This window comes from Nitrospirota bacterium (genome assembly GCA_023229435.1).
Taxonomy (GTDB): domain Bacteria; phylum Nitrospirota; class UBA9217; order UBA9217; family UBA9217; genus JALNZF01.
This window is the reverse complement of record JALNZF010000005.1, coordinates 1-190,805: the sequence shown is the minus strand read 5'-3', so window position 1 is coordinate 190,805 and position 190,805 is coordinate 1. Positions and strand designations below refer to the sequence as shown.

At 53.7% G+C, this 190,805-nt stretch carries 180 protein-coding genes, 7 tRNA genes, 2 other RNA genes and 1 pseudogene; 94 read left to right on the top strand and 96 right to left on the bottom strand.

What is annotated here, in order from left to right:
- The 12 genes from M0R70_06020 to M0R70_05965 all read left to right on the top strand — a co-directional run.
- On the top strand, positions 1-1,770 hold a 1,770-nt coding region (locus tag M0R70_06020; GenBank protein MCK9418916.1), incomplete at its 5' end, for a cation-translocating P-type ATPase.
- Positions 1,771-1,922: 152 nt separating this feature from the next.
- The gene (gene htpX / locus M0R70_06015) at positions 1,923-2,816 is read left to right on the top strand and encodes a protease HtpX (GenBank protein MCK9418915.1); all 894 of its coding nucleotides are present in this window, start codon (positions 1,923-1,925) and stop codon (positions 2,814-2,816) included.
- Between the two features lie 18 nt (positions 2,817-2,834).
- Positions 2,835-3,245 (top strand): phosphate-starvation-inducible PsiE family protein, encoded by a 411-nt coding sequence (locus M0R70_06010; protein MCK9418914.1) that lies wholly within the window; start codon positions 2,835-2,837, stop codon positions 3,243-3,245.
- A gap of 206 nt (positions 3,246-3,451) precedes the next feature.
- Complete coding sequence (locus M0R70_06005) at positions 3,452-4,084, top strand: carbonic anhydrase (protein ID MCK9418913.1); 633 nt, start codon at positions 3,452-3,454, stop codon at positions 4,082-4,084.
- Positions 4,085-4,779: 695 nt separating this feature from the next.
- Positions 4,780-6,006, top strand: coding sequence for a TolC family protein (locus M0R70_06000; protein ID MCK9418912.1), 1,227 nt, complete (start codon positions 4,780-4,782; stop codon positions 6,004-6,006).
- Entirely contained in the window at positions 6,003-7,262 is a 1,260-nt protein-coding gene (locus M0R70_05995) for an efflux RND transporter periplasmic adaptor subunit (protein ID MCK9418911.1), read from the top strand. Before M0R70_06000 ends, M0R70_05995 begins: the two co-directional genes overlap by 4 nt.
- 155 nt (positions 7,263-7,417) lie before the next feature.
- Complete coding sequence (locus M0R70_05990; protein MCK9418910.1) at positions 7,418-10,522, top strand: CusA/CzcA family heavy metal efflux RND transporter; 3,105 nt, start codon at positions 7,418-7,420, stop codon at positions 10,520-10,522.
- Positions 10,523-10,569: 47 nt separating this feature from the next.
- The gene (locus tag M0R70_05985; GenBank protein MCK9418909.1) at positions 10,570-10,911 is read left to right on the top strand and encodes a P-II family nitrogen regulator; all 342 of its coding nucleotides are present in this window, start codon (positions 10,570-10,572) and stop codon (positions 10,909-10,911) included.
- 264 nt (positions 10,912-11,175) lie between these two features.
- Positions 11,176-12,888, top strand: coding sequence for a ribonuclease J (locus tag M0R70_05980; protein ID MCK9418908.1), 1,713 nt, complete (start codon positions 11,176-11,178; stop codon positions 12,886-12,888).
- Positions 12,889-13,030: 142 nt separating this feature from the next.
- The gene (locus M0R70_05975; protein ID MCK9418907.1) at positions 13,031-15,454 is read left to right on the top strand and encodes a glycogen/starch/alpha-glucan phosphorylase; all 2,424 of its coding nucleotides are present in this window, start codon (positions 13,031-13,033) and stop codon (positions 15,452-15,454) included.
- Entirely contained in the window at positions 15,451-16,947 is a 1,497-nt protein-coding gene (locus M0R70_05970; GenBank protein ID MCK9418906.1) for a DnaJ domain-containing protein, read from the top strand. Before M0R70_05975 ends, M0R70_05970 begins: the two co-directional genes overlap by 4 nt.
- A 62-nt stretch (positions 16,948-17,009) precedes the next feature.
- A complete protein-coding gene (locus M0R70_05965; GenBank protein MCK9418905.1) occupies positions 17,010-17,273 on the top strand; it encodes a hypothetical protein in 264 nt (87 codons plus the stop codon).
- A gap of 78 nt (positions 17,274-17,351) precedes the next feature.
- On the opposite strand, the gene M0R70_05960 is transcribed toward M0R70_05965, so the two are convergent.
- From M0R70_05960 to M0R70_05940, 5 genes are all read right to left on the bottom strand, one after another.
- Complete coding sequence (locus tag M0R70_05960; protein MCK9418904.1) at positions 17,352-19,013, bottom strand: putative manganese-dependent inorganic diphosphatase; 1,662 nt, start codon at positions 19,011-19,013, stop codon at positions 17,352-17,354.
- A 153-nt stretch (positions 19,014-19,166) separates the two neighbouring features.
- The gene (ftsH, locus tag M0R70_05955; GenBank protein ID MCK9418903.1) at positions 19,167-20,996 is read right to left on the bottom strand and encodes an ATP-dependent zinc metalloprotease FtsH; all 1,830 of its coding nucleotides are present in this window, start codon (positions 20,994-20,996) and stop codon (positions 19,167-19,169) included.
- Between the two features lie 164 nt (positions 20,997-21,160).
- Positions 21,161-21,559: a Slp family lipoprotein gene (locus tag M0R70_05950; protein MCK9418902.1), complete on the bottom strand. Its 399-nt coding sequence runs from the start codon at positions 21,557-21,559 to the stop codon at positions 21,161-21,163.
- Positions 21,560-21,698: 139 nt separating this feature from the next.
- Positions 21,699-22,205: a Slp family lipoprotein gene (locus M0R70_05945; GenBank protein ID MCK9418901.1), complete on the bottom strand. Its 507-nt coding sequence runs from the start codon at positions 22,203-22,205 to the stop codon at positions 21,699-21,701.
- Between the two features lie 77 nt (positions 22,206-22,282).
- Positions 22,283-22,534: a hypothetical protein gene (locus M0R70_05940; protein ID MCK9418900.1), complete on the bottom strand. Its 252-nt coding sequence runs from the start codon at positions 22,532-22,534 to the stop codon at positions 22,283-22,285.
- 614 nt (positions 22,535-23,148) lie between these two features.
- On the opposite strand from M0R70_05940, the gene M0R70_05935 reads away from it, so the two are divergent.
- The 3 genes from M0R70_05935 (at position 23,149) to M0R70_05925 (ending at position 25,518) form a co-directional block, all read left to right on the top strand.
- Positions 23,149-23,436: an HU family DNA-binding protein gene (locus M0R70_05935; protein ID MCK9418899.1), complete on the top strand. Its 288-nt coding sequence runs from the start codon at positions 23,149-23,151 to the stop codon at positions 23,434-23,436.
- Positions 23,437-23,614: 178 nt separating this feature from the next.
- On the top strand, positions 23,615-24,667 hold the full coding sequence (mnmA, locus tag M0R70_05930) for a tRNA 2-thiouridine(34) synthase MnmA (GenBank protein MCK9418898.1): 1,053 nt from the start codon (positions 23,615-23,617) through the stop codon (positions 24,665-24,667).
- 167 nt (positions 24,668-24,834) lie between these two features.
- A complete protein-coding gene (locus M0R70_05925; GenBank protein MCK9418897.1) occupies positions 24,835-25,518 on the top strand; it encodes a nucleoside monophosphate kinase in 684 nt (227 codons plus the stop codon).
- Here M0R70_05925 and M0R70_05920 read toward each other — a convergent pair.
- The 6 genes and pseudogenes from M0R70_05920 to M0R70_05895 all read right to left on the bottom strand — a co-directional run bounded on the left by M0R70_05920 (position 25,459) and on the right by M0R70_05895 (position 28,009).
- The gene (locus M0R70_05920; GenBank protein ID MCK9418896.1) at positions 25,459-26,034 is read right to left on the bottom strand and encodes an HD domain-containing protein; all 576 of its coding nucleotides are present in this window, start codon (positions 26,032-26,034) and stop codon (positions 25,459-25,461) included. The genes M0R70_05925 and M0R70_05920 overlap by 60 nt on opposite strands.
- Positions 26,035-26,047: 13 nt before the next feature.
- On the bottom strand, positions 26,048-26,416 hold the full coding sequence (locus M0R70_05915) for a DsrE family protein (protein MCK9418895.1): 369 nt from the start codon (positions 26,414-26,416) through the stop codon (positions 26,048-26,050).
- Between the two features lie 406 nt (positions 26,417-26,822).
- Positions 26,823-27,176 carry a histidine triad nucleotide-binding protein gene (locus M0R70_05910; protein MCK9418894.1) on the bottom strand — a complete coding sequence of 118 codons (354 nt, stop codon included), beginning with the start codon at positions 27,174-27,176 and terminating at the stop codon, positions 26,823-26,825.
- A 29-nt stretch (positions 27,177-27,205) separates the two neighbouring features.
- Positions 27,206-27,517: pseudogene (hisI, locus tag M0R70_05905) on the bottom strand (phosphoribosyl-AMP cyclohydrolase).
- A 120-nt stretch (positions 27,518-27,637) separates the two neighbouring features.
- Complete coding sequence (locus tag M0R70_05900; protein ID MCK9418893.1) at positions 27,638-27,739, bottom strand: DsrE/DsrF/DrsH-like family protein; 102 nt, start codon at positions 27,737-27,739, stop codon at positions 27,638-27,640.
- A gap of 27 nt (positions 27,740-27,766) precedes the next feature.
- Positions 27,767-28,009: a sulfurtransferase TusA family protein gene (locus M0R70_05895; GenBank protein ID MCK9418892.1), complete on the bottom strand. Its 243-nt coding sequence runs from the start codon at positions 28,007-28,009 to the stop codon at positions 27,767-27,769.
- A 505-nt stretch (positions 28,010-28,514) separates the two neighbouring features.
- Between M0R70_05895 and dnaA the strand changes: the two genes are divergently transcribed.
- The 25 genes from dnaA to M0R70_05770 all read left to right on the top strand — a co-directional run bounded on the left by dnaA (position 28,515) and on the right by M0R70_05770 (position 49,462).
- A complete protein-coding gene (gene dnaA / locus M0R70_05890; protein MCK9418891.1) occupies positions 28,515-29,846 on the top strand; it encodes a chromosomal replication initiator protein DnaA in 1,332 nt (443 codons plus the stop codon).
- Between the two features lie 87 nt (positions 29,847-29,933).
- Positions 29,934-31,049, top strand: coding sequence for a DNA polymerase III subunit beta (gene dnaN, locus M0R70_05885; GenBank protein ID MCK9418890.1), 1,116 nt, complete (start codon positions 29,934-29,936; stop codon positions 31,047-31,049).
- A 156-nt stretch (positions 31,050-31,205) separates the two neighbouring features.
- A complete protein-coding gene (gene gyrB / locus M0R70_05880) occupies positions 31,206-33,608 on the top strand; it encodes a DNA topoisomerase (ATP-hydrolyzing) subunit B (protein ID MCK9418889.1) in 2,403 nt (800 codons plus the stop codon).
- Between the two features lie 236 nt (positions 33,609-33,844).
- Positions 33,845-34,294 carry a nucleotidyltransferase family protein gene (locus M0R70_05875; protein ID MCK9418888.1) on the top strand — a complete coding sequence of 150 codons (450 nt, stop codon included), beginning with the start codon at positions 33,845-33,847 and terminating at the stop codon, positions 34,292-34,294.
- Positions 34,295-34,296: 2 nt separating this feature from the next.
- On the top strand, positions 34,297-36,789 hold the full coding sequence (gyrA, locus tag M0R70_05870) for a DNA gyrase subunit A (protein MCK9418887.1): 2,493 nt from the start codon (positions 34,297-34,299) through the stop codon (positions 36,787-36,789).
- The gene (locus tag M0R70_05865) at positions 36,786-37,577 is read left to right on the top strand and encodes a tetratricopeptide repeat protein (protein MCK9418886.1); all 792 of its coding nucleotides are present in this window, start codon (positions 36,786-36,788) and stop codon (positions 37,575-37,577) included. The genes gyrA and M0R70_05865 overlap by 4 nt, the downstream gene beginning before the upstream one ends.
- A 27-nt stretch (positions 37,578-37,604) precedes the next feature.
- Positions 37,605-38,945: a serine--tRNA ligase gene (gene serS / locus M0R70_05860; protein ID MCK9418885.1), complete on the top strand. Its 1,341-nt coding sequence runs from the start codon at positions 37,605-37,607 to the stop codon at positions 38,943-38,945.
- A gap of 43 nt (positions 38,946-38,988) precedes the next feature.
- Positions 38,989-39,074, top strand: a tRNA-Ser gene (locus M0R70_05855).
- Positions 39,075-39,192: 118 nt separating this feature from the next.
- Positions 39,193-39,282 (top strand) — tRNA-Ser (locus tag M0R70_05850).
- A 94-nt stretch (positions 39,283-39,376) separates the two neighbouring features.
- The gene (locus tag M0R70_05845; GenBank protein MCK9418884.1) at positions 39,377-39,907 is read left to right on the top strand and encodes a DUF2155 domain-containing protein; all 531 of its coding nucleotides are present in this window, start codon (positions 39,377-39,379) and stop codon (positions 39,905-39,907) included.
- A 65-nt stretch (positions 39,908-39,972) separates the two neighbouring features.
- Positions 39,973-40,049: transfer RNA gene (locus M0R70_05840), tRNA-Arg, on the top strand.
- Positions 40,050-40,250: 201 nt separating this feature from the next.
- Positions 40,251-40,721 (top strand): tRNA adenosine(34) deaminase TadA, encoded by a 471-nt coding sequence (gene tadA, locus M0R70_05835; GenBank protein MCK9418883.1) that lies wholly within the window; start codon positions 40,251-40,253, stop codon positions 40,719-40,721.
- Positions 40,722-40,850: 129 nt separating this feature from the next.
- Positions 40,851-40,941 (top strand) — tRNA-Ser (locus tag M0R70_05830).
- Positions 40,942-41,053: 112 nt separating this feature from the next.
- Positions 41,054-41,141, top strand: a tRNA-Ser gene (locus M0R70_05825).
- 88 nt (positions 41,142-41,229) lie between these two features.
- An RNA gene (ffs, locus tag M0R70_05820) (signal recognition particle sRNA small type) lies at positions 41,230-41,329 on the top strand.
- Between the two features lie 194 nt (positions 41,330-41,523).
- Positions 41,524-43,164 carry a DNA polymerase III subunit gamma/tau gene (gene dnaX / locus M0R70_05815; protein MCK9418882.1) on the top strand — a complete coding sequence of 547 codons (1,641 nt, stop codon included), beginning with the start codon at positions 41,524-41,526 and terminating at the stop codon, positions 43,162-43,164.
- A gap of 255 nt (positions 43,165-43,419) precedes the next feature.
- Positions 43,420-43,740: a YbaB/EbfC family nucleoid-associated protein gene (locus tag M0R70_05810; GenBank protein ID MCK9418881.1), complete on the top strand. Its 321-nt coding sequence runs from the start codon at positions 43,420-43,422 to the stop codon at positions 43,738-43,740.
- A gap of 207 nt (positions 43,741-43,947) precedes the next feature.
- Positions 43,948-44,517 (top strand): recombination mediator RecR, encoded by a 570-nt coding sequence (recR, locus tag M0R70_05805; protein ID MCK9418880.1) that lies wholly within the window; start codon positions 43,948-43,950, stop codon positions 44,515-44,517.
- Between the two features lie 141 nt (positions 44,518-44,658).
- Positions 44,659-45,234, top strand: a complete 576-nt coding sequence (locus M0R70_05800) for a 2-oxoacid:acceptor oxidoreductase family protein (GenBank protein ID MCK9418879.1) — start codon at positions 44,659-44,661, stop codon at positions 45,232-45,234.
- Positions 45,231-45,524, top strand: coding sequence for a 4Fe-4S binding protein (locus M0R70_05795; GenBank protein MCK9418878.1), 294 nt, complete (start codon positions 45,231-45,233; stop codon positions 45,522-45,524). The genes M0R70_05800 and M0R70_05795 overlap by 4 nt, the downstream gene beginning before the upstream one ends.
- 1 nt (position 45,525) lies before the next feature.
- On the top strand, positions 45,526-46,716 hold the full coding sequence (gene porA / locus M0R70_05790) for a pyruvate ferredoxin oxidoreductase (GenBank protein MCK9418877.1): 1,191 nt from the start codon (positions 45,526-45,528) through the stop codon (positions 46,714-46,716).
- Positions 46,717-46,857: 141 nt separating this feature from the next.
- Positions 46,858-47,787 carry a thiamine pyrophosphate-dependent enzyme gene (locus M0R70_05785; GenBank protein MCK9418876.1) on the top strand — a complete coding sequence of 310 codons (930 nt, stop codon included), beginning with the start codon at positions 46,858-46,860 and terminating at the stop codon, positions 47,785-47,787.
- 167 nt (positions 47,788-47,954) lie between these two features.
- Positions 47,955-48,449 (top strand): roadblock/LC7 domain-containing protein, encoded by a 495-nt coding sequence (locus M0R70_05780; protein ID MCK9418875.1) that lies wholly within the window; start codon positions 47,955-47,957, stop codon positions 48,447-48,449.
- 50 nt (positions 48,450-48,499) lie between these two features.
- Complete coding sequence (locus M0R70_05775) at positions 48,500-49,099, top strand: GTPase domain-containing protein (GenBank protein ID MCK9418874.1); 600 nt, start codon at positions 48,500-48,502, stop codon at positions 49,097-49,099.
- Between the two features lie 287 nt (positions 49,100-49,386).
- Positions 49,387-49,462 (top strand) — tRNA-Asn (locus tag M0R70_05770).
- 168 nt (positions 49,463-49,630) lie between these two features.
- Here the strand turns inward: M0R70_05770 and M0R70_05765 are convergent.
- From M0R70_05765 to M0R70_05710, 12 genes are all read right to left on the bottom strand, one after another.
- Positions 49,631-49,867 carry a hypothetical protein gene (locus M0R70_05765; protein MCK9418873.1) on the bottom strand — a complete coding sequence of 79 codons (237 nt, stop codon included), beginning with the start codon at positions 49,865-49,867 and terminating at the stop codon, positions 49,631-49,633.
- Complete coding sequence (locus M0R70_05760; protein ID MCK9418872.1) at positions 49,857-50,075, bottom strand: hypothetical protein; 219 nt, start codon at positions 50,073-50,075, stop codon at positions 49,857-49,859. The genes M0R70_05765 and M0R70_05760 overlap by 11 nt, the downstream gene beginning before the upstream one ends.
- Entirely contained in the window at positions 50,053-50,289 is a 237-nt protein-coding gene (locus tag M0R70_05755; GenBank protein ID MCK9418871.1) for a hypothetical protein, read from the bottom strand. Before M0R70_05755 ends, M0R70_05760 begins: the two co-directional genes overlap by 23 nt.
- Positions 50,290-50,557: 268 nt before the next feature.
- Complete coding sequence (locus M0R70_05750; GenBank protein MCK9418870.1) at positions 50,558-50,941, bottom strand: hypothetical protein; 384 nt, start codon at positions 50,939-50,941, stop codon at positions 50,558-50,560.
- Entirely contained in the window at positions 50,920-51,303 is a 384-nt protein-coding gene (locus tag M0R70_05745) for a hypothetical protein (GenBank protein ID MCK9418869.1), read from the bottom strand. Before M0R70_05745 ends, M0R70_05750 begins: the two co-directional genes overlap by 22 nt.
- 82 nt (positions 51,304-51,385) lie before the next feature.
- Positions 51,386-53,164 (bottom strand): AAA family ATPase, encoded by a 1,779-nt coding sequence (locus tag M0R70_05740; protein ID MCK9418868.1) that lies wholly within the window; start codon positions 53,162-53,164, stop codon positions 51,386-51,388.
- Positions 53,165-53,485: 321 nt separating this feature from the next.
- Positions 53,486-53,707: an AlpA family phage regulatory protein gene (locus M0R70_05735; GenBank protein ID MCK9418867.1), complete on the bottom strand. Its 222-nt coding sequence runs from the start codon at positions 53,705-53,707 to the stop codon at positions 53,486-53,488.
- A 137-nt stretch (positions 53,708-53,844) separates the two neighbouring features.
- Positions 53,845-54,501, bottom strand: coding sequence for a hypothetical protein (locus tag M0R70_05730; protein ID MCK9418866.1), 657 nt, complete (start codon positions 54,499-54,501; stop codon positions 53,845-53,847).
- 448 nt (positions 54,502-54,949) lie between these two features.
- On the bottom strand, positions 54,950-55,990 hold the full coding sequence (locus M0R70_05725; protein ID MCK9418865.1) for a hypothetical protein: 1,041 nt from the start codon (positions 55,988-55,990) through the stop codon (positions 54,950-54,952).
- A gap of 200 nt (positions 55,991-56,190) precedes the next feature.
- On the bottom strand, positions 56,191-56,571 hold the full coding sequence (locus M0R70_05720) for a hypothetical protein (GenBank protein MCK9418864.1): 381 nt from the start codon (positions 56,569-56,571) through the stop codon (positions 56,191-56,193).
- A 253-nt stretch (positions 56,572-56,824) separates the two neighbouring features.
- On the bottom strand, positions 56,825-57,379 hold the full coding sequence (locus M0R70_05715; protein ID MCK9418863.1) for a hypothetical protein: 555 nt from the start codon (positions 57,377-57,379) through the stop codon (positions 56,825-56,827).
- A 32-nt stretch (positions 57,380-57,411) separates the two neighbouring features.
- On the bottom strand, positions 57,412-57,630 hold the full coding sequence (locus M0R70_05710) for a hypothetical protein (GenBank protein ID MCK9418862.1): 219 nt from the start codon (positions 57,628-57,630) through the stop codon (positions 57,412-57,414).
- A 264-nt stretch (positions 57,631-57,894) separates the two neighbouring features.
- Here M0R70_05710 and M0R70_05705 point away from each other — a divergent pair, with 264 nt between their 5' ends.
- Positions 57,895-58,248 carry a helix-turn-helix domain-containing protein gene (locus M0R70_05705; protein MCK9418861.1) on the top strand — a complete coding sequence of 118 codons (354 nt, stop codon included), beginning with the start codon at positions 57,895-57,897 and terminating at the stop codon, positions 58,246-58,248.
- A gap of 95 nt (positions 58,249-58,343) precedes the next feature.
- On the opposite strand, the gene M0R70_05700 is transcribed toward M0R70_05705, so the two are convergent.
- Positions 58,344-59,630: a tyrosine-type recombinase/integrase gene (locus M0R70_05700; protein ID MCK9418860.1), complete on the bottom strand. Its 1,287-nt coding sequence runs from the start codon at positions 59,628-59,630 to the stop codon at positions 58,344-58,346.
- 645 nt (positions 59,631-60,275) lie between these two features.
- Here M0R70_05700 and M0R70_05695 point away from each other — a divergent pair.
- The 11 genes from M0R70_05695 to M0R70_05645 all read left to right on the top strand — a co-directional run bounded on the left by M0R70_05695 (position 60,276) and on the right by M0R70_05645 (position 69,301).
- Complete coding sequence (locus M0R70_05695; protein ID MCK9418859.1) at positions 60,276-60,503, top strand: GIY-YIG nuclease family protein; 228 nt, start codon at positions 60,276-60,278, stop codon at positions 60,501-60,503.
- A gap of 618 nt (positions 60,504-61,121) precedes the next feature.
- Positions 61,122-61,436, top strand: coding sequence for a DUF1889 family protein (locus tag M0R70_05690; GenBank protein MCK9418858.1), 315 nt, complete (start codon positions 61,122-61,124; stop codon positions 61,434-61,436).
- Positions 61,437-61,496: 60 nt separating this feature from the next.
- Positions 61,497-62,351: a hypothetical protein gene (locus tag M0R70_05685; protein MCK9418857.1), complete on the top strand. Its 855-nt coding sequence runs from the start codon at positions 61,497-61,499 to the stop codon at positions 62,349-62,351.
- A 91-nt stretch (positions 62,352-62,442) separates the two neighbouring features.
- Positions 62,443-62,874 (top strand): hypothetical protein, encoded by a 432-nt coding sequence (locus tag M0R70_05680; protein ID MCK9418856.1) that lies wholly within the window; start codon positions 62,443-62,445, stop codon positions 62,872-62,874.
- 87 nt (positions 62,875-62,961) lie between these two features.
- On the top strand, positions 62,962-63,312 hold the full coding sequence (locus tag M0R70_05675) for a hypothetical protein (protein ID MCK9418855.1): 351 nt from the start codon (positions 62,962-62,964) through the stop codon (positions 63,310-63,312).
- A 65-nt stretch (positions 63,313-63,377) separates the two neighbouring features.
- Positions 63,378-64,553 (top strand): hypothetical protein, encoded by a 1,176-nt coding sequence (locus M0R70_05670; GenBank protein ID MCK9418854.1) that lies wholly within the window; start codon positions 63,378-63,380, stop codon positions 64,551-64,553.
- Between the two features lie 1,519 nt (positions 64,554-66,072).
- Positions 66,073-66,744, top strand: coding sequence for a hypothetical protein (locus M0R70_05665; GenBank protein ID MCK9418853.1), 672 nt, complete (start codon positions 66,073-66,075; stop codon positions 66,742-66,744).
- A gap of 25 nt (positions 66,745-66,769) precedes the next feature.
- Positions 66,770-67,582, top strand: a complete 813-nt coding sequence (locus M0R70_05660; protein MCK9418852.1) for a hypothetical protein — start codon at positions 66,770-66,772, stop codon at positions 67,580-67,582.
- Positions 67,583-67,743: 161 nt separating this feature from the next.
- Complete coding sequence (locus tag M0R70_05655; protein MCK9418851.1) at positions 67,744-67,887, top strand: hypothetical protein; 144 nt, start codon at positions 67,744-67,746, stop codon at positions 67,885-67,887.
- A gap of 271 nt (positions 67,888-68,158) precedes the next feature.
- The gene (locus M0R70_05650) at positions 68,159-68,653 is read left to right on the top strand and encodes a hypothetical protein (protein MCK9418850.1); all 495 of its coding nucleotides are present in this window, start codon (positions 68,159-68,161) and stop codon (positions 68,651-68,653) included.
- Positions 68,654-68,701: 48 nt separating this feature from the next.
- Positions 68,702-69,301, top strand: a complete 600-nt coding sequence (locus M0R70_05645; GenBank protein ID MCK9418849.1) for a hypothetical protein — start codon at positions 68,702-68,704, stop codon at positions 69,299-69,301.
- Between the two features lie 345 nt (positions 69,302-69,646).
- Here the strand turns inward: M0R70_05645 and M0R70_05640 are convergent, their stop codons facing one another.
- The 18 genes from M0R70_05640 to M0R70_05555 all read right to left on the bottom strand — a co-directional run bounded on the left by M0R70_05640 (position 69,647) and on the right by M0R70_05555 (position 87,841).
- Positions 69,647-70,318 (bottom strand): epimerase, encoded by a 672-nt coding sequence (locus M0R70_05640; GenBank protein MCK9418848.1) that lies wholly within the window; start codon positions 70,316-70,318, stop codon positions 69,647-69,649.
- Between the two features lie 55 nt (positions 70,319-70,373).
- Positions 70,374-70,910: an NADH-quinone oxidoreductase subunit B family protein gene (locus M0R70_05635; protein MCK9418847.1), complete on the bottom strand. Its 537-nt coding sequence runs from the start codon at positions 70,908-70,910 to the stop codon at positions 70,374-70,376.
- A 195-nt stretch (positions 70,911-71,105) separates the two neighbouring features.
- The gene (locus M0R70_05630; GenBank protein ID MCK9418846.1) at positions 71,106-71,630 is read right to left on the bottom strand and encodes a 4Fe-4S binding protein; all 525 of its coding nucleotides are present in this window, start codon (positions 71,628-71,630) and stop codon (positions 71,106-71,108) included.
- Between the two features lie 13 nt (positions 71,631-71,643).
- The gene (locus tag M0R70_05625) at positions 71,644-72,570 is read right to left on the bottom strand and encodes an NADH-quinone oxidoreductase subunit H (GenBank protein ID MCK9418845.1); all 927 of its coding nucleotides are present in this window, start codon (positions 72,568-72,570) and stop codon (positions 71,644-71,646) included.
- A 334-nt stretch (positions 72,571-72,904) separates the two neighbouring features.
- The gene (locus M0R70_05620) at positions 72,905-74,584 is read right to left on the bottom strand and encodes an NADH-quinone oxidoreductase subunit C (protein MCK9418844.1); all 1,680 of its coding nucleotides are present in this window, start codon (positions 74,582-74,584) and stop codon (positions 72,905-72,907) included.
- 2 nt (positions 74,585-74,586) lie between these two features.
- Positions 74,587-76,509 (bottom strand): peroxiredoxin family protein, encoded by a 1,923-nt coding sequence (locus M0R70_05615; protein MCK9418843.1) that lies wholly within the window; start codon positions 76,507-76,509, stop codon positions 74,587-74,589.
- A 122-nt stretch (positions 76,510-76,631) separates the two neighbouring features.
- Positions 76,632-77,210, bottom strand: coding sequence for a hydrogenase maturation protease (locus M0R70_05610; GenBank protein ID MCK9418842.1), 579 nt, complete (start codon positions 77,208-77,210; stop codon positions 76,632-76,634).
- Positions 77,210-78,055, bottom strand: a complete 846-nt coding sequence (locus M0R70_05605; protein ID MCK9418841.1) for an FAD/NAD(P)-binding protein — start codon at positions 78,053-78,055, stop codon at positions 77,210-77,212. Before M0R70_05605 ends, M0R70_05610 begins: the two co-directional genes overlap by 1 nt.
- Positions 78,045-79,124: a 4Fe-4S dicluster domain-containing protein gene (locus M0R70_05600; protein ID MCK9418840.1), complete on the bottom strand. Its 1,080-nt coding sequence runs from the start codon at positions 79,122-79,124 to the stop codon at positions 78,045-78,047. The genes M0R70_05605 and M0R70_05600 overlap by 11 nt, the downstream gene beginning before the upstream one ends.
- Positions 79,121-81,148, bottom strand: coding sequence for a molybdopterin-dependent oxidoreductase (locus M0R70_05595; protein ID MCK9418839.1), 2,028 nt, complete (start codon positions 81,146-81,148; stop codon positions 79,121-79,123). The genes M0R70_05600 and M0R70_05595 overlap by 4 nt, the downstream gene beginning before the upstream one ends.
- A 626-nt stretch (positions 81,149-81,774) precedes the next feature.
- Positions 81,775-82,440: a zinc ribbon domain-containing protein gene (locus M0R70_05590; GenBank protein ID MCK9418838.1), complete on the bottom strand. Its 666-nt coding sequence runs from the start codon at positions 82,438-82,440 to the stop codon at positions 81,775-81,777.
- Positions 82,441-82,458: 18 nt separating this feature from the next.
- Positions 82,459-82,788 (bottom strand): zinc ribbon domain-containing protein, encoded by a 330-nt coding sequence (locus M0R70_05585; protein MCK9418837.1) that lies wholly within the window; start codon positions 82,786-82,788, stop codon positions 82,459-82,461.
- The gene (locus M0R70_05580; GenBank protein ID MCK9418836.1) at positions 82,788-84,173 is read right to left on the bottom strand and encodes a hypothetical protein; all 1,386 of its coding nucleotides are present in this window, start codon (positions 84,171-84,173) and stop codon (positions 82,788-82,790) included. The genes M0R70_05585 and M0R70_05580 overlap by 1 nt, the downstream gene beginning before the upstream one ends.
- Positions 84,174-84,195: 22 nt before the next feature.
- Positions 84,196-84,609: a hypothetical protein gene (locus M0R70_05575; protein ID MCK9418835.1), complete on the bottom strand. Its 414-nt coding sequence runs from the start codon at positions 84,607-84,609 to the stop codon at positions 84,196-84,198.
- A gap of 126 nt (positions 84,610-84,735) precedes the next feature.
- Complete coding sequence (locus tag M0R70_05570; GenBank protein MCK9418834.1) at positions 84,736-85,269, bottom strand: lipocalin family protein; 534 nt, start codon at positions 85,267-85,269, stop codon at positions 84,736-84,738.
- Between the two features lie 123 nt (positions 85,270-85,392).
- Entirely contained in the window at positions 85,393-86,637 is a 1,245-nt protein-coding gene (locus tag M0R70_05565; protein MCK9418833.1) for an MFS transporter, read from the bottom strand.
- A gap of 221 nt (positions 86,638-86,858) precedes the next feature.
- A complete protein-coding gene (locus M0R70_05560) occupies positions 86,859-87,278 on the bottom strand; it encodes a hypothetical protein (GenBank protein MCK9418832.1) in 420 nt (139 codons plus the stop codon).
- Between the two features lie 155 nt (positions 87,279-87,433).
- Complete coding sequence (locus tag M0R70_05555) at positions 87,434-87,841, bottom strand: hotdog fold thioesterase (GenBank protein ID MCK9418831.1); 408 nt, start codon at positions 87,839-87,841, stop codon at positions 87,434-87,436.
- Positions 87,842-88,029: 188 nt separating this feature from the next.
- Between M0R70_05555 and M0R70_05550 the strand changes: the two genes are divergently transcribed.
- From M0R70_05550 to M0R70_05540, 3 genes are all read left to right on the top strand, one after another.
- The gene (locus M0R70_05550; GenBank protein MCK9418830.1) at positions 88,030-89,373 is read left to right on the top strand and encodes a phenylacetate--CoA ligase; all 1,344 of its coding nucleotides are present in this window, start codon (positions 88,030-88,032) and stop codon (positions 89,371-89,373) included.
- Between the two features lie 57 nt (positions 89,374-89,430).
- The gene (gene iorA / locus M0R70_05545) at positions 89,431-91,176 is read left to right on the top strand and encodes an indolepyruvate ferredoxin oxidoreductase subunit alpha (protein ID MCK9418829.1); all 1,746 of its coding nucleotides are present in this window, start codon (positions 89,431-89,433) and stop codon (positions 91,174-91,176) included.
- 207 nt (positions 91,177-91,383) lie between these two features.
- Positions 91,384-91,962, top strand: coding sequence for an indolepyruvate oxidoreductase subunit beta (locus M0R70_05540; GenBank protein MCK9418828.1), 579 nt, complete (start codon positions 91,384-91,386; stop codon positions 91,960-91,962).
- Positions 91,963-92,118: 156 nt separating this feature from the next.
- Here M0R70_05540 and M0R70_05535 read toward each other — a convergent pair whose 3' ends face one another.
- The 14 genes from M0R70_05535 to rpsB all read right to left on the bottom strand — a co-directional run bounded on the left by M0R70_05535 (position 92,119) and on the right by rpsB (position 105,616).
- Positions 92,119-92,832 (bottom strand): response regulator, encoded by a 714-nt coding sequence (locus M0R70_05535; GenBank protein ID MCK9418827.1) that lies wholly within the window; start codon positions 92,830-92,832, stop codon positions 92,119-92,121.
- A 216-nt stretch (positions 92,833-93,048) separates the two neighbouring features.
- A complete protein-coding gene (locus tag M0R70_05530) occupies positions 93,049-93,861 on the bottom strand; it encodes an amidohydrolase family protein (GenBank protein MCK9418826.1) in 813 nt (270 codons plus the stop codon).
- Between the two features lie 162 nt (positions 93,862-94,023).
- Positions 94,024-95,328 (bottom strand): phenylacetate--CoA ligase, encoded by a 1,305-nt coding sequence (locus M0R70_05525; GenBank protein MCK9418825.1) that lies wholly within the window; start codon positions 95,326-95,328, stop codon positions 94,024-94,026.
- Positions 95,329-95,440: 112 nt separating this feature from the next.
- Positions 95,441-96,166: an ABC transporter ATP-binding protein gene (locus M0R70_05520; protein MCK9418824.1), complete on the bottom strand. Its 726-nt coding sequence runs from the start codon at positions 96,164-96,166 to the stop codon at positions 95,441-95,443.
- Positions 96,159-96,923 carry an ABC transporter ATP-binding protein gene (locus M0R70_05515; GenBank protein MCK9418823.1) on the bottom strand — a complete coding sequence of 255 codons (765 nt, stop codon included), beginning with the start codon at positions 96,921-96,923 and terminating at the stop codon, positions 96,159-96,161. Before M0R70_05515 ends, M0R70_05520 begins: the two co-directional genes overlap by 8 nt.
- A gap of 98 nt (positions 96,924-97,021) precedes the next feature.
- Positions 97,022-98,104, bottom strand: a complete 1,083-nt coding sequence (locus M0R70_05510; protein MCK9418822.1) for a branched-chain amino acid ABC transporter permease — start codon at positions 98,102-98,104, stop codon at positions 97,022-97,024.
- Positions 98,104-98,991: a branched-chain amino acid ABC transporter permease gene (locus M0R70_05505; protein ID MCK9418821.1), complete on the bottom strand. Its 888-nt coding sequence runs from the start codon at positions 98,989-98,991 to the stop codon at positions 98,104-98,106. The genes M0R70_05510 and M0R70_05505 overlap by 1 nt, the downstream gene beginning before the upstream one ends.
- A gap of 218 nt (positions 98,992-99,209) precedes the next feature.
- Complete coding sequence (locus tag M0R70_05500) at positions 99,210-100,352, bottom strand: ABC transporter substrate-binding protein (GenBank protein MCK9418820.1); 1,143 nt, start codon at positions 100,350-100,352, stop codon at positions 99,210-99,212.
- A gap of 144 nt (positions 100,353-100,496) precedes the next feature.
- Entirely contained in the window at positions 100,497-101,639 is a 1,143-nt protein-coding gene (locus M0R70_05495; GenBank protein MCK9418819.1) for an ABC transporter substrate-binding protein, read from the bottom strand.
- 52 nt (positions 101,640-101,691) lie between these two features.
- The gene (locus M0R70_05490) at positions 101,692-102,123 is read right to left on the bottom strand and encodes an ACT domain-containing protein (GenBank protein MCK9418818.1); all 432 of its coding nucleotides are present in this window, start codon (positions 102,121-102,123) and stop codon (positions 101,692-101,694) included.
- Between the two features lie 363 nt (positions 102,124-102,486).
- Positions 102,487-103,050 (bottom strand): ribosome recycling factor, encoded by a 564-nt coding sequence (gene frr / locus M0R70_05485; GenBank protein ID MCK9418817.1) that lies wholly within the window; start codon positions 103,048-103,050, stop codon positions 102,487-102,489.
- Positions 103,043-103,771, bottom strand: a complete 729-nt coding sequence (pyrH, locus tag M0R70_05480) for a UMP kinase (protein ID MCK9418816.1) — start codon at positions 103,769-103,771, stop codon at positions 103,043-103,045. The genes frr and pyrH overlap by 8 nt, the downstream gene beginning before the upstream one ends.
- A 1-nt stretch (position 103,772) precedes the next feature.
- Positions 103,773-104,657: a translation elongation factor Ts gene (tsf, locus tag M0R70_05475; protein MCK9418815.1), complete on the bottom strand. Its 885-nt coding sequence runs from the start codon at positions 104,655-104,657 to the stop codon at positions 103,773-103,775.
- A 161-nt stretch (positions 104,658-104,818) separates the two neighbouring features.
- Positions 104,819-105,616, bottom strand: a complete 798-nt coding sequence (rpsB, locus tag M0R70_05470) for a 30S ribosomal protein S2 (protein MCK9418814.1) — start codon at positions 105,614-105,616, stop codon at positions 104,819-104,821.
- A 328-nt stretch (positions 105,617-105,944) separates the two neighbouring features.
- Here rpsB and M0R70_05465 point away from each other — a divergent pair, with 328 nt between their 5' ends.
- From M0R70_05465 to M0R70_05360, 22 genes are all read left to right on the top strand, one after another.
- Positions 105,945-106,268, top strand: a complete 324-nt coding sequence (locus tag M0R70_05465) for a hypothetical protein (GenBank protein MCK9418813.1) — start codon at positions 105,945-105,947, stop codon at positions 106,266-106,268.
- A 51-nt stretch (positions 106,269-106,319) separates the two neighbouring features.
- Positions 106,320-106,631, top strand: a complete 312-nt coding sequence (locus M0R70_05460) for a hypothetical protein (GenBank protein MCK9418812.1) — start codon at positions 106,320-106,322, stop codon at positions 106,629-106,631.
- Between the two features lie 336 nt (positions 106,632-106,967).
- Positions 106,968-107,399, top strand: a complete 432-nt coding sequence (gene rplM, locus M0R70_05455; protein ID MCK9418811.1) for a 50S ribosomal protein L13 — start codon at positions 106,968-106,970, stop codon at positions 107,397-107,399.
- A gap of 37 nt (positions 107,400-107,436) precedes the next feature.
- Positions 107,437-107,844 (top strand): 30S ribosomal protein S9, encoded by a 408-nt coding sequence (gene rpsI / locus M0R70_05450; GenBank protein MCK9418810.1) that lies wholly within the window; start codon positions 107,437-107,439, stop codon positions 107,842-107,844.
- 122 nt (positions 107,845-107,966) lie between these two features.
- Positions 107,967-109,019 (top strand): N-acetyl-gamma-glutamyl-phosphate reductase, encoded by a 1,053-nt coding sequence (gene argC / locus M0R70_05445; GenBank protein ID MCK9418809.1) that lies wholly within the window; start codon positions 107,967-107,969, stop codon positions 109,017-109,019.
- A 92-nt stretch (positions 109,020-109,111) separates the two neighbouring features.
- Positions 109,112-110,317 carry a bifunctional glutamate N-acetyltransferase/amino-acid acetyltransferase ArgJ gene (gene argJ / locus M0R70_05440; GenBank protein ID MCK9418808.1) on the top strand — a complete coding sequence of 402 codons (1,206 nt, stop codon included), beginning with the start codon at positions 109,112-109,114 and terminating at the stop codon, positions 110,315-110,317.
- Positions 110,318-110,558: 241 nt separating this feature from the next.
- Positions 110,559-110,759: a 30S ribosomal protein S21 gene (rpsU, locus tag M0R70_05435; GenBank protein ID MCK9418807.1), complete on the top strand. Its 201-nt coding sequence runs from the start codon at positions 110,559-110,561 to the stop codon at positions 110,757-110,759.
- Between the two features lie 90 nt (positions 110,760-110,849).
- Positions 110,850-111,293 (top strand): GatB/YqeY domain-containing protein, encoded by a 444-nt coding sequence (locus tag M0R70_05430; protein ID MCK9418806.1) that lies wholly within the window; start codon positions 110,850-110,852, stop codon positions 111,291-111,293.
- A gap of 198 nt (positions 111,294-111,491) precedes the next feature.
- Positions 111,492-111,644 carry a hypothetical protein gene (locus tag M0R70_05425; GenBank protein ID MCK9418805.1) on the top strand — a complete coding sequence of 51 codons (153 nt, stop codon included), beginning with the start codon at positions 111,492-111,494 and terminating at the stop codon, positions 111,642-111,644.
- A gap of 108 nt (positions 111,645-111,752) precedes the next feature.
- Positions 111,753-112,712, top strand: a complete 960-nt coding sequence (locus M0R70_05420) for an NGG1p interacting factor NIF3 (protein MCK9418804.1) — start codon at positions 111,753-111,755, stop codon at positions 112,710-112,712.
- 10 nt (positions 112,713-112,722) lie between these two features.
- The gene (locus M0R70_05415) at positions 112,723-115,116 is read left to right on the top strand and encodes an endonuclease MutS2 (GenBank protein MCK9418803.1); all 2,394 of its coding nucleotides are present in this window, start codon (positions 112,723-112,725) and stop codon (positions 115,114-115,116) included.
- A gap of 1 nt (position 115,117) precedes the next feature.
- Positions 115,118-116,896, top strand: a complete 1,779-nt coding sequence (dnaG, locus tag M0R70_05410) for a DNA primase (GenBank protein ID MCK9418802.1) — start codon at positions 115,118-115,120, stop codon at positions 116,894-116,896.
- A gap of 81 nt (positions 116,897-116,977) precedes the next feature.
- Positions 116,978-118,780, top strand: a complete 1,803-nt coding sequence (rpoD, locus tag M0R70_05405; protein MCK9418801.1) for an RNA polymerase sigma factor RpoD — start codon at positions 116,978-116,980, stop codon at positions 118,778-118,780.
- A 182-nt stretch (positions 118,781-118,962) separates the two neighbouring features.
- Positions 118,963-119,038, top strand: a tRNA-Ile gene (locus tag M0R70_05400).
- A 139-nt stretch (positions 119,039-119,177) separates the two neighbouring features.
- Positions 119,178-119,903, top strand: a complete 726-nt coding sequence (locus M0R70_05395; GenBank protein ID MCK9418800.1) for a C4-type zinc ribbon domain-containing protein — start codon at positions 119,178-119,180, stop codon at positions 119,901-119,903.
- Between the two features lie 131 nt (positions 119,904-120,034).
- Complete coding sequence (locus tag M0R70_05390; protein MCK9418799.1) at positions 120,035-120,436, top strand: ribonuclease HI family protein; 402 nt, start codon at positions 120,035-120,037, stop codon at positions 120,434-120,436.
- A 97-nt stretch (positions 120,437-120,533) separates the two neighbouring features.
- Positions 120,534-120,906, top strand: an RNA gene (rnpB, locus tag M0R70_05385) — RNase P RNA component class A.
- Between the two features lie 95 nt (positions 120,907-121,001).
- Positions 121,002-121,646: a Smr/MutS family endonuclease gene (locus M0R70_05380; GenBank protein ID MCK9418798.1), complete on the top strand. Its 645-nt coding sequence runs from the start codon at positions 121,002-121,004 to the stop codon at positions 121,644-121,646.
- 53 nt (positions 121,647-121,699) lie between these two features.
- A complete protein-coding gene (locus tag M0R70_05375) occupies positions 121,700-122,536 on the top strand; it encodes a winged helix-turn-helix transcriptional regulator (protein ID MCK9418797.1) in 837 nt (278 codons plus the stop codon).
- A 70-nt stretch (positions 122,537-122,606) separates the two neighbouring features.
- Complete coding sequence (locus M0R70_05370) at positions 122,607-123,521, top strand: radical SAM protein (protein MCK9418796.1); 915 nt, start codon at positions 122,607-122,609, stop codon at positions 123,519-123,521.
- A gap of 63 nt (positions 123,522-123,584) precedes the next feature.
- Positions 123,585-123,860 carry an Lrp/AsnC ligand binding domain-containing protein gene (locus M0R70_05365; GenBank protein MCK9418795.1) on the top strand — a complete coding sequence of 92 codons (276 nt, stop codon included), beginning with the start codon at positions 123,585-123,587 and terminating at the stop codon, positions 123,858-123,860.
- 129 nt (positions 123,861-123,989) lie between these two features.
- Positions 123,990-125,342 carry a TrpB-like pyridoxal phosphate-dependent enzyme gene (locus tag M0R70_05360; GenBank protein ID MCK9418794.1) on the top strand — a complete coding sequence of 451 codons (1,353 nt, stop codon included), beginning with the start codon at positions 123,990-123,992 and terminating at the stop codon, positions 125,340-125,342.
- Positions 125,343-125,478: 136 nt separating this feature from the next.
- Here M0R70_05360 and M0R70_05355 read toward each other — a convergent pair whose 3' ends face one another.
- The 3 genes from M0R70_05355 to M0R70_05345 form a co-directional block, all read right to left on the bottom strand.
- A complete protein-coding gene (locus tag M0R70_05355; GenBank protein ID MCK9418793.1) occupies positions 125,479-126,162 on the bottom strand; it encodes a Crp/Fnr family transcriptional regulator in 684 nt (227 codons plus the stop codon).
- Positions 126,163-126,346: 184 nt separating this feature from the next.
- Positions 126,347-127,078, bottom strand: a complete 732-nt coding sequence (locus M0R70_05350; GenBank protein ID MCK9418792.1) for a response regulator — start codon at positions 127,076-127,078, stop codon at positions 126,347-126,349.
- A gap of 257 nt (positions 127,079-127,335) precedes the next feature.
- Positions 127,336-128,940, bottom strand: a complete 1,605-nt coding sequence (locus M0R70_05345; protein MCK9418791.1) for a peptide chain release factor 3 — start codon at positions 128,938-128,940, stop codon at positions 127,336-127,338.
- Positions 128,941-129,262: 322 nt separating this feature from the next.
- Here M0R70_05345 and M0R70_05340 point away from each other — a divergent pair, with 322 nt between their 5' ends.
- Positions 129,263-130,225, top strand: coding sequence for a hypothetical protein (locus tag M0R70_05340; protein MCK9418790.1), 963 nt, complete (start codon positions 129,263-129,265; stop codon positions 130,223-130,225).
- 76 nt (positions 130,226-130,301) lie between these two features.
- Here M0R70_05340 and M0R70_05335 read toward each other — a convergent pair whose 3' ends face one another.
- The gene (locus M0R70_05335) at positions 130,302-131,069 is read right to left on the bottom strand and encodes a 1-acyl-sn-glycerol-3-phosphate acyltransferase (protein MCK9418789.1); all 768 of its coding nucleotides are present in this window, start codon (positions 131,067-131,069) and stop codon (positions 130,302-130,304) included.
- 237 nt (positions 131,070-131,306) lie between these two features.
- Here M0R70_05335 and M0R70_05330 point away from each other — a divergent pair, with 237 nt between their 5' ends.
- Positions 131,307-131,618: an MTH1187 family thiamine-binding protein gene (locus M0R70_05330; protein ID MCK9418788.1), complete on the top strand. Its 312-nt coding sequence runs from the start codon at positions 131,307-131,309 to the stop codon at positions 131,616-131,618.
- Between the two features lie 10 nt (positions 131,619-131,628).
- Here M0R70_05330 and M0R70_05325 read toward each other — a convergent pair whose 3' ends face one another.
- Entirely contained in the window at positions 131,629-132,771 is a 1,143-nt protein-coding gene (locus M0R70_05325; protein ID MCK9418787.1) for a DUF3365 domain-containing protein, read from the bottom strand.
- Between the two features lie 137 nt (positions 132,772-132,908).
- Positions 132,909-134,150, bottom strand: coding sequence for a nucleoside:proton symporter (locus M0R70_05320; protein ID MCK9418786.1), 1,242 nt, complete (start codon positions 134,148-134,150; stop codon positions 132,909-132,911).
- 477 nt (positions 134,151-134,627) lie between these two features.
- On the opposite strand from M0R70_05320, the gene M0R70_05315 reads away from it, so the two are divergent.
- Positions 134,628-136,580 (top strand): radical SAM protein, encoded by a 1,953-nt coding sequence (locus M0R70_05315; protein ID MCK9418785.1) that lies wholly within the window; start codon positions 134,628-134,630, stop codon positions 136,578-136,580.
- 79 nt (positions 136,581-136,659) lie between these two features.
- Here the strand turns inward: M0R70_05315 and M0R70_05310 are convergent, their stop codons facing one another.
- Positions 136,660-139,995 carry a hypothetical protein gene (locus M0R70_05310; GenBank protein MCK9418784.1) on the bottom strand — a complete coding sequence of 1,112 codons (3,336 nt, stop codon included), beginning with the start codon at positions 139,993-139,995 and terminating at the stop codon, positions 136,660-136,662.
- Between the two features lie 743 nt (positions 139,996-140,738).
- Here M0R70_05310 and M0R70_05305 point away from each other — a divergent pair.
- The 6 genes from M0R70_05305 to M0R70_05280 all read left to right on the top strand — a co-directional run bounded on the left by M0R70_05305 (position 140,739) and on the right by M0R70_05280 (position 152,639).
- The gene (locus M0R70_05305; protein MCK9418783.1) at positions 140,739-141,341 is read left to right on the top strand and encodes a hypothetical protein; all 603 of its coding nucleotides are present in this window, start codon (positions 140,739-140,741) and stop codon (positions 141,339-141,341) included.
- Positions 141,342-141,343: 2 nt separating this feature from the next.
- Complete coding sequence (locus M0R70_05300; GenBank protein MCK9418782.1) at positions 141,344-147,280, top strand: OmpA family protein; 5,937 nt, start codon at positions 141,344-141,346, stop codon at positions 147,278-147,280.
- Positions 147,281-147,287: 7 nt separating this feature from the next.
- On the top strand, positions 147,288-148,550 hold the full coding sequence (locus M0R70_05295) for a FecR family protein (GenBank protein ID MCK9418781.1): 1,263 nt from the start codon (positions 147,288-147,290) through the stop codon (positions 148,548-148,550).
- A gap of 11 nt (positions 148,551-148,561) precedes the next feature.
- Positions 148,562-150,400 (top strand): ATP-binding protein, encoded by a 1,839-nt coding sequence (locus M0R70_05290; GenBank protein MCK9418780.1) that lies wholly within the window; start codon positions 148,562-148,564, stop codon positions 150,398-150,400.
- Positions 150,401-150,514: 114 nt separating this feature from the next.
- Entirely contained in the window at positions 150,515-151,414 is a 900-nt protein-coding gene (locus tag M0R70_05285; protein MCK9418779.1) for a diguanylate cyclase, read from the top strand.
- Between the two features lie 262 nt (positions 151,415-151,676).
- The gene (locus M0R70_05280) at positions 151,677-152,639 is read left to right on the top strand and encodes a diguanylate cyclase (protein MCK9418778.1); all 963 of its coding nucleotides are present in this window, start codon (positions 151,677-151,679) and stop codon (positions 152,637-152,639) included.
- A 327-nt stretch (positions 152,640-152,966) separates the two neighbouring features.
- On the opposite strand, the gene M0R70_05275 is transcribed toward M0R70_05280, so the two are convergent.
- Positions 152,967-155,411, bottom strand: coding sequence for an EAL domain-containing protein (locus M0R70_05275; GenBank protein ID MCK9418777.1), 2,445 nt, complete (start codon positions 155,409-155,411; stop codon positions 152,967-152,969).
- Complete coding sequence (locus M0R70_05270) at positions 155,411-155,797, bottom strand: DUF2892 domain-containing protein (GenBank protein MCK9418776.1); 387 nt, start codon at positions 155,795-155,797, stop codon at positions 155,411-155,413. Before M0R70_05270 ends, M0R70_05275 begins: the two co-directional genes overlap by 1 nt.
- 578 nt (positions 155,798-156,375) lie before the next feature.
- Here M0R70_05270 and mscL point away from each other — a divergent pair.
- Positions 156,376-156,813 (top strand): large-conductance mechanosensitive channel protein MscL, encoded by a 438-nt coding sequence (mscL, locus tag M0R70_05265; GenBank protein ID MCK9418775.1) that lies wholly within the window; start codon positions 156,376-156,378, stop codon positions 156,811-156,813.
- 66 nt (positions 156,814-156,879) lie between these two features.
- The gene (locus tag M0R70_05260) at positions 156,880-157,161 is read left to right on the top strand and encodes a hypothetical protein (protein ID MCK9418774.1); all 282 of its coding nucleotides are present in this window, start codon (positions 156,880-156,882) and stop codon (positions 157,159-157,161) included.
- A 340-nt stretch (positions 157,162-157,501) separates the two neighbouring features.
- Here M0R70_05260 and M0R70_05255 read toward each other — a convergent pair whose 3' ends face one another.
- From M0R70_05255 to M0R70_05235, 5 genes are all read right to left on the bottom strand, one after another.
- Entirely contained in the window at positions 157,502-159,184 is a 1,683-nt protein-coding gene (locus M0R70_05255) for an AarF/UbiB family protein (GenBank protein ID MCK9418773.1), read from the bottom strand.
- Between the two features lie 245 nt (positions 159,185-159,429).
- Positions 159,430-160,914, bottom strand: coding sequence for an aminotransferase class I/II-fold pyridoxal phosphate-dependent enzyme (locus M0R70_05250; protein ID MCK9418772.1), 1,485 nt, complete (start codon positions 160,912-160,914; stop codon positions 159,430-159,432).
- Positions 160,915-160,919: 5 nt separating this feature from the next.
- Complete coding sequence (speE, locus tag M0R70_05245; protein ID MCK9418771.1) at positions 160,920-161,840, bottom strand: polyamine aminopropyltransferase; 921 nt, start codon at positions 161,838-161,840, stop codon at positions 160,920-160,922.
- Positions 161,837-162,238 (bottom strand): adenosylmethionine decarboxylase, encoded by a 402-nt coding sequence (gene speD / locus M0R70_05240; GenBank protein MCK9418770.1) that lies wholly within the window; start codon positions 162,236-162,238, stop codon positions 161,837-161,839. The genes speE and speD overlap by 4 nt, the downstream gene beginning before the upstream one ends.
- Before the next feature lie 149 nt (positions 162,239-162,387).
- Positions 162,388-162,735 carry a hypothetical protein gene (locus tag M0R70_05235; protein ID MCK9418769.1) on the bottom strand — a complete coding sequence of 116 codons (348 nt, stop codon included), beginning with the start codon at positions 162,733-162,735 and terminating at the stop codon, positions 162,388-162,390.
- Here M0R70_05235 and M0R70_05230 point away from each other — a divergent pair.
- Positions 162,710-163,384, top strand: coding sequence for a hypothetical protein (locus M0R70_05230; GenBank protein MCK9418768.1), 675 nt, complete (start codon positions 162,710-162,712; stop codon positions 163,382-163,384). The genes M0R70_05235 and M0R70_05230 overlap by 26 nt on opposite strands.
- Before the next feature lie 118 nt (positions 163,385-163,502).
- Here M0R70_05230 and M0R70_05225 read toward each other — a convergent pair whose 3' ends face one another.
- Both M0R70_05225 and M0R70_05220 read right to left on the bottom strand, forming a co-directional pair.
- Positions 163,503-163,988: a C40 family peptidase gene (locus M0R70_05225; GenBank protein MCK9418767.1), complete on the bottom strand. Its 486-nt coding sequence runs from the start codon at positions 163,986-163,988 to the stop codon at positions 163,503-163,505.
- 103 nt (positions 163,989-164,091) lie between these two features.
- Entirely contained in the window at positions 164,092-164,628 is a 537-nt protein-coding gene (locus M0R70_05220) for a type II restriction endonuclease (protein MCK9418766.1), read from the bottom strand.
- A 138-nt stretch (positions 164,629-164,766) separates the two neighbouring features.
- On the opposite strand from M0R70_05220, the gene M0R70_05215 reads away from it, so the two are divergent.
- Both M0R70_05215 and M0R70_05210 read left to right on the top strand, forming a co-directional pair.
- Positions 164,767-165,054 (top strand): helix-turn-helix transcriptional regulator, encoded by a 288-nt coding sequence (locus M0R70_05215; GenBank protein MCK9418765.1) that lies wholly within the window; start codon positions 164,767-164,769, stop codon positions 165,052-165,054.
- Positions 165,054-165,581, top strand: a complete 528-nt coding sequence (locus M0R70_05210; protein ID MCK9418764.1) for a hypothetical protein — start codon at positions 165,054-165,056, stop codon at positions 165,579-165,581. The genes M0R70_05215 and M0R70_05210 overlap by 1 nt, the downstream gene beginning before the upstream one ends.
- Before the next feature lie 212 nt (positions 165,582-165,793).
- Here the strand turns inward: M0R70_05210 and M0R70_05205 are convergent, their stop codons facing one another.
- The 4 genes from M0R70_05205 to M0R70_05190 all read right to left on the bottom strand — a co-directional run bounded on the left by M0R70_05205 (position 165,794) and on the right by M0R70_05190 (position 167,365).
- Positions 165,794-166,222, bottom strand: a complete 429-nt coding sequence (locus M0R70_05205; protein MCK9418763.1) for a DUF86 domain-containing protein — start codon at positions 166,220-166,222, stop codon at positions 165,794-165,796.
- Positions 166,219-166,626, bottom strand: coding sequence for a nucleotidyltransferase domain-containing protein (locus tag M0R70_05200; GenBank protein ID MCK9418762.1), 408 nt, complete (start codon positions 166,624-166,626; stop codon positions 166,219-166,221). Before M0R70_05200 ends, M0R70_05205 begins: the two co-directional genes overlap by 4 nt.
- Positions 166,623-166,775 carry a hypothetical protein gene (locus M0R70_05195; GenBank protein ID MCK9418761.1) on the bottom strand — a complete coding sequence of 51 codons (153 nt, stop codon included), beginning with the start codon at positions 166,773-166,775 and terminating at the stop codon, positions 166,623-166,625. The genes M0R70_05200 and M0R70_05195 overlap by 4 nt, the downstream gene beginning before the upstream one ends.
- 215 nt (positions 166,776-166,990) lie before the next feature.
- Positions 166,991-167,365: a helix-turn-helix domain-containing protein gene (locus tag M0R70_05190; GenBank protein ID MCK9418760.1), complete on the bottom strand. Its 375-nt coding sequence runs from the start codon at positions 167,363-167,365 to the stop codon at positions 166,991-166,993.
- 160 nt (positions 167,366-167,525) lie between these two features.
- Between M0R70_05190 and M0R70_05185 the strand changes: the two genes are divergently transcribed.
- On the top strand, positions 167,526-169,457 hold the full coding sequence (locus tag M0R70_05185; GenBank protein MCK9418759.1) for an ASKHA domain-containing protein: 1,932 nt from the start codon (positions 167,526-167,528) through the stop codon (positions 169,455-169,457).
- Between the two features lie 92 nt (positions 169,458-169,549).
- Here the strand turns inward: M0R70_05185 and M0R70_05180 are convergent, their stop codons facing one another.
- The 17 genes from M0R70_05180 to htpG all read right to left on the bottom strand — a co-directional run bounded on the left by M0R70_05180 (position 169,550) and on the right by htpG (position 186,987).
- Positions 169,550-170,410, bottom strand: coding sequence for a hypothetical protein (locus M0R70_05180; GenBank protein MCK9418758.1), 861 nt, complete (start codon positions 170,408-170,410; stop codon positions 169,550-169,552).
- Positions 170,411-170,523: 113 nt separating this feature from the next.
- Positions 170,524-171,732: a glycosyl transferase gene (locus tag M0R70_05175; GenBank protein ID MCK9418757.1), complete on the bottom strand. Its 1,209-nt coding sequence runs from the start codon at positions 171,730-171,732 to the stop codon at positions 170,524-170,526.
- Positions 171,733-171,746: 14 nt separating this feature from the next.
- A complete protein-coding gene (locus M0R70_05170) occupies positions 171,747-172,451 on the bottom strand; it encodes a hypothetical protein (GenBank protein MCK9418756.1) in 705 nt (234 codons plus the stop codon).
- A 17-nt stretch (positions 172,452-172,468) separates the two neighbouring features.
- Positions 172,469-173,728, bottom strand: a complete 1,260-nt coding sequence (locus M0R70_05165) for a glycosyl transferase family 2 (protein MCK9418755.1) — start codon at positions 173,726-173,728, stop codon at positions 172,469-172,471.
- Positions 173,729-173,736: 8 nt separating this feature from the next.
- On the bottom strand, positions 173,737-175,110 hold the full coding sequence (locus M0R70_05160) for a glycerate kinase (GenBank protein ID MCK9418754.1): 1,374 nt from the start codon (positions 175,108-175,110) through the stop codon (positions 173,737-173,739).
- On the bottom strand, positions 175,107-175,925 hold the full coding sequence (locus tag M0R70_05155; protein MCK9418753.1) for an HAD-IIB family hydrolase: 819 nt from the start codon (positions 175,923-175,925) through the stop codon (positions 175,107-175,109). The genes M0R70_05160 and M0R70_05155 overlap by 4 nt, the downstream gene beginning before the upstream one ends.
- The gene (locus tag M0R70_05150; GenBank protein MCK9418752.1) at positions 175,922-176,935 is read right to left on the bottom strand and encodes a sodium:calcium antiporter; all 1,014 of its coding nucleotides are present in this window, start codon (positions 176,933-176,935) and stop codon (positions 175,922-175,924) included. Before M0R70_05150 ends, M0R70_05155 begins: the two co-directional genes overlap by 4 nt.
- A gap of 341 nt (positions 176,936-177,276) precedes the next feature.
- Positions 177,277-179,220, bottom strand: a complete 1,944-nt coding sequence (gene glgB / locus M0R70_05145) for a 1,4-alpha-glucan branching protein GlgB (GenBank protein MCK9418751.1) — start codon at positions 179,218-179,220, stop codon at positions 177,277-177,279.
- A gap of 72 nt (positions 179,221-179,292) precedes the next feature.
- Positions 179,293-179,685, bottom strand: coding sequence for a LapA family protein (locus tag M0R70_05140; protein MCK9418750.1), 393 nt, complete (start codon positions 179,683-179,685; stop codon positions 179,293-179,295).
- Positions 179,686-179,820: 135 nt separating this feature from the next.
- Positions 179,821-180,177, bottom strand: coding sequence for a hypothetical protein (locus M0R70_05135; protein ID MCK9418749.1), 357 nt, complete (start codon positions 180,175-180,177; stop codon positions 179,821-179,823).
- Between the two features lie 131 nt (positions 180,178-180,308).
- The gene (locus M0R70_05130; protein ID MCK9418748.1) at positions 180,309-180,617 is read right to left on the bottom strand and encodes a hypothetical protein; all 309 of its coding nucleotides are present in this window, start codon (positions 180,615-180,617) and stop codon (positions 180,309-180,311) included.
- Positions 180,618-180,719: 102 nt separating this feature from the next.
- Entirely contained in the window at positions 180,720-181,397 is a 678-nt protein-coding gene (locus M0R70_05125) for a hypothetical protein (GenBank protein MCK9418747.1), read from the bottom strand.
- Positions 181,398-181,579: 182 nt separating this feature from the next.
- Positions 181,580-181,897: a DUF4388 domain-containing protein gene (locus M0R70_05120; GenBank protein ID MCK9418746.1), complete on the bottom strand. Its 318-nt coding sequence runs from the start codon at positions 181,895-181,897 to the stop codon at positions 181,580-181,582.
- A 134-nt stretch (positions 181,898-182,031) separates the two neighbouring features.
- Entirely contained in the window at positions 182,032-182,655 is a 624-nt protein-coding gene (locus M0R70_05115; protein MCK9418745.1) for a nitroreductase family protein, read from the bottom strand.
- A gap of 197 nt (positions 182,656-182,852) precedes the next feature.
- Positions 182,853-183,764, bottom strand: a complete 912-nt coding sequence (locus tag M0R70_05110) for a hypothetical protein (GenBank protein ID MCK9418744.1) — start codon at positions 183,762-183,764, stop codon at positions 182,853-182,855.
- Between the two features lie 55 nt (positions 183,765-183,819).
- On the bottom strand, positions 183,820-184,998 hold the full coding sequence (locus M0R70_05105; protein ID MCK9418743.1) for an aldo/keto reductase: 1,179 nt from the start codon (positions 184,996-184,998) through the stop codon (positions 183,820-183,822).
- Positions 184,999-185,070: 72 nt separating this feature from the next.
- The gene (htpG, locus tag M0R70_05100; GenBank protein ID MCK9418742.1) at positions 185,071-186,987 is read right to left on the bottom strand and encodes a molecular chaperone HtpG; all 1,917 of its coding nucleotides are present in this window, start codon (positions 186,985-186,987) and stop codon (positions 185,071-185,073) included.
- 362 nt (positions 186,988-187,349) lie between these two features.
- On the opposite strand from htpG, the gene M0R70_05095 reads away from it, so the two are divergent.
- Positions 187,350-187,496 (top strand): hypothetical protein, encoded by a 147-nt coding sequence (locus tag M0R70_05095; protein MCK9418741.1) that lies wholly within the window; start codon positions 187,350-187,352, stop codon positions 187,494-187,496.
- Between the two features lie 132 nt (positions 187,497-187,628).
- Positions 187,629-188,192, top strand: a complete 564-nt coding sequence (gene msrB / locus M0R70_05090) for a peptide-methionine (R)-S-oxide reductase MsrB (GenBank protein ID MCK9418740.1) — start codon at positions 187,629-187,631, stop codon at positions 188,190-188,192.
- A 15-nt stretch (positions 188,193-188,207) separates the two neighbouring features.
- Here msrB and M0R70_05085 read toward each other — a convergent pair whose 3' ends face one another.
- The 3 genes from M0R70_05085 to M0R70_05075 all read right to left on the bottom strand — a co-directional run.
- On the bottom strand, positions 188,208-189,509 hold the full coding sequence (locus M0R70_05085) for a pyridoxal phosphate-dependent aminotransferase (protein MCK9418739.1): 1,302 nt from the start codon (positions 189,507-189,509) through the stop codon (positions 188,208-188,210).
- Positions 189,510-189,659: 150 nt separating this feature from the next.
- Positions 189,660-190,451 (bottom strand): HD domain-containing protein, encoded by a 792-nt coding sequence (locus M0R70_05080; GenBank protein ID MCK9418738.1) that lies wholly within the window; start codon positions 190,449-190,451, stop codon positions 189,660-189,662.
- Positions 190,452-190,599: 148 nt separating this feature from the next.
- Positions 190,600-190,805 (bottom strand): hypothetical protein (locus M0R70_05075; GenBank protein ID MCK9418737.1); only part of this gene is annotated, 206 nt, incomplete at its 5' end.

The following is a 190,805-nucleotide window of genomic DNA, read 5'->3' as shown; positions in this document are numbered from 1 at the left end:
CATGCCCTGATACGGAAACTGCCTGCCGTAGAGACCCTTGGCTCGGTAACCTACATCTGTTCCGACAAAACGGGCACGCTCACCTTGAACAAGATGACGGTGGAGGAAGTGTATGTTGACGGCAACGTAGTTCGGAGTGCGGAGCTCGGAGTGCGGAGTGAAAAGAACGATGATCCAAAAGTGCTTACTCCACACACCGCATTCCGCACTCCGCATTCGCTTCTCATGACCGCTCTTGCGCTCAGTAACGACGCGCAGACTGGCGCTGACGGCGCTGTTATCGGCGATCCCACGGAAATCGCGCTCTACGACATTGCAAAGAAACAGGGTTTCGAGAAAAAAGAACTGGAAAAAGAGTTCCCCAGAGTGGCGGAAATTCCGTTCGATGCCGACAGAAAGTGCATGACGACTTTTCATGCGCGCCCTGAAGGAGGATTTGCTTCTTTTACCAAAGGGGCAATAGATGTTCTGATCGACAAGTCGGAAAACATTTTAACCGCGAAGGAATTGAGGGCTGTTGATAAGCAGGAGATCAACGGGGTGAATGACCGGATGGCGGCGGACGGCCTGAGAGTCCTCTGTATTGCAATGAGAGCGTGGGACGCCCTGCCTGCCGATATGTCCCCGGGGAATGTTGAGACCGGTCTGACGATCATCGGTCTTACCGGCATGCTGGACCCGCCCCGGGAAGAAGCCGGGGAAGCGGTCGCCCTGTGCAAGGCAGCGGGGATAAAGCCGGTCATGATAACCGGCGACCATCCCATCACCGCGCGGGTAATAGCCCAGCGTCTGGGCATTGTAGACGACGATCCAAAAGCGCTCATGACCGGACAAGAGCTGGAGAAGTTATCACTAGAGGAATTTGAGGCAAGGGTCGAGCATATCCGGGTATACGCGCGGGTCGCGCCCGAGCAAAAACTGAAAATCGTAAAAGCACTCCAGGACAAAGGCCAGTTCGTCGCCATGACCGGGGACGGGGTTAACGACGCGCCAGCATTAAAGCGGGCGGACATCGGTGTTGCCATGGGCATCACCGGAACGGATGTATCAAAAGAAGCCGCCCACATGATCCTTCTGGATGACAATTTCTCCACTATCGTAAAGGCAGTGAGGGAGGGGAGAAAGATCTACGACAATATCAGAAAATTCATCAAGTATCTTCTCACAACGAATTCAGGAGAGATATGGACCCTCTTCCTTGCGCCTCTGGCAGGCCTGCCGATACCCCTGCTTCCGATCCATCTGCTCTGGATCAATCTGGTGACGGACGGGCTACCCGCCCTCGCCCTGTCCGCGGAACCTGCCGAGGGCGATGTTATGAAAAGACCGCCGCGGCATCCCAAAGAAAGCATCTTCAGCCACGGTCTCGGCGCCCATGCGATATGGGTGGGTCTCTTAATGGCCGGCATCGTCCTTTTTGTTCAGGCCTGGTCCATCAAGACAGAGCATGCTCACTGGCAAACCATGGTATTTACCGTGCTCTGTCTGACCCAGCTCGGGCATGTTCTCGCCATACGATCGGAAACAGAGTCCTTGTTCACGATCGGGATATTCTCCAACATATACCTCCTCGGCGCGGTCGTGTTGACTTTTGTTCTTCAGATGGCCACGATCTATGTGCCTGTGTTAAACCCCATATTTAAGACAGAGCCGCTGACGCTGAATGAGCTGTTGTTCACCCTTGCATTGTCTTCAGTGGTCTTCTTTGCCGTGGAACTCGAAAAACTCATAAAGCGGCGGCAGAGCAGACAGAATGCCGTTGAGGCTTAAGAGGAAAGACGGCGTGGGGAATAAGATTCCGGTTGATATTTAATCAATAAAAATCCTCGCTGCTCTGTATCGGGGTATAACGATGTGAGAACGGACCTAAGCATGCAAAGACGGGACATGCTAAAATAATCATAATGAAAAGGAGGCAAGAAATGCGCAGAGTCATTTACTTTTTACTTACAAACGTCGCTATTCTGCTGGTCTTAAGTACGGCAATGAGGATTTTTGGTGTAGAGCCGTATCTTACAGCATACGGACTGAACTACCAGTCACTGCTCATATTTGCGCTCGTGTTCGGCATGGGCGGCTCATTTATAAGCCTTGCCTTGTCCAAATGGACGGCAAGGAGGATTTCCGGCGCGCAGGTTATAAAAGAGCCCGCAAACGAGACGGAAAGGTGGTTTGTAAGGACCGTGTCCGAACTGGCGGCAAAGGCGAATATCGGAATGCCCGAAGTCGCCGTTTTTCCCTCGGATGACATGAATGCCTTTGCAACCGGTATGCGCAGGGACAAGTCCCTGATCGCCGTATCCTCAGGACTTCTCGGGAGGATGGACAGGGAAAAGGTGAAGGCCGTTCTTGCCCATGAGGTGGCCCACGTCGCCAACGGTGATATGATTACCCTGGCGCTGATTCAAGGCGTGGTGAACACCTTTGTGCTTTTTCTGTCCCGCGTAATAGGACATACCATTGACAAGGTTGTATTTAAGAATGAACGGGGACACGGCCCCGCCTTCTGGGTTACAACGATTATTGCCGAGATAGTCCTTGCTGTTTTAGCCTCGATAATCGTCTTTTACTTCTCAAGAAAACGTGAATACAGGGCTGACTCCGGCGCCGCGGCGTTCGTCGGCAAAAAACCGATGATAGGAGCGCTCGAAGCCTTGAAGGCATCCGTACGTCAGCCCCATCTGCCTGACAAGCTTGCCGCCTTTGGGATCTCCGGCGCAAAACGAAGCGGGCTGAAAGCGCTCTTTGCAACACATCCCGACCTTGATGACAGGATTGCGTCCCTTGAAATGTCAGTTTATCCTGATTATAAATAAAGCCCGACTGGAGCAAACATGAAATATCTTGAGAAAGTTGAAAGAGTGATAGTCTTATTGCTTTTGATTATGATGGTATTGGTTGTTTTTCTTTCCACAGTAGACTTGGGCTGGATTATCATAAAAGATATCATCACTCCCCCGGTATTTCTGCTCGATATTAATGAACTGCTGGACGTATTCGGCATGTTCTTGTTGGTGTTAATAGGGGTTGAGTTATTGGAGACCGTGAAAATGTATTTCACCCAAAAGACGGTGCATGTTGAAGTGGTATTCATGGTTGCCATGATCGCCATCGCCCGAAAGGTCATCATTCTGGATATTAAGGAAGTTTCGAGCCTCACCTTAATAGGCATAGGCGTCATCATCATTGCCCTCTCAGCCGGATACTATCTGTTAACGAGAACACAGAATAAGGACCGTGCTTAAAAAACGAGCCGTCATGTTGACGGATAAAATGGAATATTTCAGCAAGCAACCCAGATCATTCCTGACGGCGCTGGAATTTATGCTTGTTAGCCCGAGCTCCGCGGTTCAAAAAGCAAAGTTTTAACAACTCAACAAGCTGCTCTTCTTCAACCACTGAATTCCGCACTTTTATTTTTTTCGGGCAATGAAGGGAACAAGGAACAGGGGTGAGAAAACTTTACAAGGGCATTCATAAATTCCAGGAGTCCTATTTCAAAAAGGAAGAGGAGTTCTTCAAGCGAATCTCCGGGCAACAGGAACCCGATGTTCTCTTTATCTCCTGTGCCGACTCGCGGGTGGATCCGAACCTGGTAACCCAGAGCAAGCCGGGAGATCTTTTCATCGTGCGCAATGTAGGCAACATCGTTCCACCCTATGACGCGATCAAGGACAAGAACAGTGTTGCGGCTGCAATAGAGTTTGCCGTGTTGCGGTTAAGGGTGGCTGATATAATCGTGTGCGGGCACTCCAATTGCGGCGCTATGCAAGCCCTCTGTGCGGATGAGGCGGACTTAGAGGACATGCCTCACCTGAGGGACTGGCTGAAGATCGCCGCGCCGGTGAAAGAGGCGGCCACCACACTATATTCCGAGTGTTCACCAACCTCCCTCTTGAGAATTATTGAGGAAGAAAACATTCTTTTACAATTGAACAATATTCAAACCTATCCGTTTGTAGCTCAGGCCCTGGAAAAAGGTTCTCTCTTCCTGCATGGCTGGTATTATGATATCTATACAGGCAAGGTATGCGCCTATAACCCACATACTGAGGTTTTTGAAGATGTCCATCGTAACTACTAAGCTGACGCCGGCGGCATCAGGCGCAATCAGCAGGTTGGTCAACCAGCATCCCTCGCTCAAGATGCCGGCGCTGAGCTTCCTCAATGAATGATGGCCGGCGTTACGTTGATTGCCGAAGGAGTAAGGTTCCGGACCTTTTAACGGGCAGCACCATGGTGTCAAAATATCCATTGACTCGCATGTACGAAAGTCGTACAATTGGCTCGTCATGACATGGACAAGACCATATAATATTTTTCTACTCCTTCTCCTGGGGATTTATATTATCGCTCCGGTGTTGGACGTAGTTGCCTGCGACGATTGTAATAACGTCTTATCGTTACAGGTGGAGCAACAGTACCCGTCAAACGGATCCTGCCCTTCGGACTCGACAAACCAAACCGCAGACCATGATAACAACATTCCTGCTGATCCGGGAATGGATAAGGATCTTTGCCCGCTGTGTTCCAATGCAGCTGCTGGAATGCAGAGCCAAGCGTTTCTCGTCCCCGTCCTGACGGTCCATGCCGTAGGCATGCCAACGTTGCTAGCCCTTCTGGACCCTTCGTATCCCATCAACAAACCGCCGCAGAACTAATCTCTTTATTCTAATCCGAGTAGCCGTTCCGCACAGCGCGAGAGTACTGTCTCTTGTTGTGCCGTTGCGCGCTTACATTCCTATTCCACAGGATTTTATGACAGAACGAGGTGTGATTATGACGCGAATGCTTATCTTTATCTGTAATGTTTTGTTGCTTGTGTCTCCTGCGTATGCCCTGACGCTCGGAGAAGCGGTGGAAACAGCGATGAAAAATAATCCCGATCTTCAAGCGGTCAGGCTGGAACAGGGCGCTGCCCAGGGCAGGCTTGATCAGGCCGGTCTTTGGTTAAGAAGCAATCCCGTTATGGAAGGAAGTCTGTCCAGAAAAGACACGGTCCCCGGAGGCGGCGAAAAAGCGACGAACCGCGGGATCGCGCTTTCCCAGGAATTCGAGCTTGCCGGGCAGCGTGGCTTGCGCGTCGATGCCGCAAGGAGCGGCCGGGAGAAGGCGCTTCAGGACATTCTGGACAAGGAGCGCGTCCTCATCGCCGAGGTTAAGGACGCCTTTGTCCGGGCCCTAGCCGCGAAGCGAAAAATTGAGCTGTCCGAGGAAGCGGTCAAGCTCCAGGATGAACTGGTCGCCTCAGCCGCGATCAAATTTCAAACAGGAGATATTTCGGCGCTTGAACAGAATCTGGCCGATGTTGAGCTCGGTAAAGCCCGGCGGGAGCGCATGCTTGCGGAACGGGAACGGAGGGAAGCGCTGCTCGGTTTGCAGGAGATCCTTGGCATAAAGCCGTCGCCGAACTTCCGCGTGGAAGGAGAACTGCCGATGGAAGCGCCGGACATCCCGGACAAGAATAAGCTGCTGGAGACCGCGTCGTTGCAGCGGCCTGATGTGCAGTCGGCGGGCGCCGAGACGATACAGGCGAAAGCGGCCATGAAGCTCGCGGGCCGCGAGGCAATTCCGAGTGTAACCGTGTCCGGATTTTACAACCAGGATGATAAGCTGAACGAAGCCGGGATCATGCTTTCTTTTCCTCTTCCACTGTTCGACCGGAAGCAGGGGGATCGGAAGGAGGCCGCGGCAAAAGCAGGCCAGGCCCTGATCAAACAGGCGTCCCTCGAACGAGCTGTTGAACGGGAGATCGAGGAGGCCCACGCGAACCTTGCAGCGGCGGCGGAAGAGCTGTCCCTTTTCAAAAAAGATGTTCTCGGCAAAGCCATGGAAAATCTGGGCCTCATGCACCTTGCCTTCAAGGAAGGAAAATTCGGGTTCTTTGAAGTGCGGCTCGCTCAGAAGGATACCATCGATGCCCAATTCGCCTATCTTGAATCACAGCTTCGGCTGCAGCTTGCGCTGAACGCATGGGAGAAAGTAACGGGAGGAAGCCTGAAATGAACAGAACGAAGAAAGTGATCCGAAAGATATGGGCCGCCAGGAAAGATACGGCGCGGCGCATCAAGAAACCAGCGCTCATAGCCGTGGGTTCGATCGCGCTTCTCGTCGTGGTCATGTCGTTTTACGGATCGACGGCAAAAAAGGAGCAAGCGGACGAGCACGAAAACGAAAAAACCCACGAGGAAACAGCCGTTGTGCACCTGTCTGAAGAAGCGCAGAAGGCATCAGGCATCGAAGTTATGGCTGCGGCGCTGGAACCTTTCTCGGCCCCCATCGAGGCGACGGCCGCGATCGAGCTGAACGGAGACCGGGTGGCAAAGATCAGCGCGCGCACCTCGGGACGGCTGGTGAAGATCGCGGCTTCCCAGGGCGATGCGGTAACAAGCGGTCAGGCGCTTGCCTGGTTCGACAGCCCGGAGCTGGGGCTGGCCTGGGCGGAGTATGCCAAAGCGAAAGGACGGACCGATCTTGCACGGAACAACCTGCAGCGAGAGGAGACCCTGTTCGCGAAGAAAATATCCCCGGAAAAGGACGTGATCAGGGCGAGGCAGGAGCTTGCAGATGCTGAAGCGGATTTCGCCTTCGCGTCCGAGAAGTTCCATTTGCTCGGGATCGATATCGAGCAGGTCGGGAAAAAGCATGAAGGCGATCAGCATCCGCTTATCGCCGTGACCTCGCCGATCAGCGGATCGGTCATCGAGCGCGCGGCAACACAGGGTGAAGTGGTGAGCCCCGATAAGACACTCTTCACCGTGGCAGATCTGTCCCGGCTCTGGGTGATCATCGATATCTACGAGAAAGATCTCGGCCGGGTAAAGTCGGGAACAGCGGTGAAAGTCAGGACAACTGCTTATCCCGACCGAAACTTCAAGGGGATTATTTCATACATCGGCGACGTGCTGGATGAGAAGACCAGAACAGTCAAGGCGCGCGTTGTTGTTGAAAATGCAAACCGGCTCCTGAAACCGGGCATGTTTGCATCCGTGCTGATCGAGGCCGGCGGCGGGACAGAACGGATTGTCACTGTTCCTGAAGAGGCGGTCTTTCTTGACGGTTCCAAGAACTATGTCTTCATTCAAACCGATCCGGAGAAGTTCGAATTGCGTGAGATAACGGTGGGCCGAACGCTGGGGAATCGTCTGGAAGTAACCGGTGGACTCAAAAAGGGAGAGCCGGTTGCCGTCAAGGGCGCGTTCATTCTGAAATCAGAGCTGAAAAAAGGCGAGCTCGTCGACGAACATGGCCATGGCGAGTAAAGAGCCTTGCAGTTGCATATGACCCAGCCCCACCCTAACCCTCCCCTTGAAGGGGAGGGAACCGATTCCTTCTCCCCCTTCAAGGGGGAGATTGAGAGGGGGATGGGTTCAACTGAGTCTGAGGCATTACCTTCATAGACAGGAGATCATCAATCATGCTGGAAAGAATTATCGAATATACGCTGAAGCAGAAAGGGATGGTCATATTTCTTTCGCTTCTGATAGTAATCGTCGGATTGTACTCTTATTGGAAATTGCCGATTGACGCTTTCCCGGACGTTACGAACATTCAGGTGGAAATTGTCAGCCACGCGGACGGGCTCTCGGCAATAGAGATCGAACGGAATGTGACCTACCCGATCGAGATGTCAATGCGCGGCCTGCCCGATATCGAGCAGATGCGTTCGGTCACCAAGTTCGGGCTCTCGATCGTAACCGTCGTCTTCAAGGACGACGTTGATATCTATTTTGCCAGGCAGCTGGTATTCGAACGGCTGGCGGAGGCGCGGGAAAAGGTCCCGAAAGGGGTCGAGGTCGCCATGGGGCCTATCGGCACGGCCATGGGGGAGATCTATCAATATACCCTTGAAGGCGCCATGCCCGCTGACCCGCAACAGAAGATTTCCTACCTGACCAACCTGAGGACCATCCAGGAGTGGATCATCACGCCGCAGCTGAAGAGTGTCGCCGGGGTAAACGAGATCAACTCCTTCGGCGGGTACTTCAAGCAGTACCAGGTGATCGTGTCGCCGGAAAAGCTGCTGCAGCACGGCATAACCGTGGATGATGTGTTTTCGGCGATCGGAAATAATAATGAAAACGTCGGCGGGAACCTGCTCGAACGGGGAGCGGACCAGTTCATTGTCCGCGGAGTAGGGCTGATCAAAGATATTAACGACATCGAGAACATCGTCCTGAAAGCGGCGGGGGGTACGCCGACCTCTATCCGCGACGTGGCCCAGGTGAAAATCGGCGAGGCTGTCCGCATGGGCGCCGCCATAAAGAACGGCAAGGATGAATGTGTCGGCGGCATCGTCATGATGCTGCGCGGCGAAAACAGCCGCGACGTGGTGCGCCGGGTTGAGGAGAAGGTCAGGGAGCTCAACGGAAACAACGTGCTCCCGGACGGGACCAGGATCGTCCCCTATTACGACAGAAGCGATATTGTGAGAGCGAGCGTCAGCACGGTAAACAAAGCGCTGATCGAGGGTTCCCTGCTGGTCCTGATCGTGCTCTATCTGCTGCTGAACAGTATCCGGGGCAGTATCGTGGTCCTCATCGCATTGCCGCTGTCGCTCCTGGCTACATTCATCGTCATGAAGCTTACGGGGATCAGCGCAAACCTGATGTCACTCGGCGGACTGGCCATTTCCATAGGAATGATTATCGACACCGCCATTATCCAGGTCGAGAACGTCCAGCGGCACCTGAGTGACGAGGGGGCACGACACCCCAAATTGATTACGGTGCTCAAGGCGGTCATGGAGGTCAGAAAACCGAGCATCTTCGGCGAACTGATCATTGCGCTCACCTTCATCCCGGTCCTTTCGCTGGAAGGGATCGAAGGAAAGATGTTCGGGCCATTGGCGATCACGGTCGTCATCGCCCTGCTCGCCTCGCTGCTCCTTTCGGTATTCGTCATACCGGCGCTCTGCATCCTGTTCCTGAAACCGCACCCGGAAAAGGAGAGCTTCATCATGAAGCATGCGCACAGGCTCTATCGACCGATGCTCGACTATGCTATGAACAGGAAGCGGGTGGTGTTGGGAATAGCGGGAGCTCTTCTGGTCGTTTCGCTCTTTCTGGCAACCCGGCTGGGAACGGAATTCATCCCGGTCATGGATGAAGGCTCATTCGATATGGATGTGTCTATGCTCCCCGGTGTTTCCCTGGCAAAAGCGATGGAGGTGAATCAGCAGGCGGCTGCCAGACTGATGCAGTTTCCGGAACTGGATACCATCGTGGGACGAATCGGCCAGACCGGGGTCGCCCTGGACACGCGGGGCACGGACAAGACCGGCTACGTGGGGATCTTCAAGCCGAAGAGCGAGTGGAAGCGGGACATATCAAAGGAAGAGCTGACCAATGAGATGCGGGAGTCGCTGGAGTCGATCGCGGGGATCACCTTCGGATTCAGCCAGCCGATCCAGTGCCGCATCGACGAACTGGTGGCCGGCACCCGGGCGCAGCTTATTGTCAAGCTCTTTGGAGACGATATCAATGTGCTGAGCGAAAAATCGGCTACAATCGCCAAGGTGCTGTCCACGATCAGAGGGGGCATTGATCTGAATGCGGAAAAGGTTTCCGGGCAGCCCTACCTGACCGTCAACATCGACCGCTCGAAGATCGCCCGCTATGGCCTGAACATCAGCGATGTCCAGAAGGTGATCGAGATTGCCGTGGCCGGCAAGGCGGCATCGCAGCTGTACGAGGAAAACCGCAATTTCCCCATCACGGTGCGACTGCCGGAGGAGAAGCGCAATTCCCTGGAAGCGATCAAGAACCTGATGATCACCACGAAAACGGGCATCAATGTTCCGCTCGAACACCTGGCTGAAGTGAAGATGATCGAAGGGCCGGTCCAGATCAGCCGCCAGGACGGGGTGCGCCGGATCGGCATCGAGATGAACATCACGGGCCGGGACATCGGCGGTTTTGTGGCCGAAGCAAAACAGAAGATCAGGGAACAGGTCAAACTGCCGTCCGGCTATTATCTTACGTGGGGCGGACAATTTGAGAACCAGCAGCGGGCGATGAACAAACTGATGATCATCGGACCCGCTGCCGTAGGCCTGATCATGCTTCTCCTGTATCTATCGTTCAGATCGGTCCGCATGTCGCTGCTGGTCATTTCCAACCTGCCGTTTGCCCTCATCGGCGGGGTCTTCGCTCTCTATCTGTCCGGGCAATATTTGTCCGTACCGGCGTCAGTCGGCTTTATTGTTCTTTTTGGCGTTGCGGTTTTGAACGGGCTGGTGCTGGTATCGCGCATTTCGCAATTGCGGGAAGAAGGACTTGGTCTGCAGGAGGCAATCAGAAAAGGAAGCCTTGACCGATTGCGACCGGTATTGATGACGGCATCGATATCAATTTTCAGTCTCCTCCCGATGCTGCTGGCCGGCGGAACCGGTTCAGAAATACAAAAACCATTAGCAACCGTTGTTGTGGGCGGGTTGCTTACTTCAACGCTGCTTACGTTGTTGATCATTCCTTCGGTTTACAGCTGGTTTGAAAAGAGAGAGGTCGAAGCGGAAATGTAACGACTGACTTCTCCTCCATAAATTCAATGAAAGGACAGGGAAAAAACATGAAAGAGATAAAAGCAATAATAAGGCCGTTCAAATTGCTGGAAGTAACGGAAGAACTTCATAAAATTAAAGGGTTGCCGGGTGTAACGGTATCGGAAATAAAAGGGTTCGGCAAAAGCAGGGCCAGGAATGCGAAAGACAAGATTGAATATGAGCTGGTGGAATTTATTCCGCGAGTAAAATTAGAAGTTGTTGTACATGATGAGATGGTTGATGATGTCGTCAATGTGATTCAGAAGGTTGCCCATACGGGCAATACGGGCGATGGGAAAATATTTGTGATCAATGTGGAAGAATCAGTAAAGATAAGAACAAATGAACGGGGAAGAGATGCGATATGACGCGCGGTAGTCGGTTAATGCGCCGTCGCGGTCAGGATCAAGACCAGGGCGCGAGGCGAAAGCGCTGGAAGGAAGCTGCGTGAGGAATAATGAGAATTAAGGCGAAAAAATGCTGTAGATTCAATTACTGAAGGTGAGGTAACGGCTGTCCCTGATCCTTAATGAGTCGCGTCCGGGGGTTGACGATTCCCTTTAAAAATACTATAGTAGAATAGAGCTCATCCCTGATGGGCCGAAACATCATACCCCAGGAGCGTGATCCCCGTGACAGAGACACCCGATCTTCCTGTACAGCCTGCTTCAAGCACGCAGGCGCTCGCAATTATCCCGCTGGGCGGCATCGGCGAGATCGGGCTGAACATGACCGTGCTCGAATACGGCGACGATATCATCGTGATCGACGCGGGGCTCATGTTCCCGGATGCCGAGATGCTCGGCGTGGACATCGTTATCCCGGACTTTACCTACCTGCGTGAGAACCGCCACAAGGTCCGCGCCGTGCTGCTTACGCACGCCCACGAGGACCATATCGGCGCGCTCCCGTTCCTTCTCAAAGAACTCCAAGTCCCCCTCTACGGCACAAAACTCACCCTTGGCTTTGTGAAGGAAAAACTTCGGGAGCACGGCCTCGATGCCGAGGCAGAGCTCATCATCGTGAAGCCCCGAGACACGGTCACCCTTGGCTGTTTCCAGGTCGAGTTCATCCGGGTCACGCACAGCATCGTGGACGGCTGCGGCCTCGGCATCACCACGCCGGTGGGACGCGTGGTCCACACGGGTGATTTTAAAATCGATCCCACACCGGTGGACAATGAGATCATGGACCTCCGCACCTTTGCGGAATACGGCGACAAGGGGACCCTCGTGCTCATGTCGGACAGCACGAACGCCGGCCAGGGCGGCTACACCTTCTCGGAAAAGGAGGTGCGCCGCGGACTCGAGGACATCTTCCACCGCGCCGTCGGCAGGATCGTGGTCGCTACCTTTGCCTCGAACATCCACCGGGTGCAGCAGATCATCGATGTTGCGGTGATGCACAACCGGAAGGTGATCCTGAACGGCAAGAGCATGATCGCGAACGCGCAGATCGCGCTGGACCTCGGCTACCTCAAGATGCCGTCGGACACCTGGCTCAAGATCGACGCGCTCAAGACCCTGCCCGACGACCAGATCGTCATGATCACGACCGGCAGCCAGGGCGAGCCCATGAGCGCGCTCTCGCGCATGGCCGCGAACGAGCATAAGCACTTCCAGATAAAAAAAGGCGACACCATCGTGCTTTCGTCCAAGATGATCCCGGGGAACGAACGCGGCATCACGCGGATCATCAATCATCTGTTCAAGCACGGCGCGGAAGTGTTCTACGAAAAGGTGTCCGAGATCCACGTCTCGGGCCACGCGTCCAAGGAAGAGCTCAAGCTCATGTTGAACCTCGTCAGGCCGAAATACTTCATCCCTGTCCACGGCGAGTATCGCCACCTCGTCTACCACGCCCAGCTTGCCCGGAAGGTGAATATCCCCGACGAGAACGTGTTCATCCTCGAAGACGGTGAGATCATGGAGTTCACGTCGGATTCCGCTCGCCGCGCGGGTCGCGTCAGCGTGGGCAGGGTGTACATCGACGGCAAAACCGCGGGTTCCACCGCGGACGGCGGCGTGGACACGGTGGTGCTTCGCGACCGGATGAAGCTCGCCCATGACGGCGTGGTGATCGTGATCCTCGGGATCGAGACGGCAACAGGCAGGGTGGTATCGGGCCCGGACATCGTGTCACGCGGCTTCGTGTTCGAGGACGCCTCGCAGGAGCTCCTTGCCGAGGTGAAAACCGTGGTCATGGACACGCTCACCCTCATGGTCCCCGAGGCCAAGGGAGACTGGTCGCTGGTCTCCGCCCGGGTCCGGAGCGCGCTCAAAAAGTTCATCAACAAACGTATGGAACGCAGGCCGATGATCCTGCCGATCATCATGGAACTGTAGCAGGGCATTGAACCTTTTTGAACCGCTCACCCGGTTTGACCGGTTAAAACCAAATCTTTTTATCGCTCCTGAGGGAGGCTTCATGACCATTAAGAACGACAACTTTCAATACTCCAAGCGCGGTCAGGACCGGGCGTCCCTCATGCACTCGTTTGCCAACCGCCTTATCTACTCGCTCGGCAAGGACCCGATCACCGCCACCCACCGCGATTGGTTCCACACCACCGCCTACGCCGTGCGCGAGCGTTTGATCGAGCGCTGGATGGAGACCATGCGCAGCTACTATGAGTCCGACGCCAAGCGTGTCTATTATCTTTCCCTGGAGTTCCTGACCGGCCGTCTGCTGGCGAACAGTCTGCTGAACATGGGCTTCTATGAGGAATGCAGGGAAGCTCTTTCCGATCTCGATCTCGACATCGACCGCATCGAGGACCTCGAGATGGACGCTGCCCTGGGCAATGGCGGGCTCGGCAGGCTTGCAGCCTGCTTTCTCGATTCCATGGCGACCATGGGTCTGCCGGGTTACGGGTACGGGATCCGCTACGAGTACGGCATGTTCATTCAGCGCATCGAGAACGGCTACCAGGTGGAGCATCCCGACAACTGGCTGCGTTATGGCAATCCCTGGGATTTCCCGCGCCCCGAGGTGCTCTTTTCAGTGAAGTTCGGCGGCCGCGTGGTCCAGTTCAAGGATGAACAGGGCAAAACGCACTTTCACTGGATCGACACCGAGGATGTAATGGCAATGGCCTACGATACGCCTGTGCCCGGCTACCATACCAGCACGGTGAACAACATGCGTCTCTGGACGGCCAAAGCCTCGCGCGACTTCAACCTGACGTACTTCAACGAGGGCAACTACATCAAGGCAGTAGAGGACAAGAACGCCTCCGAGAACCTTTCCAAGGTGCTCTACCCCAGCGACACCACGCTGATGGGCCGTGAGCTTCGGCTCAAACAGCAGTACTTTTTTGTCTGCGCATCTCTCCAGGACATCCTGCGGCGCTTCACCAAGTTTCATGCGGACCTGGATATGCTGCCGGACAAGGTCGCGATCCAGCTGAACGACACCCATCCGGCCATCGCCATTCCCGAGCTCATGCGCGTGCTGGTCGATCTCCATCACCTGGATTGGGACCATGCCTGGAACATCACACGCCGCACCTTCTCCTACACCAACCACACGCTGATGCCCGAGGCCCTCGAGACCTGGCCGGTCAGCCTTTTCGAAGAGCTCCTGCCGCGCCACCTCCAGATCATCTACGAGATCAACTATCGGTTCCTGGAAGAGGTGCGTCATTGCTACCCCGGCGACGGGGAACGGGTCATGCGCATGTCGATCGTGGACGAAGCCGGAGGCCGCAGACTGCGTATGGCCTACCTGGCCATCGTCGGGAGCCACTGCGTGAACGGCGTGTCGCAGATCCACACCGATCTCATGAAGAAGACCATCTTCTCCGATTTCGATCAGTTCTTTCCCGGCAAGGTCGTCAACATCACGAACGGCATCACGCCGCGGCGATGGCTGCACCAGGCCAACCCCGGCCTGTCCTCCCTCATCACGTCGCGCATCGGCGAGACGTGGGTCAGGGATCTTACGGAGCTCAGGAAGCTTGCCCCTCTTGCCGAAGAACCGGAATTTCGGAAGCAGTTTCGCGAAGTGAAGCATGCGAACAAAGAGCGGCTCGCCGCGCTCATCAGGATCCGTCTGAAGCTCACGGTCGATCCCGCCTCGCTGTTCGACGTTCAGATCAAACGCATCCATGAATACAAACGGCAGCTTCTGAACGTGCTGCACATCGTGACCCGCTACAACCGCATTAGGGAGGGCCAGGCAAAAGACGTGGCGCCTCGCACCGTGATCTTCGGGGGCAAGGCCGCGCCCGGATATGCCATGGCCAAGCTCATCATCAAGCTCATCCACAGCGTCGCGGACATCGTGAACAACGACCCGGCGGTCGGTAATGCGCTCAAAGTGGCGTTTATTCCCGACTACAGCGTCTCGAATGCCGAGAAGATCATCCCGGCCTGCGATCTGTCCGAGCAGATCTCCACAGCGGGCACCGAGGCCTCGGGCACGGGCAACATGAAGCTCGCGCTGAACGGCGCGCTCACGATCGGGACCCTGGACGGCGCGAACATTGAGATGATGGAGGAGGTGGGGCGCGAGAACATTTTCATCTTCGGCCTGACCGCAGACGAGGCTGCCGCGGTCAAGACAACCGGCTACAATCCCTGGGACATCTACAATGCGAACACCGAGCTCAGAAGGGCGCTCGACATGATCAACGGAGGCTATTTCTCGCCCGATGCGCCGAATCGCTTTCGCCCGATCTTTGATACGCTGACCGGATACGGGGACCGCTTCCTGCTGCTCGCGGACTACGAAGAGTACGTCGCATGCCAGGAGCGCGTGGACACGCTCTACCGCGACCCCGAGGAGTGGTCCCGGCGCGCCATCCTGAACGTAGCCGGCATGGGAATGTTTTCAAGCGACCGGACGATTGGTGAATATGCCGACAGGATCTGGGGCGTCAAACCGGTGAGACGCGGGGAAGCCCGGTGAGCAACCTCGTATCGTCGCGCGGAGAGATAACGAACATGACCGTGCCCCTGCTGTTCCAGGGTCTGCTTGCGGAAAAAAAGACCGGCATTATTGTCTTTACGCGCGATCCGGTGGTGAAAAGGGTCTACGTGGCCAACGGGGATGTTTTCTTCGCCTCTTCCAACCTGAGCGAAGACCGGTTGGGCGAGTGGCTGAACCGCGCGGGAACGATCACCAGTCAGCAGTGCGACGCAGCGGCGGAGGTGGTCAAGAGGACCGGCAAAAAACAGGGGGAGGTCCTCGTGGAGCTTGGATACATCACGCCCGAAGGCCTGGAGAACGGCATGCGGTATCAGGTCAGGCAGATCGTCGTCAGCCTTTTCAATTGGCGTAATGGCAGCTACGTGTTCGATGACAGCCCGGCGCCCCATTTTGATATCAACCCGCTCATCTTGCTCACCGGAGACCTGATCATCGCAGGTCTCCGCGAAATGGAATGGTCGGTCGTACGAAGATCGCTCCCGCCGCTCACGACAATTCTCCGGTCCGCTTCGGACCGGTCGCTTCCTGTGCAGGGCGAGGAGCTGGGGCAGGACCACCGGACCGTTCTGACGTTCATCGACGGCAGTACCAGCATAGAGGAGATCTGCATACGGTCCGGTTTGGGCGATTTTAATACGCTCAAGGCGATCTACGAGCTGCTGGCGCTCCGTCTTGCGAACACGGGGGCACTCAAACAGGCCGGCGAGCCGAAAAAGGTGCGTGACGGGGTCAGCCGCGATCCGGTCACGGTGAAAGAAATAATAACTCCGGGACCGGAGGCCGCGTTGCTGGTCACCGTGGCCGCGCTTCTTGAAGCCCATAAGAACCTTGCGCAGCAGAACTATTTTGAGGTGCTCGGTGTCGGCCGTGAGGCAACGGCTCAGGAGATAAAAAAAGCGTACTTCACCCTGGCGAAACGGTACCACCCGGACAGGCATTTCGGTCCACCGTTGAATGAGATGAAATCGGAGCTCGAGGAGCTTTTCAACGCCATCCATGAGGCGCATGAGACGCTTGCCAGTCAGGATCGGCGCGAAAAGTATGATCGGGAGCTTGCCGCCGGCTTGCAACAGCCGCGAGTGCAGAAGGAGACCAGGACGGATAAAGAGGTCAACGCGGCCGCCGCCGCTGCCCACTTCAGCGAGGGTATGAAGCATTTTACTGAACGCAATTTCTGGGATGCGGAAGAGTCCTTTCAGTGGGCCATCCGCTTTGATTCTTCCACTGCTGAATACGTATTCCGCCGGGCGATGGCCCTCTCGCATATGCCGCGGCGAGGCCGTGATGCGGAAGAATATTTTTCAAAGGCGGTCAACATGGACCCGTCAAAAATGGATTATTACCTCGAGTTCGCGAATTTCTACGGAAAGCTTGGCCTGAAGGCAAAGGCGATGTCCCTCTACCAGAATGCCTTGAAGCAGAATCCGAATGAAACGAAGATCAAGGAAGCAATAAAGAAAGCCCGCGAGTAGCTGCGTGAAAACACGCATGCTCCGGTCGGTTTCCGGAATATCTTTTATAGAGGAGAAACACAATGGCGGAGATCAAAATAGATGTAGCTTCCTACGCGGGGTCACGGGGCGAAGAAAGCCCTCGGGTTTTCTTCGCCCACGGCGAGAAGATCACCGTACTGGAGATCCTTGAGATGTGGGTCGAGGAAGAGGGGCCCGAACGAAAACAAAAGCGGTGCTTTCTTCTGAAGGGAAGTGACGGTCTCCTGCACACGCTGTATTGCGACAGGGAATCCCGCGAGTGGTTTTATAAGAGCTTCGCGAAAGACCATCGCAATCTGAAATGACCTGAAAAACCGCCGTTGACCCTGGAGAGGCGGGGATGCGTCAACGGCTCGGGATCAGCGCCCTTTCTTCCGATCCTCCTATCGTTTCTGCCCTGTGCTCAGCACCTGCCCGATCGCGGGGATAAAGTCCTTTTTCCGTGACATGACCCGGGGAACAATGCACGTGTCATTCACGACCTTCACGCCGAACGCCTTCTCTACGATCCATGTTTCGCCCCGGAGCAGGATCCGCTCCTGTCCCTTGCCGAGCGGGTTCAGCACCAGCAGCGCGGTAAGATCATAGTTGTTCGCCGAGCGCAGGCGTTCGAGCTCATCCACCAGCTCACGCTCGCGCGCATCGATCTCCGCGCAGTCCAGCGACATCATCTGGCTCACTCCCAGCTTTTTTCCGTTGATCAGAAATTCCTTGAAGTCCGCTGCGATCAGCTCCCCCGCGCTCCGGTCCTCGAGATGAATGCTTTCATGGAGCAGCTCCCTGGCAAAGGACGGGACGTCGATGCCGGCGATCTCGGCCAAACGCTGCGCTTCCGTGCGATCTCGCTCTGTCGTCGTGGACAGGGTCAAGAGCAGCGTATCGGACAGGATGCCGGAAAGGAGAATGCCGGCGATCTCTTTCGGGATGTATGTCTGGTGCAGGAACATGATCCCCGCCACGACGGTGCAGGTGCTGCCGACCGGGTCATTATAGACATAGATCGGCGCGGTGGTGGATATATCGCCCACGCGGTGGTGGTCGATGATCTCAAGGATCTCCGCCTCTTCGATACCGTCAACGGCCTGCGATAGCTCATTGTGGTCGACGAGGATCGCCATCTTGCGCACGGGCCTCAGCAGGTCTGTTCGAGTAATGAACCCGATGAGCCGGTTGTCGCTGTCCACCACGATCACGGAACGATAGTCCGACTCAACGATCTTCGAGCGGACTTCGGCCATGGGGGTATAGAGGCCGACGGTGGGGCAAGTCGCGGTCATGATGGAAGACACGGGCTCGGACATGGTCATGAGTTGGACCGTGGCAAAGGCCGGCTGGGGCGACGAGATGAGCAGTGCGCCCTTCTCTCCGGCCGCGGCAATGACCTCGTTCGCGATGGGCGCGTTGTCGGTCACCAGAATTGCCGAACACCCCATCCTGATGAGTTCCAATTGGATGTCGTTCTGATCCCCGGCGATCACCACGTCGCCTGACCGCACACGGTTCAGCAGGGTGCCGCGCTGCATGGCGGCGATGAACACCCTGCCGGTGAGCACGGTAAGTTGCCGGCTGTTGCTGATGACGCGGCCTTCCAGCGTTTTCAGTAAAAGATCGAGCTCAATGGGCGCTTTGGAAAGGTCCGCGAACCCGACACTGTCCATATAATGGCGTGCGATGTCCTTGAGGCCGACAACGCCGGCAAGCCTGCCTGCTTCGTCCACGACCGGGACGGAACGGACTCCCTGCTCGCGCATGAGGAGGGCCAGCGCCTGGACCGAATCGCGCACGCTGACAGAGACAGGGCGTTTAAGGTCAAGATCGCTCACCGTGGCAACAAGACTGTCGATCTCTGCAGAGGCAGGCACACCGAACCTGTTCAGGACAAAGGTACTCTCGCGGTTCAGCTTCCCTGCCCGCGCGGGCATGAATAAATAGCGTTTATCGGTGATGTTCTTAAAATAGGCGTAGGCAATGGCCGAGCAGACGGAATCCGTGTCCGGCGTTGTATGACCGACAACATAAACAGTTTTGATCCGAGCGGTACTCATGGCGTTCATTTCTCCAGGTTCGTATGGATGGCCCTCGCATTATAATGACCAAGCGTCCCTTGTCAAGCAGATTAAAGCCGTTGAAAAACGATTGTACCGTCATCCCGAACCCTTTGGTATTGCCTGCCCTGCGTGTCGCGGGTCTCGTCCGGATCAGGTTTGCCCCTGCTTCTTCTTCTCCGGCAAGCCCAGGATCTTTCTGATCTCATCCCCCTCGATGGTCTCCTTCTCCAGAAGGGCGGCCGCCAGGATCTTCAGTCTTTCCTGATTTCCGGAAAGGATCCCGCGGACCTTATTATTTGCGTCGTCCACGAGGCGCTTCACTTCCTGGTCGATCTCGCGCGCAGTATCTTCGCTGTACTCCTTTGCCCCTGAGGGCAGGCCCATATCAAGAAACATTGGACGGCGTTCTTTTTCAAAGGTGAGGGGTCCGAACTTCTCGGTCATGCCGTACTCGGTGACCATGCTGCGCGCGATGTTGGCCGCGCGCTGAAGGTCGTTCTGCGCGCCCGTCGAGACCTCGTGAAAAATAATTTCCTCGGCCGCCCTTCCGCCGAGCATTACGCACAGTTTGTCCAGCAGTTCCGTCTTCGTCATCAGGTACCGGTCCTCCGTCGGAAGCTGAAGGGTGTACCCCAGCGCCGCGATGCCGCGCTGGACGATGGAAACGCGGTGCACCGGATCGGTGGTGGGCAACAGCTCGGCGACGATCGTGTGGCCGCACTCGTGGTAGGCCACGATCTCCTTCTCCTTCTTGTTCATGACGCGCCGTTTTTTCTCGAGTCCCGCCACGACGCGGTCGATGGCCGCCTCGAAGTCCGTCATGTCGACTTCGGTCTTGTTCTTGCGCGCGGCGAGCAGCGCCGCTTCGTTCACGATGTTCGCGAGGTCCGCGCCCACAAATCCGGGTGTGCGCGCCGCGATGACGGCAATGTCCACGTTCGTCGAGAGCTTGACGCCCCTGATGTGAATTTTTAAAATGTCCTCGCGGTCCTTGATGTTCGGCCGGTCCACGAGCACGTGCCGGTCGAAGCGTCCGGGCCGAAGCAGGGCCTGGTCGAGGATCTCGGGGCGGTTGGTCGCTGATATGATGATCACTCCCTTGCGCGCGTCGAACCCGTCCATTTCGGCCAAAAGCTGGTTCAGGGTCTGCTCCCGCTCTTCATGGGCGCCCGCCATGCCCATCCCGCGCGCGCGGCCGAGCGCGTCAAGCTCGTCGATGAAGATGATGCAGGGGGCCTTCAGAACAGCCTGCTGGAAAAGATCGCGCACGCGCGACGCACCCACGCCCACGAACATTTCCACGAACTCGGAGCCGCTCATGGAAAAGAACGGCACCTTGGATTCACCGGCAACCGCTTTTGCCAAAAGCGTCTTGCCGGTACCGGGAGGCCCGACCAGCAGCACCCCCTTGGGGATGCGGCCGCCGAGCTTGGTGAACTTGTCGGGGTGTTTGAGGAACTCAACCACCTCCATGAGCTCTTCTTTTGCCTCTTCAACGCCGGCAACATCGTTGAACGTCACCTTTACGTCGCTTTCACCGTAGATCTTTGCGCGCGACTTCCCGAAGCTCATGAATGACTCACCGGGCCCCCCCGCACCCATCTTCTTGAAAACGACGCTCCAAATGACCATAAGCACCGCAAGGGGGAGTATCCAGGTAAGCAGAAAATCCCTGAGCCAGTTGTCCGAAACCACGCCGCGGTAGGAAATGCCGCCGGCGTCGAGATTTTTCACGAGGTCCGGGTCTTCAATGCGAACGACCGTGAAGGTCTTCTCCTTTTCTCCCTCCTTTGCATTGACACGCGCGCCCTTGATGTTGTCCCGGGAGATAACGAGGTCCTTTACCCGCTTCTCCGCCATAAGGGTCTTGAACGTGCTGTAGGAGACCTCTTCCGCCGGCTGTTCGGAAAAGAGCCTGAAGAGACTGATGAACAAGAGAATCATCAGAATATAGAAAAGGTACTGGGGGCTTTTTTTCATGACCATCCTGTGTTATCAGATTTGCACCATGAGAATGTTGATCGATCTGAAATCCGACGCTCTCAATACCAAACAGGCCTGCCGGGATGACAGGATACCTTTAAACATTTGGATTTCGTTGAGAATTGAGAACTTCGTTCTGAGCATTTCATCGTACGCGGCAACTACAGCCGGTGCGACACTCCGATCCCAAAAAAGAAGCGCGGTCCCTGCGATGGACCCCAAAGATGCAGGTCCTTCACGATGAGAAGAGGATACTGATACCTGATGTCGTCGAGGGGCAGTTCTTTGAGACCGAAGGCCTCGGCAACGACCGTGATCGGTCTTCCTTCATGATATACGGCTGAATCCAGAAACGTATCGGACTGAACAAGAAATCGCCCTTCCGTCGAGTCTGTCTCGAGCGGCCTTCCGTCCGTGTCCAGCGGCTTTTGGAGTATTTCAAGGAGAGTGCCTTCTTTGGTATTCTTTGACGTAATGATCATGCCCCCGAGCATGACCCAAGTTCCCTTGAACTTTTCCGGTTCCTTTTTCAATTCCTGGAAGGATACGTTTCTGTTCACCCTGTCCAACATCTCTTGGGGAAACGGTGAAGCGCAGCCTGCGGTCAAGAAGAGGGCGAAAAGACACGGAGCGAAGAAGAGGGAACGGGAATAACGTGATCGGATCACAGCGACCTCCGGTGATAACAGGCTGACGTTATTATTCCGGCCGGCCCGAGTTTGCCGGATCATGGAGCGGGTCCATCCACCGGGGCTTGTCATGCGAACGAGGTTCTTGCTCCCAAAGCTTAAGTTCTTTCGCGAAGAGGACAGGATAGTCATACTGCTTACCACCGAGCATCGGGCTGCCGGTCTCAAGCACTTCGCCGGCAATGGTGATATCGACGCCGGGTGCATATGCCATCAGGTTGAGCGGTCCCCGATGGAACACGAGAAACCGTCCGCCTGTTCGTTTGGTGCGTTCCGGTTTGCCCCAATAGTCGAGCGGTTTCTGGGTAACTTCGATCAGCGTTCCCTGGTTCACGTCACTGGTCTGTGCGATCGTTCCGCCCATGATGATGAGCTTGCCCTTGAAAGAATCGGGGTCGGCCTGCAGTTTTTCGAAAAGAACGGTCTTGTCGGCCTTGTCGGCCATACCCGGCGAAATGGCGTACGCGCAACCCTGGACAAAGAGCATGATGCTGAACAGAACCGCGATCATTTTCATGGACTGTCACCTCTTTTTTCTTTCGACGGGCCCGGTCTGCGGGCCATGCACCAGGAGGACGCGTTTCGTTACTGCGGTCACTCCTCTGTTTCGCGAGCGATCTTTTTTCTGACGTTGTCGGGAATGTCCAGTCCCTGAAGATCGAATTTCCCAAGCTCCTTCGCGAGCAGGTTGATCTTGTCGCTGTTCTGGAGGTGCTTGTTGATAATGATCCTGCGGGCCTCCATGACCCTGCATGAGCCGCCCTTCGATGTCTTGAGGTCCTCGTAGGAAACCTTGATCGAAAGGGCCTTTGCGATATGTTCCAGGTCAGCGAGTGTGATTTTCATAGAAACGGTGATAGTCCAAGTATAGCAGATTTTGGGGCCGGGGAGCGGAAGCGCTCCTGTTCTCAACAGACGGGAGCAGCCGATAGCGCACGTTCTGCGCGCACCTGGCGGGCCGGGAATCCCTTGACGGCAAAGAACCGCGTCGCACCGGGCTACGCTTCTTCCTTGTGTACTTCCATGATGCTCACCACGGTTATGTTCGCGTCCTTGAGGGCCTTCTGGACGTCCGCAAGCTTTGCATCGGATACCTTCAAGATGAAATTGGTTTTTGTGGCCATGGGTGTGCCTCCTCTTTGCACATGGTAATCTGGTCAATGCATGCCGGTAAATTATCATAAACCCGACACGCAAGTCAACTCCGAAAACGAGACCGGTCCGGCGATCATCGTGTGTCATGCCGTTCTTCGCAAGCGCGACGCTGCATAATGGTTTTTCCGTTTCGCAGTAATGGGATATTCGGACAATACACGCCAATACCGGCGAACATTGATAAATTTTTCTTGCTATTTTGTTTTAGAGTGAGTATACTTTTTACCGTACAGTGCACATCGCGCAACTAACCTGCCGAGCGTAGTTAGAAATTATATATTACTCAATCTCAAGGAGGTATGTTCATGGCAAAGGCAATGACAAAGTCACAGATTGCGGACCACATCGCGAAGAAAGCAGACATCAAAAAGAAACTGGCAGTGCAGATACTGGAAGATATGGCCGCGCTTGCGTACAAGGAGGCGAAGAACGCCTTTACGCTCCCGGGGCTCGGCAAACTCGTGCTCGTGCAGCGCAAGGCGCGTATGGGCCGGAACCCCCAGACCGGCGAGGCCATCAAGATCCCGGCAAAGAAGGTCGTAAAATTCCGTGTGGCAAAGGCCGCAAAGGAAGCGATCCTCGGCAAGAAATAGTTTTTACGTGCCCAGGCACAAGACCATCCAAAAAGGCATTCCGGACATCCGGAATGCCTTTTGCGGTATTCATTTCCCGCAGGGAAGGAACCGGAAGGGAAGAAATTCGGTGGCAGTACTTGAATAAACCCGTCTTCGTGCTCCTGTCCTATGCTTTTTCTTTCAGGTTGATTTTAATATGACAAAGCGTGTTCTCGTGGCTATGAGCGGCGGCGTTGACAGCTCGGTGACTGCTGCGCTCCTGCAGAAGCAGGGGTACGCAGTTGAAGGCGTTACCCTGAAGCTGACAACCGGGTTGTGCTGCGATATCGGCTCGGCGCAGGCAGTCTGCGGCCATCTTAACATCCCGCACCGCATGATCGATGCGCAAGCCGAATTCTCCCGGGACATTATCAGCGACTTCATTTCCGAATATCGACACGGCCGCACGCCAAACCCCTGCATCAAATGCAATGACCTGGTCAAGTTCCACCTGCTCCTGCACCATGCCCGCGCGAATGGTTTTGATTATCTCGCTACCGGACATTATGCCCGTATCGAATACGATCCGGCAACAGCCCGCTCCCTGCTCAAAAAGGGCGTCGATGAACAAAAAGACCAAAGCTACTTTCTTTACCGCCTCACGCAGGACCAGATGACAGGTGTGCTCTTTCCACTCGGCGGCATGCTCAAGACCGAGGTGAAAACGCGCGCGCGCGATCTTAAGCTTCCTGCCGCCGGGCGACCCGAGAGCCAGGAAATCTGTTTTGTGCCGAATAATGATTATCGCTCCTTCCTGAAAGAACATTCACCGGAGACGCTTCTGCCCGGTGACATCGTAATGACAGATGGAAAGACCGTGGGAAAACATGACGGCATCGCTTTCTTCACCGTAGGACAGCGACGAAAGCTCGGCATTGCTGCGGGCGAGCGTCTTTATGTGGTCAGAATCGACATTGACACGAACAGGGTCGTCCTCGGAACAGTGTCAGAGCTCCAAACCAATGGCATGGTGGTATCGAACCTGAATTTCATCGGCATTGATAAGATCCTTTCTCGCATGAATGTCACGGTCAAGGTCCGATACCGGTCGTCTTGTATCCCGGCAGTGATTGAACCGCTGGCCGTTGGCACGGTTCGCGTAGTGTTCGAAAAACAGGTCCAGGGCGTCTGCCCCGGCCAAGCCGCGGTATTTTATGACGGCGATACTGTTGTCGGCGGCGGTGTTATCGAGACGTCTCTTGTTCTGTAATCTGTATTTAATAAATCGGCAGACCGTGCTTGCCTAGATAACGGGCTTACGGAGCAAAAGGAAACATCTCATCCGGAGAAAGGAATGCGCGATACTCACGGGGTGGCAACAAAAGCAGTGATTGTCTGCCTGTCGATTTTTACGCCCCTTGATTCCGGGTCTCTCTAATGTTGCCGAATATATCTTACCTGTTTCCCGTTGACTCAATTCTCCTCCTCGGCCCCACTGGCGTCGGCAAGAGCCCGCTCGGCGACGCTATTGCGCAGCATGGACTGTTTGGACGCCGGTGTCATCACTTTGATTTCGGTTCTGAACTGCGAGGCGCTGTTTCCCGTGTGGACCGGTCATGTGTCTATGCGAAAAAGGAGCTCGACTTCATTCACGGCGTTCTTGAACTCGGCCTTCTGCTCGAGAATGAGCACTTCCCTCTTGCGGAAAAGATCATATCCCTGTATATGAACCGCGTCGGGTTCTCGGAACACGATGTTCTCGTCCTGAACGGTATCCCTCGTCACGCAGGGCAGGCACGAGACATCGCTACAATCGCCGAGATTCACGCCGTTATTGTTCTGGACTGTTCACCAGACGATGTTGTTTGTCGCATTCGGGATAACGCCGGCGGGGATCGAACCGGGCGCATCGATGATAACAAGGAATTGATCGAGAAAAAACTATTGCTTTTCCGGAAAAGAACAACACCGTTGATCGATCACTATTCCCGGTCAGGATGCGCTCTTTACCGGATACGCGTTTCAGGGAACATGACCGCACCGGAGGTCTTTAGCACCATATCAGCGCTTGCCGCCGTTGATCCACCAATCACTCTTGTCGCTAAACCACCAGAGAGATGAATCTGTTTCGAGGATGACCTCCGCAAGCTTTTGCGCTGATTGAGTTTGAAGCCGTTTTTGCGAAAAGGCCAACCACTCGTCTGCATGCTTGTTCCCAACATCCTTATACTCTTTCAGTGCCAATATCATTTCGAGCTGATCCGCATCGCGCGCCAAACACGCCTCTTCTGTCTTGCCTTCATTGAACTCCTGTATCAGATCCCTGATCTCGCCGCCGAAGGGCAGTGTCTCTGCCAGGTCGTCAATCGCTTTTTTCTCATTTGCATCTACATACTTTTTATTCACGTAATTGAGGTCGCCCGTCCGGGCCTCCGGCAGATCATGAAACAGACACATCTTGATCACCCGGTCCACGTTAACCCCCAGGGCAAGTTTTCCGAGCGCGTAGCCGATATAGGTTGTTCGGAAGATGTGCTCCGCCACCGACTCCGCGCCGGTACCAAGGAATTGAAATCCGCTCCGGGGAGTGCGCTTTAGCATGCCTGCTTCGAAAAGAAAGTTTGCGATATTTTTCATGTTGTTTGGTTAATCAGAATGTCACGTTCTGACGTTTCATCAAGAGTTCTCCGAGATAGGATCCCGGCTTGACCTCTGCATTCTTGATCCATTCCGCACCCTCAAGACCATATGACTTCACACAGGAAGCACAAATATAAAACTTGCAATCAAAATCTTCCACCAGACTTTTCATAAGTTCCGCAACCGGTGAAAAAGCATGCTGCCATGTTGCGGATTCAGCGAATCCCCTGCGCGCAAGATGGACTCCTTCGTTCATCAAAAAGAAATCTATCTTGGCATCAAAGGCCGCCATATTGGTTGCCAGCTGAAGCGCTGCCGCCGCACGTTCGATCGCATCATACGAATGGCTGATGATAAATACAAATTCCTTGTTTTCCATAGCACTCTCCAAATTCCACTTTCTTTTTTTTATTTTCTACTCGCTTTACTTCTCAGACTAATGCAACAGCCATTCTCCTTAACAAGATACCACCAGCTCAATAATTTATCCAATAATTATTTTTAATGCCTGCTTTGTTAGAAAAAAAACTGTTTGGTAAGGTTATCCAGATAATATGTTCCTTTTAATTACTATTATTATCTATTAAATAAATTAGTAGTAGTAGTAGTAGTGTCTGTTGATATGTGAGAAGAAGAAAAAAGGTGTTGATAAAAATGATAAATCGAGAAAGGATAATTACGGGACTTTCGTGTGTTTAATGAAGGACAACGTTGTTGATAACCAGGCGAGAAAACTTATACACAGAATATCAATAAACCGTTCACAGAAAAATGTTGATAGTTTATTAGCCTGGAGGCCAGGCAAACATGCGGCCGGATAACAGATGAAGATGGATGTGGAAAACGGACTGACCGGCATCCTGGCCGTTGTTGATTACCATCCGGTACCCGCCCTGATCAAGCCCTTGTTTGGAAGCAATGGTCTTGGCAACAAAGAACAGGTGCCCGATGACCTCGCGGTCCGTGACAACGATGCTGTGAATGTCCGCAATATGTTTTTTGGGTACAATAAGCACATGGACCGGCGCCTGGGGATTGAGGTCCTCAAAAGCGACCGAGAGCTCATCATCGTGGACGATCTTTGCAGGAATCTTTTTCTCGACAATCTTGCAAAACAGACAGTGTGGGCCGGAGCTCATTCTTTTTCTCCTTGCGCGTTACCGGCAAAGCTCCTGAAAAAGCAGGACCTCTCTCCCGTATGACAGGCGGGTCCGATCTGTTCTACCATGATGAGAAGCGTGTCCTGATCGCAATCGTAGAGGATGTTCTTTACGCGCTGAATGTGGCCGGAAGTCTCGCCCTTTTGCCAGAACTTTTGGCGTGAGCGGCTCCAATACCAGGTGAAGCCGCTCTCAACGGTTTTTTTCAGTGACGCGGCGTTCATGTAAGCCATCATCAAAATCTCAAGGGTCTTCCAGTCCTGGATGATAGCGGGAATCAGTCCCTTGTCGTCATATTTCAGGTTTTCGGGGATCAGCATTAAAGGCTTTTTATCATAAACCGGAAGAAAAGTCCAGCGGAGAGAAAAGAGAAACAGATTGATTCGTTTGCAAAACCGGTTTGGTTAAGACTATCGTGGATTGGGGAAAAAGTATTTTTTTCAGATGAAAAGATTGATCTGGGAGTCTGCTGCCGAATCCAGCCATGACGCCGCACCGCCGAACTCAACGCCATCGATGATATCTGACGGCTTTACTCCCATAACATCCATGGTAATTTTGTGTTCTTTTTATGCGGTTTTTTTAATGTAGAAGGTAAACGTGCCCGATCCTTCTTCTGTCTTCAGGAGCTCATTGCCCGTTCTCTTTGCCCATGATGCCATATCACTCTTTGAACCGGCGTCCGTGGATTCTACCTTGAGAACCTGGTCCTTGGACAGTGCTTCCACTGCTTTTTTTGTTTTTAAAATCGGCAGCGGGCAGCTCATTCCCTTAGCATCTAAAAACTGATCAAATTTTATATCGTCTGACATACAATGTACCTCCAAAAAAAAGATTACAAACACCTTCCGTTGAAACAGCTGTTCTATTATACTACTGACAGTTGCAATGTCAAGCAATTATTACTTGGAACAGACAAGAATCAAGCTTAGAGATTGATGTTTCTTAATCTGCATAAGCCCGATCCACGGTTTTCGAGATCTTGGTCCATGAGATATGATTTTGACACGGAACAATCCAATAGAAGCAGAAGAGCAGAGATGCAATGTGGATAAAAATACCTTGCCAGAATGTCCGTGTTCTGGTATAGTTTGCCACGCTGGTATCCAATGTCAGAACTGACTAGCAAAATGCATGCTAATCTTGGTCAGGCAGCAATACAGAAAAACTCGTAATAATAGGGCAACAAAAAGCGGACTATAAGCCTCCGCATGAAACAATAACCCCACGAAAAGTAAGAAAAAAACACATTGTCCACACCTGTGGATAAGCATGTTTGTAACCAGAGCGGTTTTTTGGGGTATTTTTGGGGTATGTATGGATCAGGAACGTGTTTGGGAAGAGATACTATTACTCATAGAAAACCGAATGTCCAAGCAGGGTTATGACACCTGGTTCAGCCAGTCAAAGCTTCTGTCGATAGACGGCAATAAGATACAGATCGAGGTTCCGAGTAAGTTCCATCGGGACTGGATAAAAGAGCATCACTGGAGCACTCTTTCCGATGTCATCAAGGAAGTAACGAAGCGAGAGGACATGGAGATCGACTTTTTTGTCCAACCCCAGTTGGCGGTGAAAAAAGCCGTTCGTCAGACCAAAGAAGAAAAAAAAGAGGGCCGCGAGGACAAGATCGGCCTCTTCGAAAAAAAGTACACCTTTGCAAATTTCGTCGTTGGTCCCAGCAACCAATTTGCTCACGCCGCGGCAAGGGCTGTGGCGGATGCGCCGGGTCGATCGTACAATCCGCTCTTTATTTACAGCGGCGTCGGACTGGGCAAGACACATCTCGTGAACGCTGTCGGCCACCACATCCAAAGCAAGTCACCACGGACAAAAGTTGCGTACCTCTCGTCCGAGCAATTCACAAACGAACTCATCAACAAAATGAGCCATCAGCGCATGGAGGAGTTCCGTCAGAAGTACCGGAACATGGACGTCCTGCTTATTGATGATATTCAGTTCATTGCCGGCAAAGAGCGGACCCAGGAAGAATTTTTTCATACATTCAACACGCTTTATGAAGCCCAGAAGCAGATCGTGCTCACCAGCGATCGGCAGCCCAAGGAAATTCCTGATATCGAAGAACGGCTCCGTTCTCGTTTTGAGTCAGGCCTGATCACAGATATTCAGCTGCCGGACCTTGAAACCCGGATCGCGATCCTGAAGAAAAAAGCTGAGTTCTGGAGCATCCGCCTGCCCGATGATGTTGCGGAATTTCTGGCCTCGATGATGAAGAGCAACATCCGGGAGCTCGAAGGCGGCCTGGTGAAACTAGGCGCGGTCTCATCGCTCACGAACACCGAGATAACGCAGGAACTTGCCAAGAACGAACTCAAGTACCTTCTTGACAGCCGGGAACGGGTCATCACCAACGAGCTTGTGCAGAAGGTCGTATCTGAAGCGTTCGGTGTGAAGATTTCCGACCTCAAGTCGAAACGTCGCACGAGAGCAGTGGTATTGCCGCGCCAGGTGGCAATGTATCTTTGCCGAAGTCTCGCGGGATCATCGCTTCCGGAGATCGGTAATTTTTTTGGCGGCAAGGACCACAGCACCGTCATTCACGCAATCAAAGTGATCGAAGAAAAAAAAGAAAAAGACCCGGAATTAAAAGCCAGAGTGGAGATGTTAATTAAGCAGTTAAGACATTGAAATACAAAGGCAATAAACTAAACAATTTAATTGCTTTTTAATAGGGATTCTGATAGAATTTCGTGGTTGTGACAGGAGGCGTCCCTGATGAAACTGACAATAAAAAAAGAGGAAATTCTGAAGGGGTTACAGAGGATCCAGGGTGTTGTGGAAAAGAAGAACACCATGCCCATTCTCTCGAACATGCTCCTCATTGCCGATAAAAGTGGTGTGGAGATCATCGCTACGGACCTTGAGATCGGATTGCGCGGACGTTATGCGGCGACGGTCGAGAAGCCCGGCGCTGTCACCGTGTCGGCGAAGAAAATGTATGAGATCGTGCGGGAGCTTCCGTCAGAAGACATCCAGATCAAAGTCGAAGACAACAACTGGGTCAAGATACAAACAGGCCATTCACAGTTCAAGCTCGTCGGCTTGCCCCGGGACGAGTACCCCGCGCTCCCTGACGTTTCGGAAGAAGGCATGATCGTCATCGAAGGCGATATGCTTCGCGACATGATCAAGAAGACGCTTTACGCCGTGGGTGAGAACGACGCCCGGTATGTACTGAACGGTCTCTTTGTCCATATGACACAGACCAAAGGCGGCCTCAACATACGGATGGTCGGTACCGACGGACACCGGCTTTCGATGGTCGACCGGGTTATGGACGCAAAACATAAGGAAGAGAGCGTCATCATCCCCAAAAAAGCGATGATGGAGCTTCGACGACTCCTTGAGGAGGACACGCCCAAAGCTGAGCTCCGTCTGGGCTTCGGCAAGAACCACGCGCTGTTCAAGCGCGATGGTCTGGTCATGGTGACGAAGCTCATTGACGGCAACTATCCCAACTATCTCCAGGTTGTGCCCGCGAAGAGCACGAAGAAGGTCACTGTGTCCAAGGACATCTTTACCCATGCGGTGAAGCGCGTTTCAATCCTGTCCAAGGAAAAGACCAACGCCGTAAAACTACAGCTCGAACAGGGCCGGCTCATTCTTTCCACGAACAATCCGGAAGTGGGTGAGGCAAATGAAGAGCTTGCTGTGGATTACAAGGGAGAGGCGATCGCGATCGGATTCAACTCGCGCTATCTCATGGATGTGCTTTTGGCCATGGACCGGGAGACCATCTCTCTTGAGCTAAGCGATGCGCTGAGCCCCTGCCTGATTACTGAAGAGGGCGACGAAAACTACAAATGCGTTGTGATGCCGATGAGAGTCTAGCGACATTCTGCGAATGTCGTATTGTAAATTGAAGATTTAAGATTGGAAATTGAAAAATTGCGCCGGACGGTGTTGATTTTACAATTTCCAATGCAATAATACCGTGAGGGATTGCTCCGCATTGAGCGGTAAAATCCCTTTTTTTGCGAGGAGTGGATGGACTATACTGCAGACAGCATAAAGGTGCTCGAAGGTCTTGAGGCCGTGCGTAAACGGCCGGCCATGTACATCGGCAGCACCGGGAGCGTTGGTCTTCACCACCTGGCCTACGAGATCGTGGACAACAGCGTGGATGAGGCCATGGCAGGCTTCTGCTCGTGTATTGATGTCATCATCCATATCGACAACAGCGTCACGGTGATCGATGACGGCCGCGGCATCCCCACACAGATGCACACCACGCAGAAGCGTTCAGCCGCCGAGGTCGCCCTCACGGTGCTCCACGCAGGCGGCAAGTTCGACAGCGACGTATACAAGGTCTCCGGCGGCCTCCACGGCGTGGGTGTATCCGTGGTGAATGCGCTTTCGGAATGGCTCGAGCTCGAGATCAAGCAGAACGGCAAGGTCTATCAGCAACGATACGAGCGTGGCAACCCGCAGGCCCCGCTTGCGGAGACCGGCACGACAACGACGATGGGCACCAAGGTCACCTTCAAGCCTGACTTTCAGATCTTTGAGGACCGTGAGTACAGCTACGATATTCTGTCGCAGCGCTTGCGCGAACTCGCGTTCCTGAACCGGGGCCTGAAAATCTCGATTCAGGATGAACGCTCGGGCAAAAAACAGACCTTCTTCTATGAAGGCGGCATCGTCTCGTTTATCGAGTATCTGAACAAGAACAAGACAACGCTTCACCCGACCCCTATTTATCTTACCAAAGAACGGGAAGGCATCTTTGTAGAGATTGCGCTCCAATACAACGACAGCTATGTGGAGCAGGTCTTCGCCTTTGCAAACAACATCAACACCCAGGAGGGCGGCACGCACCTCGTGGGATTCAAGGCCGCTCTCACACGCACGGTGAACAGCTATGCGGTCGCAAGCGGGCTGCTCAAGAATGGCGACGAGGCCTTCTCGGGAGAAGACGTGCGCGAGGGATTGACGGCGGTCGTGAGCGTGCGTCTTCAAAACCCTCAGTTCGAGGGACAGACCAAGACCAAGCTCGGCAATAGCGAGGTCAAGGGCATCGTCGAGGGCATGGTGAACGAGTCCCTCGGGACCTATCTTGAAGAGAACCCTGCGGTCGCGCGCAAGGTGGCGGAGAAGGGTTTGAACGCCGCCCGGGCGCGCGAGGCGGCCCGTAAGGCCCGGGAGCTCACCCGGCGCAAGGGAGTTCTTGACTCAACGTCCCTCCCGGGCAAGCTGGCGGACTGCCAGGAAAAGGACCCGGCACTCTCGGAAATCTTTATCGTTGAGGGAGATTCAGCAGGCGGTTCAGCAAAACAGGGCAGGGACCGGAAGAATCAGGCCATCCTTCCGCTCAAAGGCAAGATCCTGAACGTGGAGAAAGCGCGTTTCGACAAAATGCTCTCCAGCGACGAGATCAAAGTGCTTATCACCGCCCTTGGCGCAGGCATCGGACGCGAGGAGTTCAATATCGCCAAGATTCGCTATCATAAGATCGTGATCATGACCGACGCCGATGTGGACGGCGCCCACATTCGCACCCTGCTGCTCACGTTCTTTTATCGCCAGATGCCCCAGATCATCGAGCGCGGTTATCTGTACATCGCCCAGCCGCCGCTCTTCAAGATCAAGCGGGGCAAGACCGAGCGCTACATCAAGGATGATTCACGCATGGAAGACTTTTTGCTCGACGTTGCAGCGGAGGATGTCGAGCTCTATTCGCCTGAACTGGGCGACTGGCTGCACGGCGAGCGGTTGATCACCACGCTCAAGAAACTTGTGCAGTTCGAACGAACGCTCGACAAATTCCGAAGAAAACGCCTCGACGTCTTGGTGCTGCGTTCGCTTCTGCTCGACAAGACATTCAACAAAGCATACCTCAAAGAAGAGGAGAAGCTCAAGGCATTGGCCATCAGAGTGGAGGAGTATCTCAAGCAATTTCATCCCAAGACCAGGACCGAATGGGCGATCGAACCGGACGAGGAGCACCAGGCCCTGCGGCTTCGATTTGATTCTCAATACGATGCCGCGCACTCGAGCATCATCCTTGACGAGAATTTCGTGACCACGCCCGAGTTCCGTGAACTCCAGAGCCTGTCGCCGGCCCTCCTCGGTCTCGGCGGGCCGGAGTATAAGATCCGGGAGAAGGCCGAAGAAAAAAGCTTCAGCAATCCAGGCAAGCTTGTACACTATATCCTCGACCTCGGTAAAAAGGGTCTCGCGATCCAGCGGTATAAAGGCTTGGGCGAGATGAATCCCGAGCAACTCTGGAAAACGACCATGGACCCTGAAAAAAGGACGTTCCTCCAGGTCACGGTTGAAGATTCGGTCAAGGCCGACGAGATCTTTACGATCCTCATGGGCGATGCCGTGGAGCCGCGCCGCGCCTTTATCCAGCGGCATGCACTGGAAGTGAGAAATCTGGATGTATAAACACCCTCGCCCCTCGGTGAGAGAAAAATAGTCAGAAAGTAAGACGGTAGATTGGGTTGAGCAGCGCGAAACCCAACAAATTCGTCATAATCGTCGGCGGGAATAAATGATCGAACGGATCGTACGAAAAGGATGCTTGCGGGACATTTTGGAAACCAGGGAAAACCTACTCTTCTGGTTGTCAAAAACAGCGGAAGAGCGCATCGCAGTTGTCGAGCGCCTGAGGAGAGAACGCGATGGAAGAGCAAGCCGATTACAAAGAATTGCTCGCGTTGTTCAACGCCCATGACGTGCGTTACATCATTGTCGGCGCCTATGCGCTCGCTTTTCACGGAGCGCCGAGATACACGGGTGATCTGGATCTTCTCGTGCGCCCTGATGAGGTGAACGGACGACGCATTCTAAGCGCCCTTGAGGCGTTTGGTTTTGGATCCCTGGGACTTACCGTCGATGATTTCTCGGTTCCCGACAGGATCATTCAACTTGGCGTGCCTCCAGTACGCGTTGATATCATAACATCGATCACCGGCGTAACATGGGATGAAACGGAAGCGGATCGCGTTCAAGGAACGTTCGGCACTATCCCGGTCTCGTACATTGGGAAGAACTCGTTTATTCGTAACAAGCGCGCATTGGGAAGAAATAAAGACTTTGCGGACGCTGAGGCCCTTGGCGAGGATACATAATTATGGAACCTCAGGAAATAAAATCACAGATCAATATCGAGCAGGAGATGAAGACCTCCTACCTCGACTACTCCATGAGCGTGATCGTGGGGCGGGCGCTTCCGGATGTGCGCGACGGACTGAAGCCCGTGCACCGGCGGATCCTTTACGCCATGTTCCGCGAAGGGCTTCTGCACAGCAAGAAATATTCAAAGAGCGCCGGCGTGGTCGGCGAGGTCCTGAAAAAGTACCATCCCCACGGAGACAGCGCGGTGTATGACACCATGGTCAGGATGGCCCAGGATTTCAACATGCGCTATCCGCTTGTGGACGGTCAGGGCAACTTCGGCTCGGTTGACGGCGATCCGGCCGCGGCGTACCGGTATACCGAAGCGCGGCTCACCAAATTAGCGGAAGAACTTCTTGCCGATATCGACAAGGAGACGGTTGACTTCACCCCGAACTTCGACGACACAACGGTCGAGCCGTCGGTGCTTCCCACGCGCGTGCCGAACCTGCTGATCAACGGTTCCGCCGGCATTGCGGTGGGCATGGCCACGAACATCCCGCCGCATAATCTTTCCGAGGTCGTTGACGGGCTGGTGATGATGATCGACAACCCCGAAGTCACGATCCCCGAGCTCATGACCGCGATCAAGGGACCGGACTTTCCCACTGCCGGATTTATCCACGGCTATGAAGGTATCCGCCAGGCCTATATGACGGGCCGGGGCATCATTCAGATGCGCGCCCGGGCCTTGATCGAAGAGGGCAAGGGAGACCGCGAGAGCATCATCGTGACCGAACTCCCCTATCAGGTGAACAAGGCACGATTGCTCGAGCGGATCGCCGAACTTGTGCAGGAAAAGAAGATCACGGGCATCGCCGAGATCCGGGACGAATCGGACCGCGAAGGCATGCGCATCGCGATCGATCTCAAAAAAGGCGAGCTCTCGACGGTAATCCTGAATCAGCTCTTCAAACATACGGCCATGCAGTCGACCTTCGGCGTGATCATGCTCGCCCTGGTGAACAACCAGCCGCGCGTGCTGAATCTACGCAAGCTCCTGTCGAACTTCATCCAGCATCGCCGGGAAGTGGTGGTGCGCAGGACCAAGTTCGACCTGAGAAAAGCCGAAGAACGCGCACACATTCTGTTGGGTCTTAAGATCGCCCTCGATAATCTCGACGCGGTCATCGCTTTGATCAAGGCGTCGGCAAACCCTGAGGAGGCCGGAAGAGGACTGGTTCGCGAGTTCAAGCTCTCTGAGATCCAGGCCAAGGCCATCCTTGAGATGCGGCTCCAGCGGCTCACCGGACTTGAGCGCGAAAAGATCATCGCGGAATACGAAGAGGTGCTCAAGGAAATCGCGAAGTTGAGCGAGATCCTCGGTTCCGACGCCCTGGTGATGAAGATCATCAGGGACGAGCTGCTTGCCATAAAGGAAGAGTATGGCGATGTACGCCGGACCGAGATTGTGGCACAATCCTCTGAGATCGATATCGAGGACCTGATCAAGGACGAGGAGATGGTGATCACGATCTCGCATGCGGGCTATATCAAGCGTAATCCGCTCACGACGTACCGGGCGCAACGGCGCGGCGGCAAGGGCAAGATAGGCATGGAGACCAAGGAAACCGATTTTGTCGAACAGCTTTTCACGGCCTCCACGCACAGCTATATACTTTTCTTCACGAACAGGGGCCGGGTGTACTGGCTTAAGGTGCACCAGATTCCTGAGGCCGGCCGGCAGGCGAAAGGCAAGGCGATCGTGAACCTGCTCCAGATCGGACAGAATGAGCGGGTCACCGCCGCGCTCCCGATCCGCCATTTTACGCCGGACAAGTTCATCCTCATGGCGACGAAGAGCGGCATCGTCAAAAAAACAGAGCTCGATTCGTACAGCCATCCGCGGCCGTCGGGCATCATCGCGATCACGCTTGAGGAAGGCGACGAGCTCATCGCGGCCGAAGTGACGGACGGCAAGTGCGATGTATTCCTCGGCACAAAGGACGGCCTCTCGATTCGGTTCTCGGAGACCGATGTGCGCGAGATCGGCCGCACGGGCAAGGGCGTGATCGGAATACGGCTTGATGAGGGCAACGCGGTCGTGGGCATGGAGATCGTCCGGGATGATTCCACGATCCTTACCGCGACCGAGTACGGCTATGGAAAACGAAGCACGCTCGAGGACTACCGGAGCCAGGGCAGGGGCGGGAAGGGCATCATCACGATCAAGATTACGGAGAAGAACGGCCGGGTCATCGGCATGGCCCAGGTCTCCGCGGAAGACGAGATTATTCTCATCACGTCGAACGGCAAGGTGTTGCGCATCCGGGCAAAGGATATCTCGGTCCAGGGCCGGAACACGCAGGGCGTGCGCCTGTTTGATATCGAAGAAGGCGATACCGTGGTCAGCTTTGCCAAACTGGTGGAGCGCGAAGAAGATAAAGAAGCAATCCCGGAAAAGATCATACCGGAACCCTCCGACAGCCAGGATACCAGTGCGTCATGAAAAAAGGCGTGATTGTTCTTCTGCTCGGGATGGTTTTGCTGGCAGGATGCGATGTTTTTGACAAGACCGCGCAGAACGAGTTTGAGACCGCGACCAAGCTTTGGAACGCAGGTGATTACCAGAATGCGGTCATGCAGTATTTTGCGCTTGTGAAGGAGCATCCCTCCAGTTCGCGGGCGGACGACGCGCTTTACTGGGCAGGGGTAACGCAGTTTCTTTATCTCGGAGAGACGGAGAAGTCGCTCCAGACATTCAGACTGCTCTTGAAGAGGTATCCTCATCGGGACATGGCGCCCGCTGCCCAGTGGTACATCGCCCAGATCTACGAGCTTGGGTACAGCGATTACGAACGCGCCGCGGTAGAATACCGCAGGGCCGCGGAGTATACGAACCGCGAGGTGATGGAAAAAAGCCTGTACAGCCTTGCTGACAACCTGTTCCGTCTCGGCAAGCGGGATGAGGCACGGGATGTCTGGATGAGACAGGTGACGGAATTCCCGAACGGGCCGCAATCGCGGCTTGCCAATTACCGGCTCGGGACCGCCGCCTTTGCAAAGGGCGATTTGAAAAACGCGGAGTCGTTTTACCGGAAAACACTCGAGAACGGCACCGATCAGGAGCTTGCGATCAAGGCGAAATTCGCCCTTGCCGGCTGTTTCGAGGCAGGGGATAATCTGGCCGAGGCGCTCAAGCTCTACAAGGAGATCGAACCCGTGTATGCGAACACGGAGGCCATCAAGATCAAGATCCGGGCGCTCGAAACCAGGATCATTAAGAAAAGTTATTGACAACGTACAAGGAGAATGTTAGCTTAAATGCTCGATTTACGGTTCGTTCGGGAGAAAACTGACACCGTCAGGGCCGCGTTGTCCCGTCGCGGCATCACGGTTGATCTGACAGAGTTCCTGGCGCTGGATGACAAACGGCGCGCGGCGCAGCAGACGATCGAGACCCTTCGCCGCAGGCGCAATGAGGTCTCTGAGGAGATCGGCAGGCTCAAGAAGACCGGCCAACCCGCAGAGGACAAGGTTTTGGAGATGCGAGCGGAGGGCGACAAGATCGCCGAGCTCGAAAACAGCGCCCGCGAGGTTGAGGAAGCACAGCGGAACATCCTGCTCAATATTCCAAACCTGCCGAATGCCTCGGTGCCCGACGGCAAGGACGAGAATGACAATCAGGAGATCAGGCGATGGTCTCCGCAGGGCGGTGAGCCGCCGAAGTTCCCGTTCGAGCCCAAGCCCCACTGGGACTTGGCCGAATACCTGGACATTATTGATTTTGACCGGGCAGCCAAGATCACCGGCGCCCGCTTCGCTCTTTACAAAGGCATGGGCGCACGGCTCGAACGCGCCCTGATTAATTTCATGCTCGACCTCCATACCACGGAGCATGGCTATCTTGAGGTGCTCCCCCCGTTCATGGTGAACAGGACGAGCATGACCGCCACGGGCCAGCTCCCCAAGTTCGAGGAAGAGCTTTTTCGGGTCGAGAACGGGACGTACTATTTAATTCCTACGGCGGAAGTTCCGGTAACCAATATTCATCGGGACGAAATACTGCCGGAAGAAAAACTTCCGATACTCTACACAGCCTACACGCCTTGTTTTCGCCGCGAGGCGGGTTCCTATGGCAAGGACACTCGCGGGCTCATCCGGCAACATCAGTTCAACAAGGTGGAGCTGGTCAAGTTCTCGAAACCTGCAGATTCGTACGATGAACTGGAAAAGCTCACCCGCAATGCCGAGGAAGTGCTCAAGCGGATCGGTCTCGCGTACCGGGTGATCGCGTTGTGCGCCGGGGACTTGGGGTTTTCCGCGGCAAAGACATACGACATCGAGGCCTGGCTCCCGTCGCAGAACAAATACCGGGAGATCTCCTCATGTTCCAACTTTGAGGATTTTCAGGCGCGGCGAGGGAACATCCGGTTCAAACCCGCCGGTGGAAAGAAGACCGAACTCGTACACACGCTGAACGGTTCCGGTCTTGCCGTGGGCCGCACGGTGGTGGCGATCCTGGAGAATTTTCAGCAGTCCGACGGGAGTGTTGTGGTCCCCGAAGCGCTCCGGAAATACATGGGTGGAGCGGAGAAGATAACGAGGGACGAGGGACGAGGGACGAATGGACGAGAAACAAATTCATCGCGTCCATCATCTTAGCGAACGCAGAGAGCGGTCGTCCATCGTCTGTCGAAGATTTTTCGGAGAGATGGCCGAGCGGTTTAAGGCGGCGGTCTTGAAAACCGTTGAGCGAAAGCTCCGGGGGTTCGAATCCCTCTCTCTCCGCCATAAATATCCACGAAGGATGAGGGACGACGGACGACGGATGCAACGGCATTAAAGCATACGTCCATCGTCCTAGTGAGCGAAGCGAACGGACGTCCATCGTCAATCGTATTTATAAACCGGAGAGGTGGCCGAGCGGCTGAAGGCAGCTGCCTGCTAAGCAGTTGTGGGGGTGACTCCACCCCGGGTTCGAATCCCGGCCTCTCCGCCATTTTTATCATGTCCGCGACTGAGCATGGCGTTCTATCGGGCATAGCGCATGTAATAAGTTGATATCATAAAAAGTTGTGAAGGAGGATGTATCGATGAAGAAGCTTCTATCCGTTATCCTGGTCAGTGGTCTTGTGTTTTCATTCATAGGCTGTAAGAAAAAAGAGGAGAAGCCCCTGCTGCCGCCAGGGCATCCGAGCATGGAGGGAGGGATGCCGCCGTCAGGGGGGGTGCCGCCTGCGGGGATGCCGGCTGATATGCCGAAAATAGACCGTACTATCACCATTCCGAAAGAAGTAGCAGCAAAATGGTCCTCCGTAAAGCTTGCTGTCGAGGACAAAGTCGCGAAGAACATGAAAGAATATACTGTAGCCATAGGGTCTGAGCTGGCAGTGCCGAACACGAAGGTTAAGATCAAGGTCCTCGCGTTCCTGCCGGATTTCAAGATGGGCGATAAGGACATTACCTCGGCTTCTGACAAGCCGAACAATCCTGCGGTGCAGGTGGCGGTGACTGAGCCGGGCAAAGAGGAGTGGAAAGGCTGGCTCTATTCCATGCATCCCGGTATTCACCCGTTCCCGCATGAGAGGCTCGCGATCACGCTTGTGAATGGCGTTTCAAAGTAACCGTAACAGGATCAAATCGGTAGATCGGTGCACAGATGCATCCTCGCATCTGGGCGCTTTATTTTGCGCCCATAGCTCAGCTGGATAGAGCAACGGACTACGAATCCGTAGGCCAGAGGTTCGAATCCTCTTGGGCGCACCATATACTCACTGGCGATAAAAACCAGGTAACAGATAAACAAGCTGATGGAGTAGAGAGCCCTCCGGCCTCAGGGGTTTCAGGGGAAGGCTTCCCCTGAGCTTCGGGGAGATGCCAGAGGGGGCAGGCCTCCTCTGGGGGAGCCCTTTAAGGGGCGACGGCCAGACGGTTCGAATCCTCCTGGGCGCACCATACTAAAAAAAAATGAACCAACCGGAGCAAAAGACGGACGAAGATTTTATGCGCTTGGCGCTGGCCGAGGCCGAGAAGGCCGCTGCATGCGGAGAAACCCCGGTCGGGGCAGTGCTCGTTCTCGCCGGCGCGGTCATCGCAAGGGCGCATAACATGCGCGAAACCTGGCAGGATCCCACGGCACACGCAGAAGCCATTGTTCTCCGCGAAGCGTCCGCGAGGCTCGGCAGGTGGCGGTTACAGGATGCAACCCTCTACGTAACCCTCGAGCCCTGCCTGATGTGTGCCGGCGCATTGGTGCTCGCACGGGTCAACAGGCTGGTCTATGGCTGCCGGGACCCAAAGGCCGGAGCGCTCGGATCTGTATATGATGTGGTGCGTGACGGCAGGCTGAATCATGTTTACCGCATCACACCGGGAATGCTCGAGGCTGAATGTCGTCAGGTGCTCTCGGGATTTTTTGAGAAACTGAGAGAGAAATAAGCTCGGAGTTCCCCCGATAAAATCATTCGAGGGCAGGCTGCGTTCAAAGTTCGGAGTGTTACGTCGTAACGGGCCATCGGTTATTTTTCTCCGATCTCCGAACTAAGAACTCCATGCTGTTGTAAAATCGGAGAGGTGGCCGAGCTGGCTGAAGGCGGCAGTCTCGAAAACTGTTGTGGGGGTAACTCCACCCCGGGTTCGAATCCCGGCCTCTCCGCCATGATTTCTTAAAATAAGTTCGTAGTTCAGAGTTAGGAGTGTTAGCTCACAACGGCATATTCAGCTAATTATCTCCGAACTCCGAACCAAGAACTCTATACTGTCGTAAAACCGGAGAGGTGGCCGAGAGGCCGAAGGCGCACGCTTGGAAAGCGTGTTTAGGGTAACCTAACGTGGGTTCGAATCCCACCCTCTCCGCCATATTTTATTGTGGATTGCGGAGTGCGGATTGCGGAATGGAAAATCCGAAATCCGCAATCGACAATCCGAAATTGTAACGCGCTCATGAGCCCGGGTCCTGCGCAATCACGGTCCCGTGAACCCCGTCAGGTCCGGAAGGAAGCAGCGGTAAACGGGTTCCGGGTGTGCCGCAGGGAAGCCCGGGTTTGTGAGCTTTTTATTTTTTTGAATGGGGGAGGCACGTTGCGACACCGACCCCTTCCGTATGAAACCATATCCCCGATAGAAGCACTCGGGGATGACAGAAACATGCCGGAAAATATTGTCATTCCCAAAGGTTCAAAAGCCTGCCCCAGCATGTTTTTAAGCCGGGGGGGAATCTGGTTTTCAAAGGACGCACATTATGAGCTATCAGGTCCTTGCAAGAAAATGGAGGCCGCAGGTATTTGATGACGTGGTGGGTCAGACCCACATCACGCGGACGCTCCAGAATGCCATTGTCGCCAACCGGCTGGCCCATGCATTCCTGTTCTCGGGACCGCGTGGCGTGGGTAAGACGACCACAGCGCGCATCCTTGCCAAGGCACTGAACTGCATTGAAGGGCCGACCCCGAATCCCTGCGGCAAGTGTGATTCGTGTTTGGAGACCACAGCTGGCACTTCCGTGGACGTCATCGAGATCGACGGAGCATCGAACCGCGGCATTGAACATATTCGCGAGCTGCGTGAGGCCGTAAAGTACGCGCCCTCGGCCGGCAAGTACAAGGTCTACGTGATCGACGAGGTCCACATGCTCACGAACGAGGCCTTTAATGCCCTGCTCAAGACCCTTGAAGAGCCGCCGCCCCATGTCCTCTTTATCTTCGCGACCACCGAACCCCAGAAGATCCCCGCTACGATCCACTCCCGATGCCAACGCTACGGTTTCAAGCGGGTCGCGCTCCACGACATCATCGCGCATCTTCACAAGATCGCCGCTGCCGAGGGGATCACCATAACCGACCAGGGGCTTGCCTTGATCGCCCGGGCCGCTGAAGGAAGCATGCGGGACTCGCAAAGCCTTCTGGACCAGGCGGTTTCGTACAGCGGCATGGAGGTCCGGGACGAAGACCTCCAGACCATTCTTGGTTCCGTTGCGCAGGCATCTCTTTTACAATTCGCCTCACAACTTTTGTCACGGGACGCCGCGGGCCTGCTCAAACAGGTGGATGCTTTGCTGGAGCAGGGGCAGGACATGCGCCAATTCCTGGCGGGCGTTGTTGAGCACCTGCGGAACCTCATGATCGTGAAGATCGCGACCGATCCCGGGAGGATCGTTGAGCTTCCTGCCACGGACCTGGAGGCGATCAAACAGCAGGCCGGGGGCGCCGAATCAGAATATCTCCTGATGCTTTTCGACAGCCTGTCCAGGACCCTTGAGGACATGCGTTGGTCGCCCCACCAGCGCTTTACGATCGAGGTCGGTCTTATAAAGGCATGCAGTCTCGCACCGCTCGAGCCCCTGGGTGAGGTGCTCGGGAGGATGAAAGATCTTGAAGCACGGCTTGCTTTAGGCCGGACACCGACACCGCCGGCAGTGTCCGCCGCACACCGTGTCAGTGAAAAGCCTGCCGAATACCGGGGGGCGAAGCCGTTGGCGGCCTCTGCGCAGCCCGCACCGCGGGCGGAGGGCGAACAGGGTGACGTCTGGGGCAGTATTATGACAGCCCTGAGATTGAAAAAGCCGGGCCTGGCATCGGCTCTGAGTCAAAGCAGGCTTATCGAAATAACGGAAAATCAGATCGTGATCGGCGTATTGGGCAATGGTTTTCAGACGGAGCTCGTTGAGAGACAGGAAAACCGGGCACTGATAGAAGAGATCGCCGCCGGAATCATGAATAAGAAGTTGAGCATGAAGATACAGCTTCTCGCCGCAACCCCGCGATCCGGCGCGCAAACAGCGCAGAAAAAAGGCAGGATTGAAGATCAGGATCCGGCAGTGCAGGAAGTGCTCAAGGTTTTCACACAAGGAGAGGTGATTGAACCTGACCATGCCCGTGAATGACGAAGACGGGACGCAGCGCATCCCGGAGCACCGCCCGGTTGTTTTTTATATTTTCACGTACCCCGCAATTTTAGTTGCAAAACCGTAAAAATTCTTTTATTATATTCTTCCCTTTACCCCGTTTGAGAAAATCGTCACGCTGCGGCGTGATTGATATCATAGAATAAACAGATTGTGTCATAACGTAACGTTGAAGAAATTGTTCTTTGACGAGATTTGTCTGATGTATCATTCCACGAACCCAAAAGGCGCTCAATGTCAAAAAATATAATTGGAAATCTCATGAAGCAGGCCCAGCAGATGCAGGAGCGTGTAAAGAAGCTCCAGGATGAGGCGGCGGGCAAGACCGTCGAGGCATCCTCGGGCGGCGGCATGGTAACCGTGGTCGCGAACGGACGCCAGGAAGTTCTTTCGATAAAGATAGACCCTTCGGTGGTCGACCCGAAAGACATTGATATGCTCCAGGACCTGGTTACGGCAGCGGTGAACGAGGCGCTTCGAAAATCGCAGGACCTGATGAAAGACGAGATGGCGAAGCTCACCGCCGGCATGGGACTCCCGCCGGGGCTGATTTAGCTCGTATTCATAGCTGATGGCTCATAGTTGATAGCTTTGCGCTGTGGCTATGAGCTAAGAGCCATGAGCTGCGAAGCTATGATACAAAGCGAACAAGACAGGACAGCGGCCGATAAGGAACACGTATCCCGGGACGTCTCTCCTGCGAAGCGACAGGGGAAGGCCGGCGCGCAGGTGGCCGAAGTTTCCGGCAAGACACTCGGCAGGATGGTCGAGGCGTTCATGATGCTTCCCGGCATCGGCAGAAAGAGCGCCGAACGCCTTGCCTTCGCCGTGCTCGGAATGCCGCGGGAAGAGGCCACGAGGATCGCGCAAACCATCCTGGACCTCAAGAACAACAGTCGTTATTGCACGGTCTGTAATAATATCACCGAGGACGAGACGTGCGCTGTTTGCCGGGACGAGAGACGCGACAGCTCGCGCATCTGCGTGGTGGAGGAGCCGAGCAACATCCTGGTCCTCGAAAAGAGCGGCATCTTCAGGGGCCGTTATCATGCACTGATGGGCGCTCTCTCGCCGCTCGACGGGATCGGTCCGGATGACCTCAGGATCGACGGCCTGATGGAGCGGCTTAAGAACGGCGGGGTCAAAGAAGTCATCATTGCGACGAACCCCACGGTAAAGGGCGAGACCACGGCCCTCTACCTTTCAAAGTTGATCAAGCCCCTCGGTATCAGCGTCAGTCGCATCGCCTACGGCCTTCCGGTGGGCGGGGACATCGAGTACGCGGACGAAAATACTGTCCTGCGGGCGCTTGAAGGACGAAGAGAGATGTGAGTCCCGCACAGCGGGACTAATTGCAGATTGGAAATTGGAGATTGTAAATTTGTGGTGCGCCTTAGGCGCGGTATTTACAGCCTATGCAATTTTCAATTTAAAATTTCCAATAAGCTAATTAGAAGCTGGGAGGTTAAGACTATGGCAGAAATGATAGAAATTCGATGGCACGGCCGGGGCGGTCAGGGCACCGTGACCGCAGCCAAGGTGCTTGCCGATGCGTGTTTGAGCGGCGGCCGCAACGTCCAGGCGTTCCCGGAATACGGGCCGGAGCGGGCCGGAGCACCGCTTAAAGCGTACAACAGGATCAGCGAGAAGATACTCCGGATGCACTGCCCGGTGCTGAACCCCGGCGTGGTGGCCGTGGTGGACGCAACGCTCCTTGACGCGATCAATGTTGCCGAAGGCGCTTTGGACAACGCCGTATTCATCATCAACACAAGCAAGGACCCGAAAGAGGTGCGGGCGAAACTGAAAGCCAAGCCGACCCAGAAGGTCTTCACCGTTGATGCGTCCAAGATCGCGGTTGAGACCATCGGCAGGCCCATGCCGAACTCATGCATGCTCGGCGCGGTGAACAGGGCCACGAGCATCGTACCCATGGAGGTGCTGCTCGATGATGTGAAGGGCAGCTTTGGAAAGAAGTTTGCGCAGAAGATCATTGATGGAAATCTCGCCGCGGTGAAGCGCGGATACGAGGAGGTAAAAGAGGGATGAAACAGATGAACTGGAAAGAGCTGCCGCATGCCGGCACGGTGCTGAAGGCCGGCAATGCGAATGAATACAAGACCGGATCGTGGCGGTCGCTCAAGCCGCGCTGGATCGAGGAGAACTGCATCCAGTGCCTGTTTTGCTGGATCTATTGTCCCGATTCATCCGTCATGACGAAGGACGAAAAGATGACGGGGTTCGATTATGACCACTGCAAAGGCTGCGGTGTCTGCGCCATGGAGTGCCCCGGCAAAAAGGGCAACAAGGCCATTGTCATGGAAGAGGAGGGCAAATAACATGGGCGTGACAACGACAAAGACCGTGGCGGTCACCGGCAACCAGGCTGTTGCCGAGGCGCTTCGCCAGTTGAATCCCGATGTGATGCCGGCGTATCCCATCACTCCGTCGACGGGCATCATGGAATCGTTCACGTCGTTCGTCTCGAACGGCAAGGTGGACACCGAGACGATCCTCGTTGAGAGCGAGCACAGCGCCATGAGCGCCTGCATCGGCGCCGCGGCCGCGGGTGGTCGCGTGGCAACTGCCACCAGCTCCCAGGGCATGGCACTGATGTGGGAGATGCTCCATATCGCATCGGGCTACCGGTTGCCGATACTGATGGCGCTCGTGAACCGGGCGCTGTCCGCGCCGCTCAATATTCACTGCGACCACTCCGACGGTATGGGCGCCCGCGATACAGGCTGGATCCAGCTCTACTCCGAGAACGCCCAGGAGGCTTACGATAACACGATCATGGCCTACCGCATTGCCGAACACAAGGACGTACGGCTGCCGATCATGGTCTGCATGGACGGCTTCATCACCAGCCATTCGATCGAGAGCATGCAGTTCATTCCTGATCCGGAGGTAAAAAAGTTTGTAGGCGACTATATCGCGATCGATCCGCTGCTGGACCTTGATAACCCCAAGAGCATCGGCGCCCTGGTGTTGACGGATTACTACATGGAGCACAAGCGCGCCCAGCACGAGGCCATGCTGAATACCAAGAAGGTCATCCAGGACGTCTCGGCAGAATTTGCCAAGCTCTTCGGCCGCACGTATGAGCTGTTCGAATCGTACCGGCTCGAGGATGCAGAGGTCGTCCTCGTGGCGCTCAACTCGGCCGCGGGCACGATCAAGGACGAGATAGATCGTTATCGAGAGAAGGGCGTGAAGGCGGGATTGCTTAAGCCCCGCATGTTCAGGCCCTTTCCGTACGAGGAAGTGAGCGCCGCGCTCAAGAACGCAAAGGCCGTCTGCGTCATGGACCGTGCGGATTCCTTCGGCGGTTACGGACCGCTTTTCATGGAGATCGCCTCGGCCGTGTACCCCTCTCGCCAGGGACCGTTTCTATTCAACAAGATCTATGGTCTCGGCGGCAGGGACCTGATGCCGCTCGACGTGGACCAGGTGATCGACGAGACCATCGAAGTTGCGAAGACCGGCAAGGTCAAGATGGTGAAAGAATACATAACGGTCAGGAACTAACTGACCGTATTGAAAACTGGAAATTGCAAATTTGAAATTTTAAATTTCCAATCTTCAATTTACAATAAGGAGATTTCAATGACCACACCCACACCCACACCCACACCCACACCCACACCCACACCCACACAGGAAAAACCCATGACCTTGAAAGCGCTGACGCACAAGCCTGTCCTGCTTACCGGCGGGCATCGCATGTGCTCCGGCTGCGGCGCGCCGACCATCGTGCGCCAGGTCCTCATGGCCATCGACGGGCCGGTGGTGATCGCGAACGCGACCGGCTGTCTCGAGGTCTCTACGTGTCTCTTCCCGTACACGGCCTGGCAGGTGCCGTGGATGCACAGCGCCTTTGAGAACGCGGCAGCCACGGCTTCCGGCATCGAGACCATGTATCGGTCGCTCCGGAAGCAGGGGAAGCTGAAGAAGGAGATGAAGTTCATCGCCTTTGGCGGCGACGGCGGCACCTATGATATCGGGTTCCAGGCGCTTTCAGGCGCCATGGAGCGCGGTCACCAGTTGCTTTACATCTGCTACGATAACGGCGCGTATATGAACACCGGCATCCAGCGATCGAGCGCCACGCCTTTTTGTGCGGACACAACCACCCAACCGGTGGGCTCCAAGGTCCAGGGTAAAACGCAGCGTCGCAAAGACCTCACCCGCATCATGGCGGCGCACAACGTTGCCTATGCGGCCCAGGCCTCTCCCCACAACTGGAAAGACCTCATGACCAAGGTCCAAAAGGCGCTTGCCACGAACGGACCGGCCTACCTGGGCGTCGTCTCCCCCTGCAACCGCGGCTGGCGTTCCCAGACGAACGACTCGATCCTGCTCTCGCGGCTTGCGGTCGAGACCTGCTACTGGCCGTTGTACGAGGTCCAGGACGGAAAATGGACCATCAATTATGATCCCAAGGACAAGAAAAAGCCGGTTTCCGAGTGGCTCAAGCCCCAGGGTCGTTTCAAGCATCTCTTCGCCCCGGGCAACGAGGCATTGCTCGCAAAGTTTCAAAAGCTCGTTGACGATGACTGGGAGAGCCTCAAGAAACTCCAGGAAATGTCCAAAAGCTGACAATTTCATCATGCAGCAGAAAGATCATAGCCGGGGAGATGCACACCCGGCTATTTTACTTTCCGATTTGCCAAAAAAACGCTTGAAATCTGGACCTTAGTGTGGTTTAATGGTTTTACGTGCGTTGTTTGCAGTCGGGGCCGCACACTTGTTGAGGAGATGCGAACATGCTTGGTCAAGACTTGGTGATGTACGACGAAGAGTTTAAGCTGATCGACGCAGAACTCCGTCGCCTCCTTGCTCAGGCGAATGCAAAGGTAGTGTTCCTCGTTGATAAGAACGGCCAGCTGATCGCGGCCACCGGCGAGACCGAGAACCTGGATACCACGTCGCTCGCATCCCTTACCGCCGGAAACATCGCGGCCACGGGCGGCATGGCGAAGCTTCTCGGCGAGAAGGAGTTCTCCATCCTTTTCCATGAAGGTGCGCGGGACAATATCCATATCTCCATCATCGGCCAACGGGTCATCCTGGTGGTGATCTTCGATCAGCGTTCATCGCTCGGCCTTGTAAGGCTCCGGGTCAAGAAGAGCGCCGAGATACTGGGTAATATATTCGGCCAACTCCTTGTGAAAGTGGAAACGGAAAAGGGTTCAGGCAAAGCAGCTGATTCTCCCTTTGCGGAGATCACCGACGAAGATATTGATAAACTCTTCGGATAAACCAACCTCGCATATTCCCCGAGCGCATGTAGGAGAGGAATTACCGTCCCATGTCTTTTATTAATTATTCGTCGAGAGAGATCAACTGCAAAATCGTTTTCTACGGACCCGGCCTGTGCGGGAAGACGACCAATCTGCAGTGGATCTACAAGAAGACGAACCCCGACAGCAAGGGGAAAATGATATCGCTTGCCACCGAGACCGAGCGGACGCTGTTCTTCGATTTTCTCCCGCTCGCCCTGGGTGAGATCCGCGGTTTCAAGACCCGGTTCCATCTCTACACTGTGCCCGGCCAGGTATTCTACGACGCGAGCCGGAAACTGATCCTCAAGGGCGTGGATGGTGTGGTGTTCGTGGCTGACTCGCAGATCGAGCGCATGGAGGCGAATATCGAGAGCGTCGAGAACCTGCGTCTGAACATGACGGAGCAGGGCTATGATCTTGACAAAGTTCCCTATATCATTCAGTATAACAAGCGGGACCTGCCGAATGTCGTACCGCTCGAAGAAATGAAAAAAGCGCTGAACCCGCGCGGTCTGCCGGACTTCGAGGCCTGTGCCGTGGACGGGACCGGCGTTTTCGACACGCTGAAGGCAATTGCAAAGCTCGTGATCATGGAGCTCAAGAAGAACCAGGACGGCGGCGGGTAGAAACAAGGGCCTGGAACCTGGAATGAAAGAATCCATTGACAGGATAGGCCTAATGTGGTATTTTTCCAGCCTGATTTCTTTCCCAATACTGACAATTCCCGGATAGTCCCGCTGTAGCAGGCAGCAACAGACTTTTGAAAAAGTTTCTTTGGAAATAGAATTTGTCATCCCCGTGAAAACGGGGATCCAGTAACATCTTGAAACCCCTGCGATTCCCGCCTGCGCGGGAATGACGGAAACAGGCTGAAAAAATAGTTTTTCAACAGCCTGGCACGATACAAAAAAATTCCCGGATAGCTCAGTTGGTAGAGCGGGTGGCTGTTAACCACCATGCCGCAGGTTCAAGTCCTGCTCCGGGAGCCAAATTAATCAAGGAGTTAAGCTTATTGCCTAACTCCATTTTTATTTCATGCAACCTCTCGTGCAACCTCTGTATTTTCTTGCTTATGTCATCGGCAGGAAAAAAAAGAATATTTTCATATCGCTGTCGCGTTCAGTATATCTGCGATGTTTTCGGGTTTCTGTTTGCGTCTAAAGTTTAAGAAACTGCCGCATTTCCTCTTTGCGCTGTCTGGTCGCTTCTTCCATTCTTGCATCTAACTGTGCAATCTTTTCAGCATCGGATCCCTGACGTACATAGAATTCATGTCTGGCTTGTTTGCTGCGAGCTTTTGCCCTCTCAAACCGTTCGATAAGAGCACTGCTCATCGGCAGTTCAAAAACAAGAGACTTTCTTTCAAGCGCTTCGACTCTGTTTTTAATATTCATGGTCGTGCCCCTCTTTCTCCTTCAACTCGTAGCTTTCGGGAACAGCAACGACGATCAACTTCTTCCCCTCGGCCCGCTGCCGTGTTATCTCTTTTTCAGGTTTCGGGAGTTCCTTGCTGTCAGCGTACTTCGTAACGTACACAATGACCTCTTCTCCTGACTGCCCGTATTCCTCTTCAAGTTTCTCAATTCTGTTTTTCAGGTTCATTGCCGTTCCTCCTTCGCGTACAATGTTCATTGCAGTTGCCGCAATATTTGCGGATAACTATTCTTTTGATCCCCGCTGCCCGTTGCTGCTCAAGCTGTTCTTCCGGGCTATCGCACGTCCTATCGTTGACGTTGCTACAGATGTTTATTATTGCTTCCTCTGTGTGCATACCGCTTGATTCTTCAAGGGCTTCAATTCTTCTTTCATGATTCATTTCCCCGGCCCTCCGGCAACTGACCCCTTCTCGAAATCTGCGCATCCGTCGCAAGGGTTCGTCTCTTTCGGGCCATGAGGCGTTGGTACAAACTCGATTTTTGCGCCCGAGGGCACAGCCAACGGCCCACTCTTTCCGATTAGCTGACAGCGTCCGTCCTGGTGTCGTTTGCAATCGCCGTAATAAACGCCGCCGAAAATAAATACGCATGGTACAAGCACTGTTCCCCCAATATAATCTTCAAGCTTTCTTACCCTCTGTTGCAAGTTCATTTCTTCGCCCTCCTTTCGAGTTCTGTGATTCGCTGTTCCAATTCCTCAAGCTGAATGGATTTTAGTATATGCTCAAGCATTCCCTGTGCAGTCCGTAATCGTATGCCCTCGTTCCGGGAAGTCAGCAATTTACGCATGACCGCCACGGCCTCACCCGCTGCGGTTTTGAGTTCACACAATGCTACCTCTACGATCTCCTGTCTCTGCCGCACAAACTCCGATTTAAACTCAGGGGCCTTCATCCACTCATAAAAGGTCGTTCTTGATATTTTGGCCTTTCCAATACCCTCAGATATGCTTTTAGCTCCCAAGATCAAGGGAATGGCCTTTAACTGTTTCTCTGTCAGGTTTTGTGCGGTTATGTCAGCCGTATCGCCCATTTATATCCTTTCTCAATGTTGGACTTCAGGAAGGCTTTTTTAATCATGTGGTGCGCCTTGATGCTCTCCTGGGGCAGCCCGGCAAGCTCCCTTACTTCCCTGAGCGAGTACACCACGTCAAGTATCCCTGAATCCCTTAGCGCTTGCGCATCTCCGTCTGCTTTCGTAAACAGGAAGCAGTCCTTCAGAAAACCAGAATAAAATATTGTGTACGGTATCCCGGACCGCTCGGCCCGTTCCGGCAAGTTTCCATCCTCGCAATTTTGACCTGTTAATTTCCGCCCTTGGAAACTTGAAGTTTCCATCTTGTTTCCTTGCTGGTTTCCATGCAAAGCGTTTAATGCCAAGGCTTTTATGCTCATAGTTTCCACAAAGTTTCCTTTCTGTTTCCATGGTTCTTAAAAAGTTTCCATGTTTCCACCCTATACACGGAAACTTGGAAACTCATACCGCCGAACCGGTTAAAAGCCCTTGCGCTTGTGCTTTTCTCTTGCACTTGGAAACGGCCCCCGGTGTCACCCCGAGCAACTCAGCAATTTCCTTTTGCGGTATCCCATCCTTGAGTAAATCGGCCACACGTTCGGTAAGGCTTTCCTCTAAGCCCTTCATGGTCCAAGCGTGCTGACCGTTTTGATCTTTAATCAGCTGGGCTTCAAAAGCCTTTGCGTCCTCGCCATAAAAGCCCCGGTGTTTCTCATAGTGGACCTCAAAACGCGCTCCTTCCTCATCCCGATAGTCACCCGGCTTTTTTAGATAAATAACCGTATCCAAAACGTCTTCCTTTCGGCTTGTGCCGCGCTGTTGTCCACCTTTTCCGTCATGGTGTACGAAGAGCACGGACTTTCCCAGCGCCCGCAAGCGAAGAGCCCATCCTTGAACCGGCAACCAGCTTTCGGCCTCATTTTCCCGGCCCTCTCTGCAAAGTGTGCTGATATTGTCAACTATGACGAGAGACACGTCTTTCAGGAAGGGTTCAAGCATAAGTTGCCCCTCGATCGTGGACAGGTTCGGCATGGTTCCATGCTCTTGCAGGTCAGGGGTTATAATGTGAAGCGGTGCGGTCAGTTCCTTTTCCGCATTGATAATCGCATGACTTAGCCGCTCCTTGATCGTAATAGCGGGCATTTCTCCGTCAATGAATAATACGCCGCGTGGTTTCTCAGCTTCCCAGCGAAGGAACTTCCCGCCGCTTGCAACAGCAACGGCGACACCAAGCGAAACGTGCGTTTTCCCGATACCTCGAAAGGCGTGGATCATAACAAGGCCCTGTGTCGGTAAAATAGGGTTTAGTAGGTTTTCCCGTGGGGGAAAGTCCATGCTCAGAAATTCGGCGACACTGACAACCCTGAGCCTGGGGGACCGATCTTCTTCCTGTTCCGGCCCGTTCTCCACCTCTGCCGTGTGCGTCCATTCAGGGGCCTGCCGGATAATATCCAAGAACTCTTCCTTTGTGCTTCCCTGCTTGATCCAGTCAGTCACGTCCCCCTTTTGGGGGAGTCCCGGCAATTCCACCACCTTCAGGCTTTCCACGATACCGTGAAGGTGTCGCGCAACGTCCTGGGCGTGATTCCTTCCGGGATCATCGTTGTCCGGCAGTATCACAACCCGCTTGCCCTTTAGGTGGGCGTTGTACTCCTGCCGCCACTTCCCGGCCCCCTGTGCGTTCGTGGTAGCGGTTAGGCCCCAAGCCTTGAGCGTTTCACAGTCTTTCTCACCTTCCACGACAAGGACACTCTTTGCTTTGAGCACTTCAGGCAGATTGTACGGTATCAGTCGCACACCGTCCAGGTTCCATATCCACCCGCCTTTACCGTCCGGCCTACGCTGCCTAAAGTCCTTTGGCTCATACCGTAACGCCTGGAAAAGAAGGTTTCCTTCTTCGTCCGTGTAATTGTATTCCGCAGTAATCTTACCGATCTTCTTCTTTGCCGGTTCTTGTCCGTGAATATCTACCCCGGCTTGAGCTGCCAGCGCGTCCAATGCCCCGCGAAAGTCCCCGCCATATCGCTTTGAATAGAAGTCAAAGACGCTGCCGCCTTCCTGGCATTTGCCGAAACAATTCCATATTCCTGTTTCTCGGTTTGCGGAAAATGACGGGCTGTGATCATCATGGAAGCAGCATAGGCCCAGCCCTTCGGCCTTCCCGTTCCACTTGATAGAAGGTATCTCACGGCTGTAAAATGCTTGCTTGTCGAGTCGGTCAAGAATGCGCTGTTTATCCACGCGGCACCCCCTGACCAGCCGCCTTCACACGAAACATTTCCGTTCTTAATTTCTTTATGGCATCAATCAGGGACCGCGCACCTATCGGATGGTCATCGCTGAGAGCTTGGAAGGCCGCCCTGATCCTGTCAGCGTCCCCAATTATGCGAAAGGTGACGCGCCCAGAGTAGGAAGGTTCTGCGATTGCCGATAGTGTAGGATCGTAGACGGTGACAAAAGCCGTAGGAAGGGGATCTTCAACAAATACCGAATATGGGTGGGTTGGCTGCTCAATCCTTTTCATTTTCATCGACGTAACTCCTTTTTATCGTTTCATCATCGTTAATCAGGCACAGGTATTTTATGCCAGCGACTCTGTTTTCGTAGCGACACAGGTCTGCTTTCGAGCCACGCTTGCACCTCGCTGGCAAGCCAACCGATCCGCGCCGCACTGATCTGCCTCGGCGGTGGAAAGGCCCCGGCGTTGACATCCCGCCATAAGCTCGTGGCGCTACGGCCCGTGAGTTCGATTACTTTTTTCCGTGTCAAAATAGCTTCGTCCATATTTCCCCTTTCGGTGACAGGCAATAAAAAACCCCTTCAAACCATTTCAGTGTATTTACTGAAATAATTATAGAAGGGGTAACGTGCTTTTTACATTCCCAATATTAGGGGTTATGTAATAATGGGCATATGGACTATTATCGGAAAAGGGGTTTTCGGTAAGTGGGTTTTACAGCCTCAATCATTTCTAAAGCACGTTTATGAGCATTAATGACCTTTTTACGGCACTCCTTTAGCTTGACGTTATAAGTTGCATTGCCAGACAAACCGGATATTCGGCGCGCCACTTCAGAGTAATTTGCAGATGAGCGGTAAAGGTCGTAAACTTCCCACGGGTCATATTCAGTCTTCTTTTTTTGTCTATCTTGCGCTGCATCCTTTAAATATTGCTTAGACCAGTTGTCAATTTTCCTGGCGAAATCTTTCAGTAAATCTTTCCTGCTGCTGGTCATATCTATCTGTATGTGCTTAATCAAGTGTTTTGATTGCACGTTGAAGTCAATATCATAACAATTGAAGGCGTTGAGAGCGTTATTTACCCCCGCATATTTATTCACCTCAACAATAGGTTCTTGATAATTTTCTGTGAAATATTGTTTATCTCCTTTGAGTAAAAGCGGAACAATATAATCTTTTAGATTCCATTTTTCACAAAGTTGAGCAACGTACTTATCTCGTAAATTAAAATCATCTGGTTTTATCTTATCAAGTAAATCTAATAGGGTCTTTAAATCGCGCACATAATCATCGCATCTTGATATTGCACAAAGCCTGTTATAGTTGCTCAGTTTCATTCTCTTACCACTCTCCTGTGGTTTCTCTGAACTATTTAGGCCGGTGGAGTGCCAGCTCTTTGGCATTTACTTCCTTTTACTTTGAGAGCGAAGCAAATTGATCGCTTTTTAATGAGTAGCCGTAACTCGGGATAAACAGTGAAATGTAAGAGAAGCATTAGCAAGACCAACAAATGGCCTATGGTTCTCTGATGATGAACTCACTGGTTCAAATATCTTGTGCTGTAAGTCGCAATAATCGGAGGCGCGCTTAAACAATGTTGTTTTAAGATTTTCTCCGTTAGCTCCAGGGGCGCTATCCCCACCTGAAATCCTGTAAGTGTCAGGGCCAGCCGGAACAATATCGGTTATAGACACACACGAGAATATTAATACAAATAAAAGAGACAGGAGACTAATGTGTTTCATCAACGATACCCCCTTGTTTTATTCAATTGCTGCAGGCGTGTCACTTGCTTTTCAAGGCCAGATATAACAGACTACCTACAAGAAGAACACCACATATTGGAACGAGCAATGCTGTTGTGTTAATAGTTGTTGAATAACCGCTGTCATGAGGCAAGTCAAAAATAAATGAATATCCAAAACCAAATGATGAATCATATCTAACTTTATAAGGACTACTCACGTAAGGTGGGTAAAGTATTTGGATGCCGATGAGTAAAGCCATAATAAAAAGTATCGATTGCTGTTTTCGATTCATGGTTAATCCTCCGTAAACTACATGAGCGCTTTCAAGGCGCTGTCCAGACTCGCCTTCTTTGCCTGGTGGAATTCCTGCACTTGCCCGAAGTAATCCTGATTCGGGTTTTTGCTGCTCAATATCCTGCTTCTCGCTTCGTCCACGCTCTGATCGTATGCTTCCAGGATGTTCTTCACTGTTTCTTTCAGGACCGGCTTGAGTTGACCCCGCATTTGCAGGTCGCTGAACATCTTTCGGCGTCTTGTCGATGAAGTCCTTGAGTGTGGCGGTAGCTTCGTCGTCGGCCTTTTGCAATTTCTCTTCCCCGCCCGGCACAGCCCTTTTCGCTTTCATCTCTTCCGCCCTGAACCCCTCATACTGCTTCAGAATATCCGGCCTGATGGTCTTCCCGGCTGCAATGGCATCGGCAACTGACTTCATCCAGATGGCGTTGAGGTCGGCATCTGATTTCCCCTGTCGTGCCTCTGTAACGCCTCTTTCAACCATCTTCGCATTCAAGTCCTTGAGTGTGGCGGCGGCTTCATCGGCAGTCTTTTGCAATTTCCCTTCCCCGGACGGCACAGCCTTCTTCGCTATCTCCTCTTCCGTCTTAAATCTCTCATACTGCTCAAAGACACCATCGGGAAGTTTCTTCCTCGCCAAAATAGCATCCTCTACTGACTTCATCCAGACGGCTTTGAGGTCGTCGCGGGACTTGCCGCCCTCGCCGATTGTCGGACTTGGCTTCCGATCTTTCGTTTCAGATGATTCCGTCGGGTTATGTTCTTCATTTTTTTGAGCTGTCATTTACAACAGGCCTCCGTTTCATAGTGCACCGCCTGATCTGTCCAGAATTATCCGCATTTGCAACGCAATAAAACACTTGATAATCCTTATCTGTCCACCCATAGAAAGTGAAAAGTCGGACAGATTAAAATGCCCATGGCTACCCGGGAAAGGCCGGTGGACTGTTTCTCTTCGGGATTTACCTTATCCCCTGAATCATATTACTGTGGCTGTGGTTTTGCCATACTTCTCAACTCTGTTGTAGTTTTATCAGTGATCCAGCTCGCAAGCTCCTCCTCATCAAAAAGCAAGCTGATACCTATCTTATCGTAATCCCATTGCTGAAAAGACTTGTCCTTCTTACCGGAAAGAAAAGACCCGCCGAATCTGGACCATCTTGCAGAAATCGTATCCTCTTTCTCTGTGAAGGTAACAACTTTAGTCTTATCTGGATCGCCCCATACATCAAGAAAAGCCTGCATCTCTATCCCTTGCTTTAATACGCCACTTCTAACAATAGGCGCATCATCGTGCTCGCTATGTCTACCAGCGCAACCGATAAATACAAACAAGACCATAACAACGGGAATAATCTTTTTCAATTTGCTTTCCTCCTTTGCAAAGTTACATCAATGCGTCATTTTATCATATTTCATCTTTCCGATGGAAAGAAAAAAGCCCCGGAATTCTCCGGGGCCTTATGCCCGTCTTATGCCTATGAGCTGACCCCAAGTACCTTACCAGCCTCCACTGCGGTCTCTCCTAAAAGATCAAGGCGCGGTAGTGGTGTGCCACTCTTCGGGTGCTACCCTATCCCCTGAATGCTGTTCGTTGAGCCTATCAATAGAAACTTCCTCACCTCAACAATTCATTCTTCTGTTCCCTTAGCCGCGACTTCAATTTATCAAGCTCCATTGCGTCATCGGTCTCAACCAGCGGGCTTTTGAACATTACCGCTGCGCCAGCACTTGTTGACGGCACGGCTTTCATGCAAATTGCAGTCACTTGTACAGGAGAATCTCCGTAAATGCTATTATATAGGTAGGCATAACAAGCACCGAGGTAAGACTTTCCAATAGGGTTACAACTAAAGAGAGTTCCAAAATTAGTGCCTGCCGATTGGCTTCCAGTACAATAGCAACCACCTCCCACTACAACCTCACCACTGGCACAGCTGGCTGAACCTACACCAGTCGAATCCGTTATGGTTACTACACGGGCGACATTATAGGCAGCTTGACTTCTTAGTGTATTAAGGTCAGTAGTAACTTTAGTAAAATTTGCGTTGACTTCATCTGCTTTGGCGGGCGTATTCGCTATAAAAGTATTTGGAACTACTGTTTCTGAATGCGCTGTTATAGCAAACATGACCAACATGAGAAATAAAGCAATTAAACTTGTATTTTTCATAATATATCTCCTTTTAAGTTGTTAAACCTGTTTTAGTTCCAATTTTTCCCATTCCAAGAACCTGCATTCCATTGCAGCTTAGTGCCCGACGTGGTTGTTGGTGGCGTAACTGTATCGGTTGTGGTTGGTTGTGTAACTACATTGGTTTCTGGTGCTGGCCCTCCGCCCCCGCCCCCACCGCCACAACCGATAAGAGAAAACAACAGTATCAACATGAAAATAAGATGCGACAGACCTTTTTTGTTTTTCATACCGCGTCCCCCATTAAATGCATTCGAATTTCAACAGTTTAAACGTTGGCACCCCTTTGTTTCCTCGCAAAACGCTTATTCCGGCGAATTGCCACTCTATTCATTTTTTATTTTAATTGTGATGCGCTTTTAATATTCCATTCGTTTAAACACGTAAAGTTTAGCACATATCAATCTATATGGTCAAGATTTTAATAATAATCGTATATATAGTTCCTTTTTATCATAATCAAGCCCTATATAATCAGCCAAAGAGGAAAATCTATGGCAAAATTAATCGTTCAACTTGGCAGACGAATACAGCAGATCAGAAAAACTGCAAAATTGACGCAAGAGGGATTGGCGGAAACAACGGGACTCAGCGTTGAATTCATCAGCAGAATGGAGCGTGGCGTTGCTCAGCCTTCGCTTGATACCTTTGACAAAATAGCTAAAGCCTTGAACGTTTCATACAAAGACCTTATGGACTTTAAGGGACCCGTTCTCTTCAAAGATAAAAAGCTGGCAGCCAAGCAAAAAAAGGACTACATTGATTCGATCACCTCAGCCCTGAAAGAGATGGAAACGTATGAGTTAAGGGTGGTATATACTATTATAAAAGGACTGGAGGGTAAATAGTGCGGTTTCGTTTTTTGTCTCTATTTTCCCGATCCGCCCAAGACAGTTCGCATCATTCGATTGGAAAGTGGCGTAGATTACGCTGTTCTGCTATTTTACCCAGCCGTGCGCCTCATCGGTACAACATTGCCCACCTTGCTGCCGGTAATGATACTTTCCAATCGCCGTGCCCAGGACTCAAGAGCGGACTGTTTTTCCTTATCGTAACGATACTGATTGTAAACTTTAATCACTCCTTGCTTGACGTGGTTCAAGATAGCGTCAATAACAGCGTCCGGTTCGCCTGACTCTGCCATGAAGGTTGCAGCCGTTCGTCTTAAATCATGTGGTGTGAAGTGATCTATGCCGAGTTTGTTGATTGTCCTAAAGACCTTCCCGTGTTTGTCCATGACCGGGGAAGCAAGGTTTCTGCTTACGGCAATAGATAGCGCGAGCGGTGCTATGGCCTTATCTTTGCCTCTGAGGGGAGAGGGGAATATAAATCCGCTGTATTCCTGCTTTGCTGGTATTTCTCGAATGAGCTTTGTATAGTCTATGGCCTGTTGAATGATCTCTCTTGCCGCCTGCGTCAAATATACCCGGTGGGCCTTTCCGTTCTTTGCCCTCTCTGCCGGGATTGTCCACCACTCGCCGTTAATCTCATCCGTGTGCATCCCGATAACTTCACCGGGCCGCTGCGCTGTAACAAGGATCAGCTTCAAGGCGTTCTTGCTTTCGGGAAACATAGCGGCACGATCCAGCTTATACCAAAAGGTCTTTATCTCTGCCCCTGACAATACCCGATCCCGTGTGTTCTTAGGTGCGGGCATTTTTACCCCGATGCAAGGGGAGTATTTCAAAAGGTCGCGCTCAACGGCAAAGTTAAACATCTTACGGACAACCTGAAATGTATTGTTTGCCATACCCGGCGCATTACGGTCAACAACGATCTTTTCAAGCAAGCGGACAACATCAGTCTTTGAAATATCCGCTGCTTTACGCTTGCCCCATGCCGGGACAACATCGTGATTCAATATCCTTTCGTCTTTTTGCCATGATCTCTTGAATCGTTTGGCGTGGCGATCGACGTATTCCCCGCAAAGGTCTTTCACCGTGGGAGCCTTGCGCCTGTCCTCGATCCGCTCACGCTCTGCCGTTGCCGGGTTCTTGCCGTTTAATAGGGTCTTGCGTGCCTCATTGTACTTTTGGCGGGCTACCTCCAAAGAGACAGCCGGATATGTCCCCAGGTTCATTTCGTGGCGCTTACCGTCATATGTGAAGATATAGAGCCATGTTTTAACGCCGGAAGGCAAAACCCGAATAGTAAAGCCGCTGCCCTCCCGTAAATAGTATTTTTTCTCTGTAGCCTGTAACTTCTTGAGCATCAAGTCAGTAAATCTCATTTGCCCCCCAAGGGACACTATGTCCCATGCAACCTCTCATGCAACCTCTATAATCAGAAAAACAGTGAAACACGGTGAAACGCCTTGAATTAAGAATAGACGTTCTAACCGCTGTTGTCAAGGGCTTTTGAAGGATTTTTGTATTATTTTGGTGAGATTTGAAAAGACGTGAAAAGGCGTGAATTGGTTACTGTTAACCACCATGCCGCAGGTTCAAGTCCTGCTCCGGGAGCCAGTTCGATGCGCCCTGCCTCTTAAAAAGAGGCAGGGCTTACTCATGGCGGGCCATGAGAAACGAAGCGTCGAACTGCCCTGAGCGAAGTCGAAGGGCTGATCCGATTGTTAAGCAGGGCTTACTCATGGCGGGCCATGAGAAACGAAGCAGCGAACTGCCCTGAGCGAAGTCGAAGGGCTAATCCGATTGTTAAGAGGCAGGGCTTACTCATGGCGGGCCATGAGAAACGAAGCATCGAACTGCCCTGAGCGGCTCACCGAAATCTCGTCGAAGGGCCTGTGCTGAGCAAGGTCGAAGCACTAATCCATAGCAGAACTTTTTTGTATAAAAGTTCTGTTTTTTATTTGGGTATTCGTGTGAGTTATAGCGTCTACATACTTCGCATGAAGGACGGTCGTTACTATGTTGGTATGACTAGTGACCTTGAACGCCGGACAGCAGAGCATGGCGTAAAGGCCGGTACTCGAACCACGAAGATCTTTGGCTGTGAAGAGGTACTCTATTCTGAAAACCATCCCGATCGTATCACCGCGCATAAGCGCGAGCAGCAGATAAAACGCTGGACGCATGCCAAGAAAGAAGCACTTATTCATGGCGACAAGGACGCCTTGCACAGGTTGTCGAAGTCACGAAGATGATAGATATTACTGTGGTCACACAGACGATCTCGATCGCCGACTACGACAACACAATGATCCCGATTATCATGGGAGTAAAACGACGAAGCGCTTTGAAGGGCCTTGGGCTGTGGTTTGGTCGCAACAGGTTGACAGTCGTAGTGAGGCAATGACACTGGAACGGCAAATCAAGAAACGAGGCATGCAACGTTTTCTGAAAAATATGCAATCAATAGAGTCCCGCGATCGGCGTGATTAATTCCGCGCATATTGAAAATAAGACGCAATACACCTGCCCTGAGCAACGTCGAAGGGCTACCCCGGACACAAAACCTGTTACCATCCGCTTGAATTTCATCCACGAGAAACCTTTAACTTATATTTGACAGGATAACTGAATGCGACTACAATCATTTTCATAATAGCGCTGTATTTTCAGGCCCCCGTGTTACTGAAACGGGGGCAGGGGGCGCAGGATATTAGGCATTCTTCTTGCTAAACGCGCTAACACCGGAAATACGGCTTTAGTCCTTTTTTGAAAAATCATTTTACATAATCTTAAAACTGATATTTTCCCCAATAATTTCATTACCAGCCCGTTTAGATAATAATTTGTAAGGTTTCAAAAAGGAGAGTTACGTGAATCCAATTCTCAGAAAAGCAATAAAAACGTTATCTCTTGTGGCTAATGTTTCTACCGGACTTGCGCACCCACTCGATGAATCAAGAGCAAAAGAGTTATTTAAAGCGCTTCACAAACAAGGAATCCCTTTAATCGCAAGCGATGTGTATTCAATAGCAATTGACAATTCATGGCCCGAGCACCATGCAAAGGAGCTGTCGGAACTTGCAGAAAAAATTGGCAATGGTGGCCGGGTTCAGATTAGTCACCCGAAAAAATGGGGCGAACCAACTGTCAGAAGAATTATTTCCGAACTGAATGAAAGAACATAGCACTACGCTTCAAGGGGCGTGCCCCTGAGCTTCGCTGTTAGCTTTCAAAAAAAGTACCCGATGCCGACCTCAAACAATATGAACGACCAAAAAGATACTTCTCAACAATCGCAAGTTGTTGAAACCAACAAGGCTGATTATTATCGGCGTCAATCGATTGCCAGAGCAGAGGAAGCGTTTAAACATGGGGCTATCGAGGGCCTTTTATACGACAGCGGTGATTGCCTATTTTCAGAATGTATAGAGCGCGATGGAAAGCTATATTCTATCTTTGATGCGAAAAAAATAACGTTTAAGACAGATTGTAGATGTGGTTTTTCACCCTATAATAGCTCCTGGGGTATTTCACTTGAAGATCATATAGCAAAAAACAAGGAGCGTCGTGAAGCGCGCATGTTGGCAGCAAATCGTGGAAAAGCTAGAGCTGAGATAACGGCTCTTTATAGTAATTCCGATCTAGCCTCACTTTACGAAGCAGAAAAGATTTATAAGCAGTCAGATTTTAAATGGCACCCATATGATCTCAAAGAGTTCTCAGACAAGTTTAAGAAATTAAAATACTATGATCATGCCTTGATGTGGATCAGCGCTGCTATACAATCCCAAATGGAGGTTTTGAAACAAGAAGAAGATTCTCTTTTGGCATCACTTTATGTCGCTAAAGGAGCCATCTTTTACAGCATGGGGAAATATCAAAATGCCTTACAGGATTTTTTCGTCGCTCAACGCCACTACAATTGGACGCCGACAAAAACCCTTTCTTCGAAAATCACTTCCACACTAAAGAAACTCGACTTTGCAGACTCCGATTTTTTAGACGCTGTCGCTATTGGTAAACGCGAAGGGTTTTTAAAGGGCTTTTCTTATCTTCGTAGTCATCTTGGTTTTATAGAAAATAGTCAGCAGGTTGGGTAGGGCGACGTGATACCCAATGATGATTCTAACCATTCGGCTCGAGAGTGTCGCGAAAACCGCGCCCCTCAGCCGAGCCGTTATAAATGAGACTATGAACTATTACACTCCTCTTTCGCACGATCATAAAAGTGCATTTGAAACATGCCTAGTCAAAGTCCTTGAGATCGCCGCAGAAAATAACTGTAATCAAATATTATTGCTTGTCCCTCAGCGAGGAATGTTGACCGGGGTAATTGAAGATACGCTTGGCCATAAATGCATCAACGCTTTGATATCAAAAAAGAAAGCATTTCTTTCTCCGATTACTTTTTTCTTGCAAACAAAAAGGGCAAAGCCCGATGGTTTTGTTTTTGGCCCAGTATTAGCTGCCTACGCGTATATAGACCAGCTCAAAGAACTTGATAAAGATAAAACAAGTCCCGGTATCGTTTGGTATACGGACGAGCCTCATGATCTAGAGGCATTCAAAAAAATAGCTAACGTGAAAGAATTGGACATCCTCTTTGATTCCGAAACACATTAATTTGATTTATCACGAGCACGTATATATACACGACAGCCACTTAAATTATTTTAGAGCCAACATAAAACGACCTTGGAGAAGTTAACTTTGGGCGCATATCTAACAAAATCATTTTTCAAAAAGAAGCTCAAAGAATTTCTGAATGTCGGTGCCGAATATTTAGAAGTTGGCCCAGGTCCAGACTGTTGCCCGAAATGTGAGGCAAAGGCAAATAAACTGATTGCGATTTCAACGGCAACGAAAGACGATTATCCCCCATTTCACAAACAATGTAGATGCTCTATATTACCCCGTACCGCAGACCAACAGGCTGGGTTCCTAAAAGAACTCAAAGAAAAATATGCTACCGGTGCATACCCTATGAAAAGATGTCCTCACTGTTCTGAGTGGATTGAAGGCAATTCTCTATCCTGTAACCGCTGCGGAAAAAAATTATAACTTGAGGGTCGAGCGCGACGTTAAAAAGCGTCGCGCCTCATCCCCGCGTTAGTTATTGAATAAAAATGCGAGACACAGACAAAAAACCTATGAACATGCATTTCTCTTTGCCTCCTAACTATTACGACTATCTTAAGAAACAATGCAGCAGCATATTCCCTTATGTTGAAAAAGAACTGACTAATCTGAAAGAAAAAGGTTTGACTGGTCCTTTCTACAACATTGATGAATATTCAGCCTATGGACAAGATTATTTAAAATCTGAAATCGACATTTATTCAGAGCAGCTATTCAGCATGTTCATTGACCGCTATGGTGAGCAGCAAGCAAGGATACTGCTTGCTGAGTTTCATAAAAGTGAGGAAATGACAAAAACGCTTCACAGCTTTGAAACGAACTATACAACGGCCGTGAACTTTGAGCTTTTCGCAAAAAAAACTTTCTATATTACTCCGCACCTCTATGAACACCTTGCCCATACATCGATTGATACGGATTGTGCTCTTGCACGGCTTCCGTTTCCAAACTGCCTATTCGTGTACGACTCACCACAAGCTCTCGATCTTCTATACCAAATCGGAGGCCACGTCCCTTCCACATACAAAGGAGCGGTCAGCGTCTTCGCATCTGAAGTTCTAGAGAAAAATGAGCGCAAACTGCTTCTGAGTGTCTTTCATGCCGACATGGGTCAAGTGTATATCTCTGTCAAGCGTCAGCTACTTTTGCGAGAAAATTGGACATTGGAGCGCGCTCTCCGAACGGACTGGTTAAAATTAAGTCCCGAGGAAGATAATGAGACACCTTTTACAATCTCCGACGAAACCTTCTATACCGCTGGACTCCATTTTATCCGCAGTATTGTGAACACTATTCTTTATTTGGGCTCAAACGATCCAGATTTGCTTGAACAGCTTTCGACATTCCGACAACTGCAGATAAGGCTCGAAATAGTTAAATCGATAGTGAAACGTAAGAATATCAAGCGCGAGATGAAAAAGACGTCCCGACTTGATTATATTATTGTTGGGCGGAGTGTCCCGAAGTTGATGCCGGATAATATGGATGCTTTGTCCGATAACACAAAAAGAGAGTTACACGTCAGGTTTGTTGTTCGTGGACACTGGCGAAATCAGCCATACGGTCACGGAAATTCTTTACGTCGACCTCTCTGGATAAAACCTTACTACAAAGGACCCGAGATTTCAGAACTTATAAAGAATCGACCGTACATAGTATCCTGATTGCATTAAAGTTCAAGCACCGCTTCTAACCTGGCCTCGACAGCGACGCGCCAGAAGCGGCGTGTCAGGCGCGCGTTAAAACGATACCATTTCTTCCCATTGCCCAGATTTGTCGTCTTTGGGGAGCCAAATAAACAAAAAAGCCAGAATAAAATTCTGGCTTTTTTAATTATGACGATGAGCTATCGAGTATAAATCCTTCAAAGCCAGACAATAGGCAGATATTACTGCGGTCACACAGACGATCTCGATCGCCGACTGCGACAGCACAATGATCCAGATTATCATGGGAGTAAAACGACGAAACGATTTGAAGGCCCTTGGGCTGTGGTCTGGTCTCAACAGGTCGGCAGTCGCAGTGAGGCAATGATGCTGGAACGGCAAATCAAGAAACGAGGCATTAAACGCTTTCTGCAAAATATGCAATCAATAGAGTCCCGCCATCGGAGTGATTAAATCCGTGATATCGAATAGCGCTGCATAATTACCCCGGACGCAAATCCTGCTACCATCTGCTCGAATTTTATCCACGAGAACCTTTCAACTTTTATTTGACACGATTAGTGAATGGGCCTACAATCATTTTCATAATAGCTCTGTATTTTCAGGACCCCGTGTTACTGAAACGGGGGCAGGGGGCGCAGGATATTAGGCATTCTTTTTGCTAAACTCGCTAACACCGGAAATACGGTTTTAGTCCTTTTTTGAAAAACCATTTTACATAATCTTAAAACTGATATTTTTCTCAATAATTTCAGTACCAGCCCGTTTAGATAATAACTTGTTGGAATTTACCAACCACACGCTCCAGACGGTCAAACCGCTGAGCAGCTTAAAACCGAAAGGAGATAAACACCAGAGAGGGAGGCGTAGCCTTCCGCATCACATCTCTTTTCACCGGAGGTGCAGTATGAGCAAACTTCTTGCTCAGTTTATGATGCGGCGGCGTTCATTTGAGAACGATGGATAGAAGAGGAGAACCGATCGTAGGATAATATGGTCTCATCAACCATACCTACCGGCCCTCTTTTATATCAAAAATCTCAAATGGCACTCTTCACGGGGTGTCACACAGCACCAGCGTGATGACCTGCTCTACTGTGTGGCGCCTCCCTCCCTGGTATTTACTTCCTTACGGCAGAATAAGGAGAACATAAAAATGAAAAGATGGCATCGCATACTATTAGGCATAGTGTTATTGTCTGGCGGCTCACAACTATTTAAGAATAGTCATACAAATTCTGAATTAGGCGCTGCCCTTGTATTGTTTATTAGCTTCTGTATTATCATATGCTCTTTTTGGCTTTTCTTTGGCAAAATCAAAAAGACTGCGACATTAAATGCTGCCTCAAGCTCTTCCGTTCGGTATAAATGTGTTGACTGTAATAAAATCGTTCAGGAGTCTGATTTAATTAATGATGCGTTACTTTGCCCATCCTGCCACGGGCGTATAGAACAAGTCTAATACGGACTAGTAGTCTTGCGACGTAAATCATCCAACAAACGGATCGAGCCGACAATGCGGCTCATCCTTGCGTTAACCCCTATGGAACTTTATATCGCTGGCATAAATCATTTTGATCCTCTATGTAGGGTGCGTTTGGGTGAATGGCTTAAATATCAGTCATCCTGCCATAGCATGACGCCTGCCTTTATTGCTGTAGAAGCAGATGCGGAAGTTTATCGTCAATTACTTGTTCAGCGTGAAATATTTCGTAAGATGCTGGAAAAAGAATTTCCGAATCTTCAGCGTGATGTCAAAGAGATGCTCGCGCTGACTATCTACTATGAAGCTGATACCCATTCAACCGTCTTTCATGCCTCAACGATTATCTGGCTCGACGCCGAGAGGATGTTCTCGCGCGCTGCAATCACAGATTACGCAAAGGACCGCCTTGCTATCTACAGACGATTTCTTAATAAGGGAATGGCGTTGGACAAAATAAGTGAACAGCTGTGGAATTTCGATTGGAATGAACAGCCGACCACGCCCTTGGGCGATCCAGATCATACACGCGATGATGTTTTTTATAAAAAGATAAAAGATACTTGCGATCTCAAAAATGATTCTTGGGCAATTGCAATTGTCGGCGCGACTCACGCAGCTGATCGCGAGCATTCAATGCGACAGCTTCTGGAAAGCAGCGGGATTAAGTGCCATACAGCTATTCTAAATAGACAGGACCGGTAAATAGAGGAAGTCGAAAGAAGCCGTGATGTATAAAATATTGATAGCTATAACAGCGCTTTCGCTTGTTCCTTTAACAGTAAATGCCAAAACAGAAACCATTTACGCAAGCTATAAATACGTCATGGGTGACAACGATACCAAAAATGATGCAAAGCGGATTTGTTTTCTGGAGGCGAAGAGGTTGTTAATAGTGAAGGCAGGTGTCTTTATCCAAAGTGAAACAACCGTGTCTGATTATAAGCTCACTAAAGATCAGATTACTTCATATACTGCTGCAATCATAAAAGTAGAAATTGCAAATGAGGATATAAAATTCAACGGAGAAACACAGACTATTTCGATGACTGTAAAAACCGACATCGATAGCGACGAAGTTTACAAGACGCTGGCATCAATTCAAAAAGACAAAGGACTTCAGGATAAAATCCAAGATCAACAAAGACAACTGCGGGAACTTGAAAGAAATCTTGCTACATTGCAGGACAAGTTAAAGACTCAGAATGCTGATGAGGCAATTGTTCTAAGAAAAGAGCGGAACGTAGTATTGCATGAATTGTCAGAAAGTGAAAAAATAGTATTTACAATTAAAGCAACTACACAAAAGGCAATCGATACGGTTGAAGTTAGAATGACACCATCTGAGGTTGCTAAAGTCGCTGGCAATCCTAGGTCAACGGCTCTGTGTGCAGGCTACGTCGGTGACTGTGCGGGATGGAATTACGGCGATGTTTGGGTGCGATTTCGTAATGGTCTCGTGCAATGCGTGCTCAAAACGAGTAATTTCGATGTTTATAATCATTGTTCGAATTATCCGCCGCGTGAAGTAGTAAAAAAATAGACATCCACGGAAGATGAGACCGAAAGGGGTATCTCAACATGCACGTCCACAGCGACGCGCCAGAAGGCGGCGCGTGACGCGCGCGCTGGAATTCACCAACCACACCCTCCAGACGGACGAGGCCGCTGAGCATCTTACAAAGTCAACAAAAGGAGAAGCATATGACCATAGATATAATTGACCCTTTTACGCGCACGATTGCGGGCGGTATTATACTTATGATCATAGGGGGTACGTATCATTACATCAGCACGCTTGTGAAGCTCAATATTACTGACAAGAAACTCAGCAACATCCTTTCTTAACTTGATGCGCTTCACAAGAACTATAAAAAAGAAATCGCGGACATTCAAAAAAGGAACCACGAAGAAATGACAGATGCTGTTCAACATGCACTTGACAGTTACAGTAAACAAATGGATACGTTGCTTGCGCATAATATAGGCTCCAAACATAAAAATGTTTTATCTGTACCTTTTCTTGATTTTCTAAATTCTCAAAAATAACGTATTAAGTCCCATCTACGAATAAACAACTTTTCATTCAACCAGCGGTTTGTCATTATAAGGAGGCTACATGATTTTACAGCTTGTAGCTACACTGTTGGTTCTGATTAGCATTGTAACTGCCTTATTTCACGCTACGTTGGGCGTTGGTATTTTTGTCTGTATCTTTGGCCTTTTTGAAGCTTATATATTAGCAGCGGACCTTTTCGTCCGTCCCAAGATCAAACCATATTCCAACAAACTCGATATAGGATATGAAGAAACCCGCGCATTCAAAAAATACCATCTCTATTTTCGATACCCATCGGCATCTATAAGTTTCTCTGGCATCCTCAGCTTGATTCAACTATCAAACCTGATCTGGGTACCGCTACTATTGTTTAAACATTTGTGGTTGCCTGCACTAATATTCGGTGCAAACTGGTATCTTGCGGGCTATCTTGCCTTAAAACTCAATCCGACACGATTTCTGAATGATATGGTACGTAAAGGACATATTATATTTACATCTGAGCTTTCTGCTTTCAATGAATTATGCGAAAAGCTTAATAAACACGCTACCTGAAGATACCGTACTTATTCTACCGACTCGTTAGGTGATAAAGGAGAAAAGATGACACTGATTTCACGTGATGATTACGATAAAATCATTCGGGCGCAATTAGACGGCAAGCTAACGATAATGATCGATACTTCGGCATGGCGCCAGTTTCTTGATAAGGCAGACCCACAGAAGCTAAAAGCTCTTGTGAATTGCCCGGTGCGTGGTCAAATTACCTTGCTTCGATTGCTCTCGCGGATTGACATACTTCTTCTCCTCTATTGTGCTGGTCTCTCTATCTCTGCATTCGGTTGGTGGGCGGCAGCAATCGGGCCATTAACATTGATCGCTGGGCTTTTCTACAGATCCCGAGCCAGTATTGGTAGGCAAAGCTTGGTGGGAGTTACCATTTTCCTTGTATTGGCAATCATAGCCGTTGCCTATCAAACGTCATGGACATTATCTATCAAAACATTAATCCTTTCTGTAGCAATCACGTTTTTCTTGATTCGGTTTCTGTATGTTTTTACAAGCAGGTTTGTATTTAGCCTTATTCACTCGAGTTACCAATTCTTCTCGCAATTTTATCTTCAACCCGCGGAAAATGTTGGAGACATCGTAATTCCGCTGATATGGACTGAGCCAGCATATGAAATGTCCACTCAGGAGTAGAATTAACAACGACCAAGACAAAGATATGATTCCAAACTACGGGTCGAGAACGACACGCATCAAAGCGCATCATACACGCATGTTATCAATATTTCACTCTGTAATTCACAGTTGCTTCAATTTGCGAAAATTGCGGATTTGTAGATAAGTTCACAGTTCCGATAAGTCAATATCCTCTTGCCATTGCCCTGTTTTGTCATTTTTGGGGAGCCAGAATAACAGAAGGGCTGATTCTTACATAGAATCAGCCCTTCTTGCGTTCACGTGTTACGATTTGTCTGTCGATCTCACGAACCCATGACTAGACGTCCTCTGTTTTACGGTACGCGGAAACCTCATTCATCCTTAACCGCAGGTTGCGGCGCTGTTTATATCCCGGGTTTCGAGTATCTGTTTCGGGAAACCGCGCATCGCGACATTGATCATCGCGCGCCCTATCTTCTCGGTGGTAGTCAGATAGTGCGGAAAGAGCGCATTCAACAAGGGAAAGAGCGGTGCGGAGAGCGCGTATATGACACGGTAAAGCTTTGTTTTCGACTTGATGCCATGCAGCGGCTGAATGCCTGCTGGGCGAAAAAGATATACTGCCTTGAACGGCAGGCGAAGCAGCGCGTTTTCGGTTTTACCCTTCACCCGCGCCCACATGATGCTGCCTTGCTCGGAGCTGTCCGTTCCCATGCCTGATACATAGATGAACGTCATGTCAGGATTTAATGGTGCCAGGGCCTTTGCCGCCGCAAGGGTGATCCCATACGTCACCCGTTCATAATCTTCTTCCTTCATCCCTGCTGACGAAACACCCAGACAAAAGAAGCAGGCATCGAAACCCGTGAGGTCAGCTGCCAGGCCCGAGTAATCGAATAGGTTCTGGCGGACGATCTCGCGGAGTTTCTGATGCTCTCTGCCTGTGGCACTTCGCCCGATCGTTTGCACCAGTTGGACATCGGGGCTCAGCAGACACTCTCGCAGGACGCCTTGCCCGATCATACCGGTAGCGCCAAAAAGGAGGACTTTCAATTGATCAACTCCCCAGCCCTGTGCACATTCGTTACTTCTTCCGCTCAATCACCGATCATATCTTATCAATTTTCTCGTACACTACCATGTCGTTCTGGGTGTGAAGGTCGCTGGGATGGTATCGCGGGATCGGGTACTCCATCTGTTTTAACTGGACCGGCGCGGTCTTTTTATCCACGAGACCGAGCGCGACCGCAACGCCATAAATGATTGCTTCAGGCCGCGGAGGGCAGCCGGGGATGTAATAGTTCACCGGCAGTATTTTCTCCACCGGCCCGATGACGGGGTACGAGTCATGCCACATACCGCCGCAGCAGGCGCAGGAACCGATTGCGAACACCAGCTTGGGAGCAGGCATGGCCTCATATGCCCGCTTGAGCGCCTTCGCGGTGGAACGCATGGCCGGGCCCTGGCAAAGCATCACGTCCGCATGGCGCGGTGAGCCGACCAGCTTAATACCGAAGCGCTCCGCATCATAATAGGGCGTGAGCACATTCAACACCTCGATGTCGCAGCCATTGCAGCCGCCGCTGTTGGCATGGTAGACCCATAACGAACGGCCGAACATTTTCTTGCAGAGATTTTTGAGCATGGTTGTTATCCTAATCCGGGAAAATCGGAACCTAACGTCTTTAACCACGGGTCCGACAAGTCGGACACACGGAAGTCTAATTTTTTAAATACCGTCATTCCCGTGAAAACGGGAATCCAGTCCATTTTATATTTTCTGGATCCCCGATAGAAGCATTCGGGGATGACGACATCTCACGAGACCATTAATCCTTGGTCATTCCATCTCCAGCTTTATATCATCCACAACCGGCTCATCTCCGAGATAGCTTTGTGACTTGAAGATCCACCGATCGTTCTTCAGATCGTCGAACCGGTACCCTTTCATCTTCAGCTGTTCCAGCGGAGACGGCTCCTTGAAGCAGCGGCCGCAGCGCTGGCACGTGCTCATGAACAGTTCCAGCTTCTGGCTGATGTCGCCGATGCTGTTGGTAGCTGTCTCGAATTCAAGGCTCATGGTGATGGCCTTCTCCGGGCAGACATCGGCGCACCGGCCGCAGTAGGCGCACCGGCGTCCGAGGTACTTTACGATGCGGAGTTCCTGGCAGATATCGACAATCAGGATCTCGCGCGCCGGACAATTGCTTGCGCAGCCGCCGCAGCCGATACACTTCGTTGCATCGAAGATGGGCCTGCCCCTGAACTTCGGCGGCGCCGGCCTTGGTTGCGCTGGATAGGGCAGTGTCACCCGCCCCGCTTTCAGGCAGACGATCGCTTCTTTCAGTTTGCTCAGGACAGACATGCAGTCACCTCGATCAGAATCCGTAGCCTGCAAGGACCAGCGCTGACAGCGCAACCACCAGCAGTGCAGCAAAAAAGCGGAGGGCCTGGTCAATGCGGTAGCGCGCGTGTGTCGCCGCCACCAGCGTCACCAGCAGTATCATGACGACCACCTTTGCCCAGAACAGCAGCCATCCCAACGGGAACAGGAGTCCCGAACCCCAGGGCGCGAACATCGCCACGAACAGCGCGCTGTAGATGATCAGTTTCACCATCGACGCATACTTGAACATCGCCAGCTTCGGTCCTGAATACTCCATGAGCGGGCCTTCCATGATCTCCGTTTCCGCCTCGCCGATATCGAAGGGAACGCGCTCTACGAATGCCTGGAACGACAACAGCATCACACCCAGCATGATAAGCCCCGACCACGGGAAACCGTCGTTGGCGTAAACCGAACCGTTCAGCACCATATCCAGCCGGAAGGACCGCGTATGGATCGCGCCGATAATGATGGCCACGGCAAACAGCGGTTCCAGCGCAATCATGATCATCATCTGGCGGCTGATGCCGACGAGAGAATAGGTGGAGCCTGCCGACAGCCCCGCCAGCAGCGTGCAGATGCCCGAAAGGGTCAGAAGATAGATCAGCAGAATGACGTCCCCGTGCCCGTTCATCGGGGCGGAAAACCCCATCGGCACGAGGCACGCCACGGTAAGCACGGTCGCCAGTGACAGATATGCCGCGAAGCGCTGCATGACCGGTGAATCGCCCGATTCAAGGTCTTCCTTGCCGAGCAATTTCAGCAGATCGTAGTAAGGCTGCCAGATCGGCGGACCCTGACGGGACTGGATGATTGCCGTGACCTTGCGCAGTACCCCCTGACACAAGGGCGCCACCAGCAACACCATGCACACATTCGCCAGTCCGCCCAGTATCGTCCTGATCATTGTATTGTCCATACTGCGGTCTCCCGCCGCGATGAAAAGAAACCGGTCATCCCCGAGTGATTTAATCGGGAATCCGGTGTTTGCAGGCTGATGTCCAAATACCGTTCACCCTTCGACAAGCTCAGGGCGAACGGTGTGGACTTTGAGACATAAATTTTATCCGTTCGTGCTGAGCCTGTCGAAGCACAAAATCGGTTTGTGCAACAGCCCGTTTGCTTCTGATATCAGAAAACCTGGATTCCCTATAGAGGCATTAGGGAATGACGGTCTTATGATGCTTGTTTGATCGCAGTCATACGCTCGCTCCTATCCGCGTGTCCCGCTCTATGAGACCTGTGGTTAACTATTATTTATGATTCTTCTTCCGCGCCAGTTCCTCCAATTCCTTCTGAGACCACACCCTTGAAACACCCGACTTTAGATCGATCGTCTCCATCCGGTCCGTACACGAGAAACAGGGATCAATGCTCCCGAGGGATATCGTCATGTCGGCGATCTGCTGGTCCTTGATCATCATCGGTATTGCCTGGAGGTTCTGATAGGTCGGCGCCCGGACCCGCCAGCGGCGCGGTCGGTTGTTCTCGCCGGTGATGACGAAATGATGGCTCTCGCCGCGCGGGGCTTCAACCGACGACAGACCCATGCGGCCGACAGGCAGTTCGTCTTCTATTGTCACGTGAAGCGGACCTTCTTCCATTTTCTCCAGGCACTGGCGGATGATCTTGATGGACTCGAACACTTCCCTGGCCCGGACCAGGATGCGCGACCAGACATCGCCGTCCCGTTCAACGATCACGTTGAAATCAACACGGTCATACGCCGCGTAGGGATGATCGCGCCGGCAGTCCATGTCAACACCGGCGGAGCGCGCAACGGGACCGAGGAGGCCGAGGTCCTTCACCGCGCGATTATCGGCAACGCCCACGCCCCGGGTGCGCTTTTGAATGTTCTTGTCCTTGCTCACGGCGTCAACGACGGCCTTCCATTCGGCTTCGAGCGTATCAAGGACATGAAGGAGTTCGGTTTTCAGGTCCGGGCCGATGTCCCAGCGCACGCCGCCGATGAGGCAAAGCGCGTAGGTCTTGCGGTTTCCGGTGATCTTTTCAGCGATCCACATGATCGGTTCCCGGATGCGGAAGCTTTGCATGAACAGGGTATCGAAACCGACGATATGGCAGGCAAGGCCCACCCACAGCAGGTGGCTGTGCAGCCGCTCGATCTCGAGCATGATGGTGCGCATGTATTCGGCGCGCGGCGGCGGCTTGATGGCCGCGGCGGCCTCGACGGATTGCGAGTAAGCAACGCTGTGCACGCAGCCGCAGATGCCGCAAATGCGCTCGGCCAGCATATTGATGTCATTGTACGACATCACCGATTCCGCGAGCTTTTCGATGCCGCGGTGCACCATGAACCCGCGATATTCACAGCCGCGCACCATTTCGCCTTCCACATAGAGGCGGAAATGCGACGGCTCGTCGAGCGTGGGATGGAACGGTCCGAACGGCACGACCATGCAGCCCTCCGGCGGGTCGTCGAACAGGAACTCCCGGTCCTCATCGTAGTTTTCCGGAACGTGGTCCCAGCTCATGTCCTTGCGAAGCGGATGGAGGCCGTCGGGCCAGCCGTCCGGCAGAACGAGCCGCTTGGGATAGCGATGGCCCACTGGTTCAATGCCCAGCATATCGCGCATTTCACGCTCGGCCCAGCTGGCGGCAGGCACCACGTCGGTGATGCTGTCCACTTCCGGTTTGTCCGCGGGAACATGAACAAGCACGCTGCACAGCAGATGGTCCTTATCAAAAGCGAAGTTGTGCGCAACGAGGAACGTGCCGGAGAACGGCCGATCGTCCACGCCGATGCTGGTTATATAGCGTGCATCGAGATCACGGAAAATAAATTTGCAGATCGCCTTCAGCGCGCCGGGCTCGACGAAGGCGAACAAATTCCGGTTGTCCGGCAAATCGGCGCGCAGCAAAGCGGGGCCGAACTGTTCTTTTAACTGATTCAGCTTTTCGCGTGCGATCATGATCAAGGTCCCTTCACCTCGTCCTGCTTGCCCGGATCCGGATGAGGCGTGCCGCCCAGCCAGCGGAAGTAACGTTTGATCTCACTGTAGAAATTGTGGGCCGTGTACCGGTGGCAATCCGCCTCGCGAACATAGCCGCAAAGCCAGGGAGCGGCGATACGGCGTTGGGCCCCTCCGAGTTTTGAGATTGCCCTCGTGATCAGGAACATCGAGCCGATCAGCACGGCGAGCGCAAGCGGCGCGAACACGGCGATGTCCTGCAGTGCCTGTATCCCCGCAAGCGGCCCGCCGGTCATCGGCGCAGCATCGGCCAGCACTGCGCCGAAGCCCTGGCGGCCGGCGTCCAGCGCCTTTTGCAGGAAATGGAACACGACCGCGGGCATGATGCCGAGCCCCAGGCATGCCGCTGCGAGCAGCACCTGCGGCAGTTGCATCATCCAGGAAACTTCGAGCCTGCCGCGCTTTGCGGCCTGCGTCGTCACCAGGGTGCTTGGTCGCGAGAGGAAACTCACGCCGAAAAATTTGATGAAGGAAGCCAGGGTGAGGGCGCTGGTAAAAATGGCGACGATCGCGCAGAGGGCGAGATATCCGGCTGCCCCGCTGCCCTGAACAGCGGCCACGTAAATGCTCCACTTGCTTACGAAGCCGTTAAAGAGCGGAACGCCCGAAATGGAGAACGAAGCAACAAGCGCCGTGACCGCCGTCACGGGCATGAATTTCATCAGACCGCCCAGTTTGTTGAGGTCCTGCGTCCCCGTTGCGTACAGCATCGAGCCCGCGTTCAGGAACAACAGGCCCTTGAAGATGCCGTGGTTGATCACGTGATAGAGCGCGCCGAACAGGCCGATGGCGGCAAGCGCCGTGAGCCGGTGATCTCCGCCCGGAAGCAGGGCCATGCACGCACCCAGGCCAAGGAGGATGTAGCCGATCTGACCGATACTGTGGAAGGCGAGCAGGCGTTTCGACTGCTCCTGCCTGAGCGCCTGCATAGTGCCGGTAAAGAGCGTGATGGTTCCGAGAATGGCGATGACCATGCCCCATTCGGCCAGCGGGAACCGGGACCATCCGGCAGGCGGCACGAGCCAGAGAAAATACCGCATGAGACCGTAGACGCCGGTCTTGATCATGACGCCGGAGAGCATGGCGCTCACGGGCGACGGCGCGGCGGGATGGGCGTCGGGCAGCCAGATCTGGCCAAAGGGCCACATTCCCATTTTGATGCCGAACCCGACGAGGAACAGCGCAAAGGCCAGCATTGATATGCCGGAGTGCTCGTTCAAGAGCGCGGGCATGTTGGCGCTGACCGTGTCAAGATCATACTTCAGCGCGACATTGCCCGCTGAAGCGCCGGCAGCGGCGAGCAGCTCCGCGCCGAGCATGGTAGCGCCACAGGCGATCTCCATCATGAATAAATACTTGTTCGCGGCGCGGATGTTCTCCGGTTTTCTGTTCTCGTAGCGGATCAGAGCATACCCGGGCAGCGTCATCAATTGCCAGAAGATAAAAAAGAACCACATCATGTCCGTGGTGCTCAAAAGACCGTACATCGCGGCGAGAAAAAGCAGAAAATGGGGATAGTATCGTGCGGCCCCGTATTCCGCGTATGAACGCATATAGACGATGGAATAGAACGATGACGGCACGGCGATGAAGGCGGCCAGCGTCAGAAAGATCGCCGACAGGCCGTCCACATGGATGCGCAGGGCGAAGCCGAATTTCGGAAGGGACCAGAATTCAGCAGGGTGAAGCGAAGGCCCGGTTGTGAGTACTGTTGCGACTGCAGAGAAGATCAGGACAGCCGTTATCGAGGTGACGATGAAGGACAACCAGCCCGCCACGGTCTTGTTCCGTGAAACAACAAGGGTAAGCAGCGCACCGGCGATACAAACGAGGATCGCGATCAGGACCGACAATTCCGGAGTCATTATGCGTTCACCTCTGCGATAGGCGGTTCAACAAAAAAAATATTCATTACCGGGAAGACGCAACGAACGCAAAGGTCTTCATCGGCCTGCAAGCCGGCACAGGTGCATACTGACAGGCACGATCAAGCGTCCTGGCCATTCAAAGCGGTTGGTTCAATCATGTCAGGGCTTGAATACGGTACCTGGTCCCCTGTCTCTTTCATCGAGATCAATATTTCGCATACCAACTCACTGAGCAGTTCAACCGTTGTCTGCATCGTTGTCGTGAGTCCTCGCTCTGAGTTGAGCGAATCCGGCTGCACGCCGAGCAACCATACCTTCGTTCTCTTGCCCCCATTGATCAATTTTGCGAGCAAACCGAGCGACATCTTGTGCGTCGAGATCTGCGGGAACCGAGCCGTCAATTCCTCCACATTCAGCAAGAGAACCGAGCCGGGCGCTCCGCTCCATTCGACCGCGTCAAGAAACACCAGCTGATCAAAGTCTTTCGCGGTTACGTAGCCGATGTAACGTTCAGGCATCATGCCCGCACTGATCACCTGGCGGGCGAGAGAAACCTGGCCGCCCCTGGTCAAACGCGCCGCTATCGATTCCGCCAGGTACACGCCGAATCCGTCATCGCCGTAGTCGACGTTGCCGAGACCCATCAAACAGACGCGGCCCCGGAGGCAGTGCTGGAGCTGTTCACGAAGGTCAGTCATCAGATATCCTCTCCCAGTTTCTTGATCTGTTCATAGGTGAAGACCGGGCCGTCCGTACACACGTACGCCACGCCGATGCAGCAATGGCCGCATTTGCCGACGCCGCATTTCATGTACCGTTCCAGCGTCGATACGATGTTCTTCTCCTCGAAACCCAGATCGAGCAAATCCTTGATCACAAACCGGAACATGACCGGCGGACCGCACACAAAGGCGATCGTATTGTCCACCGGGACCTGCACTCCCGGTTTTTTGAAGAGGCTTCCCACGACGCCTATGTTCCCGGTCCAGACATCGGTGGGGCATGTCCTGTCCACCGTGAGCAGGCATTCGATGCCCGCTGCCTGTTCCCATTCGCGAAGGTTGGCCACATACATCAGCTCGTTCGGTGTTTTCGAGCCGCAATAGATCTGGATGCGTCCGTATTTATCGCGGTTATTGAGCGCGTACACGATACAGGAGCGAAGCGGGATCAACCCGATGCCGCCGGCAACAAACACAAGGTTCTTACCATAATAAGCTTCCATCGGGAACCCGTTGCCGTAGGGGCCGCGCACGCCGAACTTGTCGCCAGGTTTCAACCGGTGGAGCGCCGAAGTGCAACTGCCCACGGAACGGACCGTGAAGAAGGTCTGGTCCTCCGTGGGACTCGGCGGCAACGACGTTGGAAATTCGCCCACACCAAAGAGGGAGACCTGGGCGAACTGGCCGGGACGGAATTTTTTAAAGGCCTTCTGCGCCGTCTCGTCCTCGAAGTGCCAGTAAAACGTCTTGACCTCGGCGATCTCGTCCTTCACCCGGTCCAGGACCGCGGTCTTCGGCAGATAGATGTTCTCAGTCGGCATGGGTATCAGACTCCGTTGTTGCCCGGCGTATCATCTCGACCACGTTCGGCATCCCCACGTCCCCGTGGCACACGGCGGCGCACCGCCCGCATCCGACGCAGGCCATTGAAAGCTCCCGCTGAATAAAATAGTGCGCCAGCTTCCGGAAGAACCGTCGGTTGCGGCGGTCGTGAATGGCGCGGCGCGGATTGTGGCCGCCGGCCATGCGCGTGAACCCTGCAAGGGCGCACGAGTCCCAGATGCGAACGCGTTCGATCTCATCAGGCCCTGTCTGGTGATCGGAGACCGTGAAACAGGTGCAGGCGGGGCACACGTACGTGCAGCCCCCGCACTCAAGGCACCGGTTGCCGATCTCCTCCCAGGTCTTATCGAGAATCTTGCCCTGGGACACGTACCGGACGGTCGCAGAGAACCAGCTTGTCGTGTTTTTGAAATGTCTTCTCACCTCGTTCAGGATGGCGATGCGCTTCTCACGGTGGGCTTCAGCGCCTCGTTTGAAGATGCTGTCCGCGAACAGCGCCTCGCCTGCCGGCGTTCCCGCGACAACCATGAATTCGTCTCCCAAATCCATGAGCTGCAGGTCAAAATGGTCCCGCGCGGCCGGGCCGGTGTCCGCGCACATGCAGAAACATTCGTTATTAATGTCCTCCCCGGGATTGGTGCAGACAACGTTCACGAGGAACAGGTTCTGGCGGCGTTTCTCGTAATAGATATCGCGGTAGTCGCGGCCCAGATAGAACCGGTCGAGGTGATAGATGCCGGCCACGTCGCAGGAACGGATCCCGAAGAGGGCGCGTTTCGATTCCCGGTACGTCGGCTCTATCAGGAGGTCGCCGTTACTTTTGCGTACCGTGAGCAGTCGCTCCATATGTGGAAACACAAAGCGCTTCGGCGGATAGTACGGATTGGGCAGATGGATCTCGAAGCGCTCCCGGTTCTCGTCAGTGATGGACTCGAAGAACGTGTCGCGACCGCGTCCCCGGAACGGCGCAATGACATCATAGCCCTGCCCGCTGAGCAGGTCCGCGATCTTCAGCACGTCTGCCCGGTCGATGATGCGGGCCTTCATGCGGTCTCCCTTTCCACGCGGACCGGAAGCAACTGGATGCTTTGTTCTGGAACGCCCTGAAGCTGCTGCATGACCTGGCTCACGAAGTACGGCACATACACGGTGCCGCTCAGCACTTCCCGGGTGACCCGCGCCGCTGTTGTCGAAGTGCCCCTGGTTGTGCGAAGTCGGATCTTTTCGCCGTCGCGGATGTTGAACCGCTTTGCGTCGTCCGTGTTGATCTCGACGAACCCGTCCGGGTAGTCGAGCAGCAGCATGCGATACTCGCGCTTGAGCGTCTCACTGTGCCTGATCAGCACGTTCTGGTGCCAGTAATAGAGCGAATGGCCAAAGACCAGCGTGAGCGGAAACTCCTCGGTCGTTGTCACGGGCTGGGGGTCTTTCTCGATGGGAACAAACGTGAAGGTCTGGGGGGGATGGCCCGGCGCGAACAGGAACTGCGTTCCCATGGGATGCTCCCGGGTACAGGGCCACTGACGGCCGTAGTCATGGGAGAGATTATCGTAGTTCGCCCCGCTGTAGAACGGAACCACCGTGCCGATCTCATCCATTACATCGGCGGCCGAATCGTACTGCCAGTCCGCACCCATGGCCCGGGCCACCATCGTAAGCTGATGCCAGGCGGGATCGATCCCGGGCGGCGGGACAATGACCTGATCGGCAATTTGGATGCGCCGTTCCGTATTGGTGAACGTGACGCGCTCCTCGCCGAAGATGGTCGTCGGCAGCACCACATGGGCATAGTCGGCCGTCGGTGTCAGGAACAGGTGCTGCATGACGACCAGTTCGCACTGCTGAAGCGACCGCGCCGCCCCGCTGATAAAAGCGGTGCTCACGGGGTCATACCGGCAGAGCCAGACGGCCCGCACGGCGCCGTTGCCGCGGTGAGAGAGCGTCCAATTCGCCGTCATCCCGCGTTTGGCAGGGAGAACGGTATTCCAAAGCGATTCGATTTTCCCGCGTGCTGCATCGTTTGATATCGAAACGTACCCCGGCAAGCGGTCCGGCAGCATTCCCATGTCGCACACGCCCTGGAGGTTGTTATGTTCGGTCAGACTGAAGATGCCGGCGCCTTCCCTGCCGAGCTGACCGCACAGCAAACACAGATTCACCATGGCCTCGATGGAGTCCGCATCGCCCGCCTCGATACCCGTGGAATAGAGGATCGCCGCGGCCCCGGCCCGCCCATAGGCGAGGGCGGCGGCTTCTATCTGTTCTGCAGGCACACCACAGATCTCCGCGGTCGCCAGCAAATCGCAGTTGTTCGCGGTTGCGAGAAACGCGTCGTAGCCCCGGCAGTGCGCCTTGATGAACGGCAGGTCCATCAGGCCATGATCGACGATCACTTTCGCCATGGCGCCGTAGAGCAGCGTCTCGGTGCCGGGCTTGTGCTGCAGGAACAGGTCGGCGTTTTCGGCCACGCGGTGACGGCGCGTATCGATGACGATGAGCATGGCGCCCTTCAGCTTGGCCCGGATGACCGCCCCCCCGATCGTCGGCAACTGCCGGCCCAGGTCAACGCCGTTCACGATGATAACGTCGCTATGGCCCAGCTCCTGGATGGAGTTGGTGGTGGCCGGTACGCCGATCATCTTGAGCAGTACATTGAGCGAGTAATTGCTGTAGACGCCTGCGCCGTGGTCCACATTATTGGTCTTGATGACGGCGCGGGCGAATTTCTGGAGCAAATAGGACTCCTCGTTCGAACAGCGGGGGGAATTCAGGAACGCGATCGAATCGGGGCCGTGTGCATCGCGGATCTCCTTCAGGCGTGTAACAATGAAACCGAACGCTTCATCCCAGCTCACTTCCTGGAGCGCGCCATTTTTTCTGAGCAACGGCTTCTTCAAACGGTCCGGCGCGTCAATGACCTCGTGGACGTGCCAGCCGCGCACGCAGATCCTTCCTTCATTCGCCGGGTGCGACATGCTGGGAGAGACTCCCACCACACGGTTGCCCGAAGTCTCAAGGTAGAGACCGCAACCGACTCCGCAGAAGGTGCAGGTTGTAAGCTTATGCGCCATACGTGATTGTCATTGGAATGGATTTAAAAATGAGACGCACCCGGTTTTCCCTTATCAGCAATTATCCCTGAGAACAAGCTGATAGCCGACAATGCATCCTTGAATGATGTTTACACAACCATAATCTTATCATATTTTGAAAAATTTTGGCTAAGACTTCGGTATTCTATGGAATAAAAATTATTTTCCCGGCTCCGTCGTAACTGCCGCCGACAAAAAAATTTACAATCGGGGTTTTTCCATAATGACGGTAAAGATCGAGAGATGCCTCCCTGTTAGAATGTTTCAGACGGCGACGGAGTGGAAGGGGGCGCCGCGAAAGTCAACGGAACGATACAGAGCGTAAGATGCCGAAGAGCGTTCAATTGCGGGAGCTTCTGGATTATGAAATCTTTATCAGGGTCAACTCTGATCAGGTTGTGAAAAAGTCCTCTTTTGCAGCATAATTCGTCATCCCCGTGAAACTTGTCCCAGCAGGAAGTAAGCAGGGAACGGGGATCCAGTGATATCTTGAAAATCCTGAATTCCCGCTGGAGCCTGCCCCAGCATGACGTACGCAGGGGCGGGAATGACGGGAAAAGACTTACAAGATGTTTCAAGGCTGCTCCCTTGACATCTGCACGTCGTTATTTCAGGTTAGTGCCGCATTCCCCGCAGAACCTGACCGCGGACTGGTTCCCGGCGCCGCATTTGGGACATTTCATTATGGCAAGCGTTGCGCCGCAGTTTCCGCAGAATTTACCTTCGCCGGCCGGCTTGTTGCACTGGGGACAGATGGTCTGTTTGCTTTCTATCTTGCCCGTGAAAACCGTCGTGGCTTCGGCGGCGGATTGTATGTCCTTGACCATCTTTCCGGCTTTTGCCGCAGCCACTTCCACATTCATCCTCGGCGCGTCTCCGACGCAAAGGCCTTCCTGTTCGTTCCAATCGCTTTCGCAGACATATTTTCTGCACTTGGGACAGCGGTGGAAATGCTCCTTGGCCTCGTTCTGAGCCAGCTCAAAAGCCGCCTCGTGTTCCTTATGCCACTCGGGCGACATCCCGGTAAACCTGGCTGAAATGGTGTCCGCGCCGCGCTCCACATTATAGCCCAGTCCGGAATGACCGGTCAGATCGCCTATCAAACTGGCCGCGCTGCCCAGCATCCTGAAAAGACCTTTTTTCTTGTACGTCTTGGATTCAATGAACCTGGTCTTGTAGCCGTCCCTGCACAGGTCGCAGAAAAAAATACATTGAAAACCCGCCTCCGTGCTGTTGTCGCTAAAGTTTTCCGTGAAGGGCTGAAGCGCCATAAGAATATCCTCCTCCGATTATTTTAATTGAGAACCGCATTTTACGCATTTTTCGCCGATCGGCGGCTGTTCGAACCCGCATTTCCGATTGGGACAGGCCATGGCCAGCCGCGCGCCGCAGCTTCCGCAGTAATCACCGAAAAAAACCGTTTTAGCGCACTGCGGGCAGGTTGTCTCGAGGGAAAGCCCGCAGTGCTCGCATTTTTTCCAGTCTTTCTGGATCGGGCTCTGGCATTTGGGACACCTGAACGAGCCGAGCGGCCTGATCTTGCCGCAAAAAGGGCAGACATTTGCATCCGCAGAGATGAGCTTGTCGCAATAGCGGCAGGGATGTTTGTAGCCGGCCATTATTTTTTCTCCTGTCCGGGAACGGCTTGTTCCTCAAGCAGTTCCTCATTGTCTATTTTTTCCTCCGCAGCGTCCGGAAGCTGGCTCTTGAGCCATTTGGCGCGGTCGTCGTTGGAATGAATGTTGAACGCGAGCAGGTTCGATATATCCTCGATCCAGCTTTCAGACGAGGAATGGATGACCCTGCCTATGTATACATCACGCAGGGCCCGCAGTTCCGGGATCCTGGCAACCGCCGCGCGGTAACGCGCATACCGGGGCTCTTCAAGTTTCGAGTCGGATAAAAAAAGCGGCGCCCGCCTGAAATTCACGGCGCTCATGGCGGCGTTGAAAAACCGCGTGAAGGCGGTCATTTTTTCGTCCAGCCCGGAAATGTCTTTTGTGAGGGGATAATCCTTCCGGCTGGTGAGACGGAAAAAATAGGTGGCCCGCTTTCCGGCGTTCTCCCCGATGACCTCGTTTTCCTGTTCAGTCCTGAACGCCTCCATGGCCACCGCGTTGCCCGGTTTAGCAGGGTCCGCGCTGTAAACCGGGAAGAGGAGCAGGAAATAATCTTCTGAAGCGCCGCCCCCGAGACCCTTTTTAAAACCGAAGCAGATACGCTCCTGCCTGCTCAGGGACTTCAGCAAAGCAAATTCCTTTTTGTTCTCCGGGTCCGCGCCGAGAGTTTTTTCCAACCGCGCGAAAAAGCCGGGACAGATTTTTTCGATCTCCGAAAGCGGCAGGAGCCAGCCTTCTTTCAGGACCAGCGAAGCCTTTCTCAGTGCCAGGCCGTCCAGGTCGGGCATAATAGACTTCAGGAGTTTCTGCCCCATGAGAAGCATCTGGTTCATCTGTTCCGAGAGATGGGTCTTGAAGTAATCGAATTGCGCGCCGAATTTGGAAAGCAGGAGCTTTTCTCCGGAATCAAGCGTCAGCGACAACTCACGGTCCCCCGCTTGAACGCCCGCGGCATCACGGAAGGAAAACCTTTTCATCCCGGCCCCGTCCGGGACCAGCAGGAGGGCCGTTTCATAGATCCGCAGTTCGCATTGTCCCTGCGCCTTCTCGATGCCCGCGGCGTCTTGAAAGCTATAGTGCGCCTCTATCTGCGATTTTTTAAGCGGCTCATCCAGGAGGGAGTCCTTGATGAGCATTTTGTTCCGTAAGGCCGAAGCGATCCGCAAGAAGTCCTCGTACTGATAACCCAGGGAAGAGAATTCAACCCGGTCGCCGGAAAGCGAAGTGAGGAACACTTTGTAATCAGCGGCTTTCAGCTCCGCGATATCGCGCCAGGAAAACATCAGGCCGGCACCCGATTCGGGCGAGATCGTCAGAACGGCCTCCGCGAGATCCACGTTGCAGCTGCCGTTCTCCCGCTGGCCGCCTTGAGCGTTTGCAATCATATACTCCGCCGGAAAATTCATATTATTTTATGAAGATGTAGTTGACCGTATGCTTCACGCCCGCATATTCCGCCACGAGTTCAGCCGTGCCTTCCCGCAGCCCCCTGATAGCCACCATTTCGCCTTCAATCGGGGAAACTTCCAGCAGTTCCGGCCGGCTGGCCTGCCACCGGGGTGTGACCTTTATCGGTCGATTGTTCGCATCACGGCCCTGGGCGCTCAGATAAGCAGTGCCGCCTATGCTGAGGTTAAGGCCGTCCGCGCTGGGACCGCTCTCGCCCAGAGGGACATTGCCCACATAAACGACGATTTTTGAAAGCGGGCCGGCATGAAGGACGTCTTCTATGGGCGGGACGATTGTATTAAGATTGGAGGTGCAGGCCGCGAGGGCCGCAATCATGACCGCAAAAAGCAGGTACGTTTTCGATTTGTTCATTTTAAGAACCTCCCGTCAGACCATGATTGCCATCAGGTCCTTTTCCGATTTTTAATAATCCCTGACAATTATAGCAGAACGGACAGTCGGTCGGGGAAGCGGCTGGAACCACGTTTAGACCGATCCTTAAAAAGGTTTGGCATGCTGCGTTCTTTCCAGCAGAGTGATATCGAATCCTTTTTCCTTGAGCTTATCAAGGAGCTGTCCATACAGGGCATCGTCCATTTGGGGAGACCGGGCAAGTATCCAGAGATACTTTCTGCTCGGCTCGGAGACCACGGCGTAGTCATAGTCTTCGCCAAGATCGATGATCCAGTAGTCTCCCGAGAAGGGCCAGAAAAAGGACACCTTCAGCCTGGCATTCGTGGTTGTGTCGACGATCCGCGCTTTCCCCTTTGCTGTGTCCATTTTCCCCTTCCTCAGACAGGAGTTCAACACGCGGATCGTTCCGTCCGGACCGAGTTTGTACGCTGCGCTGGTATCGGTACAGCCCTTCTGAAAGCGGTTCGGATAGCGCGCGATCTCGTACCAGGTGCCTGTATAACGGGACAGCTCCACGTGTGCTACGACCTCGAGCGGGGGCAGGGGAGCATGCGTTGCGGGGAGGCAGGAACAGAACAAGGTGGCCGCAATGATAATGAAAATGGATTTATTGATCATGACTCCTCCGTAACTACTCGGGTCAATTACTTCGCTTCGGTGCAAGGACTATTTTGATTATAGCGCATATTCCGATTAACTACTGACAAGAGGCTGGAATCATTTTTCATGAAGATCGATGCGTTATTCGGTGTGCCGGGGTTTTTTCAAAAAACTGGTAAGCAGGATCGCAGCGCCGGCAAAGGCGGCTGCCATAAAGAAGCTGGATGAGAAGCTGCCGGTCCGTTCAGCCAGGATGCCTGCGACCGAGGGCCCCGCGATCTGGCCCAAACCGAAGATGAACGTGATCAAACCGAAAGCGGCGAGAGCCTTGTCAACGCCGACGTATTCGCTCACCGCGGCGACCATGATCGATGGGATGGACCAGGCAACGATACCGTAACAGAAGATCGAAAGATAGAGAAAGAGCGGCGGCAGGTTCGCCGCAACCATGAGATACGCGAGCGCCTGGAGCGAGAACACGATCATGAGCCCGGCCTTTCTTCCGAGCTTGTCCGAAAGCGTGCCGAACACGGGGCCGGAGACGAGGCTCAAGAGCCCCACCCAGGACCAGAAGTTGCCTGCAATGGTTTCCGAGAACCCCCGTTCCTTAACCAGCGTAGTCACAATGAACGTGGCATAGATCACGTAGGTGTAGCCGAAGAGAAAGTAGATCGAACCGAGCAGATAAAGGACCTTGTTCTTGTAAATGCTCTGCATCGCCGTGTGTTCCTGGAGAACGGGAGTGAGGACCCTGCCCTCGCTGCCCAGTGGTTGCAGTCCCAGGTCCTCCGGCTTGTTTCGCAGAAAAAAATAGCTGAGTGAAGCGATGATGAGCACGATTCCGGCGAGGATCAGCCAGCTCATGCGCCATCCCTCGGGGCCGATCAACCTGTTCACGAAAGGGATGAGCTTGCCGGAGATAATGATCGCGAACCCGCTGCCGATGACCACGAACCCGGCGGCCCGCCCCCTGATCGTCCGGTCGAACCAGGCGGTGATGAGCCCCATCACCGGAACGTTCGCCGCGCCGCTTCCCATGCCCGTGACGAAATAGAGTATGAGGATCGCAACAAAGCTTCCGGCCCGGCTGATAAGCGCCATCGAAACGCCGATAATGATGAGCGCGATCACGATCAACCGGCGGGAGCCGATCCAGCGGGCGATGTGGCCGCAGAACAGGACCGAAGCGAGATAGCCGATAAAATTGCCGGTGCTGATGAAACCGATCTGCGAGTAGGAGAGATTAAGTGTAGATGCCATGGAAGGGAGCAGCATGCCGAGCGCAAAACGGCCGAAGCCGAGGCAGGCAAAGATACTGAGCATGCCGGTTGCGACGATGATCCAGGCGTAGTGGAAGGGGAGGCGTGAGGCCTTCTGTTCAGGCATGGCAGAAACTATACCATGTCCGGAAAAAATGGCAAATAAAAATGTTTACCTGTCGTACCTTCTCAGGATGATATCGGGGAAGAGGTATTCACCAAAGATGACCCCCGAAAACCTATTTCGAGGGCAGGCCCCAGGAATACGGAGAACCGGTTCCAACCTGAGTAGTTACACCTGATTCACGTTGTGCACTATTCCGTATTTCGAGTGTGTTCGTATCCGAATTATATTCGTCTCGCCTTAAGCGCCCTGGCGGTCTTGCCCACATCCTTGTGCGCTACCCAGAGGATGGCGGCAAACCGGTCTTTGCCGGCTGACACAGCGTCGATGGCCGTAACGTTGATCTTTTTCTCCGCCAGCTTTTTGAGGAGTTTTGCCACCGCGCCTTTCCGGTCATCACCCTGGATCAAAAAACCGAACTTCTGGGGCCGCGTCGTGATCTTTGCCGCCTTCGCAGCTTTCTTAAACATGGCCACATCCTCGGGAATAATATCGAGTTGGGCTTTTCTGCCGTTTGGGAACCCTGAGAACGCCAGTAAATTTACGCCGCGATCGGCCAACACTCCCAGTATCTTCGCTCCCTGGCCGGCCCTGTTGGTAACGTCCAGTGCAAAATACGCCACTTTCTTCACGGTAGTCGCCATATCAACACCTCCTTTTGGTATTAATACAAACGCATTTAATTTCGATACAATCTTGCCCCTTACCTTTGTCCTCTCCCCAGCGGGGAGAGGGTAGGGCGAGGGGGGACTTTCGGAATGTAACAATAATTATTGCGTTTGTATTAGTATAGCACCTTTTATTTTATGACATCAGCCAAAGAGTCCTTCTTCCGGTACACCGTGCCCTGGAACAACGCGATCTTGTTCCCCTTATCGTCCATCACGGGGATAAGATACGTGGCAAGCCTTGGATTGAACGACGCCTCGTCGGCTTCGGCAATCAGAACACCGCTGTTGACAGCTTTGAAATACGATATGCTCACATTGATCGCCACGGCGAGCGTACCGTGGGAGTTTGAAGCGGCCGAAAACGCTGCATCCGCAAGAGCGAAGATGGCTCCGCCGTGAAGCATGCCGGCGCTGTTCAGGTGGTGGTCTTTGATCTCCATTTTTGCTTTTGCCTTGCCGTTTCCATATTCAAGCATCTCGATCCCGAGATGCTTTGCAAAACGATCATTCTGCACAAATCTGGTCATGTCATCCATGGGTTGTTCCTTCTCTCTCTCAGTTGGTATTATTAAGGTGTTGCCATTATAGCAAAAGAGACCTTCCCAGCTCAAGAAATAATATGAAAATATATTTACAAAGTCCTGCAATCTGGTTATAATAGCCCCGTTTCATAACAAAATCGCTGATTTTCCATCCGAAAAATCGGAGACTCAAGGAGCCGCCCATGCCCTGGAATGCCGAAGAATCCCTGTCACGACCGGAACTTGCGAAGCTGCAGAGCCAACGACTTCAAAAGGTCTGCGAGCGCGTCTACGCCCGAGTTCCTTTCTACAAAAAGAAGTTTGACGAAAAGGGTCTTAAGCCCGCGGACATTACTACCATTCAGGATATCGTCAAACTTCCCTTCACGAAGAAGGTCGACCTTCGCGATAACTATCCCTACGGACTCTTTGCCGAACCGCTCGACAACATTGTGCGCATTCATGCCTCGTCAGGCACGACCGGCAAACCCACGGTCGTGGCCTACAACCGGAACGACATCAACCTCTGGGCAGACGTGATGGCGCGGACCTTTACCTGCGCCGGTGTCACGAACAAGGATGTGGTCCAGAATGCCTACGGCTACGGCCTGTTCACCGGCGGACTCGGTGCGCACTACGGCGCGGAACGCGTGGGCGCCGCTGTTATCCCGATCTCCGGCGGCAATACGCAGAAGCAGATCCTGCTCCTGCAGGATTTCGGCACCACGGCGATCTGCTCCACACCTTCCTTTGCTCTTTACCTCTATGACGTAGCGTGCGAGATGAAGGTCAATCTCGATACGATCAAACTGCGCGTTGGACTGTTCGGCGCCGAGCCCTGGACCGAGGAGATGCGTCGCGAAGTGGAAGAGCGGCTCAGGATCAAGGCGATCGACATCTATGGTCTCTCGGAGATCATCGGCCCGGGCGTTTCCTCTGAGTGCATTGAGGCCCAGAGCGGCCTCCATGTCAACGAAGACCACTTCTACCCCGAGATCATCAACCCGGAGACAGGCGATCCGCTCCCCTATGGACAGGAAGGCGAGCTCGTGATCACGAGCATGTCGCGCGAGGCCATGCCGCTCATCCGCTACCGAACGGGCGACATCACGAGTCTCAATCCCGACAAGTGTGTTTGCGGCAGGACGCTGGTCCGCATGCGACGCGTCAGGGGGCGGGCCGATGATATGCTGATCATCCGGGGGGTGAACGTGTTCCCGTCCCAGGTGGAATCCGTGCTGCTCCGCACCAAGGACATTGCCCCGCACTATGTCATCGAGGTGAACCGGAAGGGCAGGATGGACGAGATGAACGTACGCGTTGAGGTGACCGCCGAGTGCATGGATAAACTGGCGGCCAAAGTGCTTACCACCGACCTTAAGTCCTTTGCACAGGAAGAAGAGGACCTCATCAAGATCAAGCGCGACATCCAGAAGAACGTCAAGGACATCATCGGCGTGAATACCGAGGTAACGCTTGTCCCGCCCGGCGCGATCCAGCGGAGCGAAGGCAAGGCAAAACGGGTCATCGATAATAGACCGAAGTAACAGTTCGGAGTTTAGAGTTCGGAGTGAGAAACGAGAGACAATTATTGAGGTGTAGCTTTGAATAAAGCAATTCTTTCGGGTAACGAAGCAATTGCGCGCGGGTTCATCGAAGCGGGCGGCAAGCTCGCCGCTGCCTATCCCGGTACGCCGAGCACCGAGGTACTCGAAACGCTTTCGCAGGCCGACGGTATCCATGCTGAGTGGTCCGTGAACGAGAAGGTGGCCCTCGAGACGGCCATCGGCGGCGCCCTGTCCGGCGTGCGTTCCCTTGCGTGCATGAAGCACGTGGGCGTGAACGTTGCTGCTGACCCGCTCATGACCGCGGCGTACACGGGCATTAACGCCGGGCTCGTGCTCATGGCTGCCGACGACCCCGGCATGTTCAGTTCCCAGAACGAACAGGACACGCGCCACTTTGCCCGGATGGGCAAGATTCCCTGTCTGGAGCCCTCCGATTCCGCGGAAGCAAGAGAATTCATCAAGGTCGCGTTCGAACTTTCCGAGTCCTTCGACACGCCGGTCATCCTGCGCACGACCACGAGGATCTCGCACTGCAAGAGCGTGGTCGAGGTCGGAACGCCCGACTCTCCGGCAGGCCGCGGGATGATCAGGGACTTCGGCAAATACGTGATGCTCCCCAGCAACGCAAAAAAACGACACGTGTTCGTTGAGGACCGGCTCCTGCGGCTTAAAGAATGGGCCGAGACCTCGGCGCTTAACCAGATCATCGACGGTGAAAAAGCACTCGGCTTCATTACCTCCGGCATCTCGTTCCAGTATGTTCGCGAGGCCTTTCCCAAGGCCACCGTGCTTAAGCTTGGCACGACCTATCCGCTCCCGGAGAAGCTCATCAGACAGTTCGCGTCGTCCGTATCAAAACTCGCGGTGGTGGAGGAGCTCGATCCCTTTCTCGAAGAACAGATCAAGGCCATGGGCATCACGGTCCATTTCGGCAAGAATGTGTTGCCGCTCTGCGGCGAATTCAGCCAGCGTCTGGTGAAAGAAAAGATCTCGGGCAGCCGGATTCCGATGAAGGAGCCCGTGGCCGGTCTCATCATGCGGCCGCCGACATTCTGTCCCGGCTGCTCGCATCGCGGTCTCTTTACGGTGCTTGCCAAGCTCAAGCTCACGGTCTCCGGCGATATCGGTTGCTACACTCTTGGCGCGCTGCCGCCGTTCTCCGCCATGCACACCTGCATCTGCATGGGGGCGAGCATATCCGCCGCGCACGGCATGGCCAGGGGTCTTGCCCTCCAGGGCATACAGCAGAAGCCCGTTGCCGTGATCGGCGATTCCACATTCGTTCATTCCGGCATCACGGGTCTGATCAACATGGTATACAACGGAGGCGACGCCATCGTGATCATTATGAACAACGACACGACCGGCATGACCGGCGGGCAGGAGCACGCCGGCACGGGCCGCACCGCCAGGGGGACTGAAGCGCCCCGCCTCGATATCGCGAAGCTCTGCCATACCATCGGCGCGAAGCGGGTGCGCGAGATCGACGCCTATAACATCAAAGATCTCGAGAAGATCATGAAGGAAGAACTCGCGGAAAAAGGACCGGCGGTGCTCATTTCGAACCAGCCCTGCGTGCTGCGCTACCGTATCGCAAAGAAGGTCTATGCCGTGGAGCGAAAGACCTGCACCGGGTGCAAGGTGTGTCTCAAGGCGGGGTGTATCGCCCTGTCCTTTACGCCCGAGGGTAAAACGGGTTTCGTGGAGATCGATCCGCTTCTCTGCAACGGCTGCGGCGTCTGCGCCCAGCTCTGCACCACGGGGTCGATGAAGACGACGTAGCGTAGCAGTTCGGAGTGTGGAGACTTCGACGAGCTCAGTCGAGTCGTTCGGAGTTTGGAGTAAAGAACGTCATTCCCGCCCCCGACTACGACATTCGAGGGCAGGCTCCAGCGGGAATCCAGTGTTCTTAAGTTACGTCAATTAGCTTGTCCTCGAATGCTTCAATCGGGGATGTTAATCCGTGGTAAAAAGTTCTGAGGGGTTATCGTGAACGTTTTTAATATTCTGATCAGCGGTGTGGGCGGACAGGGCGTGCTCCTGACGAGCAAGGTGATTGCCGAGGCGGCGCTCCTTGCGGGTCTCGATGTGAAGCAGAGCGAGGTGCACGGCATGGCCCAGCGCGGCGGCAGTGTGCTTTCGCAAGTGCGGTTCGGGGACAAGGTCTTCTCGCCGATCGTGAGCGAGGGAGAGGCCGACCTGCTGATCGGGTTCGAGCCCCTCGAAACTGCGCGGTATCTCCATTTCCTGAAGGATGACGGTGTGGTCATATACAATACCCGGTCCATCGGCACAATCGGCGTTTCCATTGCAGCGGAAAAATATCCTGTTGGTATCGATGCGGTCATCAAGGAGCGCGTCAAGACCGTCATGCCTTTCGATGGGACGCAGCTTGCCGTCGCAGCCGGGGACAAGCGCACGCTCAATCTCGTGTTGCTCGGCGCGGCTCTCACGTTTCTGCCGCTCAAGGAGTCGGCCGTCCTCGACGCAATCAAGAATACGGTGCCTAAAAAAGTGCTTGAGATAAATCAGAAGGCTTTTGCGGCAGGCAGGGCCCAAAGAAAGTAAGCGCGCGAGCAGGTGTCACTGAAATCTTCGCACCATTCCCGCTAAGCTCAGTTCATGCCCCTGTTGTGCTCAGGATATCAACGATGTTTGGTATGCAGAATTGATGATCGCTTGTCACGCGGCCGGTTCTGATACCGGCGCGTAATGCGGATCGCGTTAACCAGGTTGTTCGTCAGGCCGGGGACGTGTTATGGAGGCATTGGTGTCGATAAAGGACTCCAGGGCTTGTTCTGCATCCGCGGGAAGGTCCAGGAAGTGCACTCCGTACCAGTTGCTCTTCACTCCCGGCGCAGGAGTTACGGTACGGGCAATTTCTCCCGTTATCTGGATCTGTGACATATCGGGGAGGAAGAACGAACAGGAAAGCCGATCTCCTGGGTTAAAGATCTGGGTGGTTTCAATAAGCATCCCATCAAGGCTGATATCCAGCGAGTTGCAGACAAAGTGATTGCTGCTGACACTCCCTTCAACGGCAACATTGAGGAGCACCCGGTATGTTTCCCGCCAGGACAGGTTAAGGAGCTTTTTTGCCTGTTCCAGAAGTTGAGCGGGCTTGATCGGACGGGTAATTACCGCATCAGCCCCGCAGCGAGCGCTTTTTTCAATTGCCCGCTTGGTGTGCGCGCAGACCATCATGACGGGGACCGTACCCTGGTCCGCATTCTCCCTGAGGAGTGAGCAAAGCTGTTCACTATTCATTCCCGGCATATCGAGAGGGATGATGATCAGGTCCAAGCGGATCGTGCGATGGATTTGCAGCACCTCATCAGTCGTTGCAGCCGTGAAGACGCGCATGTCCGCCCGGTCTAAGAAATTGTTCTTTTTTTTCAGAATAGTGTTGATGTTTTCAGCTATTACAATTTTTTTCATAGTCCGATTTCAGGGGCCGGTCAAGATCCGCCTGTTGCCGACCGCGGATGTCAATCATGTACGAACGATGAATCAACAGCTGACCGCCCCTTACTCTCTCCTCTCATGATAGCATAACGTCATTCTACCCCATTACACAACTAATTTTAGCATAAACAGAATTATATTGTCAACCCTGAAACCAAGAAACAATGGAACACGGAACGCCATGATTTCTTATGTCTTTTTTAAGCCAAGGAGGGTAGCGGCATTCTCATAGAGCATCTTTTCTTTCAAGCGGTCTGATATTTTCAAGCGCAGTGTTCGCTCGAGCATTTCTTTCTGGTCAGTCCACGGACTGTCGCTCCCGAACAGGACCCGGTCCTCATCAAAGTTTCCGATAAGCTTGATGAACTCCTCGTCGCTCACTTCGCTCAAGGTCATCGATGTCTCGGTATAAACATTCTTGCAGTTGCTGAGGCAATGAATCCGGTCCCACTGCTTCCACCCCCCGACATGCGTGCACACGATGGTAAGGTCCTTGAACCAGTCAGCCACTTTCCTGACGCGCTCAACGTCCGCCTGGGTATTTTCGGGGAAGGCGAGATCGTAACCGGTGTGGAATATGATATAGAAGCCGAAGCTTGCGAGGAGCTCATAAAAGCCGTACATATGTTTATTGTCGATAAAGAAGCGCTGGTACATGGGGTGGAGCTTGACCCCGCGGATACCCGCCCGTTGGGCCTGTCCCAGCATATCCTCGACATCATCCGGATCGTTCATGGGATGAAATGAGACCAATGGATGAATGCTGTCGCTCTTGATCAGTTTGCAGAACTCAAGGACCGAAAAAAGTTGTGTCGGTTTCGTCGCGATGTTCGCCACCAGGCTTGCGGAGATGTTCGCCCGCTTCATGGAGTCGAGCAGTCCCTGCAAGGTTCCGTCCGTCCGGGGGCGGTAGTTGCCGGACTCCGCGGCAAGCGCGTCCATTGCAGCCTTGGCGATCTTATCAGGGAAGACATGAGTGTGGAAATCGATAATGTTCAACATAACCTCAATCTACCACGGAGACACTGAGGCACGGAGAAAACCAAGAGGCTCGATTCATGAAGACGGGAAGTTCACGAATATGAAAAAAGAAAAAACACCCTTTTTTGATTTGCTTTTTCTTCTGGTTTTTCTCAGTGTCTCCGTGTCTCTGTGGTTAACCTCTTAGAATTTCCTGTTGTCTATGACCCGCTTCGCTTTTCCTTCGAACCGCTCCAGCGATTTTTTCTCGACAAGTTTCACCTCGACGGAGATCCCGAGCTCAGAGGCAAGGCGCTTCTTGATGGTTTCCTTGAGCTGGCTTTGCTTTTTCATCTCGTCAAAGAACATCGATTCCGACACCTCAACATTGACCGTCGTATCATCAAGCGCGCCCTTGCGATCGATGATGATCTGATAGTGAGGGGCAACACCCTCGATCTCGAACAGCACGTTCTCGATCTGCTGCGGAAACACATTCACGCCGCGAATGATGAGCATGTCGTCGGTCCTGCCGTAGACCCTCGTCATCCTCCTCATGGTCCTGCCGCAGGGGCAGGGTCCGGGAATGAGACGGGTCAGATCGCGGGTCCGGTACCGAATGACCGGGAAGGCCTCCTTGGTCAGCGTGGTGATGACCATTTCTCCGAGCTCACCGGGCTTGACCGGCTCAAGAGAGTCGGGATTGATCCACTCGACTAGGAAGTGGTCTTCGGCAATGTGCAGACCGTTTCGTTCCAAGCACTCGCCGGCAACGCCGGGCCCCATCACCTCGGAGAGGCCGTAGTTGTCCGTGGCCACGATCTTGAGCTTGTCCTCGATTTCTTTGCGCATGGCATCGGACCAGGGCTCCGCGCCGAAGAGGCCGTACTTCAGGGAGAGGGAGTTGCGGTTGATGCCCATCTCCATCATCGTGTCCGCGATCATCATGGCATAGCTGGGTGTACTCACCAGCGCGGTGGTCTTGAAGTCCTGCATGAGCTTGATCTGGCGACGCGTATTGCCGCTCGAGATGGGGATGACGGAAGCGCCGAGCCGCTCCGCGCCGTAGTGAAGGCCGAAGGCGCCGGTGAAAAGGCCGTAGTTGAACGAGATCTGAATGACATCGTCCTTGGTGATGCCGCCGGCCGCCAGGACCCGCGCCACCAGGTTCGACCAGGTCTTGATGTCGTTTTTCGAGTAGCCAACGACGGTTGACATGCCGGTCGTTCCCGACGAAGCATGGATCCGGACGACCTCCCGAAGCGGAACCGCAAAGAGTCCGTAGGGATAATTGTTCCTGAGGTCGTTCTTGGTCGTGAAGGGAAGTCTGCTCAGGTCATCGAGCGAACGCAGGTCATCGGGATTAAACTTGACCTCATCGAACTTTTTCCGGTAATACGGGACGTTCATATACACCCGGCTCAAAGTGGACTCGAGCCGTTCAAGCTGCAACTGCTCCAGCTCTTTCCGTTCCATACCTTCGCTTTCAGGCTGCCAGTAGGTTGACATAACGACCTCCGATGTTAAAAAAGCCGATGGATGACAGACGAGGGATGACGGACGAAAAGGATTTTCTTCAGCCGATATCTTCCATCGTCCTTCGTCCATCGTCACTCAAGATTTATACATCAACGTCCCGTCCCAGATACGCCCGCTGCACATCCCGGTTCGCAAGCAGGTCTTCGGCTTCGCCCGAGAGGATGATCCTGCCTGTCTCGAGCACATAGCCGCGGTTCGCGATTTTGAGCGCGCTTCGCGCATTCTGCTCCACCAGCAGCACCGTATTCCCCTTGTCGCGGAGCTTTACAATAATGTTGAAGATCTCTTTCACCATGAGCGGCGCCAGGCCCATGGAAGGCTCATCGAGCATGATGAGCTTCGGCCGCGCCATGAGCGCCCTGCCGATGGCAAGCATCTGTTGTTCGCCGCCGGACAGCGTGCCGGCGAGCTGATATTCGCGTTGTTTCAGCACCGGGAAGAGGCTGTAGACACGCCCAAGATCGCTCTCCACCTCATGCTTGTTGCCGCGCTTGAACTGCACATACGCGCCGAGCAGCAGGTTTTCCTTCACTGGCATTGCGGGGAATACCTGCCTGCCTTCGGGTACGAGCGAGCATCCGCTGAAAACGATCCGCTCTGTCGGAACGCGTCCGATGTCTTGGTCGTTGAACACGATCTCACCAGCCTGGGCCCGGAGCAGACCCGTAATGGTCTTGAGCAGCGTGGTCTTGCCCGCTCCGTTCGCGCCGATGATCGTGACGATCTCTCCTGATTTCACATGGAGCGAAAGCCGCCGCAGTACGGTCAGGCTGCCGTATCCGGCATCGAGGTTTCGGATCTTAAGCATCGTCCTCTCCCAGATATACACGGACGACCTCGGGATTGGTCTGTACCGCACGCGGCACGTCATCGGCGATCATTTCGCCGTAGCTGAGTACGACAATCTCGTCGGAGATGTTCATGACCAGGGACATGTCGTGTTCAACGATCAAAACAGTGATGCCGAGGTCGCGAACCCTGGTGATCAGTTTTGCCACGTCCGCTGTCTCACGCATATTGAGGCCCGCTGCGGGCTCGTCGAGCAACAGCATGGTCGGGCCGCCCGCCAGTGCACGGGCGAGTTCCACGGCACGCTGCTGGCCGTAAGAGAGGCTCAGGGCCTCAACCCCGGTCAGCTTCGCGATCCCGAGAAAGTCCATCATTGCGCGCGCTTTGTCCCGGATCTCCTGTTCTTCGCGCCGGGTCCAGGGCAGGTTCAGCATGCCGGCGAGAAATCCCGCCCTGCTTCTGACATGGCAGCCGACCATGACGTTCTCGAGCGCGGTCATGTGGGCGAAGAGCTTGATGTGCTGGAACGTGCGTGACAGTCCGTACCCGGCGATCTCGTAGGGAGCTTTCCCGTTGATCGGCACCCCTTGATATATGATGGCGCCGGCGTCCGGGTATAAAAATCCGGACACAAGGTTGAACAGCGTGGTTTTTCCCGCGCCGTTCGGTCCGATGACCGCCTTGATGCTTCCTTGTTGCACGGAGAAGCTTACGTCTTTCACCGCCTGGACTCCGCCAAAGCGCTTGCTGATATTTCTTATTTCAAGAAGAGACATACGTTTAAGCACCAAATGACAAGCATCAAATCACAAATAAGCACCAAATCCCAACATAAATAGACTTTTCACAAACTGTTTTGGTCATTGAACTTTGATTATTGCGATTTATTTGAAATTTGACGCTTGTAATTTGTTATTTTCCCGATCAGATTCCGCAGATCCGATCCTATAATGCCATCAGGCGCGAAGAGCATGATGAGAATCAGGATAATCCCGAAAACAGCGTCGTCAAAGGTCCCAAAGTAGCCGCGAAGCGAGAAGAAGTTCAACACCACGCTCATAATGAGCGTACCCCAGAGGCTTCCCATGCCGCCGACGGCAACGATGGCAACATAGCGTACGGATTTAATGATTGACGCCTCGGACGGGCCGATTCCGCCGTTGAAATGGGTGAGGAAGACCCCGGCGATCGCGGCGAGAACGGCGCTCACCATGAAGGTTGAGAGCTTGTATTGGGCAGTGTCAACGCCCATGGCGTTCGACGCGTCCTCGGCCCCGTGGATCGCGCGGAGCGCGCGGCCGACCCGGGAATGGATGAGATTCACGAGCAGCACCATGGCCGTGGTCACGAGCAGCCAGGCAAAATAATAGTTCAGGACCCTGAGCGACGAGCTCCCACTCACGCTGATGCCGGGCAGCAATGGAAAAGGAGGCACGCCCGAGATGCCGTCTGCGGCTCCGAAGCTTTGGGTCCCGAGCACCAGACTGTAAATGATCGTCCCGAACCCCAGTGTCGCCATGGCGAGGTAATGCCCCTTGAGCTTCAGCACCGGGATGCCGATGGCCCAGGAAATGACGAGCGCAAGCAGTACTGCAACGATGCAGGCGGCCCAGGGATGGACGCTCAAAAGCGAATGGCCGTAGAGGTCCTGCCGGTTTGTCAGGATCCGGAGCTTCGTAAGCAGAGCGACAAGAGCGGCGTCCTTGAAGGTTGACAGATCCAGCGTAGTGAGGACGGCCGACGTATACCCGCCGATGGCGAAGAAGCCCGCATGGCCTAGCGAGATCTGTCCTGCGAACCCCATCAGGAGACACAACCCGACCACAATGAGCGAATAGTAAGCCGTCATCGTAAGCTGCGTGAGATAGAACTCCTTACCAACCGCCAGCGTCAGCAGCTGGACAAGGGTGACCACGGCAACGAGGGTCAGGATCTGAGTAAATCGCGGGGTCTTCATCAAAAATCCTTCAGCCGCATGGCTTCTTTATTTCCAAACAGTCCGCTCGGCCTTACGAACAGCATGGCAAGCAGGATGGAGATGGAGATCGTGTCCTTGTAGGCTGTCGGCAGGACCCAGATGCTGAAGGACTCGAGAATGCCGAGGATGAAGCCTGCTGCCACGGCGGCCATGCTGTTGCCGAGGCCGCCGAGGATCGCAACGGTAAAACCCTTGATGGCCAGACCGGCGCCGATATTATACTGCGTATACGTGATCGGCGAGACCACGCACCCGGCCAGCGCGCCGATGCCGGCGGAGAGGACAAAGGAAAGGGTGATCATATTCCTGGTCGGGATGCCGCAGAGCGCCGCCGCGTCACGGTTCGCAGCGCAGGCGCGCATTTCCCTGCCGAGCATGGTATGTTTGAAAAAAAGGTTCAGTAGAAAAACGATGACAGAACAGACACCGATGCTCCAGATGACCTGTGGGGAAATGCGGACATTACCGAGCGAGAGAGCAGAGATCTCGTTCCCCGTGAAGTAAGGCAGGGAGCGGACTCCTTCGCCCCAGGTGAAGAGCGCTGCTTCCCGTATCAGGATGGAAAGGCCGATGGTAATGATGATCATCCTGAGCACGGACGGCTTCACGAGCCACCGGATAAAGGTCATCTCGATAAGCCCGCCGATGATCATTGTGATCAGCACGGCGCCGAGCACCGCGAACGGAAGCGGTAGGAAACCATGCAGGGTCACGGCGATCATGCCGCCGAGCATGACGAACTCGCCCTGGGCGAAGTTGATGATCCCCGTGGCATTGTAGATAATGTTGAACCCGATGCCGACAATGGCGTAAATGGTGCCATAGGTCAGGCCGGCAACGAGGTATTGAAAAAAGAGCTCGATCAAAAAAGACTCCTCATCCGCGTAAGACAGATAGGATTGTTATTTACCACGAAGACACAAGGACATGGAGGAAATAAGCGGGCAAGATGGACGAAAGACGAGGTAAGAGAGACGCACTAGCTCAGGCGTACGCGTCCATCATCTTCGTGAACTAAGTCACGCCGCGGCGTGATCGTCCATTCTCCCTCGGATTTCAAACTCCGTGTTTCTGTGGTGAGGTCCTATTTTTCCAGCAACGCGAATTTACCATCCTTCACCGTCAGCATGACAAAGGATTCGATATCGAGGCCGTTATGGTCCGTCGGCGAAAAGGAGAAAATACCGGCGGTGCCGACGAATCCCTTTATGTGCTCGATGGAGGTCCGTACTTTTTCCCGGTCATAGCCGCCCTCGCGGATGGCCCGGGCGAGGATCATCAGCGCGTCATAGGCATGACCGCCGAACGTGCTTACCTCCTCGCTATATTTTGTCTCATAGGCTTTCTTGTAGGCCAGGACAACGGACTTTTGCGGATGCTTATCAGGGAGCAGGTCCGCAACGATGATCCTGCTGGCCGGGAAGATCACACCCTCGGCGGCAATACCCGCGGCCTGGACGTACTGAATATTGGCGAAGCCGTGGCTCTGGAAGACCGGCACCCGCAGTCCGATCTGGCGCGCATTTTTGATCACGATGGACTGCGCAGGCTCGATGGACCAGTTCACGATCGCCTGTACGCCTTTTGCCTTGAGCTTGGTGACCTCGGCAGTGAGGTCCGTCGCAGACTTGTCGTATACCTCGCTGATCAGGATATGGATGCCGTTCTCAAGCGCGAGCTTCTCGAGTTGCTCCTTGCCCGCCTTGCCGAACCCTGTATTACTTGAAAGAACGCCGATCTTCGAGATCTTCATCTTCTTCATCTGCTGGAAGATTTTCATCGCGGCGTAATTGTCCTTCGGCGCCACCTTGAACACATATTTCGCAAGCGGATTGACAATGACCTCGGCCGCGGCGCAGGAAAGAAGGATCGTCTTTCCCTCTTCGGCAATGTTCTTGATCGCCATGGTCTCACCGCTGGTGGATGGGCCGATGATGGCGAACACCTTATCTTCCTCGATCAGCTGCTTCGCAAAGGAGACTGCTTTTTCGGGACTGCCGCCGGTGTCCTTGACAAGGAGCTCGACCTTCTTGCCGATGATGCCGCCCTTTGCGTTGATGTCCGCCACGAGCATCTCGAGGGTTCGCGCCTCGGGCGCACCGAGGTTTGATGCGGGGCCGGTAACGGCAAGAATGGCCCCGACCTTGATCGTGTCCTCGGCGAATGCCGGAGCGGCAAACAACGAAAGAACACCGACTATTACCGCAATGAACTTATTGACCACCATGGTGAGTCTCCTCCTTACAGAGATACGCAATACTGCGCACGTTTCCCGGGTACGTCCTGCCCGGGATGACCGGATGTTGATGTTCTGAAACAACAGGGAGTGCCCGTCCCTGCCGGACACTCCCTGTCTGAAATTGTGCGTGCTTTATTTATCCAGCACCGTGAACTTGCCGTCCTTCACGGTCAGCATTTCAAAGGCCATGGTATCGAGGCCGTTGTGGTCCGTGGCCGAGAAGTTGAAGATGCCGGCCGTGCCGACCAGGCCCTTGATGTTTTCAAGGGCGGTCCTGACCTTTTCTTTGTCTGTTCCGGCAGTCTTGATTGCCTCGGCGAGAATGAGCAGGGCATCATAGGCATGTCCGCCGAAGGTGCTCACCTCTTCCTTATACTTCGTCTCGTAGGATTTTTTATAGGACAGGAGCAGCGACTTCTGGGGGTTCTTGTCGGACAGCGTATCGGCAACGAGGAGCCTGCCTGCCGGGAAGATGACGCCCTCGGCCGCGGCGCCCGCAGTCTTTACATAGTTGATGTTGCCGAAACCGTGGCTCTGGAAGATCGGAACGGTTATGCCGATCTGGCGGGCGTTCTTGATCACGATGGCCTGGGCGGGCTCGATGGACCAGTTCACGATCGCCTGGACATTGGCCGCCTTCACTTTCGTCACCTCGGCAGTCAGGTCCGTGGCCGCCTTGTCATAGACCTCGCTGATCAGGACCTGAATGCCGGTCGCCGGAGCGAGCTTCTCGAGCTGCTCCTTGCCGGCCTTGCCGAAGCCCGTGTTGGAGGACAGCACGCCGATCTTCGTGATGTTCATTTTTTTCATCTGCTGGAAAATCCTCAGGACGGCGTCGCGGTCCATCTGGGGAGTCTTGAATACATACTTGGCCACGGGGTTCACGATCACCTCTGCCGCGGCGCAGGAAAGGAGGATGGTCTTTCCTTCTTCAGCGATGTTCTTGATGGCCATGGTCTCGCCGCTGGTGGAGGGGCCGAGGATCGCAAAGACCTTGTCTTCATCAATGAGCTGTTTGGCAAAGGAGACAGCCTTCTCCGGGCTGCCGCCCGAGTCCTTGATCACCAGCTCCACCTTGGAACCGTTGATCCCGCCCCTGGCATTGATATCCTCGACCAGCATCTCAAGCGTCTTTGCCTCGGGTGCACCGAGGAACGACGCCGGTCCGGTTACGGACAGGATCGCGCCTACTTTGATCGTATTACCCGCCAATGCCTGGGTGATCGACAGGACGATGATGCATGCTGCGGTTGCTGCTAATTTCAAGAATTTCATGATCGTTTCTCCTCCTTAGAATAATAACCCTGCGCGCCGGCAGGGGATGATCCTACAATCTCTGTACTGCTTCTCCGCTCAATATCCTGACGTCCGCCTTCCGCAGTGCATCGATGGCCTTCTCGATATCATCGAACCGGAATATCAGGACAGCATTTCCCTCGCTCTTCTGGACGAAAGCGTACATATATTCAACATTGATGCTCTTGCCCTGAAGAGTGGCGAGAATGCCGGCGAGGCCACCGGGCTGGTCAGGCACGATCACGGCAACAACCTCATTCTTCGCAATGGTGAATCCCTTGTCCTTCAGAAGGGTGACGGCCTTTTCCGTATCGTTGACGATAAGCCGGAAGATCCCGAAATCAGCCGTGTCGGCCAGGGAGAGAGCCCTCAAGTTGATCCCATTCCTGGCAAGGATATCGGTAACCTCTGCAAGGCGGCCCGATTTGTTCTCGAGGAATATGGATATCTGCTCAACTTTCACGAGCTCCTCCTTCCACATTTGTACAGCGGGATCGCTGCTTCAAGGGAAACGCATAATAATATGTCGATTTCTGTGCTTTTGTCAAGGTAAAGCTGCAAAAAAGTGCGATATTCGAAGTGTGAAATTAGTTGCTATACGGTACAGATTACCCAAGTCCGTGGATGTGCCACAAGAAGGTTTCGGCGCGAATCCGAACGATTGCTCAGTGTGAGTCGGAACATCTTAGCGTCATTTGAGGAGACCTGGTGGTTCTGGATAAGAAATGAATAACGGGCGGATAGTGCCGGCGCTTTTTCCGCGATACTTTCTTTCCATGAGGGGGGGGCATAATGGGGTGTATTTCGTAAAAAAACGGAAATGCGTCTACACGGTCATGATCTCTTTTTCCTTGTGGGCGAGCAGATCATCGATCTTTATTATATAGCTGTCTGTTGTCTTCTGTATTTCGTCCTGCAGCTTCTTGACCTCGTCCTCGGAAACGTGGGTTTCTTTGTCCTTGCTCTTCTTCTTGATATCGTCGTTCACGTCCCTGCGGATGTTCCGGACAGCGACACGCGCGTCCTCGGCCAGTTTCTTCGCGTGTTTCACAATCTGCTGCCGTCGCTCCTCAGTCAGGGGCGGGATTCCGAGGCGGATGATCTTGCCGTCGTTCGAGGGTGTGATCCCGACGTCCGATTTCAGGATTGCCTTCTCTATCTCGCCGAGCATCTTCGGTTCCCAGGGCTGGATGGTGATCATCCGAGGGTCGGGCATAGCCAAGTTCGACACCTGGTTGAGCGCTGTGGGCGTGCCATAGAAATCCACCATGATCCCGTCGAGCATGCCGAGCGAGGCCCTGCCGGTGCGGAGCGTGGTAAACTCCTTTCTGAGGACATCGAGCGCCTTGCTCATCTTCTCTTCCGCTTTTTTCTTCTGCTCGCTAAGCATTGTTCCTCCCGGTCACGAGCGTCCCGACGGTTTCGCCTAACACGATCTTCTTGATATTGCCGGGGACGTTGAGGTTGAAGACAATAATAGGAAGGCCGTTGTCCATGCAAAGGGATATGGCCGTGGCATCCATGACGCGGAGGTCCTTCTGAAGCACTTCAATATACGTCAGGCTGTTGAACTTGGTGGCGGTCTTGTCTTTCATGGGGTCGGCGCTGTATACGCCGTCCACCTTGGTCGCCTTCATAATGACCTCGGCCCCGATCTCCATTGCCCGAAGCGCTGCCGCGGTGTCTGTCGTGAAGTAGGGGTTGCCGGTGCCCGCGGCGAAGATGACCACGCGGTGCTTTTCCAAATGACGCACGGCGCGGCGGCGTATGTACGTCTCGGCGAGTTCTCGCATCTCGATCGCCGACTGTACCCGGGTGACTACGCCCTTGTTCTCCAGAACATTCTGAAGCGCCAAAGCGTTCAGCACCGTGGCGAGCATACCCATGTAATCGGCGCTCGCACGCTCCATGCCCTTTGCAGCGCCCGATAAGCCGCGGAAGATATTACCCCCGCCGATGACGATGGCGACTTCGACACCGAGGCTGCAGACCTCTTTCACCTCCGAGGTGATCGTGTCGAGCACGGCATGGTCGATGCCGTACCCCTGATCACCCATGAGGGCCTCGCCCGAGAGTTTGAGCAGGATGCGTTTGTAGCGTGGTTTCGCCATATTATTTAAGCTGGGCCGCGACTTCCTCGGCAAAATTTTCCTTCTTTTTCTCGATCCCTTCGCCGAGCTGGAATCGAACAAAGCGATTGAGCACGACGTTTCCGCCGGCCTTCTTCAGGCACTCCCTGATCTTGAGCTTGCCGTCGGGGTCCTTGATGTACACCTGGTCCATGAGGCAGGCCTCGGAGTAAAACTTTTCGAGTTTTCCCTCTACCATTTTGCCGATAATGGCTGCGGGTTTACCCGATTCCTTGGCCTGGGCCTCGTACACCGCGCGTTCGCGGTCGAGTATTTCGGTTGGCACGGTTTCCCTGTTCAGGAACTGCGGATTTGCTGCGGCTATGTGCATGGCCATGTCCCTACCGAGCTGTTCGTCGCCGCCGGTGTAGTCCACCATGACGCCGATACGGGTACCGTGCAGATAAATAGCGATGTTACCGGAGGTCTCATAGCATACGAAGCGGCGAATCGCTATGTTCTCGCCGATCTTCTGGATCAGCGCGTTGCGCCTGGCCTCAACAGTATCGCTACCGATCGAAAGCTGTGACAGCGCAACTATATCGGCCGGCTTCTTGGCGGCCACGAGCTCGGCGAGCTCCTTTGCGAAGCGCTGGAAGTCATCGTTCTTAGCCACAAAGTCGGTTTCGCTGTTCACCTCGACCATCACGCCGGTCTTTCCGCCCGCCTGGATGGTGGAAGCAATCATGCCCTCGGCCGCCACCCGCGCGGCTTTTTTCGCTGCTGCGGACAGCCCCTTCTTCCTCAGGAGATCGACGGCTTTTTCAAAATCGCCGCTGGTTTCTTCAAGCGCCTTTTTTGCCTCCATCATGCCGACGCCGGTTTTTCCCCTCAAATCCTTCACTGCACTCGCAGATATTGTTGCCATCAAAGAAAACTCCTTTCATCGAAAATCGAAAACAGCGATGCGACGCGGAGAGCCGATGCTTCCAGACGGAACGGCTTACGTCCCGGTTGACCGATAAGTCGCATTGTTGCATCATCACTGTACAACAGGTGCGCACAGGGCCGGAAGGCCCCCCCTTTGTATTATGCTTCTTCTGCGGTGGCGTCAGCATCCTCGAGCGCGGGCTCCGATGCGGCAACAGCCGGCGTTTCACCCGCGGCTTTCTCTGCTTCCACGGCCTCTCCAGTTTCCTTGGAGATGGCCTGTTTGCCTTCGATGACAGCATCGGCGACCTTCGATGCCATCAATCGGATGGCGCGGATCGCATCGTCGTTGCCCGGAATAACATAGTCGATATTATCGGGGTCGCAGTTTGTGTCGACCACGGCGACCACCGTGATGCCAAGCTTATTCGCTTCCTGGACCGCGATCGTCTCCTTGCGGGGGTCGATGATGAAGATCATGGACGGTGGCTGGGACATGGTTTTGATGCCGCAGAGGATCTTTTCGAGTTTGGTGCGCTCTTTCTCGAGTCCGGCTACTTCCTTCTTCGTGAGCTTGTCGTAGGTGCCGTCTTCTTTCATCTTCTCGATCTTCTTGAGACGGTCGATGCTTTTCTTGATGGTGGCAAAATTGGTGAGCATGCCGCCGAGCCAGCGGCTTGAGATATAGTACATCCCGCACCGTTTTGCTTCTTCAGTAATTGCATCCTGAGCCTGCTTTTTGGTGCCGACGAACAGGATGTCTTTACCCTCGGAAGAGGCTGTGCGGACAAACTCGTAGGCTTCCTTGAACAGCTTGAGCGTCTTCTGGAGGTCTATGATATAGATCCCGTTGCGCTCTCCGAAGATGTACTTCTTCATCTTGGGGTTCCATCGTTTTGCCTGGTGGCCGAAGTGTACTCCAGCCTCCAACAACTCCTTCATGGTGATCGTGGACATGACGTCCCTCCTTCAGGTTTTTACCTCCGCGCCGATCATTCCCGGGCAGATCCCGTTTTAAATCGGGACACCCTGCCACAGGTCCTGGTGCGTGTGTAATGAGATATGCCTTTTTAAAAGGCGACCCATAAAATACCATATATGTGCTCACGTTTCAAGGAAAAATTTCTTTCCGCAGTATTTTTTCGCAATCCTATAAAACACCCGTGGGTTTTCTCAATTTTGCAAAATATAAAACGACCAATTTTTAATTAAATCAACAAGTTATGTTCTGGCACGGTTGATGCAATTTAATAATCAAGATTAAGCGAAAAAGGAGGACATGACCATGAAGACCACAATAGAAAGAAAGACAGCATACATCGGAGCAGGCGCAGGATTAGTGCTCTTCGCACTCTTCGGGCTTATGCCCGGCAGCCTGTTAGGCGGTGCCATGGGTATTAATATCGCAGGATGGCTCTTCGGGCTTCCGCTCCAGCCAGGACTTGTAGCCAGGGTCATAGTGCTCGCGTCCATGCTTATCGGGGTTCTGGTGGCCGGAATCGCGATGGTGACAGCCACATCGACCATTGGTTGGCTCGTGGGCAGGGTGCTTGAATCAGGCACTCATCCCAAAGAAAATGCTGGAAAAGCAAAAGCTGCACAGAGATAGTTGATAGAGATCGAAAAAAGATCAATAGCTTCGGCTAAAAGGGGGTTTGCCATGAGAAACGAGACAGTTAAAACAGGGATGAAAATCGGCGCAACTGCAGGTGGTTTGGTTTTTCTGGTTTTCGGGATAATGCCGGGATTCTACTTCGGGAGCTTCGGGACCCTGATCCTGCTCCAGAAGATTATGGGTGGTGCGGTTGAGCCCACGCTTTTCGTGAGGGCAGCCGTGGTCATGGGCATTGTGGTCGGGATAGCCTGTGCGGCAGTAGTGAGTCTCGTGGTCGGAGGCTTGATTGGAACGGTTTTGGGATATGTCGTGTCCGTGCCGACAGCGATAAAAGACCGACCTGCCGAGAAAGCGTAATTGCAATTGAGAAGAGGTGAATGAAGAAACGGAGGGGTGGTCCTGAGTGAGACTGCCCCTTTTTGGTCGGCAGGTGGAGAGAGAAGCAAACAAAGGCGGTGAGCAGTCATTGCCTTTGTTTTTTTTTAACCATTTGATACCGTAGCAAAGCCCGATAAGATGCAGCATAACCAATTGATTTTTAATGGCTAACTTGCCGTCGGCATATGCAGACATCTGATAACTCCCTACCTCTTCGTTGGATATCCCCATACAAAAATGCTTGACAAATCTTATGAAATTGTTTATATTCGCTATTCTTAAAAAAAATATTAAGATTACTACAAGGTGGGAATTATGGCTACGTATTCAGCAAAAGCAGAAGATATTGAAAGAAAGTGGTTCATCGTTGATGCCAACGGCAAGACTCTGGGCAGATTGGCAACCGTCATCGCCTCTGTACTGAAAGGCAAAACCAAACCAATCTACACCACTCATGTTGACACCGGCGACTTCGTGATCGTGGTGAACGCAGGCAAGGTCCATCTGACCGGCAGGAAGCTCGATAATAAAATGTACTACAGCCACTCGGGGTTTCCCGGCGGTCTTAAGACGGTTAGCGCAGGTACGCTCATGAGGACCAAGCCGGAGGACGTGGTGATGATGGCCGTCGAAGGCATGCTCCCCAAGACCAGGCTTGGCAAGCAGATGCTCACCAAGCTTAAGGTCTACGCAGGGGACAAGCACCCACACGCTGCGCAGCAGCCGGTGGAGATGATCGTTAAATAACCAAGGGTAAACTTGAACCATCTGAGGAGGATTTTTAATGTCAGCATCAGCGGCAACCGTATCAAGATATTATGCAACAGGCAGGAGAAAGAATTCCATCGCCAGGGTATGGATGATGCCCGGCAGCGGCAAGGTCACTATCAACGACAAGACCATGGACCAGTACTTCGGTCGCGAAGTGCTCAAGATGATCATTCGTCAGCCGTTTGAGGTAACCGGTACGGTGGACAAGTTCGATGTCCTGGTGAACGTGCTCGGCGGCGGAAACTCCGGCCAGGCCGGCGCCATCAGACACGGGATATCAAAGGCGCTCCTTGAAGTGGACGGCGAGTCGCGCATCAAGCTTCGCAAGGAAGGGCTGTTGACCCGCGACCCCAGGGCCGTAGAGCGGAAAAAGTACGGCCAGAAAGGCGCGCGCGCGCGGTTCCAGTTCTCCAAGAGATAAGGGATCATATACCTGTCTGTTTGCAGAGATTCATAATCCTGTTAGAAAAAGGGAAGGTAGAGATGCCTTCCCTTTTATTTTGCTCAATGCTCCTTTGGAATACATGAGCGGGGTGCACGACAATGAGTGACGAAAAACTGAACATAGCGATCGTGGGATCGAGCGGATACACGGGCGGAGAACTCATGCGCATCCTCCTGAACCATTCGAGGGTAGTCGTGACCGCGATCACATCGGAAAAATCCGCGGGAAAACCCATTGCGTCAATCTTTCCCCACCTTGCGGGATTGACCTCCCTGGTGTGCGAACCCCTCGACCCGGATGCCATTGCGAAGAAATCGGATTTTGTGTTTCTCGCTCTTCCGCATGTAACCGCGCAGGAGGCGGCATTCCGCTTCCACCTGCTTGGCAAAAAGGTAGTGGACCTCTCCGCCGATTACCGGCTCACGGACCCCTCAGTGTACGCGATGTGGTATGAGAACACGCACCAGTACCCTGAGCTCCTCAAGCAGGCGGTTTACGGTCTGCCGGAGCTGCACCGGGAAAAGATAAAAAAGGCCTCACTGATCGCGAACCCGGGGTGTTACCCCACGAGCGCGATATTAGGGCTTGCGCCTCTCATGCAAAAGGGCAGAGTAGACCTGGGGAGCATAATCATCGACTCCAAGTCCGGCGTCTCGGGTTCGGGCCGCAGTCCTTCGCTGGCGCACCATTACCCGGAAGTGAACGAGGGACTCATGGCCTACAAGGTCGGAACGCACCGTCATACGCCGGAGATTGAACAGGAGCTATCCGCTCTGGCGGGAAAGCAGATTATCCTTTCGTTCACGCCGCACCTGGTGCCCATGAACCGGGGTATTTTGACCACGATCTACGCGAAGCAGAAATCACCGGTAGATACGGACCAGCTCCACGCGTGGTATCGGGACTTCTACCAAGATGCACCATTCGTGCGACTGCTGCCAATAGGCCAGTTCCCGAACGTTCGGAACGTACGGGGCTCGAACTTCTGCGATATCGGCGTCTATGCTGATACACGGACCGGACGTGCGGTCGTGGTCACTGCCATTGACAACCTTGTCAAGGGCGCCTCGGGCCAGGCGATCCAGAACATGAACCTGATGATGGGATTTAATGAAGCGGAAGGTCTCAGGCTCGCCGGGGTTTTCCCGTAAGAACAACGTGAATCGACGTCGGAGAATTTGTTTTCTCCCATGCTCGCTGTTTCCTCGATTCATTTATAATTCAGGCAATCAGGGGTTGAATCATGAGAATTCTGGATACAAAGAATTTTTCCGTGCCGGGGTATAAGGCGTGGGGGATCCATTGCGGGATCAAGAAGACCGACAAAAAAGACCTTGCGATCATCTATTCCGACCGCGAGGCAGCCGTTGCCGGGGTCTTCACAAAGAACCGGGTGAAAGCCGCGTCAATTTTGCTGGACATGGCGAGGGTGAGGTCCGGGAAAGGGCAGGCAATCATCGCGAACAGCGGTTGCGCCAATGCCTGCACCGGCAAGCAGGGACTCACTGATGCGCGTGCCACGGCGGAGATCGCAGCCCGGGAGCTGGGCATCAAGCCTGAGGCGGTATACGTCGCATCGACCGGCGTGATCGGTGAATTTCTGCCCATGTCGAAGATGGCAACGGGCATCAGCACTGCGGTCGGCCTGCTTTCGACCTTTGGCTGGGAGCAGGCGGCCGAGGCCATTATGACCACGGACCTCTATCCCAAGATTTCGATCGTGCAGGAGGAGATCGGCGGCAAGACGGTCACGATCGCCGGAATCGCCAAGGGCTCAGGCATGATCCACCCGAACATGGCGACCATGCTCTGCTTTATCGTAACGAACGCAAACATCTCAGGGCCTATGCTCAAGAAGTCACTGCTCGCGTCCACGGAGAGTTCTTTCAATAACATCACGGTGGATGGAGACATGAGCACGAATGATCTGATACTCTGCATGGCGAACGGTGCGGCGCTCAACAAGCGTCCCGTTGCGGGCGGCAAGGACAGCAAGAAGTTCCAGGTGTGCCTCGATACGGTGGCACGCTCGCTGGCAAAACAGGTAGTGAAGGACGGCGAAGGCGCGACAAAGTTCGTGGAGATCGAGGTCAGGAACGCAAGGAGCCCCGTTGAGGCAAAACGCGCCGCCATGACCGTGGCGAAGTCAAGCCTTGTCAAGACCGCGCTGTTCGGTGAAGACGCGAACTGGGGCAGGATCATGGCAGCCTTGGGATATTCCGGCGTGGAGATGGATGAGGCCAGGACGGACATTTTTATTGGAAAGAGCAAGCTTGTTGAAAAAGGTCTGGGGCAAGGCAAGCATGCGGACCGCGAAGCAACACTTGCGCTTAAGCAACGGGAAGTGCAGATCATCATCGATTTGCACAAAGGCAAGGCTTCGGCAACGGTCTGGACTTGCGATATGTCATGCGAATATGTGAAAATCAACGCGGCATACCGAAGTTGATGACCGGCGGCAGGTATCTTTGCGCGCGCAAGTAATTAAAAAGTACTGAGAATTTTGTAACAATTTCCCTTGACATTCGAAGAGGGAGTGGTTAGTTTTAATGATTATGCCGCTTTTCTTCTAATAGAGGAGCGGTTTCACTGTTTCATGCTTCTTGACGTTTAGTAAATTTTGCCCGAACACCCACAAAAAACCATATATAACAATATGATATAGATGGCAGGAGGGGGGTGTAGCGAGAGTGCCCAGTATCAGGTTACGAGACAATGAGCCTTTTGAGGCCGCGCTCCGGCGATTTAAGAAGAGCATTGAAAAGGAAGGCGTACTTTCAGAGGTCAAAAAACGCGAGCATTACGAAAAGCCGAGCGTAAAAAAGAAGAAAAAAGCGATAGCCGCACGCAAAAAGGCAGCAAAGACAGCGCGTATTGTCCGGCATGGTTAAACAGGGAAGCGCTTGATGTTCAACGGTGTAACGCCGGCGATGACAGGTGTGAAAAGAGCGCATGATCGGCGTGTACATGAGGGGGGTGGCATGGGTTTACGAGAGATAGTTGACACGGATATAAAAAATGCCCTCAAAGCCGGCGCCAAAGACAAGCTTTCCACCCTGAGGATGTTGAGCGCGGCCCTCAAGAACAAAGAGATCGACAAGCGGCGGCCGCTCACCGAAGAAGAGGTGGCTGAGACCATACGTTCTCTCATAAAGCAGCGGAAGGATTCGATCGAACAGTTTGGCAAGGGTGGCAGGCAGGATCTCGTGGATAAAGAAACGGCAGAAGTTGTGGTGCTTGAAGTATATCTGCCCCAGCAAATGTCCCGCGAAGAGATAGAGGTCATGGTCCGGGATGCGGTTGCCCAGACCGGCGCGCAGGGTGCCAAGGACATGGGCAAGGTCATGAAGGCGCTCATTCCCCTGGTGGGCGGGCGAGCGGATGGAAAACTGGTGAGCGAACTTGTCAAACATGCGTTGGGGTAAAGGAAATGTTTCAAGCGCTGCAGCGTGTAATGTATCACTCCAGGGCTGAACAGGGGGCCATGAAGACCGGGGCCCCCTGATTTTTTTAACGTTCAGATTCAAATCATATCAATTCATAATATGTCGTAATATGGCCGTCCACATGAGTCAGTCAGCCCCAGTAATAAGAAACCATATCCCCGATAGGGGCACTCGAGAATGACCAATGAAGTGCCTGAAAATATCGTCATTCCCGAAGGTTTGATCGGGAATCCGGTTTTCCGAAGACACGCGCTTTCGTGTGGTCAGTTTGAGTTAAGTGGATATCCCGAATTAGCAAACAACATCATCTCATCACGTGGCACCATCTGAACGAATGACATGAATATCGGAACCCCCGGAGCTTACCTTCTTGTGTTTCTAACCACTCGGTGTTTCGGCATGTCTCTTTAAGTTTTTTTCTTGTCAGGAGTCTGTGCATTGAAACTTCAGGAATTCTTTAGACTCGCGATCCAGGCCGGTATTGATGCCGATCCGCGCGGAAGAGTCGTGGTGGAACAGGAACTGCACGAAGCGCGCAAGGCATACGAAGAGCTCAAGCCTGAGGACAAGGCAACGTTCGATCAGGAAAAGCTTGAGAATCCCTATACCGACAGCAGGATACTGCATGGCAATCCGGACCGGGAGGTGAAGAGCATCCTCGCGGGGATCGATATTGAAACTCCGGAGCTTTTGCTTGCCGACCGTCTTATTCAGAAGGGCACGGCTATCGATCTTGTTGTGGCCCATCACCCCGAAGGCCGCGCCTTCGCGAATTTCTATGAAGTAATGAAGATGCAGGCCGATATCCTGAACCGTTTCGGCGTGCCGATCAATGTCGCGGAAAACCAGCTGAACAGCCGGATGAAAGAGGTTGAGCGCAGTCTCATGCCGGCGAATCATACCCGGCCGGTGGATGCGGCGCGTCTCCTCGACATTCCCTATTTGTGCCTGCACACACCAGCCGACAACAGGGTAGTGAGCTACCTTCAGGCCCTGTTTGACAGGGAGTTGCCGGCCCGTCTCAAGGACGTGGTCAAACTCCTCAAGCAAATTCCCGAATATCAGGAGGCGGGCAGGAACAACGCAGGCCCCAGGATCCTGATCGGCTCGGATGACCAGCGGACCGGCAAGGTGTTCGTGGACATGACCGGCGGGACCTCGGGTTCCAAGGACACGCTCGAAAAACTTTCCCAGTCGGGTGTCGGGACGATCGTGGGCATGCATATGTCCGAAGACCACCGGAAAGAGGCGGAGAAGCACCACATCCATGTAGTGATCGCCGGGCACATATCGAGCGACACGCTCGGTTTCAACCTGCTCCTCGATGTCATCGAAAAACACGGCCCGCTTGCCGTTGTGGAGTGTTCAGGATTCAAGCGGATAAGAAGGCAGAACTGATGTTCCCGGCATGAATGACCATACCCTGAGAGTGCTGGAATATGACAAAGTAGCAGGCGTCGTCTCCGGATTCGCGGCATCGGAAGCAGGAAGGGACGCTGTTCTCGCCTTTCTTCCCGCAGTTGACGCCGTGATCGTCGAGTCCCGGCTCCAGGAGACAAGCGAGTTCATACACCTTCTCCGAAGCAACGAGGTTCCTCCGCTTGACGGCATCCTGAATGTAAAAGCGGCCGTCCAAAAACTCGGGGTGGCAGGCAGCATGCTTTCCCCTCTCGAGCTTGTGAACATGGCGACGACCCTTGGCGCCGGAAGGCGGACCAAGAATTTTTTCCATCGTTTTGAAGGAAAGGGGACCGGGGCAAAACCTCAGGCCCCGCTCCTGTGCGCACAGGCAGCAAAGATACAGCCGCTCAAACAGATAGAAGACGCGGTCTTTTCCGCGATCGATGATAAGGCCGAGGTCAAGGACTCGGCCAGCCCGGAGCTCCGGAAGGTGCGCAAACAGATCGTACGGACGCGCGAGGACATTCTGGGCCGCATGTCAGGCATCCTGCAGGAGAGCGGCTTTCAGAAGGTGATCCAGGAGCCCGTGATCACGCTCCGTGACGATCGGTATGTACTGCCGCTCAAGCCCAATTTCCGGCAGAGCCTGAAAGGCATTGTGCACGGGCAGTCCGGCTCCCGGTCCACGCTCTTTGTCGAGCCCCTCGAGATCCTGGAACAGAACAATCGTCTTGCCGAGCTCCGCATGGATGAGCGTGAAGAAGTTGATCGCATCCTGCGGGAACTGACCTCCCTCATGACCCAAGAGGCGGATACGATCAAGGACACGATCGAGGCACTTGCCGGGATCGACGCGGTGTACGCCAGGGCCCGGTTCGGGATCGAGTATGAGGGGACCGTGCCGGCACTATCGGCAGATCGAACCATCGTGCTTCGGGCAGCGCGTCACCCTCTTCTGGCCGTCAAGTTCAAAAACGCCATCGGCAACAAGAGCGTTATCACGAACGACATAGAGCTGAGCAGCAGCGACCACGCACTGATCCTGAGCGGCCCGAACGCCGGAGGCAAAACGGTGATCCTGAAGATGGTGGGACTCCTTTCCCTCATGGCGCAATCCGGCATGCCGGTGACCGCAGGAGAAGGAAGCGAACTGCCGTGCTTCGGCTCGGTGTTCGCCGATATCGGCGATGAGCAGAGCCTGGAACAGGACCTGAGCACCTTTTCGTCCCATGTGAAGCAGATCGCCGACATCCTCCGCGAGGCGGACCGGGATTCCCTCGTGCTTCTGGACGAGCTCGGGTCCGGCACGGACCCGAACGAGGGCGCGGGACTCGGCGCGGCAGTGCTCGAGGGCCTGATCGGGCGCGGTTGTATCTCCCTGGTGACCACGCATCACAACGCGCTCAAGCTTTTTGGCTCGCAGACAAGCGGCGCCGTGAACGCGGCCATGGAGTTCGATCCCCGGACGCTCAAGCCCACGTACCGGCTCATTCCCGGCAGGCCCGGCAGGAGTTACGGTCTGGATATGGCGACCAGACTTGGTATTCCCGACGACGTGATCGACCGCGCACGGGCCCGGATCAGCGACGACGATATCAGGCTTGAGACACTGCTCAAACAGGTGGAGGACGACACCCATCTGCTCGCATCAGAGCGGGAACGGCTTGAACAGGACCGCAGGGCGGCAAAACAGGAGCGGAGCGAGGCAGAGGCCCTGCTCCGGGCGGCGAAAGAAGAGGCCCGTGCTGTAAAAGCAAAGACAAAAGAAGAAGCGCGGGAGGTGTTGTCCTCCCTGCGCCTGAAGCTCCGGGAGCTTTCGCGGTCGGCGGTGCTGGAACAGGCAGAGGTACGGAAGGCATCCTCAGAGGTCGAGGATCTTGCGCGAAAACTTCAGCCCGCTGAGCAGGAACACCAAACTGTTTCCGCAACGATGCCTGATCTGCGCCAGGGTGACCGGATCAAGCTGGTGAGAGCGAACAAGACCGGTACGGTGCTCGGTTCACATCGGGGAATGATCGAGATCGAGGTTGACGGCAAGAAAATAACGCTCCCTTCGCGCGATGTCTTGCTGCTCGAACCTGTTTCGCAAGGGCAGACCGCGGGCAGGGTGCCGGGCTGGGGTACCGAGCTCCACGAGGAAGAAGGTCCTCCGCGCGATTACGCGCGGCTGAATCTCCTCGGACTTCGCGTGAATGAGGCATTGGACGAAGTGGACCGATTCCTCGACCACGCGAGTACGCGTGGCCTTTCGGTCCTGACCATTATCCATGGCCTGGGGACCGGCGCGCTCAAGACAGCAGTAACGAAATTTCTCAAGAACCATCCGCTGATCACGGCAATACGGCCGGGAGAACCGGCCGAAGGCGGCGCAGGCGTTACCGTGGCGGAGTTGAAAAAATAACGTGTTCTCCGAAGATATCATAAGCAGGGTCAGGGACAGCGTTGACATTCACGACTTGATCTCCGGCTATGTTTCGCTCAAGAAAACAGGAAAGAACTGGCTGGGGCTCTGTCCGTTCCACTCGGAGAAAACGCCCTCGTTCAATGTGAACCCGGAAAAGCAGATCTTCCATTGCTTCGGGTGTGGTGTGGGCGGTGACGTGTTCAAGTTTCTCGAGCTGCAGGAGGGGCTGAATTTTCCCGAGGCCGTGAAGCAATTGGCGGCCAAGGCGGGGATACCGCTTCCTGCCGACAGCGGGTCGCGCAAAGAAGACAAGAGGGCCGAGGATGAGCGCAAGGCGCTCCTCACGATCATCGCAGATGCCGCGGATTACTATCGGAAAGAGCTCGAAGGACCCGCGGGCGGCGCAGCCCGCGCCTATTTGAAAAAACGAGGCGTGACCGACCAGGTTGTTCAGGATTTCGCGCTCGGTTTTTCCAGGCCCGAGTGGGACGGCCTGCTGAAGGAGCTCAAGCACAAGGGATACTCCTTCAGCCAGATGGAGAAGGCCGGGCTCATCGTCAAGCGCAGCGAGGGTGAGGGCTACTACGACCGGTTCCGGGGCAGGATCATCTTTCCAATCCGTGATATTTCCGGGAACGTGATCGCCTTCGGCGGCCGCGTGATGGACGACTCGCTTCCCAAATATCTGAACTCTCCGGAGACCCCGCTGTACAGCAAGAGCAACGTGCTCTATTGCCTGGACAAGGCAAAGGAGCCCGCGCGGAAGCAGAAGTATTTCATCATCGTCGAGGGATATCTCGACGCGATCGCGTGCCATCAATATGGGGCGCAGAACGCGGTGGCCACGCTCGGCACGGCGCTCACCGAAGGGCATCTCCGGCTCATGCGGCGGTTCGCGCAGAATCTCGTGCTTATCTTCGACCCTGATCCGGCAGGCGTGAAGGCCGCCATGCGGGGCCTCGACCTGTTCGTATCGAGCGGCATGAAGGTGAACGTGGTCTCGCTTCCCGACAACGACGACCCGGACACGTTCCTGAAGAAGAACGGCTATGAGGCCTTCGCTTCCTGTCTCAGGAAGTCGGAGAAGTTCATGGACTTCGTGCTCGGCCAGGTGGTGAAGGGCGGTCATGACGCTTCGATCGATGAAAAGGTGGAAAAGGCCGGCGAGATGCTCGGGTTCATCGCCCGGCTTCAGAGCGGCATCGAACGGGACCACTATCTGAAACGGACCGCGGAGGCCCTGGATCTGGACGAGGGAGTATTGAGGCAGGAAATGCCGAGGCAGGTAAAAGGCACGGCGCATCATCCAATGACAGAAAAAGCCACAGCAGCGCCCCGCGGACACCGGCCCCGGGCCGAGGAGACACTCATTCACTTGATGCTTAAGGATGCGGAGATCGCGCTGAACTTGAAGGACCAGATGAAGCCGGAGGATTTTACCGACCCGCTGTTCCAGCTTGCCGCGAAGCGAATTTTCGGCGCCCTTGATGATCAGGGCAGGTTCGATGTCAGTGCCTTGTTTCGGGATGGGGACGAGGAGCTCAAGAACCTGATTTCCCACTATTCCGTGCTTGAAATGGTGTATGATGATCCAGAGAAGTCATGTCAGGACTGCGTGGAATTGATCAAGCAGCAGGACCCGGAAAAAAAGATGAAACATATCATACGAGCGATGAAAGAGGCCGAGTTGCGCGGTGATAGTGCTGAGTTGGTGCGGCTTATTGAAGAGCAAAAGGATCTGAGCAAGAGGCCGGGCAGGCGGATCCACGGGTTGTAGAAGAACGGCCTGTGGAGCGGGTCTTTGTTGATTTTTATGAACATACGCTTGTGAACGTTTAACACAAAGGAGCACCACAGTATGGTAAAGCGGGGCAAGGCAGGAGAGTCAAAAAAGACGGGCGCAACGGACAAAGAGCGGAACTATGCGCCCTTTGAAGAATCCGGCGACGCGATCCCTCACGAGGATGTCTCAACGGAACAGCTCGACACTATTATTTCCCTGTTCGGCGATGGTGAACTGGAAATGGACATTGCTGACTCGCGGCATGACGGAAAGACACGTCAGGCGGCGGATGAAGACCTGGAAGAGGGTGTCGAGCCGGACGATGTGAGCCTCGAGGATGCTGTGGAGGAGGAAGCAGAAGAGGAGGAGGTGGAGATCGGCGTCGGCAAGACCGATGATCCTGTCCGCCTTTATCTCAAAGAGATGGGCACGGTGCCGCTCCTTTCCAAGGAGGGAGAAGTATCGATCGCGAAGCGGATCGAAGAGGGCAAGCGCGAGGCTGCCCAGATACTGTATAATCTGCCGTTCTCTCTGCAGGACGTGCGGGAGCTGGGTGACAAGCTTCGAAAAGGGAAGATCAGCATCCACGAGATCGTGCACGCAGGGGATGATGATTTAGAGGAACTTCAGACCCAGAACGAGGAAGAGCTCCATGTCCGGGTGATCAAGCTCATCGGCGAGATCGACAAGCTGAGCAAAGAGATGCACATCCTGATCACCCACGTGACGGGCGACCATATCAGCGATCACCGGAAGAAGAAGCTTCGGGAGAAGCTTCAGACAACGCGGTACGCCCTGTTCGCCAAGCTGGAGGCGCTGAATATCCATTGCCGCCAGACTGACCGGCTGGTCATGAAGCTCCGGGAACTCGTGAGTGAAATCTACTTGTCGGAGCGCGAGATCCACAGTATCGAGCGTAAGATGGGTCTGGACCTCGCCGGGGTCAAGGACGTGTTCAGGAAGATGCGGCAGGGTACGCGCGAACTTAAAAACGCCGCTCGCCGTCTTGAGATGAAGCAGGATACGCTGCTGGGGCTGGAAAAGACATACCGGAACGCGGTGAAGCGGGTGAAGAAGGTCGAAGAGGACTGCGGCATCCCGGCCGAGGACCTCAAGAAGGCGCTCCGCGCCTATGAGCGGGCCGAAGAACGGGCCAAGTATGCCAAAAGCGAGCTTGTGGAGGCCAACCTGCGGCTGGTTGTCTCAATCGCCAAGAAGTACACCAACCGGGGACTCCAGTTCCTCGATCTCATTCAGGAAGGTAATATCGGCCTCATGAAGGCCGTGGACAAATTCGAATGGCAGCGGGGCTACAAGTTCAGCACCTACGCCACGTGGTGGATCCGGCAGGCGATCACGCGGGCGATCGCCGACCAGGCGCGTACCATTCGCATTCCCGTGCACATGATCGAGACCATGAATAAGCTGATCCGGACCTCCCGCGGCCTTGTGCAGGACCTTGGCCGTGAACCGACCACCGAGGAGATCGCGGCATCCATGAAACTGCCGGTCGAGAAGGTCCGCAAGATCATGAAGATCGCCAAAGAGCCCATTTCGCTCGAGACGCCTATCGGCGAGGAAGAGGACAGCCATCTGGGCGATTTCATCGAGGACAAAAAGGTCGCGTCACCGCTCGAGTCGGCCATCCGCAAGAACCTTCACCAGCAGGTCCGCAAAGTGCTGAACACGCTGACCCAGCGGGAGGAAAAGGTGCTTCGCTGGCGTTTCGGCATCGGCGAGCAAACAGACCATACGCTTGAGGAAGTGGGCCAGGAGTTCGATGTGACCCGCGAGCGCATCCGCCAGATCGAGGCCAAGGCGCTCAGAAAACTGCGCCATCCAAGCAGGAGCAAACAGCTCAAGAGCTTCATGGAATAAGCAGGCCCGGAACGCGCCAGTCTTGACATTTGTCGCGGGTTGTGTCAATATGCCGCTTACATTCTCGCATCGCGAAGGCAAAATGCAAATTGTAAAAGTCAAATTGCAAAGTGAAAAAGAACTTTTTGGTTCTCATTTTGCATTATCAATTTTGCACTTTGCCTTGGTGTTAGTATGCATCCGGGCCCATAGCTCAGCTGGTAGAGCTACCGGCTCATAACCGGTTGGTCCCAGGTTCGAGCCCTGGTGGGCCCACCAACCTATTTGATCGAAGGGAACACTGTACATGTTCGGAAACTCAAAGACACTGTCATATGTCCCTGTTGACCGGATGAAGACCGGGAAGTAAAACAAAAAAATGCGCCGATTGGCGCATTTTTTATTTTTTGGAGGTTTCATGGAAGAACAGCTTAACTTGCTCATACAGCTTCAGGAGATCGACGCGAAGATACGGACGCAGATCACGCAAAAAAATCGCCTGCCCGAGACGCTGGCAATCCTCGAGCGCAGGCGCGTTTCCCTGAGCGATAATCTGGGAAAGGTGCAAGAGGCGCTCGCGGAGGCGCAGAAGAACAAACGCGACCGGGACAAGGACCTTGAGACCGGAGTTCAGAAGGTCGAAAAGCTTAAGACACGTTCCTCTGAGATCAAGAATAACAAGGAGTACCAGGCGCATCTCAAGGAGATCGAGGCGGCAGAGCAGGAAAATAAAGCGATCGAAGACGACATCCTCGGGCTGATGGAGAAGATCGATGCCGCCGCGGGACAGATAACCGCTGCGGAGCAGCAGGCAAAAGACGAAGCCGCCGGGATCCAGGTCGAGCAGAAACAACAGGAAGCCGCTTTTGCGAAGCTCGAAGAGGAATTGAAGGCAATTGAAGAGGAACGGCAGAAAGCGATTGCCCGCATCCAGAAGCAGGTACTGACGCAGTATCAGAAGCTGCTCGGCACCAAGGCAGGTATCGCCGTCGCGGAGGCGCGCGGGGAGTCCTGTTCCGGCTGCTACATGAGCATCCCGCCCCAGGTGTACGTGAACGTCAAGAAGAACGAGAGCATCATCACCTGCCCGAACTGCGGCCGCATCCTGTATTTTAAAGAAACGATCGTGCAACAAAATACCTGATCACGAATAGCAGGAATGAAATCGTGAAGGATTCGGTGTTAGGGGTAAGAGAGTCAATTCTTTTTACGCGCTCACGCCTTCCTCCTTACGGCTTTATTCGTGTCATTCGTGTTCTTCATGAAGGATATATCGTGGAATTGACCATTTACAGCGACGGAGCGTCGCGCAACAACCCCGGCGAGGCCGGGGCGGGCGTGTACATCATGCAGGACGACCGGCCCCTGGAAAGGATCGCGCGGTATCTGGGGATGACGACGAATAACATTGCCGAATATACCGCGGCAATCACCGGACTGGAGCGGGCCGTGCAGCTCGGCGCGTCGAGCGTCAAACTGTTCGCGGACTCCGAGCTTCTCGTGAAGCAGATCAATGGTCTCTATAAAGTGAAGAACGAAGGCCTGAAACCACTGCATGCCAGGGCCAAGGAACTGATTGCATTGATCGGCAGGGTTGAGGTACAATACATTCCGCGGGCAATGAACAAGGAAGCGGATGCGCTCGCCAATAAGGCGATAGATGAAAAGCTTAAATAATGCAAAATGCAGAATGCAAAGTGCAAAAGGGAAACCTCAGATTATCAATTTGACTTTTGCATTTTACAATTTGCATTTTGAATTGTTCTTTGATTTCAGAGCGGGTTAGGTGATCGCTCCCCGGAAACGGGGGGAGGAAAGTCCGAGCTCCGCAGGGCAAGGCGGTCCCGAAACGGGACAGGGGGCGACCCCATGGACAGTGCCACAGAAAAGAAGACCGCCCCGTACAGGGGTAAGGGTGAAACGGTGGGGTAAGAGCCCACCAGACCCGGCCGCGATGCCGGGTGCTTGGAAAACCCCGCCTGGAGCAAGACCACATAGGGAAGCGTCCCCCGCAAGGGGGTAAGGACGGCCCGTCCGAGACTTCCGGGTAGGTCGCTCGTGCCTTCGAGCAATCGAAGGCCCAGATAAATGACCACCACTCCCGGGCAACCGGGAGGACAGAACTCGGCTTACGACCCGCTCTGATTTTTTTTATTGCACAAACCCCTCACCCCAGCCCTCTCCCCCAGGGGGAGAGGACCAAGGTGAGGGGGGACTTGTTGTATTGTCGCGAGTGTGACCCATGGGCAACAAGATCTTTGCAATCCGTCCCTTTGAGAAGCTCAAGAAAAAGATCGAGAGCAAACCCGCTGTTCCCGCGCCCGCACCTGCCCGTCAAAAGAAAAAGGAACACCTGACCGAAGAGGAGCTGTTCAGTCAAGCCATGGATGCGGTTCTTGAGAACGAAGACTTCCGATCTCTTGCCTGCGCTCACCATCCGAAGAAGATCGCAGTGCGCGCCGGCAAGACCAACCCCGACCATGAAGCGCTTGCCGTCCTGGGCGAGATCGTCGGGGGACAGCGGCCGATGCACCTGCCGGACACTCAGGAGTATGTCGAGTGGATCAATCCCGATTATCACGACGTCATCATCCTGAAACTGCACGAAGGCCGCTTTTCCGTTCAGGCCTTTCTCGATCTCCATGGCTGCACGGTCCCGGAGGCTGAAGCGGAGCTCCATGATTTTCTGCAAGACGCATTCAGGAAAGGACTGCGCTGCGTCAAGATCATCCACGGTCGCGGGCTCCGCTCCGTGAAAGGGCCGCGGATAAAAGACGCTGTGATCAGGCGGCTCGCCGGCCGCTATCGCAAGAACGTCATCGCCTACGTGACCGCGCGGCAGTGCGACGGCGGCCTTGGGGCGCTCTACGTACTGATCAGAAAATAATAAGCATCTTGATGTTCAAATAATAACCGGTAATGATGCCGAATAAAACAGCCATGATCAAAAGAAACAGTGACAAGAGGCTCACCCGTGCTCAAGTTCGCGTATTCCAAAAAAATATCTACGCCTATTATGATGCGCACGGCCGCGATCTTCCGTGGAGAAGAACACGGGACCCTTACCGCGTAATTGTTTCCGAGATCATGCTTCAGCAGACGCAGGTCGAGCGGGTGATCGAGAAATATACCGCGTTCATCAAGTTATTTCCCGATTTTCTCGCACTATCCAAAGCGCCGCTGAAAAAGCTGCTCACGGTCTGGCAGGGCCTGGGTTATAATCGCCGAGCGCTTGCACTGAAAGCGCTTGCTCAAAAAGTCATTGATGGGCATGGAGGCAAGCTTCCATCCGATCCCGCAATGCTCCTCGCCCTCCCCGGGATCGGGAAGTATACGGCAGGTGCAGTTGCTGCTTTTGCCTTTAATAAGCCGGTGGTGTTCATGGACACGAACATCCGGCGGGTGTACATCCAAGCGTTTTTTCATGATCGGGCGGATATCCATGATGACGAGATAATCCCTTTCCTTGAACAGACGATGGATGTCGAGAATCCGAGGAAATGGTACAATGCGCTTATGGATTACGGGGCCATGCTCAAGAGGGAGCAGGTCAATCCGAATCGCAGAAGCGCGCATTATACAAAACAAAGTCCCTTCGAAAATTCGAACCGGCAGGTGCGGGGAAGAATCCTGAAAATACTCGTGAAGGAAGCACCGCTTACCCAGGCGCGGATCGTGAAGAAAACCGGCATGGACCCGGAGCGAATAAAGAAGAATCTTGTGCAGCTTGTGGAGGAAGGATTTATTAAAAAGAAGGGGAGGTCCTTTGCGTTATAGCCGCGCTCAGAAGCCCCCCTCACCCCAACCCTCTCCCCGAAAGGGAGAGGGGGTCACTTCAAAACAAAACATGAGAACAGCACCCGACTACATACAGTTCTACCCAACGCTCCGGTGCAACCAGTCCTGTGAGTTTTGTTTTAACCGTTCCCTGTCGTTTCTGCCGGATATGGCCCTTGACGACTTCATCGTGATGCTCGATAGAATCACCGGTCTCTCCATAAGGACCCTGGACATAATGGGAGGAGAGCCGACGCTCCATCCTCATATCGTGGGATTTGTTCAGGAGGCAGTGCAGCGCGGACTGAACGTAAATATCAGTTCCAATGGTTCAAACACCACTGCGCTCGAAGATCTGCTGGACGCAGGCAACAACGTCAGCATCGGCATTTCAATCAACGATCGAGCGTCACTGGTTCGTTTGGCCGGATTTATTCAGAAGAACAAGGTGGTCGTGAAGTCAGTATTCCATCCAACAAAGGATGAACCCTTGATCCGCGACATCCTCGCGCTCAAGCCAAAGAAATTCTATTTGATCTATCGCGATGCACTGGACCGCAAAGACTTGCACGAGACCGTTCCTTTTCATCAATTCGTATCACTCGTAGAAGAACAGTTCAACCCTTCACAGGCGGACATGGTCTTCTGCTCGGGCTTCATACCCGACAGCGTGAACTATCCGGAGCTTACGCGGGTGCGATGTCCCGCCGGGACCACGAAACTCGGCATTCTGCCTGATGGTTCTGTCTATCCCTGCAATCTGTTATTCGGGAAAAAGGAATTCCTGCTCGGCAACATCCTGAGCGATCCGTTTGAGTCGATCTGGTCACACAAGGCGCTCACCTACTTCCGTTCTGCTCCGGGAAGAGACTGCCCCAAAACAACCTGTGAACTTCATACCCGATGTCACGGCGGCTGCCCCGCGCACGGTTTCGCGTATACCGGTTCCTTGAGCGCTCCTGATCCGCGCTGCGTCGGAGGTTGACAGTTTTCAAGCAGGAGAGTAAAATCGAATGCAGATTAAACAAAGCACCGAAGGAGGCCATTCATGGTGACTGCTCTGGTCCTGTTAAATGTTGAGAGGGGCAAGGTGAATGCTGTAGCGGAGACGCTTGCGGAGATGAACGGCATATCCGAGGTCTTATCGGTCGCCGGCAGATACGATCTTGCAGTTGTCATTCGCACGAGCGACAACGAGCAGATGGCCGAGTTGGTGACGGATCATATGCTCAAGGTCGGCGGCATCATCAAGTCAGAGACGCTTATCGCCTTCCGCGTGCACTCCCGCCACGATCTGGACAGCATGTTTTCCCTGGGAATGTAGCGTGGTATTTGCGGGTCATTCTCACCGGTGGATCTGAATAAAATATCATTGAGAAAGTCCACAAAATAGTATACTATTGCCAAACGTTGCCGCATTTATCTCAAGACACTATCTGATTGAGGAGGATGTATGAGACAGACGAAGATCGTTCTTTCCGACAAAGAAATACCCACCAAGTGGTACAACATCATGGCGGATATGCCGAACAAGCCAAAACCGCCGCTCCATCCGGGCACGCATCAGCCCATTGGTCCGCAGGACCTCACCCCGATATTTCCCATGGATTTGATTTTACAGGAAGTGAGCCAGGATCGCTGGATCGACATCCCGGAAGAAGTGCTCGATATCTACTCACTCTGGAGGCCCTCGCCGCTCTTTCGGGCGCACCGGCTCGAGAAGGCGCTTGGCACTCCGGCAAAGATCTATTATAAATACGAGGGCGTGAGCCCTGCGGGCAGTCACAAGCCGAACACCGCCATCCCCCAGGCTTATTATAATAAGAAAGCAGGCATCAAGCGCATCGCTACAGAGACGGGCGCCGGGCAGTGGGGGGCATCCATGGCGCTCGCGGGCAAGCTTTTCGGACTTGACGTCACGGTGTACATGGTAAAGGTAAGCTTTGGCCAGAAACCCTATCGAAGAATTCAGATGGAGACGTGGGGCGCAACGGTGCATGCAAGCCCATCGAAGCTCACGAACTCGGGAAGGAAGGCCCTTGAACTGGATCCGAACAATCCGGGAAGTCTCGGTCTCGCTATTTCCGAGGCAGTGGAAGACGCGGCCACGCACGATGACACCAACTATGCCCTCGGCTCGGTGCTGAACCACGTGTGCCTGCACCAGACCGTGATCGGGCTTGAGGCCAAGAAACAGATGGAGATCGCGGGCGACTATCCCGATGTCGTGATCGGTTGTTGCGGCGGCGGAAGCAACCTTTCAGGCATCGGCTTTCCGTTCGTCCACGACAAGATCGAGGGCAAGAATGTCCGCATTATGGCGGTCGAGCCCGCGTCTTGCCCCACGCTCACCAAGGGCGAGTTCAGGTACGACTTCGGTGATGTAGCCGGACTGACTCCCCTGATGACGATGTACACCCTGGGCCATGACTTCATGCCCCCCGGAATCCATGCGGGAGGCCTGCGCTACCACGGCGACTCGCCGCTCATCTCACAGCTTTATCACGACAAGCTTATCGAGGCCAGGGCGTACAACCAGATACCGGTATTCGAGGCCGCCTTGCAGTTCGCCAACACAGAGGGGATCATCCCGGCCCCTGAGAGCGCTCACGCGATCCGCGCAACCATCGATGAAGCGCTCCAGGCCAAGCAGGAAGGCAAGCAAAAGACAATCCTCTTCAACCTGAGCGGCCACGGGTACCTTGACCTCCAGGCCTATGCAGACTATCACGACGGCAAGCTTCAGGACTATGAGTATCCGGCGGCGAAGATCAAAGAAGCGCTCGCAAAGCTTCCCAAGATCTAAATTTAACCTTACTTGCGCTCCCCGTCTTTGGGCGGGGAGCTTTTTTTATTTGTATCGAGACAACAGGCGGGAGGAGAGGATAGAAAAGCTGGGTCAAACGGGCGCACGATAATCAGCAACTGCAGTGCTGGTTCTTCTATATCCTATCACGCTTCTTGATCTGCTCCAGAGCATTGCCGGCGATCAGCAGGCTTCCTTTTAATTCCCTTACGATGCCTTTACCGGAGAGCCCCTTCAGGCACTTCGAGACAGCTTCCCTCGAACATCCGATGCGCGCGGCAAGTTCCTTATGCGTCAGTTTTCCCGCGTTGCGAAAGCCGGTTGTACCGGCGTCGTCATTTGCGGCAACGTCGAAGAGCGTCCGGATCAGCCGCTCGCCGACCTCGAGAAATGCGAGAGATTCTATCATGTCATCCGCATTTCTGAGCCGTTTCACCAGGGTGGTCATGAGCTCAACGGAGATTTTCGGATTGTTGTACAGCAGGTCCAGGAACACCTCCTGCCTGAGTATGGCAAGTTCCGAATCCGTGTTTGCCACGATCGTTGCCGACCTTCCCTTGCCATCCAAAAGGCTCAGCTCGCCAAAGAACGCGCCCTTTTCGAACAGAGCAAGCACCATTTCGCCGCCGTCTTCGTCAGCCAGCACTGCCTTGAGCTTCCCGGAATTCACAATATAGAGGTCAGTGCTCATGTCGGTCTTGTAAAAGACGACATCGCCTTTCTTGTACCGGACGTTCTTGCAGAGAGACGCTATCTTCTTGAGCTGGGCTTCTTTAAGGTGATTGAAGAGCGGTATGTTCCTGATATAGTCTATAAGCATAATGGGTCCGAGCGCATCAATTCACCGATGTCGTTGTTCACCGGCGTATCCCGGTTTTCAGCGCTCATTCTCCTTTGCAGTCATTATTACGAAGGACAACCTACGTTACCATACTTCCAAGAGAAATAAAATCGGATAGAGCCTCCCATGACTTGCAGCTCAATAGCATTCTACCCGGCTCACGTTATGGCTGCGCACTTTGCTTTGAGGCGCCGTCCTGTATCCACTCGAGCATAAAGTTCGCGATGAGGGACCTGTCCGCGCGGCTGATCTTCACGAACTTCAGTCCCATACCGGGCTCTTTGTACGGCCCATCGTCAAAGGATACCGTATACAGGACAACCGCCTCAACCTTAATAAGGCTGTCCTTCATGGTGAAACTGAGCGGTATCTTCGCATTTACCGGCCGGGGATCAAGCGTCATGAAGAACATCCCGTATTCCGAAAGCACCGTGACGAACCCCTCGCTCTTATCCTGGCCATCTTCGAGTCTTGCCATCAGACGAGTTGCGATCCTGAGGTTCCGTCGAGGGCCTTTCTCGATAGCTATCTGAACGATCTGGTAGAACTCTTCCACATTATTTGGCTTCCTCAGATAGGCGGCGAATCCCCCTTTGTTGGCGCGGGCCTCCAATGCAGGGTTGGGCCACCATGAAAGGAGGACGAGGGGAATGTCAAAAAAGCGAGGGTCTTTCGAGAGCCAGGAAAACATGGTGGAGCCATTCAGATCGGCGTCAGCAAGGATTGCGGTAGGTGGAGACACGGTTATGAACTCAATCGCCTCCTCCGCGGTCCGAGCGGAAAAGACGTCGTAGCCGAACCGCTGAAGCAGCATGCACGTATAAAAGCGGTCGTTGACGTCGGCATCCACGACGAGAATATACTGTTTACTCCCTGCAGTGCGGACCCCATTCATATTTTATTACTCCGGCAGATCACCAACATAGTATCCGGCGAACGGCTTCACCTCAGCGTGTGAATGACCTCGTGGAATCTGCTATAGTATACCATGGATCATATCCGCTGAACGCGTAATGTTGAGCAAGCCGGTAACTCGTTCTGCTAAAGCACGGAAGGCGGTTTTTAATTCCGATAAAGAGGATGGTCGGTAACAGCGTATGGTTACCGGAAGTCATACTCCGCGTTGATTGCCGCATTTCCACCGCTGCAAGCCTACCTGTTTATTTCCTGTACTTCCCTCTTGAACTCAGAGGTGAAGTGGAACTTGATCTCGGGGTAGGCCTCGATCATATTCCGCAGGACCCAATCCGATTCAGCGAGAAACACGATATTGCCGTCCTTGTCCGTGGCAATGCGGTCCGACTTGAATCTGCAGAATTTGTCCATTTCTTTTTCGTCCTTCGCGGTGATCCAGCACGCCTTGAAAATCTTCATCGGATCGAACCTGCAGGCCGCGTTGTATTCGTGCTCCAATCGGTACTGAAGCACGTCGAACTGAAGCTGGCCCACCGTGCCGACGATCCTGCGGTTGCCCTGCTGCTGGGTGAAGAGCTGGGCCACGCCTTCGTCGGTAAGCTGCTCGATGCCCTTTGCAAGCTGTTTCGATTTCGAAGGGTCAAGATTCACGAGCTCCTTGAACACCTCGGGCGAGAAGGTAGGGATGCCCTGGAACATGAGCTTCTCGCCTTCCGTGAGCGTGTCGCCGATCTTGAAATTGCCGGTATCATACAGGCCGATCACATCGCCGGGGAAGGCCTCGTCCACGATGCTCTTGCGCGCCCCCAAAAAACTCGCCGGGCTGGTGAACCGGATCTGTTTGCCCAATCGGACATGAAGAAACAACTTGTTCCGCTCGAACTTGCCCGAACAGACCCGGATGAAGGCGATGCGGTCGCGATGCCGGGGGTCCAGGTTAGCGTGGATCTTGAACACGAAGCCGGTGAACGCAGCTTCGTCAGCGTTCACGACGCGCTGGTCCGTGGGCCTGCTGCCGGGCGTAGGGGCGATCTCCGTGAAGGTGTCCAGAAGCTCCTTGACGCCGAAGTTGTTGATGGCGCTTCCGAAGAAGACCGGAGCAAGGTCGCCGCACAGGTAGGCATTGACGTCAAAGGGATTGTGCGTGCCTTCGATCAACTCGACGTCCTCCCTGAGCTTTATTGCATAGTCGCCGAGCTGCTGGTCAAGGACCGGGTCGCCGATGCCCTGGATCTCGAGTACATCGCTCGCGATCCTGACGCCGCCGGGCCGGAAGAGGTAGAGGCTGTTGTTGTACAGATTGTAAACTCCCTTGAACGAGGTTCCCATGCTGATGGGCCATGAGAGCGGCTGGACCTTTATGTTCAGCTTTGTTTCGAGCTCGTCCAGAAGTTCAAAGGGGTGCCTGCCCTCCCGGTCGAGCTTGTTCACGAAGATGATGACCGGCGTCCTGCGCATGCGGCAGACTTCCATCAGCCGCAGGGTCTGTTCCTCCACACCTTTGACACAGTCTATGATGAGGATGACGCTGTCCACCGCGGTGAGCGTGCGATAGGTGTCCTCGGCAAAATCCTTATGGCCCGGCGTGTCGAGCAGATTGATCTTGAGCCCGTTGTAGTCGAAGCCCATGACCGAGGTTGCCACCGAGATGCCGCGCTGGCGCTCGATGTCCATGAAGTCCGAGGACGTGCTCTTCCTGATCTTGTTGGACTTGACCGCGCCGGCCACCTGGATCGCGCCGCCGAAGAGCAGAAACTTCTCGGTCAGCGTGGTCTTTCCCGCGTCAGGGTGGCTGATGATGGCGAAGGTCCGCCGCTTGTTTATTTCGTCAGTGTAGTCCATGGATCACCGGCCCCCCCTTTTAAAATGGGGGGAAGTTTTTTCTCAAAGAAGCGATGCAACATAACAACTGGGGGGCAAAATGTCAAGTTCTTTCGGTCATTTTTCAGATCGTTAACCCTGGACATGATGACGCGAGCATGGTTAGGAGCTCCTGCTCGTTATAATTTTTTGAATGATCCCCCCATTTGACAAAGTATGATAGACTAACATCAGGTCTTATGCCGATACGAAAAATGAGCGCGACAAAACGACTAACTATAGACTAAATCAAAAGGAGGCCGCTATGAAGAACAGGTTCGTAATATGGGGAGTATTATCAGGAATGATTATAGCGCTACTTATTGTTTATGCCTGCGGGAAAAGTAGTAGTAGCGACGAAGTTACAACGTCAGCGCCTACCTCTGTTAAGATGAAGGCTGATTTCACAGCTTCCGGCGCTCCAGCCCTGTTCAAGGCCGCATCGGTTGCGCAGCTGAACTCCTGTCCGAGCGACACGCTTCCCATGGACGGCCCTCCCTACGCGGCGGGGCTGGACTGTGATAAGGACGGCGGCAGCACGGCGTATCTTACGCCCCAGAGCTTCAAGGTCGCGGTCAAGCGGCTCTCTTTTGTGAAGGCCAACGGTGATCATGTAGATTTTATCCCCGATCGAGGGTTGCTTGCGAATTCGCTGGTATACGATCTTACATCAGAGGTCACGGTATCCCAGCTGACGATCTCGGCGGGCACCTATGCATCGGTAGAGGCCGAGATCTACTACTACGAGATCAAGATGCCGATCAACAGCACTCCGACCACGACTCAGAGCATCAGGGTCTATTTAAGCGACGATGATTTTTCCGCTGAAGGCAGCCTGGGTCATCATCAGGGTGACATCACCTTGGTCGATGACAACGGACAGGAGCTGGGTTGGGTCGGCGTGGCAACGGCCTGGACAACGACCGCCCTCCAGACAGACAAAACATCGGTAAGCCGCCCCGGAGGTACCGATACGGAAACCGGACATCAACGCGGGCTCTTCGGCAATTCCGATCTGTGGGACCAAGCGGTTTTTACGCAGGGTGCGGACCGCGACATCTTTCTGATCAACGAACCTCTCGGGCTTACGGTGAGCGCTGATCTGACGAAAACAGTCACCCTCATCTTCAAGGTGAAAGACAGTTGGTTCTGGGAAGATTTTGATCATGACGAAACATTCAATCCTTGTGAGAACACTAATGACGCCTGCATAGACTATGCCGAGTGGGCGCCGATATTCAATCTACCTGTACTGACCATCCAGTAAGTCTCTTCGGGCGTCCACGCGTCCTTACAAAAACCGTTCCTCAGACCACCACGGCTGATCCTGACTCAGTACAGGATCAGCCGTAGTACACCGCATTGATGGCCTCGTATGTTTCCGCGGCCAGGTCTTTCCGCGACTGCAGGGAATGTACCTTGATTGCCTTGAGGGGGATGACCTCCAGTTCGATGGACCTGAGCGACAGGAACCGGAGGAAGTGTTTCAAAAAAGTCGCTCCTCCATAGTAGAAGACGAGGTCGCGATTCTCCGGCGTGAGGCGCTCGTTGTTCACGCGGGTGTAGCGAATACAGATCGGGACGATATCGGCCCGTGTCAGGACAGCGGCATCAAACAGGGAGTTCTTGAATGGCTGCACGCGGTCGCCATTCGACGTGGTTCCTTCGGGAAAGAGCGCGACGGGCAGGCCCTGGCCGAGTGCTACGGCAATGTCCTCGATCTCGCGCTTCAGCCCCGACGGTCTTCTTCGCTCTACAAAAATACTTCCACTGAGCCGGGCCAGCGTACCGAGCAGCGCGGTGTTCTTCAGCTCAACGGAGGTGATGAACACCGAGGGTGCGAGCGCGGAAAGGACAAGGATATCGATATAGGAAAGATGATTCGAGACGATGAGGCGTCCGTCGCCGGTTTTATGAAGGCGTTCGCGATGCTTCACGTGAACGCGGACGCCGAACAGGATGAGAATGATTCGCGCGATGCGCGAGGCAATCCGTATTGCGACAACACGTTTTGTTTTCCGGTCAACGGGGAGCAGACCGATGATCCCTGTTATAAAAAAATATACGAGGAGAAGGGGAATGATCCCCAATCCCCTGAAAAGGGCTCTCATAGCCTGTGTCATCGCTCCTGGTCCGCCAAAATTCCAACGTGCTTCGTGTTTGCCAAAATCGCTGTTTGCGATTATTGCACATGCCTTCGTTGTTTTCAATGGAAAAACGCCTGGTTGGCCACGGAGAACGTATTCTCTGACGGGGTTTACATCAGCGGGAATCGCGTCTATACTTGAATCAGATGCAGGTTGTCATGGATGATCATGGCGATACTATCTCTCAGGAGGTTTCATCGTATGAGCGTTATGGTGGAATTCAGCGTGGTACCGGTTGGGAAGGGTTCCAGCCTCAGCACCGTGGTCGCGCGCGTACTTCAGATCGTTGCGCAGAGCGGAGTTCGCTACAAGGCAAATCCGATGGGCACCGTGCTCGAAGGGTCATGGGAGGAGGTCATGGGCGTTGTCAAGAAATGCCATGATGAGGTCATGAAGGATGCGGAGCGTGCCGTGACCAGCATCAAGATAGACGATCGCAAAGGGAAGGATGCGCGGATCGAGAAAAAACTTGAGTCAATGGAACAGAAGCTAGGGATGAAACTGAATCGATAGGAGAAAAGAGCTACTTCTTTTCAGGGAAGTAATCCGGATACAGTTTGTTCGCACACTCGGGACAGATGCCGTGACTGAACTCGGCGTCAGAGTGATCGCGAACATAAACCTCGATCTGGCTCCAATACCCGTCGTCGTTCCGGATCTTTTTGCATGATGAGCAGATCGGGAGCATGCCGCGCAGGGTTTTTACGCTGTCCAGGGCCTTTTGAAGTTCCCTTGTTCGCTCCTGTACACGCTCTTCCAAATAGTCCCTGCCGTGACGCAGGTTTACGGACATCGTATTGAATGCCGCGATCATGTCCTGCAATTCCTTTCCGGATGATATGTCGATCACTTCACCGAGATAGCGTTCGTCCGTTGCAATCTGTTCCGCTTTATCCCGGATGTTATTCAGGGGGGCGAACAACAGTCGCCTGTTGATCAAGAACTGAAAAGCATAGAGGATTGCCAGCGCGAACAACAAAACACCCGAGATCATGAGAGAAACACGGTTTGTCTCCGCATACGCCGCAGCGAGCGGCACGCGGATAGAGATGGCGGACACGACATCGCCGGTGCTTCGATGGAAACTCCGTTCCGCTCCGTACTGCCGCACGAGGCCTCCTGGCGCGTTCGCAGGGGTGCTATGGCATCGCATACAATCTTTTTCCAGCACTTCTCCTCTCCTCAGAACAACGAAGTACGGTTTCCCCTCAATGGTTCGAACAGCCGTATGCTCGACAAGCTTGGGATCCGTGTTCAATCTGAGAATGAACGCTCTTTCATAATCGTCCGCTTCGTTCTCGGGACTTCGCGCATTGATGGCGCATTCTTTATAGTAATAATCCTGCGTTCCCAATGATTTGAAATATTTATTCAGCTCGCGGACCGCATAGGTGGATGACATCCAGGTTGGATCGAAATAATCCTTCGGCCGATAGGGGTCAGTTAACGCGAAGAGTGCCGGTTTCAGGTTGTGCGAATAATATGCATGCGTTGCCAGGTTCCTGTCGAGAAGGATGCGGGCCCTGACCTGAGCTTCTGCCAATGCATTTTGCCTGATATAATGGGTTACAACGAAAACGAGGCAACCGCCGGCAATAAGGAACACCAGGAGCACGACGATATTATGGAACGTGCTGATCCTGATATTTCTGATAGTTCCGAACATGCTATTTCACCGTATCCGATCACTGTCACGCGTGCAATATCTGAGAAAAGAGAACCGGATTGCCCCGGGGTGCGGAAGCAACCTCTAAAAAATGAATATCATATTATCGAGAGGATGTCAAACCAGGCGAGGGCAGTTTATGAGAATATCCCGATGACCGCGCCCGTCATGCAGGTCGCGAGGGTTCCGGCAACGAGCGCTTTCAAACCGAGCGCCACAACCTCGTCCCGCCGCTCCGGCGCAAGGCTCCCGAGGCCGCCGATCAGGATGCCGAGACTGCCGAAGTTGGCAAAGCTGCTCAGTGCATAGGTCATGATCAGTCTGCTCCGCGGATCAAGCGCCTCTGCAGGGAGCCTGGCCATTTCGAGGAAGGCCAGCAGCTCGTTCAGGATTGTTTTGGTGCCCATGAGGTAGCCCGCGGTCTGCGCCTGGGACCAGGGAATGCCGAAGAGCCACACGATCGGCGCCATGACATAGCCGAGTATTCTCTGGAGGGTGAGCGGTTGGTTTCCCGCGTCCGGGAAAAGGCCGATGAGCTGGTTTGCGAGGTATACCAGGGCCACCATGACGACGAGCATGGCAACGATGTTCAGGAGGAGGTGGAGGCCGTCAAGGGTCCCCTTAACCACGGCGTCCATGGAACTTGTCGCTGTCCGCTGGGGGATGAAGTTTCCGGAGGTCTCTTCCCCGGTTTCCGGGACCATGATGCGGGCGATTGTGATTGCCGCGGCCACGTGAATGAAGGACGCGACCAGGATGTGGCCGATGGGATCGGGGATCACGCCCTTCAGAATTGTCGCGTAGAGCACCATCACGGTCCCGGCAATGCATGCCATGCCCACGGTCATCAGCGAGAAGAGCTCACTTCTGGTCATGTTTTTGAGATAGGGCTTGATAACGAGGGGCGCCTCCACCATGCCGAGAAAGATCGTGGTTGAAGCGCCAAGACCGAGCGCGCCGCCGATATTCATGGTTTTTTGGAGAATGAAGGAAAAACCCTTCACGACAAAAGGCATGATCCTCCAGTAAAAGAGAAGGGCGGAGAGAGCGCCGATCACGAGCACGAGCGGAAGGGCCTGGAACGCAAGAATAAAGTTCGCTCCCGGGTCCTGCAGCATGAAGGGCGGCGTCCCGCCGCCGATGTATCCGAACACGAAGGAGGTACCCGCCCTGGTCGCAGACTCAAGCGACAGGACAAGGTTGTTCAGAAGCAGGAAGAACTTCTTGAACAAAGGGACATACAGCAGGATGCCCGCGATGCAGAGCTGGACCACGACGCCAATCAACGCCGTGGCGTACTTGACGTCTTTTCTGTTCTCGCTGATAATCCAGGCGATCCCCGTGAATACCACGAGACCGAGCAATGATTGAAAAAGCATAAGGTGCTCCCCTCAGTCGATAAATCTATTGTACTGTTTTTGCATTATGGCATGGCAGAGGACAATTTTCAATTCAAAATCGCATTCGCCTTATGCCATGCTGTTTTCTCCCGCCTTGTATGCTTCCGGTAATCGAAGTAGCTTTACTCCATCAGAGCTTAATGCTAAAATGGATTAGATTTACACGATGTTTATTAACGGCACGGAAAACCCTGAAGGAACCGTTGGATGCTTAAAAAAATACTCCTTATAACCCCGCCGTTTACCCAGCTCAATACCCCGTACCCGGCAACGCTGTATTTGAAAGGCTTTTTGAAATTGCATGGGTATGCGGTATTTCAGGCCGATCTCGGGATTGAATTGGTAAATAAAATATTTTCTCAGAATGGCTTTCAAGAACTTTTCGATTTTACTAAAAAAAACAGCAATAATATTTCCCAAAATTCACTTCGGATCATAAGCAATGAAAAATGCTATTTGCAAACCATCAAGCAGGTCATGGATTTTCTGCAGTACCGGGACACGACGCTTGCCCAACGGCTCTGCAGCGACGATTTTTTACCAAGGGCGTCACGATTTGATCAATTGCCCGACCTGGAATGGTCGTTCGGAAACATCGGCGCGAATGATAAGGCCCGGTTCCTTGCAACGCGGTATGTTGAGGACGTCGGCGATCTGATAAAGGATGCAGTGACACCCTTTTTCGGCTTTAGCCGTTATGCGGAAAAGCTTGGAATATCGGCGCATTCTTTTGCTCCGCTCGAGGCCGCTTTACACCAGCCCGCGAATATCATTGAGACCTGGCTGCTTGAATTGCTGAAGGACCATGTCGAAAATTATAGGCCCGATGTCGTCGGGATAACCATCCCCTTTCCCGGCAATCTCTATGCCGCGTTGAAATGCGGCCAATTCATTAAAAAACATTTTCAAGACATCAAGATCATTGCGGGCGGCGGATATGTTAATACAGAGCTTCGCGCTTTATCAGAACCTGCTCTCTTTAACTACGTGGATTTTATTACCCTGGACGATGGCGAACTTCCCTGTTTAAACATTTTAAGATTTCTTCAAGGAGAAAGAAAGGCAGAAGATCTCAAAAGAACGTTTATCCGTAATGAAGATAAGGTGAGATATATAAATAATGACAGTGAAAAAGACCCTTCCCCCGCAGAGACCGGATGCCCGGATTATTCCGATCTTCCCCTGGATGACTATCTTTCTCTCATAGAAATTGCCAATCCCATGCACCGTCTCTGGTCCGATGGACAATGGAACAAGCTTACCCTCGCGCATGGCTGTTACTGGCATCAGTGTTCATTCTGCGATACCACGCTCGATTATATAAAACGCTATGAAAGTGCTTCGGCCGGCGCGCTGGTTGACAGGATCGAGCGCGTGATGGCTCAGACAGGGCAAAGCGGTTTTCATTTTGTCGATGAGGCGGCGCCACCCGCTGTCCTGGGAGAATTGGCCCTGGAACTGCTGAGAAGGAAAATCAGCATTTCCTGGTGGGTAAATATCCGCTTCGAACATGCTTTTACCGGGGACCTCTGCAGGCTCCTGGCGGCATCGGGCTGCATTGCGGCAACCGGAGGTCTGGAAGCGGCCTCGGACAGACTTTTAAAGTTGATGAATAAAGGCGTGACCATTCGTCAGGCCGCTCAGGTCTGCCGCAATTTCAGCGAGGCAGGCGTCATGGTGCACGCGTATCTGATGTACGGTTTTCCCACGCAAACCGAACAGGAAACCATCGACGCCCTGGAGATCGTACGGCAGTTCTTTCACGAGGGGCTGATACAATCCGCGTTCTGGCATATGTTTACCGCGACAATTCACAGCGACGTCGGAAGACATCCGGAAAAATATCAATGCAGGATCATTGCACATCCTGCCGGGAGCTTTGCCAACAATGATCTCCTCCACGAAGATCGTATTGGCTGCGATCCACACGGGTATGCGCAAGGCCTGAACAAAGCGATGTACAACTTTATGCATGGCATCGGTACGGACCTATCAGTCAAAGCGTGGTTCGATTTTCACGTTCCCGCGAGTTCAATCAAAAAAAATCAGGTGAAGCAGGTGATCAATGAATCCGCCGCGGTTGACAGCAAAAGATTGAAAGCCAGGCTCCTGTGGCTGGGGAATAAACCGCAATATTTGCAGAGCGATTCGACGAAGGGCGGGAAACAGGCAAGAAAGGCCACGCTTCTTTTTCATATGAAAAGAGAAACAGTGTCGTTGGTCACCACTGCCGAGACGGGGAAATGGCTGGATACGATTTTTGAAAGATTTATCATCCAGAATTCAGAATTAATATCGCTCGAAGAATTAAGAGAAAATTATGAGAAGCAATTTTCTTCTCCGTTTGGATCTTTTCTGATATCCGATGAATGGAAAACCTTGAGGGCAAAAGGATTATTGTTGATCTAAGGTGATTATTGTATGAAGCAGCCCGGAGATTCATCATCGCGCAGCGCGTATTTCAAAATAATAATCATCTGCAACTCGACTACTTCTTCCTCGCCTGGAATACCATGGCAAAGGACTTATTTGCGTTGATCGTAAGCAAAGTGTTGATACCGCCGGGGTTGACATTTCCGATCGAGATGTTCTCGGTGCCAGCCGGTCCAACCAGATCTCGAGCAGAACCAATGTCATCGCCGGCGCCGTCCGTGAGAACGACGGATGAGGCATCCGTTGCGGCGGTATAGATGACCGCGTTTGATGCGGTATCCGCCGGCGCGGATACACCGACAGGGGAGCTGGTCATGGAGCCCGCAAGGTAACTAAAGCCTGTGGAACTTTCGTCCAGAACGTCTTGAAAACGCACATCCGTAACCGCTTGCGCCGAGGTATTTTTCACGATGATCATAAATTTTATCACCACACCTGCCGGCACCGTGACTACCGAAGTGGAACCACAACCGGCATCGGCCGCATCGGAGCTGGCGATACACGCTCCGGAGGCATTGTAAATTTGTTTGATTAATTTCAACGGCACGACGTTGTTGGCGGCGAATGCCGATGTACCGTTCACGGCATCGGTGGCCGTGGCGCTGAGCGTATCAAGTGCCGCCAAGCCGCCGCCCGTCAACGTGACACTCATTGTTCCTGCAACGCCATCCGTGTCCGATCCGCTCACATACGGACCCACACAGGCCCCGCCATTGTCGACACAGCTCCCTAAAAACAGATAGCCTTCGCCAGCCGGCGAATCCGGGGTGACAGCGGGAGAGGACCCATTGTTCGCACGGAAAAATTCGATCGTATCGCCAGTTGCCGGGACCGTGGCAATGACAATAAAATTGCCGCCGCCGGGAGTGATGGTGTTGATCGTGGGCGCGGCCTTGTTGTTATTGGATCCATCGCCGGCGAGGCTGATCCCCAGCCCCGTGTTATCGAAGATCGAGTTGGCGGAGAAAATATTGCCGTCCGTATCCACGCCACTGATGTCAATGCCGGCGCCATTGTTATACGCGATGCGGTTCGCGGCATTGGCGGCGGTGCCGCCGACGACGGTGGACTTGGCGCCGCTGCTCACCCGGATACCGGATCGATTTTGTTCCATTGCGGTGCCTTTGTAGTCCACGCCAATGTAATTGCCCTGGACGACATTGTTTGTCGCGGCAGCGCCGGTAATTTCCATGCCGGCAGTGACCGCACCGCCATCAAATCTGCCGATAATAAGGCCTTTTACCGTGTTGCCCGCGGAGGTGATGGTCAAGCCGTTAAAAGCCGCGCCGTTGCCGAAGAGTTGGATCTCGGGCCCGAGGGTATTGGGATCGCCGCCAATGAAGGCAGTCTGGGTGGTTCCGTCAATAATCGTATTGTTGGCGGTGATCGTTGGCAGTGACGAAAGCGGAACAATGCGCCACCAGCTATCCGCACCGACGGTTTGTTTACCGGGGTCGGCGCCCGGAATATTGAAGCGGATAGTCGTGCCGGGGTTGCCGTTAGCGTAGTCAATACAGGCACGCAAAGAACCAGTACCGCTGTTATTTGTGTTCGTCACCGTCGGACAGGTATCGGTAAACCATGCTACGTTATTACCCAAGTTGATCGAATTGGTCGGGTTGACGGGTTTTTGCGAAATATCCGACCCCGAGGCATCAGAATCCATTACCGCCACATAATCGATGGCCTTGGTGGCGCCGGCATTGACAATGAAGTTCCAGTTGGCGCCGGGGGCAGACGAGCGCAGGCTCAACAGTTGCCCCGAAGCCCCGGCCAGTGTGACGGTACCCTTGATGGTCTGGGTCGACCCGGCCGCAAAGGTCAAGGTATCGGCACTGGTCACGGTTTTTTTGAAATTATTGAACATCGTGTTGCCGCTCATGGTCTGGGCCGTCCCATTGAGCTCTAGGGTGGAGGTTTGAGAAAGAAATCCGGCAGTCTTGGCGTTGGTCCAGTTGCCGGAAACCGTCCAATAAGAGCTGCCCATATCGACTGAACCAGTGACAGCATCAATGAGCAAGACATCGCCATTAATATCGATGGCGGACCCATTTGCAGATAACGAACCGACCACGAAAAAATCGGAACTGACGGTTAGGCCGTTTGCTGTGATATTGTAATTGGACACGCTGGTATCGAGCGACAATACTCCAAAGACGGAAGGAGAAACGTCAAGCTTTCCGTTTACCACCAAGTTGCCGTTTAATTGATACGATGTTCCCGCACCCGAATTCCCGCCGCTGATCCATAGTTTATCCGTCACGTTATACGTGCCCCCGGCAACGGCAACGGTTGATGAACTTGTGCTGCCGTAGATAAACCGGTTCGCTGATACGGCCGCGCCGTTATTAACGAACGGGGTGCCGTCACCGGCAAGGGTTATGTTGTACCCGACAGCCCCATCGGTGATCGTGCCCGTGGAGGCTGCAATCGTGAGGACATTATTGACAATAAGATTGCTCGTTATGGTAGTGGTCCGGGTTGCCGCGCCAACGGTGAGGTTATAGAAGGCATCGCCTGTGGAATCGAGACTACCGGTACCATCCAGGACCACGCTTGAAGTCCCTGCGGTGAACGTACCGCTGTTTGAATCCCAGTTGCCGCTGGCGGTGATGGTGTGACTTTGGGCATCACAGGTCCCCTTGATCTTGACATGCACGGTGCTGACGTTGCCTCCGGGGGCAAAGATTTGGCCCGCGGGAACGTAAAGTCTGGTATTGGCGCCCATGACGGTTAATGCGCCGGCAGCAACTGAATACAGTATCTCGGCATCAACGTACGCCCCCCTGGCGGCATCCATGTTGGCGTTGGTCAGGGAACCGCCGTTGTCCTGGCGGGTGATGATATGATCGGCATAGATATCGATTCCCGCCAATGAGGCCCCGCTGGTAACGGTTACCGTAGTACCGTCATAGGTCGCGTCTCCATCGATATAGACAAGCAAGGCATCGCCGGCAACCGCACTATTAATTATTGTATAATTCCCCGAGGCATCGGTGGCAGAGGTGCCCTGGCTCACACCATTAGTGAGCAAGCGAACGACCTTGCCCGCCCCCACATTGGTGACGCCTTCATCGGCGTAGACGGTGCCGGAGATATCGGCGTGCGCTTCCGGAAGGTGGATCAATTGAAACAGCAGGAGAACACCCAAAAACAGCGACTGATGCAAATAGGGTGAAAACATCGCTTTTACCGTCGAACCGCGTTCTTTCTTCATCTTCATACCGCGGTCAGTCGAGCCTGAAGACAGCCGCTCATGCCTGCGCCAGGCGGGAAGATTGGCAACAAGGTGGTAACGTTCTTTGCGTTGGAACAGGCGCTGCATCTTGTCTGTGTCAAGATGCCTGCCGAGGGAATGAAGCGGGTGAGACAAGAGATGGAGGATACGCATGAGCCGCAACCGGCCCCGTTTTTTCTCAGGGATCCTATTTGGATAGTTCCCCAAGCTTCCTGCCGCAATTGATCTATTTCTGTTCAAGGAAATCATCATTCATTGATCCGCAGTGCGAATATAAGCAATTTTGTGATGTTTGTCAAACTCGTTATATCCAGGAATAACCGGTGACGAAAACCTTCTGGAGAAATGGAGGCTTTGAACATTAACGCCTGTCTCTTCTCCATTGTACCAGATAGTTCAAGCGGTAGGTCCCACCGGGTCGCGCAAAGCCACTATTCTGAGCTTCAGGAGAGGATCTGTCGAACCGGCTGTCGATGATGCAAGCTGACCCGTTCAAAGGTGGGCTTTTATCATATTTTATGTTATGATTTGAAACAAATACGGTCGGGAAAACGGATGAGCGATTAACAGGCTGTTGAAAAACGCTCCGTTTACCCTTCGACCCTTCGGCAAGCTCAGGGCTCAGGGCGAACGGAGCGTGTATTGTATTTATTCGTATTTATCCGTTCGTGGTGAGCCTGATCATGGCCGCTGTTTTGCCTGTCGCCGCTAACACGACGTTTGCCTTTCATTTCCAGGCGACAAAAAATTAGTCTTCGGGACCGTGCAACGGTCATTTGATGAAAAACGGCCATGAGCGCGTTGCGGCTCTCAGGCTTGCGGCGCAAAAGGACATGACGAATCATGTTTGAGTCCGCCGCTTACATAAGGGCAACGTGAGGGGAGCGCCTGGTTGAATGGATCTTCAAAGTAAATACAGGAGCGCTTTCGCTGAATGCTTTACGGCGGGCATGATGATCATTGTTCTGATGCTCGGTTGCCCTTTTGTCGCTTTCCCGGCTTCGAATACGGCAGTTGATCCGGGTGGCGGGAGTGTATCACTCGGTTCCTCCGGACCGGTGACCGTAAACAGCGTTCAACTGGCACTGGTCAAACAGGCCCGCGACCTTGCAGGTATGGTTCTGGCAGCCGGCGCCTATGTTGCGCCTGGCCAGACGATCTATTTTGTTCTCTTTGTCGATAACGCCACCGCTGTTCCCGCCAATGACATTCAAATTACCGACCAATTAGACGAATCCGCATTCACCTATGTTCCCAATAGTATTGAGGCTGCCGTTGTCCCCACGGGATCCAATGACGCCGCGATCTGGGCAGGCGTGTGGTCTTCATTATCCGATGCTGTGGGCGCGCCCGATGATAGTGCTTCGATAACCGACAGCGGCGGCTTGGCGGGATTGGACCGGTTGACCGTCGGCGCCGTTGCAGTTCAGGCGAACCAGCCGTTGAATATTTCCGGCAATACCCTGCGTGCTGTCCGGTTCAGGGTCACGGTGAACTGATCATGGTGCTGGTTCTTATACAGAGGGCATTTCCAAGGCAGAAGTCTTCCCGGCTGAACGGCGCAACGCGCCATTCTGCCCTGAAGATTCTCGCGGTAATGCTCTGGATCCTGGTCCTTTGCGGAATTCCTTTTGGGATGACGGCCCATGCAATCCAGAACACAGCGACCGGCACGGTCGGGGGGAGTTCCCTGCTTGTCACGAATGCGACCGTCACACTGACCCGCGTCGGCAACGATGTCACCTCCGCTGTCTCCGAGATCACTCCCAACATGATTGCCGCGAACTCAACCGGCAATGCATTCATCTACTCGATTTTGCCGGTCATCAACGCCGGGGATGGCGGACTGGACCAGGTGGTCATTGCCATCCCCGGAGGTTATTCAGCGGTGACGGTCACGCAGGCGGCGGTGAATGGGGCATCCTTCTCGCCGGCTGCATCCTGTCCGCCCGCCGGTCCCAATCAATACTGTGTGTCCGGTGGCACGCTCACCGTCCGGCTGCCCGGCCCGGTACTTGCCACCACGGTGAACAAGCGTATTACGGTCAATTTTACAGCCAGCGCTCCGAGCGCACCTGGAAACACTATTTTCAGCTCCACGGTGGACAACTCCTCCACCGCACACGCACCGCTGGCCGCCATTGCGGGAAATGCGGATGCCGATGCGGCCAATGCCAACAATACAACGGTCACCGTGCTGCTTATTTTGCCCAGCGATCTCAACACAACGGTCACCGCGACCCCGCAAATCGTCATTGCCGATGGAACAGCCGCCAGCACCATCACCACCCTTTTGCGTGATACGGCGAATCAACCGGTCAGCTGGAAAACAATAAGCCTGTCATCCGACAGAGGGGCCGATGTCTTTACGCAGCCGGCTTCACCTTCCGATTCAGCGGGCGCGGCAACCGGGACCGTCAGATCGAACACGGCCGGGGTTTCCACGATAACGTCCACGGACGTAACCGACACAATTGTATTTTCAGCAAAGCCCCAGGTATTTTTTACCCAGGGGAATGTCCTGGAACTTATCAAAGCGGCCAATAAGAAAGAGGCCGTCGTCGGCGAGGTGGTGACCTATCTGGTTGAGCTGAAAAACAAGACCACCCGGGACGTGATCCTGGTCAAGGTGGACGACCATGTCCCGCCGAATTTCAAATATCTGAAAGGGAGCACGCTTATCAACGGCGTCAGGACGCCCGACCCCGCCGGCAATCGCACGGTGACCTTTGATATCGGGACCGTGCCCGCCCTTGTTGATACGAATAATAATCACAGCGCCGATAAAGGCGAGGCCGGATACATGACGATCAGCTATCAACTCGTCATCGGCTCGGGGGCGACGCCGAAGGATTACGTGAATACGGCGCAGGCAAAGGATGTCTGCGATGCATGCTCTATTTCGAACGCGGACAAGGCCACGGTAACGGTCGTCCTGGACCCCCTGTTCGACCTCGGCACCATTATCGGCAAGGTCTTTGAAGACAAGAACAAGAACGGGTGGCAGGACCCGGATGAGCCGGGCATTTCCTCCGTGATGGTCGCCCTCGACAACGGCACGTATGCCCTGACCGATGAGTACGGCAGATATCATCTGCCGGCGATAAAACCAGGACAGCGTCTCGTCAAGATCAATCTGCAGGGCCTCCCCAATGGGGCCGTCACGACAACGGATGAAGCGCGTGTCGTCGACGTCACCCCGGGACTTCTGGCGAAAGCCAACTTCGGGGTAACGTACGCGTACGATGTGGAGAAGATCGGAAAACCGGCCGAGATGGGCGTCGAAGTGACCAGCGCCGAGAAAAAGTCACCGCTGAAGCTTATCGGAAACACCGAAGCGTTGACCATGCTCATGAATGGAGAAAAACTCCCTCTGCATTCCAGCGAGGTCCACCTGCAGGTCGAAGGATTGGATGACATCATAACCACAAAAGGGAAAAAACTGGGGAGGGACATTGAATTCCTTGCCGATGTCGCGGCGCCTGACGCAGTGAAGACATGGACACTGACTATTTTCAATTTCTCCGATGAGGTTGTCAAGACCCTTCAAGGGAGTGGCGCGCCTCCGACATCCATCACGTGGAACGGCATGACGGAGAAAGGACAGATCATACAGGGCGGAGAAGTCTATCAGTACCAGATGGAGATAGAATATCTTGACGGGACGGGTTCCGCCAGCACACGACGGACCTTTGGCGTCAATAATGTATCCATCATTTCTGTGCGGCTGACCGGTTCGGCGTTTAAGACCGGCTCGACGACGCTGAACGAGAAAGCAAAGGAAATACTGAAGCAGGCGGCGATCGTTTTCCGGGAGTATCCTGATGAGAAGATCATTATTGAGGGACACTCTGATGCGAAAGGAACGGATAAATTGAACCGCGAGCTTTCCCGGAAACGGGCACAGGCCGCCGCTGATTACCTGGTCCAGGAAGAGAAACTCGAACCGGGCCGCTTCAATATACAAGGGTATGGGAAAACGAAACCGATTGCGAGCAACAAGACGGAGGAAGGGAGAGAGCAAAACAGGCGTGTCGAGGTGCAGGGAGAGGTCAAAGAGGTCGAAAATTCCAAATTGAGGGACTACTACCGCACTGAACCGTCGATATCGATCAATGGTGAATCATTACGGGTAGGCTCCCAGGGGAGATTTTCCGCGACACTGCAGGAACCGCTATCGGAAAAACTGGACATCAGCCTGGTGAACAGCAGAGGCCGGTCAATCAAAACGAGTCTGGCCGTTCCGTCCTTCGAAATTATTGAGCCGAAAGGTGAAATACAGCTGCCCTTTGGGAAGACCGGGAAAGGCAATCGTGTCTTCAGCGCCTCTGACAAGGAAAAAGTGATGGTGTACCGGCTGGTCGGCAAAACCGGGCCGGGCAACACGATCGAACTTGACGGAGAACTGCTGTCCGTATCGGCCGAGGGCGGCTTTACCGCCGAGCTCAAGCTCAAGGTTGGGCGCAATAATTACGGACTGGTCGTCAGGAATGCGGAAGGAGTAACCCGTCTGGCAGAGCTCATCATTGATGTCAAAGACGCTGATGAATACGGGCAACCGATCATGGTTTCGAAACCCATACCGAACATCTCGGTAAAATTTCCTCCCGCGGGAGCGCGGTTGACGAGCGAGACGTTGATCGTTTCAGGCATAACGGACGCGGGCAACACCGTTGAGATCAACGGCGCGCGGGTAAAAACCGACGCGGAAGGACAATTCTCCACCTCCCTGAAACTCCCGCTTGGCAAGAGCACGGTTATCGTTAAGTCCGTTGACCTTGAAGGGAACGTCGGGACCCTTGCACGTGAACTCGAGGTGACCGACAACAAGATATTCCTGCTTGCCTTTGCGGACGGGAAAATCGGCCAGCTCGTCGGCAAGGGCAATCTCGAGGAAGCGGGAATGGACAAACAGAGGGAATATTATACGGAAGGGCGGGTCGCATACTATCTCAAGGGCACGATCAAGGGGAAATATATCATTACCTCCGCTTTTGACACGGGGACCCACACGTTCGGTGAAATGTTCAACAACCTTGACAGCACGGAAAACGACCGCCTGCTGACCAACCTCGACCCGGACAAACTGTATCCCGTATACGGTGATTCCGGAACCGTGGTAAATGATGTCCAAAGCCAGGGCAAGCTGTATCTTGCGATCGACAGCGATGAATTGCACGTGATCGTGGGCAATTATGCGTTGAACCTCGGTGACACTGAACTTGCTTCGTATCGACGCACGCTCTATGGAGGCCGCGTGGCATACCAGTCCGTTTCCCGCACACAATACGGCCGGCCCGATACCACCGTCATGCTGTTCGGCGCCGAGGTGCGACAGGCGCATATCCAGGATGAATTGAGGGCCACCGGCGGGTCGCTCTATTATCTGAGCCATAAGGACATTATCGAGGGGAGCGAGCAGATTTCCCTCATCATCCGGGACAAGACCACGGGACTTACTCTGGAGAATGTCCCGCAAAAGCAAAACATCGATTACACGATAAAATACGAGGAAGGCCGCGTCCTCTTCAACCGGCCGATCCTCCAGAGTGTCGAGGGGTCCTCATTGGTGAGCCTCAATGCGGCGCAGGGGAATCCCGTCATCATCCGGGTGGACTACGAAACCCGGCTGGCGGCATTCGATAAGAAGGCGGATGGCGGACGCGTGCGAAAGCAGATCGGCGATCACGTTGCTGTCGGCATGTCGTATGTAAAAGATGAACTGCTTGACGCGAACTATGAATTGAAGGGAGTGGATTCAGAGATCAGGCTGGGGAAAAACACCCGGATAACGATGGAATACGCGGAGAGCATCGGGGTCGCCTCCCGGACGTTTACGAGCGACGACGGCGGGTTGGCATATCAGCAGATCACCCCGCTGGGCGCCCGGCAGGGGCATGCATGGAAGACGACCGTTGAAACGGATGTGGGCGAATGGGTTGACCGGCCCGACCGTCTTTTCCTGGGCGGATACCTGAAGAAGCTGGAGCCCGGTTTCATGTCGAACGGCAACGCTTTTGAGGAAGGCACCGAGAAACTCGGATTTAACGCCAAACTGCGAATGACCGAGGCCGATACCTTGCTATATCGGTTTGAAAGCGAAAAGCAGAACTCCTCTTTGACCACGACCGCCGGCTCGAGCACGTTCGATACGAACACGATCCAGGCGCAGCACCATGAGAAGCAATGGTCCGCGGAGGGCGAGTATAAGTCCGCTGCATCAGACTACGGTTTGAACCCCGGAAACCATGCCAGCTACGGCGCGGGAAGATACCGGTACAAAGTGACTGAAAAGCTCACGGCAAGCATCGAACGTCAGGAGACCATCACGGGGACACGAAATGACCAGACCACCGCGGGCGTCGATTACCAGATCGTACCATCGCTGACCATCAAGGTCAGCGAGACACAGGCCACTGCCGGCGACTCGGCGCAGGCTGGAATGGTGTATAACGCGAATAACAACCGTCTTTACGTGACCGAGCGTCTGGCGGACGATCAGGCGGGTAATAACACGACGTCCACGATCGTCGGCGGGGAAACCCCGATCGGGCCCTCCAGCAAGCTCTACTCCGAGTACCAGTGGAACCGCGCGGACGGGGCCGCGCGCGATGTTTCCCTTATCGGGGCACTCAGGAACTGGGACGCCGGGAACGGGTTGAAGTTCATGCTTTCGGGGGAGCAATCGGTCATTGACTCGAATGCCGACCGGACGAAGCGCTACAGCCTGGCCTCAGGCATCCTGTATTCCAGCAAGACCGGATTAAAGGTGTCGACCAGGAACGAGATCAGGCGGGATTACGGCACGAATGAAATGGTCCAGTATCTCACCGTGAATAATCTTGAATATAAACTGAACACGGACCTCACCGTGATCGGGAAATATCGATACAGCCTGTCCAAGGACCTCAGGAACAATACGATTATCGCCGGGTTTGATGAAGCCTGCGCGGGATTGGCCTATCGGCCGGTCGCGCACGATTGGTTCAACGCCCTTGCCAAGTATACGAGCTTGTCCCAGCAGAATGCGTCATCACTGGCGCCGACGCAAGAGGTGAAGACAAAGACCGATGTGTTCTCCGTGGAGTGGTCGGCCGAGTTGTCCCGGTACGTGGAATGGGTTGAGAAGGAAGCAGCCAGGATAAAGACGGAAAAGACCGAAGACAGAGACCCGATGACCACGCATACCTATCTCTCTATTCACCGTCTAAATTTCCACCTCTGGAAGCCGGTCGACCTCGGCATTGAATACCGGGTGCTGTGGCAGAAAGAGGCCCAGGACCAGCGGGAAGGATTTGTAACGGAAATTTCCTGGAAGATGGTAAAATACCTTCGCTTCGGGGTGGGTTATAATTTCACGGACTTCTCGGACAACGAATTTTCAGACAATAATTACTCGGTGCATGGATGGTTTGTGAGGCTGCAGTCCCTTTATTGAGAAAACAATGGGTTTTGTCAGGAACAATTTAAGGCTGTTGATGGAATTGGTGGCGGTCGTCGGACTGGTGCTGTTGTTTTTCAGCATCTTCCTCGGAACGCTCAATATCATATTTCCCACCGGCACCAGCTTCAGCGAATTGATGGAAAAAGGGGGGGGCTTGTCCCCGGCTTCGTCGAGACGCCAAGCAGGCCGGGATGCCGACACCCTGGAGCAGCCGATCGTATTAAGCAAGCTGACCAATATGGTCAAGAACAAGCGTTCGGACGATATGGTGTGGACATTCTCACACGTTGGGCTGAACTTGTATGATCGGGACGCGGTCCAGACGTTCAAAGCCGCATCCGTTCACCTTACGATAGATTCGGGAGATAATTACCTTGAGATGGGCGAAAACTCGCTCATCATAATAAGCCTGAATGAAAAAAATGTGGGAACAAACAAGAAGAGGTCCCTCCTCGTCATGGTCGACGGGCAGCTTAGAGGCAAGCTGTCGCAAAGCGGCAAGGAGCAGCGCACGATGGAGATCTCGACCCCATCCGCCGTGATCCGCGTTCCTGCGGGGGAGAAAGACCTCAGCGGCGCGGAATTCAAGGTCTCCATCAACAAAGACCAGTCATCAACCTTCACGGTCCTGAAGGGGACCGCGGAAGTCGTCGCGCAGGGGCAATCTGTCCTGGTCAAGGGGAATCAGACCACGACCGTCAGCGTGAACGAGCCGCCCCCGGTTGCCCGGGACTTACCCCGTGAAGTGACGCTTATTGATCCGATGCCTGAGCAGGTCATGTATTATCGGGACATTCCGCCCCGGGTCAGATTTTCCTGGCTCCCGTTTCCCGATGAACGGGAGTATCATATTCTCGTGGCGAAAGACAGGGAGTTCAGCACGCTGGTCACGGATGAATGGGTAACAGAGCCTTTCTTTGTCCACGGAAATCTCAAGGAAGGCATCTATTTCTGGAAAGTGGGCCTGAGGAAGAAGACTCTGTGCGAGACGCGGCAAATACGCATGGCGCGCATCACGAAGGCCCCGGCCCTCCAGTTTGAGTCGATTCCCCGGGTCGTACGGGCGGATCGTTACGTGATCAAAGGAACGACCGACCCCCGCGCCCGGGTGATCATCGAAGGCAGGGATGTGGGAACTGATGAAGCGGGCAGGTTTGAATACACCCTCAGGCTGCAGCAGGGTGTCAACGTCATCGTTGTTGAAGCCATGGACAAAGCAGGCAATATAACCTATGGGGTAGTCAGAATAGTCGCAAAAAACTGAGCGAGGTATCTATGTTGAAAAACATGCGGTTCCCGATACGATTTAAAATCCTTGTCATTTTGCTTCTTCTGGTGACCTCGGCGGTAAGTCTCATTACCCTCACGATGGCGAGGTTCTTCCACGACGATAAAACAACCTATATTCGCGATATCACGTCGGTGGTCGCTCTTCATATGGCGGAAGAGACCCGCTCGATGATGATCGGATATGAGGAAAAGCTCAGGATTTTTGCAAACCTTATCTATGACCGGGGTCTTTCGGAGGAGCAGAAGTCTGAACTGCTCAAACGGTTGTTCGCGGACCTGCAGCAGTTCGTGGCCATTACTGTTTATCAGAATGGAACGGAGCGGACGGTCGTGTATGATGCTTCGACATTCAATACAAAGGACTTTACGCGGGATGCCTTTGCGCACTACCGCCGTACCCATCCGCTTCCCCTTGAGCGGATACAGGCGGGCGAGGTCTATGTGGAAGACACCCTGCTTTCGGAAAAGGTGCCCACCTTTACCATGGCGATCGCACCGCCGATTCCGGACGCGAATGCGCCCGTGGTGATTGCCGCCCTGGTACGGATGGAAAGCCTGATGAACCTGTCTTCCCGCTCAAAGGTTTTTGAGACTTTCATTTTTGACGCGAATGGCGTATTCTGGTCACACACCGATCCGGGCCAGCTCTCCAGGCAGGTTTCAAAAAAATGGATGGATACCGTTACGGGTCTCAGGGAAGGGAAAACCGCCGGGACGACCATCGAGTATACCCAGAACAACATTGAGATGATCGGAGGGTTCGCCAACGTCAGTTTCGGCGGTTTGACGGCCGGGGTGCAGATACCGAAAAAGGTCGCCTATCTGACCGCCCGGGAATTGCTCAACAACCTCATCTGGGTCGCCCTGGCCATTCTTATCGTGTCCGCGATCGTGAGTCTTTTCGGATCACGAATGCTGACAAAACCGATAGAAAAACTTTCAAAGGCATCCCGGATCGTCGCCAAAGGACAGTTCGACGTCAAGGTGAACATAACCTCGCGAGATGAGATCGGCATGTTCGCCGATTCTTTTAACCAGATGGCCTCAGAGCTCGAAAGCCGCGAAAAGGCCCTCAAGGACTCGCAAACCGCGCTTATTCAATCGGAAAAGATGGCCGCCTTCGGGCAGTTGGGGGCCGGTATCGCGCATGAAGTAAAGAACCCGCTGGCAGGCATACTCGGGTTCGCCCAGCTTACGCTGCGAAAGCTCGAGAAGGACAACCCTCTCTACGACAACCTTGCCATGATCGAGAAAGAGGCCAAGCGGAGCAAGACGATCATTGAAAATCTTCTCAAGTTCGCCCGGCAGGAAAAAGTGGTCTTCGACAAGGTCGCCATCAACCTGGTCGTGGAGGAGTCCATGGCGATCGTCAGGCATCAGCTCGAACTGAACAAGATAAAGCTGGAAAAGGAGCTGATGCCGGAATTGCCGCCCATTGACGGCAATGCAAATCAGCTTGAGCAGGTGTTGATGAACCTCTTCATGAACGCCCAGCAGGCGATGGCGGGCAATCCCGGCAAGATAAAGGTGTCGACGCTCCTGCTCCCTCCCAACAAGGTGGAAGTGCGGATCAGTGATGCGGGTCCTGGAATGTCCAAAGAGGTCCAGGCAAAAATATTTGAGCCGTTCTTCACTACGAAACCGGCGGGGCAAGGCACCGGGCTTGGGCTTTCAGTAAGCTACGGGATCATCAAAGAGCATCGGGGGGATATCCGCGTGGAAAGCATTCCCGGAGAGGGGGCGACGTTCATCATCACCCTTCCCGCGGCAGTTCAACCGGATATGACGCCTTTACCGGGTGATCACATCGGTTCTCCGGCATGACGTTGAGGAATAACATTTGCTGAAGAATACCGCGGATAAGCAGAGGCAGAGAAGCAGCAGAAAACGGCAGAAGGATGGGCCAACGATGAATACCTATCAGGACAGGAGACGACCATGAAGCCGGGTATTCGTATTATGGTTGTTAATGATGACGAAAAGCTCAGGGACATTGTTTCACAGACCCTGAGCGATGACGGTCATGAAGTTACCAAGAAAAGAAGCGGTGAGGAGGCATTGGATGCCTTCCGAAAATATCCGTTTTCCCTGGTCATCGCAGATATTGAGATGCAAAGTATGAGCGGAATAAAGCTTCTTCAGGAGGTCAAAAAGCTTCACCCTGATTCCGAGGTCATCCTGATAACGAACTATCCCGCTATCGAGACGGCGATCGAGGCCCTCCGCCTCGAAGCCTGTGATTATATCATGGACACCTATGACAGCCTCGATTTGATCTCGTCCGCGGTAAACCGCGCAGTCGAAAAGATAAAACAGACCGAAGAACATTACCGACTGCTCGATATGCTCACGAAGCAGAACAAAGAACTGGAACAATCCCGGATAAAATTCACTGATTTGGCCGTCCGCGACGAGGTAACGGGATTATACAACGCCCATTATTTTCATGAGGCCCTCGCCATTGAATTGAACCGGTCCAGCCACCACCATCGGAACGTATCGGTGGTCTTTCTTGATGTCACCTGGCATAACTCCGACCGCAGCACCCGGGGACATGAGGAAAAGGCACGTCTGCTTTGCACCGTGTCCCAGATTATAAAAAAGAGACTCAGAAAGTCCGATCTGCTCGTGCGATACCGAGATGAAACATTTGCAATCCTTCTCCCTGAAACGCCCCGGGACGGCACCCAATGCGTCATCGAGAGCCTTCGGCGGCTTTTGTCTGAACATCCCTTTCAGGGAGCGGAGGGAAACATCACGGTCAGCATGAGAATGGCTGTTTACCCGGAAGACGGCGCCGACGGCACTGCTTTGATCAATAACGCTACCCACTGTTAGGCAGAGGGATCGAGCGGCAATGACAGGGCGCTGCGGTTTTCAATAGCTTCGAACGAAGGGATGGACCCCTTTGGCTCCTGATTCAGTTTCGTCCGGGGATGTTTTCTTAAACGCACGGGTTGATATTCCCCGGACCGCTCTGCTTCGGATTGGAAGCCGGGGACTGATCGTCTTCTGTATGGATTTGCAACGTGATTTTGAGGTATGATGTGGATCGTTGAGGTTCCTTCCGGCCAGGGAGAACTCGAGGAGATGGGTCCCGGTGAATGAAAAGATGGCAAAACCTTTTCGAATACTGGTTGTGGATGATGACGAAAGTCTCCGGACCGTGGTGTCCCAGGTGCTCACCGAAGACGGCCACGAGGTGACGACCGCGAGAAGCGGCGAGGAGGCGCTGGAGGTTTTCCGAAAAGATCCCTATCCGCTGGTTATTACCGATATCGTGATGGAAAACATGAGCGGCATGGAACTCCTTCAGTCGGTCAAGCAGCTCCGCCCCGATACCCAGGTAATCATCATGACCAGCCATGCCACGCTGGACACTACGGTTTTTGCCATTCGGGCCGGCGCCTATGACTATCTCATCAAGCCCTTTGAAGAGATTGAGTTGATCTCCACCGTGGCCGGCCGCGCACTGGATAAGATCCGCCTCATGGAGGAGAACCAGAACCTGATACTGCAGCTCAAACAAAAAAACGAGGAACTAAAAGGGGCAAACACCCTTCTCAAGGAACTGTCCATCCGTGACGGACTCACGGGATTGCACAATCATAAATACTTTCAGGAGACCCTTGCCCTGGAGATTCTCCGGTCCCGTCGAAAGGGGGTGATATTTTCCCTGATCTTCATGGACGTGGATTTTTTCAAGCGGTACAATGACACCTATGGTCATCCGGAAGGTGATAACCTGCTCATCCTGCTGTCAAATTTTCTGAAAGAATGTTTCCGAAAGTCCGATCTCATCGCTCGGTATGGAGGAGAAGAATTCGTCGCCCTCCTTCCCGAAACATCGAAAGAGCTTGCGTTCCAGATTGCCGAGAGTGTTTGCCATAAGGTCGCTGAATATCCTTTCCCGGGAAAGGACACCCAGCCATTCGGGAAGGTTACGATCAGCCTGGGAGTTGCCGCCTTCCCGGAAAACGGCAATGACGGCTCCACCCTGGTCAAGCATGCAGATCAGGCACTCTATCGGGCGAAGGAGAGTGGAAGGAATAAAGTCTGCTGAAGAATCCCGCTCGGCGACCCCGCTTTTCGTTTACCCGCGGCTTGTTACGCCCATCCGGGCATGCATGTTTTCTTATGCAACTTCATACACCGTAACCGTGCCGAACGCTTTCCGTTGTGCGATAACCATATTCCGGCATCACCAATATCTTTGTTTCGAATGATCGGGGAAACAGCATCCAATGAATGGAGCGCATTGAGGGGAAAAGGATTTCTGTTGCTTGATCCTCCGGTGCGGCGGGATTCTCATGAGACTTCTCTGCGGATTCTTGAAAACGCTGCAGGGGCCTGGCTCTGAAACACGAGGAACGAGCGAGAGAACAGCACATCAAAATTCAAGGGCTTGGCTGATCCTCATCTCTTCTTCCCGTCCCCGGCTTTGGGTGAGAAAGCCCAGCACCTCTCCCACCGGAATCGGATGACTGATGATGTTGCCCTGCATCGCATAACAGCCTTCAGCGCAGAGTACCTTCATCTGCGGCTCCGTTTCCACCCCTTCCGCCACAACATGAAGGTTCAGACTGCGCGCCATGGCAATGATCGCCCTGGCGATCGCCGTATCATCGACGCCGATAGTAATATCCTTGACAAATGCCCGGTCAATTTTTATTTCGTGGATGATAAAACTCTTCAAATAACTTAATGACGAGTAGCCAGTGCCAAAATCATCCATTGAGAACCGCACTCCTCTGCTCGATAATTCGTAAAATATGTCCATAATCTCGGCAGAATGCTGCATGACTATGCTTTCGGTGATTTCCAGCATGAGGTAACCGGGTTCCAGGCCGCACGCCTCAAGCGCGCCGGCTACTGTCTCGATAAAATTATGCTGTTGTAACTGCTGTCCGGATATATTCACTGACACGCGGAGCGAGGCATGACCGTTCTTCTGCCACTCCCGGTTCTGTGCACATGCGGTGCGCAGCACCCATTCTCCGAGAGGCACGATCAATCCCACCTCTTCAGCCAGGGGAATGAACTCATCCGGCATGATGATCCCCCTGTCCGGATGCTGCCAGCGCAACAATGCTTCCATGCCGATGATCGTGCCGGTGCGGATATCTATCTGGGGCTGGTAGAAAAGCACAAACTCATCTTGGTCCAGCGCCCTCCGCATGCGTGCCTCCATGGACAGCCGTTCGACCGTCGTCACGTTCATGGTTTGCTGGAAGTACTGGTAATTATTTTTCCCCCTGCTCTTGGCCTCGTACATGGCGATATCCGCGTTCTTGAGCAGAGTGTCAAGGTCCTCACCATCGATCGGATACAGGGCAACACCGATACTGGCGGTGATGAACACTTCATGGCCGGCGATCATAAACGGTCTCGCCAGGGTTTCGAGGAAGCGCTGCGCCACGATCGCCGCGTACGGCGACTGGTTGATCTCGGTAATCAGAATCGTGAACTCATCGCCGCCTTGACGGGCGATGGTCACTCCGGAATCCTCCACACTCCGGTGGGTGACGGTATCAGTTGAACGGATACTCTCGGTCAGACGCAGGGCAACCTCTTTCAAAAGCAAGTCTCCGGCCTGATGGCCCAGGGTGTCATTAATACGTTTAAAATTGTCCAGGTCGACAAAGAGCAGCGCAAGAAGGTGTCGATGACGCATGGCATGAGAAATGGCCAACTGCAGGCGGTCCTGGAACAGGAGGCGATTCGGGAGATTGGTCAGGCTGTCATAATAGGCCATTTTTGTTATCTGCGCCTGTGCATGCTTGAGGTTGCTGATATCGATAAAGCTTTCAATAAGATGATTCCGGCCTTTATACGGTATCTGCACAACGGACTTTAAAATCGGTTTCCGGCCGCCATTGGCAATCAGGAGTTCGCGTTCGGAGTTATCGATCAAAAAGTGATGGTCGGAAATGGGGCAGTTCCCGATCTCCGCGGGGCAGATGAAGTTATGACATACGCGTCCGAGGACCTGTTCCTTCAAAGAACCGATCATCTTAAGGGCGGCATCATTCACATCAACGATCTTGTGCGTCTCGGGATCAATGACGACAACACCGGCATGGATCGAATCCAGGATCTGCTTCAGTTGTGTTTCGCTTGCCCGGAGGGCATCCTCAGCCAGTAAGCGTTCCTTAAGAACCGCGTTGATCTGATCAAGCATTCGGTTGAAAAACCGGGCGAGATAGCCAAATTCGTCCGCCGCACGGGTGTCGAGCCGGAGAGCAAGGTCTCCTCCTGAAACAGCGTTCGTGGCATGGATGAGTGTTTGAAACGGTCTTGTGATAAACATGCGGATAACCCAGGTGAGAAAGAAGCCGAACAAAAGGGCCACGACTCCCGTTAAGGCGAACAATCCATTGCGGCGGGCCTTGGCGCTCTCATGGATCGGCGGGAAAAAGATCTCCAGTGTCATTGCCTGTCGTTGTGTCTGGAGCTCCGGCCCGTTGATATGCACCAGCCGGATGAGGGAGAACGTCTTGTCGGGCGGTTGCCCCACCAGAAGTCGCTGCTGATTAAAGGTCAGGGCGACACCTGAAAAATGAAACGATGCGAAATGCCTTCGAACAGCGGATTCGATGGTAGACGCTGCTATTTGCGGAGAGCCTTCCAGGTCCGCCGCGATCTGGTAGGCAAACTGGTCTGCCTGGGCAGACCAGTCGCTTTTTATTTTATTTTCGACATTTTGGAGAGAAAATATGGTGAATACAAGGCCGACAAATACAACCCCGTATAACACCGCGGCCGTGATCTTGATAGCGATACTGGCCCGCCAGTTTTTTACCCAGTCGTCGGATATGTGGAGACCCTCATCCATTATCGAAAGCCTAATTTCTTAAATGAGATCGATATGGGGCAGATGCCGGTAATACCCGCCATGAAGAGGGCAAACCCCACGAACCAGGGAAAAAACCAGAGGGTCCTGGGAAAGACGAAGCAAGAAACAAGGAGGAGAATCGAAATGACCAGTCTGAAAGCACGCTCAGCCTCAAAGTTGTACTTGCCTGTTCGTAGAGCGTCCGTGGCTATCTCGAGATATGCGGGACTCTGTCTCAGTTTTGAAATCATACTGGGAATGCGCCAGTTAGTAAGACCTTCGAAGGTGATTATGCCGATATAAACATACAGGAGGTCATTCCATTCGAAGAACATGATGATAAGCAATGTCGCGCCAAGCAGCAGTCTGAAGATACGTTCACTCATGCTGTCCTCCGTTCGTCCGATCTGATTTCTTCAGGCAATACACACCGGTGTCCCGGGTATTCTTTTTGATTCGGGATGATTTTACATGAAACTTGAGGGGAACACAATAAAAAACTGTCGGGTCATTACACACGATGATGCAACGCGAGACCCACGCACAGAGTTTTATTTTTCAAGACAGGAAGAGCCCGTGTCGTTATGTGTTCGAGGACAAAGATCATGGTACAACCAGGGCGCCGAACAGTTGAACGTTGATACTGCAGGCATCTTGACCGATTACGCTCGTCATCAATACTTCCGCAGGGATGTAGCCCGATATCTGCTTGCTGTGCAATAAGAAAATGCCGGTTATGAGTATTATTTTTATGCAAACGTACTTTAGTTGTATTGACTTCATGTTATTTCAGGTATTTAATAATAATCATTGTATGCTCCGCGCTTATCAGACGGCAGCGCGTATCTGCTTTTTTGCACACCAGTAATTATCAACTCGTTTGAATTAATTCAACCTGACACATAAATAATCCGGTAATATAGTATATCGGGTATGAGAGCTTTCATTGAGAAAGGAGACATGCATGTTAAAAGAGTTCAAGGAATTCATCCTGCAGGGAAATGTAGTGGACCTCGCGGTCGGCATCATCATCGGCGGGGCCTTTGGAAAGATCGTCACCTCGCTGGTGAATGATGTCCTGATGCCGCCGCTCGGGAGGATCCTGGGCAATGTTGATTTCAGGGGGTTGTTCATCAACCTTTCGGGAACATCGTATCCATCGCTTGTTGCCGCCAAAGAAGCAGGGGCGGCCACCATAAACTATGGGATGTTCATCAACACAATAATAGATTTTATCATTGTGGCGGCAGCAATATTTATCCTGATCAAACAGGTCAATCGTTTTAAGAAACCAGTGGAAGTTGCAGCTCCGGCCACCAAGGCATGTCCCTACTGCCTGTCCAATGTGCCGATCAAAGCGACCCGTTGTTTCGCGTGCACATCGGATTTGAAAAATGCGTGATAAAAGAATACGCTGGAGTCAATAACAACAGCAGCAAAAAAATCGATAAAAGGAGATCACAGTATGATGAAACGCAGTCTGGTCGTGATGGCAGTCGGAATTTTTTTTCTGGTAGCATCGTTTGCATTTGCCGGGATGCCCAAGACATACCAGGTGACAGGACCGGTGCTGGAGCTGACAAATGACATGATCGTTGTTCAGAAAGGGAAAGATCGCTGGGAGATCGCCCGCGGAGCGGATGTTAAAGTGACGGGCGACCTCAAGGTCGGCTCGAAAGTAACGATCGAGTACCGGATGAATGCAGCTTCGATCGAGGTCAAAAATGCAGAAAAGAAAAAGGGCAAGTAAGGAAGTCGCAAATTTCTGATTTACCGGCCAGCCGGGACTGAGTGAGCAATTATATCCTCGCGAGACCTTGGGACAAGGTCCTTGCGGGGATTTTTTTTAAAGAGAGGGAGTGACAACGAAGAAAGCAGCAGCAATAAAAAACCGGCTTATTTCATCACGGCAGGTTACCTCGGACCGGCAGTGGTTGCATCGAGTGATACCTGTTCCCATCTAAATAACTGCGGGGACATGTTTCATGTGCATGACAAATTGATCCGTCATCACAGACATTTTCAACAACCTGCAAATGAGCGACCCAATGATGTTCCGGCCTTCCCGTCGTCGTGTCGAGCAAGACCTTTCACACCTTCAAGGAACGATTTCTCCTGGAGAGCCTCATCCACAAATAGCCTGCGCCTGCGAGGCTCAGGATCGGAAGCACCGGCAGGTCGGGCAGATGCAGAACAGACTCCAACCACTTCTCGAACCCGCTTTCATTGCTGAGGATCGCGGCAGCGAAGATCAGCGAGGCAATGATGAAACCGTGTGCGATGTTCAGGCCGGACCTGTCCGTTCCGCGCGCATTGCTTCGGTGGTCATTAGCCGCGCTCCAGGAGGCCGGTTGGTCGAGCAGGCTTATTGCCCTGGCCCCATACTTGGAAACCAGCTGTTTCAGCCTCTTTGCCTCGAACGGGATCGCCTTCAGCAGCTTCTGCACGTCATCGAGCTTGGGGGCAGTGGTCATGGTCTTCTGCACAAAGGCGCTCATATACTCCACGAGATTGATCTCCGGGTCGAGTGACAAACAGGTTCCCTCAAGCGTGGTGATCGCCTTGGACATGACCACGAATTCGTTCGGTATGATGATCCCGAAATCCAGACAGGTGTTCAGCAGCCGTTCCATCATATGCGAGAACGGGATCCCCGCCGCCTTAATGATGTGCATCTCCGAAAGGACCTCGTTCATCCGGCGGCGAAAATTCACCAGGTCTATGTCGCGGCTGTTGACGTTGCACAATTCCAGGAACGAATCGGTGATCCTCGTTACCTGTTCCTCCGACATGCCGTACAGGATGTCAAGGGTCCACGCACGCATGTCCTCCGGCAGATAACCCACGATCCCGCAATCGAGATAGGCGATGGTGTTGTTCTTCAGCAAGAAGATGTTTCCCGCGTGGGGGTCGCCGTGAAAGAACCCGTCGACCAGGATCTGCTTCAGCATGGAGTCCGCAATGAGGCGGGCCACGACTTTTCTGTCGATCTCGTCCAGCGGCGCCTTCAGGACATTGACGCCACGGAGGTATTCCATCACGAGGACCTTCCTGGTAGTGAGGTCGCGATAGATTCTGGGAAAGGACACTCCGGGATAGTCCTTGAAGTGGTAGGCAAAGTGGAGCGCGTTCTTCCCTTCCTGGCGGAAATAGAGCTCCCGGTCGGTCCATCGAGAGAACTCCCGGATGAGCATGACGGGCCGGTTCTTCCTGATCGAGGGGAAGAACCGCTCCAAAAATTCCGCAAAGAACATCATGATAAGGATGTTCGACACCGTCTCTTCCCGGATCCCGGGCCGCTGGACCTTGACCGCCACCTCTTCACCTGTCCGGAGCCGCGCCCGATGGACCTGAGAAATTGAGGCCGCGGCCACGGGGGTCTCGTCGAATTCGCTGAAGATCTCGGCATAGTCTTTTCCCAGCTCGCTCTCCAGCACCGTTTTTACCTCGGCAAAGGGGAACGGCGGGACCTGGTCCTGCAGTTTTTTGAATTCCGTGCAGCACTCGAGGGGGACCAGGTCCGGCCTGAGGCTCAGGAACTGTCCTAACTTTATATACGTGGGCCCGAGTTTTACCAGGGCCTCCCGCGCGACGTCCGGCGCGTTGTAGTTCTTCTTTTTTGGCATGAGGTACTTGCTGATGACATTCCCGTATTTTGCGGAGGGATCGAACTTGAAATGGTAGGGCAGGCGGAAAACGTAATGATTGCCCAGGATGAAGAGAATCTGGGCAAAGCGTTTCGTACTGCGAACATACGTGAATACCGATGCCATAGAATATATTCCTTTCCAGAGAAGGCATGGTTGTGCTGACGGGGAGGGTATATCAATGTGAATGTATACAATTATATGCTTATGTTCTTTATTGTCAAGGGGAAGGCTGGAATAAGTTCAGCATTCAGTGTTCAGCGAAAGGACCGGACGGGGATCTCTGTGCAGACAGTTGCCACGCGAAGCACCGTTAGTACTCTACAATATCTCGTGATGTAGATCGTTCAAACTTGGATTGGGAGCCCGGTCTAAACCTTCGCAACCCGTACGAGGCTGTTGTTCTCGTTCAGGCCGTCGATGATGGCGCCGAGACCCGCCATGTTCTGGAGGTAGTTCAGGGCGTCCTGGGAGATCTCTTCTCCCGGGACCAGCAGCGGAATGCCCGGGGGATAGACGGTCACGATCTCTGTCGAGACCCTGCCGACGGAATCGTTCACGTTCACCAGCTCGCTGTCCGAATAGAAGGCGTCACGCGGGGTCATGATGAAGCTGTTCGTGAGCAACGGCGGATGGACCTTGTCGAGCGGCAGGAGCGCGCCCTGGAGCCCGGTCTCGGCGGATATCACCTTGAGCGCTTCCACAAGACGATCCAGATCGTCCTGGCGGTCGCCGATCGAGACGATGACGAGTACGTGGAAGGGATCCGCCATTTCAACCTGGATATCGAACCGGGCGTTCAGCTCATGGGACACGTGGTAGCCCGAGAGTCCCATGTCAGACACGGTAATGGTCAGCTTGGTCACGTCCATGTCCGCCATGCCGGCCTGCTTTGCCTGGTCCTTGGTGAAGCAGGTGATGCCGGGGATCAGATTGATCCTGGCGCGGGCCTCCTCGGCGAGCTTGATGGTCCGGGTGAGCAGCTTTTTGCCTTCCGTGGCCATCTGCATGCGCGCCAGGTCGAGGGAGGCCATCAGGATATAGGACGGGCTCGTGGTCTGGAGGAGCTTCAACGTATTGGTGACGTCATCAAGGTTGACCCTGCCGGCGTTTGCGTGAAGCATGGATGCCTGGGTCATGCCGCCGACGATCTTGTGGGTTGACTGAACGCACATGTCCGCTCCGGCCTCGAGGGCGCAGGTGGGAAGCTTGGGGTGGAACTTGAGATGCGGTCCGTGCGCTTCGTCCACAAAGACCGAAAGACCCTTTTCGTGGGCAAAGGCAATGATCTTTTCGACGTCGGCACAGAGCCCGTAGTAGTTCGGGCTGGTGATCAGCAGCGCACGCGCTCCGGGATTGGCATCAATGGCTTCTCTGACCGTTTCAAAGGTCACATTCAGGGTAAGTTTGAGGTTATGGTCGAAATCGGGTTGGAAGAATATGGGCTGCGCCCCGCTCATGATCAGGCCGGTGAGGACCGACCGGTGGCAGTTTCGGGCGATCAGGACCTTGTCGCCCGGGCCGGTTGTGGCCGCAACCATGGCATGGTTCCCCACGGTGGTTCCGTTCACCAGGAAATAGGATCGGTCCGCGCCGGCTGATTTGGCTGCAAGCTCCTGGGCCTCTTTGATAACGCCCGTCGGATTCTGCAGGGAATCCACTTCATCGAGGGTGGTGAGGTCGATCGAAAAGACGCGCGGTCCCACGAACTTGCGGAACCGGGTGGCTATGCCTTTGCCGCTCTTATGTCCGGGGGTATGGAAGGAGACCTTGCGGCTCTCCGCAAGGTTGACCATTGCGTCAAACAGGGGGGTGCGGAACTGCTCATCCTCGATTCGTGAAGGAGGAGGATTCATCGGCGTCAATGATAGGTGAAGAGGGGCGCATTGTCCTCTATGATCTTGGTCTCTTCAGCCAGGGCCTTGCGAATATGTTTGGGCAGCATGAACATGCCCTGGTTCGTGATGCCGTCGTAATAACGGTTCTCACCCTTGATCCGCTTCTTGATCATGGCATCCAGGTCTTTGGGGGCGAATGTTCGGGGATCGAGGTTCTTCGAGGCCAGGGTGAAGCCCCAGGGGAGGGCGAAGGACGGTATGGACACCGCATAGGGCGCCACCACCGGGAATACCGCGTTCAAGGTCTTGTCCACTGCCGTGAAGTTCAAAAGCTGATGCAGTGCCGTGGTGCCGGCCTGAAGTGATATGGTGCCGTCCGGGCTCAGCCGCTCTTTCACGATCTCGTAGAACTCGCGGGTGTACAGGAGGTATGCCGGGCCTTCTTCAACAGGTTCGGAGATATCGATGATGATCACATCATAGGTGTCGGTCGTTTCCTCAAGGTACTTGCGCGCATCCATGTACCTGAGGTCGGTCCGCGGGTCATCAAAGGCGCCCTGGTGCCACTCGGGCAGGAGCTCCTTTGATTTTTCAACCACTTCCTGGTCGATGTCCACCATCATGCAGTACTCGACGCTGTTGTGGCGGAGCACTTCACGAAGCGTGGCGCCTTCGCCGCCGCCCACGATGAAGACGCGCTTCGGGTTCGGGTGGGTAAGCATGGCCGGGTGGACCAGTGCCTCATGGTAGATGAACTCATCGGTGACCGTGGACTGCATCTTGCCGTCCAGCACCAGGCACCGGCCATAGCTCCCGCTGTCCATGATCTCCATCTTCTGGTATTTGGTTTGGCTCGCATAGTGGATCATCTTGATGCCGTGCAGATGCCCCTCGTCGGGGCTCGTGTACTCAATGAACCACTTGTTGCTCTTGGGCTCTATCATGCCTGGACCAGTTCTCCCTGCGCGACGGGCTTATGGGGAAGCTTTTCGGTGCCAAGGACGCCCCTCTTTATCTCGAGGATCGAGGGATTCTGGGATTGGAACTTCTCAATGAGGTAGTTTGCGGCGACCCTGGGGTCGATCAGGTCCCCGCAGGTGAAGACATCGACTGCGGCATAGCCGTATTCCGGCCAGGTGTGGATGGCAAGGTGGGATTCGGCGATGACCACCATCCCGCTGATGCCAAAGGGGCTGAACTCGTGGAAAGCGACTTCAACAATGGTCGCTTTTGCCTCAAGTGCGGCATTTTTGAGTGTTTCCTGTACAAACTCTAGATTACTCAGTGTTGTGCGGTTGCAATCCCGCAATTCCAGCAACAAGTGGGTTCCTAATGCGTGCAACCTGTTTGCCTCCTTCTCCGCCTGCTTCACAAGCTCCGGGATGCCACCCGGTCTCCGCAGACACTGCCTCCCGATCTCTCCGGAGGGTTAAAGTTCGATGCCAATCCGTCTCAACGTCAGACGGTGCCAAAAAAAGAAAAACTTAGTTGTCATTTATCAAAAATTGAACTCTTTGTCAAGAGTAAAAGTGATTCGCGCTCATTTTTTTCTTCCACGCTGTTCTCTGTTTCGCCGAGACCGCTCGCGAGGAGTTCGAGGGCTCTTTTTTTGTTGCGCAATATACTCTTTTTCTCACCGAATGCAAGTGAAAATTGACGCCCGCGAAAAAAAACTTTACTTCTATCCCCGATAGTTTTAATATTGCCCCCTGTGCTCCCGCCGGGAGTCGCCGGAGCGTCACCATTCGGGATTTTTGGGGCTCGAAACCCCCGGTCTTCCGACTTCTGACCTCTGTATTTTGGAGGAACCGCCATGTCGTCAGACAACAATGGCTTCATCGAGATCGCTTCCGTGCTTGTGAACCCCGAGATCTTCACCCGTCCCTACACCTGCGACGTGGTCGGCTATGACTGCAAATCGCAGTGCTGCTACCGCGCCTGCATCGTTCCCGGGCACGAGACCAGACGGATCGAGGCGAACTTTGACGACATCCTTTCGTATCTCGGCCCGGAGAACCGGGAAGTGCTCAAAAAGAACGGTACGATCCTTGCCGACTGCAAAAAACAGTGCCCCAAGGGCTGCGAGATCCACGAAGACGAGGCGCAGGCCATCAAGCGGGCCTTCGGGGGCGAGGAATTCCGCTGCGTGCTGATCCATAACAACATCTGCTCCCTGCTCTACACGAACAAGGAAGGGCTCAAATACTGCGCCGTGCATACTTACGCCCTGGACAAGGGCCTGGTCTGGGAAGAATACAAGTTCGCGGACTGCGTTCAGTACCCACTTGCCTTCTACTCGGACAAAAACGGGAAGCAGGTGCTTTCGATCCAGGACACGCCCTACCTCAACCACATCCCGTGCATGAGCAGGCCGAAGGGCGAGCCCATGTACAAAAGCCTCAGGAAGACCATCGAGACGTACCTGAGCAAGGATTTCTATAAGGAACTGGATGCTTACGTTGGGAAGAGTGCGGAATGCCCCCGATAGAGGCTTTCGAGGGCAGGCTCCGTGCGGAGTGCGGCAGAACCGGCGGCAAACACTGGGAAGAAGGGTAAGAAGAATTAAAGAAGTCCTCTCCCCCGGTGAGGGATCGAGGTGAGGGGCGTTACATGAATCGCCGAGCCTCGACGAAGGAGCTTTTCCAGTAGGGGTCTTCGAGGCTCTCTGTTCGGACCTGCCCACCGGTGCTGGGGGCGTGGACAAAGGTATCGCCGCCGAGATAGATGCCGACATGGGAATATGTCTTCCCGCGCTCGTTAAAGAACAGAAGATCGCCGATCTGCATATTTTCTTCGATTGGCAGGGTGATGGCCCTGAGCGCCTTCGTGCCGTGGGGCACGTCCAGGCCAGCGGCCTGATAGCTGTATTGCACCAGGCCGCTGCAGTCGAAGCCCGCGGGGCTGTTTCCTTTGTACTGGTAGGGTCTGCCGATCATGGAGACTGCGGTGAAGGCGGCTTGCTCACCGATGGTTGTCTCGACAGGGTCGGCTATCTCGCCGACAGCGGGGATGCGGTCGGTCTTCTCGCCTGTCGTTGTGGGGATACGGTCGGCTTTCTCGCTGATATCGGGGGTATTGTCAAATGGGGGCACAGTGGTTACCGTGGCGCACCCGGAGAGAATGCTGATTCCGAAAAGAACAGTAAAATGAAGAAAATGCTTACGAAAGGTCGAGCATCTTCGGCCTATATTGCGACTAATCTTCATACGGGCCGAGGAACCGCTTACCATTGAAGTGAAGAAGATGTGTCGGGGATTCGGCAAACCAGGCTTCCGTCTCCCATGAGATATCGTTAAGATACTTGATCATTGCGCGCCGTTCTAGAAACGCCGTCACAAACACCAACCCGATCTTTGCTCCAGCAAAAAGCTCCTTCAGTTCCTGTCTCCGCTTCGGGTTTACCGGGCCGTGGCTTGTTACTGCTTCGATCAGAACAAGCCAGTCCTTCTCAACGTGATGCACCACAACATCCGGCATCTTTCCATGTTCTTCAATCTCTACCCCAATCGCCCTCAGAGCATTGGGGTCGAAATATGACCATTTTTCCTTAGTATCGCTAACATAAAGTACACGCCCAGCCGGAGTATACAGTGAGCATAAATTATCAAGGACCTTCTTTACCAATACATTCTGCCTGCCCGGCAAAAGCTTGATCTCCTTACCGTTCGACAGCGCAACCGGGATCTGCCGCATCTCACGTTCTTTTCCATGACGCTTTTCCAAAGTTTTCATGGTTTGCCTCTACTCGCTCTCTTGGCTCATTAAATTATCTCGCCGGATTCCCGGAGCAGTTACAAACTGCACGTTGCATTAGGCTACAGGAATATCCCAACTTGGGTTTATCGCCCGCCTCGTGGTATAAATGACTGAATGAAAAACTCGCCCTATGATATTGCCTACCTTGAATTACGTCGGATACTTAAGGACTTACGAGAAGCGAAGCAATTGACCCAGGCTCAACTTGCTCGTAAACTTTCTGTTCCCCAAAGCTTTGTCAGCAAGTATGAGACTGGTGAGCGTCGGATAGATGTTATAGAAACCGCACAGATTTGCCGAGCACTCGAAACGTCAATGACCCAGTTATTGTCTAAACTTTCGAAGCGGCTCAAGTATACTGTTAAAATCAATCCGAAAAACTCAACCATGAGGGGGACTTAATGGCCGACAAAAAGATAAAAAAATCGGCGATTTTGCATACTCCCGAGTTGACCACCCCAACGATGACTAGGATAGTGGATAAAAAGAGAGTTGGTAATGCAACTGCGCGCCGAGCTGCCCAAATCCTTGTAGAAAAACAACTTGGCTTTACTCTACCCACACCTAAACAGAAAAAAAATATTGTCGTAGCTTTTGTTAAGAAAGATATGATCGTCTACGGACGTGCTTTTGACATTATTAAGCTTCTTGCACCTGTTGATCTCGACGACCTATCAGAAGTTGAAGCAAAAATAAATAAGATTCAGCTTCTCGAGATCAAATCAACAAACAAAGATAAAATCAACGTCAACTTTCGAGGATATTTTTTTGGACTTACTGCCGCTGAAGTTCTTGTCGCCCAAAGTCTAAAACAACAGTTCAAATTTGCATTGGTTAACACTCTTACCAATCACCACATCGAACTCAGCTTGAACGAGCTGTTCGGTCGAGCCAAAGGCATTTATCCCACCTGGAGCATTCTGCTGTAACTATATCTGTTATCCTTTGCTGCCCCCACCAGGGACCACCAAGGATCAAATCCCCCAGAGAGAAGCACTTTGGTGATGTTGTTTCTAACCGCGCTGTCCGTCCTTTCGTCAAAGTCGTTCCCGATCCACAATCGATCATCAGCTTCGCGAGGGTTCTTCCATCGATCAGGATCATCTTGGGACTCAGTATGACGTAAAACAATATCGGGAAATCACGATGAATGGCCGCGGCCAAACTCCATGACATGATTTGTCAAAACAACCAGATCATCGAGATGATGCTCAATAACATCCACCATGATCTTTATATCCATTTCCTGGTACTGATGGACCATAATATTGCGAAACCCGACCATTCCCTTTAATTTATTCGCAAGCTCCTCGGGGATGACCTTGACCCGGGCGAGAATCTCAAAACTTTCCTTGCTGTCCTTCGGCATGCCAAGCTTACCTTTTCTGATGACATGATTTGCCAGGTCGATGGCCTGTTCTGCGGCCCGCTGAAGATTTGCGGCGATGGCGTCCTGTTTCAGGTGGTCTTTTTCAAAAGGCAGCTCGGACGGCATGGCATAGTATAGGCGTATCTGCTGTATGCAGCGCTCAATGCTTTCTTTTTTGTTTAAAATCACGTCCAGCATCATTTCAATATTCTCCCAGTCTCCAATATATCTTCCAGGATACCCGCCCGTTCCTCGTTCAGCTTTTGGTAAGAAGAAATGACCTGCATCTCAAATTTATCGACAACACATTCGCTTTGCTGATAGATGATTCTGCCGTGCTGTATGATTTCGTTCTGAAAAACGGTATTTACCGTCCGCATGTTGATAAGGTCCACCGTTCTTTTCAAAACATTTTCGAGTGCGTCCCGGCAATCGCTCATGGCAAGATTTTTCAAGAGCTTGGCTCTTTCATGCGGGAAGAGAACGGCAATGTCCGCGTCGCTGTCCAGTTGCTGGTCCGGCGTCAGATAGGAGCCGAAGAGATAGATCCCCTCCACGTCAGGATAAAAGCTCAGCACTGTTTTTACTATTGTTTCGCCATTCATACACTCACCTCAACAACTCTCATCGCATCGTTCTCGAAAATGTCCGCAACTTCAGGGCAATGCTTGAGGAGCTCTGCATCGATGTTCACAAAATCCCGTAGACACCATAGGCTCTCATTTACAAGGACGAGGAGTGTCCTGGTATCCATGCTTATTCCCCCGGAGTATATCGGAACAGTAACATTATTATACTCTCTTTGCATTTCGAATCAACATCTTGTCGTCTTCACGACGCTTACGATTGCTTTCTTTCTTCGCATCGCCTTTCCGTCCCCAATAAGAGCCGCAGCCCTTTTTCGATCCTGAATGTTCCGTCTTTTTCGCGTTGTATCCCATATCAATTTGAAATTGGGCTGGTCATAGGCTATGCCTTGCGGATCATCTCCACCAGTTCATCGAGCTTCTTCTCGGATATCTTCTTTCCTCGCAGGGTCCGGAACAGGATCGGCAGGCTTGCCGCGATCTTTGCATCATTCAAAAGCTCTTCGGGAATGCGCCCCCCTTCAACAGCGGCGAGGTCGAAGAAAGTGTACCAGTCGTCGGTGCCTTTCCTGATATGCAGGTACTTGGCGTATTCTTCGAGCTTGTCGCTGCCCTGGGGCGGCTGCATGAGCCCTCGTTCGAGCTTGCTGATGTTGCCTGGATCGAGCTTGTTGTCAAGGCAGAACTGGCGCAAGGTCTTCTTGAGGTCAATTCGTTTTTCCTTAAAGAACTCTCCGAATGTCATTTTTGTCGACATGGTGAGCCCTCCCTTCTTTACTGTTGTAATCATAATACAACACTCAGATAGGGCTTGTCAAGGTCTGAAGTTGTATGTTGGTAAACCATGTTCTGGCCATACAGACTGGGGGACCCAGAATCTCCTTGACCCTTTTTCATCGCCCTGCTATATTCAACTCATGAAACGCAAGGTCACCATTCTCCCCGACAACGTCACCGTCGATGTCGATGACAACACGAACCTTTTCAAGGCCGTGAAGGCTTCGGGCGTCTATGTGCTCTCGTCCTGCGGCGGCAAGGGCAACTGCGGCAAGTGCAAGGTCGTTATCAAAGAGGGCTCGGTCGAAAGCGGCAAGTCCCGTTCCTTCCTGTCTCCTGAAGAAGCGGAGCGCGGTTACGCGCTCGCCTGCCTCTCCCGCGTCAAGAGCGACCTGATCGTCGAGATCCCGCAGGAGTCGCGCATGCAGGCAAAGCACAAGATCGCAACGGGCGCGAACAGGGATGAGCTCATCAAGCACATGCAGGAGGCCGGCGGGTGCCTTGAGTCGCGCATCAGCCGCATTTACCTTGAGCTCAACCCCCCCACGATCGACGACAACATAGCGGACTATGAACGGCTCCGGCGCTGCCTCGACAAAAAGGGATTTGATGCGTCCCACCTGCACATGAACTACCTGGTGTTGAAAAAGCTCTCCCATGTGCTGCGGGAAGAGAATTGGAAGGTCACGGTATCGGTCTTCAAGGTCAGCGAAGTGCTGGAGGTCCTGGACATTTTCCCCGGAGACGCCACGAAGACGCGGTACGGCGCCGCCGTGGACATCGGCACAACCACGGTGGTCGTATACCTCGTTGATATGACGAACGGCAACATTATCGGCACCGCTTCGACGTACAACAGCCAGGTGAAGTGCGGAGACGATGTGATCACGCGCATCGTCTATGCAACTGAGCGGAACGGGCTCAAAGAACTTCAGGGCCTTGCCGTGGGCAACATAAACCTGTTGCTTGCCGAGATCGCGGAAAAGAACAAGGTGCCGCAGGGCATGATAGACTACATCGTGGTCGCGGGCAACACCACCATGATGCATTTGTTCTACGGCGTTGATCCCCAGCATATCCGCGAGGAGCCCTATATCCCGACAGCGACCTTCTTCCCGCTCATTCGCGGCAAGAACGTGGGACTGCAGATCCATCCCCAGGCCGTCATTTACTCCATGCCGAACGTGGCCAGCTACGTGGGCGGCGACATTTCCTCCGGCGTGCTCGTATCGCAGATCCACAAGCAGGACAAGGTCTCGCTCTTCATCGACATCGGCACGAACGGCGAGATCGTGCTCGGGAACAAGGAATGGCTCGTGACCGCGGCATGCTCGGCAGGCCCGGCGTTCGAAGGGAGCGGCATCAAGTTCGGCATGCGCGCCATGGAAGGGGCCATCGAAGAGGTCGAGATCGACCCGAAAACGTATGAGGTGAACTTCCGCGTCATCGGAGATTCGAAGCCCATCGGCATCTGCGGTTCCGGCATGATCGACATCCTCGCCGAGATGTATCTGAACGGCGTGATCGACCAGAAGGGAACGATCCGTGAAGAGATCGGGTCAAAACGCATCCGCCGCGGGGAGAGCGGTCTGGAGTTCGTGATCGCCTGGCGCGTGGAGAGTGCGATCAACAAGGAGATCGTGATAACCGAGGTGGACCTTGACAACCTGATCCGCGCCAAGGCCGCGATCTACGCGGGGTTTGCCACGCTGCTCTCGCACATGGACGTGGGATTCGGCGACATCGAGAAGCTTTTCATCGCCGGAGGTTTCGGACGCTATATCGACGTCGAGCGCGCCATCACCATCGGCATGCTGCCCGATCTGCCCGTGGAGAAGTTCCAGTTCCTGGGCAACACGTCCATCATGGGCGCGTACTACGTCCTCCTGTGCGACCAGCTGCGCCACGAGGCGGAAGAGATCGCGAAGAAGATGACCTACATCGAGCTGTCTGTTTCGCGCAGCTTCATGGACGAGTACATGTCCGCGCTGTTCCTGCCGCACACGGATCTGAACGCTTTCCCGACGGTGAAGAAGGAGTTGGAGAAGAGGAAGAAGAAGGGGCAGGGTTGAGGTCTCCTCTGGCCGGATCGCATTAAAACATCCGGAAACCGTTCGGCAGGGTTAATGACCCCCCCCCGAAAAGATCAACGACGACAATAAATTTATTTTTTTGTAACTGGGTGGGCTTTTTTGCCAGACAGGGAGCCTTCAACAGGGTGCCCCAGCGATACTCCCTCCGCGAACCGCATCAAACGCTTGCAGTGTCTTACGACGGCTTCCCAATCCCAGAGATCCGGGTTCTTCAGATGGGGATGAGAATCGAACCAATTCTCCGCCTTTTTCTGACTGTTGCACGAGACGCAGCAGTTGATGAGGGGTAGCTTTTCGAAGTTAAGCTGGAGAATGATTATACCCCAACCTCTGATGACATGCCGGACAACGTGCTCCGCGCCCTTTTGTGTTTCCCGGACGACTTTCCTCTTTTCAACATAGCCCCGGGTGTCCGGGTACCATATTGTGAATCCCACAAATTGCCTATTCGCCTCGATTGCCGCATCGATAAAAGCATTTACGTCCCTGGCCGAAACGAAGTCGCCTGTATTTTCCCCCTCGTCCGTGTTCCTGAGATATACCTCGGGATTTCCAGATTCAAATATGCTTACGATCAGTTTGCCAAGGCCCGTGCGGTCAAGATTTGTGTTTGTCTGCATTTTCCCCGATCTTCCGATCTCCGGCGTCTCCGTTATTATATGCCGCGATTCGTATTTGTCAAATGAAATTGAGTTTGTGCAGGCAACCACCTTGACGTCGAGCGCGTCATCACCATCGGCATGCTGCCCGACCTGCACGTGGACAAGTTCCAGTTCCTGGGCAACACGTCCCTCAGGGGTGCCTGCTACGGCCTCCTGTGCGACCAACTGCGTCATGAGGCGGAAGAGATCGCGAATAAGATGGCCTCTATCGAGCGTTCCGTTTTGCGAAGCTTCATGGACGAGCACCTGTCCGCGCTGTTCCTGCCGCACACGGATCTGAACACTTTCCCGACAGTGAAGAAGGAGCCGGAGACGAGGAAGAAGATGTAGGATTGAGGTTTCTCCCGGCCGGTGCTCGCAGTACCAACCGCAAAGCTACGCTCCTATGCATTATCCATATTCACGGCTTTTTTCACCATATCAAGAATGCCCGGGATGGCCGATGTCACCCGGTTCCAGTTCGGAATAAGCGGCGTACCCATGGGGTTCTCCATGAACATCTTTGAGGCCTGCGTGATCGCGCGGGTAAAGGCTTCAACCGCCTTCGCTTCCGCATGCCGGTCGAATTCCAGGCCATTGATCGCCGCATCGGCCTCATATTTCATGATGGTATCCTCGGCGCTCCTCAGATAGGCCACCGAAAGGGATTTAAAAAAGCCTTCCGAGAACACAACCCCTTCCGAAGCCAGGGTTCTGAAAATAGACTTGCAGATGTCAACGGTCATCTTCATCAGGCCCTTTTCCGCGTCATCCGGCGAGAGATCCTGATGTTTATGTTCGTAGGTCTCGGCAATATCCACCTGGCAGACCCTTCGCGGAGAATAGTTTCGGTAGACTTCAGCAAGCGAGCCGACTTCCAGCCCCCAGTCCCAGGGGATCCTGTTCACCCGCGCCAAATCCGTCGTCATCGAGAATTCCCCGGAGAGTGAATACCGGAAGCTGTCAAGAAACATGAGAAACCCGTGTGGACCGATGAGCTGCTGGATGGAACGGATGATCGGTGTCATCAGAAGCCGAGTTACCCGGCCGTGCATTTTGTTCGTCACCCTGCTGTAGTAACCCTTGCAGAACACATAGTCCAGGTTGGGATTTACCACCGGGTAGCAAAGCCGGGCCAGCATCTCCCGGTTGTAATTGACGATATCGCAGTCATGGAGTGCGATGACATCCGACAGCCCGCGGGCAAGCACGTAACCGTAGGCCAGCCATGCGGAGCGTCCTTTGCCGCGCTGTCCTACGTCAAGGCCGTTCCGAGAGAGGGTTTCATATATTTCAGTGATCCGTTTGCCGTCATTGTGGATGATCTTGACATCGGCAGATATCGGCGACAGAAACTCCCGCACCCGGAGAAACTCTTTTTCCGAAGCCTTGTCGAGGACCAGAACGATCTCCTTCAGGTAATTCACCTTGGCGAGTTCCTTGACGATCCCAGGCATGGCCGGACCCTCGAACTCGGAATAGAGTGACGGCAGTACCAGGGCGATCGGCCGGGTCTTTGAAAAACCATGAAGGTCCGTCTCCATGCGCTCGAGCGATGGGTTGCCGAGCTTGTGCAGCGTGGTAATGATCCCTGTCTGATAAAAATCGGTCATGGGCCTTCCTCCGGTCAGATATGCTCGATATCATCCTTTGCTTCTTCCGCGCGCTTTTCCACGGTCTCCCGCTCGATCATTCGTTTTGCCGCATCGATCCCCCCCACACCGAAGGAGATGGAGAGTGCCAGCACGATCCCGCCGAAGATGATCGAGAAGGCGGCGAGAACGATACCCGGCGCGACCTGGAGCTGTTCCAGCACCATGGCCAGGATCAGGACCGTCAACAGGATCCGTATCGCTTCGGCAAGCAGCCTGGCGTAGTGATACCCGCTGTTCACCGCGGTTATCAGCACCGCCCTGCTGACGAAGCCGGTAAGCGCATAACCGACAAGCAGGATCAGGATCGCGGAAAAAGCACGGGGCAGATACATGAAGAACTGCGATACCAGGCTGTCGATCGCCTGGACCTTGAGCGCGCTCATACCCATCATCAGCGCAACGATGATCATGATCCAGTACAAGATCGAGCCAAGGGCGAGAGACGGCTTGGCCCACAGATCGCCCTTGCGCATGAGCGTTGTCACGCCCATCCGGTCGGACCAGCTGTCGAATTTGATTGCTGTCAGGAACCTCACGAGGATCGCACGCAGCACACGGGCAACGAAAATACCGATGATCAGGATGACCAGCATGGCCAGCAGGTTCGGCAGGAATTGCTTGATCGTGTGAAACACGTCCCGTAATGGTTCAAGTATCAGGTCCAGAAAATCCGTCATAGGGCACCTCCCAAAGATTATTTCCAGCTTGCTGTCAGATATTCCTTGCAGCTCTCAAACTCCTGGCAGAGTTTTTCGATCTCGGCCTCTGCCTCCTCCTGACCCATCTGCTCCACCTCGAGAATGAACGACGCGGTCTTCCCAAGGTAGAGGGGCGTCAGGGACTTGATCAGATGTTCGATTGGCAATTTTTTGTTGTGGAAGGCGATGGCATAATCGTAAATGACCCGCGTCCAGAGCGCGAGGGGGAAGCGAAACTCCCCGTCCCTCAATGTGCCGAGTCTTTCCACTTCCCGGAAATCGCCGGTCCCGAGAATATCGAGCCACAGGTCATGAAGATTATTGAGGCCCTCCCGGAACAAATTCAGCATCCTGCCGGTATTCACCTTGACCTGTTCGAGCCCGACCGAGTATTCAAAACCAAAGGCCGTTACCGCTTCAGACCCGCGGATCGGTTTCCAGACGTCATGATACGTTTCCATAAGTCCGAATGTTGCGCCAACCACCTGATAGAGCATCGCGCTCAGATCAGCGCCGGGGTCCTTGGCATCGTGGATTTTGGCGCCGAGAAACGATTGGGTGACCTTGAACTGGTTCGCGATCGCTGTTGTGGTCATCCAGATGTCGATGCCGAACCGTGCAACATCGGTTTGCCAGACATCCTTGGTGAGGTAAAATTTTGCAAGCTTGCCCGAGAAGCCGAAGTCCCCGCCGATGGGCTGGCGCACACGTTTTCCATAGAGCGCGCGGGTGAGCGGGTAGACGATGCTGTTCGTGATGGTGCCATCATACTTATGCCGGTGGTACAGGGGGGCGATATAATCGAATCCGTCCTCAAGTACCGGCTTGACAAGGAGTTCGATCCACTCGGGCGTAATGCTCCTCAGGTCGGAATCGACGACAACGCATGCCTTCGCGTCCAGCGCTTCGGCGACCTCAAAGATCGTGCGGAAGGCGCTTCCCTTGCCGGGAAGTCCGGAATAGGGGGTTGCGATCTTGAACAGGGGCTCCACCCGGTGGTGCAGAAGGATCGAGGTATAATTCTCGATTGACGTGTTTCGCACCACGTCGAGTGTGCTGTCCATTGAACCGCCATCGGAATTGACCAGCACGCTCTTCCGGTCAGGGAAATACTTTGCCAGCCCGGCCTGGACCGCTCGGACGACATGGCCGATTGTCCGGGCGTTGTTGAAGCTCGGAATGCCTACGACGATATCGGCCTGCTGTATCTTCTCGAGCTGCTCCTGAACTTCTTTTCTGAAGGCAACGGTTTTCATCGTCCGGATCACGCTCCCTTTTTTGCCAATTCCTTCTCAGAATCGCCGCTTTTTTCAAGTAGCATGATCTGGAGGTCCATGACATTCGTTCCCGTGGGTCCTGTTATGACATGGCTCTTGTTACCTGACAACGCGTCGAAGCGCTGGAAGAACAGGTACGAGTCATTATAGTCGAGACAGCGGACAGGGTCTATGCCTAAAGCACGCGCATGTGATGCGGTGCTCCCGTCAACGATGGCGCCTGCGGCATCGGTCGGTCCGTCGGTGCCATCGGTGCCAGCCGACAGCAGGGACACCCCGGTTAGCCCCTCGATCTTCAGGGCAAAGGCCAGTGCAAGCTCCTGGTTCCTGCCGCCCTTCCCCGGACCCTTCACGGTCACCGTGGTCTCGCCGCCGGAGAGAAGACATCGCCTCTCTCCCGGTCTCAGCGCATCGTGCGCGCGAAGCGCGGCCGTTGCCAGAAAACGGGCGGCATCACGCGACTCTCCCTGGAGTTCCCCGGTAATGACCTCCGGTGAAAAGCCGAGTTGCCGGGCCTTCTCTTTTGCAGCGGAAAGGGCCAGGGTAATCCCGCCGATAATCACATTTCTGGTCTTATGAAGACACGAGTCACCGCTTTTCACGGTCTCAAGCTCCTGGTCTTTCATTCCCCGCTCCAGAAATGACAGCACGCGTATTGGTATTTTCTCCTTCAGCCCGTATTTATCGATCACCACCATTGCATCGGCAAAGGTCGTACTGTCCCGGGTGGTCGGGCCCGAAGCGATCACGTCGAGCCGGTCGCCGATAACGTCGGACAGGACCATCGTCACCACCTGTGCCGGGCATGCCGCTTTCGCGAACCGTCCTCCCTTGACCGCGGAAAGATGTTTCCGCACGGCATTCAGCTCTTCGATGGAAGCGCCTGTCTTCAGGAGCAGTGAGGTCACTTCCTGTTTATCGTTCAGCGTCAAGCCGTTCATCGGCGCGACGAGCAGCGCGGAAGCGCCGCCGGACAAGAGACAGATGACGAGGGTCTTCTCATTGGCAGCCCGCACCAGCTCCACGATCCTCTTTGTGCCCTCCACGCCTGCTTCGTTGGGAATGGGATGGGCGGCTTCCACCTGCGTGATGATCTTGAGCGGGGCAGTATGGCCCTCCTTTACGACGATGAGTCCCTCGGTAATCCGGTCACCGAGTGCGTCTTCAATCGCCAAAGCCATGCGCGCCGTGGCCTTCCCGGCCCCGACTACCAGGACACGGTCAAAGGTATCGAGTTCGTACGCCGCACCTGCGGCGTGCAAACAGGTATTCTCGAATGTTATGCTCCTGGTCACCGCAAGGTACGGGTCAACGGCGGCAAGCGCGGCATTGAAGATGTCGAGAAGGTGGCGGTTTTTCATCGCATTATCCCTGATCCCGTTCCCATTAATTTATGCACAGCCTCGTTCCATCCCGCAGGGCCTATTTTTTTGGTGCGATAGAGACCGGGAATATCGATCCTCGGATCGTGACTCCCGTCCTTTCTGCGGACCAGGACCGGATGATCAACGGCCAGAAGAAAAGGAAGATCGTTCAGGCTGTCGCCGAGTCCGACGATACTGAGCGGTCCCTTCGCCCGCTCATAAAGCGTACGCAGAAGAGCAACCGCCTTGCCCTTGTGATGATTTCCCATAAGGTGAAACAAGCGGCCCTGAGTCCACCTCAGGCCGGAGGCCTCGATTGCCTGCAGTACGCGTTCGTCCGTTGCGCCGGGAAATACGAAGGGTTCTCCATATTCCCGCTGTTTCGCCAGAACTGCTTCGTCGAGCGAAAGGCCGGTCAGCGCCGCGACCCCGGCCGGGGTCATATCCCCGAAACCGGTTAGCGGTATCTGCAGCGTATCGCGGAGGCGGATGAACTGTTCGCGGACACCGGCGTAGGGCATCCCGAGGGAAATGACCCGGTACCCGCTGCGTGTCTTGCCTTCCAGGGGGAACGGGAAGTAGCCCTCGGGAATGAAAATGCCGCCGCCGTTTTCAGCAATGAAGGGATGGCGATTTTCAAGCCGATCCCGCCAGACTTCCAGCTCCGCTCGCGTCTTGCTGGAGCAGAGTATCAGCGGCACCCCGCACTCCCGGATCAGTTTCAGTGCCGGTCTGGCCGCGTCGAAGGAGTACGTCGTCGGATGGAGAAGGGTCCCATCCAGATCGGTAATAATGATTATATTCGGCATCATCCTGTTTCCCGCAACGCATACTGAAAATAAATATTGATGACATATGCGAAGATCAGCGCCAAAGCGTCCCATCCAATGCGAAGGAAAGCCTTCTTCTCGAGTCGGAAGGTAAGACTCACCATGGCGATCCCCGTCATGATCACCGCCATAAGGCCGGTGACAGCGTGGGTCTGCGATACATGGGACAGGAGAGGACCTTTTGCATAAACGAGATCGTCGATTGCAAGAATGAAGATGTTGAAGAGGTTGCTTCCGAACAGGTTTGCAATGGCCATATCAGCAGCGCCGATCCTGAGCGCGGCGATTGACACGACCAGTTCGGGAAGCGACGTGGTCATCGCGATGAACGTCGTACCAATAAAACTCCTGCCGAGACCGGTCTCCACGGCAAGCCGGTTTCCGAGAAACGGGAGCCATGCGGCCGCGCCGACGATGATAAGGGCGTTTATAGCATATTTGAACGCCGTTTCCCGTGTCGTCATATGATCATATCGGGCGGCCTCCGAGATCTCACCAACGAAGGTCGCGATCTTTTTCTTTTCGAACAGGAAGACGCTTCTTATACCGACACCATAGATCACGAGGATCGCAGGCGTATACAGGCCTATATGGCCAAACGACGGGATAAGTTCGCCGGCCAGGAGCGACACGGAAGTAAGACCGATCAGGACCACGCCGAAACCCGCCGAGAGGATATGTCCGTGCTCCACCCTGGAAAAAATCGGGGTGGGACCGTGAAGCATATCCATGAGTGATATGATCGCCAGGTTGAAGACACAACTGCCCATGATATCTCCGAGGGCAATGTCGGGGGTGTCGGCAATGGTGACGGAGCTGATCCCGGTGATCAGCTCAGGCAATGATGTTACACTGGCCATAAGAATGAGGCCGACCCATGCCCGGCCAAGCCCCGTCTTTTCGGCGATCACGTCCCCGTATCGGGACAATTTGGTACCGCAATACACGATCACTGCGGAGCACAAAATAAACTGAAGCCACAAAAGGAGCATCAGATCGCCATCCCTTCAGTCTGCCATGATCTTCTATAAATTAAAAAAGGCCAGCAGAAACATTCGAAATGTTTTTCTCTGGCCATCTTTCCCGTCAGGTTTTCACCAGGTCGGGCGCGTCAGTCCGCATTATAATAGTTGATTGATGATAAGCGATCTGCAATCTTTCACGGCGGTTTCACCGGTATCACCATACTATTCAGTATACCGAAGGCTTTAATAAAAGTAAACCCCGATAGTTGAAAAAAAGGGGGTGGGGAACATACTCACTGCCGGATTCACCTAGGGTCGCAAGTCCGAGACCTCCCCAGTATTGTCCCCGATATCCCACGCGCCCGGCCTCACCCTTTTCCCCCTTCCCTTTTAAAGACAACCATACCCAGCGGCGGTAGGGTGATAGAAAGAGAATCATATTTTCCGTGCATAGGCACGGGTGTTGCCTCGACACCGCCGAAATTGCCCTGCCCGCTTCCGCCGTACTCGGGGGAATCGCTGTTCAATATCTCGCGCCAGTATCCGCCCGTGGGCACCCCGAGCCGGTAGTTTTGGCGCGGCACGGGCGTCAGATTGCAGACCACGAGGAGCACCTCTTCGGGTGCTTTCCCTTTTCGGAAATAGCTCACGATGCTCTGCTCCCAGTCGCTGATGTCGTCCCACTCAAAACCGGTATTCACGAAGTCGAGATCATAGAGCGCGGGCTCGTGGCGATACAGGATGTTCAGGTGTTTCATCCAGGTCTGGAGCGCCTGATGGGGAGGATACTGCAGCAGGTGCCAGTCAAGGCTCCTATCATGGTCCCACTCGTCCCACTGGCCGAACTCGGCGCCCATGAACAGGAGCTTTTTACCCGGGTGGGTATACATATATCCGAGGAGCAGCCGCATGTTGGCGAACTTCTGCCAGGCGTCACCCGGCATCTTGTTCATGAGGGAGCCTTTGCCGTGCACCACTTCGTCATGGGACAGGGAGAGCATGAAGTTCTCGAAAAAGGCGTACCAGATGCTGAAGGTCAGCTGATTGTGATGGTATTTCCGGAACACGGGATCAAGCGAAAAATACGCGAGGGTGTCGTGCATCCAGCCCATATTCCACTTCATCCCGAACCCGAGTCCGCCCACATACACCGGTTGCGACACCATGGGCCAGGCCGTGGATTCCTCGGCAATGGTCTGGACGTCGGGATACCTGCGATAGACCTCTTCGTTCAGCCGCCTGAGGAAAGTGATGGCCTCAAGGTTCTCATTGCCGCCGAACTGGTTGGGGATCCACTCTCCCTCCTTGCGCGAGTAGTCGAGGTAGAGCATGGACGCGACCGCATCGATCCTGATGCCGTCAATATGGTATTTCTCCAGCCAGAACAGGGCGCTGCTCACCAGAAAGGCGCGGACCTCGTGCCTGCCGTAATTAAAAATGTAGCTCTTCCAGTCCGGATGAAAACCCTTTTGCGGGTCCGCGTGCTCATAGAGATGGGTCCCGTCAAAGTAGGCAAGACCATGCTCGTCGCTCGGAAAGTGCGACGGCACCCAGTCGAGGATCACGCCGATCCCGTTCTGATGCAAGTGGTCCACGAGATACATGAAGTCCTGCGGGCTGCCATACCGGCTCGATGGAGCGAAATAACCCGTGGTCTGATACCCCCAGGACCCGTAGAACGGGTGCTCCATCACCGGCATGAACTGCACATGGGTAAAGCCCATTTCCTTCACGTAGACCGCGAGGGAGTCCGCCATTTCCCGGTAGGTGAGAAAGCCGTTGTCCCGCTCCAGGGACCGCCTCCACGAACCCAGGTGAACTTCGTAGACCGAAAAGGGGACGTTCAGGTCATTTGCGCGGCGCCGGTCCTTCATCCAGGCGTCGTCGCCCCACTGGTATGCAAGGTCGCAGACAATGGAAGCCGTTCTCGGCGGCGCCTCCCAGCAGAAGGCAAAAGGATCCCCCTTGTCGGCGCGATAACCCGCATGGCGCGAGATGACGTGATATTTATAGAATGCCCCTGCTTCGATACCCGGGATGAACCCTTCCCAGATGCCGGACCCGTCCCAGCGCGCACTCAACAGATGGGATTCCTTGTTCCAATCGTTGAACTCTCCAATGACCGAAACCCGCTCCGCCTCGGGCGCCCAGACCGCGAAGAGCGTGCCCTTCAAGGTATTGTGGACCAACGGATGCGCTCCGAGCTTGTCATAGAGGCTGAAGTGGTTCCCTTCCTTAAACAGGTAGATGTCGTGTTCCGTCAGGAGGCTTATCCCGGGGACGACGCCTGCGGGTCGTATTGACGCCGGCATTGTTTCTTTTTTTGTTGCTTTCTTTTTTACCATGGTGTCTCCCGGTGAAGTGCGCGCTGCGGATACTCTGTGTCATGGCCGTTGCCTGCCATCCGACGGCCCTTGTTCGATGGATCTTCTCTTTTTGATCGATCTCCTGAAGCGCCAGAAAGAAACCGTCGCACCTCCGATCAGCATGCCGATGAGCACGCAAAGAAGTATGATAACGGCGAGTGACGCCTCAAATTTCCACGATAGAAAGGAAACGACGACGGGCGCCGCGTTTTGTACTGAAAAGAGGACCATTACGGCTGCCACTGCAATTACAAAAACGAGCGTAATCATGCATTCTCCCTTCTCTTCCTTCTCATGAGGGCCGTGATCAAGAAAAGTCCAACTGTCATAAGCCTGCGCCAAAAGAATGAATCGGGCGTGGTCCGGCAATAACACGTTCGATGGCGCTGCGGTGATCAGGCGGGTGTTCATGAGAGTCGACCGCATCGATCTGCAGGGAACGTCCGTCAATGCGCATGAAAAGGGCGGGTGCCCCGGGTACTTTTTGAGATCCCGGGCGCCTGCAATGTGAAACGGGTATGGTCATTGATGCAAAGAGCGGCGGATTTATCGTTTGACGGTTTTTTTTGCGACCGTGGTTTTTTCCCCTGATTCGAGAGCTTTGATCTGCGCCTCGAGTTTCTTCAGCCGGGAGACGATGTTCCTTGCTTTCGCGTCGAGCGACGGATTTTTTGTCCGGGCGCCCATGAGCACATATACCCGGGCGCCAAGATCAGAGAACCCCTGGTGGACCTTTGTCTTGAGCGTAAAAAGCTTATACTGAAGTTTTCCCTCGTCGCTGAGCTCGCCGACTTTCTTTTGGGCAACGATCGCGCCTTTTTTTAAGGCCACCATGCCTTTTCCTATGCCTATTTGCAGGTCCTTCTTGATCGTTTCCCATTTCATGCCTTCAAAATAGCTCATCCCATCCTCCTTGTGGAAAGACCTTCAAGTGCGTGATGTTATTATACCATATGCCGGAGCCGTTAAAATAAAAAAGCGGGATGGCCGATCGGCCATCCCGCTTTTTAACGGATCACTATTGTACCGCTGAACTACCTGCCCATCGGACCACCTGGGCCACCCATTCCACGCTGCTGTTTCATATCCCCCCGCATCTCCATCATCTCTGCCCGGTGTTTTTCCCTGCAGGTCCTGATGTCGTCGTGGTTCGTTGCCGCCTGTATGCAATTCTTTGCCTCTTGAAGGCTGGTCATCCGCCCATCGAGCATCTTCAGAATATCACTCTTCCTCTGGTCAAAATTCGGTGGCGGTGCATTCTGCGGCTGGCCGCCATCAGCCGCGAATGCCGATACCGCTAATACCAGAGACAATGCTACTGCTGCGATCAAGGCTCTTTTCATAATTCTTCCTCCTCCTCATGGTTTTTTTATCAGTGCAACGCTGTATGGTAAGACACCATGAAGGTGAAAAGGTTAAAACAGTATTTTCATAAAAAAGATCGATCAGTTTTTCGTCTTCACAGCCTGCAGGAACGAGTCGTTCTTCAGAAGAGCGTAGATCACATCGATGCAGGCGTTACTCAGGGCCTCATTATAGTTGTCGGCATTATAGGATCTGCCCCAGCGATTGGAACTGACCGCGGTCATTCCTTCCCAGAGCACGTCGCCAGTCTTTGACCTTATCCGTACCTTCAAACCGATATCCGCCTTGTAAGCCGACTCTTCGGTCACGTAAAATTTGACGACATCGGCCTCGAGCGACAAAGTGCCCCCGTCTTTGACGACAGCGATGTCAAATTCCGAAAGAATTTTTCCGAATCTGTCGGTTAACCATGCGGCGACATTGTCCCGGGTGGTTACGTAGCGTATCTTGCCGAAAGATTTGGTCTCGACATTTTTACCGATCTCAGAAGGCCTCTTTCTCAGATCATTGAATGGTTTTATGGTGAATGTCGCCTTTTGAAAGGCCGTCAGATCGATCGCATCCAGGGCACTGATCGTTTCCGTCGGCTTCCAGACAAGCGGGATATTGAGCAGGCTGGAACCGGCATACGCATTTTCGGCGTCAGTGATTTGCGGAACAGCCTTCGGAACATCCTGCGTTTCGCCGATCGAAATCGTGGTCATGCCCTGCAAACCTGTCAGTAATAGTACCATGAAGAACAGTTGGACGATTCTCATCCTATTGACTCCTTTCCGCAAGAGAGAATAAACGCGGCGGGTAACCTGGTTCACCGGCGTATTAACGTACAGTGCGCTCACGCGGGGATACCTCTTCGCCCGGAGAAGTGCGGGATGGCGGCACGATCCGTTCTGAGAACGGCCGGCACCTGATCGCAGCATTGCCGGAAAAAAACAGTGCCCTACGTTACCTTGACCTTCTTGTTCAGCTGTCTGATCTTTGCCAGGATCTCTTTTGTCGAGGGGAGGTCCGCGGGAGGCTTGTCCGGCGCCGTTATCCCCTCAAAGAACGTGGCGCTATAGAGATTGTAATAGTCGAGGATGTCGAGACAGTCATTGCCTATGGCTGTTCCATACCGGAGGTGATATATCTGTCCTTCCTTGAAATACATCCGGAGGATGTCCTCGCTGGTTTCGCGGATATTGACATAGAGTGCGCCGTTCTTTCGTGCCGTAAGAATATCCTGGATAACGTCCGCGAATAACTGCTCCTGTTCCATTGGTCACCTCCGATAACGCGTAAGACCGGACCTCCGGCCGATTTTTGTTGATCGTGCAGCAAAGAAAGATATCAGAAACGGGTACAATTCTCGATAGTCGTCATGGATGGATCAGCAAGGGGGCAATACACTATTCAACGCAACGAGCGCACCTTCATCTCCACCGGCTGTTTCAGCGGTCCGCCGCCGACCCGTGCGGGATGGCCCACGGGGACCACGGCCATGAACTCGCCTTCGGGCTCGCCAAGGAAGCGGAGCACTTCGTCCTTGATAAGATAGAGCACGCCGAGCCAGACCGTGCCGAGGCCGAGGGAGGCGGCGGCGAGCAGGATGTTCTCGACCGCAGCGGCCGAACTCTGGACCTCCATGGTCCGGAAGAAGTCGTGGGCCGTCTCCTTTTCCACCTTGAAGAGCTCGGTCCCGTGTTTGATGAGTTCTCCCGTGTTCGCCACGGCGATGACCACCGGCGCCGACACGATGCTCTTCGCTCCCATTCGCAGGAGTGCCGCGGCCGGCCGGGGAAAGGCCGCCGACTGCGCGGTCACGAGCTGCGCCAATTCCTGCTTCTTCCCGTCCCGGAGGATGATGAACCGCCATGCCTGCCGGTTGTGGGCCGACGGCGCCGCGTTTGCCGCATGCAACAGGACCTTGATCTCTTCATCGTTCACGTCGTCCCTGGTGAAGGTCCTGACGCTGTGGCGGTCCTTGATCGTTCTGAGGGTCTCATTACGAAAAAAAACGGAATCATCGGGCAGCATGATGTGCCTCCGTATCATTGCGATATAGCGTGAACATATCAGACATGGTCTTTGAAGTCAAGCTTGACCGCATCAAAAGGGGGAGAGAAGGGGTCATGCACAGGGAACAGGGAAGGTGTTCCATCGCTTTATCGCTGACGGAGGACAGGATTAACTTTAAAAAGGAGCCTTCTTGAGAATGCTGTGACCATCCCACCCTACTCTTTACTCATACGCTTTCGCAGCTGCTCGACGAGCTGCTTCGCTGCCGGACCGTCTTTGATCCTTACCGCACCAATGACGAATCGGCCAGCCTGCTCGACAAATACCTTTCCGTACAGCGGATCGATCGCTTCCAGAGAGGTCCGGCCCTTCCCGTCGGTCACGAGAGCGTCGCTTCCCGATGTTTTTAAATAGGAACGGTATTGATCAAAGGTCTTGCGAGCGGCATCCCCCGATTGCTCGGTGACGACGAAGACCTGCACCTGCTCGTTGTTCAGCAATGCATCAGCGATCAAACCCCTCCGGAAAAAATCGTACCCAAGCAGGCTTTGAGCAACATACCGTTCGCTCCTCTTCACTACGGCCGGGACAGCGAAGGCATCGAGTTCCTCAGGCCTATCCGCGGACTTCGGCAGGTTCTGCGAGATGGCTTTTGCGCAGGCGAGGAACACCTCCTGTGCAATGCTCGTCGCACCCGTGACCTGGAGTCTCACAAAGTAGCGGTCCTGGTAAAAGAACACCTGGGACGATGAGATTGTTCCCTGTACCCCGACGGCAATGTCGGCATCATCCTTTCTGCGATAATTGGCGAACATCCCGAAGGCATCGAGCAGCGAGCCCATCTTATAGACATCGGCATCCACGGCGATCTTCGGGTCCTGTTTATTCTCGTATCTCGCGTACGCGAGCTTTTCGAACCCGTAGGGAAAATAGAGCTCCGACTCTCCATTGATACGGTCGAAGAGCGTGTTCTTGTCAAAGAGGGTCACTTTCCCGTCCATGGTCCAGCCTTCGGCACAGGCGACCGCGGGCAGGGACTTTTCCATTACGATCTCCGCGCAGAATGCCGGGATTGCTGCCGAGATCATGGAGAATATAACGACAGCGATCAGTTTGGGGTAGTGCATTGATTCCCTCACAATTCAAACAGCGCAAACCGTGCTCATGGTTGTCCAACGCTCTCTATGCCAGCATTGTCCTTGCTTGCTGCATCTTTGCCGCGATGTTCAGTCCCTTTTCACAGTGCGCCACACAGACCGGACATTCAAGACATGCCATGGCCGAAGCGGTCCTGGGGACCTCGCGGTACGTGGACAGCGCGAGCTCACGGCTCTTGTACCCTTCCGCGTACATCAATGAACGGTTGATGGTGCTGATCTCCACGCCCCGGGGACACGTCCCTTCGCAGGTTCCGCAGAGATCGCAGTAGAAGCCTGCCACGGCGGCATGATATTTCCGCAGGATCTGCGCATCAGCGGTCTTGAACGGCATGCCCATGACCGCGATGTTTTCCCTGAGGTTGGCCAGGTCTTTCATTCCCGGGATCGCCATGGTGATGTTCGGGTTCTGGAGCGCCCACTTGAGGGCCGCCTGATGGGGGCTGATCGCTCCCATTGCCTCGGTCTTGTACCCGCCCGCCTGCGTCTTCATCGCGATGATGCCGATGCCGGCCTTTGCCGCCCGTTCTATCGCCGCACCAATGTTCTTGTGACTTTCAAAATTATAGGCAACCAGGGCCGTATCAAAGAACCGGTCTTTGTCGTCCACCAGGGCATTCAGCACTTCGGGCTGGTTCTTGTGCGTGGTCACACCGAAGAAACGCACCTTGCCCTGCTGTTTCAGTTTGGCGAGGGCCTCGCGGGTCTCGGGAATGAATATCCGCTCCCTGTCCGTAAGATTATGGAGCTGGATCACGTCGATATAATCGGTCTCGAGCGTCTTGAGGCTTGTCTCCACATCCCTGATAATGTCTTCCTTTGCTTTCGAGCCCGGCAGGGTCTTGGTCGCCACATACACCTTGTCACGCCTGCCTTTCAGTGCTTTGGCGACGATCTCCTCGTTCTTGCCGTCCATGTATTTTCGGGCCGTGTCAACATAGTTGACGCCGTTGTCAAAGGCGATCTTCAAGACCTCCGGCTCCGGCGTGAGCATGGCGCCAAAGCTCACGACCGAGATCTTCATTCCCGTCCTGCCAAGGGTCCGGTACACCGGCTTGGGAAAAACAAACGGTCCTGGCGCCGCAAGGTTCTGCACGGCCCCGGCAAGGGCGCTCCCTCCGAGCAGGACCGACGTGGTCCCGACCATGCCGACTTTCAAGAACGTTCTCCTGTTCATTCCTCCCGGTTTTTTTTCGTTGTCCATGGCAACCTCCTTCACCTGAAGTTTTCATTACAACCTGCGGCATAACGCCGCACGCTGTAATCGGTCGAGAACTTATTCTTTAACGGGGGTTATGTTTTCCGACATAAGTTTTGCTATGGACTTGGTAAAGGCGGCGGGGTCCTTGAGTTTCGAACCTTCGAGCAGGAGCGCCTGGTTATACAGCAGGTCGATATATTCCTTTAACACCTGTTCATTGCCGCCTTTGTCGATCAGGCTGTTCATGGCCTCGAGAACCTGGTGCGCTGGATTGATCTCCAGGATCCTCTTGTCCGACGGCACATCCTGGCCCATGGACTTGAGCAGTTTCTCCATCTGGGGATCAAGCCCGCCTTCGTCGGCAACAAGGCAGCAGGCCGAGTCCTTGAGCCTGCCGGACAGGCGCACGTCCTTCACCTCGTTCTTTAATTGCTCTTTTATGATGCCGAGCAGTTTCCCGAATTTTTCCTTCGATCGTTCCTTTTCTGCTTCGCCGGACTTGTCAAGATTGACATCGCCTTTGATGACCGATTTTATCTTCTTGCCCTTGTATTCCTTCAGGTCAAGCATGATGAAGTCATCGATATCATCGTTCATGATCATGACTTCATAGCCCTTTTCGCGGAAGGCCTCGAGGTAGGGCGATTGCAGGACATTCTCATCAGGCCTGCCGGTGATGTAATAGATTTCAGCCTGCGCGATCGGCATGTTCTTCACATAGTCGTCGAAGGTCGTATACTTTCCCGGCTCGGTCTTGGTGGAAGAAAACAGCAGGAGATCGGCGATCTGCTCCTTTTTGGAAAAATCGAAATGGATTCCTTCTTTCAGGACCCTGCCGAACTCCTTGTGGAAATCGAGATAGGCGTCATAGGTGTTCTTCTTCATGTCCCCGAGGGTGTCGAGCACTTTCCTGGTGATGTTCTTTTTGATGACCTCGACATGTTTGTTGGACTGCAGGATCTCGCGCGATACGTTCAGCGGAAGGTCCGACGAGTCGACCACGCCCTTTACAAAACGCAAATACTCGGGAATGAGCTGTTCGCAATGGTCCATGATCTGCACGCGTTTGACGTACAGGGTCGGGCCGATCTTGTAGTCCTTGTACAGGATCCCATAGGGGGCCTTCGCAGGGACATAGAGAAGCGCGGTGAACTCCGAGGTGCCCTCGGCGCGGTAATGGATGACCTTTGCCGGTTCGCCGAAGTCATGGGAGATGTGCTTGTAGAAGTCATTGTATTCCTCGGCCGTTATTTCGGACTGGTCCTTGAGCCAGATGGCCTTGCCGGCGTTCATGGTCTCTTCCTCGGAGACCTTGATCTTTTTGTTCTTGTCGGCCGGATCCTCTTTTTCCCGTTCAATGTCCATGACCACGGGATGAGCGATGTAATCGGAGTATTTTCTGATAACCTGCCTGATCTCCCATTCATCAAGGTAATTCTTGTCCTCACCCTTGAGATGAAGGACCACATCGGTGCCGGCCCGCTCCTTTTCCGCTTCGTCGATGAGGAACGAACCGTCGGCGGTGGATTCCCATTTGACCGCTTTTTTTGTTGTCTCCGTGGCTTTCCGGGTCATTACCGAGACCTTGTCGGCAACCATGAAGGATGAATAGAAACCGACGCCGAACTGCCCGATGAGCTCGGGTTTGTCCTTCAGGGCCTTGCTCTGGAGGGCCCGCAGAAAATCCTTTGAGCCCGAATGCGCGATGGTGCCGAGCTCCGCAATGACCTCGTCATGGGTCATACCGATGCCGTTGTCGCTGACCGTCAGCGTGCCTGCTGCTTTGTCCACGATGATCTTGATCTTCCATTCGCCCGTATTGGCCAGGATGTCCTTGTTCGTGAGCGATTCGAAGCGGGCCTTGTCAATGGCATCGGAGGCATTCGAGATCAGTTCCCTCAGAAAGATCTCCTTGTGAGAGTAGAGGGAGTGGATCATCAGGTCCAGAAGCTCTTTTACTTCGGTCTTAAATTCCATTTTTTCAGCGGTCATAGGGACACCTCGTGATGTGATTAAGGACATATCAACGGCTTGACGGACATGAGCCGTACCGTTCATAAGCGGCAGCGAGAAACCGCAGGGTTTTCAAGAGACTATATATACCCATACTGTTCGTTTCTGTCAAGGGCTTTGATGGAGTTTTCCGGGTAATTAATATTCAGTTGATTTTTTCAAGAAAAGGAATATAATCCTGCCGTTTTGTTCTGATGCTGCGGATCTGAACCTGCCAGGTAGCAGGAACAGGCGACAGAGCTAAAAGAAAATCATCGCTGCAGTGCGTTTTTCATCTAATTTATCTTATTTCGACAAGCGCGCGGCAGTTACTCTCATGAGAAGAAAGGGGGTGAATGAACGTGAAAAAGATCTATGCAATTATAGCAGTCCTGACCGTGGCCGCGGTTTTTGTTTTTGCCGGATGCCAGAAGCAGGAGGCGCCGAAGCCTGCGGAACAGTCGGCACCGACCTCGACGATGCCTGCAGCAACGCCTGAAGCGAAGTAGTCTCCCGGCAGACAAACCACAAAAGGCCCTCCGGCTTGTCCGGCGGGCCTTTTCTAATTTGTTTTTAGCTTCTTTCTGAACACCTCGATTCCGTCGGGTGTATAATAAGATCAGGAAAGTGAGGAGCGTGCCATGTTAAAAGAAATTCTATCAGGCGTCGTGGTCCTTCTATTAATGATGCTGGTCAGTGTGCCTGCTTATTCCGGCAGCGAACAGCCAGAGGGAAAAGCGCTGGTTACGGAGATAAAATTTATGAAACCATCTCAAGAAGAGTTAAAGCGGAAGCTGACACCTATGCAGTACACGGTGACGCAGAAGAACGGTACGGAGCCGCCATTCAATAACGAGTATCATGACAATAAACGACCCGGCATCTACGTTGATATCGTCTCCGGCGAACCTCTGTTCAGCTCGCTTGATAAGTTCGATTCAGGAACCGGCTGGCCGAGCTTCACCAAACCCCTCGAGCCGGGTAATATCGTGGAAAAAGAGGACCGGGGCTGGTTCTCTGTCCGGACCGAGGTCCGGAGCAGGAACGCCGACTCGCACGTGGGCCATGTTTTTAATGACGGCCCCAAACCGACGGGCCTGCGTTACTGCATGAATTCAGCCGCGCTCCGGTTCGTTCCCCGGGAAGACCTGGCGAAAGAGGGGTATGGAAAGTATCTGCCGCTCTTCGAGAAACAGTCTCGTTGATCTGAAGCGGAGACTCTATGCGCTTGCGAGATATTCGATGATCTTTTCGCGGACGGTCTTGAATGTCCGCTCGAACCGTGTCTCATCCGATTCGAGAAGCGTGATGCGGAACCCTTTGAGGTCGCAGCTGAACCCGGTCAGGGGGACTACGCAGATGCCGGTGGCGGCGAGAAGATAATACACGAACCGCTTGTCAAGCGCCACGCTGCTGGTTATTCGCTCGATCAGTTCTTTAACGGCTTTGTCCTTTATGGGCAGGGACTGTTTGCCGTTCAGCGCGTCTTCCTCGAACATCACCGTCATATAGAATGCGCCGTTCGTCCTGTTCACAATGGTTCCCTTGATGCCCTTGAGCAGATCGTAGGCGATGTTCGAGCGCTTCTCGTACATCTTGTTTCTCCGTTCCACATTGGCGGGATACCGCTTGTCCCCGAGGATTCGCGGTATTACCGTCTGCGGAAGGGTGGTGGAGCAGACCTCGAGCATCTTGTCGTCCAGGATGCTCTTTACGTACTTCGTGAATACCGGGTCGTTCTTCTGGTTATAGACCTCGATCCAGCCGCATCGCGAACCCGGCCACGGCAGTTCCTTCGAGATGCCCTTCATGGAGATGCCGCACACATCACCGATCACCTCGGCGAGCGGCACCGCCTTTTTCCCGTTGTAGGCCATGTTGGTATAGATCTCGTCGCAGACAATGAACAGGTCGAACTCCTTCGCGATGGCCACGATCTCCTGCAGGATCTTTTTGGGATAGACCGCGCCGGTGGGATTATCGGGGTTGATGACGAGGATCCCGGAGATCGCGGGATTATACTTCACCTTCATCCTGAGGTCGTCGACGTCGGGATACCACAGGTTCTTGGGGTCCAGATTGTAGGAAAGATATTCCGAGCCTGCATGCGACGCCTCTGCCGATGAATGCGTACTGTAGGCCGGGCTCGGCCCGATCACCCGGTATTCCTTTTTCAGTTGGCCGTAGACTTTGCCGATCGCGTCGCCGAGACCGTTGAAGAAGATGATGTCCTCTTTCGTGATCCTGACGCTGCCGTTCTTGTTCGCCAGCTCCGCCAGAAACTCTCGGGTCGCCTCAAGTCCTTTGGTCGGTGAATAGGCGTAGGTGGCGTCCTCACGCGTTGCCGCAGTCACGATGTCCTTGATCCAGTCGGGGATCTTTTCCCCCTTCTGCACCGGATCGCCGATGTTCTCCCAGATGATCTCGATGCCGAGCTTGCCGAATTCCTTGGCAACGGCCACGATCTCGCGGATCTCGTACTTCAGTTCGTCGGCGCCGATGGAAACAATATTATTTCTCATACCGTATTTTCCCGCTTTCTCATTTTCTCATTGCGCTCTGTCGGCGCTGTGGTGCAATCCGCTCCATTCCGCTGTTCTTTTTTCATATTACCAAATAACAGGGGGCTGAGTAAAGGGAATTATTGTGCAATATAAGCAGGTAATAATGTTTCAACGCGAGCGCAGTCTTCCGCTCACGTATTCCCGCATGATCTCGATCGCACCGGCGATTTCCTCGTTCCGCGGCAGCATTTCCGCGATCTTGCGAATGTAGTCCCGTTCCACAACCATCCGCAGGGAGCACGTGAAATTGAGGTCATAGAGCCAGGCCAGTTGCAGCAGCTTGAAATCGTTCAGGGTCGTGAGCGCATCCTTCCTGGCCATCTCTCCCCGGACAAGGCAGGCAAGGACTTCCGGTGAGTATTTCCCCGGCACATCGGGAAGGCCGAGCGCAACGGCCTCCGCCCTGCTCCCTTCGTCCTGCTCAAAGTATTCGATAACCACCCGCAGGATATCGAGTTTATCCGCATCGCGGATGAGCCTGGCGAAACGAAGGGATCTCTCGTCAAGTCCGCCGGGAAGAGTGAAGACATTATGCAGCGTCACCGAGCGGATAATGAGCTCCTGCTCCTGCTTCGGCAGGCCGGCCAGCACATTGTTTTCCAGGATCACCTTTGTCCCCAGGACCGCATGATTTACCGAGATACTGTCGTCGAAGGTCTTGTACTGCTGATATTGCGAGAACCTGCCGACGTCATGGAACAGGGCGATTGCCTCCGAGAGTCGCGCCTCCGGCGCGATCAGGCCCAGGTCCTCCGCGATCCTTACGGCGTTCAAACAGACCTCGTGCGTGTGATCCCGCTTTATGGCGATGTTCCGCTGGTCCAGTTCGGTCGGCAGGGAAAATGATGCGCAGTAGTCCGCAAACCAGTCCTTCAGTAAAATTAGTTCGTTTTGATCCATCGATGCCCGGCTCCGTGAGTTTGGTGATTGTACTGCAATGGCAACTGTTGAGTCAAGGAGTTCCCGGCCGGCGGGCGATTCTTTTGTAACTACTCAGATTTGCCGCAAAAGAACTCAAAGAAAAAACCTGAAACCATGTATTTCAGTTTTAATTCTCTCTGCGATCCTTGCGTTCTTTCGCGGCTAACAGATTTTGACCTGATTTGACCTGAGTAGTTACTTTCTTTTTGTAATCCCAAAATGATAATGTCCTAATTCGCCAAAATAGAAATGTCCTATTTCCAGTTACAATGCCTAACGTTAATAGGAGGGCATTGTGGCAGAAAAGGACATGATCACCATGAGCAGGGAGGA

What these genes read in the sequence shown, in the direction of transcription:
- M0R70_05155 (MCK9418753.1), bottom strand. Translation starts at nt 175,925, where the DNA reads ATGATGCCGAATATAATCATTATTACCGATCTGGATGGGACCCTTCTC.
- M0R70_05175 (MCK9418757.1), bottom strand. Translation starts at nt 171,732, where the DNA reads ATGACCGATTTTTATCAGACAGGGATCATTACCACGCTGCACAAGCTC.
- M0R70_05765 (MCK9418873.1), bottom strand. Translation starts at nt 49,867, where the DNA reads ATGAATATTAAAAACAGAGTCGAAGCGCTTGAAAGAAAGTCTCTTGTT.
- M0R70_05290 (MCK9418780.1), top strand. Translation starts at nt 148,562, where the DNA reads ATGTTGAAAAACATGCGGTTCCCGATACGATTTAAAATCCTTGTCATT.
- M0R70_05330 (MCK9418788.1), top strand. Translation starts at nt 131,307, where the DNA reads ATGAGCGTTATGGTGGAATTCAGCGTGGTACCGGTTGGGAAGGGTTCC.
- M0R70_05085 (MCK9418739.1), bottom strand. Translation starts at nt 189,509, where the DNA reads ATGAGAAATAATATTGTTTCCATCGGCGCCGACGAACTGAAGTACGAG.
- M0R70_05965 (MCK9418905.1), top strand. Translation starts at nt 17,010, where the DNA reads ATGGCGGAGATCAAAATAGATGTAGCTTCCTACGCGGGGTCACGGGGC.
- M0R70_05605 (MCK9418841.1), bottom strand. Translation starts at nt 78,055, where the DNA reads ATGCCGACTGAGAACATCTATCTGCCGAAGACCGCGGTCCTGGACCGG.
- M0R70_05310 (MCK9418784.1), bottom strand. Translation starts at nt 139,995, where the DNA reads ATGCGTATCCTCCATCTCTTGTCTCACCCGCTTCATTCCCTCGGCAGG.
- M0R70_05115 (MCK9418745.1), bottom strand. Translation starts at nt 182,655, where the DNA reads ATGCTGCCCGATGATTCCGTTTTTTTTCGTAATGAGACCCTCAGAACG.
- rplM (MCK9418811.1), top strand. Translation starts at nt 106,968, where the DNA reads ATGGCTACGTATTCAGCAAAAGCAGAAGATATTGAAAGAAAGTGGTTC.
- rpsI (MCK9418810.1), top strand. Translation starts at nt 107,437, where the DNA reads ATGTCAGCATCAGCGGCAACCGTATCAAGATATTATGCAACAGGCAGG.
- argJ (MCK9418808.1), top strand. Translation starts at nt 109,112, where the DNA reads ATGAGAATTCTGGATACAAAGAATTTTTCCGTGCCGGGGTATAAGGCG.
- M0R70_05655 (MCK9418851.1), top strand. Translation starts at nt 67,744, where the DNA reads ATGACCATAGATATAATTGACCCTTTTACGCGCACGATTGCGGGCGGT.
- M0R70_05340 (MCK9418790.1), top strand. Translation starts at nt 129,263, where the DNA reads ATGATTATAGCGCTACTTATTGTTTATGCCTGCGGGAAAAGTAGTAGT.
- M0R70_05260 (MCK9418774.1), top strand. Translation starts at nt 156,880, where the DNA reads ATGAAACGCAGTCTGGTCGTGATGGCAGTCGGAATTTTTTTTCTGGTA.
- M0R70_05345 (MCK9418791.1), bottom strand. Translation starts at nt 128,940, where the DNA reads ATGGACTACACTGACGAAATAAACAAGCGGCGGACCTTCGCCATCATC.
- M0R70_05920 (MCK9418896.1), bottom strand. Translation starts at nt 26,034, where the DNA reads ATGAAAAATATCGCAAACTTTCTTTTCGAAGCAGGCATGCTAAAGCGC.
- M0R70_05120 (MCK9418746.1), bottom strand. Translation starts at nt 181,897, where the DNA reads ATGGAACAGGAGCAGTTATTCGCGGACGTTATCCAGGATATTCTTACG.
- tsf (MCK9418815.1), bottom strand. Translation starts at nt 104,657, where the DNA reads ATGGCAACAATATCTGCGAGTGCAGTGAAGGATTTGAGGGGAAAAACC.
- M0R70_05945 (MCK9418901.1), bottom strand. Translation starts at nt 22,205, where the DNA reads ATGAAAATGATCGCGGTTCTGTTCAGCATCATGCTCTTTGTCCAGGGT.
- M0R70_05750 (MCK9418870.1), bottom strand. Translation starts at nt 50,941, where the DNA reads ATGGGCGATACGGCTGACATAACCGCACAAAACCTGACAGAGAAACAG.
- M0R70_05185 (MCK9418759.1), top strand. Translation starts at nt 167,526, where the DNA reads ATGAAACGCAAGGTCACCATTCTCCCCGACAACGTCACCGTCGATGTC.
- M0R70_05430 (MCK9418806.1), top strand. Translation starts at nt 110,850, where the DNA reads ATGGGTTTACGAGAGATAGTTGACACGGATATAAAAAATGCCCTCAAA.
- htpG (MCK9418742.1), bottom strand. Translation starts at nt 186,987, where the DNA reads ATGACCGCTGAAAAAATGGAATTTAAGACCGAAGTAAAAGAGCTTCTG.
- frr (MCK9418817.1), bottom strand. Translation starts at nt 103,050, where the DNA reads ATGCTTAGCGAGCAGAAGAAAAAAGCGGAAGAGAAGATGAGCAAGGCG.
- M0R70_05215 (MCK9418765.1), top strand. Translation starts at nt 164,767, where the DNA reads ATGAAAAACTCGCCCTATGATATTGCCTACCTTGAATTACGTCGGATA.
- recR (MCK9418880.1), top strand. Translation starts at nt 43,948, where the DNA reads ATGGTCGAGGCGTTCATGATGCTTCCCGGCATCGGCAGAAAGAGCGCC.
- M0R70_05800 (MCK9418879.1), top strand. Translation starts at nt 44,659, where the DNA reads ATGGCAGAAATGATAGAAATTCGATGGCACGGCCGGGGCGGTCAGGGC.
- M0R70_05105 (MCK9418743.1), bottom strand. Translation starts at nt 184,998, where the DNA reads ATGGACAACGAAAAAAAACCGGGAGGAATGAACAGGAGAACGTTCTTG.
- M0R70_05365 (MCK9418795.1), top strand. Translation starts at nt 123,585, where the DNA reads ATGGTGACTGCTCTGGTCCTGTTAAATGTTGAGAGGGGCAAGGTGAAT.
- M0R70_05380 (MCK9418798.1), top strand. Translation starts at nt 121,002, where the DNA reads ATGGGCAACAAGATCTTTGCAATCCGTCCCTTTGAGAAGCTCAAGAAA.
- M0R70_05350 (MCK9418792.1), bottom strand. Translation starts at nt 127,078, where the DNA reads ATGAATGGGGTCCGCACTGCAGGGAGTAAACAGTATATTCTCGTCGTG.
- M0R70_05565 (MCK9418833.1), bottom strand. Translation starts at nt 86,637, where the DNA reads ATGCCTGAACAGAAGGCCTCACGCCTCCCCTTCCACTACGCCTGGATC.
- M0R70_05465 (MCK9418813.1), top strand. Translation starts at nt 105,945, where the DNA reads ATGAAGACCACAATAGAAAGAAAGACAGCATACATCGGAGCAGGCGCA.
- rpsB (MCK9418814.1), bottom strand. Translation starts at nt 105,616, where the DNA reads ATGTCCACGATCACCATGAAGGAGTTGTTGGAGGCTGGAGTACACTTC.
- M0R70_05425 (MCK9418805.1), top strand. Translation starts at nt 111,492, where the DNA reads ATGACCAATGAAGTGCCTGAAAATATCGTCATTCCCGAAGGTTTGATC.
- M0R70_05915 (MCK9418895.1), bottom strand. Translation starts at nt 26,416, where the DNA reads ATGGAAAACAAGGAATTTGTATTTATCATCAGCCATTCGTATGATGCG.
- M0R70_05665 (MCK9418853.1), top strand. Translation starts at nt 66,073, where the DNA reads ATGCGGCTCATCCTTGCGTTAACCCCTATGGAACTTTATATCGCTGGC.
- dnaA (MCK9418891.1), top strand. Translation starts at nt 28,515, where the DNA reads ATGGATCAGGAACGTGTTTGGGAAGAGATACTATTACTCATAGAAAAC.
- M0R70_05160 (MCK9418754.1), bottom strand. Translation starts at nt 175,110, where the DNA reads ATGAAAAACCGCCACCTTCTCGACATCTTCAATGCCGCGCTTGCCGCC.
- M0R70_05200 (MCK9418762.1), bottom strand. Translation starts at nt 166,626, where the DNA reads ATGAATGGCGAAACAATAGTAAAAACAGTGCTGAGCTTTTATCCTGAC.
- M0R70_05305 (MCK9418783.1), top strand. Translation starts at nt 140,739, where the DNA reads ATGGATCTTCAAAGTAAATACAGGAGCGCTTTCGCTGAATGCTTTACG.
- M0R70_05610 (MCK9418842.1), bottom strand. Translation starts at nt 77,210, where the DNA reads ATGACTGACCTTCGTGAACAGCTCCAGCACTGCCTCCGGGGCCGCGTC.
- M0R70_05585 (MCK9418837.1), bottom strand. Translation starts at nt 82,788, where the DNA reads ATGGCCGGCTACAAACATCCCTGCCGCTATTGCGACAAGCTCATCTCT.
- M0R70_05900 (MCK9418893.1), bottom strand. Translation starts at nt 27,739, where the DNA reads ATGGGAGTAAAGCCGTCAGATATCATCGATGGCGTTGAGTTCGGCGGT.
- M0R70_05530 (MCK9418826.1), bottom strand. Translation starts at nt 93,861, where the DNA reads ATGTTGAACATTATCGATTTCCACACTCATGTCTTCCCTGATAAGATC.
- M0R70_05590 (MCK9418838.1), bottom strand. Translation starts at nt 82,440, where the DNA reads ATGGCGCTTCAGCCCTTCACGGAAAACTTTAGCGACAACAGCACGGAG.
- mscL (MCK9418775.1), top strand. Translation starts at nt 156,376, where the DNA reads ATGTTAAAAGAGTTCAAGGAATTCATCCTGCAGGGAAATGTAGTGGAC.
- tadA (MCK9418883.1), top strand. Translation starts at nt 40,251, where the DNA reads ATGAACCAACCGGAGCAAAAGACGGACGAAGATTTTATGCGCTTGGCG.
- M0R70_05700 (MCK9418860.1), bottom strand. Translation starts at nt 59,630, where the DNA reads ATGAGATTTACTGACTTGATGCTCAAGAAGTTACAGGCTACAGAGAAA.
- porA (MCK9418877.1), top strand. Translation starts at nt 45,526, where the DNA reads ATGGGCGTGACAACGACAAAGACCGTGGCGGTCACCGGCAACCAGGCT.
- M0R70_05925 (MCK9418897.1), top strand. Translation starts at nt 24,835, where the DNA reads ATGTTGCCGAATATATCTTACCTGTTTCCCGTTGACTCAATTCTCCTC.
- M0R70_05335 (MCK9418789.1), bottom strand. Translation starts at nt 131,069, where the DNA reads ATGAGAGCCCTTTTCAGGGGATTGGGGATCATTCCCCTTCTCCTCGTA.
- gyrB (MCK9418889.1), top strand. Translation starts at nt 31,206, where the DNA reads ATGGACTATACTGCAGACAGCATAAAGGTGCTCGAAGGTCTTGAGGCC.
- M0R70_05575 (MCK9418835.1), bottom strand. Translation starts at nt 84,609, where the DNA reads ATGAACAAATCGAAAACGTACCTGCTTTTTGCGGTCATGATTGCGGCC.
- M0R70_05760 (MCK9418872.1), bottom strand. Translation starts at nt 50,075, where the DNA reads ATGAACCTGAAAAACAGAATTGAGAAACTTGAAGAGGAATACGGGCAG.
- M0R70_05110 (MCK9418744.1), bottom strand. Translation starts at nt 183,764, where the DNA reads ATGCACTACCCCAAACTGATCGCTGTCGTTATATTCTCCATGATCTCG.
- M0R70_05670 (MCK9418854.1), top strand. Translation starts at nt 63,378, where the DNA reads ATGCGAGACACAGACAAAAAACCTATGAACATGCATTTCTCTTTGCCT.
- M0R70_05355 (MCK9418793.1), bottom strand. Translation starts at nt 126,162, where the DNA reads ATGCTTATAGACTATATCAGGAACATACCGCTCTTCAATCACCTTAAA.
- M0R70_05520 (MCK9418824.1), bottom strand. Translation starts at nt 96,166, where the DNA reads ATGCTTAAGATCCGAAACCTCGATGCCGGATACGGCAGCCTGACCGTA.
- M0R70_05725 (MCK9418865.1), bottom strand. Translation starts at nt 55,990, where the DNA reads ATGACAGCTCAAAAAAATGAAGAACATAACCCGACGGAATCATCTGAA.
- M0R70_05500 (MCK9418820.1), bottom strand. Translation starts at nt 100,352, where the DNA reads ATGGTGGTCAATAAGTTCATTGCGGTAATAGTCGGTGTTCTTTCGTTG.
- M0R70_05975 (MCK9418907.1), top strand. Translation starts at nt 13,031, where the DNA reads ATGCACTCGTTTGCCAACCGCCTTATCTACTCGCTCGGCAAGGACCCG.
- M0R70_05370 (MCK9418796.1), top strand. Translation starts at nt 122,607, where the DNA reads ATGAGAACAGCACCCGACTACATACAGTTCTACCCAACGCTCCGGTGC.
- M0R70_05660 (MCK9418852.1), top strand. Translation starts at nt 66,770, where the DNA reads ATGTATAAAATATTGATAGCTATAACAGCGCTTTCGCTTGTTCCTTTA.
- M0R70_05685 (MCK9418857.1), top strand. Translation starts at nt 61,497, where the DNA reads ATGCCGACCTCAAACAATATGAACGACCAAAAAGATACTTCTCAACAA.
- M0R70_05710 (MCK9418862.1), bottom strand. Translation starts at nt 57,630, where the DNA reads ATGAAAAACAAAAAAGGTCTGTCGCATCTTATTTTCATGTTGATACTG.
- M0R70_05270 (MCK9418776.1), bottom strand. Translation starts at nt 155,797, where the DNA reads ATGAGTGAACGTATCTTCAGACTGCTGCTTGGCGCGACATTGCTTATC.
- M0R70_05300 (MCK9418782.1), top strand. Translation starts at nt 141,344, where the DNA reads ATGGTGCTGGTTCTTATACAGAGGGCATTTCCAAGGCAGAAGTCTTCC.
- M0R70_05135 (MCK9418749.1), bottom strand. Translation starts at nt 180,177, where the DNA reads ATGAGCTATTTTGAAGGCATGAAATGGGAAACGATCAAGAAGGACCTG.
- M0R70_05250 (MCK9418772.1), bottom strand. Translation starts at nt 160,914, where the DNA reads ATGAATCCTCCTCCTTCACGAATCGAGGATGAGCAGTTCCGCACCCCC.
- M0R70_05705 (MCK9418861.1), top strand. Translation starts at nt 57,895, where the DNA reads ATGGCAAAATTAATCGTTCAACTTGGCAGACGAATACAGCAGATCAGA.
- M0R70_05220 (MCK9418766.1), bottom strand. Translation starts at nt 164,628, where the DNA reads ATGAAAACTTTGGAAAAGCGTCATGGAAAAGAACGTGAGATGCGGCAG.
- M0R70_05910 (MCK9418894.1), bottom strand. Translation starts at nt 27,176, where the DNA reads ATGAGCTCCGGCCCACACTGTCTGTTTTGCAAGATTGTCGAGAAAAAG.
- M0R70_05205 (MCK9418763.1), bottom strand. Translation starts at nt 166,222, where the DNA reads ATGATGCTGGACGTGATTTTAAACAAAAAAGAAAGCATTGAGCGCTGC.
- M0R70_05165 (MCK9418755.1), bottom strand. Translation starts at nt 173,728, where the DNA reads ATGAAAACCGTTGCCTTCAGAAAAGAAGTTCAGGAGCAGCTCGAGAAG.
- M0R70_05735 (MCK9418867.1), bottom strand. Translation starts at nt 53,707, where the DNA reads ATGGACGAAGCTATTTTGACACGGAAAAAAGTAATCGAACTCACGGGC.
- ftsH (MCK9418903.1), bottom strand. Translation starts at nt 20,996, where the DNA reads ATGAAAAAAAGCCCCCAGTACCTTTTCTATATTCTGATGATTCTCTTG.
- M0R70_05635 (MCK9418847.1), bottom strand. Translation starts at nt 70,910, where the DNA reads ATGCTCAAAAATCTCTGCAAGAAAATGTTCGGCCGTTCGTTATGGGTC.
- M0R70_05795 (MCK9418878.1), top strand. Translation starts at nt 45,231, where the DNA reads ATGAAACAGATGAACTGGAAAGAGCTGCCGCATGCCGGCACGGTGCTG.
- gyrA (MCK9418887.1), top strand. Translation starts at nt 34,297, where the DNA reads ATGGAACCTCAGGAAATAAAATCACAGATCAATATCGAGCAGGAGATG.
- M0R70_05140 (MCK9418750.1), bottom strand. Translation starts at nt 179,685, where the DNA reads ATGAACACCCGCCTGATCACCGCAGCGCCATCGAACGTGTTATTGCCG.
- M0R70_05125 (MCK9418747.1), bottom strand. Translation starts at nt 181,397, where the DNA reads ATGAGAATCGTCCAACTGTTCTTCATGGTACTATTACTGACAGGTTTG.
- M0R70_05150 (MCK9418752.1), bottom strand. Translation starts at nt 176,935, where the DNA reads ATGCTCCTTTTGTGGCTTCAGTTTATTTTGTGCTCCGCAGTGATCGTG.
- M0R70_05935 (MCK9418899.1), top strand. Translation starts at nt 23,149, where the DNA reads ATGGCAAAGGCAATGACAAAGTCACAGATTGCGGACCACATCGCGAAG.
- M0R70_05560 (MCK9418832.1), bottom strand. Translation starts at nt 87,278, where the DNA reads ATGGCGACTACCGTGAAGAAAGTGGCGTATTTTGCACTGGACGTTACC.
- M0R70_05195 (MCK9418761.1), bottom strand. Translation starts at nt 166,775, where the DNA reads ATGGATACCAGGACACTCCTCGTCCTTGTAAATGAGAGCCTATGGTGT.
- speE (MCK9418771.1), bottom strand. Translation starts at nt 161,840, where the DNA reads ATGATAGAGCCCAAGAGCAACAAGTGGTTCATTGAGTACACGAGCCCC.
- M0R70_05810 (MCK9418881.1), top strand. Translation starts at nt 43,420, where the DNA reads ATGTCAAAAAATATAATTGGAAATCTCATGAAGCAGGCCCAGCAGATG.
- M0R70_05990 (MCK9418910.1), top strand. Translation starts at nt 7,418, where the DNA reads ATGCTGGAAAGAATTATCGAATATACGCTGAAGCAGAAAGGGATGGTC.
- M0R70_05630 (MCK9418846.1), bottom strand. Translation starts at nt 71,630, where the DNA reads ATGTCTGTCCTGAGCAAACTGAAAGAAGCGATCGTCTGCCTGAAAGCG.
- M0R70_05320 (MCK9418786.1), bottom strand. Translation starts at nt 134,150, where the DNA reads ATGCTTTTTCAATCATTGCTCGGTCTCGTGGTATTCACGGGGATCGCC.
- dnaX (MCK9418882.1), top strand. Translation starts at nt 41,524, where the DNA reads ATGAGCTATCAGGTCCTTGCAAGAAAATGGAGGCCGCAGGTATTTGAT.
- M0R70_05600 (MCK9418840.1), bottom strand. Translation starts at nt 79,124, where the DNA reads ATGAAGGCCCGCATCATCGACCGGGCAGACGTGCTGAAGATCGCGGAC.
- M0R70_06010 (MCK9418914.1), top strand. Translation starts at nt 2,835, where the DNA reads ATGAAATATCTTGAGAAAGTTGAAAGAGTGATAGTCTTATTGCTTTTG.
- M0R70_05940 (MCK9418900.1), bottom strand. Translation starts at nt 22,534, where the DNA reads ATGAAAATCACACTCGCTGACCTGGAACATATCGCAAAGGCCCTTTCG.
- M0R70_05625 (MCK9418845.1), bottom strand. Translation starts at nt 72,570, where the DNA reads ATGGACAATACAATGATCAGGACGATACTGGGCGGACTGGCGAATGTG.
- M0R70_05130 (MCK9418748.1), bottom strand. Translation starts at nt 180,617, where the DNA reads ATGAAAAGAGCCTTGATCGCAGCAGTAGCATTGTCTCTGGTATTAGCG.
- M0R70_05785 (MCK9418876.1), top strand. Translation starts at nt 46,858, where the DNA reads ATGACCTTGAAAGCGCTGACGCACAAGCCTGTCCTGCTTACCGGCGGG.
- dnaN (MCK9418890.1), top strand. Translation starts at nt 29,934, where the DNA reads ATGAAACTGACAATAAAAAAAGAGGAAATTCTGAAGGGGTTACAGAGG.
- M0R70_05580 (MCK9418836.1), bottom strand. Translation starts at nt 84,173, where the DNA reads ATGATTGCAAACGCTCAAGGCGGCCAGCGGGAGAACGGCAGCTGCAAC.
- M0R70_05550 (MCK9418830.1), top strand. Translation starts at nt 88,030, where the DNA reads ATGCCCTGGAATGCCGAAGAATCCCTGTCACGACCGGAACTTGCGAAG.
- M0R70_05515 (MCK9418823.1), bottom strand. Translation starts at nt 96,923, where the DNA reads ATGTCTCTTCTTGAAATAAGAAATATCAGCAAGCGCTTTGGCGGAGTC.
- M0R70_05415 (MCK9418803.1), top strand. Translation starts at nt 112,723, where the DNA reads ATGAATGACCATACCCTGAGAGTGCTGGAATATGACAAAGTAGCAGGC.
- mnmA (MCK9418898.1), top strand. Translation starts at nt 23,615, where the DNA reads ATGACAAAGCGTGTTCTCGTGGCTATGAGCGGCGGCGTTGACAGCTCG.
- M0R70_05080 (MCK9418738.1), bottom strand. Translation starts at nt 190,451, where the DNA reads ATGGATCAAAACGAACTAATTTTACTGAAGGACTGGTTTGCGGACTAC.
- M0R70_05285 (MCK9418779.1), top strand. Translation starts at nt 150,515, where the DNA reads ATGAAGCCGGGTATTCGTATTATGGTTGTTAATGATGACGAAAAGCTC.
- M0R70_05230 (MCK9418768.1), top strand. Translation starts at nt 162,710, where the DNA reads ATGTCGTCAGACAACAATGGCTTCATCGAGATCGCTTCCGTGCTTGTG.
- M0R70_05650 (MCK9418850.1), top strand. Translation starts at nt 68,159, where the DNA reads ATGATTTTACAGCTTGTAGCTACACTGTTGGTTCTGATTAGCATTGTA.
- M0R70_05510 (MCK9418822.1), bottom strand. Translation starts at nt 98,104, where the DNA reads ATGAAGACCCCGCGATTTACTCAGATCCTGACCCTCGTTGCCGTGGTC.
- M0R70_05555 (MCK9418831.1), bottom strand. Translation starts at nt 87,841, where the DNA reads ATGGATGACATGACCAGATTTGTGCAGAATGATCGTTTTGCAAAGCAT.
- M0R70_05295 (MCK9418781.1), top strand. Translation starts at nt 147,288, where the DNA reads ATGGGTTTTGTCAGGAACAATTTAAGGCTGTTGATGGAATTGGTGGCG.
- msrB (MCK9418740.1), top strand. Translation starts at nt 187,629, where the DNA reads ATGTTAAAAGAAATTCTATCAGGCGTCGTGGTCCTTCTATTAATGATG.
- M0R70_05865 (MCK9418886.1), top strand. Translation starts at nt 36,786, where the DNA reads ATGAAAAAAGGCGTGATTGTTCTTCTGCTCGGGATGGTTTTGCTGGCA.
- serS (MCK9418885.1), top strand. Translation starts at nt 37,605, where the DNA reads ATGCTCGATTTACGGTTCGTTCGGGAGAAAACTGACACCGTCAGGGCC.
- M0R70_05570 (MCK9418834.1), bottom strand. Translation starts at nt 85,269, where the DNA reads ATGATCAATAAATCCATTTTCATTATCATTGCGGCCACCTTGTTCTGT.
- M0R70_05615 (MCK9418843.1), bottom strand. Translation starts at nt 76,509, where the DNA reads ATGACTCCGGAATTGTCGGTCCTGATCGCGATCCTCGTTTGTATCGCC.
- M0R70_05845 (MCK9418884.1), top strand. Translation starts at nt 39,377, where the DNA reads ATGAAGAAGCTTCTATCCGTTATCCTGGTCAGTGGTCTTGTGTTTTCA.
- M0R70_05495 (MCK9418819.1), bottom strand. Translation starts at nt 101,639, where the DNA reads ATGAAATTCTTGAAATTAGCAGCAACCGCAGCATGCATCATCGTCCTG.
- M0R70_05680 (MCK9418856.1), top strand. Translation starts at nt 62,443, where the DNA reads ATGAACTATTACACTCCTCTTTCGCACGATCATAAAAGTGCATTTGAA.
- M0R70_05745 (MCK9418869.1), bottom strand. Translation starts at nt 51,303, where the DNA reads ATGAGCATAAAAGCCTTGGCATTAAACGCTTTGCATGGAAACCAGCAA.
- M0R70_05780 (MCK9418875.1), top strand. Translation starts at nt 47,955, where the DNA reads ATGCTTGGTCAAGACTTGGTGATGTACGACGAAGAGTTTAAGCTGATC.
- M0R70_05645 (MCK9418849.1), top strand. Translation starts at nt 68,702, where the DNA reads ATGACACTGATTTCACGTGATGATTACGATAAAATCATTCGGGCGCAA.
- M0R70_05525 (MCK9418825.1), bottom strand. Translation starts at nt 95,328, where the DNA reads ATGTCAACCTACTGGCAGCCTGAAAGCGAAGGTATGGAACGGAAAGAG.
- M0R70_05715 (MCK9418863.1), bottom strand. Translation starts at nt 57,379, where the DNA reads ATGAAAAATACAAGTTTAATTGCTTTATTTCTCATGTTGGTCATGTTT.
- M0R70_05755 (MCK9418871.1), bottom strand. Translation starts at nt 50,289, where the DNA reads ATGAATCATGAAAGAAGAATTGAAGCCCTTGAAGAATCAAGCGGTATG.
- M0R70_05595 (MCK9418839.1), bottom strand. Translation starts at nt 81,148, where the DNA reads ATGGCGCATAAGCTTACAACCTGCACCTTCTGCGGAGTCGGTTGCGGT.
- M0R70_05535 (MCK9418827.1), bottom strand. Translation starts at nt 92,832, where the DNA reads ATGAAAAAAATTGTAATAGCTGAAAACATCAACACTATTCTGAAAAAA.
- M0R70_05985 (MCK9418909.1), top strand. Translation starts at nt 10,570, where the DNA reads ATGAAAGAGATAAAAGCAATAATAAGGCCGTTCAAATTGCTGGAAGTA.
- M0R70_05395 (MCK9418800.1), top strand. Translation starts at nt 119,178, where the DNA reads ATGGAAGAACAGCTTAACTTGCTCATACAGCTTCAGGAGATCGACGCG.
- M0R70_05895 (MCK9418892.1), bottom strand. Translation starts at nt 28,009, where the DNA reads ATGTCAGACGATATAAAATTTGATCAGTTTTTAGATGCTAAGGGAATG.
- M0R70_05170 (MCK9418756.1), bottom strand. Translation starts at nt 172,451, where the DNA reads ATGACGGATTTTCTGGACCTGATACTTGAACCATTACGGGACGTGTTT.
- M0R70_06000 (MCK9418912.1), top strand. Translation starts at nt 4,780, where the DNA reads ATGACGCGAATGCTTATCTTTATCTGTAATGTTTTGTTGCTTGTGTCT.
- M0R70_05275 (MCK9418777.1), bottom strand. Translation starts at nt 155,411, where the DNA reads ATGGATGAGGGTCTCCACATATCCGACGACTGGGTAAAAAACTGGCGG.
- htpX (MCK9418915.1), top strand. Translation starts at nt 1,923, where the DNA reads ATGCGCAGAGTCATTTACTTTTTACTTACAAACGTCGCTATTCTGCTG.
- M0R70_05695 (MCK9418859.1), top strand. Translation starts at nt 60,276, where the DNA reads ATGACTAGTGACCTTGAACGCCGGACAGCAGAGCATGGCGTAAAGGCC.
- pyrH (MCK9418816.1), bottom strand. Translation starts at nt 103,771, where the DNA reads ATGGCGAAACCACGCTACAAACGCATCCTGCTCAAACTCTCGGGCGAG.
- M0R70_05235 (MCK9418769.1), bottom strand. Translation starts at nt 162,735, where the DNA reads ATGAAGCCATTGTTGTCTGACGACATGGCGGTTCCTCCAAAATACAGA.
- M0R70_05360 (MCK9418794.1), top strand. Translation starts at nt 123,990, where the DNA reads ATGAGACAGACGAAGATCGTTCTTTCCGACAAAGAAATACCCACCAAG.
- M0R70_05620 (MCK9418844.1), bottom strand. Translation starts at nt 74,584, where the DNA reads ATGATCGCACGCGAAAAGCTGAATCAGTTAAAAGAACAGTTCGGCCCC.
- M0R70_05875 (MCK9418888.1), top strand. Translation starts at nt 33,845, where the DNA reads ATGGAAGAGCAAGCCGATTACAAAGAATTGCTCGCGTTGTTCAACGCC.
- M0R70_05960 (MCK9418904.1), bottom strand. Translation starts at nt 19,013, where the DNA reads ATGAGTACCGCTCGGATCAAAACTGTTTATGTTGTCGGTCATACAACG.
- M0R70_05460 (MCK9418812.1), top strand. Translation starts at nt 106,320, where the DNA reads ATGAGAAACGAGACAGTTAAAACAGGGATGAAAATCGGCGCAACTGCA.
- M0R70_05730 (MCK9418866.1), bottom strand. Translation starts at nt 54,501, where the DNA reads ATGAAACTGAGCAACTATAACAGGCTTTGTGCAATATCAAGATGCGAT.
- rpoD (MCK9418801.1), top strand. Translation starts at nt 116,978, where the DNA reads ATGGTAAAGCGGGGCAAGGCAGGAGAGTCAAAAAAGACGGGCGCAACG.
- glgB (MCK9418751.1), bottom strand. Translation starts at nt 179,220, where the DNA reads ATGCCGGCGTCAATACGACCCGCAGGCGTCGTCCCCGGGATAAGCCTC.
- M0R70_05190 (MCK9418760.1), bottom strand. Translation starts at nt 167,365, where the DNA reads ATGTCGACAAAAATGACATTCGGAGAGTTCTTTAAGGAAAAACGAATT.
- M0R70_05775 (MCK9418874.1), top strand. Translation starts at nt 48,500, where the DNA reads ATGTCTTTTATTAATTATTCGTCGAGAGAGATCAACTGCAAAATCGTT.
- M0R70_05325 (MCK9418787.1), bottom strand. Translation starts at nt 132,771, where the DNA reads ATGTTCGGAACTATCAGAAATATCAGGATCAGCACGTTCCATAATATC.
- argC (MCK9418809.1), top strand. Translation starts at nt 107,967, where the DNA reads ATGAGTGACGAAAAACTGAACATAGCGATCGTGGGATCGAGCGGATAC.
- M0R70_05375 (MCK9418797.1), top strand. Translation starts at nt 121,700, where the DNA reads ATGATCAAAAGAAACAGTGACAAGAGGCTCACCCGTGCTCAAGTTCGC.
- M0R70_05995 (MCK9418911.1), top strand. Translation starts at nt 6,003, where the DNA reads ATGAACAGAACGAAGAAAGTGATCCGAAAGATATGGGCCGCCAGGAAA.
- M0R70_05210 (MCK9418764.1), top strand. Translation starts at nt 165,054, where the DNA reads ATGGCCGACAAAAAGATAAAAAAATCGGCGATTTTGCATACTCCCGAG.
- M0R70_05255 (MCK9418773.1), bottom strand. Translation starts at nt 159,184, where the DNA reads ATGGCATCGGTATTCACGTATGTTCGCAGTACGAAACGCTTTGCCCAG.